The 197,275-nt window shown below is 63.3% G+C and carries 206 protein-coding genes and 2 tRNA genes; 142 read left to right on the forward strand and 66 right to left on the reverse strand.

The window, feature by feature from the left end:
• Together ACK6AU_RS00005 and ACK6AU_RS00010 are read right to left on the reverse strand one after the other, a co-directional pair.
• Positions 1 to 385, reverse strand: a 385-nt coding sequence (locus ACK6AU_RS00005) for a DUF4398 domain-containing protein (RefSeq protein ID WP_409297090.1), incomplete at its 3' end; no start/stop codon positions are given.
• A 274-nt stretch (positions 386 to 659) separates the two neighbouring features.
• A complete protein-coding gene (locus ACK6AU_RS00010) occupies positions 660 to 1,004 on the reverse strand; it encodes a pilin assembly protein (RefSeq protein WP_185700045.1) in 345 nt (114 codons plus the stop codon).
• A 203-nt stretch (positions 1,005 to 1,207) separates the two neighbouring features.
• Here ACK6AU_RS00010 and ppc point away from each other — a divergent pair, with 203 nt between their 5' ends.
• The 7 genes from ppc (at position 1,208) to ACK6AU_RS00045 (ending at position 8,457) form a co-directional block, all read left to right on the forward strand.
• Positions 1,208 to 3,838 (forward strand): phosphoenolpyruvate carboxylase, encoded by a 2,631-nt coding sequence (ppc, locus tag ACK6AU_RS00015; RefSeq protein WP_185700046.1) that lies wholly within the window; start codon positions 1,208 to 1,210, stop codon positions 3,836 to 3,838.
• 289 nt (positions 3,839 to 4,127) lie between these two features.
• A complete protein-coding gene (gene adk / locus ACK6AU_RS00020) occupies positions 4,128 to 4,775 on the forward strand; it encodes an adenylate kinase (RefSeq protein WP_185700047.1) in 648 nt (215 codons plus the stop codon).
• Between the two features lie 88 nt (positions 4,776 to 4,863).
• Complete coding sequence (tsaB, locus tag ACK6AU_RS00025; RefSeq protein ID WP_409297093.1) at positions 4,864 to 5,538, forward strand: tRNA (adenosine(37)-N6)-threonylcarbamoyltransferase complex dimerization subunit type 1 TsaB; 675 nt, start codon at positions 4,864 to 4,866, stop codon at positions 5,536 to 5,538.
• Positions 5,539 to 5,725: 187 nt separating this feature from the next.
• Positions 5,726 to 6,025, forward strand: coding sequence for a hypothetical protein (locus ACK6AU_RS00030; RefSeq protein WP_409297095.1), 300 nt, complete (start codon positions 5,726 to 5,728; stop codon positions 6,023 to 6,025).
• Entirely contained in the window at positions 6,022 to 6,882 is an 861-nt protein-coding gene (locus ACK6AU_RS00035) for a DUF72 domain-containing protein (RefSeq protein WP_185700116.1), read from the forward strand. Before ACK6AU_RS00030 ends, ACK6AU_RS00035 begins: the two co-directional genes overlap by 4 nt.
• 29 nt (positions 6,883 to 6,911) lie before the next feature.
• Positions 6,912 to 7,745, forward strand: coding sequence for an oxaloacetate decarboxylase (locus ACK6AU_RS00040; RefSeq protein WP_185700050.1), 834 nt, complete (start codon positions 6,912 to 6,914; stop codon positions 7,743 to 7,745).
• A 13-nt stretch (positions 7,746 to 7,758) separates the two neighbouring features.
• Positions 7,759 to 8,457, forward strand: coding sequence for an extensin family protein (locus ACK6AU_RS00045; RefSeq protein WP_409297097.1), 699 nt, complete (start codon positions 7,759 to 7,761; stop codon positions 8,455 to 8,457).
• A gap of 9 nt (positions 8,458 to 8,466) precedes the next feature.
• On the opposite strand, the gene ACK6AU_RS00050 is transcribed toward ACK6AU_RS00045, so the two are convergent.
• A complete protein-coding gene (locus tag ACK6AU_RS00050) occupies positions 8,467 to 9,084 on the reverse strand; it encodes an energy transducer TonB (RefSeq protein WP_409297099.1) in 618 nt (205 codons plus the stop codon).
• A 93-nt stretch (positions 9,085 to 9,177) separates the two neighbouring features.
• Between ACK6AU_RS00050 and ACK6AU_RS00055 the strand changes: the two genes are divergently transcribed.
• Positions 9,178 to 9,960 carry a class I SAM-dependent methyltransferase gene (locus ACK6AU_RS00055; RefSeq protein WP_409297101.1) on the forward strand — a complete coding sequence of 261 codons (783 nt, stop codon included), beginning with the start codon at positions 9,178 to 9,180 and terminating at the stop codon, positions 9,958 to 9,960.
• Between the two features lie 15 nt (positions 9,961 to 9,975).
• On the opposite strand, the gene ACK6AU_RS00060 is transcribed toward ACK6AU_RS00055, so the two are convergent.
• Positions 9,976 to 10,620, reverse strand: a complete 645-nt coding sequence (locus tag ACK6AU_RS00060) for a TetR/AcrR family transcriptional regulator (RefSeq protein ID WP_185700054.1) — start codon at positions 10,618 to 10,620, stop codon at positions 9,976 to 9,978.
• Between the two features lie 94 nt (positions 10,621 to 10,714).
• On the opposite strand from ACK6AU_RS00060, the gene ACK6AU_RS00065 reads away from it, so the two are divergent.
• Positions 10,715 to 11,803, forward strand: coding sequence for an efflux RND transporter periplasmic adaptor subunit (locus ACK6AU_RS00065; protein WP_185700055.1), 1,089 nt, complete (start codon positions 10,715 to 10,717; stop codon positions 11,801 to 11,803).
• Between the two features lie 6 nt (positions 11,804 to 11,809).
• Positions 11,810 to 14,866 carry an efflux RND transporter permease subunit gene (locus tag ACK6AU_RS00070; RefSeq protein WP_185700056.1) on the forward strand — a complete coding sequence of 1,019 codons (3,057 nt, stop codon included), beginning with the start codon at positions 11,810 to 11,812 and terminating at the stop codon, positions 14,864 to 14,866.
• A 55-nt stretch (positions 14,867 to 14,921) separates the two neighbouring features.
• Here the strand turns inward: ACK6AU_RS00070 and ACK6AU_RS00075 are convergent, their stop codons facing one another.
• The 3 genes from ACK6AU_RS00075 to plsB are packed head-to-tail and all read right to left on the reverse strand — an operon-like array spanning position 14,922 to position 18,590.
• Positions 14,922 to 15,611 carry a DUF4197 domain-containing protein gene (locus ACK6AU_RS00075; protein WP_085596164.1) on the reverse strand — a complete coding sequence of 230 codons (690 nt, stop codon included), beginning with the start codon at positions 15,609 to 15,611 and terminating at the stop codon, positions 14,922 to 14,924.
• 24 nt (positions 15,612 to 15,635) lie between these two features.
• A complete protein-coding gene (locus ACK6AU_RS00080) occupies positions 15,636 to 16,034 on the reverse strand; it encodes a YbaY family lipoprotein (RefSeq protein ID WP_409297104.1) in 399 nt (132 codons plus the stop codon).
• A 51-nt stretch (positions 16,035 to 16,085) separates the two neighbouring features.
• Positions 16,086 to 18,590: a glycerol-3-phosphate 1-O-acyltransferase PlsB gene (gene plsB, locus ACK6AU_RS00085; protein WP_185700058.1), complete on the reverse strand. Its 2,505-nt coding sequence runs from the start codon at positions 18,588 to 18,590 to the stop codon at positions 16,086 to 16,088.
• A 388-nt stretch (positions 18,591 to 18,978) separates the two neighbouring features.
• Here plsB and ACK6AU_RS00090 point away from each other — a divergent pair, with 388 nt between their 5' ends.
• On the forward strand, positions 18,979 to 19,188 hold the full coding sequence (locus ACK6AU_RS00090; RefSeq protein WP_022642562.1) for a cold-shock protein: 210 nt from the start codon (positions 18,979 to 18,981) through the stop codon (positions 19,186 to 19,188).
• A 94-nt stretch (positions 19,189 to 19,282) separates the two neighbouring features.
• On the opposite strand, the gene ACK6AU_RS00095 is transcribed toward ACK6AU_RS00090, so the two are convergent.
• From ACK6AU_RS00095 to ACK6AU_RS00110, 4 genes are all read right to left on the reverse strand, one after another.
• Positions 19,283 to 19,660 carry a hypothetical protein gene (locus ACK6AU_RS00095; RefSeq protein WP_022642563.1) on the reverse strand — a complete coding sequence of 126 codons (378 nt, stop codon included), beginning with the start codon at positions 19,658 to 19,660 and terminating at the stop codon, positions 19,283 to 19,285.
• 85 nt (positions 19,661 to 19,745) lie between these two features.
• Positions 19,746 to 20,555, reverse strand: coding sequence for a putative RNA methyltransferase (locus ACK6AU_RS00100; RefSeq protein ID WP_409297107.1), 810 nt, complete (start codon positions 20,553 to 20,555; stop codon positions 19,746 to 19,748).
• Entirely contained in the window at positions 20,555 to 21,706 is a 1,152-nt protein-coding gene (gene dapE / locus ACK6AU_RS00105) for a succinyl-diaminopimelate desuccinylase (protein ID WP_185700060.1), read from the reverse strand. Before dapE ends, ACK6AU_RS00100 begins: the two co-directional genes overlap by 1 nt.
• 213 nt (positions 21,707 to 21,919) lie before the next feature.
• The gene (locus tag ACK6AU_RS00110) at positions 21,920 to 24,511 is read right to left on the reverse strand and encodes a glycosyltransferase (protein WP_185700061.1); all 2,592 of its coding nucleotides are present in this window, start codon (positions 24,509 to 24,511) and stop codon (positions 21,920 to 21,922) included.
• Between the two features lie 217 nt (positions 24,512 to 24,728).
• Between ACK6AU_RS00110 and tcdA the strand changes: the two genes are divergently transcribed.
• Positions 24,729 to 25,538: a tRNA cyclic N6-threonylcarbamoyladenosine(37) synthase TcdA gene (gene tcdA, locus ACK6AU_RS00115; RefSeq protein ID WP_185700062.1), complete on the forward strand. Its 810-nt coding sequence runs from the start codon at positions 24,729 to 24,731 to the stop codon at positions 25,536 to 25,538.
• A gap of 128 nt (positions 25,539 to 25,666) precedes the next feature.
• Here the strand turns inward: tcdA and ACK6AU_RS00120 are convergent, their stop codons facing one another.
• The 4 genes from ACK6AU_RS00120 to ACK6AU_RS00135 form a co-directional block, all read right to left on the reverse strand.
• Positions 25,667 to 26,074, reverse strand: coding sequence for a SufE family protein (locus ACK6AU_RS00120; protein ID WP_409297110.1), 408 nt, complete (start codon positions 26,072 to 26,074; stop codon positions 25,667 to 25,669).
• The gene (locus ACK6AU_RS00125) at positions 26,071 to 27,276 is read right to left on the reverse strand and encodes an aminotransferase class V-fold PLP-dependent enzyme (protein WP_409297112.1); all 1,206 of its coding nucleotides are present in this window, start codon (positions 27,274 to 27,276) and stop codon (positions 26,071 to 26,073) included. The genes ACK6AU_RS00120 and ACK6AU_RS00125 overlap by 4 nt, the downstream gene beginning before the upstream one ends.
• Positions 27,277 to 27,357: 81 nt before the next feature.
• On the reverse strand, positions 27,358 to 28,392 hold the full coding sequence (gene dapD, locus ACK6AU_RS00130) for a 2,3,4,5-tetrahydropyridine-2,6-dicarboxylate N-succinyltransferase (RefSeq protein ID WP_185700065.1): 1,035 nt from the start codon (positions 28,390 to 28,392) through the stop codon (positions 27,358 to 27,360).
• 33 nt (positions 28,393 to 28,425) lie between these two features.
• Entirely contained in the window at positions 28,426 to 28,734 is a 309-nt protein-coding gene (locus ACK6AU_RS00135; protein ID WP_235777349.1) for an arsenate reductase, read from the reverse strand.
• A gap of 288 nt (positions 28,735 to 29,022) precedes the next feature.
• On the opposite strand from ACK6AU_RS00135, the gene ACK6AU_RS00140 reads away from it, so the two are divergent.
• A complete protein-coding gene (locus tag ACK6AU_RS00140) occupies positions 29,023 to 30,669 on the forward strand; it encodes a Na+/H+ antiporter (RefSeq protein WP_022642570.1) in 1,647 nt (548 codons plus the stop codon).
• 121 nt (positions 30,670 to 30,790) lie between these two features.
• Here ACK6AU_RS00140 and dapC read toward each other — a convergent pair whose 3' ends face one another.
• Genes dapC through map form a run of 3 tightly spaced genes read right to left on the reverse strand, consistent with a single transcriptional unit; the run spans position 30,791 to position 35,562 of the window.
• Positions 30,791 to 31,990 (reverse strand): succinyldiaminopimelate transaminase, encoded by a 1,200-nt coding sequence (gene dapC / locus ACK6AU_RS00145; RefSeq protein ID WP_409297115.1) that lies wholly within the window; start codon positions 31,988 to 31,990, stop codon positions 30,791 to 30,793.
• A gap of 39 nt (positions 31,991 to 32,029) precedes the next feature.
• Entirely contained in the window at positions 32,030 to 34,732 is a 2,703-nt protein-coding gene (locus tag ACK6AU_RS00150; protein ID WP_185700068.1) for a [protein-PII] uridylyltransferase, read from the reverse strand.
• Between the two features lie 47 nt (positions 34,733 to 34,779).
• Entirely contained in the window at positions 34,780 to 35,562 is a 783-nt protein-coding gene (gene map / locus ACK6AU_RS00155) for a type I methionyl aminopeptidase (RefSeq protein ID WP_185700069.1), read from the reverse strand.
• 407 nt (positions 35,563 to 35,969) lie between these two features.
• Here map and rpsB point away from each other — a divergent pair, with 407 nt between their 5' ends.
• From rpsB to ispD, 23 genes are all read left to right on the forward strand, one after another.
• The gene (gene rpsB / locus ACK6AU_RS00160; protein ID WP_053134469.1) at positions 35,970 to 36,707 is read left to right on the forward strand and encodes a 30S ribosomal protein S2; all 738 of its coding nucleotides are present in this window, start codon (positions 35,970 to 35,972) and stop codon (positions 36,705 to 36,707) included.
• 202 nt (positions 36,708 to 36,909) lie between these two features.
• Entirely contained in the window at positions 36,910 to 37,776 is an 867-nt protein-coding gene (tsf, locus tag ACK6AU_RS00165) for a translation elongation factor Ts (RefSeq protein WP_185700117.1), read from the forward strand.
• A 207-nt stretch (positions 37,777 to 37,983) separates the two neighbouring features.
• The gene (gene pyrH, locus ACK6AU_RS00170) at positions 37,984 to 38,727 is read left to right on the forward strand and encodes a UMP kinase (protein ID WP_007924076.1); all 744 of its coding nucleotides are present in this window, start codon (positions 37,984 to 37,986) and stop codon (positions 38,725 to 38,727) included.
• Entirely contained in the window at positions 38,724 to 39,281 is a 558-nt protein-coding gene (gene frr, locus ACK6AU_RS00175; RefSeq protein WP_022642578.1) for a ribosome recycling factor, read from the forward strand. The genes pyrH and frr overlap by 4 nt, the downstream gene beginning before the upstream one ends.
• A gap of 16 nt (positions 39,282 to 39,297) precedes the next feature.
• Positions 39,298 to 40,053: a polyprenyl diphosphate synthase gene (uppS, locus tag ACK6AU_RS00180; RefSeq protein ID WP_085596153.1), complete on the forward strand. Its 756-nt coding sequence runs from the start codon at positions 39,298 to 39,300 to the stop codon at positions 40,051 to 40,053.
• Positions 40,053 to 40,859, forward strand: coding sequence for a phosphatidate cytidylyltransferase (locus tag ACK6AU_RS00185; RefSeq protein WP_409297121.1), 807 nt, complete (start codon positions 40,053 to 40,055; stop codon positions 40,857 to 40,859). The genes uppS and ACK6AU_RS00185 overlap by 1 nt, the downstream gene beginning before the upstream one ends.
• Positions 40,856 to 42,046, forward strand: coding sequence for a 1-deoxy-D-xylulose-5-phosphate reductoisomerase (gene ispC, locus ACK6AU_RS00190; RefSeq protein WP_185700071.1), 1,191 nt, complete (start codon positions 40,856 to 40,858; stop codon positions 42,044 to 42,046). Before ACK6AU_RS00185 ends, ispC begins: the two co-directional genes overlap by 4 nt.
• A gap of 49 nt (positions 42,047 to 42,095) precedes the next feature.
• Complete coding sequence (rseP, locus tag ACK6AU_RS00195) at positions 42,096 to 43,448, forward strand: sigma E protease regulator RseP (protein WP_409297124.1); 1,353 nt, start codon at positions 42,096 to 42,098, stop codon at positions 43,446 to 43,448.
• Positions 43,449 to 43,522: 74 nt separating this feature from the next.
• Positions 43,523 to 45,913: an outer membrane protein assembly factor BamA gene (gene bamA, locus ACK6AU_RS00200; protein ID WP_185700073.1), complete on the forward strand. Its 2,391-nt coding sequence runs from the start codon at positions 43,523 to 43,525 to the stop codon at positions 45,911 to 45,913.
• Between the two features lie 45 nt (positions 45,914 to 45,958).
• Positions 45,959 to 46,462, forward strand: coding sequence for an OmpH family outer membrane protein (locus ACK6AU_RS00205; protein ID WP_068580411.1), 504 nt, complete (start codon positions 45,959 to 45,961; stop codon positions 46,460 to 46,462).
• Between the two features lie 3 nt (positions 46,463 to 46,465).
• Positions 46,466 to 47,521 (forward strand): UDP-3-O-(3-hydroxymyristoyl)glucosamine N-acyltransferase, encoded by a 1,056-nt coding sequence (lpxD, locus tag ACK6AU_RS00210; protein ID WP_409297126.1) that lies wholly within the window; start codon positions 46,466 to 46,468, stop codon positions 47,519 to 47,521.
• Between the two features lie 113 nt (positions 47,522 to 47,634).
• A complete protein-coding gene (gene fabZ, locus ACK6AU_RS00215; RefSeq protein ID WP_007924058.1) occupies positions 47,635 to 48,075 on the forward strand; it encodes a 3-hydroxyacyl-ACP dehydratase FabZ in 441 nt (146 codons plus the stop codon).
• Positions 48,072 to 48,848: an acyl-ACP--UDP-N-acetylglucosamine O-acyltransferase gene (gene lpxA / locus ACK6AU_RS00220; RefSeq protein ID WP_185700075.1), complete on the forward strand. Its 777-nt coding sequence runs from the start codon at positions 48,072 to 48,074 to the stop codon at positions 48,846 to 48,848. Before fabZ ends, lpxA begins: the two co-directional genes overlap by 4 nt.
• 2 nt (positions 48,849 to 48,850) lie before the next feature.
• Positions 48,851 to 49,981 (forward strand): lipid-A-disaccharide synthase, encoded by a 1,131-nt coding sequence (gene lpxB, locus ACK6AU_RS00225; protein WP_221775300.1) that lies wholly within the window; start codon positions 48,851 to 48,853, stop codon positions 49,979 to 49,981.
• Positions 49,978 to 50,625 carry a ribonuclease HII gene (rnhB, locus tag ACK6AU_RS00230; protein ID WP_185700076.1) on the forward strand — a complete coding sequence of 216 codons (648 nt, stop codon included), beginning with the start codon at positions 49,978 to 49,980 and terminating at the stop codon, positions 50,623 to 50,625. Before lpxB ends, rnhB begins: the two co-directional genes overlap by 4 nt.
• A 207-nt stretch (positions 50,626 to 50,832) precedes the next feature.
• Complete coding sequence (gene dnaE, locus ACK6AU_RS00235; RefSeq protein ID WP_185700077.1) at positions 50,833 to 54,360, forward strand: DNA polymerase III subunit alpha; 3,528 nt, start codon at positions 50,833 to 50,835, stop codon at positions 54,358 to 54,360.
• 138 nt (positions 54,361 to 54,498) lie between these two features.
• Complete coding sequence (locus tag ACK6AU_RS00240; RefSeq protein WP_185700078.1) at positions 54,499 to 55,446, forward strand: acetyl-CoA carboxylase carboxyltransferase subunit alpha; 948 nt, start codon at positions 54,499 to 54,501, stop codon at positions 55,444 to 55,446.
• A gap of 132 nt (positions 55,447 to 55,578) precedes the next feature.
• A complete protein-coding gene (tilS, locus tag ACK6AU_RS00245) occupies positions 55,579 to 56,892 on the forward strand; it encodes a tRNA lysidine(34) synthetase TilS (RefSeq protein WP_409297130.1) in 1,314 nt (437 codons plus the stop codon).
• Between the two features lie 274 nt (positions 56,893 to 57,166).
• Positions 57,167 to 58,798, forward strand: coding sequence for a CTP synthase (locus ACK6AU_RS00250; protein ID WP_185700080.1), 1,632 nt, complete (start codon positions 57,167 to 57,169; stop codon positions 58,796 to 58,798).
• A gap of 5 nt (positions 58,799 to 58,803) precedes the next feature.
• The gene (gene kdsA / locus ACK6AU_RS00255) at positions 58,804 to 59,649 is read left to right on the forward strand and encodes a 3-deoxy-8-phosphooctulonate synthase (protein WP_409297133.1); all 846 of its coding nucleotides are present in this window, start codon (positions 58,804 to 58,806) and stop codon (positions 59,647 to 59,649) included.
• A gap of 155 nt (positions 59,650 to 59,804) precedes the next feature.
• Entirely contained in the window at positions 59,805 to 61,094 is a 1,290-nt protein-coding gene (gene eno / locus ACK6AU_RS00260) for a phosphopyruvate hydratase (RefSeq protein WP_185700082.1), read from the forward strand.
• A 172-nt stretch (positions 61,095 to 61,266) separates the two neighbouring features.
• Positions 61,267 to 61,545, forward strand: a complete 279-nt coding sequence (gene ftsB / locus ACK6AU_RS00265; protein WP_022642593.1) for a cell division protein FtsB — start codon at positions 61,267 to 61,269, stop codon at positions 61,543 to 61,545.
• The gene (gene ispD / locus ACK6AU_RS00270; protein WP_085596145.1) at positions 61,542 to 62,249 is read left to right on the forward strand and encodes a 2-C-methyl-D-erythritol 4-phosphate cytidylyltransferase; all 708 of its coding nucleotides are present in this window, start codon (positions 61,542 to 61,544) and stop codon (positions 62,247 to 62,249) included. The genes ftsB and ispD overlap by 4 nt, the downstream gene beginning before the upstream one ends.
• Before the next feature lie 37 nt (positions 62,250 to 62,286).
• Here ispD and ACK6AU_RS00275 read toward each other — a convergent pair whose 3' ends face one another.
• Positions 62,287 to 63,186, reverse strand: coding sequence for a LysR family transcriptional regulator (locus ACK6AU_RS00275; protein WP_409297136.1), 900 nt, complete (start codon positions 63,184 to 63,186; stop codon positions 62,287 to 62,289).
• A gap of 105 nt (positions 63,187 to 63,291) precedes the next feature.
• Here ACK6AU_RS00275 and ACK6AU_RS00280 point away from each other — a divergent pair, with 105 nt between their 5' ends.
• The 8 genes from ACK6AU_RS00280 to rpoS all read left to right on the forward strand — a co-directional run bounded on the left by ACK6AU_RS00280 (position 63,292) and on the right by rpoS (position 70,587).
• A complete protein-coding gene (locus ACK6AU_RS00280; protein WP_185700085.1) occupies positions 63,292 to 64,404 on the forward strand; it encodes an S-(hydroxymethyl)glutathione dehydrogenase/class III alcohol dehydrogenase in 1,113 nt (370 codons plus the stop codon).
• 90 nt (positions 64,405 to 64,494) lie between these two features.
• Positions 64,495 to 65,340 carry an S-formylglutathione hydrolase gene (fghA, locus tag ACK6AU_RS00285; protein WP_409297138.1) on the forward strand — a complete coding sequence of 282 codons (846 nt, stop codon included), beginning with the start codon at positions 64,495 to 64,497 and terminating at the stop codon, positions 65,338 to 65,340.
• 102 nt (positions 65,341 to 65,442) lie between these two features.
• The gene (gene ispF, locus ACK6AU_RS00290; RefSeq protein ID WP_185700087.1) at positions 65,443 to 65,916 is read left to right on the forward strand and encodes a 2-C-methyl-D-erythritol 2,4-cyclodiphosphate synthase; all 474 of its coding nucleotides are present in this window, start codon (positions 65,443 to 65,445) and stop codon (positions 65,914 to 65,916) included.
• On the forward strand, positions 65,913 to 66,971 hold the full coding sequence (gene truD, locus ACK6AU_RS00295; protein ID WP_409297141.1) for a tRNA pseudouridine(13) synthase TruD: 1,059 nt from the start codon (positions 65,913 to 65,915) through the stop codon (positions 66,969 to 66,971). Before ispF ends, truD begins: the two co-directional genes overlap by 4 nt.
• Positions 66,959 to 67,708 (forward strand): 5'/3'-nucleotidase SurE, encoded by a 750-nt coding sequence (surE, locus tag ACK6AU_RS00300; RefSeq protein WP_185700089.1) that lies wholly within the window; start codon positions 66,959 to 66,961, stop codon positions 67,706 to 67,708. The genes truD and surE overlap by 13 nt, the downstream gene beginning before the upstream one ends.
• Before the next feature lie 41 nt (positions 67,709 to 67,749).
• Positions 67,750 to 68,385, forward strand: coding sequence for a protein-L-isoaspartate(D-aspartate) O-methyltransferase (locus ACK6AU_RS00305; protein ID WP_185700119.1), 636 nt, complete (start codon positions 67,750 to 67,752; stop codon positions 68,383 to 68,385).
• A 208-nt stretch (positions 68,386 to 68,593) separates the two neighbouring features.
• Positions 68,594 to 69,469, forward strand: coding sequence for a peptidoglycan DD-metalloendopeptidase family protein (locus ACK6AU_RS00310; RefSeq protein WP_185700090.1), 876 nt, complete (start codon positions 68,594 to 68,596; stop codon positions 69,467 to 69,469).
• Positions 69,470 to 69,579: 110 nt separating this feature from the next.
• Positions 69,580 to 70,587: an RNA polymerase sigma factor RpoS gene (rpoS, locus tag ACK6AU_RS00315; RefSeq protein ID WP_031320993.1), complete on the forward strand. Its 1,008-nt coding sequence runs from the start codon at positions 69,580 to 69,582 to the stop codon at positions 70,585 to 70,587.
• A 515-nt stretch (positions 70,588 to 71,102) separates the two neighbouring features.
• Here the strand turns inward: rpoS and fdxA are convergent.
• Together fdxA and mutS are read right to left on the reverse strand one after the other, a co-directional pair.
• Positions 71,103 to 71,426 carry a ferredoxin FdxA gene (gene fdxA, locus ACK6AU_RS00320; RefSeq protein ID WP_185700091.1) on the reverse strand — a complete coding sequence of 108 codons (324 nt, stop codon included), beginning with the start codon at positions 71,424 to 71,426 and terminating at the stop codon, positions 71,103 to 71,105.
• A 143-nt stretch (positions 71,427 to 71,569) separates the two neighbouring features.
• Positions 71,570 to 74,149 (reverse strand): DNA mismatch repair protein MutS, encoded by a 2,580-nt coding sequence (gene mutS / locus ACK6AU_RS00325; protein ID WP_409297145.1) that lies wholly within the window; start codon positions 74,147 to 74,149, stop codon positions 71,570 to 71,572.
• A 188-nt stretch (positions 74,150 to 74,337) separates the two neighbouring features.
• Between mutS and ACK6AU_RS00330 the strand changes: the two genes are divergently transcribed.
• The 77 genes from ACK6AU_RS00330 to recX all read left to right on the forward strand — a co-directional run bounded on the left by ACK6AU_RS00330 (position 74,338) and on the right by recX (position 134,259).
• Positions 74,338 to 75,081 (forward strand): XRE family transcriptional regulator, encoded by a 744-nt coding sequence (locus ACK6AU_RS00330; RefSeq protein WP_185700093.1) that lies wholly within the window; start codon positions 74,338 to 74,340, stop codon positions 75,079 to 75,081.
• Positions 75,082 to 75,602: 521 nt separating this feature from the next.
• The gene (locus ACK6AU_RS00335; RefSeq protein WP_022642604.1) at positions 75,603 to 75,953 is read left to right on the forward strand and encodes a phage holin family protein; all 351 of its coding nucleotides are present in this window, start codon (positions 75,603 to 75,605) and stop codon (positions 75,951 to 75,953) included.
• 185 nt (positions 75,954 to 76,138) lie between these two features.
• A complete protein-coding gene (locus ACK6AU_RS00340; RefSeq protein WP_409297148.1) occupies positions 76,139 to 76,660 on the forward strand; it encodes a hypothetical protein in 522 nt (173 codons plus the stop codon).
• Positions 76,657 to 77,247 carry a phage baseplate assembly protein V gene (locus ACK6AU_RS00345; protein WP_409297150.1) on the forward strand — a complete coding sequence of 197 codons (591 nt, stop codon included), beginning with the start codon at positions 76,657 to 76,659 and terminating at the stop codon, positions 77,245 to 77,247. Before ACK6AU_RS00340 ends, ACK6AU_RS00345 begins: the two co-directional genes overlap by 4 nt.
• A gap of 43 nt (positions 77,248 to 77,290) precedes the next feature.
• Positions 77,291 to 77,476, forward strand: a complete 186-nt coding sequence (locus ACK6AU_RS00350; protein WP_409297152.1) for a hypothetical protein — start codon at positions 77,291 to 77,293, stop codon at positions 77,474 to 77,476.
• 4 nt (positions 77,477 to 77,480) lie between these two features.
• Positions 77,481 to 77,807: a GPW/gp25 family protein gene (locus tag ACK6AU_RS00355; protein WP_409297154.1), complete on the forward strand. Its 327-nt coding sequence runs from the start codon at positions 77,481 to 77,483 to the stop codon at positions 77,805 to 77,807.
• A complete protein-coding gene (locus ACK6AU_RS00360; protein ID WP_409297156.1) occupies positions 77,804 to 78,685 on the forward strand; it encodes a baseplate J/gp47 family protein in 882 nt (293 codons plus the stop codon). Before ACK6AU_RS00355 ends, ACK6AU_RS00360 begins: the two co-directional genes overlap by 4 nt.
• 1 nt (position 78,686) lies before the next feature.
• Positions 78,687 to 79,292, forward strand: coding sequence for a phage tail protein I (locus ACK6AU_RS00365; protein ID WP_409297158.1), 606 nt, complete (start codon positions 78,687 to 78,689; stop codon positions 79,290 to 79,292).
• Entirely contained in the window at positions 79,289 to 80,818 is a 1,530-nt protein-coding gene (locus ACK6AU_RS00370) for a phage tail protein (RefSeq protein ID WP_409297160.1), read from the forward strand. Before ACK6AU_RS00365 ends, ACK6AU_RS00370 begins: the two co-directional genes overlap by 4 nt.
• A 9-nt stretch (positions 80,819 to 80,827) precedes the next feature.
• A complete protein-coding gene (locus ACK6AU_RS00375; RefSeq protein WP_409297162.1) occupies positions 80,828 to 81,283 on the forward strand; it encodes a phage tail assembly chaperone in 456 nt (151 codons plus the stop codon).
• A 99-nt stretch (positions 81,284 to 81,382) separates the two neighbouring features.
• A complete protein-coding gene (locus ACK6AU_RS00380; protein WP_409297164.1) occupies positions 81,383 to 82,549 on the forward strand; it encodes a phage tail sheath subtilisin-like domain-containing protein in 1,167 nt (388 codons plus the stop codon).
• A 12-nt stretch (positions 82,550 to 82,561) separates the two neighbouring features.
• Entirely contained in the window at positions 82,562 to 83,071 is a 510-nt protein-coding gene (locus ACK6AU_RS00385; protein WP_022643387.1) for a phage major tail tube protein, read from the forward strand.
• A gap of 12 nt (positions 83,072 to 83,083) precedes the next feature.
• The gene (locus ACK6AU_RS00390; RefSeq protein ID WP_085599338.1) at positions 83,084 to 83,389 is read left to right on the forward strand and encodes a phage tail assembly protein; all 306 of its coding nucleotides are present in this window, start codon (positions 83,084 to 83,086) and stop codon (positions 83,387 to 83,389) included.
• 135 nt (positions 83,390 to 83,524) lie between these two features.
• Positions 83,525 to 86,104 carry a phage tail tape measure protein gene (locus tag ACK6AU_RS00395; RefSeq protein ID WP_409297167.1) on the forward strand — a complete coding sequence of 860 codons (2,580 nt, stop codon included), beginning with the start codon at positions 83,525 to 83,527 and terminating at the stop codon, positions 86,102 to 86,104.
• A 9-nt stretch (positions 86,105 to 86,113) separates the two neighbouring features.
• Entirely contained in the window at positions 86,114 to 86,959 is an 846-nt protein-coding gene (locus ACK6AU_RS00400) for a phage tail protein (RefSeq protein WP_409297169.1), read from the forward strand.
• A complete protein-coding gene (locus ACK6AU_RS00405; protein ID WP_185700106.1) occupies positions 86,934 to 87,140 on the forward strand; it encodes a tail protein X in 207 nt (68 codons plus the stop codon). The genes ACK6AU_RS00400 and ACK6AU_RS00405 overlap by 26 nt, the downstream gene beginning before the upstream one ends.
• 58 nt (positions 87,141 to 87,198) lie before the next feature.
• Positions 87,199 to 88,242, forward strand: coding sequence for a phage late control D family protein (locus ACK6AU_RS00410; protein WP_185700107.1), 1,044 nt, complete (start codon positions 87,199 to 87,201; stop codon positions 88,240 to 88,242).
• Positions 88,243 to 88,329: 87 nt separating this feature from the next.
• Positions 88,330 to 89,481, forward strand: a complete 1,152-nt coding sequence (locus ACK6AU_RS00415; RefSeq protein WP_409297171.1) for a glycosyl hydrolase family 18 protein — start codon at positions 88,330 to 88,332, stop codon at positions 89,479 to 89,481.
• Positions 89,482 to 89,532: 51 nt separating this feature from the next.
• Positions 89,533 to 89,724: a hypothetical protein gene (locus ACK6AU_RS00420; protein ID WP_058433276.1), complete on the forward strand. Its 192-nt coding sequence runs from the start codon at positions 89,533 to 89,535 to the stop codon at positions 89,722 to 89,724.
• Positions 89,725 to 89,813: 89 nt separating this feature from the next.
• Entirely contained in the window at positions 89,814 to 90,305 is a 492-nt protein-coding gene (locus ACK6AU_RS00425; RefSeq protein ID WP_185700109.1) for a phage tail tube protein, read from the forward strand.
• Between the two features lie 8 nt (positions 90,306 to 90,313).
• Positions 90,314 to 90,661, forward strand: coding sequence for a phage tail assembly chaperone family protein, TAC (locus tag ACK6AU_RS00430; protein WP_103324153.1), 348 nt, complete (start codon positions 90,314 to 90,316; stop codon positions 90,659 to 90,661).
• A 29-nt stretch (positions 90,662 to 90,690) separates the two neighbouring features.
• Positions 90,691 to 90,945 (forward strand): hypothetical protein, encoded by a 255-nt coding sequence (locus ACK6AU_RS00435; RefSeq protein ID WP_031321344.1) that lies wholly within the window; start codon positions 90,691 to 90,693, stop codon positions 90,943 to 90,945.
• A 57-nt stretch (positions 90,946 to 91,002) separates the two neighbouring features.
• Positions 91,003 to 92,229 (forward strand): phage tail tape measure protein, encoded by a 1,227-nt coding sequence (locus tag ACK6AU_RS00440; RefSeq protein WP_409297174.1) that lies wholly within the window; start codon positions 91,003 to 91,005, stop codon positions 92,227 to 92,229.
• Between the two features lie 38 nt (positions 92,230 to 92,267).
• On the forward strand, positions 92,268 to 92,606 hold the full coding sequence (locus ACK6AU_RS00445) for a phage tail protein (RefSeq protein ID WP_022643403.1): 339 nt from the start codon (positions 92,268 to 92,270) through the stop codon (positions 92,604 to 92,606).
• Positions 92,603 to 93,982 (forward strand): hypothetical protein, encoded by a 1,380-nt coding sequence (locus ACK6AU_RS00450; RefSeq protein WP_409297176.1) that lies wholly within the window; start codon positions 92,603 to 92,605, stop codon positions 93,980 to 93,982. The genes ACK6AU_RS00445 and ACK6AU_RS00450 overlap by 4 nt, the downstream gene beginning before the upstream one ends.
• Positions 93,982 to 94,368 carry a hypothetical protein gene (locus ACK6AU_RS00455; protein WP_409297178.1) on the forward strand — a complete coding sequence of 129 codons (387 nt, stop codon included), beginning with the start codon at positions 93,982 to 93,984 and terminating at the stop codon, positions 94,366 to 94,368. Before ACK6AU_RS00450 ends, ACK6AU_RS00455 begins: the two co-directional genes overlap by 1 nt.
• The gene (locus tag ACK6AU_RS00460) at positions 94,334 to 94,504 is read left to right on the forward strand and encodes a hypothetical protein (protein ID WP_409297180.1); all 171 of its coding nucleotides are present in this window, start codon (positions 94,334 to 94,336) and stop codon (positions 94,502 to 94,504) included. The genes ACK6AU_RS00455 and ACK6AU_RS00460 overlap by 35 nt, the downstream gene beginning before the upstream one ends.
• A 63-nt stretch (positions 94,505 to 94,567) precedes the next feature.
• Positions 94,568 to 95,251: a phage minor tail protein L gene (locus ACK6AU_RS00465; RefSeq protein ID WP_053134540.1), complete on the forward strand. Its 684-nt coding sequence runs from the start codon at positions 94,568 to 94,570 to the stop codon at positions 95,249 to 95,251.
• 2 nt (positions 95,252 to 95,253) lie between these two features.
• The gene (locus ACK6AU_RS00470) at positions 95,254 to 96,030 is read left to right on the forward strand and encodes a C40 family peptidase (RefSeq protein WP_185697808.1); all 777 of its coding nucleotides are present in this window, start codon (positions 95,254 to 95,256) and stop codon (positions 96,028 to 96,030) included.
• 55 nt (positions 96,031 to 96,085) lie between these two features.
• On the forward strand, positions 96,086 to 96,718 hold the full coding sequence (locus ACK6AU_RS00475) for a tail assembly protein (protein ID WP_185697809.1): 633 nt from the start codon (positions 96,086 to 96,088) through the stop codon (positions 96,716 to 96,718).
• Positions 96,719 to 96,782: 64 nt separating this feature from the next.
• The gene (locus ACK6AU_RS00480; RefSeq protein WP_409297183.1) at positions 96,783 to 97,391 is read left to right on the forward strand and encodes a tail assembly protein; all 609 of its coding nucleotides are present in this window, start codon (positions 96,783 to 96,785) and stop codon (positions 97,389 to 97,391) included.
• A 60-nt stretch (positions 97,392 to 97,451) separates the two neighbouring features.
• Positions 97,452 to 100,547, forward strand: coding sequence for a host specificity protein J (locus ACK6AU_RS00485; protein ID WP_409297185.1), 3,096 nt, complete (start codon positions 97,452 to 97,454; stop codon positions 100,545 to 100,547).
• Positions 100,544 to 100,831: a hypothetical protein gene (locus ACK6AU_RS00490; protein WP_409297187.1), complete on the forward strand. Its 288-nt coding sequence runs from the start codon at positions 100,544 to 100,546 to the stop codon at positions 100,829 to 100,831. Before ACK6AU_RS00485 ends, ACK6AU_RS00490 begins: the two co-directional genes overlap by 4 nt.
• 853 nt (positions 100,832 to 101,684) lie before the next feature.
• Entirely contained in the window at positions 101,685 to 102,269 is a 585-nt protein-coding gene (locus ACK6AU_RS00495) for a hypothetical protein (RefSeq protein WP_409297189.1), read from the forward strand.
• Positions 102,266 to 102,448 carry a DUF2635 domain-containing protein gene (locus tag ACK6AU_RS00500; protein WP_022642608.1) on the forward strand — a complete coding sequence of 61 codons (183 nt, stop codon included), beginning with the start codon at positions 102,266 to 102,268 and terminating at the stop codon, positions 102,446 to 102,448. Before ACK6AU_RS00495 ends, ACK6AU_RS00500 begins: the two co-directional genes overlap by 4 nt.
• Positions 102,448 to 103,944 (forward strand): phage tail sheath subtilisin-like domain-containing protein, encoded by a 1,497-nt coding sequence (locus ACK6AU_RS00505; RefSeq protein WP_409297191.1) that lies wholly within the window; start codon positions 102,448 to 102,450, stop codon positions 103,942 to 103,944. Before ACK6AU_RS00500 ends, ACK6AU_RS00505 begins: the two co-directional genes overlap by 1 nt.
• A 63-nt stretch (positions 103,945 to 104,007) precedes the next feature.
• Positions 104,008 to 104,355, forward strand: coding sequence for a phage tail tube protein (locus tag ACK6AU_RS00510; RefSeq protein WP_022642610.1), 348 nt, complete (start codon positions 104,008 to 104,010; stop codon positions 104,353 to 104,355).
• A complete protein-coding gene (locus tag ACK6AU_RS00515) occupies positions 104,352 to 104,648 on the forward strand; it encodes a phage tail assembly protein (RefSeq protein ID WP_031321005.1) in 297 nt (98 codons plus the stop codon). Before ACK6AU_RS00510 ends, ACK6AU_RS00515 begins: the two co-directional genes overlap by 4 nt.
• Positions 104,649 to 104,778: 130 nt before the next feature.
• Positions 104,779 to 106,740 carry a phage tail protein gene (locus ACK6AU_RS00520; protein WP_260497927.1) on the forward strand — a complete coding sequence of 654 codons (1,962 nt, stop codon included), beginning with the start codon at positions 104,779 to 104,781 and terminating at the stop codon, positions 106,738 to 106,740.
• Positions 106,727 to 107,965: a DNA circularization protein gene (locus tag ACK6AU_RS00525; RefSeq protein WP_185697815.1), complete on the forward strand. Its 1,239-nt coding sequence runs from the start codon at positions 106,727 to 106,729 to the stop codon at positions 107,963 to 107,965. The genes ACK6AU_RS00520 and ACK6AU_RS00525 overlap by 14 nt, the downstream gene beginning before the upstream one ends.
• Positions 107,966 to 107,968: 3 nt before the next feature.
• Positions 107,969 to 109,009: a phage baseplate assembly protein gene (locus ACK6AU_RS00530; RefSeq protein WP_185697816.1), complete on the forward strand. Its 1,041-nt coding sequence runs from the start codon at positions 107,969 to 107,971 to the stop codon at positions 109,007 to 109,009.
• Between the two features lie 83 nt (positions 109,010 to 109,092).
• Positions 109,093 to 109,602 (forward strand): phage baseplate assembly protein V, encoded by a 510-nt coding sequence (locus ACK6AU_RS00535; protein ID WP_185697817.1) that lies wholly within the window; start codon positions 109,093 to 109,095, stop codon positions 109,600 to 109,602.
• On the forward strand, positions 109,602 to 110,000 hold the full coding sequence (locus tag ACK6AU_RS00540) for a phage GP46 family protein (RefSeq protein WP_185698142.1): 399 nt from the start codon (positions 109,602 to 109,604) through the stop codon (positions 109,998 to 110,000). Before ACK6AU_RS00535 ends, ACK6AU_RS00540 begins: the two co-directional genes overlap by 1 nt.
• Positions 109,990 to 111,030, forward strand: coding sequence for a baseplate J/gp47 family protein (locus tag ACK6AU_RS00545; RefSeq protein WP_068580489.1), 1,041 nt, complete (start codon positions 109,990 to 109,992; stop codon positions 111,028 to 111,030). The genes ACK6AU_RS00540 and ACK6AU_RS00545 overlap by 11 nt, the downstream gene beginning before the upstream one ends.
• The gene (locus ACK6AU_RS00550) at positions 111,018 to 111,617 is read left to right on the forward strand and encodes a YmfQ family protein (protein WP_185697818.1); all 600 of its coding nucleotides are present in this window, start codon (positions 111,018 to 111,020) and stop codon (positions 111,615 to 111,617) included. Before ACK6AU_RS00545 ends, ACK6AU_RS00550 begins: the two co-directional genes overlap by 13 nt.
• A 10-nt stretch (positions 111,618 to 111,627) precedes the next feature.
• Complete coding sequence (locus ACK6AU_RS00555; RefSeq protein ID WP_260497928.1) at positions 111,628 to 112,566, forward strand: hypothetical protein; 939 nt, start codon at positions 111,628 to 111,630, stop codon at positions 112,564 to 112,566.
• A 2-nt stretch (positions 112,567 to 112,568) separates the two neighbouring features.
• On the forward strand, positions 112,569 to 112,967 hold the full coding sequence (locus ACK6AU_RS00560) for a phage tail assembly chaperone (protein WP_185697819.1): 399 nt from the start codon (positions 112,569 to 112,571) through the stop codon (positions 112,965 to 112,967).
• Positions 112,968 to 112,980: 13 nt separating this feature from the next.
• Complete coding sequence (locus ACK6AU_RS00565) at positions 112,981 to 113,901, forward strand: hypothetical protein (RefSeq protein ID WP_409297196.1); 921 nt, start codon at positions 112,981 to 112,983, stop codon at positions 113,899 to 113,901.
• Entirely contained in the window at positions 113,901 to 114,419 is a 519-nt protein-coding gene (locus ACK6AU_RS00570; protein WP_409297198.1) for a phage tail assembly chaperone, read from the forward strand. The genes ACK6AU_RS00565 and ACK6AU_RS00570 overlap by 1 nt, the downstream gene beginning before the upstream one ends.
• Positions 114,420 to 114,557: 138 nt before the next feature.
• A complete protein-coding gene (locus tag ACK6AU_RS00575; RefSeq protein ID WP_185697822.1) occupies positions 114,558 to 115,487 on the forward strand; it encodes a phage tail protein in 930 nt (309 codons plus the stop codon).
• Positions 115,488 to 115,979, forward strand: a complete 492-nt coding sequence (locus ACK6AU_RS00580; RefSeq protein WP_409297200.1) for a phage tail protein — start codon at positions 115,488 to 115,490, stop codon at positions 115,977 to 115,979.
• An 82-nt stretch (positions 115,980 to 116,061) separates the two neighbouring features.
• A complete protein-coding gene (locus tag ACK6AU_RS00585) occupies positions 116,062 to 117,102 on the forward strand; it encodes a phage tail protein (protein ID WP_409297202.1) in 1,041 nt (346 codons plus the stop codon).
• Between the two features lie 7 nt (positions 117,103 to 117,109).
• Positions 117,110 to 117,718 (forward strand): tail fiber assembly protein, encoded by a 609-nt coding sequence (locus ACK6AU_RS00590; RefSeq protein WP_085066047.1) that lies wholly within the window; start codon positions 117,110 to 117,112, stop codon positions 117,716 to 117,718.
• 12 nt (positions 117,719 to 117,730) lie between these two features.
• The gene (locus ACK6AU_RS00595; RefSeq protein WP_409297204.1) at positions 117,731 to 118,294 is read left to right on the forward strand and encodes a glycoside hydrolase family 19 protein; all 564 of its coding nucleotides are present in this window, start codon (positions 117,731 to 117,733) and stop codon (positions 118,292 to 118,294) included.
• A 30-nt stretch (positions 118,295 to 118,324) separates the two neighbouring features.
• Complete coding sequence (locus tag ACK6AU_RS00600; RefSeq protein ID WP_124345887.1) at positions 118,325 to 118,840, forward strand: hypothetical protein; 516 nt, start codon at positions 118,325 to 118,327, stop codon at positions 118,838 to 118,840.
• Positions 118,841 to 118,858: 18 nt separating this feature from the next.
• A complete protein-coding gene (locus ACK6AU_RS00605; RefSeq protein ID WP_185697825.1) occupies positions 118,859 to 119,383 on the forward strand; it encodes a hypothetical protein in 525 nt (174 codons plus the stop codon).
• 3 nt (positions 119,384 to 119,386) lie between these two features.
• Positions 119,387 to 119,998 carry a phage baseplate assembly protein V gene (locus ACK6AU_RS00610; RefSeq protein WP_022642629.1) on the forward strand — a complete coding sequence of 204 codons (612 nt, stop codon included), beginning with the start codon at positions 119,387 to 119,389 and terminating at the stop codon, positions 119,996 to 119,998.
• Between the two features lie 10 nt (positions 119,999 to 120,008).
• Positions 120,009 to 120,341 (forward strand): phage baseplate protein, encoded by a 333-nt coding sequence (locus ACK6AU_RS00615; protein ID WP_053135635.1) that lies wholly within the window; start codon positions 120,009 to 120,011, stop codon positions 120,339 to 120,341.
• Entirely contained in the window at positions 120,338 to 121,333 is a 996-nt protein-coding gene (locus ACK6AU_RS00620; protein WP_409297208.1) for a baseplate J/gp47 family protein, read from the forward strand. The genes ACK6AU_RS00615 and ACK6AU_RS00620 overlap by 4 nt, the downstream gene beginning before the upstream one ends.
• Positions 121,330 to 121,965, forward strand: coding sequence for a phage tail protein I (locus ACK6AU_RS00625; protein WP_185697828.1), 636 nt, complete (start codon positions 121,330 to 121,332; stop codon positions 121,963 to 121,965). Before ACK6AU_RS00620 ends, ACK6AU_RS00625 begins: the two co-directional genes overlap by 4 nt.
• Positions 121,966 to 123,522 carry a phage tail protein gene (locus tag ACK6AU_RS00630; RefSeq protein WP_409297210.1) on the forward strand — a complete coding sequence of 519 codons (1,557 nt, stop codon included), beginning with the start codon at positions 121,966 to 121,968 and terminating at the stop codon, positions 123,520 to 123,522.
• A gap of 9 nt (positions 123,523 to 123,531) precedes the next feature.
• Positions 123,532 to 123,963, forward strand: coding sequence for a phage tail assembly chaperone (locus tag ACK6AU_RS00635; protein ID WP_185697830.1), 432 nt, complete (start codon positions 123,532 to 123,534; stop codon positions 123,961 to 123,963).
• A gap of 97 nt (positions 123,964 to 124,060) precedes the next feature.
• A complete protein-coding gene (locus ACK6AU_RS00640; RefSeq protein ID WP_022642635.1) occupies positions 124,061 to 124,264 on the forward strand; it encodes a hypothetical protein in 204 nt (67 codons plus the stop codon).
• A gap of 2 nt (positions 124,265 to 124,266) precedes the next feature.
• Positions 124,267 to 125,433, forward strand: coding sequence for a phage tail protein (locus ACK6AU_RS00645; protein WP_185697832.1), 1,167 nt, complete (start codon positions 124,267 to 124,269; stop codon positions 125,431 to 125,433).
• A complete protein-coding gene (locus ACK6AU_RS00650) occupies positions 125,433 to 125,939 on the forward strand; it encodes a phage major tail tube protein (RefSeq protein ID WP_409297213.1) in 507 nt (168 codons plus the stop codon). Before ACK6AU_RS00645 ends, ACK6AU_RS00650 begins: the two co-directional genes overlap by 1 nt.
• 248 nt (positions 125,940 to 126,187) lie before the next feature.
• Positions 126,188 to 126,757, forward strand: coding sequence for a phage tail assembly protein (locus ACK6AU_RS00655; RefSeq protein ID WP_409297215.1), 570 nt, complete (start codon positions 126,188 to 126,190; stop codon positions 126,755 to 126,757).
• The gene (locus ACK6AU_RS00660) at positions 126,754 to 126,879 is read left to right on the forward strand and encodes a hypothetical protein (RefSeq protein ID WP_022642640.1); all 126 of its coding nucleotides are present in this window, start codon (positions 126,754 to 126,756) and stop codon (positions 126,877 to 126,879) included. Before ACK6AU_RS00655 ends, ACK6AU_RS00660 begins: the two co-directional genes overlap by 4 nt.
• Positions 126,880 to 126,885: 6 nt before the next feature.
• Positions 126,886 to 129,222: a phage tail tape measure protein gene (locus ACK6AU_RS00665; protein WP_409297217.1), complete on the forward strand. Its 2,337-nt coding sequence runs from the start codon at positions 126,886 to 126,888 to the stop codon at positions 129,220 to 129,222.
• Positions 129,222 to 129,605, forward strand: a complete 384-nt coding sequence (locus ACK6AU_RS00670) for a phage tail protein (protein WP_185697835.1) — start codon at positions 129,222 to 129,224, stop codon at positions 129,603 to 129,605. The genes ACK6AU_RS00665 and ACK6AU_RS00670 overlap by 1 nt, the downstream gene beginning before the upstream one ends.
• Positions 129,598 to 129,810 (forward strand): tail protein X, encoded by a 213-nt coding sequence (locus ACK6AU_RS00675; protein WP_185697836.1) that lies wholly within the window; start codon positions 129,598 to 129,600, stop codon positions 129,808 to 129,810. The genes ACK6AU_RS00670 and ACK6AU_RS00675 overlap by 8 nt, the downstream gene beginning before the upstream one ends.
• A 9-nt stretch (positions 129,811 to 129,819) precedes the next feature.
• On the forward strand, positions 129,820 to 130,830 hold the full coding sequence (locus ACK6AU_RS00680; RefSeq protein WP_185697837.1) for a contractile injection system protein, VgrG/Pvc8 family: 1,011 nt from the start codon (positions 129,820 to 129,822) through the stop codon (positions 130,828 to 130,830).
• A gap of 64 nt (positions 130,831 to 130,894) precedes the next feature.
• Positions 130,895 to 131,080 carry a Com family DNA-binding transcriptional regulator gene (locus ACK6AU_RS00685; RefSeq protein ID WP_185697838.1) on the forward strand — a complete coding sequence of 62 codons (186 nt, stop codon included), beginning with the start codon at positions 130,895 to 130,897 and terminating at the stop codon, positions 131,078 to 131,080.
• 209 nt (positions 131,081 to 131,289) lie between these two features.
• A complete protein-coding gene (locus ACK6AU_RS00690; protein ID WP_022642646.1) occupies positions 131,290 to 131,472 on the forward strand; it encodes a hypothetical protein in 183 nt (60 codons plus the stop codon).
• A 197-nt stretch (positions 131,473 to 131,669) separates the two neighbouring features.
• Positions 131,670 to 132,032: a hypothetical protein gene (locus ACK6AU_RS00695; RefSeq protein ID WP_241109014.1), complete on the forward strand. Its 363-nt coding sequence runs from the start codon at positions 131,670 to 131,672 to the stop codon at positions 132,030 to 132,032.
• Between the two features lie 114 nt (positions 132,033 to 132,146).
• A complete protein-coding gene (locus ACK6AU_RS00700; RefSeq protein WP_185697840.1) occupies positions 132,147 to 132,647 on the forward strand; it encodes a CinA family protein in 501 nt (166 codons plus the stop codon).
• Positions 132,648 to 132,730: 83 nt separating this feature from the next.
• Positions 132,731 to 133,783 carry a recombinase RecA gene (gene recA / locus ACK6AU_RS00705; RefSeq protein WP_068580539.1) on the forward strand — a complete coding sequence of 351 codons (1,053 nt, stop codon included), beginning with the start codon at positions 132,731 to 132,733 and terminating at the stop codon, positions 133,781 to 133,783.
• Positions 133,784 to 133,791: 8 nt separating this feature from the next.
• On the forward strand, positions 133,792 to 134,259 hold the full coding sequence (gene recX / locus ACK6AU_RS00710; protein ID WP_409297222.1) for a recombination regulator RecX: 468 nt from the start codon (positions 133,792 to 133,794) through the stop codon (positions 134,257 to 134,259).
• A gap of 40 nt (positions 134,260 to 134,299) precedes the next feature.
• Here the strand turns inward: recX and ACK6AU_RS00715 are convergent, their stop codons facing one another.
• Positions 134,300 to 135,418 (reverse strand): TIGR00730 family Rossman fold protein, encoded by a 1,119-nt coding sequence (locus ACK6AU_RS00715; RefSeq protein ID WP_409297224.1) that lies wholly within the window; start codon positions 135,416 to 135,418, stop codon positions 134,300 to 134,302.
• A gap of 451 nt (positions 135,419 to 135,869) precedes the next feature.
• On the opposite strand from ACK6AU_RS00715, the gene ACK6AU_RS00720 reads away from it, so the two are divergent.
• Positions 135,870 to 136,064, forward strand: a complete 195-nt coding sequence (locus ACK6AU_RS00720; RefSeq protein WP_185697843.1) for a hypothetical protein — start codon at positions 135,870 to 135,872, stop codon at positions 136,062 to 136,064.
• On the opposite strand, the gene ACK6AU_RS00725 is transcribed toward ACK6AU_RS00720, so the two are convergent.
• Entirely contained in the window at positions 136,065 to 136,490 is a 426-nt protein-coding gene (locus tag ACK6AU_RS00725) for a quorum-sensing-regulated virulence factor family protein (RefSeq protein WP_185697844.1), read from the reverse strand.
• Positions 136,491 to 136,679: 189 nt separating this feature from the next.
• Here ACK6AU_RS00725 and ACK6AU_RS00730 point away from each other — a divergent pair, with 189 nt between their 5' ends.
• Positions 136,680 to 137,390: a tRNA-uridine aminocarboxypropyltransferase gene (locus ACK6AU_RS00730; RefSeq protein WP_185697845.1), complete on the forward strand. Its 711-nt coding sequence runs from the start codon at positions 136,680 to 136,682 to the stop codon at positions 137,388 to 137,390.
• Here the strand turns inward: ACK6AU_RS00730 and ACK6AU_RS00735 are convergent.
• Positions 137,374 to 138,282, reverse strand: coding sequence for a DMT family transporter (locus ACK6AU_RS00735; protein ID WP_409297227.1), 909 nt, complete (start codon positions 138,280 to 138,282; stop codon positions 137,374 to 137,376). The two genes, ACK6AU_RS00730 and ACK6AU_RS00735, sit on opposite strands and share 17 nt — an antisense overlap.
• Before the next feature lie 233 nt (positions 138,283 to 138,515).
• On the opposite strand from ACK6AU_RS00735, the gene erdR reads away from it, so the two are divergent.
• Together erdR and ACK6AU_RS00745 are read left to right on the forward strand one after the other, a co-directional pair.
• Entirely contained in the window at positions 138,516 to 139,166 is a 651-nt protein-coding gene (gene erdR / locus ACK6AU_RS00740) for a response regulator transcription factor ErdR (protein WP_185697847.1), read from the forward strand.
• 68 nt (positions 139,167 to 139,234) lie between these two features.
• Complete coding sequence (locus tag ACK6AU_RS00745; RefSeq protein ID WP_409297281.1) at positions 139,235 to 139,603, forward strand: diacylglycerol kinase; 369 nt, start codon at positions 139,235 to 139,237, stop codon at positions 139,601 to 139,603.
• On the opposite strand, the gene ACK6AU_RS00750 is transcribed toward ACK6AU_RS00745, so the two are convergent.
• Positions 139,600 to 140,526 (reverse strand): LysR family transcriptional regulator, encoded by a 927-nt coding sequence (locus tag ACK6AU_RS00750; protein WP_185697848.1) that lies wholly within the window; start codon positions 140,524 to 140,526, stop codon positions 139,600 to 139,602. The two genes, ACK6AU_RS00745 and ACK6AU_RS00750, sit on opposite strands and share 4 nt — an antisense overlap.
• 119 nt (positions 140,527 to 140,645) lie before the next feature.
• Here ACK6AU_RS00750 and fpr point away from each other — a divergent pair, with 119 nt between their 5' ends.
• Positions 140,646 to 141,425 (forward strand): ferredoxin-NADP reductase, encoded by a 780-nt coding sequence (gene fpr / locus ACK6AU_RS00755; RefSeq protein ID WP_016966062.1) that lies wholly within the window; start codon positions 140,646 to 140,648, stop codon positions 141,423 to 141,425.
• 69 nt (positions 141,426 to 141,494) lie between these two features.
• On the opposite strand, the gene tsaA is transcribed toward fpr, so the two are convergent.
• From tsaA to rimO, 5 genes are all read right to left on the reverse strand, one after another.
• Positions 141,495 to 142,190, reverse strand: coding sequence for a tRNA (N6-threonylcarbamoyladenosine(37)-N6)-methyltransferase TrmO (tsaA, locus tag ACK6AU_RS00760; protein WP_409297229.1), 696 nt, complete (start codon positions 142,188 to 142,190; stop codon positions 141,495 to 141,497).
• Between the two features lie 11 nt (positions 142,191 to 142,201).
• Complete coding sequence (locus ACK6AU_RS00765; protein WP_185697850.1) at positions 142,202 to 142,663, reverse strand: DUF1456 family protein; 462 nt, start codon at positions 142,661 to 142,663, stop codon at positions 142,202 to 142,204.
• A gap of 54 nt (positions 142,664 to 142,717) precedes the next feature.
• A complete protein-coding gene (locus ACK6AU_RS00770) occupies positions 142,718 to 143,428 on the reverse strand; it encodes an rRNA pseudouridine synthase (protein WP_185697851.1) in 711 nt (236 codons plus the stop codon).
• A gap of 81 nt (positions 143,429 to 143,509) precedes the next feature.
• The gene (locus tag ACK6AU_RS00775) at positions 143,510 to 143,983 is read right to left on the reverse strand and encodes a GNAT family N-acetyltransferase (protein ID WP_152896802.1); all 474 of its coding nucleotides are present in this window, start codon (positions 143,981 to 143,983) and stop codon (positions 143,510 to 143,512) included.
• A gap of 107 nt (positions 143,984 to 144,090) precedes the next feature.
• The gene (rimO, locus tag ACK6AU_RS00780; protein ID WP_409297232.1) at positions 144,091 to 145,428 is read right to left on the reverse strand and encodes a 30S ribosomal protein S12 methylthiotransferase RimO; all 1,338 of its coding nucleotides are present in this window, start codon (positions 145,426 to 145,428) and stop codon (positions 144,091 to 144,093) included.
• Positions 145,429 to 145,785: 357 nt separating this feature from the next.
• Here rimO and ACK6AU_RS00785 point away from each other — a divergent pair, with 357 nt between their 5' ends.
• On the forward strand, positions 145,786 to 147,627 hold the full coding sequence (locus ACK6AU_RS00785; protein WP_409297283.1) for a potassium transporter Kup: 1,842 nt from the start codon (positions 145,786 to 145,788) through the stop codon (positions 147,625 to 147,627).
• Positions 147,628 to 147,691: 64 nt separating this feature from the next.
• Here the strand turns inward: ACK6AU_RS00785 and ACK6AU_RS00790 are convergent, their stop codons facing one another.
• The 4 genes from ACK6AU_RS00790 to ACK6AU_RS00805 all read right to left on the reverse strand — a co-directional run bounded on the left by ACK6AU_RS00790 (position 147,692) and on the right by ACK6AU_RS00805 (position 152,255).
• The gene (locus tag ACK6AU_RS00790; protein WP_409297234.1) at positions 147,692 to 148,990 is read right to left on the reverse strand and encodes a virulence factor family protein; all 1,299 of its coding nucleotides are present in this window, start codon (positions 148,988 to 148,990) and stop codon (positions 147,692 to 147,694) included.
• Positions 148,990 to 151,632: a bifunctional lysylphosphatidylglycerol flippase/synthetase MprF gene (gene mprF / locus ACK6AU_RS00795; RefSeq protein WP_409297236.1), complete on the reverse strand. Its 2,643-nt coding sequence runs from the start codon at positions 151,630 to 151,632 to the stop codon at positions 148,990 to 148,992. Before mprF ends, ACK6AU_RS00790 begins: the two co-directional genes overlap by 1 nt.
• Before the next feature lie 274 nt (positions 151,633 to 151,906).
• Positions 151,907 to 151,983 (reverse strand) — tRNA-Met (locus tag ACK6AU_RS00800).
• 195 nt (positions 151,984 to 152,178) lie between these two features.
• Positions 152,179 to 152,255 (reverse strand) — tRNA-Met (locus ACK6AU_RS00805).
• Positions 152,256 to 152,546: 291 nt separating this feature from the next.
• On the opposite strand from ACK6AU_RS00805, the gene dinB reads away from it, so the two are divergent.
• Entirely contained in the window at positions 152,547 to 153,611 is a 1,065-nt protein-coding gene (gene dinB / locus ACK6AU_RS00810; RefSeq protein ID WP_409297238.1) for a DNA polymerase IV, read from the forward strand.
• A 59-nt stretch (positions 153,612 to 153,670) separates the two neighbouring features.
• Here dinB and ACK6AU_RS00815 read toward each other — a convergent pair whose 3' ends face one another.
• The 4 genes from ACK6AU_RS00815 to ACK6AU_RS00830 all read right to left on the reverse strand — a co-directional run bounded on the left by ACK6AU_RS00815 (position 153,671) and on the right by ACK6AU_RS00830 (position 158,450).
• Positions 153,671 to 154,624 carry a hypothetical protein gene (locus tag ACK6AU_RS00815; RefSeq protein WP_185697857.1) on the reverse strand — a complete coding sequence of 318 codons (954 nt, stop codon included), beginning with the start codon at positions 154,622 to 154,624 and terminating at the stop codon, positions 153,671 to 153,673.
• Positions 154,625 to 154,641: 17 nt separating this feature from the next.
• Positions 154,642 to 156,357 carry a proline--tRNA ligase gene (locus ACK6AU_RS00820; RefSeq protein ID WP_185697858.1) on the reverse strand — a complete coding sequence of 572 codons (1,716 nt, stop codon included), beginning with the start codon at positions 156,355 to 156,357 and terminating at the stop codon, positions 154,642 to 154,644.
• Between the two features lie 129 nt (positions 156,358 to 156,486).
• Positions 156,487 to 158,052, reverse strand: coding sequence for an AmpG family muropeptide MFS transporter (locus ACK6AU_RS00825; protein ID WP_185697859.1), 1,566 nt, complete (start codon positions 158,050 to 158,052; stop codon positions 156,487 to 156,489).
• A 44-nt stretch (positions 158,053 to 158,096) separates the two neighbouring features.
• Entirely contained in the window at positions 158,097 to 158,450 is a 354-nt protein-coding gene (locus ACK6AU_RS00830) for an MGMT family protein (RefSeq protein WP_409297241.1), read from the reverse strand.
• 155 nt (positions 158,451 to 158,605) lie between these two features.
• Between ACK6AU_RS00830 and ACK6AU_RS00835 the strand changes: the two genes are divergently transcribed.
• On the forward strand, positions 158,606 to 159,613 hold the full coding sequence (locus ACK6AU_RS00835) for a DUF481 domain-containing protein (RefSeq protein WP_185697861.1): 1,008 nt from the start codon (positions 158,606 to 158,608) through the stop codon (positions 159,611 to 159,613).
• A 95-nt stretch (positions 159,614 to 159,708) separates the two neighbouring features.
• Here the strand turns inward: ACK6AU_RS00835 and ACK6AU_RS00840 are convergent, their stop codons facing one another.
• Positions 159,709 to 159,918 carry a cold-shock protein gene (locus ACK6AU_RS00840; RefSeq protein WP_010445013.1) on the reverse strand — a complete coding sequence of 70 codons (210 nt, stop codon included), beginning with the start codon at positions 159,916 to 159,918 and terminating at the stop codon, positions 159,709 to 159,711.
• Between the two features lie 351 nt (positions 159,919 to 160,269).
• Here ACK6AU_RS00840 and dcd point away from each other — a divergent pair, with 351 nt between their 5' ends.
• A complete protein-coding gene (gene dcd / locus ACK6AU_RS00845) occupies positions 160,270 to 160,836 on the forward strand; it encodes a dCTP deaminase (protein WP_062363567.1) in 567 nt (188 codons plus the stop codon).
• A gap of 106 nt (positions 160,837 to 160,942) precedes the next feature.
• Positions 160,943 to 161,155: a hypothetical protein gene (locus tag ACK6AU_RS00850; protein WP_185697862.1), complete on the forward strand. Its 213-nt coding sequence runs from the start codon at positions 160,943 to 160,945 to the stop codon at positions 161,153 to 161,155.
• 51 nt (positions 161,156 to 161,206) lie between these two features.
• Here the strand turns inward: ACK6AU_RS00850 and ACK6AU_RS00855 are convergent, their stop codons facing one another.
• The 11 genes from ACK6AU_RS00855 to ACK6AU_RS00905 form a co-directional block, all read right to left on the reverse strand.
• Positions 161,207 to 161,971 carry an ABC transporter ATP-binding protein gene (locus ACK6AU_RS00855; protein WP_185697863.1) on the reverse strand — a complete coding sequence of 255 codons (765 nt, stop codon included), beginning with the start codon at positions 161,969 to 161,971 and terminating at the stop codon, positions 161,207 to 161,209.
• Positions 161,972 to 161,984: 13 nt separating this feature from the next.
• Positions 161,985 to 163,103, reverse strand: coding sequence for a succinylglutamate desuccinylase/aspartoacylase family protein (locus ACK6AU_RS00860; RefSeq protein WP_409297245.1), 1,119 nt, complete (start codon positions 163,101 to 163,103; stop codon positions 161,985 to 161,987).
• Between the two features lie 24 nt (positions 163,104 to 163,127).
• On the reverse strand, positions 163,128 to 163,838 hold the full coding sequence (locus ACK6AU_RS00865) for an ABC transporter permease (protein ID WP_185697865.1): 711 nt from the start codon (positions 163,836 to 163,838) through the stop codon (positions 163,128 to 163,130).
• Positions 163,835 to 164,563, reverse strand: coding sequence for an ABC transporter permease (locus tag ACK6AU_RS00870; RefSeq protein ID WP_409297247.1), 729 nt, complete (start codon positions 164,561 to 164,563; stop codon positions 163,835 to 163,837). The genes ACK6AU_RS00865 and ACK6AU_RS00870 overlap by 4 nt, the downstream gene beginning before the upstream one ends.
• A 56-nt stretch (positions 164,564 to 164,619) precedes the next feature.
• Positions 164,620 to 165,402, reverse strand: coding sequence for a transporter substrate-binding domain-containing protein (locus tag ACK6AU_RS00875; RefSeq protein WP_409297249.1), 783 nt, complete (start codon positions 165,400 to 165,402; stop codon positions 164,620 to 164,622).
• Positions 165,403 to 165,675: 273 nt separating this feature from the next.
• Positions 165,676 to 168,105: a penicillin acylase family protein gene (locus tag ACK6AU_RS00880; RefSeq protein ID WP_409297251.1), complete on the reverse strand. Its 2,430-nt coding sequence runs from the start codon at positions 168,103 to 168,105 to the stop codon at positions 165,676 to 165,678.
• 146 nt (positions 168,106 to 168,251) lie between these two features.
• A complete protein-coding gene (locus ACK6AU_RS00885; protein WP_185697869.1) occupies positions 168,252 to 168,890 on the reverse strand; it encodes a glutathione binding-like protein in 639 nt (212 codons plus the stop codon).
• Between the two features lie 138 nt (positions 168,891 to 169,028).
• On the reverse strand, positions 169,029 to 169,223 hold the full coding sequence (locus ACK6AU_RS00890) for an SEC-C metal-binding domain-containing protein (RefSeq protein ID WP_031321030.1): 195 nt from the start codon (positions 169,221 to 169,223) through the stop codon (positions 169,029 to 169,031).
• 6 nt (positions 169,224 to 169,229) lie between these two features.
• Complete coding sequence (locus ACK6AU_RS00895; protein WP_409297254.1) at positions 169,230 to 169,715, reverse strand: LEA type 2 family protein; 486 nt, start codon at positions 169,713 to 169,715, stop codon at positions 169,230 to 169,232.
• A 66-nt stretch (positions 169,716 to 169,781) separates the two neighbouring features.
• Positions 169,782 to 170,258: a YchJ family protein gene (locus ACK6AU_RS00900; RefSeq protein WP_185697871.1), complete on the reverse strand. Its 477-nt coding sequence runs from the start codon at positions 170,256 to 170,258 to the stop codon at positions 169,782 to 169,784.
• A gap of 4 nt (positions 170,259 to 170,262) precedes the next feature.
• Positions 170,263 to 170,760 (reverse strand): DUF6231 family protein, encoded by a 498-nt coding sequence (locus ACK6AU_RS00905; RefSeq protein WP_409297256.1) that lies wholly within the window; start codon positions 170,758 to 170,760, stop codon positions 170,263 to 170,265.
• A gap of 189 nt (positions 170,761 to 170,949) precedes the next feature.
• Here ACK6AU_RS00905 and ACK6AU_RS00910 point away from each other — a divergent pair, with 189 nt between their 5' ends.
• The 3 genes from ACK6AU_RS00910 to ACK6AU_RS00920 all read left to right on the forward strand — a co-directional run bounded on the left by ACK6AU_RS00910 (position 170,950) and on the right by ACK6AU_RS00920 (position 172,857).
• A complete protein-coding gene (locus ACK6AU_RS00910; protein ID WP_185697873.1) occupies positions 170,950 to 171,639 on the forward strand; it encodes an OmpA family protein in 690 nt (229 codons plus the stop codon).
• A gap of 188 nt (positions 171,640 to 171,827) precedes the next feature.
• Positions 171,828 to 172,106, forward strand: a complete 279-nt coding sequence (locus ACK6AU_RS00915) for a DUF1145 domain-containing protein (RefSeq protein ID WP_185697874.1) — start codon at positions 171,828 to 171,830, stop codon at positions 172,104 to 172,106.
• Positions 172,099 to 172,857: a collagen-like protein gene (locus ACK6AU_RS00920; protein WP_185697875.1), complete on the forward strand. Its 759-nt coding sequence runs from the start codon at positions 172,099 to 172,101 to the stop codon at positions 172,855 to 172,857. The genes ACK6AU_RS00915 and ACK6AU_RS00920 overlap by 8 nt, the downstream gene beginning before the upstream one ends.
• Positions 172,858 to 172,909: 52 nt before the next feature.
• Here the strand turns inward: ACK6AU_RS00920 and ACK6AU_RS00925 are convergent, their stop codons facing one another.
• Positions 172,910 to 173,374, reverse strand: a complete 465-nt coding sequence (locus ACK6AU_RS00925; protein ID WP_185697876.1) for a CopD family protein — start codon at positions 173,372 to 173,374, stop codon at positions 172,910 to 172,912.
• Between the two features lie 99 nt (positions 173,375 to 173,473).
• On the opposite strand from ACK6AU_RS00925, the gene dinG reads away from it, so the two are divergent.
• The 5 genes from dinG to pdxH all read left to right on the forward strand — a co-directional run bounded on the left by dinG (position 173,474) and on the right by pdxH (position 181,518).
• Positions 173,474 to 175,618 (forward strand): ATP-dependent DNA helicase DinG, encoded by a 2,145-nt coding sequence (gene dinG, locus ACK6AU_RS00930; RefSeq protein ID WP_185697877.1) that lies wholly within the window; start codon positions 173,474 to 173,476, stop codon positions 175,616 to 175,618.
• Positions 175,619 to 175,807: 189 nt separating this feature from the next.
• Positions 175,808 to 178,168, forward strand: coding sequence for a beta-galactosidase (locus tag ACK6AU_RS00935; RefSeq protein WP_409297260.1), 2,361 nt, complete (start codon positions 175,808 to 175,810; stop codon positions 178,166 to 178,168).
• A 104-nt stretch (positions 178,169 to 178,272) separates the two neighbouring features.
• Positions 178,273 to 179,418: a serine hydrolase domain-containing protein gene (locus tag ACK6AU_RS00940; protein ID WP_409297262.1), complete on the forward strand. Its 1,146-nt coding sequence runs from the start codon at positions 178,273 to 178,275 to the stop codon at positions 179,416 to 179,418.
• A 140-nt stretch (positions 179,419 to 179,558) separates the two neighbouring features.
• Positions 179,559 to 180,845 carry an OmpA family protein gene (locus ACK6AU_RS00945; protein WP_409297264.1) on the forward strand — a complete coding sequence of 429 codons (1,287 nt, stop codon included), beginning with the start codon at positions 179,559 to 179,561 and terminating at the stop codon, positions 180,843 to 180,845.
• A gap of 25 nt (positions 180,846 to 180,870) precedes the next feature.
• Positions 180,871 to 181,518 carry a pyridoxamine 5'-phosphate oxidase gene (gene pdxH / locus ACK6AU_RS00950; protein WP_185697881.1) on the forward strand — a complete coding sequence of 216 codons (648 nt, stop codon included), beginning with the start codon at positions 180,871 to 180,873 and terminating at the stop codon, positions 181,516 to 181,518.
• A gap of 10 nt (positions 181,519 to 181,528) precedes the next feature.
• On the opposite strand, the gene ACK6AU_RS00955 is transcribed toward pdxH, so the two are convergent.
• Positions 181,529 to 181,765: a hypothetical protein gene (locus ACK6AU_RS00955; RefSeq protein ID WP_185697882.1), complete on the reverse strand. Its 237-nt coding sequence runs from the start codon at positions 181,763 to 181,765 to the stop codon at positions 181,529 to 181,531.
• A 174-nt stretch (positions 181,766 to 181,939) separates the two neighbouring features.
• Here ACK6AU_RS00955 and ACK6AU_RS00960 point away from each other — a divergent pair, with 174 nt between their 5' ends.
• Complete coding sequence (locus ACK6AU_RS00960; protein WP_025127763.1) at positions 181,940 to 182,404, forward strand: glycine zipper 2TM domain-containing protein; 465 nt, start codon at positions 181,940 to 181,942, stop codon at positions 182,402 to 182,404.
• A 79-nt stretch (positions 182,405 to 182,483) separates the two neighbouring features.
• Here the strand turns inward: ACK6AU_RS00960 and nhaA are convergent, their stop codons facing one another.
• Positions 182,484 to 183,671 carry a Na+/H+ antiporter NhaA gene (gene nhaA / locus ACK6AU_RS00965; RefSeq protein ID WP_185697883.1) on the reverse strand — a complete coding sequence of 396 codons (1,188 nt, stop codon included), beginning with the start codon at positions 183,669 to 183,671 and terminating at the stop codon, positions 182,484 to 182,486.
• A 322-nt stretch (positions 183,672 to 183,993) separates the two neighbouring features.
• Between nhaA and ACK6AU_RS00970 the strand changes: the two genes are divergently transcribed.
• Positions 183,994 to 185,088 (forward strand): PLP-dependent cysteine synthase family protein, encoded by a 1,095-nt coding sequence (locus ACK6AU_RS00970; RefSeq protein ID WP_409297267.1) that lies wholly within the window; start codon positions 183,994 to 183,996, stop codon positions 185,086 to 185,088.
• A 42-nt stretch (positions 185,089 to 185,130) separates the two neighbouring features.
• Here the strand turns inward: ACK6AU_RS00970 and ACK6AU_RS00975 are convergent, their stop codons facing one another.
• From ACK6AU_RS00975 to ACK6AU_RS00985, 3 genes are all read right to left on the reverse strand, one after another.
• Positions 185,131 to 186,744, reverse strand: a complete 1,614-nt coding sequence (locus ACK6AU_RS00975; RefSeq protein ID WP_185697885.1) for an NAD(P)/FAD-dependent oxidoreductase — start codon at positions 186,742 to 186,744, stop codon at positions 185,131 to 185,133.
• Between the two features lie 112 nt (positions 186,745 to 186,856).
• Positions 186,857 to 187,531, reverse strand: a complete 675-nt coding sequence (locus tag ACK6AU_RS00980; protein WP_185697886.1) for a COG3650 family protein — start codon at positions 187,529 to 187,531, stop codon at positions 186,857 to 186,859.
• A 71-nt stretch (positions 187,532 to 187,602) separates the two neighbouring features.
• Complete coding sequence (locus ACK6AU_RS00985; protein WP_085599190.1) at positions 187,603 to 188,202, reverse strand: short chain dehydrogenase; 600 nt, start codon at positions 188,200 to 188,202, stop codon at positions 187,603 to 187,605.
• A 105-nt stretch (positions 188,203 to 188,307) separates the two neighbouring features.
• Here ACK6AU_RS00985 and ACK6AU_RS00990 point away from each other — a divergent pair, with 105 nt between their 5' ends.
• Positions 188,308 to 189,216 carry a LysR family transcriptional regulator gene (locus ACK6AU_RS00990; RefSeq protein ID WP_409297270.1) on the forward strand — a complete coding sequence of 303 codons (909 nt, stop codon included), beginning with the start codon at positions 188,308 to 188,310 and terminating at the stop codon, positions 189,214 to 189,216.
• Positions 189,217 to 189,351: 135 nt separating this feature from the next.
• On the opposite strand, the gene ACK6AU_RS00995 is transcribed toward ACK6AU_RS00990, so the two are convergent.
• The 10 genes from ACK6AU_RS00995 to ACK6AU_RS01040 all read right to left on the reverse strand — a co-directional run.
• Positions 189,352 to 189,858 carry a DoxX family protein gene (locus tag ACK6AU_RS00995; RefSeq protein ID WP_409297272.1) on the reverse strand — a complete coding sequence of 169 codons (507 nt, stop codon included), beginning with the start codon at positions 189,856 to 189,858 and terminating at the stop codon, positions 189,352 to 189,354.
• Positions 189,859 to 189,877: 19 nt separating this feature from the next.
• A complete protein-coding gene (locus tag ACK6AU_RS01000; RefSeq protein WP_409297274.1) occupies positions 189,878 to 190,630 on the reverse strand; it encodes a putative DNA-binding domain-containing protein in 753 nt (250 codons plus the stop codon).
• Positions 190,627 to 191,511, reverse strand: a complete 885-nt coding sequence (locus ACK6AU_RS01005; protein WP_409297285.1) for a DUF692 domain-containing protein — start codon at positions 191,509 to 191,511, stop codon at positions 190,627 to 190,629. Before ACK6AU_RS01005 ends, ACK6AU_RS01000 begins: the two co-directional genes overlap by 4 nt.
• Before the next feature lie 28 nt (positions 191,512 to 191,539).
• Positions 191,540 to 191,842: a DUF2282 domain-containing protein gene (locus ACK6AU_RS01010; protein WP_022642707.1), complete on the reverse strand. Its 303-nt coding sequence runs from the start codon at positions 191,840 to 191,842 to the stop codon at positions 191,540 to 191,542.
• A gap of 154 nt (positions 191,843 to 191,996) precedes the next feature.
• Entirely contained in the window at positions 191,997 to 192,698 is a 702-nt protein-coding gene (locus ACK6AU_RS01015; protein ID WP_022642708.1) for an ABC transporter ATP-binding protein, read from the reverse strand.
• On the reverse strand, positions 192,699 to 193,466 hold the full coding sequence (gene livG, locus ACK6AU_RS01020) for a high-affinity branched-chain amino acid ABC transporter ATP-binding protein LivG (RefSeq protein WP_185697890.1): 768 nt from the start codon (positions 193,464 to 193,466) through the stop codon (positions 192,699 to 192,701).
• Positions 193,463 to 194,719 (reverse strand): high-affinity branched-chain amino acid ABC transporter permease LivM, encoded by a 1,257-nt coding sequence (locus tag ACK6AU_RS01025; RefSeq protein WP_185697891.1) that lies wholly within the window; start codon positions 194,717 to 194,719, stop codon positions 193,463 to 193,465. Before ACK6AU_RS01025 ends, livG begins: the two co-directional genes overlap by 4 nt.
• Positions 194,716 to 195,639: a high-affinity branched-chain amino acid ABC transporter permease LivH gene (gene livH / locus ACK6AU_RS01030; protein WP_022642711.1), complete on the reverse strand. Its 924-nt coding sequence runs from the start codon at positions 195,637 to 195,639 to the stop codon at positions 194,716 to 194,718. Before livH ends, ACK6AU_RS01025 begins: the two co-directional genes overlap by 4 nt.
• 231 nt (positions 195,640 to 195,870) lie before the next feature.
• Positions 195,871 to 196,998, reverse strand: coding sequence for a branched-chain amino acid ABC transporter substrate-binding protein (locus ACK6AU_RS01035; protein WP_022642712.1), 1,128 nt, complete (start codon positions 196,996 to 196,998; stop codon positions 195,871 to 195,873).
• Positions 196,995 to 197,275 (reverse strand): hypothetical protein (locus ACK6AU_RS01040; protein WP_409297278.1); only part of this gene is annotated, 281 nt, incomplete at its 5' end. The genes ACK6AU_RS01035 and ACK6AU_RS01040, both read right to left, overlap by 4 nt.

Genomic DNA, 197,275 nt, shown 5'->3' on the forward strand with positions numbered 1-197,275 from the left:
GCAGTTCCTGAACGCCTTTCTGGGAGTCCTTCAGCGCCTGCTCGGCCTTGGCGGCCTGGGCCTTGCGCTCGGCGACCCGGGCGTCCCACTCGGCCTGTTCAGCCAGGCGCCGAGCCTCGTCGTAGTTCTTGTCGTGCATGGCGATTTCCGCTTGCTTGAACTTGTCCTGTGCCGCCTTCATTTCCACTGCGGCGAATTCGGTGCCGCCCGCGGTCACTGCGCTATTGACCGCGGATTGGGTAACCGCGTACTGCTCGGAAGGCGGATTCCCGGCACAACCGGCCAGTACCATGCTGCTACCGAGGGCCAGCGCGGCCAGTTTCAGTCCGCGCAGAGAGGTGAACGAGGATTTGGCAGTGCTGATCTTCATGGTTTTCAACTCCATTGGGTAACTCCTGGGAAACATCAAAATCCACCCCGGTCCTGGCGCCGTGACGCTGAGTGACTACAAGCGCTGATGGCAAAATTTGAAACGGCCGTTCCAGTGATGGCTAATGGGTGTGACCTGAGGCGTTTTTGAATAGTTCAGCGAAAGCTGGCGATTGGCCAAAAAAAATTCGGCGCCCCGCAACCCCCCGGAAACCGGGAACTTTTGCCGCTTGCAGAGGTACTCCCGGCCGCTTGCGCAGCCGGGAACGGGTGGTCGGAACAAGGGCGATTCAGTGCTTGGGTTTGTCCAACTGGCTCGACATCAGGTGCAGATGCTGGCGCGACAGCGCCAGGAAGCGCGGAGTAGGGCCGACGTCCTCATACAGTGGATCGCCTTCCTCGTCGGTGGCCACCACATGTTGGCCCTGGATATAGGGGAAGCTCGCCTCGAGCTCTTCCAGGGCGGCCCCGATCAGTTCGCCCAAAAGCTCCTCGGTCTGGCGCTTGGGGTACATCTCGGACAGGGCGGCCAGGCGCGCGGCGGCCTCCATGTCCAGGTGGATCCGGTAGCTGGTCCGGGTCAGGCGGCCCTTGGCGTTCTCTTCCCAATATTGCGCGAGTTCACGGATTTTCATGATGACCTCGATGACACCTGCTCGTGGCAGGGCGGTGGGTTGACCGGGCGGTGCCGGTGAGCGGCCGTTGTGCGGCCTATCCTTGAGACTAGCTTCATCGCCGAAGGTCGGTGCCCGGCTCGTCCCATGCTTGCTAAGGAGCGCATGCAGGCGGCACTCTTGAGCCTTCCGTGCTGCCTCATAGTCTGCTGGAGAACACCTCGATGACCGATATTGATGCGCGCCTGCGCGAAGACGTCCACCTCCTGGGGGAGTTGCTGGGCAACACCATCCGCGATCAGTACGGGGAGGGGTTTCTCGACAAGATCGAGCAGATTCGCAAGGCGGCCAAGGCCGATCGCCGCAGCTCCACCGGAGCCGAGCTGAGCGCCAGTCTCGATCCCTTGGCCGAGGATGAACTGTTGCCGGTAGCCCGGGCCTTCAACCAGTTCCTCAACCTGGCCAACATCGCCGAGCAGTACCAGTTGATCCACCGGCGTGACGAGGCGCAACCGGCGCCGTTCGAGGCCCGGGTCTTGCCGCAGTTGCTGGAGCGCCTGCGGGCCGAGGGGCATTCGGCCGATGCCCTGGCCCGTCAGCTGGGACGCCTGGAAATCGAACTGGTACTGACTGCGCACCCCACGGAAGTGGCGCGCCGCACCCTGATCCAGAAATACGACGCCATCGCCGGGCAACTGGCCGCCCAGGACCATCGCGACCTGACCAGCGCCGAGCGCGCGCAGATCCAGGAGCGTTTGCAACGCCTGATCGCCGAGGCCTGGCACACCGAGGAAATCCGCCGTACTCGCCCGACCCCGGTGGACGAGGCCAAGTGGGGGTTCGCGGTGATCGAGCATTCGCTGTGGCAGGCCATTCCCAATTACCTGCGCAAGGCCGACAAGGCCTTGTTCGACGCCACTGGGCTGCGCCTGCCGCTGGAATCGGCGCCGATCCGCTTTGCCTCGTGGATGGGCGGTGACCGCGATGGCAACCCCAATGTCACGGCTGCGGTGACCCGTGAGGTGCTGTTGCTGGCGCGCTGGATGGCCGCCGACCTGTACCTGCGGGACGTCGATCACCTGGCCGCCGAGCTGTCCATGCAGCAGGCCAGCGCCGCTTTGCTGGCCAAGGCAGGGGATAGCGCCGAGCCCTACCGGGCCTTGCTCAAGCAGCTGCGCGAACGCTTGCGGGCGACCCGCAACTGGGCCCATGCGGCACTCGGGGCGGCGGTGCCGGCCGGTCCTGAGGTATTGCAGCACAACCGCGAGCTGCTGGAGCCGCTGCAACTGTGCTACCAGTCGCTGCACGAGTGCGGCATGGGCGTGATCGCCGATGGCCCGCTGCTCGATTGCCTGCGCCGGGCGGTGACCTTCGGCCTGTTCCTGGTACGGCTGGACGTGCGCCAGGATTCTGCCCGGCACACCGCAGCCATGACCGAGATCACCGATTACCTGGGCCTGGGCCGCTATGAGGATTGGAGCGAGGAAGACCGCATCACCTTCCTGATGCGCGAGCTGGGCAGCCGGCGTCCGCTGTTGCCAGGCTACTTCAAGCCCTCGGCGGACACCGCCGAGGTGCTGGCTACGTGTCGCGAGATCGCCGTGGCCCCGGCGGCGTCGCTTGGGTCCTATGTGATCTCCATGGCTGGCGCCGCCTCCGACGTGCTGGCGGTGCAGCTTTTGCTCAAGGAGTCCGGGGTATTGCGGCCGATGCGCGTGGTGCCGCTGTTCGAAACCCTGGCGGACCTGGACAACGCCGGCCCGGTGATGGAGAAGCTGCTGCACCTGCCGGGCTATCGCGCACGCTTGCAGGGCCCGCAGGAAGTGATGATCGGCTACTCCGACTCGGCCAAGGACGCCGGCACCACGGCTGCGGCCTGGGCCCAGTACCGGGCCCAGGAGCGGCTGGTGGATATCTGCCGTGAACAGCAGGTGGAACTGCTGTTGTTTCACGGTCGCGGCGGCACCGTGGGGCGTGGCGGCGGCCCGGCCCACGCGGCGATCCTGTCGCAGCCCCCGGGATCGGTGGCGGGGCGTTTCCGTACCACCGAGCAGGGCGAGATGATTCGCTTCAAGTTCGGCCTGCCGGATATTGCCGAGCAGAACCTCAACCTCTACCTGGCGGCGGTCCTGGAGGCCACTTTGCTGCCGCCGCCACCGCCCGAGCCGGCCTGGCGCCACCTGATGGACGAGTTGGCCAGCGACGGGGTCCAGGCCTATCGGGCGGTGGTGCGGGACAACCCGCAGTTCGTCGAGTATTTCCGCCAGTCCACCCCGGAGCAGGAATTGGGGCGCCTGCCCCTGGGCAGTCGGCCGGCCAAGCGCCGGGCCGGGGGCATCGAAAGCCTGCGGGCGATCCCGTGGATCTTCGGCTGGACCCAGACCCGCCTGATGCTGCCAGCCTGGCTGGGCTGGGAAACGGCGCTGAGCAAGGCGCTGGCCCGGGGCGAAGGGGAACTGCTGGGACAGATGCGTGAGCAATGGCCGTTCTTCCGCACCCGTATCGACATGCTGGAGATGGTCCTGGCCAAGGCCGATGCCGAGATTGCCCGGTCTTATGACGAGCGCCTGGTGGAGCCGGAGCTGCGGCCATTGGGTGCACATTTACGCGACCTATTGTCGCAGGCGTGCGCGGTGGTCCTGGGGCTGACCGGGCAGTCGCAACTGCTGGCCCACAGTCCCGAGACCCTGGAGTTCATTCGCCTGCGCAACACCTATCTCGACCCGTTGCACCTGTTGCAGGCCGAACTGCTGGCCCGCTCACGCAAGCAGGAGGCGCCCCAAGGAAGCCCCGTGGAACAGGCGTTGCTGGTCTCCGTGGCGGGTATCGCCGCCGGCTTGCGCAATACGGGTTGAGGCCGGTGGGGAGCGTCGGGCGGAATTGGCACAGCCCCGATTGGGATAAATACTGAGTGTCGCTCAGATCTATCTGGCGACACTTTGTTACGGGGTTGCGACTTGTCATACCTCGCCAACAGGGCACGAAAAGGCCGGGTTCCTCCGACTTTCGACTGCTTGTGTGCGCTGTGTCGGCTGTGTATCTTGATCAGCCTTTGGCCGTTTGGGCGGCTTTAACCTGATTTTTGAGATTGGCCCGACGAGGCGAATCCGAGCGTTTCTAAATAAAAAATTGAGGAGCACATCGATGCGCGTAATTCTGCTGGGAGCTCCCGGGGCCGGTAAAGGTACTCAGGCAAAGTTCATCACCGAGAAGTTCGGCATTCCACAGATCTCCACCGGCGACATGCTGCGTGCTGCGGTCAAGGCAGGCACCGAGCTGGGCCTGAAGGCCAAGAGCGTGATGGACAGCGGCGGCCTGGTTTCCGATGACCTGATCATCAACCTGGTCAAGGAACGCATCAGCCAGCCTGACTGCGCCAACGGCTTCCTGTTCGATGGCTTCCCGCGCACCATTCCTCAGGCCGAAGCTTTGGTGAAGGCCGGTGTCGAACTGGACCACGTGGTGGAAATCGCCGTCGACGACGAAGAGATCGTCCAGCGCATCGCCGGTCGCCGTGTGCACGAGGCTTCGGGCCGTGTGTATCATACCGTCTACAACCCGCCGAAGATCGCTGGCAAGGACGACATCACCGGTGAAGACCTGGTGCAGCGCAAGGACGACACCGAGGAAACCGTGCGCCATCGCCTGTCGGTCTACCACTCCCAGACCAAGCCGCTGGTTGAGTTCTACCAGCAGTTGGCCGCGTCCCAGGGCAAGCCCCAATACAGCCATATCCCTGGCGTGGGCTCGGTGGAAGTGATCACCGCCAAGGTGCTCGAAGCCCTGAGCTGAACAACCTTATCGTTTGATCGCACAACGGCCCGCTTGCGGGCCGTTGCTGTTTATAATGCGCCACTTTTTTTATGCGATGGAATCCCCGATGAGCACCTTGCTGGCCCTGGACACCGCGACTGAAGCCTGCTCCGTTGCTTTGCTGCATGACGGCAAGGTCACGAGCCATTACGAGGTGATTCCGCGCCTGCATGCGCAGAAGTTGTTGCCGATGATCAAGGAACTGCTGGCCAACGCCGGGACGACCTTGCAGGCGGTGGACGCCATTGCCTTCGGTCGTGGCCCCGGTGCCTTCACTGGAGTGCGGATCGCCATCGGCGTGGTGCAGGGCCTGGCCTTTGCCCTGGACCGCCCGGTATTGCCGGTGTCCAACCTGGCGGTCCTGGCCCAGCGGGCCTTGCGCGAGCACGGCGCGACCCAGGTCGCGGCAGCCATCGATGCGCGCATGGATGAAGTCTATTGGGGCTGCTACCGGGAAGTCGCCGGGGAGATGCGCCTGGTGGGCAATGAGGCGGTCCTGCCTCCCGAGGCTGCCGCCTTGCCCGAGGGCAGTACCGGCGACTGGTTCGGTGCCGGTACCGGGTGGGGTTACGGCGAGCGCATTGCGCTCAGCCTCAGTGGCCAGGACGCGGGCATGCTACCCCATGCCGAAGACCTGCTGGCGCTCGCGCGGTTCGCCTGGGAGCGCGGCGAGTCGATCCGTGCCGACGATGCCCAGCCGGTCTACCTGCGGGACAAGGTCGCCACGCCCAAGGCTCGTTGAATAAGCCCGTGCCGATGGGCGGATGGAATGGGTAACCTCCACGACCAACGCCAATCGTCCGGTTTTTGACGCGAATCCTGCCCGGATTCAAACCTTTTGGCTTTTCTGTGTTCTAGTTATCACTCGGGCATTTGCTAAGTCGAAGCAGTGCCGCTAAATTGCCATCATCGACCCCGGGCTTTCCAGTATGCGTATAGACGGCATCTCCTCGCACTCCTACCCCATCAAGCGCAAGCCTCGCAAAGGTCGGGCGCAGGTAGACGAGTCCCTGGACGATATCGATGCCATCGAGGTCCAACCCGAGCCCGCGGCCCAGGGCCGTTCCCAGTCACCCTCCCGTACCAGCAATCTTCCCGCCCGTCCCCAGGACATGATCTTCCAGCGTGCCATGAAAAGAAGCGTGGCCAATGCCCTGGCCAGTTACCTGACCACCGCCGGTTTCGTCGATTGGGACATGGAAGTGGTGGGGCTCGACCTGCACATCTGATGTTGCCTTATTTTCTCGGCTGTCCTTCCTGGAGCGAAAACGCCTGGCGCGAGTACCTGTACCCGGAGGATGCACGACCCAGCGATTTCCTCGGCCTGTACTGCCAGGTGTTCAACGCCGTCGAGGGTAATACCACCTTCTATGCCCGGCCCGCGCCAGCCACGGTGGAGCGCTGGGCGCAGATCATGCCCGGGCACTTTCGTTTCACCGCCAAGTTCCCGGGCGATATCAGCCATGGCGGCGATCTGCGCGAACAGCTACCGGCCGCCGAGAGTTTCATTCAGTTGCTCAGCCCGCTGGGTGAGCGGGTGTCGCCGTTGTGGCTGCAGTTGCCGGCCACCTTCGCGCCACAGCGCCTGGGCGAACTGGTGGAATTCATCGATGGCCTGCAGCGACCGCTGGCGGTGGAGGTCCGGCACCCGGAGTTCTTCGCCAAGGGCGATGCCGAGCGGATGCTCAACCGCTTGCTGCTCGAACGCGGTGTCGAGCGTATCTGCCTCGATCCACGAGCCCTGTTCAGCTGCACTTCGACGGCACCCGCGGTGCTGCATGCGCAGTCGAAGAAACCCAAGGTGCCGCCGCGACCTGCGGCATTCACCCAGTTTCCCCAGGTGCGTTTCATTGGCCATCCCGAGCTTGCGGCCAACGATTCGTTCCTGGTGCCCTGGCTCGACAAGGTCGCCGGCTGGATCGAAGAAGGGCGTACGCCCTATGTTTTCCTGCACACCTCCGACAACCGCATGGCCGCTGAACTGGCCCGGCGTTTTCATGCGCGCCTGATGCAACGTTTGCCTGGTTTGCCCGCCTTGCCTGAGTTATACAGGGAACCCGCCGCGGAGCAGCTCGGTTTGCTCTGAGGTGCTTTCACAGCCTTTAGGAGCGAGTAATGGACCACGCGCAAACCCTTCGTGCCAATGCTTTCAAGGCCCTGCATGAGCGTGCCGGGGCTTTTGTCATTCCCAACCCCTGGGATGCCGGTTCCGCCAGGCTGCTGGCCGGCCTGGGCTTCGAGGCCCTGGCCACCACCAGTGCCGGCTATGCGTTTTCCCTCGCGCGCCCGGATGCCGAAGGCGCCTTGAGCCTGGCAGATACCCTGGCCAATGTGCGCGGCATCGTCGGCGCCAGCGAGTTGCCGGTAGCCGTGGACCTGGAAAACGGTTTTGCCGACAACCCCCGGGAGTGCGCCCAGGCCCTGTTGCAAGCGGCTGCCTGCGGCGCGGTGGGTGGCTCGATCGAGGACGCCACCGGCCGTGCCGAGGATCCCATCTACGATTTCCAGTTGGCGGTGGAGCGCATCGAGGCTTGTGTCGCGGCAGTGCGTAGCCTGCCGTTTGCCTTCACCCTGACTGCCCGGGCGGAAAACCAGTTGCACGGTTGCAATGACCTGGCGGACACCATCCGCCGCCTGCAGGCCTACGCCGAGGCCGGTGCCGACGTGCTCTACGCCCCGGCGCTGCGCAGTGCGCAGGAGATCAGCCAAGTGGTGCGGGCGGTGGCGCCCAAGCCGGTGAACGTGCTGATGTCCGGCGGCCTGGACCTGAGCGTGGGGCAACTGGCGGAGTTGGGCGTGAAGCGCATCAGTGTCGGTTCGGCCCTGGCCCGGGCGGCCTATGGCGCGTTCTACCAGGCGGCACAGGAGATCCGTGATCAGGGCCGCTTCGATTTTGCCGAGCGGGCGATTCCCTTCGGACAGATCAATCAATTGTTCAAGCAGTCGTAAAAAGGGAATTGGCGTGAGGGCAAGGAAGATTGCGGGCGCCTTGGTGTTGCTGGGTGCCCTGTTGCTGATTGGCGTTCGGCTGGGCTGGCTGCCGCTGGCAGATGCCTGGAATCCCTGGGCTCCGCTGGACGTGCGGGCCGAGCCCAATCTGTTGACCCGTTTCAAGCTGGCCCGGCTACGAGATAATCCACAACTGTGCGACCAGGCCCTCGCGACCTCGGGCTTGCGCACCAGTCGCCAACCCGACAGCCGTGCCGATGTGGACTGTCCCTTGAGCAATACCGTGCGAGTGCAGGGTGGCGATATCGCCCTGAGCAGCAGCTTCCTCGCCAGTTGTCCGCTGGCCGTGGCCTTTGCCCTGTACCAGCGCCATGGCTTGCAGCCGGCGGCGCAGCAGGTGTTTGGCCAGCGGGTGGCGCGCGTCGATCACCTGGGCAGTTTTGCCTGTCGCAATATGTACCACCGCAAGACTGGCTGGCGCAGCGAGCATGCCAGTGCCAATGCCCTGGATATCGCCGGCTTTCGCCTGAGTGACGGACGCAACATCAGCGTGCTCAGGGATTGGCCGAAGGACAGTGCCGAGGGACGGTTTTTGCGCCTGGCCCGGGAGGGTGCCTGCGACGCTTTCAACGTGGTGCTGGGGCCGGATTTCAACAGCGCCCATCGCAACCATTTCCACCTGGACCTGGGGCCGCTCTGGCGTTGTCGCTAAGGGGCAGGATCAGGCGGCGATGCGCAGGTTCTGCAGGATCAGCGGACGGGCCCAGCCCATGTCGAAGTCCATCTGCCGTTGCTGCTCGATAAGTTCTTGCGGCGGGAATGGCTCGGCCGGCTTTTCCAGCAGGTCCATCTCGAATTCGGCGATCGGTAGGTGCAGCGGGCGCGGTTCCGGGGCCGGGCCGGGCTCTGGCAGGGGCTGGCCGGCATTGAGCACGATCGGGCGTACCCAGCCGCTCTCGAAATCTTGCTGGCGTTGCTGGGCGATGATTTCTTCCGGCGGGAAGGGCGGGGCCGGCTTGTCCAGCAGATCCATCTCGAACTCGGCGATGGGCAGGAACAGTGGCTCGGGCGGACGGACTTCGGTCTCCTGGACCTCGCAACCGCGCTGGTTGACGATCTGCGCCAGTATCTCGCTGCCGCCGGCAGGTTCCACCGGGCCATCGATGGCCACCTTGGGCATGGCTTCAACGCCGGCGCCATCACCTCTTTGCTCGGCCAGGGCCTGGGCAAAGAAGTCCTGCCACAGGTGGCTGACGCCACTGAGTGCCTGGGAGTTGCGCAGGCCATAGTCGCCATGGGGCGAGATATAACCTATCGATGTGCGTTGAATGTCTGACATTGCTCTCGGTCGACGCTGAGCTCTGGCAAAATGGCCGATAGTCCTGTTATCGGCAGTTTTTGCCGATCATTAATTTTTTGAGCGTGGTTTCAGATGAGTGAGCAACCTGCGGCCTGCCGCATCAACGTCGAGGCCCTGGATGCCGGGTTCGAGTCCGAGGCCCGGCAGTGGGCCGAGCGCCTGGGCCTGCCGTTGCAGGTCGAGGATGCCGAGTTCGCCCTGCAGGTGGGCGAGCACGGGCTGCAACTGCAGCAATTGGGGTCTGAGGCTCCAGGGCCGGTACGGGTGGATTTCGTCGAAGGCGGCGCGGCCCATCGGCGCTTGTACGGCGGCGGCAGCGGCCAGATGATCGCCAAGGCCGCGGGCGTGGCCCAGGGCGTGCGGCCACGGGTGCTGGATGCCACGGCGGGCCTGGGCAAGGATGCTTTCGTGCTGGCGACCCTGGGCTGCCAGATGAGCCTGATCGAGCGCCAGCCGCTGATTGGCGCTCTGCTGGAGGATGGCCTGGCCCGTGCGGCGCAGGATGCCGAGGTGGCGCCCATCGTTGCGCGGATGCAGCTGCTCAAGGGCAATTCCATCGAGCTGATGCGCAACTGGCAAGGCGAACCGCCCCAGGTGATCTACCTCGACCCGATGTTCCCCCACCGCGAGAAAAGCGCCCTGGTGAAAAAGGAAATGCGCCTGTTCCGGCCTCTGGTGGGCGACGACAACGACGCACCGGCATTGCTGGAGGCTGCCCTGGCCTTGGCCAGCCACCGGGTGGTGGTCAAGCGTCCGCGCAAGGCGCCATGCATCGATGGGCCCAAGCCCAGCCATGGCCTGGAAGGCAAGTCCAGTCGCTACGACATCTACCCCAAGAAGGCTCTCAAGGCCTGAGCCGTGGCGGCGAGATCAGTCCGGTCCCGGGCGATAGGCGCGCATGAACAGCCCCACCACTTCCCGTACGTGTTCCTCTGCGGCGGCCCCTGTCAGGGGCTTGCCGCAGCCATAGAGGAGGCGGAAATTCGCCCCGCCCTTGAGCATGCAGAAGAAATGCTCGGCGGCGTTGCGCGGCTTATCGATGTACAGGGTGCCTTGCTGATGGATCTTGCCCAATAGCCGCTCCATGCCCTGCAGGACACGTTCGGGGCCGGCTTCGAAGAACACCTGCGAGAGCTTGGGGTCCTGGCTGCCCAGGGTCATGATCAGGCGGTGCAGGTTGACCGACTCGTCGCTGTTGACCAATTGGTGAAAGCCCCGGCCAATAGCCAGCAGCAGGCTTTGCACCGAGGTGCCCGGCGTCAGCTCGTAGATCAGGGTGGGTAATTGTTCCTCGCACTTGGCCACCACGGCGGCGGAAAACAGCGTCTCCTTATCGTTGAAGTGGCTGTATACCGTGAGCTTGGAAACCCCGGCTTCAGCGGCGACCGCATCCATGCTGGTGTTGGCGTAGCCATTGCTCAAGAACAGGTTCTTGGCTGCTTCGAGAATGGCTTGACGTTTTGCCAGATCCTTGGGCCTGCCTGGCCCAACGTTTGCGGCGTGATTGTCGGACATTTTTTCGTTGTTAATACTGGACTGGTGAGTTTGCTATTAATAACATACTGGCCAGTATAAATATTCCAAGCCCCATTAGCGAAAGGTCGCCGCCATGTTGCGCTATGCCCTGCCAGTCAGCCTGGCTTTTTTTCTGTCTGCTTGTGGGCACGAAGAGCCCGTCCAGATCGGCGTCCGGCCGGCCATGGTGGTACAGCCAGAGCCTTCGGCACGGGCTTTGGACAGCTATCCCGGCGAAGTCCGGGCCCGTTACGAACCGGACCTGGCGTTCCGTATCGGCGGCAAGGTCAGCCGACGGCTGGTAGAGGAGGGTGAGCGAGTCAAGGCCGACCAGCCGCTGGCCGAGCTCGACCCCCAGGATGTGCGCCTGCAACTGGAGGCCACCCGGGCCCAGGTCACCGCCGCCAGCGCCAACCTCAACCTGGTGCGTGCCGAGCGCGATCGCTACAAGGCCCTGCTGGACCGGCAGATGGTCAGCCATTCGCAGTACGACAACGCCGAGAACCTCTATCGTGCCGGCGAAGCACGGCTGAAGCAGATCAAGGCTGAGTTCGATGTCGCCAGTAACCAGGCCGGCTACGCCGTGCTGCGGGCGCCCCAGAATGGCGTGGTAGCCAAGCGGGCGGTGGAGGTGGGGCAAGTCGTGGCTGCCGGGCAGACGGTCTTCACCCTGGCCACCGATGGCGAGCGGGAGGTGCTGATCAGCGTACCGGAACAGAACTTCGGTCGTTTCAAGGTCGGCCAGCCAGTGTCGGTGGAACTCTGGACCCAGCCGGGACAGCGTTTTGCCGGACATATCCGCGAGTTGTCGCCAGCCGCCGATCCACGCTCGCGGACCTTCGCCGCGCGCATTGCCTTCAATGCTGGCAAGGTCCCGGCGGAACTGGGCCAGAGTGCCCGGGTGTTCGTCCAGAACGGCGAGCAAGTGGCGCTGTCGGTCCCGCTGTCGGCCTTGACCGCCGAAGGCGGGGCCACCTACGTCTGGCGGATCGACGCCAATAACACCCTGCACAAGACCCCGGTGCGGGTTGGCGCCTTCAACGAAAAGACCGTGCCGGTGCTCGAGGGCCTGAGCCCATCCGACTGGGTGGTGGCGGCAGGCGTGCATGTGCTCCACGAGGGCCTGCAAGTGCGCCCTGTGGATCGCTCCAACCGTGTGGTCAACCTGGCGGCCAAGGAGTAATCCCCGATGGGTTTCAACCTTTCCGCCTGGGCGTTGCGCAATCGCCAGATCGTCCTGTTCCTGATGCTGCTGCTGGCCATTGTCGGGGCGTTGTCCTACACCAAGCTGGGCCAGAGCGAAGATCCACCCTTCACCTTCAAGGCCATGGTGATCCGCACCAATTGGCCGGGGGCCACGGCCCAGGAAGTGTCGCGCCAGGTCACTGAGCGCATCGAGAAGAAGCTGATGGAGACCGGCGAGTACGACCGTATCGTGTCCTTCTCGCGTCCCGGTGAGTCCCAGGTGACCTTCATCGCCCGGGACTCGATGCACTCCAACCAGATTCCCGAACTCTGGTACCAGGTTCGCAAGAAGATCAGCGATATCCGCCACACCCTGCCGCCAGGCATCCAGGGGCCGTTCTTCAACGATGAGTTCGGCACCACCTTCGGCAACATCTACGCGCTGACCGGGCAGGGTTTCGACTACGCGGTGCTCAAGGACTACGCCGACCGCATCCAGATCCAGCTGCAACGGGTCAAGGACGTGGGCAAGGTCGAGCTGCTGGGCTTGCAGGACGAAAAGATCTGGATCGAACTGTCCAACGTCAAGCTGGCGACCCTGGGCCTGCCCCTGGCGGCGGTGCAGCAGGCCCTGGAGGAGCAGAACGCGGTATCCACCGCAGGGTTCTTCGAGACTTCCAGCGAGCGCGTGCAATTGCGCGTGTCCGGTAATTTCCAGACCGTGGAGCAGATCCGCAGCTTCCCGATCCGTGTGGCCGGACGCACCTTCCGCATCGGCGATGTCGCCGATGTCCGTCGTGGCTTCAACGATCCGCCCGCGCCGCGCATGCGCTTCATGGGCGAAGACGCCATCGGCCTGGCCGTGGCCATGAAGGAGGGCGGTGACATCCTGGTGCTGGGCAAGGCCCTGGAGGGCGAGTTCGCGCGGTTGCAGAAAACCCTGCCGGCGGGCATGGAGCTGCGCAAGGTCTCCGACCAGCCGGCGGCGGTGAAGACCGGGGTCGGCGAGTTCGTCCGGGTACTGGCCGAGGCGCTGATCATCGTATTGCTGGTGAGCTTCTTCTCCCTGGGCATCCGCACCGGGATGGTGGTGGCCCTGGCCATTCCCCTGGTGCTGGCGATGACCTTCGCCACCATGTATTACCTGGGCATCGGCTTGCACAAGATTTCCCTCGGTGCCCTGGTCCTGGCCCTCGGCCTGCTGGTGGACGACGCGATCATCGCGGTGGAGATGATGGCGATCAAGATGGAGCAGGGGTTCGACCGGATCAAGGCCGCGAGCTATGCCTGGACCAGTACCGCGTTCCCGATGCTGACCGGCACCCTGATCACCGCGGCGGGTTTCTTGCCGATCGCCACGGCCCAGTCGGGCACGGGTGAGTACACCCGTTCGATCTTCCAGGTGGTGACCATCGCCCTGGTGACTTCGTGGATCGCCGCGGTGGTGTTCGTGCCGTACCTGGGCGAGAAGCTGCTGCCGGATCTGGCCAAGCTCCATGCCGCCAAGCACGGCGCCGAATCCAATCCCCACGGCACGCCGTTCTACCAGCGTGTACGCCGGGTGGTGGGCTGGTGCGTGGAGCGGCGCAAGACGGTGATCGTCCTGACCATCCTGGCGTTCGTCGGCTCGGTGCTGTTGTTCCGCTTCGTCCCGCAGCAGTTCTTCCCGGCTTCGGGCCGCCTGGAACTGATGGTCGACCTGAAGCTGGCCGAAGGTGCCTCCCTGAGCAATACCGCCGAAGAGGTCAAGCGCCTGGAAGCGATGCTCAAGGATCACCCGGGCATCGACAATTACGTGGCCTACGTCGGCACCGGTTCACCGCGCTTCTACCTGCCCCTGGACCAGCAGCTGCCGGCCACCAGCTTTGCCCAGTTCGTGGTCCTGGCCAAGAGCATCGAGGATCGCGAGAGCCTGCGCAGTTGGTTGCTTGATACCCTCAATCAACAGTTCCCGGCCTTGCGTTCGCGGGTCACGCGCCTGGAGAACGGCCCGCCGGTAGGTTATCCGGTGCAGTTCCGGGTCACTGGCGAACACATCGAGCAGGTGCGTGCCCTGGCCCGCAAGGTGGCGACCAAGGTGCGCGAGAACCCCCATGTGGCCAACGTCCACCTGGACTGGGAAGAGCCGAGCAAGGTGGTCTACCTGAACATCGACCAGGATCGTGCCAGGGCCCTGGGCGTGAGCACCGCCAACCTGTCGAAGTTCCTCCAGAGCTCGCTGATCGGCTCCACCGTCAGCCAGTACCGCGAGGACAACGAGCTGATCGAGATCCTCCTGCGCGGCACCCGCGAGGAGCGTACCGAACTGTCGCTGTTGCCGAGCCTGGCGGTGCCGACCGATAACGGCCAGAGCGTGTCGCTATCCCAGGTCGCGACCGTGGAGTACGGCTTCGAGGAAGGCGTGATCTGGCATCGCAACCGCCTGCCAACGGTAACCGTGCGGGGCGATATCTATGGCAAGGAGCAGCCGGCGACCCTGGTTCAGCAGATCCTGCCGACCCTGGAGCCGGTACGTGCCGAGTTGCCCGATGGCTACTTGCTGGAGGTCGGCGGCACCGTCGAGGACTCCGCCCGCGGCCAGAACTCGGTGAAAGCTGGCGTGCCACTGTTCATCGTGGTGGTGCTGACCCTGCTGATGGTCCAGCTGCGCAGCTTCTCGCGCACGGTCATGGTGTTCCTCACCGCTCCGCTGGGGCTGATCGGCGTGACCCTGTTCCTCCTGGTGTTCCGCCAACCCTTCGGCTTCGTGGCGATGCTGGGCACCATCGCCCTGTCGGGGATGATCATGCGTAACTCGGTGATCCTGGTGGACCAGATCGAGCAGGACATCAGGGCCGGACAGAAACCCTGGGATGCGATTATCGAGGCCACGGTGCGGCGCTTCCGGCCTATCGTGCTGACCGCCCTGGCGGCGGTGCTGGCGATGATCCCACTGTCGCGCAGCGTGTTCTTCGGGCCAATGGCGGTGGCGATCATGGGCGGGCTGATTGTCGCTACGGCGCTGACCTTGCTGTTCCTGCCGGCACTCTATGCGGCATGGTTCAGGATCAAGAAGGACTGAGGCGATTGCGCGAAGCAGGAGCCGGGCGACCGGCTCCTGTGGGTGAGGGCAGGGCCTACAGGGTGCCGAAGACTTTCTTGGCCAGGCTGGTGGCCGCGGCGCCCGGGTTCTGGCGAATGGTTTCTTCCTGCTTGCCGATCATCTCGAACAGGCCGTTGAGCGCCTGCTCGGTCACGTAACCCTCGATATTGGCGCTCTTGGCATCCAGCACGCCAAGGGTCGCAGCCTGTCCGGCGAAGGAGTTGTACTGCTTGGCCAGGCCGACCTGGTCGGTGGCCTGCTTGACGATCGGCAGGAACTTGGCGCGGATCTGCTCACGACTGCTCTTGTCCAGGTATTGGGTGGCTGAATCCTTGCCACCGGCCAGGATGCCCTTGGCATCGGCCACGGTCATCTTCTTCACGGCATCCACCAGCAGCGCCTGGGCTTGCGGGACTGCCGCCTCGGCGGCCTTGTTCATGCTGGTTTCCAGCTGTTCGACCTGCTCGCCCATACCGAACTGCTTCATCTTCTTGGCGACCTTGCCCAGGTTGCCCGGCAGCTCGATGCGTACGTCCGGGTTGTTGCTGAAGCCGCCGGGGGTGCCCAGCTGCTTGACGGCGATTTGCGCACCCTGGGTCAGGGCATCCTTCAGACCGCCGCTGGCATCGCCCTGGGACAGGTCGCTCAGGGACAGGGCCAGGGCACTGGCGGAGATCATCAGGCCAGCGCACAGGCTGGTGAAACGGAGCGAGGTACGGAGCATGGCGGCTTCCTTGTGCAGTGAGGGTTAACGGACAGCGTCGACACGGAGCTTGAACGGCCGCGGATCGCTGCCGTCGAGTTTGACTCCGTTGTGTTCGGTGGTGATGAAGATCAGCCGGCCATCGACTTCGATGTGCGCACTGAGCGAATAGGTGTGGCCAGGCTTGACCTGCGCCGGGTCGTAGTCGAGATGGAAGGGCAGCGGCACCTGGCCCTTGACGGGCCCGCGTTGCTCGGCCAGGAGCACCGCCGGCGCATCGGCCAGGGACACGTCCTGCAGGCTCACGCTCAGGGTGGCGGTCGCTGGCAGGGCGACGCGTTGCAGATAGAAGACTTCACCTTCGAGGCTGGCCTTGGTCGCAGGCGCGGTGGATTGGCAAGCACCGAGCAGCGCCGCGGCGGCCAGCAGTATGAGCTTCTTCATGGCGGATCTCCGTATCTGGGGCGCCGCGCAAGCCGCGGCGCCCTTGAGAATCTACTCGCTTTGCGCCGCCGTCGCGACTTGCTCGGCGGCGTCTTCGCTGCGGTGCAGGGCGACCTGGCGGATCGACAGGCGAATCTCCGCCGGCAGCACGCGCTTGGCAGCGCCCTCGGCCAGCTCCCCGAGCAGCTCGTGGTAGCTCAGCTTGCCGGCGTCGTCACGGTGCAGCACGCCCTGGTCCAGCAGGGTCTGGATGAAATGGCGGAACAGGCTCTTGTCGAAGAACTCCGGGGCATTGAGGCCATGCAGGATCGACAGGCGCTGGGCCATGACGGTGCAGAGGTCTTCCAGCTCTTCGGCGCTGATGCTGTTCTGGCCGCTGTTGAGCAACAGCGAAATGGCCATGTAGAAGCGCTGCAGGGTCTGGGCGATGCTCTTGGACAGCAGGGTCAGCAGGACGAAGTGGCGCGAGCTGGGCGCCGGGCGCTGGTACATCTCTTTTTCGAAGCGCAGCAGGCCTTGCTCGACGAAGGCTTGCAGCCACTGGTCCACTACCGCGTCCAGTTCTTCCAGGGGCCAGCGGATGAACAGCTCGGCCTGCAGGTACGGATACAGGGCGCGGGTGTAGCGCAGGATCTGCTCGCGGCTCATGCGCGAGGCGCTCTGGAAGAAACTCGCCAGCAGGGCCGGCAAGGCGAAGATGTGCAACACGTTGTTGCGGTAGTAGGTCATCAGGACGGCGTTCTGCTCGTCCAGGTAGAGGATCTTGCCCAGGGCATCGCTCTGCTCGGCCAGCAGGTCCATGTCCTTGACGTGCTGGATCAGCGCCCGGCCATCGCCTTCCGGCAAGGTGGTGTGGGGCGAGTAGGGCACGCTGCGCAGCAGGGCCAGGTACAGGTCCAGCACCCGGGCCATGGCGCGGTCGTCCAGGGCCAGGCGGCTGGTGGAGAGCAGGGCCAGGGCCACCAGGTTCACCGGGTTGATCGCGGCGGCTTCGTTAAGGTGCTGCGCGACCCGTTCGCCCAGGCGGTTGGTGGTTTCGTTGAGCCAGGCCGGACGGAACTGCGGGCCCAGTTCCTGCGTGCGCCAGCCCGGTTGCTCCTGGTCGAGGAACTCTGCCAGCTTGATCGGTTCGCCGAAGTTCACCGCCACTTGGCCGAAGCGCTGCTTGAGCGCGCCGATGACCTTGAAGATGTCGAAGATCGACTCCTTCTTCTTGCTCGCGCCACGCAGCTCGCCCAGGTAGGTGCGGCCTTCCAGCACCCGCTCGTAGCCGATGTACACCGGCACGAAGACGATGGGCATGCGCGAGGAGCGCAGGAAGCTGCGCAAGGTGATGGCCAGCATGCCGGTCTTGGGTTGCAGCATCCGTCCGGTGCGCGAGCGCCCGCCCTCGACGAAGTACTCCACGGGAAAGCCCTTGGTGAACAGGGTGTGCAGGTACTCGTTGAACACCGAGGTGTAGAGCGGGTTGCCCTTGAAAGTGCGGCGCATGAAGAAGGCCCCGCCGCGGCGCAGCAGGCCGCCGATCAGCGGCATGTTGAGGTTGATCCCGGCGGCGATGTGGGGCGGGGTCAGGCCATTGCGGAACAGCAGGTAGGACAGCAACAGGTAGTCGATATGGCTGCGATGGCAGGGCACGTAGATGACTTCGTGGCCCTGGGCGATCTTCTGCACGCCTTCGAGGTGGTTGACCTTGATCCCGTCGTAGATCTTGTTCCAGAACCAGCTCAGCACCACTTCCAGGAAGCGGATCGCGGTGTAGGTGTAGTCCGAGGCGATCTCGTTGCCATAGCGCAGGGCCTGGGCCTTGGCCTTTTCCGGGGAGATCTTCTCGCGCTCGGCTTCATCCAGGATCGCCTGCTTGACCAGGGGCTGGTTGAGCAGGCCCTTGACCAGGTTGCGCCGGTGGGAAATGTCCGGGCCGATGACGGCGGCCTTGAGGTTGCGAAAGTGCACCCGCAGGATGCGCTGGGCCATGCGCACGGTGCGCTCGTGGCCCTTGTTGTGCTCGATCAGCTCGCGCAGGTGGATCGGTGCCGAGAACTGCACCCGGGTCTTGCGTCCCAGGATCATGATGCTCAGCAGGCGACGCAGGCGTCCGGTGACCGCCCAGCTGTCGGCGAACAGCAGCTTCCAGGGGCTGGACTCGCTGTCCGGGGACTGGCCCCAGAACACGCTGACCGGGATGATCTGCGCATCTTCGGTGGCGTTCTGGGCCAGGGCGCTGACCAGGCGGGTCAGGGTCGGTGGGGCGCCGCGCTTGTCCTGGCGGCCGAGCCAGTCCGGTTCCGGGGTCAGGTAGAAGAATGCCGCGGGTTCCAGCAGGTTGCCCACCGACACCGGCAGTACCGGGCGTGGCAGGCCGGCCTTGGTGCACTCGGTGTCCACCACCGCCAGGTCGCTCAGGGACGGGTTTTGCAGGACGTAGAACACCGGTCGGCTGCGGTCCAGGTCAAGAGTGAAGGACGACTGGTTGATGGTTTCCGAGCGTACCCAGAGATACAGCAGGCGGCGCAAGGTGCCAAACACGAGACGGCGGATCGGGGAGCGGGTCATACGGTTTCTACGTGAGTGAATAAAAAACCAAGCGCAAGCCTGGGGGGAGGAGCAGTGGTCGCTGGGACAGGTCGCGACGGCAGCTCGCTTGTTGCGGAAAAAGGTGCGAGAAGTACGGTTTGTTCGCTCCCGCCCGGTGGTCGGCGACGTCGTCCGGCAACGCGGCTCTTTACCTGGCAGTAGTGGGCGCTAGTGTGCCGGATTCGTCGAAAATCGGCAAAAACGCCACCAAACAAGATTGAGTTGAGAGTTTTTCCACCTGTCATATACTCGGCCAACTCTCCCGCAGTCGTATCGCTTCCACTCATAGAGAAGCAGGCCCAGGGAAAGTTCTCCAGGTTTGGCGGCAGAGCGCCGAGCCAATAATAAAAAATTGAGGGATGGATTCATGACTACTCGTGAGACCGGCAGCGTGAAGTGGTTCAACGACGCCAAGGGCTACGGCTTTATCCAGCGTGAAGGTGGGGCGGACGTGTTCGTTCACTACCGGGCGATCCGTGGCGAAGGCCACCGTTCCCTGACTGAAGGCCAGCAGGTGGAGTACGCCGTGGTCGAAGGCCAGAAAGGCCTGCAGGCCGAGGACGTCGTCGGCTTGTAAGGGCTCTGCCCGGCCGGAGCGAAGCGTGCTCGCGATAAACGCTGTCGCGAGCAAGCCTCGCTCCGGCCGTCATTGGCGTCAGGCGCAAGCGCAATCAGGCGGTGCGCCAGGTAATCTCTTCCTCACCGTCGGTGCTGATGCGAATCCAGCGATCGGCGGACTCTTCACCTTCTTCTTCGACCCAGCTACCCGGTGCGCAGCGCACCTCGACGTTGAGCGCGGCGAACGCGGCGCGGGCGCAGGCGATGTCGTCGTCCCAGGGCGTCTGGTCGCTTTCCAGGTAGAGGCTGTTCCATTTGCCCACGGCCTTGGGCAGCCAGGTCACCGGCACCTGGCCGGCAGTGCATTTGTAGGTCTGGCCCTTCTGTACCCATTGGCTGCAAGGTCCCAGCACGGCGCCGAGCCAGGCGGCGATGGCCTTGTGGTCGACGTCGGCGTCTTTCAGGTAAATCTCGATATCGGGCTGGCGCATGGATGTCCTCATTGCCGGTCTGAAAAATCCATTCGCGGATTTATCCGACCCCGGGCCCATGCCCGGGGTCGTGGTTGAAGTGGGGTCACTGCAGTACGAAATAATCGTAGCGCATCGATACGCTGACCTCGAACGGCTGCTCTTGCTCGATCACCGCGGCCCGGCGCTCGGCGCTGGCACGCCAGCCATGGGGCGTCATGGCCAGCAGGTTGGCGCGATCTTGCGGGCGATCCAGGCGCAGCTTGAATTCCAGGACCTCGCTATGGTCCAGGGCCATGCCCTGTGGCACCAGGGCCAGGTGCTTGTCGTCGGTGTATTCCCGGACCTCGTCGTACAGGCATTCGCGCAGCTCCATCAGGTGGCCGCTGGTAGGGCCGACCTTCATCAGGCCGCCGCCAGGGCTCAACAGGCGCTTGGCTTCCTGCCAGTCCAGGGGGCTGAAGACGCTGGCCAGGAACTGGCAACTGCCCTCGGCCAGGGGAATGCGCGCCATGCTGGCGACCATCCAGGTCAACTGCGGGGCCCGGCGGCAGGCGCGCTTGACCGCTTCCCGGGAAATATCCAGGGCGTAGCCATCGGCTGTGGGCAGAGCCTGGGCCAGTTGCGCGGTGTAGTAACCCTCGCCACAGCCAATGTCCACCCAACGCTGTGGTGCCCGCTCGGCGGCCAGCTCGGCCAGGCGCGCGGCCACCGGGGCGTAGTGCCCGGCGTTGAGGAAGTCGCGGCGGGCCTCGACCATGGCCTGGTTATCGCCCGGGTCGCGGCTGTTCTTGTGCTGTACCGGCAGCAGGTTCAGGTAACCCTGGCGGGCGCGGTCGAAGCGATGCCCGGCCGGGCACACCACGCCATTGTCCTGGGTGTTCAGCGGGGCGCTGCAAAGAGGGCAGGCGAGCATCAGGCGAGCAACCGGACCAGGGTCTGGTAGTAGATCTCGGTCAGCACGTCGAGGTCGCTGGCCAGGATCCGCTCATTGACCTGGTGGATGGTGGCGTTGACCGGCCCCAGTTCCACCACCTGGGTGCCCAGGGTGGCGATGAACCGGCCATCGGACGTACCGCCGCTGGTGGAGGCCTTGGTCTGGCGGCCGGTGACCTGCTCGATGCTGGCCGATACCGCGTCGAGCAAGGCGCCTGGCTCGGTGAGGAACGGCAGGCCGGACAGCGCCCACTCCACGTGCCAGTCCAGTTCGTGCTTGTCCAGGATTGCCGCGACCCGCTGTTGCAGGCCTTCGACGGTGGATTCGGTGGAGAAGCGGAAGTTGAACAGGGCCACCAGCTCACCGGGAATCACGTTGGTGGCGCCGGTGCCGGAGTTGAGGTTGGAGATCTGGAAACTGGTGGGCGGGAAGAAGGCGTTGCCGTCGTCCCAGTGCTCGGCCGCCAGTTCCGCCAGGGCCGCGGCGGCCAGGTGGATAGGGTTCTTGGCCAGGTGCGGATAGGCCACATGGCCCTGGACCCCACGGACCGTGAGCTTGGCGCCCAGGGAGCCGCGGCGGCCATTCTTGACCACATCGCCCACCAGGCTGGTGCTCGAAGGCTCGCCGACGATGCACCAGTCCAGGCGTTCCTTGCGCGCTGCCAGGCGTTCGACCACGGCCTTGGTGCCATGGTGCGCCGGGCCTTCTTCATCGCTGGTGATCAGGAACGCCACCGAGCCCTTGTGGTCCGGGTAATCGCCGACGAAGCGCTCGGCGGCCACCAGCATCGCCGCCAGGCTGCCTTTCATGTCCGCCGCGCCACGGCCGCAGAGCATGCCGTGTTCGTCGATCAGGGCCTCGAACGGATCGTTCTGCCAGGCCTGGACCGGGCCGGTCGGCACCACGTCGGTGTGGCCGGCGAAGCACAGCACCGGGCCTGCGTGCTTGCCATGGGTGGCCCAGAAGTTGTCCACATCCTCGATGCGCATCGGTTCCAGCTGGAAACCGGCATCGCCCAGGCGCTGCATCATCAGCTTCTGACAGTCGGCATCGACCGGGGTCACCGAGGGGCGACGGATCAGGTCACAGGCAAGTTGCAGGGTCGGCGAAAGCTCGGCGTGGGCCGTCATGGGAAACTCCGGTGCAAGGCGTTATGTGTAGGAGCGAGCGGGCGGCGATCCGACTTGCCCGCGATGGTCGCGACGCGGTTTGCCCGAGGCACCGCAGAGGTTTCATCGCAGGCAAGCCTAGCTCCTACTGTAATGGGGGCAAGGCGCGCAAAATGGCGGATATCTTAAAGCAAAACGGCGGCCTCAGGCCGCCGTTTAGTACTTTGTGTCGATTCAGGCCGCAGGGGCCGGTTCAGGCTCCGGCGCCGGCTTGGGCAGCGACGACAGGAAGGCCATGACCAGTGCCGCTACATAGGGCAGCGACTGCACCAGGAGCATGGTCACCCAGAAACGCATGTCGTTGCTCGGCAGGCCCTGGACCAGGAAGATCCCCAGCGCCGCGCCCCACAGCAGCAGCATGATGAACAGCTCTTCCCGAGCCTCGGAGATGGCCACCCAGAAACCATGGCTATTGGCGTTCTTCGGCGTGCGGAAGAACGGGATGCTGCTGGTGAAGAAACCGTACAGCACCGCCTTGGCGATGGTATGGGACAGGGCGAGGCCAGCCAGGGCCGCGCAGAAGGCGTCCTTGAGGTTCACGCCCACCGCACGGCGGTAGAGGAAGATGATCTTGCCGACCTTGAACACGAACAGCGCCAGGGGCGGGATGGCGAAGATCAGCAGCGGCGGGTCCACCTGCTTGGGCACGATGATCATCGCCGCCGACCACAACAGCGCGCCGATGGTGAAGAAGATGTTCATGCCGTCGGCCACCCACGGCAGCCAGCCCGCCAGGAAGTGGTAGCGCTGGCCGCGGGTCAGCTCGGTGTCCTTGCCGCGCAGCAGGCTGGCGGTGTGGCGCTTGATGATCTGGATCGCGCCGTAGGCCCAGCGGAAACGCTGCTTCTTGAAGTCGATGAAGGTGTCGGGCATCAGGCCCTTGCCGTAGCTTTCGTGGTGGTAGGCGGCCGACAGGCCCTTCTCGAACACCCGCAGGCCCAGCTCGGCGTCCTCGCAGATGCACCAGTCGGCCCAGCCCAGCTCTTCCAGGACCGAACGGCGGGTCATGGTCATGGTGCCGTGCTGGATGATGGCGTCGCGGTCGTTGCGGGTCACCATGCCGATATGGAAGAAGCCCTTGTATTCGGCGTAGCAGAGCTTCTTGAAGGTGCTTTCGTTCTGGTCGCGGTAATCCTGGGGCGACTGCACGATGGCGATCTTCGGATCGGCGAAGTGCGGCACCATGTGCTTGAGCCAGTTGCGCTCCACGCAGTAGTCGGAGTCGATGACCGCGATCACCTCGGCGTCCTTGGCGGTATGCGGGATCAGGTAGTTCAGCGCGCCGCCCTTGAAGCCGGCGAGCGGCGAGACATGGAAGAAGCGAAAGCGCGGGCCCAGGGTCTGGCAATAGGCCTGGACCGGTTCCCAGACGGCCGGGTCCTTGGTGTTGTTGTCGATGATCAGGACTTCGTAGTCCGGGTAATCGAGGTTGGCCAGGGCATCCAGGGTCTGCTTGACCATCTCCGGCGGCTCGTTGTAGCAGGGCACGTGGATCGAGACTTTCGGCCGGTAGCCGGAATCGCCCTCCACGGGCAGGAACTCGCGCCGACGCTTGCGCACCCACACGGCCTCCGCCAGTTCGTGGGCCTCGGTGAGCAGGACGATGAACACCCCCAGGGCGCCTAGCGCCAGGAGGAAGCCCACGGTCAGGCTGAACCAGGTGCTGTATTGCTGGCTGTAGTCATAGCCGATCCACACCAGCACCGAACCGCAGAGGAAGGCGATGAAGGTCAGGAACGTCCGCCCGCGCTGGCGCAGGGCCGAGCCGTCGATCAGCAACACCGCCAACGACAGCATCGCCAGGACCACCGAGCCAATGGCCAATACCCGCCATTGCGGGATGGCAACGACCGGGCCTTCGAAGTTGAATTTCTGTTGGCGCGAGGCGTTGAACACGCCCCAGTAGGCGCCCACCGAACCTTCGTCGCTGGCCTTCCACGGTTGGTCGAAGGCTTCGATGACGAAGTAGTTGTAGCCCTGGCGGTTGAGCTGGTTGACCAGGGTCCGCAGGTAGATCGCCTGGTCCGCCGGGCTGGCGTCGGCGCCACCGCGCATACGGCCATTGCTCGGCCAGCCCACTTCGGACAGCAGCAGCGGTTTTTTCGGGAACATCTTCTTCAGGTCGCGAGCCCGGTCGAGGACGAACTGTTCGGCCTTGTCCACCGGGATGAACTCCCAGTAGGGCAGGATGTGCGCGGCGATCAGGTCGACGTGCTGGGCCAGTTCCGGATGTTCTTCCCAGACGTGCCACTGTTCTGAGGTGGTGACGGGTACCTTGACCGCGGCGCGCACCCGGTCCAGGACCACGGACAACTGGTCGGCGTTGATCTCCTTGCGGAAGATCGCCTCGTTACCCACCACTACCCGGACCACGCTGCGGGAGGTGTTGGCCAGTTCGATGGCGCGCATGATCTCGCGCTCGTTGCGCTCCAGGTCCGGGCTGATCCAGATCCCCAAGGTCACGCGCAGGCCGAATTCTTCCGCCAGCCGGGGAATGTTCCCCAGGCTGCCGTCCACCGAGTAGGTGCGGATGTTGTCGGTCAGCTTGCTCATGATCTCCAGGTCGCGACGCATTTCATCGTCGGACGGGTACTGGTCCTTTTGCGGGAACTGACCCAGCTGGAAGGGCGAGTAGGAAAAACCGGAGATCTGTTCCGGCCAGTCGGGGGCCGAGACCGGGCGATTGATCAGCGCCCAGAAACCGGTGAACAGTGCGGCAATGGCCAGCACTATCACTAGATTGAGTCCAAATTTACGCGATGACATGGTTATTTCGGGTTCCAAGAAGTGTGGAACGAGGGAAAGGTTGGCTGGCGCCAAACGGCGCGCATCCTACACCGCCCCTCAACTGAGCGTACAGCGCACGGGGGACGGCGAGACCTTGGGCACCGTAATTGGGTTTAAGTTCTTTACTTGTAGCTTGCGGCTTAAAACTTGTCGCGGCGAAGTCCTATAATGCGCGCCGGTTTTTTAGGTGATGGTCATGAGTACAGAAGATCCACGGTTTGCCGGCGTCGCCCGTTTGTATGGCATCGAGGGCCTGGAACGGCTGCGGGCGGCCCATGTGGCGATCGTCGGCGTCGGCGGCGTCGGTTCCTGGGCGGCGGAAGCCATTGCCCGTTGTGGCGTGGGAGAAATCTCGCTGTTCGACCTCGACGATGTCTGCGTCAGCAATAGCAACCGCCAACTGCATGCTCTGGACAGCACCGTGGGCCGGCCCAAGGTCGAGGTCATGGCCGAGCGCCTGCGGGGCATCAATCCGGATTGCACGGTGCATGCGGTTTCGGATTTCGTCACCCGTGACACCATGGCCGAGTACATCACTCCCGATATCGATTGCGTGATCGACTGCATCGACAGCGTGAATGCCAAAGCGGCGCTGATCGCCTGGTGCAAGCGTCGCAAGATCCAGATCATCACCACCGGCGGGGCTGGCGGGCAGATCGATCCGACCCAGATCCAGGTCTGCGACCTGAACCGTACCTTCAACGACCCGCTGGCATCCAAGGTGCGTTCGACCTTGCGTCGCGACTACGGGTTCTCGCGCACCATGAACCGGCACTACAGCGTACCCTGCGTGTTTTCCACCGAGCAGTTGCGCTATCCCAAGCCCGACGGTGGCATCTGCCTGCAGAAGAGCTTCGTCGGCGATGGGGTCAAGCTCGATTGTGCGGGTGGTTTCGGCGCGGTGATGATGGTGACCGCGACGTTCGGCATGGTCGCGGCGACCAAGGCGGTGGACAAGCTGGTGGCGGGCGTGCGTCGCCCGTCCGAGCGCAACAAGGCGGTATAGCCAGCAATAGCGGTCGAGCCTCGTGTAGCCGCTGCCGCAGGCTGCGTACGGGCGCGCAGCGGCCGCTGGGTCTTGAATCTGCTGAAGGTCCTTCGGCCCTTGTCGCAGCCTCGCAGGCTTGGCAGCGGCTACACGCTGGCCAGTTCGCCCATTCGTTGCAGCACGGCATTGAGGCCGTTGGCGCGTGATGGCGAGAGCTGGCGCGACAGCCCCAGCTGGTTGAACCAGTCCGCCAGGTCCACCTCACGTAACTCTTGCGCCGACAAACCGTTGACCCGCGCCAGCAGCAGCGCCACCAGGCCACGGATCAGCCGGGCATCGGTGCCCGCGGCGAACTGCCAGCGGCCTTGATCCAGGCTCGCCACCAGCCACACCTGGCTTTCACAACCGTGCACTCGATTGGCCTCGACCCTGGCGCTGTCGTCCAGGGCCGGCAGGCGTTCGCCCCATTGCATCAACAAGCGCGCCCGCTGTTCCCAGCCAGCGGCTTCCTGGAAGGCCCGCAGCGCTGTGCTGGCGTCTTCCGGCAGGCTCATCGCAGCAGCTCCAGGGCCTGGTCCAGGGCCTCGAAGAAGCGCTCCAGGTCCTCGGAGTCGTTGTACAGCGCCAGGGAGACGCGGATCGCTCCGTGCAGGCCGAAGCTCTTGAGCAAGGGCATGGCGCAGTGATGGCCGGCCCGCACGGCGATGCCCTGTTCGGTCAACAGGTGCGCCAGGTCGGCGCTGTGTACGCCGTCGACCACGAAGCTGACCAGCGCCAGCTGCGGCGTGCCCAGCAGGCGGATGCCATTGCGTGCCTGCAGCCCGTGCAAGAGGTAGGCATGCAGCTGCGCCTCATGCTCGGCCACGGCTTGCTGGTCCAGGCCACCGAGATAGTCCAGGGTGGCGCCAAGGCCGATGACCCCGGCGATCGCTGGCGTTCCCGCCTCGAAACCCAGGGGCGCGGGACGGAACCTGGCATGCTGGTAATCGGCGTCCTGGACCATCTCGCCACCGAACTGCCAGTGGCGCAGGTCCTGGAGCGCCCCATGGCGGCCGAAGAGCACGCCGACGCCTTCCGGGCCGTACAGCTTGTGGCTGGAGAACACATAGAAATCGCAGCCCAGGGCCTGAACGTCATGTCGACCGTGGACCACTCCCTGGGCGCCGTCGACCACGGTCAGTGCGCCCTGGGCCCTGGCCATGGCCAGCAGCGGGGTCAGGGGTTGCCAGGCGCCCAGTACGTTGGACAGCTGGCTGACCGCCAGCAGTCGGGTTCGCGGGCCGATCAGGCGGCTCGCGGCATCGATATCCACCAGGCCGTCGGCGTCCAGCGGCAGGACCACCAGGCCCAGCCCGCGGCGCTGGGCCAGTTGTTGCCAGGGCAGCAGGTTGGCGTGGTGCTCCAGGGCGCTGACGACGATCTCATCGCCAGCCTCGAATCGATGTTCAAGGCCGTAGGCCAGGAGGTTCAGCGCGGAAGTCGCGCCGTGGGTGAAGACGATCTGCCCGCTGTCGCCGACATTGAGCCACTGGCCGACCTTGCTGCGGCTGTCCTCGAAGGCTTGGGTGGCATGGGCGCCGGGCAGGTGCTGGGCGCGATGCACGTTGGCCGCGCCGTTGGTGTAGTAGTGCGCCAGGGCATCCAGCAGGGCCTGGGGCTTCTGGGTGGTGGCGGCGTTGTCCAGGTAGGTCTGGTCCTGGCGTTGCAGGGCGGCGATGGCCGGGAAGTCGGCGCGCCAGGGAGAGGGTACAAGCATGATGGCGAAACTCGTTTGAACAGGCCGGGCGCTGATGATAAGCGCCCGGCGGGTTCCGGTGGAACCGCGTGCTGGGCTCGCTCAGTTGTGAGCGTGCAGCGCTTCGTTCAGCTCGATGGCCGACTTGTGGGTCTTGCACTCCACGGCGCCGGTTTCCGAGTTGCGGCGGAACAGCAGGTCAGGCTGGCCGGCCAGTTCCCGGGCCTTGAGGACCTTGACCAGTTGGTTGTTCTCGTCCAGCAGCGCCACCTTGGTTCCGGCGGTCACGTACAGGCCCGACTCCACGGTGTTGCGATCGCCCAGCGGGATACCGATGCCGGCGTTGGCGCCGATCAGGCAGCCTTCGCCGACCTTGATCACGATGTTACCGCCACCCGACAGGGTGCCCATGGTGGAACAGCCGCCGCCCAGGTCCGACCCCTTGCCGACGAACACGCCAGCCGATACGCGGCCTTCGATCATGCCCGGGCCTTCGGTGCCGGCGTTGAAGTTGACGAAGCCTTCGTGCATCACGGTGGTGCCTTCGCCGATGTAGGCGCCCAGGCGGATCCGCGCGCTGTCAGCGATACGTACGCCGCTTGGCACGACGTAGTCGGTCATTTTCGGGAACTTGTCCACCGAGAACACTTCCAGCAGCTCGCCGCGCAGGCGCGCTTCCAGCTGGTGCTCGGCCAGTTCGGCCAGGTCGATGGCGCCCTGGCTGGTCCAGGCGACGTTCGGCAGCAACGGGAACACGCCGGCCAGGCTCAGGCCATGGGGCTTGACCAGGCGATGGGACAGCAGGTGCAGCTTGAGGTAGGCCTCGGGGGTGCTGCTCAACTGGGCGTCTTCGGCCAGCAGGGTGGCGACCAGGGGCTTGTGGCTTTCGGCCAGGCGGGTCAGCAGGGCGGCCTGGGCGGCGTCGATGCCCTTGAGGGCGTCGGCCATCTGCGCGGCCTGGGTGGTGTTGAAGGCGATGGCCTGGTTGCCTTCGCTGTAGCCGAGGATCGGCGCCACGGCGGCGACGATTTCAGCGGCTGGCTCGAGCAGCGGCGCTGCGTAAAACACTTCCAGCCAAGCGCCTTGGCGGTTCTGGGTGCCGACACCGAATGCCAGGCTGAACAGGGTAGTGGACATGCAGTTACCTCTTGCGAAATTGGTTGAGCAGGCTTACTTGAGCGCCGCTGCGTAAAGGTCTGGCTTGAAGCCAATCAGGGTTCTGTTTCCGAGGTCGAGCACCGGGCGCTTGATCATCGAGGGCTGCGCGAGCATCAGTTCGACGGCCTTGGCCTGGTCGAGGTCGGCCTTGCTGGCCTCATCGAGCTTGCGGAAGGTAGTGCCCGCGCGGTTCAGCACCACTTCCCAGCCGTGCTCGGCGCACCACTGGTTCAGGTGCTCGCGATCGATGCCGGAGGTCTTGTAGTCGTGGAAGTCATAGCTGACAGCGTGTTCATCGAGCCAGGTGCGCGCCTTTTTCATGGTGTCGCAGGCCTTGATGCCGAAAAGGTGCAACGTTTTGCTTGAAGCGGTCAAGGAATTGCCCCCTCTGGAGTGCTGGTAATCGAAGGTCCGGGATTATGCCACGACGGCGGCGCTTAGGCGTCGGCGGCTGCGGGGCTTTGTCGTATTGTGTGGCGCGGACCTGGGCGTTGCGACTTTCGTGCAGCGGCGTGAGCGCAGCTTAAGCGGCTAACATGGCACTTGTGCGGTGAATTGTCGCCGCGTTTGTGTGTCTGCTCTGAACGTTCGAATCAGGAACCCCGCTTTATGCAAACCGCCTATACCGTCCTCATCATGCTGATGCTGGTGAGCCTCTCGCGTCTTGTCGGGCGGGTGATTCCACTGCCACTGCCCCTGGTGCAGATCAGCGCCGGGGCCTTGCTGGCCTGGCCGACCCTGGGCCTGCACGTGGCCCTGGACCCGGAGCTGTTCCTGTTCCTGTTCCTGCCGCCGCTGTTGTTTTCCGATGGCTGGCGCATGCCCAAGCGCGAGTTCTGGCGACTGCGTGGCCCGATCCTGACCCTGGCCGTGGGGCTGGTGCTGTTCACCGTGGTCGGCGCCGGTTATTTCATCCACTGGCTGCTGCCGACCATTCCCTTGCCGGTGGCCTTCGCCCTGGCGGCGGTGCTGTCGCCCACCGACGCCGTGGCGGTCTCGGCGATTTCCCAGAACCGCCTGCCGACGCCGTTGATGCACATGCTCCAGGGCGAGGCGTTGATGAACGACGCCTCGGGCCTGGTGACCTTCAAGTTTGCCCTGGTGGCGGCGGTCACCGGGGTGTTTTCCCTGGCCAATGCCAGCCTGACGTTCGTCCTGGTGGCGGTGGGTGGCCTGGCGGTGGGCGTAGCCCTGAGCTGGTTGGTGGGGCGTTTGCGGGCCTGGATGATCGCCCGTGGCTGGGACGACCCGGCGACCCACGTGGTGTTCATGTTGCTGCTGCCGTTCGCCGCCTATGTGCTGGCCGAGCGCCTGGGCGCCTCGGGCATCCTTTCGGCGGTGGCGGCGGGGATGATGCAGAGCTGGCTCGACCTGCTGCCGCGCCAGACCAGCACCCGCCTGCTCAACCGCAGTGTCTGGTCGTTGCTGGAGTTCGCTTTCAACGGCCTGATTTTCCTGCTGCTGGGCTTGCAGCTACCGGACATCATCAAGGCGGTGGTCAGCCACGAGACGTCGCTCTGGCCGACCCTGGCCTACCGTTGCCTGGATGTGGTGGCGATCTTCCTGGTGTTGCTGGTACTGCGTTTCATCTGGGTGCAGAGCATCTGGCGCCTGTCGGGCCTGTTGCGGCGCTGGCGCGGCAAGGGCGAGCTGACCCTGGTGCCCACCGCGCGTTCCTGCTGGCTGCTGACCGTGGGCGGGGTGCGCGGGGCGGTGACCCTGGCCGGCGTGATGTCGGTGCCTCTATTCCTGGGCGCGGGTGAAGCCTTTCCCGAACGTGACCTGCTGATCTTCATTGCCGCCGGGGTGATCCTGCTGTCCCTGGTGGCGGCGTGCATCGCCTTGCCGCTGTTGCTGCGTGGCATCGTCAAGAGCCCTGACGACAAGCGCCGGGGCGAAGTGCGCGATGCCTGGCGCAAGACCGCCGAGGCGGCGATCCATGCGCTGGAAGCCGAGGAGGTCGCCGAGTCCGGCGAGGCTCCGGATGCCGCCCAGGCCGCCCTGAGCAGCGAGCTCAAGGGCCGGTTGATGGCCGAGTACCGGCATCAGCTGGAGGTCTACAACGATTCTGCCGAGGCCCAGGCCCTGGCCCAGCAGATGGACCTGCTGGAGCGGCGCCTGCGGCTCAAGGCCCTGCGCGCGCAACGGCTGGAGCTGTACCGCCTGAGCCGCCAGCATCAGATCGGCGACGATGTGCTGCGTGAAGTGCTGGCGGAACTGGACTTGAGCGAGGCGAACCTGGGATCGGTGAAATGACGCTGGTGTAGGAGCGAGCGGGCGGCGATCCGACTTGCCCGCGATACAGACGACGCAATGCACCTGATGCACCGCGTTATCGTTCATCGCGAGCAAGCCTCGCTCCTACAGGTTGGCGAGATTACTTGCGGCGCTGGACGAAATCGCGAATCCGCTCGGCGGCCTCGACGCATTCGGCCAGTGGCGCCACCAGCGCCATGCGCACACGGCCGGCGCCGGGGTTGGTGCCGTCCACATCGCGGGAAAGATAGGAACCCGGGACCACGGTCACGTGTTCCTGTTCGAACAGGTCGCGGCAGAACGCTGCGTCATCACCGGCCACGTTCGGCCACAGGTAGAAACTGCCGTCCGGGCGTTGCACATCCATGACCGGTGCGAGAATCGCCAGCACCGCATCGAATTTCTCGCGGTACAGCGCGCGGTTGGCCCGCACGTGGACTTCATCGTTCCAGGCGGCGACGCTGGCCAGTTGGGTCTGCACCGGCATGGCGCAGCCGTGGTAGGTGCGGTACAGCAAGAAGCCCTTGAGAATCTCGGCATCGCCGGCGACGAAGCCCGAGCGCAGGCCCGGCAGGTTGGAGCGCTTGGACAGGCTGTGGAACACCACGCAGCGCTTGAAGTCCTTGCGGCCCAGCTCGGCGCAGGCGCTGAGCAGGCCGGGCGGCGGCGATTGCTCGTCGAAATACAGCTCGCTATAGCATTCGTCGGCGGCGATCACGAAGTCGTGCTCGTCCGCCAGCGCGATCAGCTTCTTCAGGGTTGCCAGCGGAATCAACGCGCCGGTGGGGTTGCCCGGCGAGCACAGGAACAGGATCTGGCAGCGCTGCCAGATCTCGGCCGGTACCGCGTCGAAGTCCGGGTTGAAGCCATTCTCGTCCAGGCACGGCAGGTAGTGCGGCTTGGCCCCGGCCAGGAACGCTGCGCCCTCGTAGATCTGGTAGAACGGGTTGGGACTGACCACCAGGGCGTCCTCGCCGCGGTTGACCACGGTCTGGGTGAAGGCGAACAGCGCCTCGCGAGTACCGTTCACCGGCAGCACGTTACGCGCCGGGTCGATCCAGCCCTCCGGCACGCCGAAGCGCCGCTCGCACCAGGCACCGATGGCCTCGCGCAGGGCCGGGATGCCCAGGGTAGTGGGGTACACGGCCATCTGGTCGAGGTTGTTGGCCAGGGCCTCGGCGACGAAGCTCGGCGAGCGGTGCTTCGGTTCGCCGATGGACAGGGCAATGGGACGCTTGTCAGGGTTGGGAGTGACGCCGCCGAGCAAGGCGCGGAGCTTTTCGAACGGATAGGGCTGCAGCTGGTTCAGAGCGTTGTTCATCGGTGCGGGGTCTCGATCAAAGCGTCGGGTCATGACCTGTCAGATGCTCAGGCGGGTCATTTCGATAGTCGGTTCATGGCTGACGCTCAACTGGCTGACGATCGCATCCTGCAGGCGACTGCACAGCTGGGGGTCGGAAAGGGGCTGGTTGTTCGCGTCGGTAATGAAGAACACGTCTTCCACGCGCTCGCCCAGGGTGGCGATCTTGGCGTTCTGCAGCGACAGGTCGAACTCCAGGAAGATCTTGCCGATGCGCGCCAGCAGCCCCGGGCGGTCGGGGGCGCTGAGTTCCAGCACGGTGACCGGGCGCTGGGCGTCGTTGTGGATGGTCACCTCGGGGGCGAAGGCGAAGTGCTTGAGCTGGCGCGGTACCCGGCGCTGGATGATGGTCGGGTAGTCGTCGGGATTGCGCAGGGCATCGGTCAGGCCCTTGCGGATCTGCTCGACCCGCTGCGGATTGTTGCCGATGGATTCGCCGTCGTTGTCCAGGACGATGTAGGTGTCGAGGGTGAACTGGCTGCTGGAGGTGATGATCCGGGCGTCATGGATGTTCAGGTTGAGCTGGTCCATGGCGGCCACGGTCACGGCGAAGAAGTCGTGCTGGTCGGGGGCATAGATGAAGATCTGCGTGCCGCCCTCGAACTCGCGCTGGGTGATTTCCTTGATCAGCACCAGCGAGCCGCCGTCGGCCGGCTGCTGGAGGATAGCGTCGCTGTGCCAGGCCACGTCGCCGGCGGTGTGGCGCAGGAAGTAGTCGTCCCCCAGCTGTGACCAGAGTTGTTCGACCTCGTCCGGGTCGGTGCCATTGCGCACCAGGATATCCAGGGCCGCGCTCTGGGTCTGGCGGATCTGTTCCTCGCGATCCACCGGGTTCTCCAGGCCGCGCCGCAGGGCCCGCTTGGTCTCGGTGTAGAGCTGGCGCAGCAGGCTGGCGCGCCAGGAGTTCCACAGGCTGGGGTTGGTGGCGTAGATGTCGGCCACGGTCATCACGTAGAGGTAGTCCAGGCGGGTCTGGTCCACCACGACCTGGGCGAAGTCGTGGATCACCTGCGGGTCGGAGAGGTCCTTGCGCTGGGCGGTGGTGGACATCACCAGGTGGTTCTGCACCAGCCAGACGATCAGCCGGGTGTCCCATAGTGGCAGCTGGTGGCGGATGCAGAAGGCCTCGGCGTCCACTGCGCCGATTTCCGAGTGGTCGCCTTGCCGGCCCTTGCCGATGTCGTGGTAGAGGCCGGCCATGTAGATCAGCTCCGGCTTGGGCAGCTTGCCCATGAGCTTGCTGGCCAGCGGGAATTTCTCGGAAATGGGCGTGTACTGCAGTTTGCGCAGGTGCTTGATCAGGTTCAGCGTGTGGGCGTCCACGGTATAGATGTGGAACAGGTCGTGCTGCATCTGCCCGACGATGAAGCCGAACTCGGGCAGGTAGCGTCCGAGAATGCCGTAGCGGTTCATCCGCCGCAGGTTGCGGTGGATACCGATCTCGCACTTGAACAGCTCGATGAACAGGCTGGTGTTGCGGATGTCATGGCGGAAATCGTCGTCGATCAGGTGCCGGTGCTCGCGCAACAGGCGGATGGTGTCGGCGCGCACGCCCTTGATCTCAGGGTGCTGGGCCATCAGCACGAAGATCTCCAGCATCGCGAACGGGGTGCGCTTGAACACCTTGTCGTTGATCGCTTCGATATAGCCGTCGTGCAGCTGGAAGCGGGCGTTGATCGGCTGGGGCGGTGCTTCATCCTCGGGCGCGAGGATCACCTCTTCGAAGTGCTGGATGATCAGGTCGCTCAGCTGGGCGATGCTCATCACCACGCGGTAGTACTGCTGCATGAAGCTTTCGATGCTCTGCTTGGCGTCTTCGCCCTCGAAGCCCAGCAGGGTCGCGATGGAGCGCTGGTGGTCGAGCAGCAGGCGGTCTTCGGCGCGTCCGGCGAGCATGTGCAGGGCGTAGCGCACACGCCAGAGGAACTCCTGGGAGGACGCCAGCAAGGCGTTCTCGCTTTCCAGCAGGAACCCTTCGCCGGCCAGGGCCCGCAGGTTCAGGGTGCCGTACTGGCGGCGGGCGACCCAGAGAATGGTCTGGATATCCCGCAGGCCGCCTGGCGAGCCCTTGACGTTGGGCTCCAGGTTGTACTCGGTATCGTTGTACTTGTGGTGGCGAGCCTTTTGTTCGGCGTGCTTGGCCAGGAAGAAGTCCTTGCTCGGCCACATGTGTTCGGTGCTGGTGACTTCCAGCATGCGTTGGCGCAGGCGCTCGGGGCCGGCAATGGTGCGGCTTTCCATCAGGTTGGTGATCACCGTCAGGTCGGCCCGGGCCTGTTCCGCGCATTCATCCACCGAGCGCACGCTTTGCCCCACCTCCAGGCCGATATCCCAGAGCAGGGTGAGGAAGCGTTCGATGGAGTCGCGAAAGATCTCGTGGTCGGCGCTGTCCAGCAGGATCAGCAGGTCGATGTCGGAGTAGGGGTGGAGCTCGCCGCGCCCGTAGCCGCCGACCGCCACCAGGGCGATGTCGGCTTCGGCGCTCCAGTTGAACTGGTCCCAGGCCTTTTGCAGGATGTTGTCGATGAACCAGGCGCGGTCTTCGATGAGCCGGCGGATTTCCCGTCCGCTGCGAAAGCGGTTGTCGAGCACTTCCCGTGCCTGGCGGATGGCTTTCTTGAAGGCCGCGATGGGGCTGGCCTTCAATGCCAGTTCCGCCTGGAACTGGCCGCGGTCGAAGAGTTCGGGATCCACCTGCGGCATCGATTGCTTTCCTTTCTATCTATAAGGTCGGGGCGCGACGGTGTGGATCAGGCGGAGACCCGGGCGATGGTGTCGTCGCTGCGCAGGGTGAAGATCTCGTAGCCGGTCTCGGTCACCAGCAGGGTGTGTTCCCACTGCGCCGACAGCTTGCGGTCCTTGGTGATGGCGGTCCAGCCATCGCCCAGGACCTTGGTGTCGGCCTTGCCCTGGTTGATCATCGGCTCGATGGTGAAGGTCATGCCGGCCTTGAGTTCCATGCCGGTGCCAGCGCGGCCGTAGTGCAGGATCTGCGGTTCTTCGTGGAACACCTTGCCAATACCGTGGCCGCAGAATTCACGGACCACCGAGAAGCCGTTCTTTTCGGCGTGCTTCTGGATCACTTCGCCGATATCGCCCAGGCGGCACCCCGGCTTCACCAGCTCGATGGCCTTGTACATGCATTCCTGGGTGATCTGCGACAGGCGCTCGGCCCATACCGGCACGGTGCCGACGTGGAACATGCGGCTGGTGTCGCCGTGGTAGCCGTCCTTGATGACGGTCACGTCGATGTTCAGGGTGTCGCCATTCTTCAACGGCTTGTCGTTGGGAATGCCGTGGCACACCACATGGTTGATCGAGGTGCAGATGGACTTGGGGAAGCCCTTGTAGTTCAGCGGGGCCGGGATGGCGCCTTGCACGTTGACGATGTAGTCATGGCAGATGCGATCCAGCTCTTCGGTGGTGACACCGGGTTTGACATGCTCGGCGATCATTTCCAGCACTTCGGCGGCCAGTTTGCCGGCGACACGCATTTTGGCGATGTCCTCGGGGGTTTTGAGGGTGACGGTCATACAGGCTCTCTTGACGCTCAGGGGCGCGATAAACACGGGATGGCCAGAAAACCGCGCTCGCCAGGCCTTGGCCTGAAATAGGGTCGCGAGGTTTTCGGAAGCCGCAAAGATGCGATTCTAACAGAGGCTCGGCGCAAATCCGCGGTTGTGCCGGTGCTTGCCTTTGTCCAAGGGGCATTCTGGACCGATTCCAGGGGCAGGGCAAAAAACCGCGTGGATCGGCGGATGTGAAACCGGGTTCCGTTTTTGCCCTTGCTGTGATATAAAATGCGCCGCTTTCCGGGGATGCCCCTGAAAAGCCCAAACCCACACACGTGTCGACACGATGACCTGGGTGCCCTCAGCTCAAGCTGTTGGTTGGTCATTGGGATACGTGGAGGCCTAACCCGACTTATTAAGGAACTATCATGTCCCAAGTCAACATGCGCGATATGCTGAAGGCCGGTGTGCACTTCGGCCACCAAACCCGTTACTGGAATCCGAAAATGGGCAAGTACATTTTCGGCGCGCGTAACAAGATTCACATCATCAACCTGGAAAAAACCCTGCCAATGTTCAACGAAGCCCTGACCTTCGTAGAGCGTCTGGCCCAGGGCAAGAACAAGATTCTGTTCGTCGGCACCAAGCGTTCCGCTGGCAAGATCGTTGCTGAAGAAGCAGCACGTTGCGGTTCGCCGTACGTCGATCACCGCTGGTTGGGCGGCATGCTGACCAACTACAAGACCATCCGTGCTTCCATCAAGCGTCTGCGTGACCTCGAAGCTCAGGCTGAAGACGGTACTTTCGCCAAGCTGACCAAGAAAGAGGCGCTGATGCGCACTCGCGATCTGGAAAAGCTGGATCGCTCCCTGGGTGGTATCAAGGACATGGGCGGTCTGCCTGATGCACTGTTTGTGATCGACGTTGATCACGAGCGCATCGCGATCACCGAAGCCAACAAGCTGGGCATCCCGGTCATCGGCGTTGTCGATACCAACAGCAGCCCGGAAGGCGTTGACTACATCATCCCAGGCAACGATGACGCCATTCGCGCCATCCAGCTGTACATGGGTTCGATGGCCGATGCCGTGATCCGTGGCCGCAACAACGTTGCTGGCGGCACCGAAGTGTTCGAAGAAGCTGCAGCACCGGCGGCTGAAGCCTGAGTAACTGACGCTTAGCGTTTACTCAGTACGCAAAAAGGGGGCTTGGCCCCCTTTTTGCCAACTCGAAAAACATTTTGTAGCAGGCCCCGACAGTTTCTGTAATGCGTGGCTGCTATGAAGTGGATTCGGGGTAGTGCCCAAGAATTGAGCGCCCGTTCAATCGGGTGGAATGGTTGAGAACCTATCCAAGAGGATTTTGAAAATGGCAGAGATTACTGCAGCGCTGGTTAAAGAACTGCGCGAGCGTACCGGCGAAGGCATGATGGACTGCAAGAAGGCCCTGACCAAGGCCGGCGGCGACATCGAGAAAGCCATTGATGACATGCGTGCCTCCGGCGCGATCAAGGCTGCCAAGAAGGCTGGCAACGTTGCCGCTGAAGGCGCTATCGCCATCAAGGACGACGGTAAAGCCGCTGTTCTGCTGGAAGTGAACTCGCAGACCGACTTCCTGGCTCTGCAGGACGACTTCAAGGCGTTCGTTGCTGCCAGCGTGGAAAAAGCTTTCGCTGACAAGCTGACCGACGCAGCTCCGCTGATCGAAGCTCAAGAAGCTGACCGCCTGATCCTGGTCGGCAAGACTGGCGAAAACGTCAACATCCGTCGTCTGGCCCGCGTCGAAGGTGATGTGGTCGGTACTTACCTGCACGGTAACAAGATCGGTGTTGCGGTTGTTCTGAAAGGCGGTTCCGTAGAGCTGGCCAAGGACATCGCCATGCACGTAGCTGCAAGCAACCCTGAGTTCCTGCTGCCATCGCAAGTTTCCGCCGAAGCCATCGAGCGCGAAAAAGGCGTCTTCATGCAGCTGAACGAAGACAAGATGAAGGGCAAGCCAGCCGACATCGTTGAAAAAATGATCGCTGGCCGTATCAGCAAGTTCCTGGCCGAGGCCAGCCTGGTTGAGCAAGCTTTCGTCAAGGATCCAGAAGTCACCGTTGGTGCCCTGGCCAAGAAAGGCGGCGCTGAAATCGTTTCCTTCACTCGTTTCGCCGTAGGCGAAGGCATCGAGAAGAAAGAAGACAACTTCGCCGAAGAAGTTGCTGCACAACTGGCTGCTGCCAAGCAACAGTAAGACGGTTTTACAACTGTCGCCCGAAAGAGGCTGCCCGCTCACGCGCGCAGCCTCTTTTCAAATGGGTAGGGCGATTTTGTTGTCCGCTTCCGGAACCGGCTTACAAAGCCGTGTTCTGATGGCGCTGTGACAGCGTCAAGCTAGAGTGAACGCAAGCTGCAAACAGCTCGCAAAGAATTTTTAAATACGCCGCAGGAGAGATTCGCAATGGCTCAGCAGGGCAGTGGTTATCAAGCTCGCTATAAACGCATTCTACTCAAGCTTAGCGGCGAGGCCCTGATGGGCTCGGAAGAGTTCGGGATCGATCCCAAGGTGCTGGACCGCATGGCGCTGGAAGTCGGCCAACTGGTCGGTATCGGTGTCCAGGTAGGCTTGGTGATCGGTGGTGGCAACCTGTTCCGCGGTGCCGCCTTGAGCGCTGCCGGCATGGATCGGGTCACTGGCGACCATATGGGCATGCTGGCCACCGTCATGAACGGTCTGGCCATGCGCGACGCGCTGGAACGTGCCAATATCTCGGCCATCGTGATGTCGGCTATTTCCATGGTTGGCGTGACCGATCACTATGACCGCCGCAAGGCCATGCGCCACCTGAACTCCAAAGAAGTGGTGATCTTCGCGGCCGGTACCGGTAACCCGTTCTTCACTACCGACTCTGCAGCATGCCTGCGGGCCATCGAGATCGACGCCGATGTCGTGCTCAAGGCGACCAAGGTCGATGGTGTTTACACTGCAGATCCATTCAAGGACCCGCATGCCGAGAAGTTCGATCATCTGACCTACGATGAAGTGCTGGATCGCAAGCTGGGAGTGATGGATCTGACGGCTATCTGCCTGTGCCGCGACCACAAGATGCCGCTGCGGGTCTTTAACATGAACAAGCCCGGCGCCCTGCTGAATATCGTGCATGGTGGCGCTGAAGGAACCCTGATCGAGGAAGGCGAACAATGATCAACGAAATCAAGAAAGACGCCCAGGAGCGCATGAAGAAGAGCCTGGAGTCCCTGGCTCATGCGTTCGGCCAGATCCGCACTGGCAAGGCGCACCCCAGCATCCTGGGTAGCGTGATGGTGCCTTACTACGGCGCCGACACTCCGTTGAGCGGCGTCGCCAACGTGACTGTGAAGGATTCCCAGACCCTGCAGGTCGTGCCGTTCGAGCGCAATATGCTGGGCGCCATCGACAAGGCCATTGGCAGCGCCGGCCTGAACCTCAACCCAACCAACCTGGGTGAGTTGCTGCTGATCAAGATGGCGCCGCTGACCGAGGAAACCCGCAAGGGCTTCACCAAGCAGGCACGCGCTGCTGCCGAGGACGCACGGGTTGCGGTACGCAACATTCGTCGTGATGCCCTGGGCGAGCTGAAGAAGCTGTCCAAGGACAAGGCCATCAGCGAAGACGAGGAGCGCCGCGCCGGTGCTGAAATCGACAAGCTGATCAAGGAGTTCGAGGGCCAGATCGCCAAGGCGACCGAGGAAAAAGAAAAAGACCTGATGGCCGTATAAGGGTCAGGACGTTTTCATGGAAAAGACCAAACAGCCTGTGCCGTCTTCAGTGCCACGCCATGTCGCGATCATCATGGACGGAAACAACCGCTGGGCAAAAAAACGCTTCATGCCGGGGGTTGCCGGGCATAAGGCGGGCGTTGATGCGGTACGTGCAGTCATCGAAGTGTGCGCCGAGGCCAAGGTCGAGGTTCTGACCCTGTTTGCCTTTTCCAGTGAAAACTGGCAGCGCCCGGCCGATGAAGTCAGTGCCTTGATGGACTTGTTCTTCAAGGCGCTGCGTCGTGAGGCCAAGCGCCTCAACGACAACAACATCAGCCTGCGGATCATCGGTGATCGTTCGCGGTTCCATCCCGAGTTGCAGGCGGCGATGCGCGAGGCTGAAGCCATCACCGCCGGCAGTGATCGTTTCATCCTGCAGATCGCCGCCAACTACGGCGGGCAGTGGGATATCGCCCAGGCTGCCCAGCGTCTGGCGCGTGAGGTGCAGGCCGGTCACTTGCGGCCCGATGACATCACTCCGGATTTGCTGCAGGCTTGCCTGGCCACCGGCGATTTGCCGTTGCCGGATCTGTGCATCCGCACGGGCGGTGAGCATCGCATCAGCAATTTCCTGCTGTGGCAGCTGGCTTATGCCGAGCTGTATTTCTCCGACCTGTTCTGGCCGGACTTCAAACACGATGCCATGCGCCACGCGCTGGCCGATTACGCATCTCGCCAGCGGCGCTTCGGTAAAACGAGCGAGCAGGTCGAGGCTGGAGCCCGGGTTTAATGCTCAAACAACGAATCATTACTGCGCTGATCCTGCTGCCGATCGCCTTGGGTGGATTTTTCCTGCTCGAAGGCTCGCACTTCGCCCTGTTCATCGGCCTGGTGGTCGCCTTGGGTGGTTGGGAGTGGGCGCGCCTGGCAGGTTTCAATGCACAGCCGGCGCGAATCGCCTATGCAGTGGCGGTGGCGGCGCTGTTGTTCTTGATGCACCTGGTTCCAGGTGTCGCTCCGTGGGTTCTGGGTGCGGCTGTGCTCTGGTGGGGCTTGGCGACATACCTGGTGCTCACCTATCCACGTAGCAGCGAACAATGGTCCGGGGCGGCCCCCAAGCTGTTGATCGGCCTGCTGATCTTGCTGCCAGCCTGGCAGGGCTTGGTGTTCATCAAGCAATTGCCGCTGGGCAATTGGCTGATCATGGCGGTGATGGTGTTGGTCTGGGGCGCGGACATCGGTGCCTATTTCTCGGGACGGGCCTTTGGCAAGCGCAAGCTGGCGCCCCAGGTCAGTCCTGGCAAGAGCTGGGAGGGCGTGTATGGCGGCCTCGCGCTGAGCCTGGTTATCACCGCGGTAGTAGGGCTGGTTCGTGGCTGGGGCTTCGGCCAACTGTTCGTAGCGCTGCTGGGGGCGGCCGTCGTGGTCTTCATCTCGGTGGTCGGCGACCTGACCGAAAGCATGTTCAAGCGCCGGGCTGGTATCAAGGACAGCAGTAACCTGCTGCCTGGCCATGGTGGGGTACTGGACCGGATCGATAGCCTGACTGCGGCGATTCCGGTGTTCGCAGTACTGCTGTGGATGAGCGCATCGTGAGCGGCGTTCAGCAAATCACGGTCCTGGGAGCGACAGGTTCCATTGGCCTGAGCACCCTGGACGTCATCGCTCGTCACCCGGATCGCTACCAGGTATTCGCTCTCACCGGCTTCAGTCGCCTGGCCGAATTGTTGGCCTTGTGTGTGCGCCATGTGCCGCGTTTTGCCGTAGTGCCACAAGAGGCGGCCGCCAGGCGTTTGCGCGACGATCTGCAGGCTGCCGGGCTGCCGACCCGGGTGTTGGTGGGGGAGCAGGGGTTGTGCGAGGTCGCCTCGGCTCCTGAGGTCGATGCGGTGATGGCGGCGATCGTCGGTGCTGCCGGCTTGCGTCCGACTCTGGCAGCGGTCCAGGCCGGCAAGAAGCTTCTCCTGGCCAACAAGGAAGCGCTGGTGATGTCCGGTGCGTTGTTCATGGAGGCGGTGGGTCGCAGTGGGTCGGTATTGCTGCCTATCGACAGCGAGCACAATGCGATCTTCCAGTGCATGCCGAGGGATTTCTCCCGAGGTCTCGGCCAGGTAGGGGTGCGACGCATCCTCTTGACTGCTTCTGGCGGTCCGTTTCGGCAGACACCGCTGTCCGAGCTGGAAGACGTCTCGCCAGAGCAGGCTTGCGCTCATCCGAATTGGTCCATGGGGCGCAAGATCTCGGTCGACTCGGCAAGCATGATGAACAAGGGCCTGGAGCTCATCGAAGCTTGTTGGCTGTTCGATGCCAGGCCGGCGCAGGTCGAGGTGGTCGTGCACCCGCAAAGTGTGATCCACTCGCTGGTGGACTACGTCGACGGCTCGGTACTGGCGCAGTTGGGGAACCCGGATATGCGTACGCCGATCGCCAACGCCCTGGCCTGGCCGGAGCGAATCGACTCCGGTGTGGCGCCGCTCGACCTGTTCGCCATTGCCCGCCTGGACTTCCAGGCACCCGATGAGCAACGGTTCCCATGCCTGCGCCTGGCTCGCCAGGCGGCCGAGGCGGGCGGCAGCGCCCCGGCGATGTTGAACGCGGCCAACGAAGTGGCGGTCTCGGCATTTCTCGAGCGGCGCATCCGCTACCTGGAGATCGCGAGTATCATCGACGAGGTTTTGAATCGTGAGCCGGTGGTTGCGGTCAACGAGCTGGATGCCGTATTCGCGGCGGATGCCCAGGCCCGGCTGCTGGCTGACCAATGGTTGCAGCGTAACGGGCGATAGGATTCGCGACCCGCGCGAGTGACGGCGAATAGGATTGCGGAGAAAGTAGATGAGCGCGCTCTATATGATTGTCGGCACCCTGGTAGCCCTGGGCGTGCTGGTCACCTTTCACGAATTCGGTCATTTCTGGGTTGCCCGCCGCTGTGGCGTCAAGGTGCTGCGTTTCTCCGTGGGTTTCGGCATGCCCCTGGTGCGCTGGCATGATCGCCATGGCACCGAGTTCGTGGTCGCTGCCATTCCCCTGGGCGGCTACGTGAAGATGCTCGACGAGCGTGAAGGCGAGGTGGCGCTCGCGGAGCTCGATCAATCCTTCAATCGCAAGTCCGTTCGCCAGCGTATCGCCATCGTCGCAGCGGGCCCGATTGCCAACTTCCTCCTGGCCCTGGTGTTTTTCTGGGCCCTGGCGATGCTGGGCAGCCAGCAGGTACGACCGGTTATCGGTGAAGTGGAGGCCGGTAGCATCGCCGCCAAGGCTGGGCTGAGTCCGGGACAGGAAATCGTCGCCATCGACGGTGAGCCGACGGCCGGCTGGGCGGCAGTGAATCTGCAATTGGTACGCCGCCTGGGCGAAAGCGGTACGTTGCAACTGCTGGTCCGTGAACAAGGTGCTACAGCCGATTCCCCGCGCCAGTTGGTGCTGGATAAGTGGCTCAAAGGCGCCGACGAGCCCGATCCAATCCGTTCCCTGGGTATCCGTCCCTGGCGCCCAGCCTTGCCTCCGGTGCTGGCCGAACTCGATCCGAAAGGTCCGGCCCAGTCTGCAGGCCTGAAAAACGGCGATCGACTGTTGGCTCTCGATGGTCAGGCGCTCGATGACTGGCAGCAGGTGGTCGACTGGGTGCGTGGGCATCCAGCGGCCAGGATCGTGCTGCATGTCGAGCGTGATGGCGCCCGAATCGAGGTTCCCGTAACCCTGGCCAGCCGGGGTGACAGCAAGGCGCCGAGTGGTTATCTGGGGGCGGGTGTGAAGGCCGTCGACTGGCCGCCACAGATGCTGCGTGAAGTCAGTTATGGTCCTCTGGAGGCGATTGGCGAAGGTGCCCGGCGCACTTGGACGATGAGCGTCCTGACCCTGGAATCACTGAAGAAAATGTTGTTCGGCGAGCTCTCGGTAAAAAACTTGAGCGGACCGATAACCATTGCTAAAGTGGCGGGCGCTTCTGCCCAGTCGGGCATTGCCGATTTCTTGAATTTCCTTGCTTATCTGAGTATTAGCCTGGGCGTTCTGAATTTGTTGCCCATCCCGGTACTGGATGGGGGACACTTATTGTTTTATCTGATCGAGTGGGCGCGTGGTCGTCCCTTGTCGGATCGGGTGCAAGGTTGGGGGATACAGATCGGTATCAGCTTGGTGGTCGGAGTCATGCTGCTTGCTCTGGTCAACGATCTGGGTCGTCTGTAACGCTTCGCTGAATTGCGAATCTGCCGCATTTTGCGGCAGTTTGTTTATTGCCAGTTGGAATAAGAAAGGACTTCATGAAACGTCTGCTGCTAACTGCGGTTCTCTCCGTATTGATGATCGCCGAAGTTCACGCCGAGTCCTTCACTATCTCCGATATTCGCGTCAACGGCCTCCAGCGCGTTTCCGCGGGTAGCGTCTTTGGTGCCTTGCCGTTGAACGTCGGCGAGCAGGCGGACGACCGTCGCCTGGTGGAATCCACTCGTGCGCTGTTCAAAACCGGTTTCTTTCAAGACATCCAGTTGGGGCGCGATGGCAACGTCCTGGTCATCACGGTAGTCGAGCGGCCTTCGGTTGCCAGCATCGAGATCGAAGGTAACAAGGCGATCTCCACCGACGACCTGATGAAGGGCCTCAAGCAGTCCGGCCTGGCCGAAGGCGAAATCTTCCAGCGTGCGACCCTTGAAGGTGTGCGTAACGAACTGCAGCGTCAGTATGTTGCTCAAGGTCGTTACTCGGCCACCGTCGAGACCGAAGTAGTCCCGCAGCCGCGTAACCGTGTCGGCCTGAAGGTGAAGATCAACGAAGGTACGGTCGCGGCCATCCAGCACATCAACGTGGTAGGCAATACCGTCTTTCCCGACGACGACCTGATCGGCCTGTTCGAGCTCAAGACCACCAACTGGCTGTCGTTCTTCAAGAACGATGACAAGTACGCCCGTGAAAAACTCTCCGGTGACCTGGAGCGCCTGCGTTCCTACTACCTGGATCGTGGCTATATCAACATGGATATCGCCTCGACCCAGGTGTCCATCACTCCGGACAAGAAACACGTCTACATCACCGTCAATATCAACGAAGGCGAGAAATACAGCGTTCGTGACGTCAAGCTCAGCGGCGACCTGAAAGTGCCTGAAGACCAGGTCAAGGCATTGCTGCTGGTGGAGAAGGGCCAGGTGTTCTCGCGCAAGCTGATGACCACCACCTCCGAGCTGATTACCCGTCGCCTGGGTAACGACGGCTACACCTTCGCCAACGTCAACGGCGTGCCGCAACCCCATGATGACGACCACACCGTCGACATCACCTTCGTGGTGGATCCAGGCAAGCGCGCCTACGTCAACCGAATCAACTTCCGTGGCAACACCAAGTCCGAGGATGAAGTGCTGCGTCGCGAAATGCGTCAGATGGAAGGCGGTTGGGCATCGACCTACCTGATCGACCAATCCAAGACTCGCCTCGAACGCCTGGGCTTCTTCAAGGAAGTCAACGTCGAGACGCCAGCCGTGCCCGGTGTCGATGACCAGGTCGACGTCAACTACGCCGTCGAGGAGCAGGCTTCGGGTTCGATCACCGCCAGTGTCGGTTTCGCCCAGAGTGCGGGCCTGATCCTCGGTGGTTCGATCACTCAGAACAACTTCCTGGGTACTGGTAACAAGGTCAGCATCGGCCTGACCCGCAGCGAATACCAGAGCCGCTACAACTTCGGCTACGTGGACCCCTACTGGACCGCCGATGGCGTGAGCCTGGGCTACAACGCCTTCTATCGCACCACTGACTACAAGGACCTGGATGTCGATGTAGCCAGCTATGCGGTGGATAGCCTGGGTGCCGGTGTCAGCGTGGGCTACCCGATCAGCGAGACTTCGCGCCTGACCTTCGGCCTGACGGCCCAGCAGGACAAGATCAAGACCGGTCGCTACACCGTCGACGAAATCTTCGATTTCGTGAACAAGCAAGGCAAGAGCTACCTGAACTTCAAGGCTTCTGCCGGCTGGTCCGAATCGACCCTGAACAAAGGTGTACTGGCGACTCGCGGTCACTCGCAAAGCGTGGTGCTGGAAACCACCACTCCGGGTAGCGACCTGTCGTTCTTCAAGCTCGACTACCGTGGCCAGTTGTTCACGCCGCTGACCGACAACTACACCATGCGTTTCCATACCGAGCTGGGTTATGGCGATGGCTTTGGCGATACCAAGGGCTTGCCGTTCTACGAGAACTACTATGCCGGTGGTTTCAACTCGGTTCGTGGTTTCAAGGACAGCACCCTTGGCCCACGCAGTACGCCCAGCCGCGGTGCGGCTGTGACCGGTAACGCCGGTACCACCCGCGATTCGGATCAGGACCCGCTACCGTTCGGTGGTAACGTATTGATCCAGGGCGGTGCGGAGTTGCTGTTCCCCCTGCCGTTCGTCAAGGATCAGCGTTCCCTGCGTACCTCGTTGTTCTGGGATGTGGGTAATGTCTTCGATTCTCGTTGCGAGAGCACGTCCAATACCATCCCTTCGTCGAACCTGAAACGTAAGTGCGACGATATCAGCTTCACCAACCTGGCCAGCTCGGTGGGTGTCGGTGTGACGTGGGTAACCGCTCTGGGGCCATTGAGTTTTGCCCTGGCGATGCCGATCAAGAAACCGAACGACGCTGAAACTCAGGTGTTCCAATTCTCTCTCGGCCAGACCTTCTAACTGCCTGGCCCAAGACAACGACAATGGATTTTGTAGGAGTGCATCGTGCGTAAGTTGACTCAATTGGTTCTCCTGGCCTCCGTTCTGGTCGCGAGCCCAGCATTCGCCGAAATGAAAATCGCCGTCCTGAACTATCAGATGGCCCTGCTGGAATCGGACGCAGCCAAGAAGTACGCCGTGGATGCCGAGAAAAAATTCGGCCCGCAGTTGAACAAGCTCAAGACCCTGGAAAGTAGCGCCAAGGGTATTCAGGATCGCCTGGTTGCCGGTGGCGACAAGATGCAGCAAGGCGAGCGTGAGCGCCTGGAGCTCGAATTCAAGCAAAAGGCCCGGGACTTCCAGTTCCAGTCCAAGGAACTGAACGAAGCCAAGGCCGTGGCTGACCGGGAAATGCTCAAGCAGCTCAAGCCCAAGCTGGACAGCGCTGTGGAAGAGGTCATCAAGAAAGGCGGTTTCGACCTGGTCTTCGAGCGTGGCGCAGTGATCGATGTCAAGCCTCAGTACGACATCACTCGCCAGGTTATCGAGCGCATGAATCAGCTGAAGTAAGCCATGACCGCAATTATGAAGCTCGGCCAGTTGGCCGAGTTCCTCGGTGCCACCCTCCGTGGCGATGGGGAGAAGGAAATCACTGGGCTAGCCACCTTGCAGGAGGCTGGCCCAGCTCAGTTGAGCTTTTTGGCAAATCCCCAATATCGCAAGTACCTGGTCGATAGCCGGGCTGGCGCGGTGTTGTTGAAAGCAGCCGATGCCGATGCCTATGTCGGTGACGCCCTGGTGGTGGCCGACCCTTACCTGTCCTATGCCCGTGTTTCCCATTTCTTCGATCCCAAGCCCAAGGTGCAGGCCGGTATCCATCCGTCCGCGGTGATCGCCAATGATGCCCAGGTCGATCCAACGGCCAGTATCGGCGCCTTTGTCGTGATCGAAAGCGGAGCCCGGATCGACGCTGGTGTCACCGTTGGCGCCCATTGTGTCATCGGTGCCCGTAGCGTGGTGGGCGAGGGCGGCTGGTTGGCGCCAAGGGTGACCCTGTACCACGACGTGCGCATCGGCAAGCGCGTGGTGATCCAGTCGGGTGCAGTGCTGGGCGGCGAAGGCTTCGGTTTCGCCAACTCGAAGGGCATCTGGCACAAGATCGCCCAGGTGGGCGGCGTCACCATCGGCGATGATGTGGAGATCGGCGTCAACACGGCGATCGACCGTGGAGCCCTGGCCGACACCATCATCGGCAACGGTGTGAAGCTCGACAACCAGATCCAGATCGCCCACAACGTCCAGGTCGGTGATCACACCGCGATGGCTGCTTGCGTAGGAATCTCCGGCAGCACCAAGATCGGCAAGCACTGCATGCTCGCCGGCGGTGTTGGCCTGGTGGGTCATATCGAGATTTGCGACAACGTTTTCCTCACCGGGATGACCATGGTGACCCACTCGATCACCGAGCCGGGGGCCTACTCTTCCGGCACTGCCATGCAACCGGCTGCCGAGTGGCGCAAAAGTGCGGCCCGCATCCGTCAGCTCGATGATCTCGCGCGGCGTTTGCGCCAGTTGGAAAAGCGCGTCGGGGACGTGACCCCCGACGACAATGCTTCATCAGATGGCTGATACCATTTCCACATCAAGTGTGCGCAGCCGCTAGACTGCCTGCTTCCTTGATTTGCTAGAGGAGCGTGCCTTGACCGCACGCTCCCCATCTTTACTACAGGCTTCCCCCCGAAATGATGGACATCAACGAGATTCGCGAATACTTGCCTCACCGTTACCCTTTCCTGCTGGTGGATCGGGTAGTGGATCTGGATGTCGAGGGCAAGTGCATTCGTGCCTACAAGAATGTCAGCATCAACGAGCCGTTCTTCAATGGCCACTTCCCTGCGCATCCGATCATGCCAGGCGTGCTGATCATCGAGGCCATGGCCCAGGCTGCGGGCATTCTGGGTTTCAAGATGCTCGACGTGAAGCCTGCCGACGGCACCCTCTACTACTTCGTCGGCTCCGACAAGCTGCGCTTCCGTCAGCCGGTGTTGCCGGGTGACCAGCTGATCCTCGAAGCCAAGTTCATCAGCTGCAAGCGCCAGATCTGGAAGTTCGAGTGCCAGGCATCGGTCGACGGCAAGCCAGTGTGCTCCGCCGAGATCATTTGCGCGGAACGCAAACTATGAGTTTGATTGACCCTCGCGCAATCATCGATCCGACGGCCGTCCTGGCCGACGACGTTGAGGTTGGCCCGTGGTCGATCATCGGCGCTGGTGTGGAGATCGGCGAGGGTACAGTGATCGGGCCCCATGTGGTCCTCAAGGGCCCGACCCGGATCGGCAAGCACAACCGCATCTACCAGTTTTCCTCGGTAGGCGAAGACACGCCTGATCTGAAATACAAGGGTGAAGAAACCCGCCTGGTGATCGGCGACCACAACGTGATCCGCGAAGGCGTGACCATCCACCGCGGCACCATCCAGGACCGCTCCGAAACCACCCTGGGCGATCACAACCTGATCATGGCCTATGCCCACATCGGCCACGACAGCGTGATCGGCAATCATTGCATCCTGGTCAACAACACCGCGTTGGCTGGCCACGTGCATGTGGATGACTGGGCGATCCTCTCCGGTTTCACCCTGGTGCATCAGTACTGCCATATTGGTGCCCACAGCTTTTCCGGCATGGGTACCGCCATCGGCAAGGACGTTCCGGCTTTCGTCACCGTGTTCGGCAACCCTGCCGAAGCCCGCAGCATGAACTTCGAAGGCATGCGCCGGCGTGGTTTCAGCGATGACTCGATCCACGCGCTGCGTCGCGCCTACAAGGTGGTCTATCGCCAGGGGCTGACGGTGGACCAGGCCCTGGCCGAATTGGCCGAGGCCGCCGAGCAGTATCCCGAAGTCGCACTGTTTCGCGACTCGATCCAGTCTTCGACTCGCGGCATCACCCGCTAATCATGAGCACTCTGCGTATTGCGCTGGTGGCTGGGGAAGCCTCTGGCGACATTCTTGGCGCCGGTCTGATGCGCGCCTTAAAGGCCCGGCATCCGGCGGTGGAGTTCATCGGTGTCGGCGGGCCATTGATGGAGGCCGAGGGCCTGGTCTCCTACTTTCCCATGGAGCGCCTGGCGGTCATGGGGCTGGTCGAGGTTCTTGGTCGCCTGCGCGAACTGCTGGCCCGACGCAAGAAGCTGGTCCAGACCCTGATCGCCGAAAAGCCCGATGCATTCATCGGTATCGATGCCCCGGACTTCACCCTGAATATCGAGCTCAAATTGCGCCAGGCCGGGATCAAGACCGTGCACTACGTCAGTCCATCGGTATGGGCCTGGCGGCAGAAGCGTGTGCTGAAGATCCGCGAAGGCTGCGACCTGATGCTGACCCTGTTTCCTTTCGAGGCCAGGTTCTACGAGGAAAAAGGCGTGCCGGTGAAGTTCGTCGGCCATTCCCTGGCCGATGCCATCCCCTTGCAAGCGGATCGGGCAGCGGCTCGCGCCGAGCTCGGTTTGCCCGACGGCCCGCTGGTAGCGCTGATGCCAGGCAGTCGCGGCGGCGAAGTAGGGCGCCTGGGCAGCCTGTTCCTGGAGGCCGCCGAGCGCTTGCGGGCCATGCGCCCGGGTGTGCGTTTCATCCTGCCTTGCGCCAATGCCCAGCGGCGGACCCAGGTGGAAGAGCTGCTGGTCGGTCGCGACCTGCCGCTGACGCTGCTCGATGGCCAGTCGCACAAGGCCCTGGCGGCCTGCGACGCGGTATTGATCGCCTCGGGGACGGCGACCCTGGAGGCCCTGCTGTACAAGCGGCCGATGGTGGTGGCCTATCGCCTGGCGCCGCTGACGTTCTGGATTCTCAAACGCATGGTCAAGAGCCCGTACGTTTCCCTGCCCAACCTGTTGGCCCAGCGCCTGCTGGTGCCGGAGTTGCTGCAGGACGATGCGACCGCCGAGGCCTTGGCCAAGACCTTGTCGCCGTTGATCGAGGGTGGCGAAGAGCAGACCAGCGGTTTCGACCAGATCCATCGCACCTTGCGTCGCGATGCATCCAACCAGGCCGCGCAGGCGGTGCTGGAACTGATAGGTAAAGCCCAATGAGCAACTCCAAGAAGCAGATGGGCCTGGATTTCACCCTGGTGGCCGATGCGGGCGACCTGGTGGCGGGTGTCGATGAGGTCGGTCGTGGCCCCCTGTGCGGCGCGGTGGTCACTGCCGCAGTGATTCTCGATCCGAGCCGGCCGATCCTTGGCCTGAACGATTCCAAGAAACTCACCGAGGCCCGCCGCGAACAGCTGTTCGACGAGATCTGCGAGAAGGCCCTGAGCTGGTGCATCGCCCGGGCGGAAGTCGAGGAGATCGACGAACTGAACATCTTGCACGCCACCATGCTGGCCATGCAGCGCGCGGTGGAAGGCCTGAGCGTGACCCCGAAGCTGGCGATGATCGATGGCAACCGCTGCCCCAGGCTGGCGGTGCCGGCCGAAGCGGTGGTCAAGGGCGATAGCAAGGTCCCGGCGATCGCCGCGGCGTCGATACTGGCCAAGGTCAGCCGCGATCGCGAGATGGCCGCCTTCGAGCTCATCTATCCTGGTTACGGTATCGGCGGGCACAAGGGGTATCCGACGCCGGTCCACTTGGAAGCCTTGGCGCGCCTGGGCCCGACCCCGATCCACCGGCGCTCTTTCGCGCCGGTACGCCAGGCCTATGAAGCGCGTGAAGCGCTGGGCCTGGTTCAGTCTTGAGGCTGATGTTTTAACCAAGGCCCGGTACAATCCGGCTGCTTTAAAGCTCCACGAACGACGGCAATGGCCTGTCGGCAGTGGCGATGAACCACTATCGCTGGTCGCCGCGCGCAGGCCTTGGCTGCTTTGCGCTGTAACGCCGAGTTCGAGTCTTTAAAACGCCCGATGTCCGGGCCTCGTTGTTTTCGCGCTATTTACAGGATCACTATGCCGGCTTCATTCGTTCACCTGCGCCTGCACACTGAATTTTCCCTGGTCGACGGTCTGGTGCGGATCAAGCCGCTGGTCAAGGCCCTGGCGGGTATGGGCATGCCGGCGGTGGCGGTTACCGACCAGAGCAACATGTGCTCCCTGGTCAAGTTCTACAAGACCAGCATGAGCGCCGGGATCAAGCCTATCTGCGGCGCCGACCTGTGGCTGGCGAACAAGGACGATGCGGACGGTCCCCTGAGCCGCATCAGCCTGCTGGCGATGAATGCCGTGGGTTATCGCAACCTCACCGAGTTGATTTCCCGTGGCTTTACCGAAGGCCAGCGCAACGGGCTGACCATCATCGAGCGCGATTGGGTGGTCCAGGCCGCCGAAGGCCTGATCATGCTCTCGGCGGCCAAGGAGGGCGAGATCGGCATGGCCCTGGTGGCGGGCGACCTCGCGGTAGCCGAGGCCCTGGCCCTGGAGTGGATGGCGGTGTTCCCGGACCGCTTCTACCTGGAAGTCCAGCGTACCAATCGGCCCAATGACGAAGAGCAACTGCATGGTGCGGTGGCCCTGGCCGACAAGATCGGCGCGCCGTTGGTGGCGACCAACGATGTGCGCTTCATCAAGCAGGACGACTTCGAGGCCCACGAGACCCGGGTATGCATTGGCGAAGGCCGGGCCCTGGATGATCCGCGCCGCTCGAAGAACTACAGCGACCAGCAGTACCTCAAGAGTGCCGAGGAGATGGCCGAGCTGTTCAGCGACTTGCCCGAGGCGCTGGAAAACACCGTGGAGATTGCCAAGCGCTGCAATATCACGGTCCAGCTGGGCAAGTACTTTCTCCCCGACTTCCCGACGCCCAACGGCATGGGCATCGACGATTACCTGCGACATGTTTCCCATGAAGGCCTGGAAGAGCGCCTGGCGGTCCTCTGGCCCAAGGACACCACGCCCAATTACGAAGAGAAGCGCCAGACTTACCTGGATCGCCTGAAGTTCGAGCTGGACATCATCATCCAGATGGGTTTCCCCGGTTACTTCCTGATCGTTATGGACTTCATCAAGTGGGCCAAGAATAACGGCGTTCCGGTGGGCCCGGGCCGGGGGTCGGGTGCTGGTTCCCTGGTGGCCTATGTGCTGAAGATCACCGACCTCGACCCGCTGGCTTATGACTTGCTGTTCGAACGTTTCCTGAACCCCGAACGTATTTCCATGCCCGACTTCGACGTCGACTTCTGCATGGATGGCCGCGACCGGGTGATCGACTACGTGGCCGAGGCCTACGGCCGCAATGCGGTGAGCCAGATCATCACCTTCGGCACCATGGCCGCCAAGGCGGTGGTGCGCGACGTGGCGCGGGTGCAGGGCAAGTCCTACGGCCTGGCCGACCGTCTGTCGAAAATGATCCCCTTCGAGGTCGGCATGACCCTGGAGAAGGCCTACGAGCAGGAAGAAATGCTGCGCGACTTCCTCAAGACCGATGAGGATGGCCGCGAGATCTGGGATATGGCCCTCAAGCTCGAAGGCGTCACCCGTGGTACCGGCAAGCATGCCGGTGGCGTGGTGATCGCTCCGACCAAGCTCACCGACTTCTCGCCGATCGCTTGTGACGAAGAGGGCGGCGGCCTGGTGACCCAGTTCGACAAGGACGACGTCGAGGCGGCTGGCCTGGTGAAGTTCGACTTCCTTGGCCTGCGGACCCTGACGATCATCAAGTGGGCGATGGAGACCATCAATCGCGAGCAGGCCAAGCAGGGCCTGCCGGATGTGAACATCGATTTCATCCCGTTGGATGACAAGAAGACCTACGAGTTGTTGCAGAAGGCCGAGACCACGGCCGTATTCCAGCTCGAATCCCGCGGCATGAAAGAGCTGATCAAGAAGCTCAAGCCCGACTGCCTGGAAGACCTCATCGCTCTGGTGGCGCTGTTCCGCCCAGGCCCGCTGCAGTCGGGCATGGTGGATGACTTCATCAACCGCAAGCACGGTCGCGCCGAGCTGGCCTACCCGCATCCGGACTACCAGTACGAAGGTCTGCAGCCAGTGCTGGCGCCCACCTACGGCATCATCCTGTACCAGGAACAGGTGATGCAGATCGCCCAGGTGATGGCCGGCTACACCCTCGGCGGTGCCGACATGCTGCGCCGGGCCATGGGCAAGAAAAAACCCGAGGAGATGGCCAAGCAGCGCGGTGGCTTCATCGAGGGCTGCGCCAACAACGGTATCGATGCCGACCTGGCCGGTAACATCTTCGACCTGGTGGAAAAGTTCGCTGGCTACGGCTTCAACAAATCCCACTCCGCGGCCTATGGCCTGGTGTCCTACCAGACCGCCTGGCTCAAGACCCACTATCCGGCGCCATTCATGGCTGCGGTACTGTCGGCGGATATGCATAACACCGACAAGGTGGTGGTGCTGATCGAGGAAGTGCGCAGCATGAAGCTGCGCCTCGATGCGCCGGATGTGAACAGTTCCGACTTCAAGTTCACGGTCAACGACGATGGCCGTATCGTCTATGGCCTGGGGGCGATCAAGGGCGTGGGCGAAGGTCCGGTGGAAGCGATCGTCGAGGCCCGGGCCGAAGGCGGCCCGTTCAAGGACCTGTTCGACTTCTGCAGCCGGGTCGATCTCAAGCGCATCAACAAGCGCACCCTGGATGCGTTGATCCGCAGTGGCGCCCTGGACCGCCTGGGGCCTTACTTCCATGACGAGCTCAAGGCCTACCAGGCCAACATCGATCGTAACCGTGCCGTGTTGCTAGCGGCCCTGGAAGAGGCGATCAAGGCGGCCGAACAAACCGCCCGGACCGCCGATAGCGGCCACGCCGACCTGTTCGGCGGGTTGTTCGTCGAGGCGGATGCCGACGTCTATGGCAACCACCGCAGGGCTCGCGAACTGACGCTCAAGGAGCGCCTGCGTGGCGAGAAGGACACCCTGGGCCTGTACCTCACCGGCCACCCGATCGACGAGTACGAGGGCGAGATCCGCCGTTTCGCCCGCCAGCGCATCATCGACCTGAAGCCGGCGCGCGATACCCAGACCGTGGCCGGGATGATCATTGCCCTGCGGGTAATGAAGAACAAGAAAGGCGACAAGATGGGTTTCATCACCCTCGACGACCGTTCCGGGCGAATCGAGGCCTCGTTGTTCGCCGACGCCTTCATGGCTGCCCAGGCCCTGTTGCAGACCGACGCCATGGTGGTCGTGGAGGGCGAGGTCAGCAACGATGACTTCTCCGGCGGCCTGCGCCTGCGGGTCAAGCGGGTGATGAGCATGGAGGATGCACGGACCAACCTGGCCGAAAGCCTGCGCTTGAAAGTCCACAGCGATGCGCTGAAGGGCGATCAGCTACGCTGGCTGGGCGATCTGCTCAAGCGCCACCGCGGCGCGTGCCCGATTTCCATGGAGTACAGCCGCGACGATGCCAAGACCCTGCTGCAGTTCGGCGAGGCCTGGCGCATCGATCCGGCGGACAGCTTGATTCAGGCCCTGCGTGACCAGTTCGGCAAAGACAACGTCTTCCTGCAATACCGTTGACGGTCAGGTGCCAGCATTACGCCTTGTCGTTACTTGATCTTTACTATCGACCTCATCGCGCCCGTCCCTTAAGGTAGGGCGCGAACAGACAACCGGCCGGCCCCAGTTTCCCTGGATGTCGAGCCCAGACGGACGCCTATGAACCCGAATTTTCTTGATTTCGAACAGCCGATCGCCGACCTGCAAGCCAAGATCGAAGAGTTGCGCTTGGTCGGTAATGACAATTCGCTGAATATCGGCGATGAGATCTCCCGCCTGCAGGACAAGAGCAAGACCTTGACCGAGGATATCTTCGGCAAGCTCACCAGCTGGCAGATCGCTCGTCTGGCGCGTCACCCGCGTCGTCCCTACACCCTGGACTACATCCAGCACATCTTCACCGAGTTCGACGAACTGCATGGCGATCGCCACTTCTCCGACGACGCGGCGATCGTGGGCGGCGTGGCTCGCCTGGATGAGCAGCCGGTGATGGTCATCGGCCACCAGAAGGGGCGTGAAGTGCGCGAGAAGGTTCGCCGCAACTTCGGCATGCCGCGTCCGGAGGGCTACCGCAAGGCCTGCCGCCTGATGGAAATGGCCGAGCGTTTCAAGATGCCGATCCTGACCTTCATCGACACGCCGGGCGCCTACCCGGGCATCGATGCCGAAGAGCGCAACCAGAGCGAAGCGATCGCCTGGAACCTGCGGGTCATGGCTCGCCTGAAAACCCCAATCATCGCCACCGTGATCGGTGAGGGCGGTTCGGGCGGCGCCCTGGCCATTGGCGTATGCGACCAGCTGAACATGCTGCAGTACTCCACCTATGCGGTGATCTCGCCGGAAGGTTGCGCTTCGATCCTGTGGAAAACCGCGGAAAAGGCTGCCGACGCTGCCGAAGCCATGGGCATCACCGCCGAGCGCCTCAAGGGCCTGGGTATCGTCGACAAGGTGATCGCCGAGCCGCTGGGCGGCGCCCACCGCGACCCTGTTGCCGCTTCCGCGCTGATCCGGGCCGAACTCAGCTCGCAACTGGCGATGCTCAAGGAAATGGACAACGACACCCTGCTGGCCCGTCGTTATGACCGCCTGATGAGCTACGGTCTCTGACCGACTGCCGCTCCGGCTTGCCGGAGCAGACCTGCTCGCGAACCTGGCGCCGTCGATCGCTTCGATCACGGCGTCTTGTTCGTTCTGGTGCAACCGCAAGGCCAGCTGATCGCTGCCGCAGGTCCTGAACCCATGACACTTGCCGACTCTTTGCTGCAGACCCTGGCCCCCTGGCGCCAAGCCAGCGCCTGGCGCGTGGCCTTCTCCGGAGGGCTGGACTCCACCGTCCTGCTGCACCTGCTTGCCAACCTCGCGCGCCAGCATTGCCTCCCGGCGCTTGCGGCGATTCATGTCCATCATGGCCTGCAACAGGTGGCGGATGCCTGGCCACAGCACTGCCAGGAAGTCTGCGATGCCCTGGGCGTACCGCTGCAGGTGGTTCGGGTCCAGGTGCCAGCTGGCGCCAGCCTCGAGCGTGCCGCCCGGGATGCACGCTACAGTGCTTTCGAGCAGTCGCTGGCAAGCGATGAGCTGTTGTTGTTGGCCCAGCATCGCGACGACCAGGCGGAAACCCTGCTGTTTCGCCTATTGCGCGGTGCCGGAGTGCGGGGTTTGGCGGCGATGCCCCGGTGCCGTTCCCTGGGGCGTGGGCACTTGCTGCGCCCCTTGCTCGACGTACCTCGCGCCGAACTGGAGCGCTATGCGGCCGAGCATCGACTGGTCTGGGTCGAGGACCCCACCAACAGCGAACATCGCTATTCGCGCAATTACTTGCGACACCAGGTCATGCCGACGCTGCAGTCGCGCTGGCCCCGGGCCGGGGCCAGTATCGCTCGCAGTGCCGCGCATCTTGGCGAGGCCCGGGGCTTGCTCGACGAGCTAGCGTCGATGGACCTGCTCGCCGCCGAACAAGAGCGGAATCCGGCCTGGCTGCCTTTGCCAACCTTGGCCTTGGCACCCCTGCGAGAGCTGTCCGCCGCGCGCCAGCGCAATGCCCTCGGTCATTGGTTGGCCAGGTTCACCCGCTTGCCGGACACCGATCACTGGGTCGGCTGGGAAACCCTGCGTGATGCCAGGAGCGCAGCCTCGCCGATCTGGCGCCTGGCGGATGGCGAGTTGCATCGTGCGGGGATGCACCTGTGGTGGTTGTCCGGAGCCTGGCTGCGGCCGATCGGGGAGGGGGCAGAGTGGCATGACCCCCAGCAACCGCTGTGCTTGCCGGATAACGGCCAGGTGACGTTCAGCGGCTCGGTGCCGGATGGTCCCCTGAGCATCCGTTATCGTCGTGGTGGCGAGGTGATGCAGGTGGCTGATCGCGGCCATCGCGATCTCAAGCGCCTGCTGAACGAGGCAGGGGTGCCAGCCTTTGTCCGTGGCAGATTGCCGCTGTTGTATCGCCGGGAACAACTGCTGGCGGTGGCGAACCTGCCAATGGCCGGCACAAATGCCCGGGGTGGCTGGCAATTGCACTGGCAGCCGCCGACTGGCGATCAAGGTTTGAGCTGAAAGGGGCTTTCCGGTAGACTACGCTCCCTTCTTGATACAACTTCTGTGGATTCGCCTGAATTGCAGGAGTTGCCGATTACCAAGCAGTCTTTGCTGGGCGATTCCAAAAAATGTGTAGCGAGCAACGTACCGGTGTTTTTGCATCCGGTCTGTCACAACGCGGCGGTTTTTTTGAAAGGTGCACTGTGATTAATGCAGGTGATCGGGGGCTTCGGCCTTCCTTCGCTTTCCCCGGCGGCACTGACCGCTTTAACGCAGACTTCTAGGGTTTTTCATGACGCGCTACATATTCGTCACGGGCGGTGTTGTTTCTTCATTGGGGAAAGGCATTGCCTCGGCTTCATTGGCGGCCATCCTGGAGGCGCGGGGGCTCAAGGTCACCATGCTCAAGCTGGACCCGTACATCAACGTCGACCCGGGCACCATGAGCCCGTTCCAGCACGGTGAAGTGTTCGTCACCCACGACGGCGCCGAGACCGACCTGGACCTGGGCCACTACGAGCGGTTCATCCGCACGACCATGACCCAGAACAACAACTTCACCACTGGTCGCGTCTACGAACATGTGCTGCGCAAGGAGCGCCGTGGCGACTACCTGGGCGCCACCATCCAGGTGATCCCGCACATCACCGACGAGATCAAGCGCCGCATCATCAAGGGCGCCGGCGATGCCGACGTGGCCCTGGTCGAAATCGGCGGCACCGTGGGTGACATCGAGTCGCAACCGTTCCTCGAGGCCATCCGCCAACTGCGGGTCGAAGTCGGTTCCAAGCGCGCAATGCTGATGCACCTGACCCTGGTCCCGTACATCGCCACCGCCGGCGAGACCAAGACCAAGCCGACCCAGCACTCGGTGAAGGAGCTGCGCTCCATCGGCCTGCAGCCTGATGTGCTGATCTGCCGTTCCGACCACCCAGTGGATGCCTCGTCGCGTCGCAAGATCGCCCTGTTCACCAACGTTGAAGAGCGTGCGGTGATCTCCCTGGAAGACGTCGACACCATCTACAAGATCCCGGGTGTGCTGCATGCCCAGGGCCTGGACGATTTCGTCGTCGAGCGCTTCGGCCTGCAGTGCAACAGCGCCGACCTGTCCGAGTGGGACAAGGTCGTGGACGCCAAGCTGAACCCCGAGAAAGAAGTCACCATCGCCATGGTCGGCAAGTACATGGAGCTGCTGGACGCGTACAAGTCGCTGATCGAAGCGATGAGCCACGCGGGCATCCAGAACCGTACCAAGGTCAACCTGCGCTATATCGACTCCGAAGACATCGAGAACCAGGGCACCGGCCTGCTGGAAGGCGCCGATGCCATCCTGGTTCCGGGCGGTTTCGGCCTGCGCGGCGTGGAAGGCAAGATCACCGCGGTGCAATACGCCCGTGAGAACAAGGTCCCGTACCTGGGTATCTGCCTCGGCATGCAAGTGGCAGTCATCGAGTTCGCTCGTAACGTCATGGGCTGGAAAGACGCCAACTCCACCGAGTTCGATCGCACCAGCGGCCATCCTGTGGTCGGCTTGATCACCGAGTGGGCCGACGCTACCGGCGCGGTCGAGACCCGCACCGAAGCCTCTGACCTGGGCGGTACCATGCGCCTGGGCGCCCAGGATTGCCAGATCGTCGCGGGCTCCAAGGTCCACGACTGCTACGGCAGCGACGTGATCACCGAGCGTCACCGTCACCGCTACGAAGTGAACAACAACCTGCTGCCGCAGCTGATCGAGGCCGGCCTGCTGGTTTCCGGTCGTTCCGAAGACGGCGCGCTGGTGGAAGTGGTCGAGAGCCAGGATCATCCATGGTTCGTGGCGTGCCAGTTCCACCCTGAGTTCACCTCCACTCCGCGTGACGGTCACCCGCTGTTCAGCGGCTTCGTCAAGGCGGCACTGGCTCAACACCAGAAGAAGGCGTGAACCTGATGGCGCAGAAGATCATCCGCGTAGGCAACATCGAGATCGCCAACGACAAGCCGATGGTGCTGTTCGGCGGCATGAACGTGCTGGAAAGCCGTGACATGGCGCTGAAGGTCTGCGAAGAGTACGTGCGGGTTACCGAGAAGCTCGGTATCCCCTACGTGTTCAAGGCCAGCTTCGACAAGGCCAACCGTTCGTCGGTTACCTCGTTCCGTGGTCCGGGCATGGAGGAAGGACTGAGGATCTTCGAGGAGATCAAGCGGACGTTCAACGTGCCGGTGATCACCGACGTGCACGAGCCCTACCAGTGCGAACCGGTGGCCAGGGTGTGCGACATCATCCAGTTGCCGGCCTTCCTGTCGCGCCAGACCGACCTGGTCGTGGCGATGGCCAAGACCGGCGCGGTGATCAACATCAAGAAAGCCCAGTTCCTCGCGCCCCAGGAAATGAAGCACATCCTGGCCAAATGCGTGGAAGCCGGTAACGACCAGTTGATCCTCTGCGAGCGTGGTTCCAGCTTCGGCTACAACAACCTGGTAGTGGACATGCTCGGCTTCGGCATCATGAAGCAGTTCGAGTACCCGGTGTTCTTCGATGTGACCCACGCCCTGCAGATGCCGGGCGGCCGCGCCGACTCGGCCGGTGGTCGCCGCGCCCAGGTCACCGACCTGGCCAAGGCGGGCATGAGCCAGTCCCTGGCCGGCCTGTTCCTCGAAGCCCATCCTGATCCGGACAATGCCAAGTGCGATGGTCCTTGCGCCTTGCGCCTGGACAAGCTCGAACCGTTCCTGGCCCAGCTCAAGGCCCTGGACGAACTGGTCAAGAGTTTTCCGACGGTAGAAACCGCGTAAGACCAGTTTCTCCGGTAAAGTACCGCACGATTATTGCTCGGGCCTTCGGGCCTGAGCCTTATCGTCTGCAAGACTGCCTGTTTTCCCCGCCTTGCCGACGGTAGAAGATTTCCTACAGCTGCGTCGTTTTCGTCAACTTTGGAGTGTTTACAACAATGGCAAAAATCGTCGACATCAAAGGTCGTGAAGTCCTCGACTCCCGTGGCAACCCCACTGTCGAAGCGGACGTGCTTCTCGACAACGGCATCATCGGCAGCGCCTGCGCTCCGTCCGGTGCTTCCACCGGTTCCCGTGAAGCACTGGAGCTGCGTGATGGCGACAAGAGCCGCTACCTGGGCAAGGGTGTGCTCAAGGCGGTAGCCAACATCAACGGTCCGATCCGTGACCTGTTGCTGGGTAAAGACCCCATCGACCAGAAGGCGCTGGATCAGGCGATGATCAAGCTGGACGGTACCGAGAACAAGGCCAACCTGGGCGCCAACGCGATCCTGGCCGTGTCCCTGGCCGCTGCCAAGGCCGCAGCCCAGGACCAGGACCTGCCGCTGTACGCGCACATCGCCAACCTCAATGGCACCCCTGGCGTCTACTCGATGCCGGTGCCGATGATGAACATCATCAACGGTGGCGAGCACGCCGATAACAACGTCGACATCCAGGAGTTCATGGTGCAGCCGGTCGGCGCCAAGTCCTTCTCGGAAGGCCTGCGCATGGGTACCGAGATTTTCCATCACCTCAAGGCAGTGCTGAAGGCCCGTGGCCTGAACACCGCAGTGGGTGACGAAGGTGGTTTCGCGCCGAACCTGGCTTCCAACGAAGACGCCCTGAAGGTGATCTCCGAAGCCGTGGCCAACGCCGGCTACACCCTGGGCACCGACGTGACCCTGGCCCTGGACTGCGCGGCCAGCGAGTTCTACGAAGACGGCAAGTACAACCTGGCTGGTGAAGGCCAAGTGTTCACCAACGAAGGTTTCGCCGAATACCTCAAGGGCCTGACCCAGCGCTATCCGATCATCTCCATCGAAGATGGCCTGGACGAGTCCGACTGGGCGGGCTGGAAGATCCTGACCGACAAGATCGGCGACAAGGTGCAGTTGGTGGGCGATGACCTGTTCGTGACCAACACTAAGATCCTGAAGGAAGGCATCGACAAGAAGATCGCCAACTCCATCCTGATCAAGTTCAACCAGATCGGCAGCCTGACCGAGACCCTGGAAGCCATCCAGATGGCCAAGGCCGCTGGCTACACCGCGGTGATCTCCCACCGTTCCGGTGAAACCGAAGACTCCACCATCGCCGACCTGGCCGTGGGTACCGCGGCTGGCCAGATCAAGACTGGCTCGCTGTGCCGCTCCGACCGCGTATCCAAGTACAACCAGTTGCTGCGTATCGAAGAGCAACTGAACGGCAAGGCCAAGTACAACGGCCGTAGCGAGTTTCGCGGTTAAGCGGTAGATGGTAAAAAGACACCGGATTGTGTCGCAAAAGTCGCTACAGCGAGTTTTTTGCCACTAATCTGATGCCTTAAGAGCACAAGCCTGGTTTTTCCAGGCTTCGTGCTATCAGTAGGTCCGAAGTTGCTGGCATGGCTGTCTTTTTTCACTGGATACCCGATATTCGATGCGCAGTCCCAATTGGTTGTTCCTGGTCTTGCTCTTGCTGCTGGCTGGCTTGCAGTACCGCCTTTGGGTGGGAAACGGCAGCTTGGCCCAGGTCGCCGACCTGACCCAGCAAATTGCCGACCAGCAGGCTGAAAACGAGCGCCTGCTGGAGCGCAATCGCGTACTCGATGCGGAAGTCATGGAATTGAAGAAGGGCATGGAGACCGTCGAAGAACGAGCTCGCCATGAACTGGGCATGGTCAAGGAGGGCGAGACCCTCTACCAGTTGGCCCAATGAGCGATCTGCTGCCGGCCTTCTGGGCCGTGATTCCTGCCGCGGGCGTTGGCGCCCGCATGGCCGCGGACCGTCCCAAGCAGTACCTGCAACTGGGCGGCCGCACTATTCTCGAACACAGCCTTGGCTGTTTCCTCGACCACCCCGGCCTCAAGGGCCTGGTGGTCAGCGTTGCTCCCGACGATCCCTACTGGCCGACCCTGGCCTGCGCCCAGGATGGACGAATCCAGCGGGTCGACGGCGGTGCGGAGCGTTCCGACTCAGTGCTCAATGCCTTGCTTCATCTGCATGCCCAAGGCGCTGCGGATGATGATTGGGTGTTGGTGCACGACGCCGCGCGACCTAACCTCGCCCGGGATGACCTGGACAAGCTGCTGGCCGAGTTGGCGGACGACCCTGTGGGTGGCCTGCTGGCTGTGCCGGCCCGGGACACCCTCAAGCGTATCGACTCGCGGGGGCGGGTCCTGGAGACCGTGGACCGCAGCCTGATCTGGCAAGCCTATACCCCACAGATGTTCCGCCTTGGCGCGCTGCACCGGGCCCTGGCCGACAGCCTGGTGGCTGATGTCGCGATCACCGACGAGGCCTCGGCCATGGAGTGGGCTGGCCAGGCTCCGCGCCTGATCGAAGGGCGTTCCGACAACCTCAAGGTCACCCGGCCGGAAGACCTGGAGTGGTTGCGCCAGCGCTGGGCCAACCGCCGCTGACCCACCGCTGTAGCCGCAGGTTGCGATGGGCCTGCTGCTACCGTTCCTGGTACTCCGGGCGCCGGGCCAGGCCTTCCTTGAGATACTCCACCAGCTTGCGCACCTTGGGCGACAGGTGTCGTTGTTGCGGGTAGAGCGCCCATACCGCCGTGTTCGGCGGCTGATGGGCCTCGAGCAGGGAGGTCAAAGCGCCGCTCTGCAGATGCTCCAGCACGTAGTAGTCCGGCAGCTGGCACAGGCCCACTCCTTGCAACGCCGCATCCAGCACCGCCTGCCCGCTGTTGCAGCGCCAGTTGCCTTGAACCCGCTGGGCGAACTCGCGGCCATCCTGTTCCAGTTGCCAGATATCCGAACTGCCGATCAGGCAGTTGTGCCGGCCCAGCTCCGAAAGGCTATGGGGACGACCGTAGCGTTCCAGGTACGACGGCGAGGCGCACAGGTACATGCGCCGGGGAGCCAGGCGGGTCGCCACCAGTCGCGAGTCTTGCAGGCGTCCCAGGCGCACGGCCAGGTCCAGCCCCTCGTGCACCAGGTCCAGGGGCCGATTGCTCAATTCGATATCCACCCGCAACTGCGGATACAGGCCCATGAAGCTGGTCACCAGTGGCACGATGAAGCGCTCGCCGTAAGCCACCGCGCAGGTCATGCGCAGCATGCCCTTGGGCTCGCTGGCCAGGTCGCCCACGGCGCGCAGCGCCTCTTCCCGCCCATCCTGCAAGCGCTGGCAATGCTGGAGGAAGGTCTGCCCGGCTTCGGTCAGGGTTACCCGCCGGGTGCTGCGGTACAGCAAGCGAGTCTGCAGGCGTTCTTCCAGGCGGGCGATCTGCCGGCTGATATGCGAGGAGGAGACACCGAGGCGTTCTGCTGCAGCGGTGAACTGGCTGCATTCGGCCACGGCGACGAACTCGTCGATGCCTTCCCAGCGGTTTTCATTCATGAGGATTATCCCTGGATGGCAATAATGTTTTGCTTTTGGCCGGATTATTCATCGCAAGGCGCTGTTTTACACTCCCTGTTTCGTTTTTATTCGCTGGAGACCAGGATGATCAAGTCGCGCGCTGCCGTTGCCTTCGAGGCCAAGAAACCCCTCGAGATCGTTGAAGTCGATGTCGCCATGCCCAAGGCTGGCGAGGTGTTGTTGCGGGTGGTGGCGTCCGGTGTCTGCCACACCGACGCCTACACCCTGTCGGGTGCCGACCCGGAAGGCATCTTCCCGTCGATTCTCGGCCATGAAGGTGGCGCAGTAGTGGAAGCAGTGGGCGAGGGCGTGACCTCGGTGGCCGTGGGTGACCACGTGATCCCGCTCTACACCCCGGAATGCGGCAAGTGCAAATTCTGCCTGTCGGGCAAGACCAACCTGTGCCAGGCCATCCGCGCCACCCAGGGCAAGGGCCTGATGCCGGACGGCACCACTCGTTTCTCCTACAAGGGCCAGCAGCTGTTCCACTACATGGGCACCTCGACCTTCTCCGAGTACACCGTGTTGCCGGAAATCTCCGTGGCCAAGATCCAGAAAGAAGCGCCGTTGGAGAAGGTCTGCCTGCTGGGCTGCGGCGTGACCACCGGTATTGGCGCGGTGCTCAACACCGCCAAGGTCAAGCCGGGTGACACCGTGGCGATCTTCGGCCTGGGCGGCATTGGCCTGTCGGCGGTGATCGGTGCGGTCAAGGCCAAGGCTTCGCGCATCATCGCCATCGATATCAATCCAGCCAAGTTCGAGATCGCCCGCCAACTGGGGGCCACCGACTGCATCAACCCCAAAGACTACGATCGTCCGATCCAGGAAGTGATCGTCGATCTCACCGATGGCGGTGTGGACTTCTCCTTCGAGTGCATCGGCAACGTGCAACTGATGCGCGCCGCGCTGGAGTGCTGCCACAAGGGCTGGGGCGAGTCGGTGATCATCGGCGTGGCCGGCGCCGGCCAGGAGATCGCCACTCGTCCGTTCCAGCTGGTGACCGGCCGTGTCTGGCGCGGTTCGGCCTTCGGCGGCGTGCGTGGCCGTAGCGAACTGCCGAGCTATGTGGAGATGTCCGAGAAGGGCGAGATCCCGCTGGACACTTTCATTACCCACACCATGGGCCTGGAGGACATCAACAAGGCCTTCGACCTGATGCACGAAGGCAAGAGCATCCGTTCGGTCATCCACTTCTAAGAGCGGCGTCAAGCTGCAAGCCATGAGCTGCAAGAGGGGGCGCTACCTGCTTGCAGCTTGACGCTTGTAGCTTGTGGCTGGAGGTCTGCCATGAGTCTGGAAAACCTTTCCTGCCAGAAAAGCTTCGGCGGCTGGCATAAACGCTACAAGCATCATTCCCAGGTACTGGGTTGCGACATGGTGTTCGCCGTCTACCTGCCGCCCCAGGCCGAGCAGGGCGGCAAGCTGCCAGTGCTGTACTGGCTGTCCGGCCTGACTTGCACCGACGAGAACTTCATGCACAAGGCCGGTGCCCAGCGCATGGCAGCCGAGCTGGGGCTGATCATCATCGCGCCGGACACCAGCCCTCGCGGTGCCGGGGTGCCTGGCGATCCGGACGGGGCCTGGGACTTTGGCCTTGGCGCCGGGTTCTATCTCAACGCGACCCAGGCGCCATGGGCCCAGCACTATCGGATGCACGATTATGTGGTCCATGAGTTGCCGGCGCTGGTGGAGGCGCATTTCCCGGCTTCCGACAAGCGTGGTGTCAGCGGCCATTCCATGGGCGGGCATGGGGCCCTGGTTTGTGCCTTGCGCAATCCCGGGCGCTACCGTTCGGTGTCGGCGTTCGCGCCCATCAGCAACCCCATGGATTGCCCCTGGGGGCAGAAGGCGTTTTCCCGTTACCTGGGGGAAGAGCGCGCTCGTTGGCGTGAATGGGATGCCAGTGTCCTGATCGCCGAGGCCAGCGAAAAACTGCCATTGCTGGTGGATCAGGGCGACCGTGATGACTTCCTCGCCACCCAGCTCAAGCCTGAGGCCCTGCAACTGGCGGCCAAGCAGGCCGGCCATGAGCTGACGCTGCGCCTGCAGCCGGGCTACGACCATAGCTACTTCTTCATCGCCAGCTTCATCGATGACCACCTGCGCCATCATGCGCAGGCGCTGAATGGCTAGATCGCACAAACCTTGGCGCTTGTCCGTGGGGGCGCTCGCACCGGCCCTAATGGCCAGCAAAGCAGGTAGAATCACGCCCTGACTTTTTCGGGGCGTTTTTTTATGCGTATTGGCCACGGCTACGATGTGCACCGTTTCGCTGAGGGCGACTTCATCACCTTGGGTGGTGTGCGTATCGCCCACCACTCCGGGCTGCTAGCCCATTCCGATGGCGACGTGCTGCTGCATGCGCTCAGTGACGCCTTGCTGGGCGCTGCCGCGCTGGGCGATATCGGCAAGCACTTTCCTGACACCGACCCTCAGTTCAAGGGGGCCGACAGCCGTGTCTTGCTGCGGCATGTTGTCGCGCTGATCCAGGCCAAGGGCTGGAAGGTCGGTAACGTCGACAACACCATCGTCGCCCAGGCGCCGAAGATGGCGCCCCATATAGAAAGCATGCGGGCCTTGATTGCCGCCGACCTGCAGGTCGAGCTCGATCAGGTGAACGTCAAGGCCACCACCACCGAGAAGCTTGGTTTCACCGGGCGCGAGGAAGGTATTGCGGTGCATTCCGTAGCCTTGTTGCTGCGCGCATGAACGAACTGCAACTGTTGGGCCCACGGGCCTATGGCGAGGCCCTGGGAAGCGCGGTGCTCAAGGCCACGGCCGAGGATTTCCAGGTCGATGAGGTCCTGGATATTCCCCTCAGCGGCGATGGCGAGCATTTATGGCTGTGGGTGGAAAAGCGTGGCCTGAATACCGAAGAAGCTGCCCGGCGGATCGCCAAGGCCGCCGGGGTCCCGCTGCGTACGGTGAGCTATGCCGGACTCAAGGACCGCCAGGCCCTGACTCGCCAATGGTTCAGCGTGCAACTGCCGGGCAAGGCCGATCCAGACCTGGCGGCAGCCGAAAACCACACCCTGAAGATCCTCAAGGCCAGCCGCCACAGGCGCAAGCTGCAACGCGGCGCCCATGCAGCCAATGGCTTCACCTTGCGCTTGACCGAGCTGCGGGCGGATCACGCGGCGATCGATGCCCGCCTGCAGCTGATCGCCCGGCAAGGCATTCCCAATTACTTCGGTGCCCAGCGTTTTGGCCATGACGGCGGCAACCTGGCGGATGCCCGGGACTGGGCGGCACGCCAGGCGTTGCCGGAACAGCGCAACGTGCGTTCGCGCTTGCTGTCCGCCGCTCGTAGCTACTTGTTCAACCAGGCCCTGGGCGCACGGGTGGCCGACGGCAGCTGGCAGCAGGCCCAGGTGGGCGATCTGCTGGCCTTCACCGACAGCCGCAGCTTCTTCATGGCTGGAGCGGACGAGTGCGACGATCCGCGCCTGGCCATTCTCGACTTGCATCCCACCGGGCCCTTATGGGGTAAAGGCGACTCGCCCGCCTCAGGCGCCACCCAGATCCTGGAGCAGGGCGTCGCCGTCCGCGAACCGGTGCTGTGCGATTGGCTGGTAAAAGCCGGCATGGAGCACGAACGACGCATCCTGCGGCTGCCCATTGGCGGTTTGACGTGGCATTATCCCGTGCCTGACATTCTGCAATTGGAATTCGTCCTGCCGGCCGGATGTTTCGCCACCGCATTGGTGCGCGAACTCGTCGATCTGGTGCCGGTGGGGCAGACGGACAGCCCATGCGTATTCTGATTTCTAACGATGATGGGGTAACCGCACCCGGTATCGCCGCGCTGCATGCTGCGCTGGCCGATCATGCCGAGTGCGTGGTTATCGCACCGGATCAAGACAAAAGCGGCGCCAGCAGCTCGCTGACGCTCGACCGTCCGTTGCATCCGCATACTCTCGGCAATGGCTATATAAGTATCAACGGCACGCCGACCGATTGTGTGCATCTGGGGCTCAATGGCCTTTTGGAGGATGAACCGGACATGGTGGTCTCGGGCATCAACCTGGGGGCCAACCTTGGGGATGACGTGCTGTATTCCGGGACTGTCGCGGCCGCCCTGGAAGGGCGTTTCCTGCAGCGCCCTGCGATTGCCTTTTCGCTGGTCTCGCGGCAAGTGGAGAACCTCGCCACCGCAGCCCATTTCGCGCGTAGGCTGGTCGAGGCGCAAGGCTTGCTGAATCTACCACCACGGACGGTGTTGAACGTGAATATTCCCAACCTGCCGCTCGATCGTGTCCGCGGTATCCAACTGACCCGCCTGGGCCATCGCGCCCGTGCCGCGGCTCCCATGAAGGTGGTGGACCCACGGGGCAAGGCCGGCTACTGGATCGCTGCTGCCGGGGACGCCGAGGATGGCGGTCCTGGCACCGATTTCCATGCAGTCATGCAGGGCTACGTATCCGTGACCCCGCTGCAGTTGGATCGCACCTTCAATGATGCGTTCAGGAGCCTGGACGGGTGGCTGGAGGGGCTGCGCTGATGGCCCGTGAGCAAGACGATCTGTTGCGCCGGGGAATCGGCATGACCTCCCAGCGCACCCGCGAACGCCTGATCCAGCGGCTCTACGATGAAGGCTTGTCCAACCCCCAGGTGTTGGAAGTCATCCGGCGTACGCCACGGCATCTGTTTGTCGATGAAGCACTGGCCCATCGGGCCTATGAGGACACGGCACTGCCCATTGGCCATAACCAGACCATTTCCCAGCCTTATATGGTGGCCCGCATGAGCGAGCTGCTGCTGGAGGCTGGCCCCCTGGACAAGGTGCTGGAGATCGGCACCGGCTCCGGCTACCAGACCGCGGTGCTGTCGCAGTTGGTGGAGCGGGTGTTCTCGGTGGAGCGGATCAAGGTCCTGCAAGATCGGGCCAAGGAGCGCCTGCAGGAGTTGAACCTGCGTAATGTGGTGTTTCGTTGGGGCGATGGCTGGGAGGGCTGGCCGGCGTTGGCACCTTACAACGGCATCATCGTGACCGCCGTGGCCACCGATATTCCCCAGGCGCTGCTCGACCAGCTGGCACCGGGTGGGCGCATGGTGATTCCGGTTGGCGCCGGTGAAGTACAACAGCTGATGTTGATCATCCGCGAAGAACATGGCTTTGCCCGGCATGTCCTGGGAGCGGTGCGGTTTGTACCCCTGCTCAATGGCCCCCTGGCCTGAGCATTTCTGCGAACTGGATGAATTCTGCTCGTCGGGCTGTGTCTTAGTGGCGTGTCGATCGTCAACGTATCGGGCGACGCCCCGTGATAAACCCCGGCCGTCCCCTGCGCCGCGCCGGCGGTAAGGCACCGGCGTGCGGTTATACTTGCGTCATTTCATGCCTGAGCCAGGCAATCTATATCGTCAACCATCAGAAAGGGAGCGGCGGGTGAGTCTCACGGTCATTGCGCAGCGTATGGGTACAACAAGCTTTCAGCGACTGATGATTGGCCTTGTCTTGAGTTCCTTGTTGGTTGGTTGCTCCAGCACCAGGTCCAGCAGCGTCGGAGTGGTTGATCGCAATAGCAATGCGGCACCGCAGCGCCCGACCGTGACCACCGGCCAATACGAAGTGCGTCGCGGGGATACGCTGTTCTCCATCGCCTTCCGTTATGGCTGGGATTACAAGGCGTTGGCCGCCCGCAACAATATCAGCGAGCCCTATACCATCCACCCGGGGCAAACCATTCGTTTCGATGGCCGCACCGGTACCGCGCCGGCCAGTGTGGTAACCAGTACCCAGTCCTCCGGTGCTTCTTCCTCGAGCAAAACCACGGTCATTCGTCGCCCAGCGACGACCACCACATCTGCGGCAACAGGTGCCGCGACCAGCCCGGCGAACAAGCCGAGCCCAGCTCCGACGCCGGTTCCAGCCACTCCGGCAGGTCCTGCGCCGACCGGTTGGGGCTGGCCTTCCAACGGTGTTCTCATTGGAAAATTTTCTTCAAACGGTAGTTTGAATAAAGGCATTGATATCGCCGGGGATTTGGGACAGCCTGTTTTAGCTGCGTCTGATGGGACGGTGGTTTACGCCGGGAGTGGCTTAAGGGGCTACGGCGAATTAGTCATCATCAAACACAGCGAAACCTACGTCAGCGCTTATGGTCACAACCGTAAGCTTCTGGTTCGGGAGGGGCAGCAGGTCAAAGTCGGACAGACAATTGCCGAGATGGGATCAACTGGTACAGACCGGGTGAAACTGCACTTTGAGATTCGCCGACAAGGTAAACCTGTAGATCCGCTGCAATTCCTGCCACGTCGTTGATCCGTTACCAACCTGTTCCACTCGCTCACGTAGAGGGAACAGGTTCCAGTGTTGCCAGGGATATAGGCGACGCTCGAGCCTGAGGTCGAACTCACCAAAGGACTATAACAATGGCTCTCAGTAAAGAAGTGCCGGAGTTTGACATCGACGATGAAGTTCTCCTGATGGAGAGCGGAATCGATATGGATTCGATGTCGAATAATGAGGGGGCAACTCCACCTTCCGTTCGCACCAAATCCAAAAGCTCCGCTGCGATCAAGCAACACAAATATATTGACTACACCCGCGCGCTCGATGCGACGCAGTTGTACCTCAATGAAATCGGTTTTTCTCCATTGCTCTCTCCCGAAGAGGAAGTGCACTTTGCGCGTCTATCGCAAAGTGGCGACCCGGCTGGGCGTAAACGCATGATTGAAAGCAACTTGCGGCTGGTGGTGAAAATCGCCCGGCGCTATGTCAATCGTGGGTTATCGCTGCTGGACCTGATCGAAGAGGGCAACCTCGGCCTGATCCGAGCGGTGGAAAAATTCGATCCCGAACGTGGTTTCCGTTTCTCGACCTACGCTACCTGGTGGATTCGCCAGACCATCGAGCGTGCGATCATGAATCAGACCCGGACCATCCGGTTGCCGATCCATGTGGTCAAGGAACTCAACGTCTACTTGCGCGCCGCCCGCGAGCTGACGCAGAAACTCGATCATGAACCCTCTCCCGAGGAAATCGCCAACCTGCTCGAGAAGCCGGTGGCGGAAGTCAAACGCATGCTCGGCCTGAACGAGCGCGTTTCTTCGGTGGACGTCTCGCTGGGCCCGGATTCGGACAAGACCCTGCTGGACACCCTGACCGACGAGCGTCCGACGGATCCTTGTGAACTGTTGCAGGACGACGACCTTTCGCAAAGCATCGATCAATGGCTTTCCGAGCTGACCGAAAAACAGCGTGAAGTGGTTGTACGCCGGTTTGGCCTGCGAGGGCACGAGAGCAGCACCCTGGAAGACGTTGGCCTGGAAATTGGCCTGACCCGTGAGCGGGTGCGGCAGATCCAGGTTGAGGGCCTCAAGCGCCTGCGGGAGATCCTCGAGAAGAACGGTTTGTCCAGTGAGTCGCTGTTTCAGTAGCCTCTGAACCGGCTGACAAGAAGCCCCGACTGGTTCGGGGCTTTTTCATGGGCGGTATGAAAGCGTGTTGCCAGACGCTAGGGGGAAGAAACGGAAGTGTTCTTAATCGCCATGTAAGCCAAAGATTACTTTTTCGTAATCTATTGGTTTTTTGTCACTTCTGAGTTGTCTAGATAAGCTTGAGGTGTTTTTTATCTTATTGATTTAAAAAGATTTTTTATTTCGTGTTGAACTACTTTGACAGGATTTCCCGCTGATAGTGCGATTGCCGTTATCTGGGAAGTCTCTAATATCAACCCTGTGTCGACGGATAGACACAGCCATCAAGGATGATGGTCAGGACATCGCAAGAAGCGATTCATCAGGATGATGACAAGGAACACAGGGACTAGGGAAAAAATGTGGGCGGGTCATACCGCCCCTTTTTTTTGCCTGTCAAAAAGCACAGTCGCCAATCCCTGGCCCCAGAAACGCAAAAGGCCCGCAAGGGGCCTTTTCAAGGAACGCAGAAAATATCAGCGTTCGAGATCCTTGATCTTGCCTTTGACGCCATCCCACTTTTCGGCATCGGGCAACGAATCTTTCTTTTCAGTGATGTTCGGCCAGATCTCTGCCAGCTCGACGTTCAGCTGAATGAATTCTTGCATCTCGTCCGGGACTTCATCCTCGGAGAAAATGGCTACAGCGGGGCATTCAGGCTCGCACAGCGCGCAATCGATGCACTCATCCGGGTGAATTACCAGGAAGTTCGGCCCTTCGTAAAAGCAGTCCACCGGGCAGACTTCTACGCAGTCGGTGTACTTGCACTTGATGCAGTTGTCGGTGACGACGAAGGTCATTTCTAATTTTCTCCTCAGGCGGCGGCAGCGGAGCCCCTACAGGATTGGGGTCGCCAGGTTTGGGAGCGATAGTCTGTGAACCAGGCTAATAGTCCACAGCATCCCAAACCGCGCGAGATTCTAACAGCTTGAAGTCGTTCGCGTTAGATGCGTGTCTTCAATGTGTAAAGCATTTCCAGTGCCCGACGAGGAGTCATGTCGTCCAGTTCCAGCTTGGCTAGTTCATCCAATACAGGATGCGGAAGGCTGGCGAACAGGTCGCTCTGCTGTGGAACCGAGATTTTTCCCGGTGCCGGTTTTGCTGGTTCATGGGGCAGGCTGGTGGTTTCCAGGCGGCTCAAATGTTCCCGTGCGCGGACGATCACATCGCTCGGAACCCCGGCCAGCTGGGCTACGGCCAGGCCATAGCTCTGGCTGGCAGGTCCGGGCAGGACGTGGTGCAGGAAGACGATCCGTTCATTGTGCTCAGTGGCATTGAGGTGCACGTTGGCCACCAGCGGTTCGCTTTCCGGCAGCACCGTCAGTTCGAAGTAGTGGGTGGCGAACAGGGTATAGGCCCGCAGGTGGGCGAGACGTTCTGCCGCAGCCCAGGCCAGGGAAAGACCGTCGAAAGTGCTGGTACCACGCCCCACTTCGTCCATCAGGACCAGGCTGCGCTCGGTGGCGTTGTGCAGGATATTCGCGGTTTCGCTCATTTCCACCATGAAGGTCGAGCGCCCGCCGGCCAGGTCGTCGCTGGAGCCGATCCGGGTGAAGATCCGGTCCACCAGGGACAATTCGCAGCTGGCCGCCGGCACGAAGCTGCCGATATGGGCCAGCAGCACGATCAGCGCGGTTTGCCGCATGTAGGTGGACTTACCGCCCATGTTCGGACCGGTGATCACCAGCATCCGCGTGCTGTCGTCCAGGCTCAGGTCATTGGCCACGAACGGTGTGGTCAGCACCTGCTCCACCACTGGGTGACGGCCCTGGGTGATGCGCATGCACGGTTCGCTGACGAAGCGTGGGCAATTGAGGTCCAGGTTCAGGGCGCGTTCGGCCAGGTTGCTCAGCACGTCCAGTTCGGCCAGGGCTCCGGCGGTGTCCTGCAGGGGAGGCAAGTGGCTGATCAGGGTTTCCAGCAGGGCGTCGTAGAGCATCTTCTCGCGCGCCAGGGCGCGGCTCTTGGCCGACAGCGCCTTGTCTTCGAAAGCCTTGAGCTCGGGCGTGATGAAGCGCTCGGCCCCCTTGAGGGTCTGGCGCCGGATGTAATCCGCCGGTGCTTGTTCGGCCTGCTTGCTCGGCAGTTCGATGAAGTAGCCATGGATGCGGTTGTAGCCGACCTTAAGGTTGGACAGGCCGGTCCGGGCTTTTTCCCGCGCTTCCAGGTCGATCAGGAACTGACCGGCGTTCTCGCTCAGCGATTGCAACTCGTCCAGTTCGGCGTCGTAGCCGGTCTTGAGCACACCGCCATCGCGGATGACCGCTGGCGGGTTGTCGATGATGGCTTTCTCCAGCAGCGCCGCCAGTTCCGGATAGGTAGCGGTGGTGATCGCCAGCTGCTTGAGGTGGGGCGCTTCCAGCTCGGTCATCGCCACTTGCAGTTCAGGCAGTGCCGCCAGGGCGTCCCGCAGGCGCGCCAGGTCCCGTGGCCGGGCGTTGCGCAAGCCGATTCGCGCCAGGATCCGCTCGATATCGCCGATTTCCTTCAACTGCGGTTGCAGGCGTTCGAAGCGGTAGCCGTCGAGCAGGCAGGTAATGGAAGACTGGCGTGCTTCCAGGACCTTCAGGTCACGCAACGGCCGGTTCAGCCAGCGGGTCAGCAGGCGGCTGCCCATGGCGGTCTGGCAGCGATCGACCACCGATTGCAGGGTATTGTCGCGCCCGCCCGCCAGGTTGGTGTCCAGCTCCAGGTTGCGGCGACTGGCACCGTCCAGCACCACGGTATCGTCCAGGCGTTCGTGGCGCAGGCTGCGCAAATGGGGCAGGGCGGTGCGCTGGGTTTCCTTGGCATAGCTGAGCAGGCAGCCCGCGGCGCCGATGGCCAGGGTCAGGGTTTCGCAGCCGAAACCCTTGAGGTCCTGGGTGGAGAACTGTTGGCACAGGCTCTTGTGCGCCGAGTCGCGCTCGAAGTCCCAGGGCGCCCGGCGTCTTACGCCACGGCGTTTTTCCGCTGGCAGCCCCTGCGGCCAATTATCCGGGATCAGCAACTCAACCGGATTGATACGCTCCAGCTCGGCCAGCAGGTTCTCCCAGCCCTTGATCTCCAGGACGCTGAAATTGCCGCTGGTGATATCCAGCACCGCCAGGCCGAACAGACGCTCGTCGCCCAGTACCGCACCGATCAGGTTGTCCCGGCGCTCGTCCAGCAACGCTTCGTCACTGACCGTACCGGGCGTGATGATCCGCACTACCTGGCGTTCCACCGGGCCCTTGCTGGTGGCCGGGTCGCCCACTTGCTCGCAGATCACCACCGACTCGCCCAGCTTGACCAGCTTGGCCAGGTAGCCCTCGGCGGCATGGTAGGGAATGCCGCACATGGGAATCGCCTGGCCTGCCGACTGGCCACGTGCAGTGAGGGTGATGTCCAGCAGCTTGGCGGCCTTCTTCGCGTCCTCATAGAAGATCTCGTAGAAGTCGCCCATGCGATAGAACATCAGCTGGTCGGGGTGTTGGTTCTTGAGCCGCCAGTACTGCTGCATCATCGGCGTGTGAGAAGACAGATCGGAGGTATTTTTACTCATTGATATATATAGACGGATTCGTTGAATGGCTGATGCAAAGGGGCGCACGGGCCCGGCTTCTGGCTGATGGGCGCAAGGTTACCACGGGTGCCGGCGGCCTCGCAGGCGCCAGGGACAAGCCCGGGCGGCGGAATAAATGCATTGAATATGCGAAACAGCATTTGTCATCCCGATAAAGTTCGAGCAATATGCGCTTTATGCAAATACGCAACGTTTCTACCGTCTTAAGAGAGCTGCTGGATCGCGATGGAATCTCCCCCACGGAGCTTCACCGTCGCACCGGCGTGCCTCAATCCACTCTCTCGCGGATTCTCAGCGGGAAGATCGTCGATCCTTCGGACAAGCATATTTCCAAGATCGCCGAGTACTTCCAGGTGAGCACCGACCAACTGCGCGGGCGCGTGGGTATCGCCCCGGCCCGCAGTGCTGTGCGCGACGAGATTCATTCGGAACTCAAGGACATAAGCCTGTGGGACGACGACACCCCCGTCGATGACGACGAGGTGTCGGTTCCCTTTCTGCGTGAGGTTGAATTGGCTGCTGGATCAGGAAGATTCGTCATCGAGGAGAGCGAGCGCGCCAGCCTGCGCTTCGGCAAGCGCAGCCTGCGGCACAACGGCGTGCAGTTCGACCAGGCCAAGTGCGTCACGGTGCGCGGCAACAGCATGTTGCCGGTACTGCGCGACGGCGCCACGGTCGGGGTCAATGCCGGCAAGTGCGCCATTGGCGATATCGTCGATGGCGACCTGTACGCCATCAATCACAATGGCCAGCTGCGGGTGAAGCAGTTGTACCGCCTGCCCACCGGTATCCGCCTGCGCAGCTTCAACCGCGATGAGCATCCTGACGAGGACTACAGCTTCCAGGACATCCAGGAAGAGCAGATCAGCATCCTCGGTCACGTTTTCTGGTGGGGCATGTACGCCCGCTAGCCCGTCACCCTTGAACCAAGCCCGCCCCTGAGCGGGCTTTTTTTTGTCCCGCAAAACCCCTTCATCCCCAATGCCTATGCGGCCTCCATGCATGGCAGCAAAAAATGCGCATAAATAAATGCATTTGCGCATTGACTGCATATGCATGAGTGCATAATATTCGCCTCAAGCCGTTCGAAAACGGCTGCAACAACGCTCTTTAGTGGCACAAGCAAAAGGCAGCGATGAACCGGCCTCGACGGTTCAGAGGGTTGGCAACTGACCCGGGTGTGCAGCGTAAAGCACCAGAAGCAGTTATCCGGCGGACAGGGGTCGCGGTCGGAGGAACAATTTGAATGGGTCCGTACCGCGCCAGTAGCGCCGAAAGACCAAGGATTGCATTACTGAAAAGCCCGGGCGACCGGGCTTTTTGGAATGCCTGCCTAACGTGGGCCGCCAATGGACAGGGACCCCTTGAATCATCGTTTCGAGTTTTCATCAACCGGCCGCTTCTTTGGCCCCAATCCACACGGGAGACCTGAATGACAAACGAGCAACAAGCGTTGCTGGATATGCCGATCTGGATGGTCATCGTCCTGGCGCTGCTGGGTGGCGTGTCCGGTGAAATGTGGCGTGCCGACAAGGAGGGCGCCCGTGGCTGGGCACTGCTGCGACGCCTGGTGCTGCGTTCTGGAGCCTGTGTGATCTGTGGTGTCTCGGCGATCATGCTGTTGTATGCCGCCGGCGTTTCGATCTGGACCGCCTGCGCCTTCGGTTGCCTGACCGCCATGGCCGGCGCCGACGTCGCCATCGGCCTCTACGAGCGCTGGGCGGCCAAGCGCATCGGTGTGTGCGAGGTGCCCGAGCGTGACTCGCACTCCGATCGATCCTGAACGGCCTTTCATCAACCCCATTTGCACCTGCCGGCAAGCTCGGGCGGGGGCACCTTGCCTGTGCCCGGCCGGTGGAGCGCTGGCCGGCGCTTTTCATGCGTCTTGATCGACAGTGGTACCAGCGCGCCGGCCAACGGGCCAGGGCCTCGCCGGTATCGCCGTCGGCCCGATTCCAGGACTGGATAATGAGCGAACTGACGATATTGCACGACGCTATCGCCGCCACGATCAAGGCGTCGATGCCCGCTGTCCAGGCGGTGCAGGCGTTCCCCGAGGCACCCGATGGCCTGGCCAGGCCGGCCATCGTCTTTGCCATCACCGCCATGGACCCAGACGCTGATCCGGGCGATGGCCGTAGCGGCGTGAAGGCCACGTTCGAGGCCAGCATGCTGGTGGACGCCAACCTGCCAGGGGCAGCGTTGCAGGCGGTCGAACTGGCGGCGCAAATGGCCGACCTGCTGCATTGCCAGCACTGGAACCTCGATTTTGTCGAGGGCACCACCAGCGTGCGGGCCAAGCCCGCCGACGCCACCAACGAGTCGTGGCGCAAGAAGGCCTGGACCGTGCAATGGCAGCAGTTGGTGTACCTCGGCCAGGAACAGTGGCCCTGGGACAACCAGGGGCCGGGATCGCTACTGCTTGGCTTCAGCCCTGACACCGGGCCCGGCCAGGAAGATGGCTACTTCTCCCCGGAGCAACTGGCATGAGCTTTGTCGCCGCGACCCATGACCGCATGCTCGCTGGCCTGATCATTCCCTGCAGCGTGGTCGGGGTCGACCTGGCCGCCGCCATGGTGCGGGTGTCCGATGGCGCCGGCTGGACCAGCGCCTGGGTGCGCTGGCACAGCCAGGCCGCCGGCAAGGCCCGGCACTGGCGAGCGCCGAGCCTGGGCGAGCAGGGGGCCTTGATCAGCCCCAGCGGCGAGCCGGCCCAGGGCACCTTCGTCCCGGGGCTGTATGGCAACGCCGGGACCCAGCCGGACAACCGCGACCACGTCGAGGTCTGGCGCTTCGACGACGGCGGCTCGCTGGTCTACGACTGGCAGGCCAAGAGCTACAGCATCAGCCTGCCCAGCGGCACCGTGACCATCCAGGTGGCCGGCAGCTCGGCGGTGATCACCGATAGCGCGATCACGGCTAAGGCCGACACCATCAGCCTGACCGGGCAGATCACCTTGAACGGTGATGTGCAGATCAACGGCGCCAGCTTGCAGCACAACGGAGTGAACGTCGGTTCCACCCATACCCATCCGGGCGTGATGCCCGGCGGTGGCTCGACTGCCGCGCCGCAATGACCACCCGCCCGCCACCGCGGGCTTTTTTATGCCTGGAGCAACCATGAGCAGCAAGAAAAAGAACACCGGCCCGGTCGTGTTCCGCGACACAGCCTACACCTCCCGCGTCCTGGTCCTGCGCGATGGGCGGATGCTGAACGTCGCCAACGGCCAGGTCGCGGTCGAGGCCAGTGACAACCTCGCCCGGGATTACCTGGGCCAGCACCCGGATCTGCACGCGCAGGAGTGACGCGATGATCGGAATGGATCGCCGCACCGGCCAGTCGTTGTCGGGCATCGCCCATGTGCGCCAGTCCATCGAGGACATCCTGGGCACGCCCCTGGGCAGCCGGCGCATGCGCCCGGAATACGGCAGCAACCTGCGGCGCTTCGTCGACTTGCCGGTGACCGGTGGCTGGAAAAGCGCCGTGCAGGCCGAAGTGGCCCGGGCGCTGTTGCGCTGGGAGCCGCGGCTGAAGCTGGAGCAGGTGCAGGTGGTTTCGCTGGTGGCGGGCCAGATCACCTTTCAACTGACGGGCCAATACCTGGGCAATAGTGCGATTTTGGAGGTGACGGCATGAGCACCCTGGATTTATCGGCGCTACCGGCGCCACAGGTGCTGGAAGCCCTGGATTTCGAAGCGCTGTACCAAGACAAGCTGGCGACCTTCCGCCAGCACATGGGCGGCAACTGGAGCGCCGCCCTGGAGAGCGACCCGGTGGTCAAGCTGCTGGAACTGGCGGCCTACCGCGACCTGCAATTGCGGGCCCGGGTGAACGATGCGGCCAAGGCCCTGCTGCTGGCCCACGCCCAGGGCAGCGACCTCGACCAGCTGGCGGCCAACGTCAAGCTCAAGCGCCTGGTCATCCGTCCGGCCGACCCGCAAGCGCTGCCGCCCACGCCGGAGGTCAAGGAGAGTGACGACGCCCTGCGCGAACGCATCCAGCTGGCCTACGAAGGCCTGACCACCGCCGGGCCGCGCAACAGCTACATCCTGCATGCCCGCAACGCTTCGGCCCTGGTGGCCGATGCCGCGGCCCAGAGCCCGTCGCCGGCCTGCGTCACCGTCACCGTGCTGGGGCTGGAGGGCGACGGCAGTGTCGCTCCCGAACTACTGGCGACGGTGGCCGCCGCCCTCAATGACGAGGACGTGCGGCCCCTGGGCGATCGGGTCACGGTACAGAGCGCCCAGGTGCTGCCCTATCGCATCGAGGCGGTGCTGCACATGAAAGGCCCCGGGCCGGAAAGTGATGCTGCGCTGGCCGAGGCCCGACGCAGGCTGGCGGCCTGGATCAATCCGCGCCGGCGCCTCGGGCTGGAAGTGCCGCGCTCGGCCATCGATGCCCAGTTGCACGTCGCCGGGGTCTCCCGAGTCGACCTGGCCAACTGGCAGGACATCGCCCCGACCCCGGCCCAGGCAGCCTACTGCACCGGCTACAGCATCACGCTGGGAGGCTGACATGAGCAGCCTGCTGCCGATCAACGCCACCCCGCTGGAGCGCGCCCTGGCCGCCGCCAGTACCGGCGATACCGCCGTCGTCCTGCGCACCTTGTACAACCCCGACACCTGCCCGGCGCACCTGCTCTCGCAACTGGCCTGGGCCTGGTCCGTGGATCGCTGGGACCCGACCTGGTCCGAGACGGTCAAGCGCAACGCCATCAAGGCCTCGTTCTTCATCCATGCCCGCAAGGGCACCATCGGTGCGCTGCGCCGGGTGGTGGAACCTCTGGGTTACCTGATCGAGATCATCGAGTGGTTCGACACCGTGCCCAAGGGAGTGCCCGGAACCTTTGCCTTGAAGGTTGGCGTTCTCGATACCGGGATCACCGAGGCGATGTACCGCGAGCTGGAGCGCCTGATCGATGACGCCAAGCCTGTGACTCGGCATTTGACCGGTTTGGCGATCAGCCTCGAAACCCAGGGCTCTTTAAATATCGGCGTCGCGCAGTGTGACGGCGATGAGATCGACGTTTATCCCCCAGTGCAGCGTGACATCGAGGTCAGCGGCTTTATCGGCCTGGGTGGCCGTGAACACAATATCGACACCATGGACATCTACCCATGACAGACCAGAACAGCCAGTTTTACGCGATCCTTACCGCCGTAGGCAAAGCCAAGCAAGCCAACGCTGATGCCCTGGGCGTGCCTTGGACCTTCGCCCAGATGGGCGTGGGTGATGCCAACAACACCGAACCGATGCCGAACGAGCAGCAGACCCAACTGATCAACGAGCGCCGGCGGGCACCGCTGAATCAGCTGAAGGTTGACCCGAACAACCCCAACATCATCATCGCCGAGCAGGTCATTCCTGAAAGCGTCGGCGGCTGGTGGATTCGTGAGATTGGCCTGTACGACACCGCCGGCGACCTGGTGGCCGTTGCCAACTGCGCACCCAGCTTCAAGCCCCTGCTGTCTCAGGGCTCCGGCCGCACCCAGGTCGTGCGTATGAACCTGATCGTCAGCAACACGGCCAACGTCGAGCTCAAGATCGACCCGAGCATTGTCTTGGCGACCCGATCCTACGTTGACGCGAAGGTATTGGAGGAGATCCACAAGCTCGACAGCAAGCAGTCGGTACGGGCTGCCACTACCGCCAACATCGTCCTGACCGGGCTGCAAAGCGTGGATGGGGTGTCATTGGTAGCGGGCGACCGGGTTCTAGTGAAGAACCAGGCCGCAGCCAAAGACAATGGCCTATACAGCGCAGCAGCGGGGGCCTGGACGCGCACCGCAGACGCGGATACCAGCGCGAAGGTAACCTCGGCTTTGATCGTATCCGTGGAGCAAGGCGCCATCCTGGCCGACACCCGCTGGCAGTTGATCACCGACGGCACAATCATCCTGGGCACGACGGCGCTGGACTTTCAGAGCGTGACAGAGGGTTTTGCACCGCTTAACTCCCCGAACTTTCAAGGCGAGCCGAAGGCACCCACACCGGTGCAGTTCGCCAACGGTAAAGGAGTAGCAACGACTGAGTTTGTGCAGCGCGCCATTGGTGGATTCGGTCGGGCTTTCGGCTATGGCACGGCGGGGCAGGTGATCCAACCGTCGCAAGTCAATGCTCATATCAATGTGTTCGGAGCCTGTAACACCTTGGCCCTACCGCTGCTGAGCAGTGTGCCGGTTGGATCGGTAGTCAACATTGGTGCATCGTCTTTGTCGTGTTCGATTCTGCGCCAGGGCGCTGACACTATCTTTCTGAACAGCTCGCTCGCTCCGGCTTCAAGCATCTCAGTGAACGATGGTGAATCGGTAATGCTTGTTAGCAATGGATCGCAATGGATCGCTTCAGGTGTAGCGATGCTGAAATACGCAGCCACCTTTGCCTCGGTTTTAGGGTTGGAATGGGCGAGCCAGAAACTCCCTGGCTTATCAATAAAAACAGGTTTCATAAATTCAACATCTACGGCGGCAAATATCCCGCTCACATTTCCGATTTCATTCCCAACACACTGCGTTGCCTTAATCATGAATGGCTGGGTATCTTGTCCGGCGGCATTTACTCACACGGCGCGGGATCGATCGGGCGCAATAGTTTCAAAAGGTAGTAATACAAACTATCAGTTCGACTACATCGCTATCGGGTACTAAGGGGCCGCTATGTATTACTGTCGTATCAATGATACTCGTGGGGGCTTTTTTGATTCTAAGGACCACGGCGAATTCGGAAGCCCTGGCTGCACCATTCCGAAGGGTGCAAAGAAAATCACGAATGCTCAGCACGCCGAGTTACTGGCTGCCCAAGATAATGGAAAGTTGATCGTTCCTGATGCAGATGGGTATCCGATAGCCATAGAACCGACGAAGCTAAGTGATGAAGAGTTGGCTGTTATCGAGCGAGCCTGGCGGGATGCACAACTTGCCGCAACTGACGCCATTATCATGCGACACCGCGACGAACTGGAAGACGGCGCTGCTACCACCCTGACCGCCGACCAGTACAGCCAGCTCCAAGCCTACCGCCGTGCTCTACGCGCCTGGCCCGAGTCCGGCGAATTTCCGCTGAGTCAACATCGACCACCGGCTCCCGAGTGGCTATCCGGCCTGCTCGCCTAAACGCCCCGCCATCCGGGGCGTTTTCATATCCGCGCCTTAGCGCACCGTCTTCTCTTCCAGCCCCGCCACCCGGGGCTTTTTCATGTCTGGAGCTTATCCATGAGTGGTTTTTTCCACGGCGTCACCGTCACCAACGTGGACACCGGCGCACGCACCATCGCGCTGCCCACGTCCTCGATCATCGGCCTGGTGGATACCTTCACCGAGGGCCCGGGTGTCAGCGCCAAGGCCAACGACCTGCTGCTGATCACCAGCGAGCGCGAAGCCATTGCGGCCTGGGGCCCGAATGCCGCGATCACCAAGGCCTGCCAGGCCATCTACCAACGGGCCAAGGCGGTGATCGTCGCCTGTGGCGTGACCAAGGTCGAGGATGCCGAGCAGCAGGCTTCGGCGATCATCGGCGGGGTCCTGGCCAGCGGCAAGCGCACGGGCTTGCAGGCGCTGCTGGACGGCAAGAGCCGTTTCAACGCCCAGCCGCGTCTGCTGGTGGCGCCCAAACACAGTGCTACCCAGGCAGTCGGCACGGCCCTGGTGGCCCTGGGCGACAAGCTGCGCGGCCTGGCCATCATCGACGGGCCCAGTACCACCGACGAGGCGGCCATGGAGTACGCCAAGAACTTTGGCGCCAAGCGCGCCTACCTGGTCGATCCTGGGGTTCAGTATTGGGATGGCCAGGCCAGCGCCACCGTCGATGCGCCGGCCTCGGCCTGGGTCGCTGGTCTGTTCGCCTGGACCGATAGCGAGTACGGCTTCTGGGCCTCGCCTTCTAACAAGGAGTTCGTCGGGGTCACCGGTACCTCCCGGGCCATCGAATTCCTGGACGGCGACGAGAGCTGCCGCGCCAACCTGCTGAACAACGCCAACATCACCACCATCATTCGTGATGCCGGCTTCCGCCTGTGGGGCAACCGCACGCTGTCCAGCGATCCGAAATGGGCGTTCGTCACCCGCGTGCGGACCATGGACATCGTCATGGACGCCATCCTCTACGGCCACAAGTGGGCAGTGGACCGCTCCATCACCGCCACCTACGTCAAGGACGTCACCGAGGGCCTACAGGCCTTCATGCGCGACCTGAAGAACCAGGGCGCGATCATCAACTTCGAGGTCTATGCCGACCCCGAGTTGAACACCGCCAGCCAGCTGGAGCAGGGCAAGGTGTACTGGAACATCCGCTTTACCGACGTACCCCCCGCCGAGAACCCGAATTTCCGGGTCGAGGTTACCAACCAATGGCTGACCGAAGTCCTCGATAAAACCGCTTAAGGAGCCGCAGCAATGGCAATGATTCCCGAAACCCTGGCGAACATGAACCTGTTCGTCGATGGCATCAGCTTTCAAGGCGACGTGCCGAGCCTGACCCTGCCCAAGCTCACCCTCAAGACCGAGGAACACCGGGTCGGCGGCATGGACCTGCCCATCGAGCTGGACATGGGCATGGAGAAGCAAGAGGCCGGCTTCACCACCACCGGTGTGCGCCGCGAATCCCTCAAGCTGTTCGGCCTGACCGACAGCAGCGCCTTCAACGGCGTGTTCCGTGGCGCCTTCAAGGGCCTCAAGGGCAAGACCACCCCGGTGATCGTGACCCTGCGCGGCCTGCTCAAGGAAGTCGACATGGGCGACTGGAAGTCCGGCGACAAGGCCGAGATCAAGCACAACGTCGCCGTGAGCTACTACAAGCTGGAAGTCGACGGGCGCCTGATCTACGAGATCGATGCCCTGGGCATGAAACGCGTGATCAACGGTGTCGACCAGCTCGCCGCCCAACGTTCGGCCCTGGGCCTGTAAGGAACTTCCTCGATGTCTGACGCAATCAATGGCACGCCGTCCTGGATGGTGTTGAGCCCCGAGAACGTGGTGATCAGCCTCAGCAAGGCGGTGTCGATGAACGGCGTGCAGTGCGACAAGCTCACTCTGCGCGCGCCTACCGTGCGTGATATCCGCGCTGCCAACAGCGCGGCGGCTGGCGATGACGAACAGCGCGAGCTGATGCTGTTCGCCAGCCTGGCCGAGGTCGGCAGCAAGGACCTGGAGGGCCTGACCCTCAAGGACTACCAACGCCTGCAGGCCGGTTATTTTCGCCTGGTGCAAGACGACGAGCTTTGACCCGGCAGTGATGAAGGTGGCGGCGAAGCGGCTCGCTCGCGAGCTGCATTTTTGCGCTGAGGAAATCATGACCATGCGCTATTGCGACATGGTCTGGTGGCTCACGGATTGAGCCTGTCACCACGGGGGCGGCAAATGGCGAACAACACGCTGGTATCGACAGTGATAAAGATCGGCGGCGCCCTGGACGCGACCTGGGATGCTGCCACCAAGGCGGTGGAAGGTCGGATCAAGGCGCTCGACGAGCAGGCCAGCAAGGCCCGGGGGCTGGCGACGGCCATCGGTGAAACCCAGCGCCTGCGCCGGGAACTGAACCAGGCCCGCAAACAAGGCGCGGCTTCGGCCAGCGACTTGCAGGCCAAGCTGGACAGCAGCCTGGACGGATTGCGCAAGCAGGGCATCCAGGTCCGCAAGCTGAACCAGGAGTACCAGGCCCTGGGCCGCGCGGCCCGGGGCCTTGAGCTCAGGGCCAGGGGCCAGCGGCAGATCGAGCAGGGCAAGACGGACCTCAAGTCCAGCTACGAGCTGGCGAAGAAAGCCGTTGGGGTGCTGGCGGTGCCGGTCAAGATCAACGCCGACTACCAGGCGACGATCCGCGACATCGCCATCAAGGGCAATATCGCCAATACCCCGCAAGAGGCGCAGCTGGCGCGCAATGTCCTCCAGGTTTCCCGGGACTCCGGGCTGGGTCGCGGCGAGGTCGCCAGCCTCATCGCCGGGATGACCGCCAATGGCACGTCGTTGGACAAGGCCCAGCAATATGCCGGGCTGGCGGCCAAGTTCGTGATTGGCCAGGGGGCCGGCGTCGGCGACACCGCGACCTTGATCCGGGCCCTGGAGACGCAGGCCGGGATCAGCGATCCCACGACCCTGGCGCGGGCCCTGGAAGCCATGGCCCTGCAAGGCCAGGCGGGCAACTTCGAAGCGGCCGACATGGCCCGCTTGCTGCCCGACCTGCTCAAAGGCGCCAAGGACATGAAGCTCACCGGCATGGATGCGGTGAGCCAGGTGGGGTCGATGCTGCAATTGCAGATGTCGACGGCCAACGGCGCCGATCAGGCGGCCGGCAACCTGAAGAGCTGGATGGGCCAGATTCGCTCACCGGCCACTGCCGCGGCGTATGCCAAGGCCGGCATCGACTATGAGGGATCGCTGCAGACCGGCCTGGAAAAAGGCATGTCGACCCTGGAGGCGAGCTTCGCCCTGGCCATGAAGTACATCCAGGTCACCGACCCGGCCAAGGCCGCACAGATGACCGCGGCCCAGGCGCAGATCAGCCAGCAAACCGACCCGCAGAAGGCCCAGGCGATGCTGGCCGCCCTGGCGCAGTCGCTGCGCGGCGCCGACCTGTTCGTCAACATGCAGGTCGATGCCGCTTTGCAGGCCTACGCCCAGGGTCAGGATGGGTACCAGAAGCTCAAGCAGGACTCGCTGACGGCCTCCGGCGTGCTGGACAAGAACCAGGCCGAGCGCCGAGGGACGTCGGCGCAGATCTGGAAGGAAGCCGATGGCGCGGTCGACAACCTGCAGCAGGCGTTCGGCCAGGCCCTGACCCCGGCCACCGACCGCTTGGGCCAGAGCCTCACCGGGCTGGCGCACGGCCTGACCGAGCTGACCCACCAGGCCGCTCCGGCGGTACTGGGGGTGACCGTCCTGGCCGGCAGCCTGCTGGCGCTGAAGAAGTTGCAAGCGGCCTACACCCTCGGCAAGGGCCTGTTCAACGTGGCCCGGGGCTCGATGATGGGCAACCCGGACTTCATCCAGAAGGTGCTGGTCACCAACCCGGAGGCACTGGGTGGCGGTGACTACGACATCGACACCGGCCGTGACCAGAAAGGAGGCAAGGGACGCAGGGGGAGGCGGGGTGGAAAAGCCAAGGGTGGCTTGGCCAATAAGACCGCCCAGAAGCTGAAGGACTTCTTTGGTTCAGGCAATGCGGGCAAGGCAGGCAAGGGCGCGTTGGTCTTGGAGGCAGGAATCTCGGCGGTTAAAAACAGCGGTAATGTGATCAAGCCGCTGATCAAGGGCGGCAGCGTTCTGTCCGTGGCCGGGGCTGTTTTTCAGACTGCAGACACCTACCAGAATGCCAAGACCCGGGACGAGAAAGCCGAAGGTTATGGCAAGGCTGCCGGAGGCCTGGCCGGTGGCGTGCTGGGTACAGCGGCAGGTGCTGTGGCCGGTGTTGCCGCCTCCGCCATGACCGGTGCCATGGTGGGCTCAGCGGTGCCGGTACTCGGGACCGTCGTTGGCGGCATCGTTGGCGCTGGGGTGGGAATCCTGGCGGCCTGGGCTGGAACCGAGGCCGGCGGCTTTCTGGGCAAGAAACTGTTCGGCGGCGATGACTCGCTCAAGTCGATGCCCGCCGCCGGCCCGTTGATGATGCGTGACGCCGGCAAGAACATCCCGCCGGTCATGGACGATCTCGCCAACTCCTTCAAGAGCGGGCAGACCCCGCCGCTGATGGGCCAGGTGGTGCGTTCCATGCCGCCGGCGCCCGGCACGTCGAGCACCCTGGCCGAACCCTTCAAGGCGCCCTTGGCGCCGGCGATCGAGCAGCAGTTCAGCTTTGCGCCGGCGATATCGGTCACGGTCCAGGGCGATCTCAAGGACCCGGCGCAACTGGCCCGGGAACTGGAGCCCTACCTGCGTTGGCAGTTCGACGAGTACAGCCGCCAGGCCTCGGCTCGCCAGCTGTCCGATGCACCTCACGTTTAAGGAGACGCCATGGCCTACATGGAACAGCTGCAATCGGGGTTGCAATCCCTGGTGGCGGCAGCGGAGGCGGGGCGGCGCAGCGCGGACGAGATGCTGGGGCCCATGAACGGGGCCATCGGCGATATCACCGGCGCCGCCCTGGAGCTGGAGAACCTGCCCGTGGTCGGGCCGCAAGTCGGCACCCGGCTGCGCCGCATCCTGCGCGGCATCGATGCCGCGCAAAGCCGGGTCGGCGAGGTGGCGGCCCAGTACAACCAGGCCGTCACGGTAGCCGGGCAGGTGCAACAGCGCCTCGGCGCCTTGCAAGAGCAGACGGCCAAGGTCGGGGCGGCGATCAACCGTATTGGCGGGCAGATCAGCCCGGCCCTGGGCACGATCTTTCCCAGCAGCCTGTTCGCCGCCCAGGAAACGCCCACCGCCGAAGCGGTCAAGCCGTTCCCGCACCTGCTGATCCTCCAGCTCCTGGGGGCTGCTTCCCAACCCTATTACTTCAACCTGGACACGGCGGCCTTCGATGAACTGCGGCGCCAGACCAGCTTTCGCTGGACTGGCCAGGAGCGCCTGGGCCGCAGCCCTGCCCAACAGGCAGTGGGCCTGGGCGACGAACGCATCAGCCTCAAGGGGGCGATCTTCCCCGGGTTCAAGGGCGGGCTGGGGCAGTTGCAGGCCTTGCGCAGCATCGGCCGGCAGTTGCGCCCCTTGAGCCTGACCACCGGCTACGGCGAGGTCCTGGGCACCTGGTGCCTGACCAGCATCGACGAAGACCAGGGCCATTTGCTGGCCGGCGGCATTCCACGCAAACAGGCCTTCTCACTGGAGTTCGTAAGCTATGGCGACGACTTGCAGAACCTCTGACGGCGATCTGCTCGACACCTTGTGCCAGCACTACTACGGCCATTTGAACGGCACCGTCGAGGCGGTGCTGGATGCCAACCAGGGCTTGGCCGACGAGCCCCAGCCATTGCGGGCCGGGGTGCTGATCCTGCTGCCGGACCTGCCGGCACCGGAGCAGGTACTGGTCCAGCTATGGGACTGAGCCATGGTCTCGCTCCTGCAAATTCCTTTACTGATCGGCACCCAGTGCGAGGCGTTTTATGACCCCAGAGTTTCGTATCGTTGCCGATGGCCGGGACATTACCAGCCAGATCAACGACCGGTTGCTGTCCCTGCGCACCTCGGACAAACCCGGCATGGAGTCGGACGAATTCGAGCTGCGCATCGACGACCGCGATCGTGCAGTGGCGCTGCCCAGCCGTGGCGCCAGCATCGAGGTGTTCATGGGTTATGCCGGCCAGGGGCTGACCCGCCTCGGGCGCTACACCGTGGATGAGGTGGTGGTCTCCGGCCCACCGGACACCCTGGAGATCCGCGGCAAGGCCAGCGACATGCGCGGCAGTGGCAAGACCACCCGCAGCGGCAGCTGGGAAGACGTGCCGCTGCAACAGGTGGTCCGCGACCTGGCGGCCCGTAACGGCTGGACCCCGGTGTGCCCGGTGGCGACCAGGGTCCTGCGGGTCGACCAGCTCAACGAGTCCGACTTCAACTTCATCACCCGCCTGGCCCGGCAATACGACTGCACCGCCAAGGTCGCCGAAGGCAAGTTGCTGGTGCTGCCGCGCCAGGCCGGGCAGAGCGCCAGCGGCAAGGCCCTGGGCAAGGTCACCATCCACCGCCACGAGGTGAGCCGCTATCAGTTTCGCCTGGGCGACACCAGCAGCCACAAGGCGGTGCAGACCCGTCACCAGGACAAGAAGAGCGGCAAGCTGCAGGTGATCGAGCTGGGTAACGACAGTGCCCCGCCCGGGGTGCCCGCGGTGCACACCGACCGGCACATCTACCCGAACAAATCCGCGGCGCAGCAGGCCGCCAAGGCGCGCCTGGCGGCGTTCAACCGCAGCACCGCGGCCCTGCGCCTGGATCTGCCCGGGCGCATCGACCTGTTCGCCGAACGCCTGATCGACGCCCAGGGCTTCAAGGCCGGGCTGGATGGCGAGTACCTGGTGGAGTCGGTGGAGCAGGTCTTCAGCCCGTCGGGCTGGAGCACCACGGTGCAGTGCAACGCTGGCAAGCAGGGCAAGGCCCGGGCCAAGGGCAAGCCGAAACCCCAGGCCAAGCCGCTGAAGGTGCTGCCACTCTAGGTCGGCGGCGTCCGCTGCGAGCCTTTGGACGGACCCTTTGCGGACGTCCGGTTTTTTTCCCGATGCGGTTCACCCGCAGGAGATTTCATGAATTCCAACCTCATCCAGCCGGCCTCTAAGCGAGGCATCCGGCGGTTCTTGCGTGGCCTGCTTGGCGGCTGCGCCCTGGCACTGGCCAGTGCGGCCCAGGCCGCGCCCTTTGTCCTGGCCTACAGCGACGGCCAGGTCGAGACCTCCTACAGCAACCTCAAGGCTTTTTATCGCAACCTCTCGGCCGTGGGCCTGGGCAGCACCTACGGCCTGACCGTCACCGGCCAGTTGCACCAGGAGGGCATGAACGACACCACCCGGCAGATCATCGCGTTCGCCAAGTCCAAGTCCTTGCCGCTGTACCCGACGGTCTCGGACTACAACCAGGACATCGCCGCCTTCGACCCGGCCATTTCCCACTCCATCGTCAACAACAAGGCCTTGAGCGCCGGCAGCATCGAGCAGTTGGTGACGCTGGCCCGGGAGAACGGGTTCGCCGGTATCAACCTGGACTTCGAACAGGTGGAGCCGCGCAACGCCCAGGCGTTTTCCGCCTATGTCAAAGCCCTGGGCCAGGCCCTGCATGCCCAGGGGCGCAAGCTGATCATCAGCGTGCCGCCCAAGCTCGACGACCAGCAGCCCGAATACCTGCAAGGCTACGACTACCGGGCCTTGGCAGCAGCGGTGGATTACTTCCAGCTGATGACCTACGACCAGGTCGGCCCGGGCTGGAGCAGCGGCGGCTTCCACGGCGAAGTCTGGCCGGGCCCGGGCTCGGGCCTTGACTGGCAGCAAGCGCTGCTGGCCTACGCGGTGACGCGGGTACCGGCCGGCAAGCTGCTGTCCGGGCTGGCGGCCTACGGCCAGGACTACAGCATCGGCAATCGGGTGCACTGGTCGGCCTACGAGGAAATCATCGCCGAGCACAACGCCGCCACCCACCTGGACGTCCCCTCGGCCACTCCTTACGCCACCTGGGGCCCGGTCAACAGCTTCGCCGATGGCATCGAGTGGACTGCGGAGCGAGCGCAGCCGGTGCTCTGGTATGACGACGCCCAGAGCATTCGCCGCAAGGCCGCCCTGGTCGGGCGCCTGGGCCTGGGCGGCACCAGCGTCTGGGCCATGGGCTACGAAGACGCAAGTTTCTGGAGCGCCCTGCAGGCCGGCCTGGCCAAGGCCCCGGCGTTGTTACCCGAGGGACGCGAATGACGCCGTCCCGCGCTCGCCCAATCACCTTCGATGGATACGGAGCACCCAGCCATGAATGACGAAGAACTGGCGGCCATCAATCGCCTGATCGCCGCCCTCCAGGCCCAGGCCGATGGCCAGTCCGCCTTGAACGGCGCGATCCGCCTGCTGGCGCAGAGCAACCAGGCCCTGGTGGACCTGATCAAGAGCCGTGAACCGGACCCCAACGCGCCCCCCTACCTGGATGGCTCGCCCGCTCCCTGAGCCCTGGCCCCGCGCCTTGGTCCGCCCCCGAGCAACACACCCTCGACCCGCCAACCGCGGGTTTTTCATTGTTTTCTGGAGAACACCCGATGTCGATTCTTACCCAAGGTACGCAAATTTTCGCCCTGGTCCCGCCCGTGACCGGCAGCGGCCCCTACACCGTGCTGGAGGTCGAGCACGTCACTTCCTTCGAGCCCGGCGGCGCGCCTGCCGAGCAGATCGAGGACACCACCCTCGACGCCCAGGAACGCAGCTACAAGAAAGGCCTGCGCACCCCTGGCACCGCCAGCCTGGGGCTCAACGCCGACCCGGCCAACGCCAGCCATGTGCGCCTGCACCAGCTGTCCGAAGCCAATGGCGAGACCAGCATCAAGTGGGTCGTGGGCTGGTCCGACGGCAAGGGCGTCGCGCCGACCGTCAACGCCAAGGGTGACAACTTCGAACTGCCGACCACCCGCACCTGGTTCGCCTTCGACGGCTACGTCTCGGACTTCCCGTTCAACTTCGCCCTCAACGCCGTGGTCACCACCACCGTGACCATCCAGCGCACCGGTGGCTCCACCTGGATCAAGAAGGCCTGAGCATCGCCATGAACCTCAAGCAACTCAAAGCCAAGGGCGGCATCGTCGATGCCCAGCCCGTGAAGAAGCAGGTGAGCTGGACTCACCTGGACAGCAAGACCGGCAAGGAGGTGACCGACACCTTCACCTTGCACATCCGCCGGCAGTCCTTCGGGGTCATCGAGCGGCTGTTCGCCGACAGCGACAACGAGCAGAGCCGCAACGCCCGCTACATCGCCGCTTCGGTGGCACTGGGCACCGATGGCGGCGAGGCCCTGAGCTACGAGGATGCCTACGGCCTGGAGCCGACCCTGGGGTTTTTGATCCTCAACGCGGTCAATGAGGTCAACGGCACTGGCGGTGCGGCAAAAAACTGACGGCCGCCGATGAGTTCTGGCACGAGTTGGTGCTGAACGGAGTCGGCGGCCGGACGATTGCCGAAGCCAAGGAACGCATGACCTACCACGAAGCCCTGGCATGGGGACGCTATATCGACCGATATGGCTCCTTGCATACCGGTAGGCGGCTGGAGGCGGGCAGCGCCCTGGTGGCGCTGCAGACCCACCGGCTGGGCGGGGGCGTGGCGGAGTTGTTGGACTTCATGCCCCATGAACAACGTTTGGGCTTGTCGCTCGAACGCGCGATGAACGAGTGGCGCTGATTCCAGGCCACTTTTCCCGAACCCGTTTCGACGGGTTTTCATGACCCGGAGAACCCCATGGCAACAGCTTCCCAAGGGCTGGACCTGAGCGGCCTGGAGCGGGCCCTGGACAAGGCCCAGCGCATCACCGACCAGGCCATGCGCACCATGCAGCGGCGCATCGACGAGGCCGGCAAGAGAATCGCCGAGTCCATGACCCTGTCGTCCGCCTCGGCGCTGGACGCCAGCGCCAGTGCCTTCGACGACCTGCGCAAGGCCTATGACCCGGCCACCACCGCGGTCGACCAGTACCTCAAGAAACAGGGCAGCCTGGCGGCGTTGCTCAAGCAGAACAAAAGCGCTGAAACCGACTACGCGCAGACCCTGGAGCAGCAATACCAGCAAAGCGTGCCGCAAGTGCCCAGCACCTACACCGAACGGGCAGGGATCAGCTTTCCCCAAGGCGATGCCTATGGCCGGATCACCCAGGACAGCGACGACTATGCGACTCGGCTCGAAGACCTGAAAAGCAAGAGCGACGATGCCAAGCAGCAGGTGCAGGGTGACTTTGCCCAGATGACCGAGTTGCTCGATGGCTGGAAGACTGGTGCGGTGTCCGCTTTCGAGGAGTACGTGAAAAAGGGCAATGACGTGGCGGGTCAGACCAAGACGGTCTTCACCAGTGCCTTCCAGAAAATGGATGAGGCAATCATGACGTTTGCTACCACGGGCAAGTTTTCCTTTTCCGACTTCGCCAGTTCGGTGCTCAAGGACATGGCGACCCTGGCGGCTAAGACGGCGGCCTCTGCTGGCCTGAGCTGGATGTTCGGTCTAGCCAAGACGGCGGTTTCGAGCTTCTTTCCCAGCGCCGCCCCTGCGGCACAGTCGTTCTCGCTTGGCGGTGCCACCACCGTTTTTAACCCGCAGCTCGATGTATCCAACGTGCACTATGCCAAGGGCGGGGTCTTCAGCAACACCGTGGCCAGCGCTCCGACCCTGGCGCCCATGGCCTTGTTCGGCGAAGCCGGGCCCGAGGCGATCATGCCCCTGAGCCGGGGCGCCGATGGTTCCCTGGGCGTGGTGGCGCTGGGGGGCGCACCGGCCGGCAGCACCAGCAACCAGCAGGTGGTGATCCAGCAGACCATCAACGTCGGCGAAGGCCAGGGTGCCGGCCAGGGCGCCGGCGCCAACCCGCAGAACCTCGCCAATGCCTATGCCAGCGCCGCCCGACAAGGCGCTGCCGAACAGATCGCCCGTGACCTGAAGCCGGGCGGCCAGATCTGGTCCGTCATCAACGGCCGCTGATACCCAGCGGCCGCGACGGCTCACGCCCGGAGAAAAGCATGACCATCGAAACCTTCGCCTGGGTGCCCAAGGTGGAACCCGTGGGCACCGTCGAATTCCGCCTCAAGTCGGCCCGCTTCGGCGACGGCTACCAGCAGGTGGTCCAGGACGGCATCAACAACAAGACCCAGTCCTGGCCGCTGACCTTCGTCGGCGACGAAAGCCGGATCAAGCCGATCATCGCCTTCATCGACGCCCATCGCGGCGCCACGCCGTTCTACTGGACCCCACCCCTGGGAGAACAGGGGCTGTACCGCTGCAAAACCTATCAACCCTCGCCGTTGGGCGCAGGGATGTACACCCTCAGCGCCACCTTCGAACAGGCCTTCCATCCATGACCCTCAAAACCATCAAGGCGGGCGCCCAGCCCAACGATGGCACCGGCGACAACCTGCGCAACGGTGCCCAGATCATCAATGAGAACTTTGCCGAACTGGATAACCGGACCAGTGATGCGGCGTCTCAGATCAATACCATCAACAACAAGCTCAGCACGGTCGAGGCAGGGGCCACGAAGAACCGGCCGGATGCTGAATTGCTTGCCCGTGCCAGCCACACCGGGACCCAGCTTGCGGCCACCATCAGCAACTTTTCTCCAGCAGTTAAAGCGATCCTGCAAGGCAATGGACTTGCGGATTACGTCAAAGAGATACCAGAGGTTCAGCTCAATGGCCTGCTGGCAAACTCTTTTGTCTACGTCACTCCAGACGGTACCGGCGCTATCCCGTTCCAGACGTCAACGTTTTACGTGATCCATATGACGCATCCGAACACCGCATATGCAGTTCAGATTGCAGTTAGCGCCGGTCAGGGCAAGCAGTATTCGCGATTCAAGGCCGGTGGTACGTGGTCGCAATGGAATAGCAATTTAACCGCTGGAGACTACGGAGTAGGGGCTTGGGCGCTTCAAGCGCCGGCTGGAAACACCATTGACGCGCGAGTTCCCACCGGGCTCTACGGTTTTGCTCCGGCCTACGGCGGCGCTCCAAGTCCCATCGCTTCAGGCGAATACATAAACCTTCAGGGTTCAGTTGACGCAAAGCGCGCCACGCAACTGGCTTTTTCGCATGACACTGATGAAATGTGGTTCCGCCGCGATACTGGCGGTTGGCAGCCGTGGAAAAAGCTCCTGATGCAAGGTGACTTCGGTGTGGGTGCAAAAAAGCTGTTCACCTGCACCGATGCAAACAACGTGGCTGAAAATGGCGAATTGCTGGTGTATCCAGGAACGCTAAACGGCCCCACCCCTGGCGTGTACGGAACGCTCAGGACGTCGTTCTATGACAAGGACACCGGCAACTGGACGCAGCTGATTCTTAGCACAGCTAACAACAAGATGTTTTATAGGGGCTGTGTCAATGGCGCAATCCAGTCGTGGATGCAGGTTAACGAAGAGTTCATCACGAACGCGAACGGTAGCGCGGTTAAGCTCTCTGACGGCACGATGATTTGCTGGAATACTTCCACTCAGAGATTCACCACTAATATTCCTATCGGTCAAATGTTTACTACTGAATGGCAATCTTTTAATTTTCCGGCTGCATTCGTAGGAAATAGTCCAGTGGTTACGGTTTCATCGAAAGATCCTGGAAACGCGCTAAGCTGGGGTGCAGTACAAGGCACGTCACTTAATACTCTAAGCATAGCTCTTTTTTCGCCTATTTCTAGCGCAATAGCAAATCTCACTTACATAGCTGTAGGGAGATGGAAATAATGGTAAAAATTAAGTTTTCCCCAATTCATGCGCCGACATTTGAGTTATTAAAAACTTTGAAAGTCGAAGGGTACAAACTTACGGTAAACGGAGAAGAATTCGATTTCTCACCGCTTGAGAAGGGCTACGAACTTTCGCTCGATGCCATCGACTCGCCCCTGTTCGCCGATAAGGCGGTGATGTCCGCCGACGGCGTCCTGTCGATCACGCTGCTCATGCCCTACGACGAAGCCACGGCCACCGACGCCATCCGCTTCCCTGAGCCTGTGACCGTCACCGCCGCCGGCCCGGTGGAGATCCCCACCAACCACCCCGCACAGCCCCCCGTAACTCCAACCGTCGAGGCCGACCATGGACTTCTCGCAGAGCAAGAAAACCTTCACTGAGCAGGACCAGAAAGCCAACGAGGCCCGGGAGTACCTGCGCCAGACCGACTGGCTGGTGGTGCGCAAGCTGGAAACCGGCCAGGACATCCCGGCCGATATCGCAGAGAAACGTGCCGAGGCCCGTAGCCTGATCTAGCCGCAGCCAGCTGCCTACCCCACCCGCCAGCGTGCGGGTTTCTTTTTGCCTTGAGGAAACACCATGCCGATCACGGCCGATATCCAGACCCTGGAGCCTGGCGCGTGGGTGGAGCTTTTCGAGCTCGACGCCACCAGCCTCGGCGCCGAACTCTACCGCTTTCACGGTTACCCCCAGCAGTCGTCGATCTTCTGGCAGGGGCTCGAGTATTCCCCCTGGCCGATCCAGGCCGAGGGCTTCGAAATGACCGGCAAGGGCTCGCAGCCGACCCCGACCCTGTCGGTGGGCAACGTCGATGGTTTCATCACCGCCCTGGTGCTGTATTTCGAAGACCTGGTAGGGGCCCGGCTGATTCGCCACCGGACCCTGGGCAAGTACCTGGACGGCCAGCCCGAAGCCGACCCCGAGGAAGAACTGCCGCCGGACATCTGGTACGTCGAGCGCAAGGTCGCCGAAGACAACGAGGTGGTGCAGTTCGAGCTGTCCAGCGCCCTGGACTTCAACGGCGTGCAGCTGCCACGGCGGCAGATCGTCGCCAACGTCTGCTGGTGGCTCAGCTGCGGCGGTTATCGCGGCCCTTACTGTGGCTACAACGGCGGCCCGGTGGCGGACGTCAACGACGTGATCGTCACCGATGCCGCCAAGGATAAATGCGGCGGGCGCCTGAGCAGCTGCAAGCTGCGTTTCGGCGAGAACAACCCGCTGCCCTACGGTTCGTTTCCTGCGGCGGGCCTGCTACGGAGCTGAACATGAACAAGGCGAACCTGGCGGCCATCGAGCGCCACGCCCTGGCCGAATACCCCCGCGAGTGCTGCGGGTTGCTGATTCGCGAAGGTCGGCGGCGGGTCTATGTGCCGTGTCGCAATACCGCCGCCACCCCCAGCGAGCACTTTCGCCTGGCTCCCGCGGACTACGCGGCAGCCGAGGAGCGCGGCGAGGTGCTGGCGGTGATCCACAGCCACCCGGATTACTCGGCCACGCCCAGCGAGGCGGACCGGGTGGCCTGCGAGGCCTCCGGGTTGCCCTGGCACATCGTCCAGGTGCTGGCGGACGACGCCGGCCAACCGCGTATTGGCCAGTGGGCCCAACTGGCGCCCAACGGCTACCAGGCACCCTTGGTTGGCCGGGCCTTCGCCCATGGCGTGCACGACTGCCTGAGCATCATCCTCGACTACTACCGGCGCGAGCTGGGTATAGAACTGGGCGACTACCAGCGCGAGGACGGCTGGTGGGACAAGGGCGGCAACCTCTACCTGGAGCACTTGCCCGAGGCCGGTTTCGAGCGGGTAGGGGACCTGCGCCAGGGCGACGTGGTGTTGATGCAGATCCGCTCGCCGGTGCCCAACCACGCGGCCATCTACCTGGCCGATGGCGTGCTCAAGAGCGAGCCTGCGCACTACCCGGCACCGGGCTCCATCCTGCACCACCTCTATGGCCGCGACAGCAAGCGCGACACCTATGGCGGCTACTGGGACGAAGTCACGGTCAGCATCTGGCGCCATCGCCAGCTCATGGCGTCGGCTTGAGGCCGTTGCCTTTCCCGGCTGCCAACCGGGGATCTTTCTTCCTGGGAGTCATGTGATGAATCAGCAAAAAGTCCGGGTCGTGCGGTTGTACGGCTCGCTGGGAGCCCGCTTCGGCCGGGTGCATCGGTTGGCGGTGGGCAGCGCTGCGGAGGCGATCCGCGCCTTGTGCGTGCTGGTGCCGGGATTCGAGGCCTTCCTGATGGCATCCAAGGATCGCGGGGTGACCTACTCGCTGTTCCTCGGGCGCGACAACCTGGGCCAGGATCGCCTGCACGCTCCTTGCGGCAACAGCGATATCCGCATTGCCCCGCTGCTCATCGGCAGCAAGCGCTCGGGTGGATTGCAGACCATCATCGGCGTCGCCCTGGTGGTAGCCGCGTCCTATTTTTCCGGTGGCATTGCCGCCGCGGGTGGCAGTTCAACCTTGATCGGGACTACCGGCACCACTGGCTGGACCTTCGCCGCCAGCATGGGCATTTCCCTGGCCATGGGCGGGGTGATGCAGATGATGTCGCCGCAGCTCAAGGGCCTGGGGGCCATGGACCGTCCCGATAACCGTGCCAACTACAGCTTCAACGGCCCGGTCAACACCACGGCCCAGGGCAACCCGGTGGGCCTGCTCTATGGCCAGTTGATCGTCGGCAGCTCGGTGATCAGCGCCGGCATCTACGCCCAGGACCAGCTCTGAAACAGCGGTCTGCGTTGTCCATCCCAACCCGCCGCGGCGGGTTTTTTATCGCCAGGAGAACCCCATGGGCTTGGCCGTAGAACCACAAAAGATGCAAACCGTGCTGCTGTCCGGCTCCCTGGCACGGCTGTTCGGGCGTGAACACCGGGTGGCCATCAGCGCAGGCTTCAAGGACGTGATGGGTTACTTCCGGCAGTTCCCGGGTTTTGAGCGCTATATGGTGCAAAGCGCCGACAAGGGCCTGCGCTTCGCCGTGTTCAACGGTCGGCGCAACCTGTCCGAGACCGATATCCACCAGCCCCTGGGCAAGCAGGTGATCCGCATCGCCCCGGTGCTCGGTGGTTCCAAGCGTGCGGGAGGCCTGCAGACCATCCTCGGCGCGGTACTGATGGCCGTGGCCTACTACAACCCCTTCGGCTTTCTCACCGGCCCGGCAGTCACGGCCATGATGATGACCGGAGCGACCATGGTGATCGGCGGCGTGACGCAGATGCTCGCGCCCATGCCCAAGGGCCTGGGCGCCCAGGAACGCCCGGAAAACCGCCCCAGCTACAGCTTCAACGGGCCAATCAATACCACGGCCCAGGGCAACCCGGTGGGCCTGCTCTATGGCCAGTTGACCATCGGCAGCACCGTGATCAGCTCCGGCATCTACGCCCAGGACCAACTCTAAGCATTTCCGTCTTCCACCTGCCTGCGATGCCGCGGGCCTCATTTCGCCTGAAGGAAAGCCATGACCGACCCTATTCTCGCCGGTAGCAAGGGCGGCGGCGCCAAGCCGCCCCGTCCCTCCGTGGAAGCCCCGGACAGCCTGCACAGCACGGCCTATGCCCGGATCCTCGATCTCGTCAGCGAAGGCGAGATCGTGGGCCTGAAGAACGGCAAGCGCTCGGTGTTCCTCAACGAGACGCCCCTGGCCAACGCCGACGGCAGCCTGAACTTCTCCGGGGTCAGCCTCGAGACCCGCAACGGCAGCCAGGACCAGACCTACATCCCGGGCTTTCCGGCGGTGGAGAACGAGTCCCAGGTGGCGGTGGAACTGCGCAGCGACCAACCCTGGACCCGCGCCATCACCAACCTGCAACTGTCGGCGGTGCGCATCCGCCTGGCGGTCTCGCGCCTGGCCCAGACCAACACCAGCAACGGCGACACCAACGGCTACACGGTGCGTTACGCCATCGAGCTGTCCACCGATGGCGGGGCGTTCGTCGAAGTGCTGCAGTCGGCCTTCAGCGGCAAGAGCTCCAGCAAGTACGAGCGCTCCCACCGGGTCGACCTGCCAGCGGCCAAGGCCGGCTGGACCGTGCGGGTGCGGCGGCTGACGGCGAACTCCAGCAGCGGGGCAATCGCCGATACCACCAGCGTGGAGTCCATCACCGACGTGATCGACGCCAAGTTGCGCTACCCGGGTTCGGCGATCATCGGCCTGCAGTTCGATGCCTCGCAGTTCCAGTCGATTCCCAACCGCTCCTTCGAATTGCAAGGGCGGATCATCCGCGTGCCGAGCAACTACGATCCGGCCACCCGGACCTACAGCGGCGTGTGGGACGGCACCTTCAAGTCGGCCTGGACCGACAACCCGGCCTGGATCTACTACGACCTGCTGCTGCACCAGCGTTATGGCCTCGGGCACCTGCTCAACGCCGCCCAGGTGGACAAGTGGGAGCTGTACCGCATCGGCCAGTACTGCGACCAGCCGGTGTCCGATGGCAAGGGCGGCACCGAGCCGCGCTTTACCTGCAACCTCTATCTCTCGGTGCGCGCCGATGCGCTGAAAGTGCTGCAGGACCTGGCCACCACCTTCCGCGGCATGGCCTATTGGGGCGCGGGGTCGGTGATGGCGGTGGCCGACATGCCGGAAGACCCGGTGTACACCTATAGCAACGCCAACGTGATCGACGGCAAGTTCGTCTACGGCGGCTCGGCGAAAAAGACCCGCTACAGCGTGGCCCTGGTGAGCTGGAACGACCCGGCGGACTTCTACCGGCAGAAGGTGCAGTACGTCGACGATCCGGAAGGCATCGCCCGTTATGGCGTGCAGCAGACCGAGATCACCGCCACCGGCTGCACCTCCCAGGCCCAGGCCCAGCGCATCGGCAAATGGGCGCTGCTGACCAACCGCCTGGAAACCGAAAGCGTGAGTTTTTCCGTGGGCCTGGACGGCACCCTGGTGCGTCCGGGGCAGGTGATCCGCGTGGCGGACAACGACCGGGCCGGCCGGCGGATCGGCGGGCGCCTGCGCTCGGCGACCCTGGACGCCCTGGTGCTGGATGCCGACGTCAAGGCCTACCCCGGCGATACCCTGACCCTGATCATGCCCACTGGCAAGGCGATCTCCCGGGTGATCAAGTCCGTGGGTTATCCACTGACCTGGGACAGCACCCGCATCACCTGGGACAGCGGCGCGATTACCCTCGACACCACCGGTTTTCCCGCTGAAGTGCAGCGGGTGGTGCTGGAGAAAAAACTCGAGGAGCTGCCACCGGTGCATTCGATGTGGGCCATCGATTCGCCGACCCTGGCGGTCCAGCAGTTTCGCGTGTTGTCGGTGGCCGAGGACTTCTCCGACTCGGCGATCAAGTACAGCATCAGCGCGGTCAAGCATGTCGCCGCCAAGTTCGCGGCGATCGACAACGGCGCGCGCATCGACCAGCCACCGGTTACGGTGATCCCGCCGAGCGTGCAGAACCCACCGAAGAACGTGCGGGTGCGCAACGAGCATTTCGTCGACCAGGGCAGCGCGGTCGGGGTCATGACCATCGACTGGGAGCGCCCGGACAACGCCATCGCCTACGAGGTGCACTGGCGCAAGAACGACGGGGATTGGGTGTTCGCCGGACGTACCGGGGGCAACGCCTTCGAAGTCAGCGGTATCTATGCCGGGCGCTACGTGGCCAAGGTCCGGGCGATCAACGCCCTGGACATCGGCTCGGTGTTCGCCACCTCGGCCGAGACCGTGCTCAACGGCAAGACCACACCGCCGCCGATGGTGGCTTCCTTCAACGCCGAGTCGATCGTGTTCGGCATCAAGCTCAAGTGGAGCATCCCGGCCGGGCTGAGCACCGCCGATCTGCAACGGACCGAGATCTGGTACAGCCAGGGCAGCGACGTGGCGACCGCCACCAAGTTCGGCGACTACGCCTACCCGCAGACCGACCTGACCATCATGGGCCTGGCCGCTGGCGTACGGTTCTTCTTCTGGGCGCGCCTGGTGGACAAGATCGGCAACCTGGGCGCCTTCCATGGGCCGGTCACCGGACAGTCATCCTCGGATGCCGGGCCGATCCTCGAATACCTCAGCGACAAGATCAGCGAGACGCAACTGAGTCAGCACCTGCTGCAGAAGATCGAGTCCGGCGGCGGTGCCCAGGTCGAAGTCGAGACCATGAAGCGCGAGCTGGCGGCAATGTATTCGATCAAGACGCAACTGACGGTGGATGGGAAACCCTATCTGGCGGGGATTGGTGTCGGGGTCGAGAACGATAAGGGCGTTATTACCAGTCAGGTATTGGTTGCGGCTAATCGGTTTGCGGTTGTCGACCCTAATACTGCCAAGGCGGTATCTCCGTTTGTTATTGAGAATGGCGCTACTTATATAGACTCTGCGTTTATTCAGAACGGCAGTATCAATATGCTGAAGATTGGCGATAACTTACAGTCTGATAATTATGTGCCGCAAACGACTGGTTGGAAACTTGGTCGAGACGGGAGTTTCGAGATCAATGGTACTGTGCCTGGGCAAGGTCGGATGACGATCAATAATCGAGCAATAAAGGTTATCGACTCGCTTGGGGTCGTGAGGGTCCAAATGGGAGATCTGACAGCATGAGCTTCGGAGTGAGAACAAAAAATAAAAATAATGATGTTATTAGTGAGTTTTCCGGGCGCTACCTCAGGTTTGTGAAAAGTATCAGGGTTGAAGCTCTGCAAAAAGGAAGTTTCACTTTTTCCGGAAATCCAAAATTTACCAGATACTTTTTTATTGCAGATCAACCAGTTTCTACAGTCCCCCCTTACATTGAGATTTCAGGTGATACGGTTTCATGGCGCCCATATGCTACCTCTCCAACTTTTCATGTAGGTGGGTACATACTGCTGGGGGCCTACTCGTGAATTATGGCGCTGTTTTCAGGAATCCGGGTGGAGACTTGGTCATCGATTCGGATTTCCTTAATTATGGGTTGGTTGCCAGCGGGACTTATACCGCTACTGCCGGTACGTCTATTGGCGGTCCAGTGATTTCATTCGGCTCTGCCTCTACCAGCATCGCTCCGCCACTCATCGCTGCGAAATGGCCGGCTAATGATGGGCTCTATTGCTGGGGGGTGAAAGCGATAGGTAGCCCTGGCGCCTGGACTGGATTCCAGTTGCTTCTCCAAGCGATACCCGCAGCCAATGTAGTCGTTTCTTATGCGGTGTTCTCGGCGAATCCAATATCTGCAAGCGGTTTGGGTCTGATTGTAAGGAACTCTGAAAGAGTTCCAACATTCGATTCGGAGTTCACTCCGCTAGCCATTGCTGGATTTCTTGAGCCTCAAGGCTGGGCCATACTGTCGAGCTCGCTTCCTTATGATGGATATAGAGTGGCAACCTATACAAGGGTAAATCCAACTCAGGGTGCCAGTATGGTTTTGTCAACTCATAGGTTCGGTGACCTTGTCTATCCTGGTGGGGTAGAGGGAAGGACCCCTGTTGCCATTGCATCCTATGGCTATGGATACGGTTCTAATGGAACCTTGAGGCTGATTATTACTTTGAATACGGCCAGCTCATCGGCAAACCCCTCAGCACTTTCAACGCCCAATGCGTACGTGTCTGCACTCACTTTTGTTGGATTTTGATTGTGGCTTAAATTTTTCGGCGATCTTTATATTTAACTGATCTGAGTGTTGATTGGGTTATGTAATTTTGGACTTTTATAACGGTCCTGGTTTACAGGACTACTACGTGAGTTCTCAGGAGGCTTATGGGGTTGATAAAGGTTTTAGAACAGATCAAAACCAACTGTCCCAGTATGACTGGTCGTATTGTTGGAAGCGTTAATCCTGAAGTTTTGCCAGTCGGCATCGAACAGTCACTTCCTGTGGCACTCATCGCACTGCTAAGTGACCTCGCCACCCCCTCCACCGCACAAAACACCTTCCGCCAGATCATCCGCGACCGCTTCGAAGTCGCCTTGCTCCTCGATGCCACTCACCCGCAACAGGCCCTGGACCAGCTCCATGACCTGCGAGCCGAGGTCTGGCGTGCGCTGGTGGGTTTCAAGCCCGGGGCCGAGTACAGCCCGATCCAGTACGAGGGTGGTGAGCTGGTGCCGGTGGGCAATGAGCGGTTGCTCTATCGCCTGCGTTTTTTCGCCGAGTTCCAGTTGGGGCGCAATCGTTCCGGGCAGCCGGCGGAAACCTGGCATGAACGTGAACTCGACGGCTTGCCGTCCTTTACCGGGGTCACGGTCCGGGTCGATGCCATCGATCCGGCGGATCCCAATTTGAAAAGCCCGGGCCCTGATGGGCGCCTGGAGCTGACTTTCTCAGGAGAGCTGAAGCAATGAGCAAACGCATCACCGTGCTGCCGGCCGCTGGCCGTGCCGTACCCGATCCGGAAGCGGGCGACCTGCTGCCGGTCACTGGCCGTGAAGTCACGGACAACGCCTGGTGGCGTCGCCGTCTGGCCGATGGCGATATCACCATCAACGCCGTGCAAGCGGCACAACCGAAGGGAGCCCAATAATGGCGATCGGATTCAGCAATATCCCCGCGGACATTCGTGTTCCGCTGTTCTATGCCGAGATGGACAACTCGGCGGCCAATAGCGCCTCGTCGGCCATGCGCCGGCTGATCGTCGCCCAGGTCAACGACAACGTGCCCGCCAGCGACGTGGGCAAGCTGGTGCTGGTGTCCAGCGTGGCCCTGGCCAAGAGCATCGGCGGCCAGGGTTCGATGCTGGCCTCCATGTACGAGACCTTCCGCAAGACCGACCCGGTCGGCGAGATCTGGTGCCTGCCGCTGCACAACAGCGAAGGCAGCGTGGCCAAGGGCACTTTGACCCTGACCGGCAGCGCCACCGAGAGCGGCGTGCTCAACCTCTATGTGGGCGGCGTGCGGGTCCAGGCCGCCATCGCCAAGGGCGCCACCGCGGCCCAGGCGGCCACCGCCCTGGTGCAGAAGATCAACACCTCGGCCGACCTGCCGCTGAGCGCCAGCGCCGCCGAAGGCGTGGTGACCCTGAACGCCAAGTGGACCGGCGACAGCGGCAACGACATCAGCCTGCAGCTCAATCGCCTGGGCAAGAGCAACGGCGAGAGCACCCCGGAAGGCCTGGCCATCGTCATCGGCAAGATGGCCGGTGGTGCCGGCGTGCCCGACCAGGTGGCCGCGGTCGCCGCCCTGGGCGATGAGCCGTTCGAGTTCATCTGCATGCCCTGGACCGACGTCGCCAGCCTCAACACCTGGCAAGCGGTCATGGATGACAGCGTGGGTCGCTGGTCCTGGGCCAAGCAGCTGTTCGGCCATGTCTACACCGCCAAGCGCGGCACCGTGGGCACCCTGGTCGCCGCCGGGCAGGCGCGCAACGACCAGCACATGACCATCCAGGCCCTGGAACCGGGCGTTCCGCAACCGGCCTGGGTCCAGGCTGCGGCACTGGCCGCGCGCACCGCGGTGTTCATCTCCGCCGATGCCAGCCGTCCGACCCAGAGCGGCAGCCTGCCAGACCTGGACCCGGCCGCGGCCAGCGAGCGCTTCACCCTGACCGAGCGCCAGTCACTGCTCAACTACGGCATCGCCACCGCCTACTACGAAGGCGGCTACGTGCGCATCCAGCGTTCGATCACCACCTACCAGAAGAACGCGTTCGGCCAGGCGGACAACTCCTACCTGGACAGCGAGACCCTGCACCAGTCGGCCTACATCGTGCGCCGCCTGCAAAGCGTGATCACCAGCAAGTACGGGCGCCACAAGCTGGCCGCCGACGGCACCCGCTTCGGCGCCGGCCAGCCGATCGTCACCCCGAGCACCATTCGCGGCGAGCTGATCGCCCAGTACGCCAAGCTGGAGCTGGAAGGCCATGTGGAAAACGCCGAGCTGTTCGCCGAGCACCTGGTGGTGGAACGCGATGCCCGGGACCCGAACCGCATCAACGTGCTGTTCCCGCCGGACTACATCAACGGCCTGCGAGTGTTCGCGCTGCTCAACCAGTTCCGCCTGCAGTACGACAACGCCGCCTGAACGCGCGTTCGACTGTGAATCCAGCCCACCTTGCGTGGGCTTTTTATTGAAGGGAGAAACACCATGGGTCAAGTGATTGCGGGCACCTGCTACGTCAAGGTCGACGGTGCTCAACTGACGATCAACGGCGGCTGCGAGGCGCCGCTGATGTCCACCAAGCGTGAAACCGTCGTGCCGGGTTTCTACAAGGAAGTCGAGGTCACCCCGACATTCAAGGTCACGGCGCTGCACACCCCGGACTTCCCGCTCAAGCAGCTGGTGGCCGGTACCGACATGACCGTCACCTGCGAATTCAACAACGGCAAGGTCTTCGTCCTGGCCGGCGCCTACCTGGTGGACGAGCCGGTATCCAAGGGCGACGACGCCAGCATCGCGCTGGTGTTCAACGGCGTGAAGGGGACCTGGCAATGACTCAAGTCGTGAAGCTGCAAGTGGCCATCGAAGCCCACGGCGAAACGCTCGATGAACTGACCCTGCGCCGCCCGACGGTGCAGGAGGTGCGCAACATCAAGGCGCTGCCGTACCGGATCGACAAGAGCGAGGAAGTGAGCCTGGACATGGATGTCGCGGCCAAGTACATCGCGGTCTGCGCCGGTATCCCACCGTCCTCGGTGAACCAGCTGGACCTGGCCGACCTCAACGGCCTGAGCTGGGCCGTCGCGAGTTTTTTCATGAGTGCGGCGTCGCAGCCATCGGCGACCTGATCGCGGCCGCCTATGACCTGGCCTGGTTCTGGAAGGTTGACCCCGAACAGATGATGGCCAGGCCATTGGATGTGCTCCGCGAGTCACTGGAGCACGCGCAACGGATCAATGCGATGCAGCAGGTGCAGTGATGGCGAATATTCAACAAAGCATGAGCCTGACGAACATCCAGACCACGGTGCACATGTCCGTGGTGGTGCTCGGCGCACAGAAACTCGAAGCCCAGATGTCGGGGATCCGCGCCAGGATCGGCGCCTTCAAGAAGAGCATCGAGGGCAGCGGCCTCGGCTCCCTCGACCTGGGCGGCTTCATCAAGGGTGGCGGTCTGCTGGAGCCGTTCATCCATGGCATCAAGCAGGCGATCAAGGCCGAGGACGACCTGCAAGCCAGCAGCCAGCAACTCACCCAGCTCAAGGCGCCGCAAGTGCCCCTGGGGGAAACCTCGGCCCACCTCAAGCAGTTCGACGACGCCTTGCAAGGGGTGTCGCTGAAGATGGGCCAGGCGCTGTTGCCGGCGGTCAACCAGCTGATCACCGGACTGACGCCGCTGATCAGCAGTGTCGGTGCCTTCGTTGCCGACAACCCGGCCCTGGTGGAAGGCTTGGCCGCAGCGGCCGTGGCCTTCACCGTGGTCACCACCGGGGCCATGGGCCTGGCGGCGGTGGTCGGCCTCTTGGCCTCGCCGGTGGGCATCGTGGCGGCGGCGATCGCCGTGGCCGCTGGTTTGATCGTGGCCTACTGGGAGCCGATATCAGGCTTCTTCAGCGGGATCTGGAACAGCCTGCAGCAGGCGGCGCAGGTGGCCTTCGCCACCTTCAAGAGTCTGTTCGGCTGGAGCCCGTTGCAGGCCCTGGCCGGTGCCTGGGGCGCGCTCACGGGGTTCTTCTCCGGGCTCTGGAGCTCGGTGGTCGGCGAGGCGACCCAGGCCTGGGCGCCGCTCAGCGAGTTCTTCAGTGGCTTGTGGCAGGGCATCCAGGCCCTGGCGTTGCCGCTGCTGGATTTCTTCAAGACCTTGTTTTCCTGGAGCCCGCTGGGGCTGGTGATCGATAACTGGCAGCCATTGACCGGGTTGTTCTCGGCGCTGTGGGAGCTGTTGCGGGCACTGTCGGTGCCGGTGATGAGCTTCTTCAAGACCTTGTTCGACTGGTCGCCCCTGGGCCTGGTGATCAATAACTGGCAGCCGCTGCTGGGCTTTTTCGGGCGCTGCTGGGATGGCCTGCGGGCGCTGTCGGAACCGGTGCTGGGGTTCTTCAAGACCTTGTTCGACTGGTCGCCCCTGGGCCTGGTGATCAATAACTGGCAGCCGCTGCTGGGCTTTTTCGGACGCTGCTGGGATGGCCTGCGGGCCCAGGCGGAACCGGTGCTGGGGTTCTTCAAGACCCTGTTCGACTGGTCGCCCCTTGGGCTGGTGATCAATAACTGGCAACCGCTGATGGGCTTCTTTTCGGCCACCTGGAACCAGTTGCTGGCGCTGAGCGCGCCGGTGGGCGAGTTCTTTCGGGCGCTGTTCAATTGGTCGCCGATGCCGCTGATCAATGCGGCCTGGGAGCCCGTAGCCGGATTCTTCAGTGGCTTGTGGGACTCGCTGCTGGCGATCACGGCGCCGGTCCAGGGGTTCTTGCAGGAGCTGTTCAACTGGTCGCCCATGGATATGGTCACGGCCAACTGGCAGCCGATCGCCGACTGGTTCTCGGCGTTCTGGGACAAGCTCAAGGGCACCCTGGGCGGCATCCGGGAAATGCTCGGCGGCAGCTTTGGCGGCTTCATCGCCAAGATCACCGGCAAGGTCGAAGGCCTGACCGAGGCCCAGCAGCGCACCAACGCCGAAGGCAAGGGCCAGTTGGCCCCGGCATTCTTCGGTGCCGAGGCTTCGCCGGCGGCGCGTAACCTGAACCAGGGCTCTGGTGCGTTGGTGCAGCAGAGTGCGGCCAACAATCGCACGCAACTCGAAGGCGGCCTGACGGTGCGCTTCGAAAACGCCCCGGCGGGCCTGCGCACCAGCCAGCCGCAGACCAACCAGCCGGGCCTGGCGGTGACTCCGCGCATCGGCTATCGCTCACTTTCCCTAGGAGGTTCCAATGAGCTGGCGTGATCGGTTGTTGCCGGCGTCGTTTCGCGGCGTCGGTTTCTGGGTCGACCAGGCCAAGACCCCGGTGGGCCAGAAGGGCCAGTTGCATGAGTATCCCCAGCGCGACCAGCCCTTCTACGAAGGGCTCGGCCAGCAGGCCAAGGTCCACGACCTGACGGCCTTCATCGTGGGCGAGAACTGCCTGGAGCAGCGCGACCAGCTGCTCCAGGCCCTGGAGCAGGGGGCCGGGGAACTGGTCCACCCTTGGCTGGGACGGATGCAGGTCAAGGTCGGCGAGTGCGAAATGACCCATACCCGCCAGGACGGCGGCCTGGTGACGTTCGCCCTCAAGTTCCACCCCGACCAGCCGCTGCTGTTCCCCACGGCGGTGGTCAACTCCCGCGAGCAATTGCTGGTGGCCGCCGACAGCCTGCTGGGTTCGGCGGTACGACGCTTCGAGGAGGTCATCAGCCTGATCAAGGCCGCACGGATCGCGGTCAAGGAACTGCGCGATTGCCTCAAGGACGTCTACGCGGTGATCGAGCATGAGTTCAAGGCGCTGATCGACACCTACAAGGACCTGCGCCAGCTGGTGCTGGCGCTCAAGGAGCTGCCCCGGGAGGTCAGCGCCGAGTTCAAGGGCTTGCTCAAGGACATCCGCGAGCTCAAGGACTTCGCCCGCGAGGGTTATCGCGGAGTGCTGGCCAATGCTTCGCAACAGGTCGAGGCGGCGAAGAAGATCGATACGCCCAAGCTCACCACCGGCAAGGACACGGTGGCCGCGGCCCAGGCCATGGCCAACCTGGTTCAGGACATGCTGCTGGTGAAGCTCGGCTACCAGGTCGCGCAGATGCCGGCGGCGGCGCCGGTGGTCAAGCTCAACTCCACGCCTTCGGTGGCCCAGCAGGCGGTCCAGCCGGTACGCCGCCTGGATGTGCCGGTGGCCGAGGATGTGCTGAGCCTGCGTGATGCCCTCAATGAGGTGATCTGGCAGGCCGCGCTCAAGGCCGATGCCCTGCATTACCAGGCGCTCAACAGCCTGCGCCAGCAGCTGTTCGGCCATCTCACGGCGGTGTCGTCCACCGGAGTGCGGCTGCTGACCCTGTCGCCCAAGCAGAGCCTGCCGGCCCTGGTGGTGGCCTACCAGCGCTTTGGCGATGCCACTCGGGTGGGGGAGGTGAGCCAGCGCAACAAGGCGGTGCATCCAGGCTTCCTGCCGCCGGCCGACCTGAAAATCGCCGAGGTGTAGGCCATGAACCCAGCACAAGATGCCGTCACCCTGACCGTTGACGGCCTGGACTACGGCGGCTGGAAAAGCGTCGAGATCAGCGCGGACCTGGAGCGCCAGTTCCGCAGCTTCAGCCTCAACATCACCTGGCAGTGGCCGGGGCAACTGGAGGTCAAGCCGATCAAGCCCGGCTCGCGTTGCCAGGTGCGTATCGGCAGCGACCTGGTGCTCACCGGCTACGTGTACAAGGCGCCGGTCAGCTATGACGCGCACCAGGTCAGCCTGAGCATCGAAGGCAGTTCGTTGACCCAGGACCTGGCCGACTGCGCGGCCATCAACCGCCCGAGCCAGTGGCAGGAACAGAGCCTGTTGAGCATCGTCCAGGCCCTGGCGGGCGCCTATGGCGTGGGCGTGGTCAGCGAGATCCCGCAGACCGCCAAGCTCGGCAAGCACAGCATCGTGCCCGGGGAGACGGTGTTCCAGTCCATCGACCGCTTGCTGACCCTGTACCGGGTGTTCTCCACCGATGACGCCGAGGGCCGCGTGCTCCTGGCCAAGCCCGGCAGTAGCGGGCGGGCCAGCGATGCCCTGGAGCTGGGCAAGAACATCCTGTCGGCCAATGCGCCGATGGATTTCAGCCAGGTGTTCTCCGAGTACCGGGTCATCGGCCAGCACAAGGGCAGCGACCAGAAAAGCGGCGCTGCGGTCGCCGAGGTCTCGGGCCAGGCCCGGGACCCGAGCATGGCGCGCAAGCGGGTCACGGTGATCAGCGAAAGCGCGCAGCTGACCCCCGAACTGGCCCAGCAGCGGGCCGACTGGGAGAGCGCCACCCGCATGGGCAAGGCGCTGACCACCACCTACCGGGTCCAGGGCTGGCGCCAGGGCAACGGCGATTTGTGGCGGCACAACACCCTGGTGCGGGTGATCGACAAGGTCCTGGGCTTCGACCAGGACATGCTGATCTCCAAGGTCACCTATTCGCTCTCCGAACAGGGCTCGATCACCACCTTGCAAGTGGCGCCGCCACACACCTTCGACGCCAACCCCGTCCCCGCGAAAACCTGAGCCGCCCCCGGCGGCCTACAGGCCACCGGGGCCCGCCATTGCCTGCCCGATGCGTCGGGCCCGGGCCAGCCAAGGAATCCACCATGAGCCTACTGACACGCCTGTTGGCGCGCGGCACCGTCGTGCTCGCCAACTCGGCCAACAAACTGCAATCGCTCCAGATGCGCCTGACCGCCGGCGAGGTGAATGACGACATGGAGCATTTCGAGCCCTACGGCTTCACCAGCAATCCGCTGGCCGGGGCCGAAGGCATCGCCACCTTCCTCGGTGGCGACCGCTCCCACGCCGTGGTGCTGGTGGTCGCTGATCGCCGCTACCGCCTCCAGGCCCTGGCGCCCGGCGAGGTGGCGATCTACACCGACGAAGGCGACAAGGTGCACTTCAAGCGTGGCCGGGTGATCGATATCCAGACCGGCACCCTGAACATCCGGGCGGACACGGCGGTGAACATCGATACGCCGACCCTGACCCAGACCGGCAAGATCGTCTCCCAGGGCGACCAGGTGGCCGGCGGCATCAGCCAGATGCGCCACCCGCATGCCGGCGTGCAGCCGGGCCCCGGCCAGACCGGCGCACCGGTGGGAGGTCCATGATGTTCCTCACCCACGACCTCAAGACCGCGCTGACCCGCGCGGTGCTGATCAGCCTCTACACCTGGCGCCGCGCCGCCGACGATGACGTGCTCGACGATGACGAGCGCTTCGGCTGGTGGGGCGACAGTTTTCCCACGGTGGCCGACGACCGCATCGGCTCGCGGCTGTGGTTGCTGCGCCGGGTCAAGCTGACCCGCCAGACCCAGCTCGACGCCGAGTTCTACGCCCGCGAAGCCCTGCAATGGCTGATCGACGATGGCCATTGCAGCGCCGTGGACATCAGCAGCGAACGCCTCGACGCCCAACGCCTGAACCTGCGCATCGTGCTGGTACTGGCCGGTGGCGAGCGCCTGGACATCAACCCCGAACACAGTTGGCAGGTGACCTATGCCGTTTGAAACGCCTTCGCTGCCGGTGCTGATCAAGCGCACCCAAAGCGACCTGGCCAGCGATTCGCTGCGCCAGTCCGATGCCCAAGTCCTGGCCCGAACCCTCAGCGGCGCCGCCTTTGGCCTGTATGGCTACCTGGATTGGATCGCCGAGCAGATCCTGCCGGACAAGGCCGATGAGTCGACCCTGGAACGGATCGCCGCCCTGCGCCTGAACCAGCCACGCAAGGCCGCCCAGGCGGCCAGCGGCAACGTCAGCTTCATGGCGTCGGCCGGGGCGGTGCTGGATGTCGATACGCTGCTGCAGTCCAGCGATGGCCGCAGCTACAAGGTGACCGCCGCGCGGACCACCAGCAGCGGCCTGAACAGCACCAGCATCGCCGCCCTGGATGCCGGTTCCCTGGGCAATGCCGAGGCCGGCCTGAGCCTGATCCCGGTGCAGCCGATCCAGGGCATCAGCGGCAGCTTCACGGTGCTGGCGCCAGGGCTGGTGGGCGGCGTCGCGCGCGAGAGCCTGGAGTCGCTGCGCTCGCGGGTGATCCGTTCGTACCGGGTCATTCCCCATGGCGGCTCGGCCCAGGACTACGAGACCTGGGCCCTGGAGTGCCCCGGCGTGACCCGCGCCTGGTGCCGTGGCAGCTACCTCGGGCCGGGCACCGTGGGCCTGTTCGTGATGCGTGACGATGATCCGCACCCGGTGCCGGATGCCGCGCAACTGGCCGAGGTGCAAGCGCATATCGAGCCGCTGCGGCCGGTGACCGCCGAGGTCCACGTGCTGGCCCCGGTGCAGCAGCCGGTGACCTATCGCCTGCGCCTGAGCCCGGACACCAGCGCCGTGCGCGCCGCGGTGGAAGCCCAGTTGCGCGATCTGCACCACCGTGAAGCCGGTCTCGGCGAAACCTTGCTGCTGACCCATATCGCCGAAGCCATCAGCAGCGCCACCGGCGAGAACGACCACAAGCTGATGGCGCCCAGCGCCGACGTACCGGCCGCCAACAACCAGCTGCTGACCTTCGGAGGTTGTGTATGGCTGGAATGAGAAGCGCGGCCCAGTACCAGGAACAACTGCGCAGCTTGCTGCCCAGCGGCCCGGCCTGGGACCCGGAGCAAGTGCCGGAACTGGAGCAGGTGCTCGAAGGCATCGCCCAGGAACTGGCGCGCCTGGATGCCCGGGCCGCCGACCTGCTCAACGAGATGGACCCCGCCGGGGTCAGCGAATTGGTGCCGGACTGGGAGCGGGTGATGGAGCTGCCCGACCCCTGCCTGGGGGCCATGCCGCTGTTCGACGACCGCCGCCTGGCGGTGCGTCGGCGCTTGCTGGCGGTGGGCAGCCAGGCCCTGAGCTACTACGTGGAAATCGCCCGCAGCCAGGGTTACCCCAACGCCACCATCACCGAGCTGGAGGCTCCGCGCATGGGTCGCGCCCGCTTCGGCTCGGCGCACTTCGGCACCTGGCAGGCGCAGTTCATGTGGACGCTCAACACCGGCGGCCGGCTGCTGCTCGGGCGGCGCTACGGCGCCAGCTACTGGGGCGAACGCTTCGGCATGAACCCCGGATCGGCCCTGGAGTGCCTGATTCACCGCAGCGCCCCGGCCCATACCCGGGTGCATATCAATTACGACTAGAGGGCAGGTGATGGACTTTCCCAGAAGTGTGCCCAGCGCGGGGCTGGTCAACGGCCGGTTCGCCGACGAAAACCCGCTGACCGGGACGCCCGGCTCGTTGATCACCGCCGCCTGGGGCAATGGTGTGACCGAGGAGTTGCTCAATGTGATTCGTGCGGCGGGCATCACGCCAGCCGAAAGCGAATCGGACCAGTTGCTCAGGGCCTTGAAGAGCGTACTGGCCCAGGATGCCCAGCCCCTGGCGGCGTTGGCCTTTCCCACCGTGGCCACGGCCGACGGGCGTATCGCGGTGACACCGGGTACGGCTGCGGCGGGTGGCACGGTCATGGTGCCCGGCGGGGTGCTGGTCAGCCTGGGCGAAGAAGCCCTGGTGGGCATCACCGCCCGTCCGCGGGCGCTGTACAGCGTGCCCTGGATTTCTCCCGACCTGGATATCAACAGCACCTACTTCTTGCGCATGCAGGTCATGGGCGGGGCGTTGGGCTGCTACCTGCAAAAGGGCACCGACAACGACGCCGTTCCCCCGGCGCTCAAGGGCGCCGCCGGCGCCTCCGGAGGCGGTTTCGATTCCACCTGCATCGACATGCTCCTGGCCAAGGTGGTCACCGCCGGTGCCGGGACCCTGCCCAAGCTGACCTTGCTGGCCAACAAGGCGCGGCTGGAAGCCGTGGGGGTCTGGTCCGGAGCAAGCGGCAGTTACGCGCTGCCCCTGAACTGGGCCAGGAAACCCCGGGCCTACGTTGCGGGAATGATGGACTACGACGATCTCGTCAAGACCGACTACAGCATCGTGGCCGAGGACACTGGCCATAACTTCAGGGCGGCGACATCGGTCATGCCCGAAGGTGGCTTCAGCGATCGCTACATGGGGCGTGTACTGATCCTGTCCTGGGCGCAGAACACCAGTACGTCGGGGGTGATCAACGCCCGTGTCAGATGGGAGGCCTAGGAATGAAAGCCTTTATCGAACAGGGCGTGGTGACGGCCCTGGTGAGCGGCGATATCGACGGTGGCGTCGAGCTGCCGCCAGGCCTTGCGGTGACCGTCGGCTGGCGCTACCAGGATGAGCTGTTCAGCCCGGCTCCGGACAGCCTTGGCGCCGAACCACAGCAGCCGCTTTTGCAAGCCGAGCGCGACTGGCGCCGCATGGCCCTGGCCGGGACCGACTGGCTGGTGGCCCGCCATCGCGATGAACTCGACGCTGGCGTCCCGGCGACCCTGGGGCGCAAGCAGTTCGCCAAGCTGCTGGCTTACCGCCAGGCCCTGCGGGACTGGCCGGCCTCGGCCGGCGAGTCGCAAACCCAAGCGCGACCCGAGCCGCCCAAGTGGCTGGCGAAGTTGCCCCACTGACAGGACATGAACCATGGATTATCCGAAAAGCGTGCCCAGTGCGGGCCTGGTCAATGGCCGCTTCGTCGATGAAAACCCGCTGACCGGCTCGCCGGGATCGCTGATTCCCGCCGACTGGGGCAATGGCGTCACCCAGGAGATCCTCAACGTCATCAAGGCCGCCGGCCTGGTGCCGGATGAACGCAAGACTGACCAGCTGACCCAGGCCATTGGCGAGTTGCTCGACTTCAAGCGCTTGAAGAACACCCCCACCACCCTGGGCGGCTACGGCATCAGCGATGCTGGCGGGCGGCTGTTGGCGGTGAAGCAGTTCGAAACCGTGGGCATCACCCTGTACCGACCCGACCCCCGGGCCAAGCGCATTCGCGTACGCCTGGTGGGCGCCGGTGGTTCCGGCGGCGGCTGCCAGCCGGTGCCCGCAGGTAGTTTCACCATGGGCGGTGGCGGTGGTTCCGGCGCCTTTGCCGAGGGCTTGTTCGACGTGACCCCACAGATGCTCTCGGGTGTGCCCATTACCCTGGGTGCCGGGGGCGAGGCACGTGCAGTCGCGGGTACCACGGGAGGCAGTAGTTCCTTTGGTAGTCACATGAGTGCGACCGGAGGCCAGGGGGGGCAGGTGCTTACCCTGGCCTCGACCATTATTAACTTTGTACATGGGGGCATGGGGGGCAGTTCTGTAACTGGCGGCAATCTTGTCAGCGCTCGAGGTACGCAGGGTGGATATGCCATGAGCAACCCGAATTGGGGAACAGCGGCAGGTTTTGGTGGCGCTAGTCCGTTCGACGGTGGCGCTCCCCTTACAGGTCTTAATACTCCGGGGTTTGCAGGAAGTCGCGGTTCGGGTGGCGGTGGTAGTTGTTCGTCCAACACCACTGCCGCCTGCTTGAGCGGCGCCGGTGGTAATGGCTTTTGTGAAATCTGGGAGTACGCGTGATGGCCCGTTATGTCCGTGTGGAAGAGGGCGTGGTGGTCGAGTTGATCGAGACCGGCGACTACGCCATCGCTGATTTGTTCGCCCCGCAGTTCCTCGCGGCCATCCACCCTGCGCCCCCGGGGCGCGAAGTGCGGGTGGGCATGGAATGGCAGGCCATCCCAGTGCCGGCTGCGGCGGCTGAGGCAACCGAGCCGGTGGCTGCGCCGCTGGCGACACCGCCAGGCGACAAGCTGGAAACCATGGTCCGGGCCCATGTGGCCGAAGTGGTGGCCCAGGGGGCGGAAGCCCGGGAGCGCCAATGGCGCAGCGACAGCCTGGAAGCCAGCCAGTGGCTGGCGGCCCGGCACCGCGATGAACAGGACCTGGGTCGCGGTACTAGCCTTAGCGCGCAGCAGTACCTGGAGTTGCTGGAGTACCGCCAGGCCCTGCGCGAATGGCCCGGTTGCCAGGGGTTTCCGGCCGTGGCGGCGCGCCCGCAGGCCCCCCAATGGCTGCCAGGCAATCTGCCTGGCCAATGACCGGCGCGAATCCTTCGAGCCGTTTTCAATCATCTCAAGACGCCTGCCCGCCACCCGGGTGCCGACGTTGCCTGGCCGCAGGCCGAGCCGCGTCGCACCCGGGGCGCAGCGGTGGGCGTCCTTTTCAGGACATCACCTGTGGACTATCCAAAAAGCGTGCCCAGCTCCGGGCTGGTCAATGGCCGGTTCATCGATGAAAACCCGGTTGCCGGCACACCGGGGTCGCTGATCCCGGCCAGCTGGGGCAACGCGATCACCGATGAAATCCTCAATGTGCTGTCGGCGGCGGGCATCGCTCCGCTGGAGGGCAGCAACAACCAGCTGATCACCGCGCTGCGCAGCGGCGCGCTGTTCCAGACCAAACCGCAGTTCGACAACGGCAAGTCGGCGGCCACCACCGAGTTCGTGCAACGCGCCCTGGGTTCGCTGCGCGATGTGGCGGTCTACAACGCGGCCACCACCCTGACCGCCGCCGATATCGGTCGTTGCGTGCGCTTCGGTTATGGCGGCTACAGCATCACCTTGCCCGCGGCCGGACCGGCCATCGCCAATGGCAGCGCCCTGTACCTGATGAACACCGGCACCGGGGCCATGACCGTGGTGGTCAATGGGGGCGACAAGATCGCCGTCGGCAACGGCTACCTCGGCAGCTTCGAGTTCGGCGTGGGCGATTCGGTGGTGCTGGTCAAGCATCTCAATGGCGAATGGACGGCGCTGCTGGGCAGCGTACCGATGCGCTACATGCCGGGTTTTGCCTGTGCGTTGAACACCACGGGTTATCAGAAATTGCCCAGTGGCTTGATCGTGCAGTGGATCGCCGGTGGCTCCGACAGCAACGGCAACATGATCGTCTCGTTGCCTATCCAGTTTCCCAACGCGGTGCTGGGCGGGATTGCCAACGAACTCAATCCCCTGGGCTGGGGAGCCACGGGCCGAACCACGGTCTGGGCCTTCGACCTGCTCAGTAGTAACAAGGCGGTGGTGGTGGCCAAGTCCCGGGATATCTTTGGGACCAACGCCCCCATTCCGACTGCCATCGGCGGCCGCATCCTGGTTTGGGGGTATTGAATGAGCAAGTATTTTCTAGCGCAGACCCTGGGTTTCCTGTGCTCCGACGAGCATGAACCGGCGCTGCTGGAGCAGGCGGTGAAGATCACCGACCTGGAGTACCTGAAGCTGTTCGAGGGCCAGGCCCAGGGCCTGGCCATCGCCGCCGACGAGTTGGGCCGGCCGATCCTGGTGGAGCGCCCCGGGCCTTCGGCCGAGACCTTGGCGCTGATCGAGCGGGCCTGGCGCGACGGTCAATTGCAGGCGACCGACGGCGTGGTGGCACGCCATCGCGATGAGCTGGACGCCGGTGGCGCCACCAGCTTGTCGGCGGCTCAATTCCAGAGCCTGCAGGAGTATCGGCGGCTGTTGCGCCAATGGCCGGCCCAGGACGGTTTCCCCGCCAGCGACAAGCGCCCCGTGCTAGCGATGCCGGCGCCGGCAGCGGCTGCCGCGGTGAAGCGCACCCGGGCCAGAAAGCCCGCGCAACCGGCCCCGGATGCAGCGTCCTGATGTGGGCCAGCAGGCGTCGTGAGGCCGATTGGGCGGCATGCCCAGGCCTTGTTCATTGGAAAAAACATGCAGGAGTAGAACAGTGGATTATCCCAAAAGCGTTCCTGGCATAGGCCTGCTCAACGGCAAGTTCGTCGATGAGAATCCTGTGGCCGGAACTCCCGGGTCGCTGATCCCCGCCGCCTGGGGCAACAGCATTACCCAGGAGCTGTTGACGGTGATTGGCCGCGCCGGGCTTGTACCGGATGAAGCGGATACCGCTCAGCTGCTCAAGGCGTTGCAGGTCATGTTGGCCAACGCCAGTCCCATGCTTTCGCGCGTGCTCCAGATCAACCATTCCAGAGGCCTGGCCGCGCAGGACCTGGGTCTGGTGATGGTCAACGGCGCACAGGAGCCGATCACGCTGACGCTACCGGCGGCGGACTCGGTACTGGGTGTGCGCGACGTGATCGTGCGGCGGCTCGACAACGGTGGCAACCGGATACTGGTGCAATGCACGGGGGCTGACACTATCAAGTTCCACACCCATCTGCGTGCCGCAGGGTACGGTTTCCTGGTGTTGATGGGCGCTGGTGATTTTTGGCATCTGCGCAGTGATGGGGCGGGAGGCTGGTGGCCGGTCGGGCGCTATGACAATGCTGCCCTTGGGCGAATGTTCTTCGAGACCACGACCCAGTTCAGCCCGGGTGGATATGGCGCCTTGAACGGCAAGTTGCTGAACCGCGCCGACTGGCCCTGGCTGTGGGATCACGCGAAGCAATCGGGCATGTTGCGCCCCGACAACGATCGTGCGGGGGGCTGGAGCTACGGTGATGGTGTATCGACTTTTCGCCTGCCCGAGGCCCAGGGCGAATTCCTGCGGGTACTCGACGAGGATCGTGGGGTCGATGTCGGGCGTGGGGCGGGCAGCTGGCAAACCGGAACCAATATCACCGGCGACAACGGCCAGGCCCCGGCGGTGCACGGTATTGGCGAGATGGCCAAGGTAGGGGTCGATCCGACCTCGTTCAATGGAATGATCTACTACAACTTTGCGGCCAATACAGAAGTGATCTCAAGTGTTTTCTGGGGCATGGTGCGTCCGCGAAACATCGCCTATCCCGGCCGTATCAAACTTATCTGAGGTTCTCATGCCTGAATATCTTGTGAGCCCTGCCGGAGCGTTGATCGGGCCGGTGGTATTTCCTGTGGTTCCCGGGCTGGGTGTGCAGTTGCCGGCCAATGCCGTGGAATTGCCCAGCGAGTTGAGTCCGCCCGAAAAGGGATTCGCCTGGGCCTGGGTCGATGGTGCTCCCCAACTGTTGCCTGATCACCGCGGCCAGGTATTCCAGATCCATGGTGGTGCGGCAAGTACCTGGGAGCGCCTGGGTGATCTGCCCGAGGGACTGACTACCCAGCCCCGTCCCGATCCCTATCACGTTTGGCTCGATGACCGCTGGCAACTTGACCGGGAGGCCCGGGAGTCCGCGACTCTGGAACAGCTGCTGTTGGAGCGAGACAACCGTTTGCGTGAGGCGGCTATCCGCCTGGCCCCCCTGCAGTACGCCGTCGACCTTGGAGAGGCCTCTACCGAGGAGAAAAACGCCTTGCTCGATTGGAAGCGCTATTGCATCGCCTTGAATCGTATCGAACAGCAGCCCGGATATCCGTCCGAGATCGAGTGGCCGGTACTGGCGCCTTCCGTATTGAAGGCTCCATCCAACCCACTGTTCGCGCTGTTTCGTGGGAAGAACAAATGAAAGGAATCCTCTATGTCGATCACTGAAGAGCAGTTGCTCAAGATCATGCCGAACGCCCGCCGCCAAGCGGGCGTTTTCGTATCCCCGCTCAACGCTGCCATGGCTCGCCGGCAGATCGATACGCCCAAGCGCCAGGCGGCGTTCCTGGCGCAGATCGGCCATGAATCGGGGCAGTTGCAGTACGTGCGCGAGCTGGGCAACGCCCAGTACCTGAGCAAGTACGACACCGGCACCCTGGCCGCGCGGCTGGGCAATACCCCCGAGGCCGATGGCGACGGCCAGCGCTATCGCGGGCGTGGGCTGATCCAGGTCACCGGGCGCAGCAACTATCGCCAGTGCAGCCTCGGCCTGTTCGGCGACGAGCGCCTGCTGGAGTTGCCCGAGCTGCTGGAGCAGGCGCAATGGGCCGCCGAATCGGCAGCCTGGTTCTGGGAACGGGCGGGGCTCAATGCCTTGGCCGATCGTGATGAGTTCAACGCCATCACCCGCCGTATCAATGGCGGCCTGAACGGCTTGGAAGATCGCCGCCAGCTCTGGGGCCGGGCGCGCTCGGTACTGGGCCTGCCGGCCGCCTGAGGCCGCCGGCCTGCGCCAAGGAGAATCAGCATGAACATTCGCAGTTGGCTGGCCGTGGCGGTCATGGCCGGGCTGCTCTATGCCCTGGGCTACATCACCGGGGTCGGCAGCGAGCGTAGCCGCAACCACGTCCTGGACGAGGCGCGCCTGCGCCAGTCCTTCGAACAGGGCCAGGCCCTGGGTACGGTCAAGGAGAAGGTGGTGGTCGAGTACGTCGACCGCATCGTCAAGGTCTACCAGGCGGGCGCCACGATTACCAAGGAGGTTCCTATCTATGTTTCCCAAGCCGCTGATAGTGCTTGCGTGGTGCCTGCCGGTTTTGTCCGGGTGCACGACGCCGGCGCCCGCAACCTGCCCGTGGCCGGAGGCCCCCGCGGCACTGATGGCGCCGCCTCGGGCCTTGCACTCTCTACCGTCGCCGCCAGCGTCGTCGACAACTACAACCAGTGCCACGCCAACGCCGAGCAACTGAAGGCGTTGCAGCAGTGGGTGCGCGAGTCCCAGGCCCTGCTGCAGGGCGCCCCGGCGGTGGCCCGGCATCCCTGAGAGGAACAGGAGACTTTCATGTCCGTACCGGATATTCGTAAACCTTCCGAACTGCTGCAGGCCATCGAGCGTGGCTTGCGCCAGGCCGAGCCGGGCTTGCAGGTGGGCACGCGCCAGGACTTCGACAACACCTCCGGGCAGCCCTGGCTTTTGCTGGATATCGAGCGTAACCAGCAGGCCCCGCGTTCCTCCCAGGGGCGCCAGGCGCAGTTGCTGCGCATCGTCCTGCAGCTGTATGTGCCGCGCCAGGCGGGTTCGACCCAGGCCGCCTGGGACCTGGCCAGCCGGCTGCTGACGGTGCTGGCGGATAACCGCTGGGGCTGGTCGGCCGAGCAGTGTGGCGCGGCGGGCAACATCGTCGCGCAGCCTTTGCCGGCGGCCGATCCGCAGCCGACCCATGACGCCTGGAGCCTGAGTTTCGAGCAGGCCATCTACCTGGGCCCGGCGCTGCTGGACGACCCTGTGGGCAAGCCGCTGTTCGCCCGCACCTGGGAAGTCTCCAGCATCGACGATCCGAGCCAATACCGAGCCCTGGAGGACTGAACCATGTTCGATGCCTTCCTTAGGGTGCAACTGGCCCCGATCATCGAGCGCCTGGCCGAGATGGAAACCGAGCTGGACGACCTGCATCGGCGTGCCGAGAGTTTCTGCCGGATCGGCGTTTGCCATTCGGTGGACGCCGCCAGCAATACCTGCCGGGTCAGCCATGGCGACCTGCTGACCCCGGCCATCCGTTTCTTCAACCCCAGCGCCGGGGAGCAGAGCGAGTCGCGCATTCCTTCGGTGGGCGAGCAATGCCTGTTGCTCAACCACGGCGCGGGGGAGGGCGGGGGCCAGTCGGTGGCTTTGTTCGGGCTCAACAGCCAGCGCTTCCCCCCGGCCTCCACGGTCGCCGGCCTGACCCGGCGGCAATACCGCGATGGCAGCCAGAGCAGCTACGACGACACCAGCCATACCCTGAACTGGAGCAACGGCCCGGCGGCGTTCAGCGGCAGCCGTGAAGCGCTGGAGTTGAGCCTGGGCAATGCCCGCCTGGTGATGACCGCCGATGCCGTGGACCTGAGCCTGGGCGCCAGCGGCCTGCGGCTGGACGCCGGGGGCGTGCACTTGCGCGGCCCGCTGGTGGAGCACCAGGGCCGAGTCATCAGTACCGCATAAGGAGTTCGCCATGATCGGCGTTGATAGACACACCGGGGCAGCGGTCGATGACTGGCTGCAATTCGTCCAGCGTGCCACCCGAGCGCTGACCACCCCTTTGGGCACCCGGCAGAAGCGACCGCTGTACGGTTCGCTGATTCCCCAGTTGCTGGGGCGCAATCTTGGCGACGACCTGCTGGTCCTGGCCCAGAGCCACGCCGCCGAGGCGTTCTACAACAAGGCCAACGGCATCGCCGACTTCGAGCCCGAGGTCATCGTCGCCAGTCGCCAGGGCGCGGGCTTGCTGCTGCGCTTCGCCGGGACCTGGAACAACCGCCGGCAATCCTTCGAGGTGGTGACATGAGCATGCTGATTCCCGGGCAGAACCAGCTCGAAGAACCGGAGATCGTCAAGGTCGATGAGTTCGAGCCGTTGCTGGCCGAGTTCAAGGCCTTCGTCCTTGACTATGTGACCGCCCGTTCCCCGGAGCAGGCGGCCAAGTTGCGCACCAGCCTGGGTAACGAAAGCGAACTGCTGACGATGGCCCTGGAGGCCTTCTGCGTGCGCTTGCAGACCCACGAGCGCAAGTACAACGCACGGATTCGGCAGATGCTGGCGTGGTGGGCCACTGGCAGCAACCTGGACGCGCGCCTGGCCGACATGGGCCTGGAGCGCCAGTTGCTGGTGCCGGGCGACGACCAGGCCTTTCCGCCGGTGCCGCCGGTGTACGAAAGCGACGACGATGCGCGGCTGCGCTATTACCTGGCGCCCCATGCGCCAGCGGCCGGTTCGCGCATGCAGTATCGACGGGAGATCTTCACCCTGGGGGAGCGGCCGGTGGTCAAGGTCGACTCCGGCGACGCCGGGGTGGTGACGGTCACCTACACCTTCGACCCGGATGGCTTCGCCGCCCAGGTCAAGGATGGCAACGCCCGGCGCACGGCGCCGGGGGAGGTGATGGTGACGGTGCTGTCACGCTCCGGGGATGGCGTGCCGTCTGCTGAGCTTCTGGAGGCTGTTCGCAAGCATTTTGCTCGTGATGACGTGCGCCCGGAAACCGACAAGGTCAGGGTGCAGGGCGCCCAGGTCAAAGACTACAAGATCCGTGTGATAGCCAAGATACATGCAGGCCCTGATTCCGGATTGACCAAGGTGGCCGTTGAGCAGCAGCTACGTCGATATGCCGAGTCGTGCCACCGGCTTGAGGGACGGGTCGATCCCAGTTGGATCGATTACACCCTGCATGCCGCGGGCGCGGTGCAATTGGAAATTCTCGAGCCGCAGCAGCCGGTGGTCACCACGGCGTTTCAGGCGCCTTATTGCACAGAGGTGCAGGTGGAGGTCCGTACGTTATGACTGGCTCGTCGATCTTGCCCGGGCTGCTTCCTGCCAACAGCTCATCCCTGGAAAAGGCCTTGGACCTTGGCTTCGGCAGTCTGCTGGAGCGAGTGGCACCACCGTTTCCCGAACTGATGACTCCCAAGGCCACGCCTGTCGAGTTCTTGCCGTACCTGGCGGCGGATCGTGGCGTCGGGGAGTGGAGCTCCGAGGCCCGGGAATCCGAAAAACGCCTGACGGTCGAATTGGCCTGGCCCACGAAGCGCCAGGCGGGTACCCGACGCGCCTTGGAAAACGCCGTACGTGGCCTGGAGCTGATGCCTGAGGTGGTTGCCTGGCATGAGCGAGAACCGGCTGGTGCGCCCTACAGCTTTTCTGTACGGGCCTATTCCCAGCGGCCCTACAGCGAAGCAATCAATGACCGCCTGGATCGGCGCCTGGCCGAGGCCAAGAGTGAGAGGGACATCCTCTCTGTCTCGGTAGGCCTGGGTACCAGCGGCCAGCACTACGTTGCCGCAACCACGATATGCGGCGAGATGTCGACCATCTATCCACTGGCCCTCGATGGCCTGCAAAGCTCCGGGATGGCCTTCATGGCAGCCGGGGCCTACATCGTCGAGAGCTCTACCATTTATCCTCAGGGGGCATGAATGTCCGACTATTACACCCTGCTGACGCAGGCAGGGATTGCCTATGAAACCGCCTGCAAGGCAGCGGGTACGCCGATTCGCTTGTCCAAGTTTTCCGTGGGGGATGGCAATGGCGCCGTCTACAACCCCGACGCCTCTGCTACGGCGCTGCGTCGGGAGGTCTGGCGGGGCGACTTGAACGCGCTGTACCAGGATCCGAAGAACCCCAGTTGGCTGATGGCCGAGGCCACCATTCCCGATGATGTTGGCGGGTGGTATGTCCGAGAAGCGGGAATCTGGACCGACACGGGTATTTTGTATGCGGTTATCAAGTATGCGGAGTCCTACAAGCCGGTCCTGGCTACATCCGGGCAAGGCAAGGAGTTCTACCTGCGGGCGATCTTCCAGAGCAGCAACGCGGCCCAGGTCACGTTGCTGGTGGACGACACCCTCGTCAAGGCTACTCGTTCCTGGGTAGCCGGGTACGTTGCCGACGAACTGGCCAAGCTCGACCAGAAACAGTCCGTGCGCGCAGCCAGCACTGCCAACATCACACTCTCCGGTGCGCAAAAGATCGATGGTGTCGCTGTCGTCGAGGGAGATCGGGTTTTGGTCAAGTCCCAGGTGGCGGCCAAAGACAACGGGATCTATGTCGTGGCCAACGGCCCTTGGCTACGGGCCACGGATGCGAACTCCAATGCCAAGGTCACGCCCGCCTTGAGTGTGTCGGTAGAGGAGGGTGCGACGCTTGCCGACACCATCTGGCAGTTGGTCACGGACGGTGTGATCGTGCTGGGGACTACAGCCCTGACGTTCCAGAACATCAGTCAGGGATTCGCGCCCTTAAATGCTCCGGCGCTGCTTAACCCAACAGCCAATACCCCTGTGCAATTCAATAACGGCAAGGCATTGGCTACGACTGAGTTCGTGCAGCGAGCCTTGGGCAGTCGCAGTGGATATACGGACTACCAGGCGGCAAGTGGCGTCATTCCTGTCACGGATGCCGGTAAGTACATTGGCTTCAATCGGGGGAGTGCCCAAGCCTATGCACTGCCTGATGCCAATACGCTGCCGCTGGGAACCAGCTTTTATCTTGAAGCGGTCGGGGGCGATGTTTCCCTGACGGCAGCCAATTCAAGATTCGCCGGCCCCGCCGCCCAGGTTGTTTCGCCTACCTATGTGTTGAGGAATGGCACGGCCTGCGAGTTCATCGTCATGTCGAGCGCTTCGGTCGGCGAGCCTGGTTTGTCCTATCGAGTGGTGGGCGGGGTCGGTAAAGCGCTGCTCGCCCGCAACGGTTTCGAACGCATGCCAAACGGGCTTATCCGGATGTGGGGCGATGGTGTGGCTGGGGGCGATCCCAGCCATTTGTCCTTCGGTACTACGATTGCGAAGACGGCCTACAACCCTTTCCCGATGGCCTTTCCGAACGAGTTGTTCGGAGTGCTCGTCACGCACCGAGGGGCGGGCGGAGTGGCGATTCCGGTGGTGACAACGGGTGAAACGGTCAATGGGTTCAAATCTGCGGCATCTTGGGCAAATGACATTGCAATTCACTGGCAGGCCATTGGCCGTTGAGGAGACTTGATGAAATTCAGTCCCAGTAACAATCAGTTTTTCCCCGAGGACTTCGGCTATCAGGATCACGCTATTCCCGATGATGCAGTCGAGGTTCCTGAAGAGGATTTCATCGCTGCCATGCAGCGAGCGCCGGGAGCCACGCTGGCGCTGGAGCATGGTCGGGTGGTGATACTGCCAGCTTCCACTGAAGAACCGGCCGAACACTCCGCCGCGCTGGAGCGTTTCTGGCGGTCGCAGCAGCTTATGCGCACCGACAACCTGGTTGCTCGTCATCGTGACGAGCTTGAGAGAGCGGATAAGACCACGCTGTCCGCCGAGCGCTATTCAGCATTGCAGAGCTATCGGCAAGCCCTTCGCCAATGGCCCCAGTCGGGAAGGTTTCCGTTGAGCGAGCATCGTCCCTCCGCTCCGTCCTGGTTGGCTGACGCCATTCAATGAACGCCCCGCTTGCCCCGGGGCGTTTTCTTTTCCTCTTTGCTGCACCCACTCACTGCCCCGCTTATCCCGGGGCTTTTTCATGTATGGAGACATTCACATGGCTATCCGCCAGAAATACACCGTGCTCGTGCCATTTCCCACCGGTGGTGGGCACTGGTCGAGCGTCGGCGAAGAACTCGACCTGCTCGATGTCCAGGCCAGCGCGCTGCGCAGTGCCGGGCGCCTGGAGCTGACCAGCGTCCTTGCGGCGCAGACCCCATCCACCAAGGCCGCCAAGGCCGCGACCAAGAAGGCTGACTGACCATGGCTGAGGTTTTGAACTTCGAGCACAACGGCATCACCGTCAATGCCAGCGAATCCCCCGAGGCCATGGGTGGCCTGGGCGACAACGTCATCGGCCTGGTGGGCACCGCGCCCAACGCCCATGCCTCGCTGGCCAAGAACACGCCGATCCGCATCAGCAACTTCAGCACCCAGGCGTTGCTGGACCCTACCGGCGCCGAGGCCGGCACGCTGTTCCAGGCGGTGCTGCAGATCCTCAAGGTGGTCAAGGTGCCGGTCTACGTGGTGATCGTCGACGAGGGCGCGACCCCGGCCGACACCTTGAACAACGTGATCGGCGGCGACGAGGCGGTGACCGGGCGCAAGCTGGGCCTGGCGGCCCTGAGCAGCGTGCCCGAGGACCTGACCATCATCGGCGCCCCGGGCTTCACCGGCAGCAAGGCGGTGGCCGGTGAGTTCGCCGCGTTCGGCAAGCGCATCAAGGCGCGGGTGGTGCTCGATGGCAAGGATGCCTCGGTGGCCGACCAGGTGGCGTACAGCAAGGAACTGGGCGGCGCCGACCTGGGCTTCGACCGCTGCCTGGTGGTGCACAACCTGCCGGCGGTGTACTCCAAGGCGGCCAAGGCCAATGTGTTCCTGGCCCCATCGAGCCTGGCCATCGCGGCCCTGGCCAAGGTCAAGCAGTGGGAGAGTCCGGGCAACCAGGTGACCTTCGCCGAAGATGTTTCGCGCAGCGTCGAATACAACATCCTCGACACCTCCACCGAGGGCGACCTGCTCAACCGCCATGGCATCAGCTACTACGCACGCACCGTGCTGGGCGGCTTCTCGCTGCTGGGCAACCGCTCCATCACCGGCAAGTTCATCAGCTACGTCGGCCTGGAAGACGCCATCAGCCGCAAGCTGGTCAAGGCCGGGCAGAAGGCCATGGCCAAGAACCTGACCAAGTCGTTCATGGACCAGGAGGTCAAGCGCATCAACGACTGGCTGCAGACCCTGGTGGCCGACGAGACCATCCCGGGCGGCAAGGTCTACCTGCACCCCGAGCTCAACAGCGTCGAGAAGTACAAGAACGGTACCTGGTACGTGGTCATCGACTACGGCCGCTACGCGCCGAACGAGCACATGATTTATCAACTCAATGCCCGCGATGAAATCATCGAGCAGTTCCTGGAGGACGTTCTCTAATGTTTACCAACCGATTCAGACAGGCCATCGCGGCCACCCTGCAAGGCCTGCCGCTGTCGGCGACGGTGGAGGAGTTCACGCCACCGAAGATCGAGTTCGAGATGCAGGAAATGCGTGGCGGGCGTTTCATCGGCGAGGAAATGGCCAAGGGCGGCAAGGTCCTGGGGGCCAAGCTGGTGCTGCAAGGCGCAGGTCCGGAAATCATGCTGGCCCTGGGCGTCAGCGTGGGTGACGACATTCTGCTCAACGTCCGGGAAGCCGGGCAGGACCAGGACGGCAACACCTACTTCATCTACCACACCGTGGGCGGCAAGCTGAAGTCGCTGGAAGAGGCCCCGCTGAAGATGGGCGAGCAGCCCAAGACCACCCTGGAATTGAGCTGCCGTACCTACAACCGTCTGGAAAACGGCGTGCCGGTGATCGACGTCGATGTGCGCACCCAGAAGTTCATGCTCAACGGGGTCGACATCCTCGGCGCGGCGCGGCGTGCGGTGTTGCTGCCCTAAACGGCGCGACCCTTCCTTGCCAATGCCGGTCAGTCAAGCGCGGTGATCCCCTGTAGGAGCAGTCGGTCGACGCTCGATTGCTCGGGAGGGGCGTTAAGCCAGTGGATGAACTCAGCACCCTGAAGTCCATCGCGGGCAAGCCTCGCTCCTACAAGTTCCCCAACTGATCGGCATTGCCCTTCCGTGCCTCCGGTGCCTGAGCTGTTCTGCCGCCGGCGGCGTTTTTGTTTTTCCAAGGAATTGATCTCATGTCCTGGACACCTCCGGTCCATGTGCTGCTGGCGCCGATTACCGGCGACGATGGCAGCACCCTTGAGCGGATCACGCTCAAGCCTTTGTTCTACGCTGCGCAAAAAGATGCCCTGGCCCATGCCGGGGATGATGAAGACGATCAGTTCTTCGCCCTGGCCAAGCTCGCCACGGGGCTGTCCGACAAGGAGCTGGACCAGCTCAAGCGTCCGGACTACGTGAGCATTGCCCAGTACGTACACGATATGTCGACCCGTCCGACTTCCTACTTCCTGGAGCAGGACGAGCAGGCCGACCCGGACCAGGTACCGCTGCTGTTGCCGCTGGACCTGGCCGGCCAGGGCCGGACGTCGCTGACCCTGGAGATGCCAGCGCTGCGCGCGACCAAGGTGATGAAGAAACTCGCGACGCCCAAGGAACGGGCCGAGTTCATCACCGCCCATTGCACCGGTCTGATGATCCCGGACCTGGCCATGCTGACCGTGCCGGACTGGACCCAGTTGCAGGTGCGCATCGACGATTTTTTAAACCAACCGGCGGACTTCTTTCGCAGCGCGACATCGAAGTGATCCTCGATGTGGTGCCGCTGATCTACTCGGTGACCGAGGCCGAGATCCTGGAGTGGGACGCCGGCAAGGCCATGCGTCGCTACGACATAGCGATGACCCGCCTGGGCCTGAACAAGGAGTAGCGTGCGATGGCACAAGGTAATTTTTCCCTGAGGTTCGCCACGGTGCAGCAGGCTGGCGGATTGTCCGCCGATGTCACTGCGACGTTGCAGTGGTCGGCCCCGCTGCCGGAGCGCGATGGCGCCCTTGGCGGCGGGCTCAGGCAGCTGGTTCGCGGGCAGGAACGACTGCTGGCGGTGGTCGAATCCCTCAGGGGCGTGCTGGTCTCCCAGCGTTCGTTGCTGATGACCCTCAATGACCGCCAGGTCCTGGCCGCACCTGCTGCGACGCAGCCAGCCAAGGCCTCGGTGCTGGACAACACGCCCCTGAGCCATCTCAAGCCGGCCATCGGCCTGGATACCGCGATGGTGGAGCTCAAGCGGGTGCTGCCGCTGACCGCCGAGCAGCAGCGGCAGATGGTGGAGCAGCACATCAAGCTGGCCAACGAACCCCTGGTGGCGCCCTCCGGTGCCACGGCCACCGACCTGGTGCGGGTCGGGCTGGCGGCGGCCAGGGCCGGGGTCGGCGTCGAGGGTTCGGGCGCTTCGGCTCAGTACCAGCCGCAGCAGGTGCTGGACTTTGCCCGGGATGCGGCGCTGGTCGGCTCCGGCCTGGAGTTGAAAGTCAAGCAGGCGGGAGACTTGCTGTTGGGCTGGCGCAGTGCGATGCAGCTCGACCGCGGCCAACGCCTGGACCTGGCCGATGCCACCCAGCACTTGGGCAGCGGGCTCAAGGTCTCGGCGGCGGACATCGGTTCGATCCTCGGCCGTTATGGCGGTAACGCCATGGCCGCGGGCATGAGCCCGGAACAAGCGGCCGCGCTGCTGGCCGCCTTGCTCAAGTCGGGGGCCGACCAGGCCAGTGCCGGAGTGGCATTGGCCCAGTTCAGCCAGGCCCTGGTCCAGGGTGACAAGGCCTCGCCGGAGCAGCTTGCGGCCTGGCGTGAGCTCAAGCTCGATCCACGAGCCGTGGCTCGCGATATGCAAACCCAGGCGCCGCAGACGATCCAGTCGGTGCTCGCGGCGTTGCAGGCGCAACCGGCCGAACGCCAGGGCGCCATCGCCGCGCAGCTGTTCGCCGACAATGGTGCGTTGCAGGCGCTATTGCCACGCCTGGACGGGCTGGCCCAGGCCTTTGCCCTGGTGGCGGACAAGCCGCAGTACGCCAGCTCGCTGCGCGATGGCCAGGGGGCGGTGGCCAAGGCTGCCCAGGAGGCCGCGCAAACGCCCCAGGCCCAGTGGAACCGCCTCGATGCCCAGGTCGATGGCTTCAAGAGCTCCGTGGGTTCGGCGGTGCTGGCCGACTACGGCAGTTCGTTGACCGGCGCTGGTGCGGTGCTGCAGAAGTTCGGCGAACTGGCGCAGATGTTCCCTCATGTGGCCGCTGCCCTGGCGATCTCGGTGGCTGCGGTTTCGGCGCTGGTGAAGCTCAAGGGCCTCTACACCGATGTCAGTGACCTGTTCTCGTTGGGCAAGAAGCCTCGCGGGCCCCAACCTCCGGCGGGAGCGGCGGGTGGCGGTGCTATTCGCGCACGGCTGGGGCCGGTGTTCTCGCGCTTGACCAGCACGCTGTCGAACCTGGCTGGCAGGAGCGCGGTAGCCGTGCAAGCGGCGGGCAGGGGACTGGGCGCGGCGGTGTCTGGCCTCGGGACCCGGTTGGCCACGGTGACCCGGCAGGCTTCTGCCCGGGTGGCTGCCAGCGCCGGGCAGCTGTCATCGCGGTTGGGAACAGCGATGTCCGGGTTGGCCACCCGAGCGGCGGCCATGGGCCGCCTGGCCGCTGAGCGGGTGGGTTCCACGGTGGGCCGGCGTTTTTCCGGCAAGGCCCCGCGACTTTCCGCAGGGGCCGGAGGCAAGCTGATGGGCAAGCTGTTCCGTCCCTTGAGCCTGATCGAGGCTGGAGTCGACCTGGTCCAGGGCTGGCGCGCGGGTGACTCCGGCAAGGTCGGGGCCGCCGTGGGTTCGCTCGGCGGTGGCCTGGCGGGCACATATGCCGGGGCCAGCGCCGGAGCGGCGATCGGCACGCTGATCTTCCCCGGTGTCGGTACTGCCATCGGTGGTCTGTTGGGGGGCGCCCTGGGCGGCCTGGCCGGCGGCGAGGCTGGTGCCTGGCTCGGTGACAAGCTTGGCCGCCAGGCGGACCGCCTGGCCGCGCCGGCAGCGGTCAGCCAGAACCTGGCGGCAGCCCAGGCCGACAACCGGCAGATCAACTTTGCCCCGGTGGTGCATATCCACGGCCAGGACCAGGCCAGCGCCCAGCAACTGGCCGACCGGGTGGTGCAGCAACTGCAAGCGCAGTGGCTGCCGCTGATGGGCGATTCACTGGCCGTGCGGCGTGGCGCGGCGTTGACCGATGGAGTGGCGTGATGAAACAGCAGATGGCATTGGGAGAATTCATCTTCGGCCTGTCCCGCAGCTTTGCCTATGACGCCCTGGTGCGTACCACCGATGGGGGCTGGAAGCCCTTGAACATCCTGGTGAGCAAACCGCGCACCAACCAGGGCGGGCAGGGCCTGGAAACCTTGAAGATCACCGGCAAGGCCATGTACGGCGTGGCCATGGCGCGCCTCGACGAGTTGCGCGCCTTGCAGGCCCGCCGTGTGCCACTGCCGTTGATCGACGGCGTGGGGCGCAACTGGGGGCGCTGGGTGATCAAGAGCGTCACCGAAACCCAGAGTTCGGTCATCGACGACGGTACGGCGATGCTGATCGATTGGGTGGTGGATCTGGAGGAGTTCGCCAATGCGTAGGGCTCGAAGCATCGCCGGCGATTCGGCGAACCTGTTGCTGTACCGCGAATTGGCCCGCAGCGACGACGAGGTCGAGGAGGCGTTCTGGCGTCTCAATCCCGGGCTCGCGGAGTTGGGGCCTGTGTTGCCGGCCGGAGTCTGGGTGCTGCTGCCGGAAGTGGCAGCGCGGCCGCGGGCGCTGGCGCCGGTTTCGGCCTGGGATTGAGGAGGCCACATGACACTTGGATTTACACCGGTGGTGGAGATCTACGGCGCCAACTCGGAGCTGATCATGCAGCGCTTGCTGGATTGGCAGCATGTGGATGCCGCGGGCATCGAGTCCGACCAGCTCCAACTGACCCTGGACATCGAGGGCCTGGAGGGCCTGCCGAGCCTGGGCGGGAAGATCGGCTTGCGGGTCGGCTATCGGGAAACCGGGTTGGTGGACAAGGGCTTGTTCGTGGTGAACCAGCGCACCCCGTTGCTGTTTCCCATGCGCTTGAAGCTGGTGGCCACCGCCGCGCCCTTCGGCGCGGCCGATGAGAGTGGTTTCCGCCAGCGTCGCAGTGCCAGCCATGGACCCACGACCCTCGGCGCGCTGTTTCGCCAACTGGTCAGCCGCCATGGTTTTTCACCCAGGGTGGCTGCGGAGCTCGAAGGCAAGGTCATCGAGCACATCGACCAGTCCAACGAAACCGACATGGGCTTCCTGACGCGCCTGGCCCGGCGCTACGACGCGGTCACCAAGCCGATCAACGGCCTTTATGTGCTGGCCCGCAGCGGCCAGGTCAAGTCCCTCTCGGGCAAGCCGCTGGAAGATGTGACGCTGAGCGTGACCCGTGACAATCGCCCGGGGGACCGGGCCTTCATCACTGCCTCGCTCGACGAGACGGCACGGATGAAGTACGGCGGTTGCATCACCGCCTGGTGGGATGGTGCGGCGGGCCAGGAGCGGCGGGTGAGCCTGGGACTCAAGCCGTTCAAGACCTTGCGCCAGCGGTATCAGAGCGAGGTCGAGGCACGGGCAGCGGCGGAAGGCGAGATACGCAAGCTGGAGCGGGCGGCGCGCAAGGTCAACATCGATTGCCCGGGCAATCCCGCCCTGGCGGCCGAAGGCTTGCTGTTGCTGGATTCAAGCTGGCCGGGGTTCATGCAGGGGCGCTGGTCGATCGACAAGGTGACGGCCAGCGGCAGCCGTGAACAGAGCTATCGCTGCCTGGTCAGCGCCAGTTGCCTGGGCGCCTAGGTGGCGGGGTGGCTCGCAGCCCGGCTCTTGTGGGCTGGGCGGTTGAAATCGAAGGAATTGCAAGATGCTCAAAGAATGCAGGTGCGGTAGTTGTAAACGACTGCTCGCCCGGGTGGGCGAGTTCACGGAGCTCCAGATCAAGTGCTCGCGTTGCGGCACCTTGAATCATGTGAAGGGCTTGAACCTCGGGCGAGCGCCTGGCATGGGGACGGCGGCCACCACGGAACAGGGGGCGTTCGAGCCCGGTTGAGCCTTCTCTCATCATCATGCGCCTTGGTGCGGCCGCGCCAGGGTGGTGACGAATGCTGTTTCCCAAGGCCCGTCGGCAGGGGAGTAGCTAGCTCTTTTGCACCGTAAACGGTCGGCAGGGCAGAGATCTGCCGGGTGGTTGGCCGGGTGCAAAAAACTTCCCGGACAAGGGTGTCCGGGGAGACATTCAAATAGTAAGGAGAAACAAAAATGGCTGAGAAATACATTTCGGTGACCGCGGTGAACGGTCAGGCGGCGCTGGTTTCCGTAGGCAGCGTTTCCAAGGTGATCGACCAGGGCAACTACCGGGTGATCTACCAGGGCTCGGACACCAACAACTACCAGGTCACCAATACCCTGGCGTCGTTGAAAGTGGCGCTGAACGCGGTGTAGGTGCTGTGGCAGGCAGCATTGCGTGAAGCTTGGGAACTTCGTGCGATTGCCTTCGAGCGGCATGGATACGGAGTCTTCATGGGACACGCAATGCCCTGCATCGCGCACGAGCCAGAGAGCCTGGAGCTCCCCTCATCGCCCTCGAGCGACGCTTCTTGCGCAATCCTGCGCAGGACAATCGACTTCAAGGTGAAAAAATGGAAGCAGTTCCAGTGGGTAACCACTTCGTATCGATCTATCCGATTCCGGCCGGCATCACCACCATCGTGGATCCGGCCAAGAATACCCATGGCGTCACCCTTCGCACGGGGTACATCGCGCCATCCAACGGCGCTGTCGACCTCTACTGTGGCCAGGTGGCGCCGACAATGCCCGGCGACAGGACCGTGCCCATCATTTTCTCGGGCAATGGCAACAGCGCCGCCGGGTCGCATTCGGAAGTCGTGTTGCCCTATCCATTGTTCGTTCCTGCGGGTAAAGGGCTGTGGCTGGGTACTTCGGTGCCTGCCAGCACCCCACGACCCGCTGGCATTGCCCTAACCTGGGACTTCCTGGGTTGATCTGCCCCAGGGCCCTGGCCTCACGAGGGTTGAGGGCCCTGGGACGGCGTGTCACTTGCAAGCCATGGGGCCTGGTGTAGGTTAGGCACATGCCCGCCTCATCAGGAGATCAATGTGAAAGAAATCACCCAGCTTGCCGCGGAACTTGGCCGTCGCCTGCAGGTTCTCAATGCCCACGTCAGTACGGCGGAGTCTTGCACGGGCGGCGGGATCGCCGAGGCCATCACCCGGGTACCGGGCAGCTCGGCCTGGTTCGAGGCTGGCTACGTGACCTATTCCAATCGCCAGAAGACCGAGCAATTGGGGGTGCCCACGGGGCTTTTCGAGTCGGTGGGAGCCGTCAGCCGCGAAGTGGTGGAGGCCATGGTCCGTGGCGCCCAGGCTCGCAGTCATGCGCGTTTCGCCGTGGCGGTCAGTGGCATCGCCGGACCGGATGGCGGCTCGCCGCAAAAGCCGGTGGGCACCGTATGGCTGGCCTGGGGCGTGGGCGAGCGACAGGTGAGCGAGTGCCGGCACTTCCCCGGCAACCGCGATGAAGTCCGCCGACAAACGGTGAAGGCCGCCCTAGAGGGGCTGCTGCAACATGCGGCGGCAGAAATCGCAAATCAGGGGTAGGCGATCTGCGAACGCTGTGGAATAATACTGGCTACTTATACAGGTGTTGGCCGTCAGGCCTTATTGATTACGTGAGGACTTTAATGGACGACAACAAGAAGAAAGCCTTGGCTGCGGCCCTGGGTCAGATCGAACGTCAATTCGGCAAGGGTGCCGTAATGCGTATGGGCGATCATGACCGCCAGGCGATCCCGGCCATTTCCACTGGCTCTCTGGGTCTGGACATCGCTCTGGGCATTGGCGGCCTGCCGAAAGGCCGTATCGTTGAAATCTACGGTCCTGAGTCGTCCGGTAAAACTACCCTGACCCTGTCGGTCATCGCCCAGGCACAGAAAGCCGGCGCTACCTGCGCGTTCGTCGACGCCGAGCACGCCCTGGACCCGGAATACGCTGGCAAGCTGGGCGTCAATGTCGACGACCTGCTGGTTTCCCAGCCGGATACCGGCGAGCAGGCCCTGGAAATCACCGACATGCTGGTGCGTTCCAATGCGGTTGACGTGATCATCGTCGACTCCGTGGCGGCCCTGGTACCCAAGGCCGAGATCGAAGGCGAGATGGGCGACATGCACGTGGGCTTGCAAGCCCGCCTGATGTCCCAGGCGCTGCGCAAGATCACCGGTAACATCAAGAACGCCAACTGCCTGGTTATCTTCATCAACCAGATCCGTATGAAGATCGGCGTGATGTTCGGTAGCCCGGAAACCACCACCGGTGGTAACGCCCTGAAGTTCTACGCTTCCGTTCGTCTCGACATCCGCCGTACCGGCGCGGTGAAGGAAGGCGACGAGGTGGTGGGCAGCGAGACTCGGGTCAAGATCGTCAAGAACAAGGTGGCTCCCCCTTTCCGCCAGGCCGAGTTCCAGATCCTCTACGGCAAGGGCATCTACCTCAACGGCGAGATCATCGACCTGGGCGTGCTGCATGGCTTCCTGGAGAAATCCGGTGCCTGGTACAGCTACCAGGGCAACAAGATCGGCCAGGGCAAGGCCAACTCGGCCAAGTTCCTGCAGGACAACCCGGAAATCGGCAACGCGTTGGAGAAGCAGATCCGCGACAAGCTGTTGAGCGGTTCGCCGGACCTCAAGTCCAACCCGGTCAAAGAGACCGAAGACGACATGGCCGACGCTGACTTCTGATTGGCCCCATGATCGCCGTACTCGATACCCTCGTCGCGGTGCGGCGAGCTGCAATGGACCTGCTCGCGCGACGCGAGCATGGTCGAGTCGAGCTGACGCGCAAGTTGCGTCAGCGCGGCGCCTCTCCTGAAATGATCGACACTGCTCTCGACCGCTTGACGGAAGAGGGTTTGTTGTCCGAATCCCGCTATCTCGAAAGCTTCATTTCCTACCGTGCCCGCTCGGGCTACGGGCCTATGCGCATCCGTGAAGAGCTTGGCCAGCGTGGTTTGCAACGCAGTGATATCGAACTTGCCTTGCGTGAGTGCGGAATCGACTGGCAGGAGCAACTACGGGATGTCTGGCAGCGCAAGTTCGCCGGGCAGCTACCAGCCGATGCCCGGGAGCGTGCCCGCCAAGGACGTTTCCTGGCATACCGTGGATACCCCATGGAAATGATCAATCGCGTGTTGAGCCGTCGCGGCCTGGATGATTGAGAGCTTGCCCGCCGCATGAAGCAGCGGGCGAGGGTGTCGATCAGTTGGCCTTGCTGGTTTCCCTTTCTCGCGGTGCGGCCTTGGCTTGTTGCCTGGACCAGTTTTCCGGCCGGTTGATGAAGTCGATAAGCTCGCGCAGGCGGCCATTGTCACGGGCATTGAAAGCGAACGACAGCCGCGCCAGATGGCTGAATTGCACGTCGTCCTGCTCTTCGGCGCTGTAGGCATGCTGGTGGAACTGGCCGCTCAGGCACAGGTCGGCGAACTCCTTGTGGATCCTCTGCAGTGCCTGCTCATTGAGGTTGTGGTTCATGCGGATGACGAACTGCTGCTTGAGCCAGCGACTGGAGTGGAAGTTGGCATAGAACTGCTGGATTTCCTGTACCGCTTCTTCGGTGCTGTGCACCAGGCGCATCAGCTTCATGTCACTGGGCAGGATGTAGCGATTGGCTTCCAGCTGGTTCTGGATGAAATCCAGGGCGCCTTGCCAGAACTGCCCTCCGGGAGTGTCCAGCAACACCACGGGTACCAGCGGGCTCTTGCCGGTCTGGATCAGGGTCAGCACTTCGAGGGCTTCATCGAGAGTGCCGAAGCCGCCGGGGCACAGCACCAGGGCGTCGGCTTCCTTGACGAAGAACAGCTTGCGGGTGAAGAAGAAGTGGAATGACAGCAGGTTTTCGGTACCGCCAACGGTTGGGTTGGCGTGCTGTTCGAAGGGTAGGGTGATGTTGAAGCCCAGGCTGTGTTCCAATCCGGCACCATCGTGGGCCGCGGCCATGATGCCGCCGCCGGCTCCGGTGATGACCATCAGGTCAGAGCGAGCCAGGGCCGCCCCCAGTTCCCTGGCCATGGCATACAGCGGATGTTCGCTGGGCGTACGGGCCGAGCCGAACACCGTTACCTTGCGCCGGCCCTTGAATTGCTCGAGCACCCTGAAGGCGTGCTCCAGTTCCCGTAGGGCCTGCAAGGTGATCTTGGCGTTCCAGCGGTTGAGGTCCTCTTCGGCCATGCGCAGGACGGTAAGGACCATATCGCGATAAAGAGGGATGTTCGGGCTGTTGGGGGCAATCAGGGTAAGTTGCTTTTCGACCTGGCTCGTGAAGTCGATGCCATTGCTTTGAAAGTGGCGGGCCAGCAGCTCATTCGTTTGGTAGGGCATTCAGCTTCTCCTTCTGCACAGAACCTGATGCACGCCCGGCATGTACCAGCGCGCCACGACACTGCCTGTGTCGCCGTCTGCCAGGCTGGCGGCCTGGGCAGTTCTTCGATCCGGTCACGACTGGCGATTGTGGGGCGTAGCCGGCTCGCCCTCAGAGGTCCTGCTTTCCTTTATATGAGAAAAACGTGCACTGCAAGACGCGGTTGACGGCCTCCTGAACCGCCGTGGGCAATCATCGGGAATCTCTTAACATGGTTCGATCATGTGCCCATGAAGTCTTGGCTGGCAACTGCTTCTTGCTGATTTTTCAGCTGTGCGCGCCGCTTATCAGAAGAAGCGGCAGCGCTTGCAGGCTCTGATTTACTAAGTGGTAGCGCATGATCTGGAAGTGAGTCCGGGGCGAGGTTTGCATGGTTTTTGTCGGCATCGGCCAGGCGCATGGAGGCAATGGATGACCACGGTCACGCTGGATATCGATCCGCAGCTCTACCAAGTATTACAGGAAGCCGCGGCAGCCCATCGATTGAGCCTGGAGGAGGAGTGTCGCCGTCGTTTGGCGGGAGAGGAACGGCCTTCGCCTTATTTGCAGGCTCTGGTGGCGGAGTTGCGCGCCGACGATCAGCAGCGGCGCGCAGCCCACGATTGATCATTTCTTCTTTGGGGCGCCTTGTGATGGGCAGTCCGATTCCTGGAAGCGCGCGGAGGCCACCGGGCGATTGGTCCGGTTCTCGGTGAACTCGTAACGCATGACCGCGCCCTTGGCCATCAGTTTGCGATAATTAGGGTTGCGGCAGACGCTGGCTCCCAGTTGCAGGTAGACGGCCTTGGGGTTGGCGCGCATTTGCGCGGCGTGGGCAGCCTGGACGCTCAAGTGGTTGATCAACTCCTTGCCGTCGACGGTGTACCCCTGGTCAAGGATGTTTTCGTTGATTTCCCGGGGAGTGCCGATGTTGCTTTCCGCTGCGACCTTCTCCAGCATCTTGCTCAGTTCGAATTCTTGCAGCGACGCCGCCTGGGCACCCAGGGGCAGGGCCAGCAGAAGGGCGACGGTAGGAATGGTAAAGCGCAACATGAAACTCTCCTGGTGCAGTGACTGATGTTTCGACCCGTCACTCGACTGTGCGTTCAGTGGCGTCGGATTATAGGTGCAGAGTCGGGAAGGCGGTACAGGTTTGGATAGATAGCTCTGATAAACTTGCGCGACTTTTCCTCTTCGAGTCATTTTTGTGTCGATTCCCACCTCTTGCCGGTGTGGCCAGCGATGAGCCATGCGGTTTCCCGTCTACGCGACCAGCGTATGGCTCGCGTGCTCAAGCCCTTTGTCGCCCGTGGTTCCCGGGCTGAACGCTGCCCGCGTTGCCGGGTGATCCCCAGCCATTGCCTGTGTGCCTGGCGACCCAAGGTCACGGCCGACTCAGCCATGTGCCTGGTGATGCACGATGTCGAGCCGCTCAAACCGAGCAATACCGGCTGGCTGATCGCCGACGTGGTTGCCGACACTTCGGCGTTTCACTGGTCGCGCACCGAGGTGGATCCACAGTTGCTGGCGCTTCTGGCCGATCCGCAATGGCAGCCGTATATCGTGTTTCCGGGGGAGTTCGTGGCGCCGCAGCGGGTGGTTACCGAGGTCCGGCGCCAGGAGGGCAAGCGTCCCCTGTTCATCCTGCTGGACGCCACCTGGAGCGAAGCTCGCAAGATGTTCCGCAAGAGCCCGTACCTGGAGCATCTGCCGGTGCTGAGCCTTTCGTCCGAGCGGCTTTCACGTTACAAGCTGCGCCGCTCCAAGCGCGACGATCACTTTTGTACGGCGGAGGTGGCGGCGTTATGCCTGGAGCTGGCCGGCGACGAGCAGGTCAGCCAGGTACTGGATGCCTATCTCGATGTGTTCAGCACCCACTACCTGTCGGCGAAATTCCAGAAGGCGATCGATCCGGACGACGAGGTCCATGCCCGGCTCAAGCCTTTTGTGTAGTCCCGGCGTTTATTTTTGGGACCAGAGGCCAGAGTTGCGCCACCAGCATTCCCGTGAGCATCAGGGCGCAGCCGATGTAGCCGCGCATTTGCAGTGATTCATCCAGCAGCCAGGCTCCGGCAATGGCTGCGAATACCGCTTCCAGGGACAAGATGATGGCTGCATGGGAGGCAATGGCGTCTTTCTGTGCGATCACCTGTAAGGTATAGCCGATGCCGACGGCAACCACTCCACCATAAAGAATGGCTGGCCCGGCGCTGATTATGGCAGGCCAATGGATTGGCTCCAGGCACAACGCAAGGACCAGGCTCGCCACCGAGCAGGTGGCGAACTGCAGGAAGGCCAGGCGAATCGGATCGTGACGACTGGCAAAGAGACCCACCAGGATCACATGTCCGCCCCAGACGAAAGCGCCGATCAGTTGCAGCCAGTCGCCCGGCGCGACATGGAAATTGTCGCCGACACTCAACAGGAACATGCCCAGCACGGCCAGTACCGCGCCAAGCCAGGTACCCAGCCCGGTCCGCTGGCCGATCAGCAAGCCCAGCAGCGGCACTACAATGACATACAGGCCAGTGATGAATCCGGCATTGGTGACGCTGGTGAACATCAGCCCGACTTGTTGCAGGTTGATCCCCAGGGCGAGCGCCAGGCCCATGAGCACGCCCCCCAGCAGCAGGCCTCGGGTGAGCATGGGTTCGGGCGGTCGGTCGTGGGGCGGGCGGCGCAGCACCAGGGGTAGCAGGCATAGCGATCCAAGGGCAAAACGCAGGCCGGAATAAAGGAAGGGGCCGATGTGATTCATGCCGGAGGTTTGTGCGACAAAGGCCGAGCCCCAGATCACTGCGGTGACCAGCATCAGGGCGTCGGCACGCAAGGCTTGGCTGCGCATGATGGCTCTCTTATTAGTTAGCTGGCCAAGATGCCGCAAAGCTTCGAACTTGACCACCCCGGCTTCGCTGGGCATGCTTGGCGCCGGTTAGGGCGCCAGCGCTGTTTGAACCGCCGTTTTACTCAGGCTTTTCGCGGCGTTCGTGCTCTTTGGGTGCCGCATTCTGGCGAGCCCCGTGCTTTGGTGAGGATTGAATGCATCAGTCCTGCCATGAAAACAGGATCATCTGAAAAATGGCCACATACGACATCCTGATTGCCGATGACCACCCGCTTTTTCGCAGTGCGCTGCACCAGGCCGTTACCTTGGGCCTGGGTTCCGACGTGCGCCTGGTTGAAGTGGCGAGCATCGCCGAACTGGAAACCCGCCTTACCGAAAAAGCCGATTGGGACCTGGTCCTCCTGGACCTGAACATGCCCGGCGCCTATGGCTTTTCCGGACTGGTGCTACTGCGAGGCCAGTACCCGCAGATTCCGGTTGTGATGGTCTCGGCCCAGGAAGAAGCATCCGTCATGGTCCGCTCCCGCGAGTTCGGTGCCAGTGGCTTCATTCCCAAGTCCAGCTCCCTGGAGGTTATCCAGCAAGCCGTGCGCAGCGTGCTGGATGGTGATGTCTGGTGGCCGCCGCAAGCCTTCGAAGAAGTCAGTGTCTCGGAAGAGGCCAAGGCGGCCAGCGAAGGCCTGGCGAGCCTGACACCCCAGCAGTTCCGGGTTCTGACCATGGTGTGCGAAGGCTTGCTGAACAAGCAGATCGCTTATGAGCTGAATGTGTCGGAGGCGACGATCAAGGCCCATGTGACCGCGATCTTCCGCAAACTGGGCGTTCGTACCCGGACTCAGGCGGCGCTGCTCTTGCAACAACTTGAGTCAATTTCCGGTCATTGATCGGCGGTTCGTTCACGCTTTTTTGACTTTTGTTGAACTAGTTTCCTCACTCCTTCTTTTCAGTTGCTCTGCTTATGTCGCCTTTCAAAGGTCAAACCGGTCTTAAACGTATCCTCAATGCCGCAGGCTATTCCTTCGACGGCTTGCGCGCGGCTTTCACAGGCGAGGCGGCCTTTCGGCAGCTGGTACTGCTCAATGTGATCCTCGTCCCCCTGAGCTTCTTGCTCAACGTCAGCCGGGTCGAGCGGGCGTTGTTGATCGCCGTGTGCCTGCTGGCGCTGATCGTCGAGCTGCTCAACTCGGCGGTGGAGGCGGCCATCGACCGGATTTCCCTGGATCGCCATCCGTTGTCGAAGAACGCCAAGGATATGGGCAGCGCCGCGCAGTTCGTCGCCCTGAGCATGATCACCATCGTCTGGACGGTGATCCTGATCTAGGGAATGCTTGGCAGCACTATCTCGTCGCTGCGTCGCACGCCTGCCGTGAACGAACGGCACAGTTCCAGGAACTCACGCATGGCCGAAGTCTGGTATTTCTGCTTGTGCCAGATGAAATAGAACTGCCTGGCCAGGTCCAGGCCCGGTGTCTCCACCGGTACCAGGCTGCCGCGACGAAACGCATCGCGCAGCGCCAGCCGGGAAATACAGCCAATCCCCAATCCCGACTCCACGGCGCGCTTGATGGCCTCGGTGTGTTCGAGCTCCAGGCGAATATTCAACGCACTACGGTGGTGACGCATGGCCTGGTCGAAGGTCAACCGTGTTCCCGAACCCTGTTCGCGAAGGATCCAGGCTTCGCGAGTCAATTCCTCCATGGTGGCATGGCCACGTTTGGCCAGCGGATGTTGCGGTGCGCAGAACACCACCAGCTCGTCCTCGACCCAGCTTTGCACTTCGATGTCCGGGTGATTGCAGTCGCCCTCGATTAGACCCAGATCAATTTCGTAGTGGGCGACCTGTTGCACGATGTGCGCAGTGTTTTGCACATGGAGCTTGACCTGGCTTTCGGGGTGCACCTGCATGAAGCTGCCGATCAGCAAGGTCGCCAGGTAATTGCCGATGGTCAGGGTCGCGCCCACCGACAGCGAGCCGAAACCTGACTTGCCATTGAGCAGGTCTTCGATTTCCTTGGCCTGGTCCAGCAGTGCCACGGCTTGAGGCAGCAATTGCTTGCCCAGGGCGTTGAGACTCAGGCGTTTGCCGGCCCGATCGAATAACTGGCAGCTGGACTGGCGCTCGAGTTCGGTGATCGAGGTACTCGCTGCCGATTGCGACAGGGCAAGGAGTCCGGCGGCCCGGGAGACGCTCTCTTGCTGGGCGACGGCGACGAAAACCTGGAGTTGACGGAGAGTGAATCGCATATCTATATAACCGATAACCCTTATCTTAATAATCCAGTTAACAGATATTGTCGCTGCCATTAGAATGCTGTGCAATTGCGCTCATGGTCGGCGCAGGCAATTTCTAGGAGTCCCTGTACATGAGCAACATGAACCACGAGCGTGTCCTCAGTGTTCATCACTGGAACGACACTCTGTTCAGCTTCAAGTGCACCCGCGATCCGGGCCTGCGCTTCGAGAACGGTCAGTTCGTGATGATCGGCCTGCAACAGCCCAACGGCCGTCCGCTTATGCGTGCTTACTCCATTGCCAGCCCGAACTGGGAAGAGCATCTCGAATTCTTCAGCATCAAGGTTCCCGACGGTCCGCTGACCTCCCAGCTGCAGCACCTGAAGGAAGGCGACGAGATCATCATCAGCAAGAAACCAACCGGAACCCTGGTACTGGACGACCTGAAGCCTGGCAAGCACCTCTATCTGCTCAGCACCGGTACCGGCCTGGCACCGTTCATGAGCGTGATCCAGGATCCGGAAACCTACGAGCGTTTCGAAAAAGTGATCCTGTGCCACGGCGTACGCTACGTCAATGAAGTCGCTTACCGCGAGTTCATCACCGAGCACCTGCCGCAGAACGAGTTCTTCGGCGAGGCCCTGCGCGAGAAGCTGATCTACTACCCCACCGTGACTCGCGAACCGTTCGAGAACGAAGGCCGCCTGACCGACCTGATGCGCAGCGGCAAGCTGTTCCGCGACATCGGCCTGCCGCCGATCAACCCTCAGGACGACCGCGCCATGCTGTGCGGTAGCCCGAGCATGCTGGAAGAAACCAGTGAAGTGCTCAACAGCTTCGGCCTGACCGTGTCGCCGCGCATGCGCGAGCCGGGTGACTACCTGATCGAGCGCGCCTTCGTCGAGAAATAAGCGTCTCGCATCCTGCAAAAAGCCCGCGTTGCCTGAGAAGGCAGCGCGGGCTTTTTTGTTTGCGCAGGATCAGTTGGCCGGCACCACTGCCAATACCCGGATCAGTCCGGGCTCGGGGTAATGCCAGCGCACGTCCAGGTCCCAGAACTGGGCACCGTACTCGCGTTCCGGGCTGGGCGCCTGATAGGCCGGACGAGGGTCCTGGGCCAGGCACTGCTCGATCAGTTCCAGCAATGGCTCCTGCAGGCGCAAGGCGTGCAGCCGTGCTTGTTCCAGGGCCTGGGGTTGCCATTGCACCGGAATGAGCAGTGGCGCGGTGCTGGCGATTTCATTGCTGGCCCCGTTGACGATGTCGGCATAGGGCACGTAGGGCTTGATGTCGAGGATGGGCGTGCCATCGAGCAGGTCGATGCCGGAAATCCACAGGCGATCCGCCTCGACCCGGTCCAGCTTGACCACCGACTGGCCGATGCCGTTGGGCCTGTGGGTGGCCCGGGTGGCGAAGACGCCCATGGACTTGTTGCCTCCCAGGCGTGGCGGACGCACCTTGAGTCGTGGCTTGTCCTCCAGGGCCTGGTGGAAGAGGAACAGCAGCCAGACATGGCTGACCTGCTCCAGCCCCTGGATTGCGTCGCCCTGGTCGAAAGGCGGCACCAGCTCCAGCACACCGCGGGCGGCGGGTGCCAGTTGCGGCTGGCGCGGGATGGCGAACTTCTCCTTGAAACAGGAACGCACGAAGCCGATGGGGGAGACGCTGTAGGTCATGGTCGCCTGACTTAGCCGCGCACGCGCAGGGTCAGGCCCTTGAGGAAGTTGCGCAGCAACTGGTCACCGCAAGGCCGGTAGTTGTTGTGTCCGAACTTGCGGAACAGGGCGCTCAACTCCGGCTTGGACACCGGGAAGTTGGCCGCCTTGAGCACGGCATGCATGTCGTCCTCCTTGAGCTCGAAGGCCACGCGCAATTTCTTCAGGATGATGTTGTTGGTCACCGGCAGTTCGATCGGCAGCGGCGGGCGGCTGTCATCCTTGCCGCGCTTGAAGATCACCAGGCCATCGAGGAAGTACGCCATGGTCTGGTCCGGGCAGCGCATGAAGCCCTCTTCCTCGTCCTTCTTCAGGTAGCTGACGACTTCTTCCAGGCTGACGCTGAAACCGGTGAGCTTGATGATATCGACCATCTTCTGGTCGCTGATGTCGAGCATGTAGCGCACGCTGCGCAGTACGTCGTTGTGGATCATGTTGAGGGTCCTGGTCTGTGCACCTGTACCGAACGAGGGCAGGGGCTGGGGAATTCAGAATTTCTCTTTGGCCGACAGGTAGCGCCACTGGCCCAGCGGCACCTTGCCGATCGATACGCCGCCGATGCGGATCCGGCGGATGGCGATGACCTGCAGGCCTACGGCCTGGCAGAACAGCGCGATCACCCCGGGTTGCGGATTCTTCAGGGCGAAGCGCAGGCGGTTCTCGCTCTGCCAGCTGGCCTTCACCGGCGGCAGCTCGCGGCCCTTGTAGGTCACGCCGTGGTTCAGGCGATTGAAGCCGTGCTCGATCATCTGCCCGGAAACCTCGACCAGGTATTCCTGTTCGATTCTGGAGGCATCGGCACTGAGCTTGCGCTGAACCCGCCAGTCCTGGGTGAACACCAACAGGCCGCTGGCGCCGGGTTGCAGGTCGTCGCAGGCATTGAGGCGGGCAAAATGCCCGCGCAGGGGGCGTTTGCCGAAGCGATGCTCATCCGACAGGCTGGCGGCGCTGATCGACAGCCGGGCGCTTTCCAGGTCCTGGCCGGCGGGCACATTGAGCAGGATGGTCACAGGCTCCGGAGCGGTGGCCTTGGCCTCGGGGTCGAGGACCACCTTCTGGGCGCCGACCTTGAACTGTGGCTCGTCGATGACTTCGCCATCCACGGTGACCCAGCCGCCTTCGATGAACAGCTCGGCCTCCCGGCGGGAGCAGCCAACCAGCTCGATGAGGCGTTTGGAAAGACGAATCGGGTCGGTCATGACAGGGGCCGTTGCAAAAGAGGGCAGCTATTGTACCTGCCCAGCGCCGGTTAATGCGGGTCCATTCACCGGCTGTGGCCATTAGCCGCTTCGCGCCTGCGCCTGCGGCTGTTTCAGGCGCATGTGCAGCAAAGGGTAGGGCTGGCCCATGCCATCCTGTTCCGAGCGACCGACGATCTCGAAACCCTGTTTGAAGTAGAACCCCAGGGCCTGGGGGTTCTGTTCGTTGACGTCCAGCTGGATGGCGTTCAGGTGTTCCACGGCGTAGTGCAGCAACTGCCGGCCCAGCCCCTGGCCGCGGTGGTCCGGATGAATGAACAGCATTTCCACCTTGCCCGCCGCGACCCCGGCGAAACCACTGATGCGCTGGCGCTGGTCGCGGGTACAGATCAGCATCACCGCATCCAGGTAGCGGGTCAGCACCAGGTTCCTCAACAGCTCGATATAGCTATCCGGGAGAAAGTCGTGGGTGGCGCGCACCGAGGCTTCCCAGACCTGGGTCAGTTCCGGGTAGTCGCTGAATTTCGGGGTATGGATGACTGGATGTTGGCGCATGCCGCCTGCTCCTTGGGCCGAGGTTGAAGCGCATTCCAGAGCAAACGATAGACCTAAAAAAGCCCCGCATCTCGTCGCGAGAGCGGGGCTTGGCGGTTTTTTATGCCTTATAGGATCTCGGCCCAGAGATCGTACTCGTCGGCGTCGGTCACCCGGCAGCGGACCTTGTCGCCCGGCTTCAGGTAGCTGGCATTGTCGATGAAGACGTTGCCGTCGATTTCCGGAGCATCGAAGAAGCAGCGGCCCACGGCGCCTTGCTCGTCGACTTCGTCGATCAGTACTTCGATTTCCTTGCCGACGCGCTGTTGCAGGCGTGCCGAGCTGATTTCCTGCTGGTGCGCCATGAAGCGCTCCCAGCGATCCTGCTTGACGTCATCGGGCACCACTTCCAGGTCCAGGTCGTTGGCCGGGGCGCCTTCCACCGGCGAGTACTGGAAGCAGCCGACGCGGTCCAGCTGGGCTTCGGTCAGCCAGTCCAGCAGGTACTGGAAGTCTTCCTCGGTTTCGCCGGGGAAACCGACGATGAAGGTGGAGCGGATGATCAGCTCGGGGCAGACCTGGCGCCAGGCCTTGATCCGGGCCAGGGTCTTGTCCTCGAAGGCCGGGCGCTTCATGGCCTTGAGCACTTTCGGGCTGGCGTGCTGGAACGGGATGTCCAGGTACGGCAGGATCTTGCCGGCGGCCATCAGCGGGATCAGCTCGTCGACGTGCGGGTATGGATAGACATAGTGCAGCCGGACCCAGACGCCCAGGGTGCTCAGGGCTTCGCAAAGCTCGGTCATGCGCGTCTTGACCGGCGCGCCGTTCCAGAAGCCGGTGCGGTACTTGACGTCGACGCCGTAGGCGCTGGTGTCCTGGGAGATCACCAGCAACTCCTTGACCCCGGACTTGACCAGGCGCTGGGCTTCGTCGAGCACGTCGCCCACCGGGCGGCTGACCAGCTTGCCGCGCATCGACGGGATGATGCAGAAGCTGCAGCTGTGGTTGCAGCCTTCGGAAATCTTCAGGTAGGCGTAGTGCCGTGGGGTCAGCTTGATGCCTTGCGGCGGCACCAGGTCGATCAGCGGGTTGTGGTCCTGCTTGGGCGGTACCACTTCATGCACGGCGCTGACCACTTGCTCGTACTGCTGCGGTCCGGTTACGGCCAGCACGCTGGGGTGCACCTCGCGGATGTTGCCTTCTTCCACGCCCATGCAGCCGGTCACGATGACCTTGCCGTTCTCCTTGATGGCTTCGCCGATCACTTCCAGGGATTCGGCCTTGGCCGAGTCGATGAAGCCGCAAGTATTGACCACCACGACATCGGCATCCTGGTAGGTGGATACCACGTCATAGCCTTCCATGCGCAGTTGAGTGAGGATGCGCTCGGAATCGACCAGAGCCTTGGGGCAACCCAGGGAAACGAAGCCGACCTTGGGGTTGGCTGGCGCGGTAGGGGTGGACATGTCTAACCTCGGTATAGGTGTCTGGCCGCTCGGCGATCTGCATGGATGCGCTGGCGGTGAACGGGCGTTTGGGGCGCCTCTGATCAAAAAGTGCGCAATTCTAGCGATGAGCAGCGCACTTGACCAGCTTTATGCAGGGAAATACGACGAGTGCTGCGCTATGCTTCGCGCCGTTGCACATAGGCGAATTCTTTCAGTCAATCAAACGTCTGTAACAACAAGTAAAGCCGCACATGCTGCAATACCAAAGCATAGCGTTTCATTCTAAGAAGCCGGGTCTGGAATCAGGAGTATTGGATGGGTCAGGCAAGTAGTCAGGCGGCGGACGCCGAGCATTCGGCCGCGCGGCCGTTGAGCATGCTGGTCGCCGCGGTAGGGGTGGTTTATGGCGACATCGGTACCAGCCCGCTCTATACCCTCAAAGAAGTCTTTTCCGGCAGTTATGGCGTCCAGGTCAACCACGATGGTGTGTTCGGCATCCTGGCGCTGATCTTCTGGTCGCTGGTCTGGGTCGTCTCGATCAAGTACGTGTTGTTCATCCTGCGTGCCGACAACCAGGGCGAGGGCGGGATCATGGCCCTGACGGCGCTGGCCCGTCGGGCATCGGCGCCCTATCCGCGCTTGCGCTCGGTGCTGGTGATCCTTGGCCTGATCGGCGCCTCGTTGTTCTATGGCGACAGCATGATTACCCCGGCGATTTCGGTGCTCTCGGCGGTCGAGGGGCTGGAGCTGGCGTTCAGTGGCCTGGAGCATTGGGTCGTGCCATTGGCCCTGGTGGTCTTGGTGGCCCTGTTCCTGATCCAGAAGCACGGCACCGATCGCATCGGCAAGCTGTTCGGTCCGGTGATGGTGGCCTGGTTCCTGGTCCTTGGGGGCTTGGGTATCCATGGCATCGCCCAGCATCCGGAAGTGTTGCAGGCGTTGAACCCGGTATGGGCCGTGCGCTTCTTCATCTCCCATCCGGGCATGGGCGTGGCGATCCTGGGGGCCGTGGTACTGGCCCTGACCGGTGCCGAGGCGCTGTATGCCGACATGGGTCACTTCGGGCGCAAGCCCATCGCCCGGGCCTGGTTCGCCCTGGTGTTGCCGGCGCTGGTGCTGAACTACTTCGGCCAGGGCGCATTGCTGCTGGAAAACCCCGAGGCGGCGCGCAACCCGTTCTACCTGCTGGCACCGGGCTGGGCGCTGATCCCGCTGGTGGGGCTGGCGACCCTGGCCACGGTGATCGCTTCCCAGGCGGTGATATCCGGCGCCTTCTCCCTGACCCGCCAGGCCATCCAGCTGGGGTACATCCCGCGGATGTACATCCAGCACACTTCCAGCGCCGAGCAAGGGCAGATCTACATCGGTGCGGTGAACTGGTCGCTGATGGTGGGGGTGATCCTGCTGGTGCTGGGCTTCGAATCCTCCGGTGCCCTGGCGTCGGCCTATGGCGTGGCGGTGACCGGCACCATGCTGATCACCAGCATCCTGGTGTCGGCGGTAATGCTGCTGCTGTGGAAATGGTCGCCGGTGCTAGCCTTGCCAGTGCTGTTGGGTTTCCTCTTGGTGGATGGGCTGTTCTTCGCCGCCAACGTGCCGAAGATCGTCCAGGGCGGTGCCTTCCCGGTACTGGCGGGGATCGTGCTGTTCGTCCTGATGACCACCTGGAAGCGCGGCAAGGAGCTGCTGGTGGACCGCCTGGACGAAGGCGGCCTGCCATTGCCGATCTTCATCGGCAGCATCCGCGTGCAGCCACCGCATCGGGTCCAGGGTACCGCGGTGTTCCTTACCGCCCGCCCGGACGCCGTGCCCCATGCCTTGTTGCATAACCTGCTGCACAACCAGGTGCTGCATGAGCAAGTGGTGTTGTTGACGGTGGTCTACGAGGACATTCCACGGGTGCCGGCCCAGCGCCGGTTCGAGGTGGATTCCTATGGCGAAGGCTTCTTCCGGGTGATCCTGCACTTTGGTTTCACCGACGAGCCGGACGTGCCCGAGGCCCTGAAGCTGTGTCACCTGGACGAGCTGGACTTCAGTCCGATGCGCACCACCTACTTCCTCAGCCGCGAGACGGTGATCGCCTCCAAGCTGGTGGGCATGGCCCGCTGGCGCGAAGTGCTGTTCGCCTTCATGTTGAAGAACGCCAACGGCAACCTGCGCTTTTTCAAGCTGCCGGTGAACCGGGTGATCGAGCTGGGCACCCAGGTCGAGATCTGAGGCCGCCCAAACAAAAAGCCCCCGCTGCCTGAGGCAACGGGGGCTTTTTGTGGCCAGTGTCAGCTCATTCCTGAGCGCTTGCCTGATCCTTGGCCTGGCGCTTCTCGATGATCTCCACCAGGCGCTTGGCCAGAGCCGGGTAGTTCTCGTCGAAGTGATGGCCGCCTGGCAGTTTCATCGCTTCGCCAACGGCGGTCTTGTCGGTGCAGCCACTCTCGTTGACCTCTTCAACGCCGTAGATGCACACCACCTTGGGCGCCGGCAGCTTGGCCATTTCCGGCCCGGTGGCGGCTTCCTTGCCAGCGTTGCCCAGCCAGCCCTCGACTTCGATCTCGAAGCTGCCGGTGCGGGCGAAGGCCAGCAGGATAATGGCGTCGACCCGCTGCTGCTCGGCTTCCGGCAGGCGGTTGTAGATGGCCGGCAGAACGTCGGCGCCGAAGGAGTAGCCGGTCAGGACGAAACGCTTGGTGCCCCACTTCTGCCGGTAGTGCTGCATCAGTTCGGTGAGGTCGGTGGCGCTTTGCTCCGGGGTCTTGTGCTGCCAGTAGTAGCGCAGGGTGTCGATACCCACCACCGGATAACCGAGCTTGGCCATTTCCCCGGCCACGTCGCGGTCCAGGTCGCGCCAGCCGCCATCGCCCGAGAGGAACAGGGTCACGGTGTCCTTGGCCTGGCCGGCCGGGACTTCCACCACGGGAATGTTCAGGCCGCCGTTGTCCGAGCCCACCAGCAGCTTGCGCAGTTCGTTGTTCAGCACCTGGGGCAGGTGGACGTCGTAGTCGCTGATGCTGGTGGTGGCATTGGGGGTGTCGCGTACGAAGCCGGCGCTTTCGTCATCCGGGTTGTCGTTCCAGGCCACCAGCCAATGGCCATGGCTCATGGTCTTGGGCAGCGGGTCGGTGCAGCCGGGCGCCGGGTCGATGGTGAAGCCCACCGATACCGCCTGGGCCTTGTCGTCGTTTTGCGCGGCGATCCAGCGCCAGGCCAGGGCGGCACCCGGGCCGATGCCGCTGACCAGGGTCGCGGGCCCGGCCAACTGTGGCAGGGCGTTCTGCAGGGCCTGTTCCTGCAGCTTGCAGTCGTCCTTGGGCAGGATCACCTGGACAATCTGCGCTGCGCCGCCGCGGCTCAGGGCCAGCAGTTGCTTGTCGCTCAGGGTCGAATCCGGCAGTACGGCGACCACCACGCGGGCCTTGGCCTTGGTGCCGGGGGTTACACGGGTCAGGGTCGAGCCATCGGCCTGGGGCAATTGCTCCAGGGTCGGCTCGGGCGCGGGGCGATTCCACCACCAATAGCCACCACCTGCGATCAGTGCCAGCACCACCAGGGTGGCCAGCAGGTACCGCCAAGTACGTCGAATCATCAGCGTTTCACCAATCCAGTCAGGCCGCCCGCGATCAGGGCGGCGGTGTCGGCCAGTGCGACCAGCGGGTCCAGCCCGGCCGGCACGGCCATGTAACGGGGTTCCCAGTCGGGCTGGAACTTGTCTTTGAAGCGGCGCAGGCCCTGGAAGTTGTAGAGCTGCTCGCCGCGACGGAACACCATCGAGCCCAGGCGTTGGGTCAGCGGTGCTCCACGGCGCGGTTGCAGGCCGGAAAGGGGCACCATCCCCAGGCTGAAGCGGGCATATCCATGATTTTTATAATGCTGGATCAGGCCGACCATCATGAACTCCATGGTCAGCTTCGGAGCATCCGGATGCGCGCGCATCAGGTCGAGGCTGGCCAGGTCGTGGCTATAGGTCTCGAGCAGGTTGGCGAAGGCCACCGGGCGTCCTTCAAAACGAATGATCGCGATACGGAAGTACTTGAGGTAGTCGTCGCTGAAACGGCCCAGGGAAAAACCCTTCTCCCGGACGTTCTTGCCGGTCAGCCAGGCATCGGAGATCACCTTCAGTTCGTCCATCGGCGCTTGCCCGGGCTCGTGGATCTCCAGCGACAGGCCGTCGCGGGTACCTCGGTTCCAGGTATAGCGCAGGTCCTTCATTTCCTTGCCCTTGGCTTCCAGGTCGAAGCGCTTGAGATCGACCCGGGCCTCTTCGCCGAGCTTGATCGCGGTCAGGCCGATGTCCATGTAGTAGGGCAGGTTCTCCGCCCGTACCTGGTAGAACACCGGGCGCGCATGGTGCACATCGCACAGGTCGCGGAACTGCCAGATCATCTCGGCGCGTTGCTGGGTCGGGCCGATGGGGTCATACAGCGCCACCAGGCTGCGACCGCGGCGGGCATACATCAGGAATGCATCGTCGTTGGGGTGGAACAGCAAAGCCTTGTCACCGGTCAGCGCCAGGCCACCGTCGGGCTGTGAGGAGGCCATGAGGATCTTCGCTGCCTTGTCCAGTTCGTCGCCGGTGGGCAGGTGGATCACCGGGCGCGCGGTGCGCAGCAGCCAGGTCAGGGATACCACCAGCAGCAGGACCGCGGCGCCCAGCAGCGAGCGCAGGCCCCGTGGAGCATCGGCGTCGAGGGTGAACTGCCACCACAGTTGGTGACTGTAGGGCACGTCCTGGTAGGCGAACAGCAACAGCCAGATCGACGCTCCGAGCACACAGACGCTGGCCACCAGGTACAGCGGCGAGAACGGCAGCTCGGTGAGGCGGCTAGGGCGATAGAACGAGCGACGGAAGACGGCCAGCAGGCTGGCGGTCAGGGTCATCAGGCAGGCTTCTTCCCAGTCGAAACCCTTGAGCAGGGACAGCACGGCGCCCACCAGCAGCAGGATGGTGGTGAGCATCCAGGCGGCCGACAGGCGCCGACGCAGGCCCTGGGCCAGCAGCAGGCAGAGCACGCCGATCAGGCTGGCGCCGAAGTGCGAAGCGTCCACCAGGCGATGGGGAATCAGGAAGCCGATGTGTTGCAGGCGGGTATCGATTTCCGGGGTGGCGCCGGAGAACAGCAGCACCACGCCGGAGAGGAACACCAGCACCGCGAGGACCGGAGCCGCCAGGCCCGATGCCGCGCGCAGCGTTTGGCGAGTCTGGAACAGGCGCTGGGCTTCGTTGATCAGCAGCAGCACACAGGCCGCCAGCATCGGCAGCACGACGTAGATCAGTCGATACAGCAACAGGGCCGCCGCCAGTGGCGCAGCTCCCAGCTTGTCGGCGAAGGCCGCCAGCAGGATCGCCTCGAACACCCCGACGCCACCCGGTACATGGCTGAGCACCCCGGCGGCCAGGGCCAGCAGGTAGACCAGCAGGAATGCGCCGAAGGGCGGGGCCTCGGGCAGTAGCAGGTACAGCACGGTGGCGGCCGCAGCCACGTCCAGGGCGGTGATGACCAGTTGCAGCAAGGTCAGGCGGGGGCCGGGCAGGCGCAGGGTGCGACGGCCGATCCGCACCAGCAGGTTATCGCGCAGGGGCTGTTCCGGCAGGCGGCGGCGATAAAGCCCCATGGCCAGCACCGCGCCGAGCAGCAGTACGGCAATGGCGATGGCGGCCAGCAGGCCCTCGGGCAGGCGCAGTGCCGTCGAGGCGGCGGGCAGGTTGCTCAAGGTCGCCAGGGCGGCCAGGGGCGGCAGGGCACAGCCCAGGGACAGGCTGGCGAACAGGGTCATGTGGGCGACGTCGGCGGCCCCCAAGCCATGCCGAGCATAAAGCCGGTAGCGCACCGAGCCCCCGGAGAGCAGCGACAGGCCGATGGCGTTGCCGATGGCGAAAGCGGTGAATCCGCCCAGGGCCAGGGTGCGCCCGGAAAGATCGACCCCGGCATAACGACTGGCGGACCACTCATAGCCGAGCAGGATGATGAAGCCGACGATGGTCGCGCCCAGTGCGCCGAGCAGCGCCGGCTTGGGTACTTCCAGGATCGAGTCGTGCAGGGCGTAGAAATCCAGCTCGCTAAGCAGGTGGCGGCAGGCGACCAGGGCAATGGCGAACAGCAGCAAGGTCACCACCAGGCCGAGCGGTTGGCGGTATTTGCTCAGCAGTTCCAGCCAGCGCAAACGAGTGACTGTGATGGGTTGTGTAGCGGTATCGGTGTCTTGTGAATCAGACGTGTTGGCGCGCATCAATCACCTCTTGGATTGTGCGCGACAGGATGGGGGTATCCGGCCAAGTTACCAATCCCTGTGGAAAAATAATTTCAAATATTAACGCGTCTCGGCGTGGCCCGACGACCCGGGGTGGGTGGCACAAGGACAGGCTTGAGACAGAGCATAGCTTGCATCTTGAAGAATCGAAGCATCGCCAAAGGTTCGCAATACTTTGCCAGGTCTTTGTTGCGAAAGGATTTTTCTACAGGTACAAAAAAGGCCACTCTTTCGAGCAGCCTTTTTTGATATTTGGTTGCGGGAGCCGGATTTGAACCGACGACCTTCGGGTTATGAGCCCGACGAGCTACCAGACTGCTCCATCCCGCGTCTGTGGGGCGGCATTCTACAGGTGAACGACCGAGTGTCAACCGTTAATGACCATCAGGGTCAAATAAGCGTCGATTTTTCTACTTCGATGCTTAACCCATGGCCACGCAAGGAGTTTTCCCGAAATGCCCGGGGGAGGGCATAAGCGACGTGCACAAAAAAGGCCACTTCAAGGAAGTGGCCTTTTTCTATATCTGGTTGCGGGAGCCGGATTTGAACCGACGACCTTCGGGTTATGAGCCCGACGAGCTACCAGGCTGCTCCATCCCGCGTCTGATGTGGCGGGATTCTACAGGGAGTTGAGAGACTGTCAATCATTAATTTAAAAAAATTGCTTCCGGTTCAACCGGTTAGCCGCTTGCGACGGGCTTTGAAAACCGCCTGGAGGTAGATGGCACGGGGCTTTCAGCTCTATTGCGGGTGGACCATCCATTGAGCGGATAAATCCTTGGGTGGCTCTCGTGAACCAGCAGGATGATGCAAGGTACTGGTGCTATATACAGGTGTCGTTAGATACTGGGCGCCTGTCCATTCCGGCGGTCTTCCATGATCCCTGCCTTCCCATGATGCAGCGCAAAATCATCCATATCGATTGCGACTGTTTCTACGCTGCCATCGAAATGCGCGACGATCCGCAATTGGCCCGCAAGCCCCTGGCCGTTGGTGGCTCCGCCGAGCGGCGAGGGGTGATCGCTACTTGCAACTACGAGGCCCGTGCCTACGGGGTGCGTTCTGCCATGTCGTCCCGGCATGCGCTGGCGTTGTGCCCGGACCTGGTCATCGTCAAGCCGCGCATGGATGCCTATCGCGAAGCATCCAGGGAGATCCACACGATCTTTCGCGACTACACCGACCTGATCGAGCCGCTGTCGCTGGACGAGGCCTACCTGGATGTCTCCGACAGCCCGAACTTCTCCGGCAGTGCCACGCGTATCGCCCAGGACATCCGCCGGCGCGTTTCCAACCAGTTGCACATCACGGTGTCGGCCGGCGTCGCGCCGAACAAGTTCCTGGCAAAGATCGCCAGTGATTGGAAGAAGCCCAACGGGCTGTTCGTGATCACGCCGGGCCAGGTCGAGGATTTCGTTTCCGAGTTGCCGGTGAGCAAGTTGCATGGAGTGGGCAAGGTTACCGCGGACAAGCTCGGCCGGCTGGGCATAACCAGCTGCCTGCAATTGCGCGACTGGAGCAAGTTGGCGCTGGTACGTGAGTTCGGCAGTTTCGGCGAGCGCCTCTGGAGCCTGGCGCGGGGAGTCGATGAGCGGCCGGTGCAGAATGACAGCCGACGTCAATCCATCAGCGTGGAGAACACCTACGATGCCGATCTGCCGGACCTGGATAGCTGCCTGCAGAAGTTGCCGGAGCTGATGGAAGCCCTGGCCGGACGCATGGCGCGCATCGACAGCAGCTACCGACCGGGCAAGCCGTTCGTCAAGGTGAAATTCCATGACTTCACCCAGACCACCCTGGAACAGGCAGGGGCCGGGCGCGACCTTGAGAGTTATCGGCAGTTGCTGAGCCAGGCCTTCAAGCGTGGTGGCAAGCCGGTGCGACTGCTGGGCATAGGCGTACGCCTGCACGACCTGCGCGGCGGTCACGAGCAGTTGGAGTTGTTCAGGGAGTCGTAGGAGGAGGGGAGGCGAGCCGGGCACCAGGAGCGTGAGCCCATGGTGCCGGTCGGGACAAATCAGTTGCTGCCAGGATCCGCCACCAGGCGTCCGGCGTCCTTGGTCAGGGCCTTGAGAAACTCTTTCTGCAGTTCCGGATCGTTGCGTGTCAGCTCGATCAGGCTCTGCTCCAGCTCACTGGCTTCTTCTTCCAGGCCCAGTTGCGACAGGCGCTTGACCCGGTGCACCCACTCACTGACTTCGTCGTCCTCGAGGTCGTCGTAGATCAGCGCATGGGCCTCCACCAGCTTGCTGCGCAGGCCGGGGCTGATGCTCAGGGATGAATCGGAATGCACCTCGTCCTGGGCATCCTCGACACTGATCTGCAGCTTGCCGATGTGCTTGAGATCCTGCCCGGAGAACGGGTCGTCCAGGAGGTTCAAGCGCACCACGCCGTTGCGATCGGTGCTCAGCTCGTAGGTCTGCTTGCCAGCCTTGACCTGCACCGGGCGTTCGCTCCAGGGCAGGCTCGAATATTCCACGCGCTTGTCGCGCTGGACCTCGTCGATCGCCGCCAGGTTCTGCTGGGCACGGCCATGGGATGGCATGTTCATGAACGGGTTGACCCCCGAGACACCGTAGCTGAGCCAATCCTTGGTGACGCTGTCCGGCAGGTTGCCCAGGGCGAACACATTGACCACATTGGCGCCGACACCGGCCACCAGGGCCACCGCGCCCAGCGGGATCTCGTAGATTTCCCGCCAGGCTTGGTAGGGGGTATAGCGGTCGTAGTGGCGTGTAACCTCGAACTCGGTGACTTCGAAGGTCTTCTGCTCGTGGATGCGTACCCGTCGTTGCGGCAGCTCAAGCACCTTGGGCTCGCCGACATCGATCTGCAGGCTGTGGTCGAGCAGCTTGCGCTCGACCCGCTCCTCGTGTTCGCTGCGTTGCGACATCTGGTTGGCGCAGCCGCTGACCAGCAGGGCACCGCACAGGGCGGCGCCACCGAGGCTTAGGGTGTTTCGCTTGAACATGACTTCTCTATCTGGTTTCAGCGACGGATACGGGCTTGGAGGAAGGACAGGACGTCGGCCACCGGCAGCGCTTGCGCCTCGGCTTCGGTACGGCTCTTGTATTCCAGGTTGCCATCGGCCAGGCCGCGGTCACTGACGACGATCCGGTGCGGAATGCCGATCAGCTCCATGTCGGCGAACTTGATACCCGGGCTGGTCTTCTTGTCGCGATCGTCCAGCAGGACCTCGAAACCGGCAGCGGTGAGTTGCTCGTAGAGCGCGTCGGTGGCTTCGCGAACCTGTTCGGTTTCATAGCGCAGCGGTACCAGGGCGATCTGGAAGGGAGCCAGCGTGTCGCTCCAGATGATGCCTTTATCGTCGTTGTTCTGTTCGATGGCGGCAGCCACCACGCGGGATACGCCGATACCGTAGCAGCCCATCTCCAAGGTGACCGGCTTGCCGTTCTCGCCCAGTACTTCGCACTTCATCGCCTGGCTGTACTTGCTGCCCAGCTGGAAGATGTGCCCGACTTCGATGCCGCGCTTGATCTCCAACACGCCCTTGCCGTCCGGGCTTGGGTCGCCAGCGACCACGTTGCGCAGGTCGGCCACGGCTGGAACCGGCAGGTCGCGCTCCCAGTTCACGCCGAAGTAATGCTTGTCGTCGATGTTGGCACCGACGCCGAAGTCGCTCATCAGGGCTACGGAGCGGTCGATGATGATCGGCAGCGGCAGGTTCACCGGGCCCAGGGAGCCGGCGCCAGCGCCGATGGCGGCGCGCAGTTCGGCCTCGGAAGCCATGACCAGCGGGTCGGCGACGCCTGGCTGCTTGGCCGCCTTGATTTCGTTGAGCTCGTGGTCGCCACGGATGATCAGGGCGATCAGCTTGCCCGGCTCTTCGGCGTGCACCACCAGGGTCTTGACGGTCTTTTCGATCGGCAGGTTGTAGCGTTCCACCAGCTGGGCGATGGTCTTGGCGTCAGGAGTGTCCACCAGGCGCATGGTTTCGGTCGGCGCCGGGCGCGAGGTTTCGCGAGGCACGGCCTCGGCTTTCTCGATGTTCGCCGCGTAGTCGGAACCGTTGCTGAAGATGATGTCGTCTTCGCCGGACTCGGCCAGGACGTGGAACTCATGGGAGCCGGCGCCGCCGATGGAGCCGTTGTCCGCTTCCACCGGGCGGAACTTCAGGCCCAGGCGGGTGAAGATGTTGCAGTAGGCCTGGTGCATGCGGTCATAGGTGACCTGCAACGACGCCTGGTCGGCGTGGAAGGAATAGGCGTCCTTCATGATGAACTCGCGACCGCGCATCAGTCCGAAGCGTGGACGGATCTCATCGCGGAATTTGGTCTGGATCTGGTACAGGTTCAGCGGCAACTGCTTGTAGCTGCTCAGCTCGTTGCGGACCAGGTCGGTGATCACTTCTTCGTGGGTCGGGCCTGCGCAGAAGTCGCGATTGTGGCGGTCCTTCAGGCGCAGCAGTTCGGGGCCATATTGCTCCCAGCGTCCGGACTCCTGCCACAGCTCGGCCGGCTGGATGCCCGGCATCAACACTTCAAGCGCGCCAGCGGCGTTCATTTCTTCGCGAACGATGGCCTCGACCTTGCGCATCACCCGCAGGCCCATCGGCAGCCAGGTGTACAGGCCGGAAGCCAGTTTGCGGATCATGCCGGCGCGCAGCATCAGCTGGTGGCTGATCACGACCGCGTCGGAAGGCGTTTCTTTTTGTGTGGCGAGCAGATATTGACTGGTACGCATGGTAGGCCGTTGTCGGTTGCTTAAGACTGGAAGTGACGGAGCATTGTACGGGCGCGTGCCGCTGGCGTACAGGATTGCGCTCGGCAGGGGTTGGAGCGGTCTGGAAAAGCCCGCAACCCCTGGGAAACGCTAGGATTCTTCGCCGACGGCGGTGTTGCTGGCCGAGGTTTGTTCATCGGCGTTCGGGCCGGCGCGATGGCTTTCCTGGAACCAGTGCAGGGCGATCAGGATCAGGGTCGGGACACCGAGGATCGCAGTGATGAGGAAGAAGTCGTGATAACCGAATTTTTCCACCATGACCCCTGAATAGCCGCCGATCAGGCGCGGCAGCAACAGCATGATGGAGCTGAGCAGCGCGTACTGGGTGGCCGAGAACTTCAGGTTGGTCAGGCTCGACAGGTAGGCGACGAACGCCGAGGTGGCCATCCCCGAGCTGAAGTTGTCCAGGGAAATGGTGACGATCAGCATCTTCAGGTTCGGCCCCATGTCGGACAGCATGAGGAACAACAGGTTGGTGCCGGCGGATGCGGCGCCACCGATGAACAGGATCGGCAGGATGCCGAAGCGCACGATCAGCAGGCCGCCCATGCCGGCGCCGATCAGCGTCATGATCAGGCCGAAAATCTTGCTGACCCCGGCGATCTGGTCCTTGGTGAAGCCCTGGTCGATGTAGAACACGTTGGCCATGACCCCCATGACCGTGTCCGACATGCGGTAGGTGGCGATCAGCCCCAGCAGCAGAAAGGCCTGCCAGCGATAGCGCAGGATGAAGTCGTTGACCGGCGTCAGTACCGGCGCCAGGCCGCGGCGGCCCATGGCGGACAGGCACAGTGCGGTGAGGGTGATATAGAGGATGGCGCGCAGGAAGGCCCGGTCCTCCAGCAACAGGTCCAGCAGGCTGACGCCCTCGAAGATCACGCTGGCGAAGTCGGTGTTGTAGAGCTGGGTGAAGGTGGCGGGCACCGAGACCAGCAACACGATCAGCACGAATACCGAGATCAGCTGGTGGGCGAAGCTGTAGCGTCCCGCCGACAGCTGGGTGCGCAGGGGCACCGCGGGTTCGCGCATGAACAAGGTGGTGATCAGGGCCGGGATCATCAGGACCCCGAACAGCACGTAGGTGCCGGTCCAGGCCGAATGCTTGTAGCTGAAGCCGGTGGAGCCGAAACCTTCGGCGAAGAACAGCGCGCCGGCGGTGGCCAGCAGGACCGCCACCCGGTAGCCGGACATATAGCTGGCAGCCAGGGCGGCCTGGCGGCTGTCGTCGGCGATTTCCAGGCGGTAGGCGTCGATGGCGATGTCCTGGGTGGCCGAGGCAAAGGCCACGATCACCGCAATGGCGATCAGCCAGGACAGGTGTTTCTGTGGATCACAAAAGCCCATGCCGATCAGGCCCAGGATCACCAGCGCCTGGGCCAGGACCAGCCAGGATCGTCGTCGACCCAGCTTGCCCAGCAGCGGCAGGCGCCATTGGTCGAGCAGCGGCGACCACACCCACTTGAAGGCATAGGCCAGGCCGATCAGGCTGGCATAACCGATGGTTTCGCGGGCCACTCCGGCCTCGCGCAACCATACCGAAAGCGTCGAGAACACCAGCATGTAAGGCATGCCGGCAGCGAAACCAAGCAGCAACAGCACGAGCGTCGAGGGGCTGGCATAGGCGGCAAGTGCGGCGCGCCAGGTTTTACGGGGCATGGGCTGGAGTCTGCCTCAAGGATTACGGAAACAAAGCGCGCACTCTAACCGCTGTGCTCTACCGGACGCCAGCCATGGCGCCGAATATCCACCCTGTTGTTCAGTACGCTGATGCCTTCCGCGCGCAGCCTCGCGCGTTGTTCGTCCCCTGATGGGCTGCCTGCAGGCAGGCTGATGCGACCGCCGGCCCCCAAGACCCGGTGCCAGGGCAGGCTGGTGCCGGCAGGTAGCTGGCTGAGGGTGCGTCCGACCCAGCGCGCCGCCCGTCCCAGGCCGGCCATTTCCGCCAACTGGCCGTAGCTGACCACCTTGCCTTCGGGAACCTGGGCCAGGGTCAGGTATAGCGCCGTGCGTCGGATTTGCGCGGGCGTCTTTGAGTCTTGGCTGAGTTCGGTCACATTCGCGGTTCCAGATAGAGGGGGGGGGCGGTTCGTGGTGATTAAAGGCAGATGAGGATTGAACTCATTCTTAATAGCTGGGTCATTCGTGATCAGGGCCTATTTCAACTGGAATAATGCCGTTTTTTTCGCAAGTCCGAGTTTTGTATTGAGCTATGTTGCCTAGAATTTTCGTTTGTTTCGCCTTGCTTGGCGCTTCCTTGCCCGTGCTGGCCGATGTCGTGTGGCTGAAGAATGGTGACCGTGTCAGCGGCAAGATCAAGGTGTTCGACGGTGGCAAGCTGCTGATCCAGACCGATTATGGCGGGGCTATTTCCATCGACTGGAAGCAGGTCAAGACCCTGGAGAGCGACCAGGAGCTGCTGGTCAAGGAGGATGCCTATTCGGGAGAAAGGGCCAAGTCGCTGCGACCGGCCGCGGAGGGCAAGGTCACCCTGGCCAATGGCGAGGCACCCAGGACAGTGGAGCTGGCCAGCATCCAGCAGATCATGAAGCCCAAGCCGCTGGTGGAAGACATCGTATGGAAAGGCAATGTCGATGTGGCCATGGACTATAAGCGGGCCGAGAAGGATACCGATCGCTATGACATCGACCTCAAGACCTCCGCGCGCCATGGTGCCTGGCGACACAATGCCGAGGCCGAATACAACCGAGAGTTCCAGAACAAGGCGGTGACCACCGATAACTGGCAGGCCGAATACGCCCTGGACCGCTTCCTTACCCAGCAGTGGTTCTGGCAGGGGCGCTTGACCTACAAGCGCGACAAGGTCGAGGACCTCGAGCAGCAACGGGTAATGGGTACAGGTCCGGGTTATCAGTTCTGGGACGACGAACTGGGAGCCTTCTCGCTGGGCTCGCTGCTCAACCGCACGGACTATCGGTATGCCGATGGCGGCAAGGACAACTTCTATTCCCTGGCCATGAAGTGGGACTACAACCGTTACCTGGTCGGCAAGCGGATCGAGTTCTTCACCGCTGGCGAAGTGAGCAGGCCTCTGTCCGGGGTAGCCGATTACGCCCTGGATGCCGAGGTGGGCTTGCGCTACAAGGTCACCGACTGGGCGTCGCTGAACCTCAAGGCGGAGAAGGACATGATCCGAGGTACTGAAAACAGCGACCTGGACAAGACTCGCTATACCGTGGGTTTCGGCGTGACCTGGTAACCCCGGGCGCGCTCCAGCGGCAGTTGCAGGAAAAACCTTCGGGCACAAAAAAGCCCCGCTGTTGAGGGCGGGGCTTTTTACTGGATCAGTGCAAGTTAGATAACTTGTACTTCTTCAGCTTGCATGCCTTTCTGGCCGCGAGTAGCGACGAAAGAAACCTGCTGGCCTTCTTTCAGGGTTTTGAAGCCGTCAGCCTGGATGGCTTTGAAGTGTACGAACAGGTCGTCACCGGATTGTGGGGTGATGAAGCCGAAGCCTTTCTCATCGTTGAACCACTTAACGGTACCGGTTTGGCGATTAGACATGGTGTATCTCCTTGGACAAAGTTAACTGCGACTCGGGAAAAGCCCGGGCCGAGACTGAGTGCAAAGAGCAGGAAAAATTCTTGAAGATGGTTGGATCGAAATTCAACATCGTGTAGAGATTCTCAGTGACACAAGCAGCACAGTGGCGCCACCTTAAACCTTTTTCCCGAACGTGCCAATGGCCATTGCGAAGGTTTCTCGGTTTTCGTGATCGGTAACCGGCCATCTGTCTTGTAGCCCTTGAAAAACGTGGGATGGAGCGAGAAAAACCGCCTGGACTTTGAACCCGGCCCCGCGCCCCGGTAAGATGCCGCACAGAATTTTTCACCTCGTTATTTCAGGACTTCCGCCATGAGCATCAAATCGGACAAGTGGATTCGCCGCATGGCGCAAGAGCACGGCATGATCGAACCGTTCGTCGAGCGCCAGGTGCGCGGCGAGCAGGACAGCCGGGTGATTTCCTTCGGCGTCTCCAGCTACGGCTACGACGTCCGCTGCGCCGACGAATTCAAGGTGTTCACCAACATCAATTCGGCCACTGTCGACCCGAAGGACTTCGATGCCGGCAGCTTCGTCGACATCAAGAGCGACGTGTGCATCATCCCGCCAAACTCGTTCGCCCTGGCCCGTACCGTCGAATACTTCCGCATTCCGCGTGACGTGCTGACCATTTGCCTGGGCAAGAGCACCTACGCCCGTTGCGGCATCATCGTCAACGTCACCCCGCTGGAACCCGAGTGGGAGGGCCACGTGACCCTGGAGTTCTCCAACACCACCACCTTGCCGGCGAAGATCTACGCCAACGAAGGCGTGGCGCAGATGCTCTTCCTGCAATCCGACGAAGAATGCGAGGTGTCCTACAAGGACCGTGGTGGTAAATACCAAGGCCAGCGCGGCGTCACCCTGCCGCGTACCTGATCCCGTTCGTCTGACGAACAGCGGGAATTCCTGGGAGGGCGGACACTCTATTGCAGTGTCCGCCGGCACGCGCAAGGCGTGCCGGGTACAGCCCAGGAGTACCCTCATGAAGATCGATCCCCGAATCAGCGCCACCTTGGCAAGGCTCGAACCCAATCAGGTTGGGGTACTGGCCTGGAGCCTGCTGGCGCATCCTCCTGTCGACATGGCGGGGGGCATCCCCGGCCAGCCAGATCCCGATACCCCACTGCCTGCCGAGCCCAGCGAGCCCGGCGAGCCGACCCTGCCGGACGAGCCGCCACCCGCGCCTGTGGCCTGAGCCGCGGGGTGCCTGGCACCCGTGACCGACGGAAATGGCGCGGGTGGCGGGCTACTTCAGGTTGCCGCTGAGGAACTGCTTCAGGCGCTCGCTCCTGGGGTTGCCCAGGACCTCTTCGGGCGCACCTTCTTCTTCCACCAGGCCCTTGTGCAGGAACAGCACCTGGCTTGAGACCTTGCGTGCAAAGCTCATCTCGTGGGTCACCATGATCATGGTCCGGCCTTCCTCCGCCAGCCCCTGGATCACCTTGAGCACCTCGCCCACCAGTTCCGGGTCCAGGGCCGAGGTGGGCTCGTCGAACAGCATCACCTCCGGTTCCATGGCCAGTGCCCGGGCGATGGCCACCCGCTGCTGCTGGCCGCCGGAGAGGAAGGCCGGGTACTGGCTGGCGACCCGGGCCGGCAGGCCGACCTGGTCCAGGTAGCGCCGGGCCCGCTCCTCGGCGTCCCGGGTGCCGACCCCGAGTACCCGGCGCGGAGCCATGGTGATGTTCTCCAGCACGCTCATATGGCTCCACAGGTTGAAATGCTGGAACACCATGGCCAGTCGGGTGCGAATGCGCTGCAGCTCCGCCGGATCGGCCACATGCATGCCATGGCGGTCCTTGACCATGCGGATCGGCTGGCCATCCAGGCTCATGGCCCCGTCGTCCGGGGTCTCGAGGAAGTTGATGCAACGCAGGAAGGTGCTCTTGCCCGAGCCGCTGGCGCCGATCAGGCTGATCACATCGCCCGTTCTGGCCTTGAGGGAAACTCCCTTGAGCACTTCATTGTCGCCATAGCATTTATGCAGGCCTTCAACAGTCAATTTGTACATGGGGCATGCATCCTCAAGGCGAAAGTAGATAGCCGCTGCGATAGGCTTCGCGACCGGCGACATGGGCGATCACCATGCCGGCGGTGGCCATGCGGCGCAGCGAGCGGGCATACATCAGCCCGGCATTACGGCAATGGATGGGGATGACCCGGTCGGTGATCGGGTCGATGATCTCGGCCACTTGCTGCCCGGCCTCCAGGTACTGTCCCGGCAGGGCGCTGAACACCAGCAGCCCGCCCAGCGGCGTCGCCAGCGGCTCCACCCCGGCCAGTGGCGTGGCTGGAAACGCCAGTTCCGGCAACTGCGGTGCCTCGCCAGCGATGGCGCCATAGTGGGTCAGGTAGTCCAGCAGGGCCTGGCAATCGCGGCTGGCCAGCGGGTGATTGACGTCGCCCTGGCCGCGCAGTTCGACGGTGACTGCCAAGGTGCCGGTGGGGATCGTGAAGCGCTCGCCAAAACGTTGTTGCAGCTGCCACCAGGGCAGGGTGAAGCACTCATCGAACGACTGGCCGCCGGAGTCGGTGGCCAGCAGGCTCGCCTGGGAGCCGATGTAACGGGCGAGCGGTTCGATTCGCGGCCAGGCCTCGGGGGTGGTGTACAAATGCGTCACCGCTTCGAAATCGCAGTGCAAGTCCAGCACCAACTCGGCATCGCAGGCCAGCCGTTGCAAGGTCAGGCGCAGGGACTGCAACTGGGTCTCGGGCCGCTGGCGCGCCAGGGCATCGGCCAGGTGTCGGCGGACCAAGTCGAGGTTGTGCTGGGGATCCTCATCGAGCAGGTCCTGGATGGCGTCGCCCACCTGCAGGCCGAGGTCGGCGAAGCCGCGATTGAAGTTCTGCCCGCTCTCCAGTTCATAGCGGCCCAGGGGGACGTCCATCAGCACTTGTTCCAGGCCGATGGGGTTGGCCACCGGTACCAGGACGATTTCGTGGCGCAGGCGGCCGGCGGCCTCCAGTTGCCCCAGGCGTTGCTTGAGGTGCCAGGCCACCAGCATGCCGGGCATTTCATCGGCGTGCAGCGAAGCCTGGATGTAGATCTTGCGAGCGGCCTGGGCGGGGCCGAAGTGAAAGCTGTGGACCTGCCGCGCGGTGCCCGGCAACGGTGCGAGCAGGTCGTGGATCTCATGGCGCATTGGGTGTTTTTCCTGCTGCAAGTCCTAATGAGCCGGGCCAAGGAAGGCCAGCCAGCGGCGTTCGGCCAGGCGGAACAGGCCTACCAGGGTGAACGTCACGCACAAATAGATGAGGGCGGCGATGCCGAACGACTGGAACGTCAGGAAGGTCGCCGAGTTGGCATCACGGGCGATTTTCAGGATGTCGGGAACGGTCGCGGTGAAGGCCACGGTGGTCGAGTGCAGCATCAGGATCACTTCATTGCTGTAGTAGGGCAGCGAACGGCGCAGGGCCGAGGGCATGATCACGTAGGCATAGAGCTTCCAGCCGCCCAGGCCGTAGGCCTTGGCCGCTTCCACCTCGCCATGGGCCATGCTGCGGATCGCCCCGGCGAAGATCTCCGTGGTGTAGGCGCAGGTGTTCAGGGCGAAGGCCAGGATGGTGCAGTTCATCGCATCGCGAAAGAACGCATCCAGCACCGGCTGGGCACGGACGGCGGCGATGCTGTAGATCCCGGTGTAGCAGATCAGCAACTGGATATAGAGCGGCGTGCCGCGGAACAGGTAGGTGTAGAACTGCACCGGCCAGCGCACCAGGCGCCGGGGTGAGACCCGGGCGATGGACAATGGGATCGACACCAGAAAACCGATGGCGATCGATGCGCTGAGCAGCCACAGGGTCATGGCCAGGCCGGTGATGTGGTAGCCGTCGCTGTAGAGGAACGGGCGCCAGTATTCCTGCAGGAGTTCGATCATCGCACGGCCTCCCGGGCACCCGCGGCATAGCGCCGTTCAAGCCGACGCAGGACAAAATTGGAAGCGCTGGTGATCACCAGGTAGATCAGCGCCGCCAGAACCAGGAAATAGAACAGCTGGTAGGTGCTCTTGCCGGCATCCTGGGCGGCCTTGACCAGATCGGCCAGGCCGATGATCGACACCAGGGCCGTGGCCTTGAGCATCACCATCCAGTTGTTGCCGATGCCCGGCAGGGCGAAGCGCATCATCTGCGGGAAGACCACGAAGCGAAAGCGCTGGCCGCGCTTGAGGCCATAGGCGGTAGCCGCTTCCACCTGGCCCCGGGGCACGGCGAGGATCGCGCCACGGAAGGTCTCGGTGAAATAGGCGCCGTAGATGAAGCCCAGGGTGATCACCCCAGCGCTGAAGGGATTAATCTCGATGTATTCCCACTCCATGAAATCGGTGAAGGACGTCAGCCAGGTCTGCAGGCTGTAGAAGATCAGCAGCATCAGCACCAGGTCCGGCACGCCGCGAATCAAGGTGGTGTAGAGCTGGGCAGGTAGGCGTAGCAAGGCAAGGCTGGAGAGTTTGGCGCTGGCGCCGATCAGGCCCAGCAGCACGCTGACCAGCAGCGATAGCACCGACAATTTGACGGTCATCCAGGTACCTTCCAGCAGCAAGGGGCCGAAACCCTTCAAGCTGAACGCGCAAAGCCCCAGGTTCGTTAGGAGTTGTTCGAACATCGATCAGTGACCCGTGACGATAAAAAAGGCGCCCATCGAGGATGGGCGCCGGCAGGTTATTTACCGCTGTAGAGGTTCAGGTCACCGAAGTGTTTTTTCTGGATGGTGGCGTAGGTGCCATCATCGTGTAACGCTTTGATACCTTTATCCAGGAGCGCTTTCAGCTCTTTGTTACCTTTCGAGATACCCACCGCGGTCTTGGCCGGCAGCAGGGGGTCGTCCACCGGTTTGCTGATCTCATAGTCGGCGCCCTGTGGCGACTTGAGGAAGCCCAGCTCGGCTTGCAGCATGTCCTGGATCGATGCGTCCAGGCGCCCGGAAGTCAGGTCGGCATAGACCTGGTCCTGGTTCTGGTAGGCCTGGGTCTTGATCCCGGCCTTGTCCAGCACGGCCTTGGCGTAGGCTTCCTGGATGGTGCCCTGCTCGTAACCGATGGTCTTGCCCTTGAGCGAGGCGGTGTCTTCGCTCAGCCCCGAGCCTTTCTTGAACACGAAGGCGGTGGGGCCGGAGAACAGCTCGTCGGAGAAGTCGATCACCTTTTCCCGGGCCGGGGTCACGGTCATGGAGGAGATCACGCCATCGAACTTGTTGGCCTTGAGGCCCGGGATCATGCCGTCGAAATCGCTTTCGACCCATTTGCACTTGACCTTCAGCTCGGCACAGATGGCGTTGCCCAGGTCGATGTCGAAGCCCACCAGGCTGCCATCGGCGGCCTTGGATTCGAAAGGCGCGTACGAAGGATCGACGCCGAAGCGCAGCTCCTTGTATTCCTTGGCCAGTGTCGAGCCGGCGGCCAGGCACAGAGCCAGTGCAGAAAGGGTCAGCAATGCTTTTTTCATTATTCAATCCCTAAGAGCCGATATGAGCGCTTGTGGCGCATGGATGCTGTTACTGCAACGCATGAGACTTAATGAAAGTAGCAATTTCCGAACCAGAGTCCCGAACAGCTGTTTTAAAAGCCTGGGGAGCCTTCGTGAGGCAGCGCTCGCGCTGAAAGGGGGCGGGGGGGAGGCAGCCGCGGAGCCAGCCGGGAGATGGCCGTCACAGGATGCACGTTATGGGGGCAGGCCCCGTTCGTACTGGTGCACGAGCGGGGCGCAAGGGCGGGAGAGTTACTTGCCCGGGACCAGGGTCAGGCGGGTCTTGCCGTAGCTGCGCTCGAAGTTCTGCGGCTGCATCGGGAAGCTCAGGTACTGGGCCTTGGACCAGCCCTCGATGCCATTGGCGTAGTGGGGACTGGCCGGGTTGCCGGACTGGCCGCTGCTGTTGAGCCCCATCAAGGGCTCGCTGAGGCCGAAGTCGACGATCATGCGCAAGGCCGGGGCGGCGCTGACGGCAAAATCCTGGCCCCAGTGGTACGGAGCGGCGTTGATGGTGTTGTGGTCGCCGCCGGCCTGCGATGGCCCGCGGATGGCCTTGCCGTCGCTGCCGATCCAGCTGTAGCTGTGCAGCTTGCCCCATTGCCAGGCCTTGCGATCGTTGCCCAGCAGTTGCTCGCCGGACTTGACCGCGGCGGCCAGGCTGCGGGCCAGGATCGCCGGCTTGTCTTCCTTCTGTGGCGTGCGCGGGTCGTCCCAGAACGGGCTGTCTTCCTGGCCCAGCAGGTGATCGGCCTGGGCCGAGTAGGACAGGCTGCCGTTGGCGACGAAGGCCTGCCAGGGCGCTGCGGATTCCGGGCCCAGCTTGTCGAGGAAGACCTGCCGGGCGCTCTCCTGCAGGAACAGTTCATACAGGGCCGCATCCGCCGAGCCGGCGCCGAGCTTGCCATCGAACGCCATCAGGCGGCTGTAGGCCTCGCGGGCCCTGGCCCGGTCGGCATCGGGCAGGGTATCGATGGCCTGCTTCAGCGGTTGGGCCATGCCGGGGGCCTCGAACATCTTCTTCAGCTTGGCGGCGAACAAGGTGGTCTGGTCGTATTGCAGGGCGATCAGGCTGCGGTTGTCCTGCTTGCCACTGGAGGCGAGCTGGGCCAGGCGCTCGGCGCGTTCCGGGGCGTCCCACGAGTTGGACAGCTGCATGCCGTAGCCACGGGAAATCACCCGCTGGTTGGCGATGGCAAGCCAGCCCTGGGGCGGATCCTGGTCGTAGGGGTGGAGCATCGGATCGGCATAGCCGTCCCAGTCATACCGCCCCTCCCAGCCAGGGGAGGGCAGCAGGCCTTCGCCTTCGCGACGGTTGGGGAAGCGCCCGGTGACCTGCCAGCCGATGTGGCTGGCATCGGCGAACAGCAGGTTCAGGGCAATGGCGCGGATGTCCCGGCTGGCGTCCGAGGCCTTCTCGGCGCTCTGCGCCCGCGACAGGTCGAAGAACGCATCCAGGCTCCGGTCGTCCTTGAGCTCTGGCGTCTGCAGGGCCAAGCCCAGGCCGTTGGCCTGGCTGGCACCCAGGGCGCTGTTGAGCAAGGGGCCGTGGCGGGTTTCGTACACCGCTTCGCGAAGCGGGCGCTGGCCCTTGACGAAGTAGGTCTCGTTGCGCACGACCACCGGCTGCCATTTGCCGTTGTTCAAGTAGTACAGGCCATTGCCCTGGCGCTTGAGCTTTTCCAGGAACAGGTCCTGGTTGTCGCCTTGCACCGAGCTCAGGCTCCAGGCCACCTTGCCGTTGAAGCCCTGGAGGATCGCCGGCAAGCCGGGGATCGCAGCACCGGCGGCCTGGTACTTGGGCGCGCGCAACTGGACGTAGTGCCAGGCCGTGGCCTGGCTGTCGCTGGCCAGCAGGCTCCGGCCACTGCGGCTGCGCTGGGGGGCGATGGCCAGGTCGCTGCCGCCGCTCAGGCCCAGGGTGTTGAGCCGGGCCAGCTGGCTGGCGGTGCGGCTGAGTTCGTCCAGGCCGGGGATATCGAGGTTCAGGCCCTTGAGCTTCTCGGCCTCGGCCAGGGGCAAGGGTTCGTCGGGGTAGCCGGGGGTCAGCCAGGGCAGCTTGTCGCTGCCGACTTTGCGTGCCAGCACCAGGGCGTTGAGCTCTTCGAACAGGTTGGCGGATTGGCCGAAGTTCAGCAGGCAGAAGATCAGCGCCGAGTCTTCGGGCTTCCAGTACTCGGGGGTATAGCCGCGGCTCGCCAGCTCCGGCGGCAGCTTGTCGCGATAGCGGAACAGGTAGGCGTTGACGCCCCGTGCATAGACCTCGAAGAAGCGCTTGATCCGCGGCGAAGAGGCCTTGTACAGCTCGTCGGCGCTTTTCTTCAGGTTCACCGCGCGCATCAGGCGGTCGACGTCCAGGGCCTCGGCGCCGGACATTTCCGCCAGGCGGCCCTGGGCCAGCAGGCGCAAGGTCACCATCTGGCCGATGCGATCGCTGGCATGGACGTAGCCCAGGCTGAACAAGGCATCGTGGAAGCTGTTGCTTTCGATCAAGGGCACGCCCACGGCGTTGCGGCGTACCGACACGTTTTGGGCCAAGCCCTTGAGCGGTTGCACACCGGAGGTGGGTGGCAGGCTGTTCTGGGCGTTCCAGGACTGGCAACCGGCCAGGCTCAGGACGCCGGCTACCGCCGCGGCAACGCCGAATCGGGGAAGAACATGTGAGAAGGCTGGCGAGGCCATGGCAAAGCTCCTGCGGGGGGTAGCGTCGATAAAGGCGCTACGTTAGTGAGCAGGCGTGTGCCGCGCAAGCGGGGCGACAGGTATTTATCGCAGGCCCGGACGAAGGCCTGCGCCGCAGGGTTGGAGGAGCGCTTGCAGGGACCGGTTCAGGCCGGGTTGACCCTTTCCACCAGGGCGTAGGCACGCGCGGTGGCCGGTCGTGCCTGGATGCCGTTGAACCAGCCATGCAGGTGCGGGAAGTCCTCGAGCCTCTGGCTCTGCTTCTTGTAGGAAGCGACCCAGGGGTAGATCGCCATGTCGGCGATGCTGTAGTCGTGGCCGGCGACGAAGGGCCGGTCCGCCAGGCGTCGATCCAGCACACCGTAGAGGCGCGCGGTTTCGTCTACGTAGCGCTTGACGGCGTAGGGGATCCGTTCCGGGGCGGCGTGGGCGAAATGATGGTTCTGCCCGGCCATCGGTCCCAGGCCGCCCATCTGCCAGAACAGCCATTGCAGGGTTTCCTGGCGCCCGCGCAGGTCCTGGGGCAGGAAGCGGCCGGTCTTCTCCGCCAGGTACAACAGGATCGCCCCGGACTCGAACAGCGACAGTGGCGCGCCGCCGTCGGCCGGCTGGTGGTCGACGATGGCCGGGATGCGGTTGTTGGGCGCGATCTTGAGGAACTCGGCCTTGAATTGCTCGCCCAGGCCGATGTTGACCGGGTACAGGTTGTAGGGCAGCCCGGCTTCTTCGAGGAATAGCGAGATCTTGTGGCCGTTGGGGGTGGTCCAGTAGTACAGGTCGATCATGCAGCGCTCCGGGTGAATGTGCCTTGTATAGGGACGAACTGCGGCATTGGATCGTTCCACCGGTGTTCCATCACCTGCCAGGGATCGAGGCAGCACTTGCCGGCAAGGCTGCCGGCAGGCGTTGTTTTCACGGCTGGATCAGGCGCCGTGGCACTTCTTGAACTTCTTGTTGCTGCCACAGGGGCAGGGATCGTTGCGGCCGACGTCTTTCAACGCGTTGCGTACCGGCTCCTGGTGGCCGTGGTTGCAATGCGGGCCGTGGACATGGCCATGGTCGTGATGGTCGTGATCGTGGTTGCAGTCAGGGCCATGGACATGGGGTTGCTGGGTCATTGAAGGTCACTCCGGGATGAAATCGCCGGGAATTATCACGCCATTGCGCTTCAGGTGCACGTCTTTGCCGATGAATAATCCCACCTCCAGCTCGCCCTCCAGGCGATAGGGAATCGGCCGGTCGGGCTTGTGCAGGAGTTTCACCAGGTCACGGATCTGCGGCCACAGGTTGGTGCGCACCGGTACCTTGAAATAGCGACTGCTATGGGGCGTGACGGTGAACCAGTGCTCATGCTCGCCATCGCCGAGCAAAAAGCGCTCCAGGTAGATCCGGTAGGTCAGGCGGCGTACGGTCAGGTCTTCGTCGTTGGGGTTGTCCACCCTCAGGTGCAGGGTGAAGCGCTGCTCCAGCAAGTTGGCCTTGACCACCTCGACCTTGACCAGGTGCACCTCGGGATCGATGTCTTCGTCGGCGAACCACGACACGCAACCGGACAGGCCCAGCATCCCGAGCAGGCAGAGAATGGGTAGCAGGCGCAGTTCACCGATCATTGCAAGGCTCCCTTTGGTCTCCCCTGTACCCATCCTGGGCCGGGGCTGATCGTGGCGGACGAGGGCTCAGCGGCTGAAGTAGCTCGCGCAGCACTTCTTGTATTTCTGCCCGCTGCCGCAGGGGCAGGCATCGTTGCGCGATGCCTTGAGCTGCACCGTGGGGTCGATGAAGTACCAGCGCCCCTGGTTCTGCACGAACGACGAGCGTTCGCGATGGCTGTGCTCGCCCTGGCTGTCGTGCCAGCGGGCGGTGAAGGTGACGAAGGCATGTTCGGGCTGGCCGCCGAACACCTCCGAGCTTTCCACTTGCAAGCCCAGCCAGGTGCTCTGGGCGCTCCAGTCGCTGATGGATTGGCGGTCCAGTCCTGCCTGTTGGGCCGGCAGGGTGGTGGCTACCAGATAGTCCACCTGCCCCAGCACATAGGCGCTGTAGCGCGAGCGCATCAGGGCCTCGGCACAGGGCGCGGGATGGCCGGCATGGTAATGGCCGCAGCAGGCCTCCAGCAGGTTGCCGCTGCCGCAGGGACAAATCGAAGCGCTCATCGTGTTACCACCAGTACTTTCCAAAATTTTCCGGGTTCGCCCAGAAGCGTGAATTGAGCCAATCGGGCACTTGCTTGTATTCAAGCAGATCGTAGGTAAACAGGGTCAGCACCTGTTGCTCCCGCTGGAAGCGCTCGCTGGCCTGCAGGGCCAGGGAGAAGAAGTCGGTTTCCTGCCAGCCGCAAGCGACCAGGTCGGCCAGCACGGCGATGCGGCTGGCGTTGAGGTTGCGGATGCCTCCAAGCAGGTTCTGGCCCTCGCGCTTGGGCAGGTGCTCCAGGCAATCCACCGCCAGGGCCAGGTCGAAACGCTGCGCGGCCAGGTCGGCCGGCAAAGGCCCGGGTGCGGCCTGGGCCACTTCGGTGGCCGGATGGGCGGCCTTGAATGCGGCCAGGGCGGGAAAGTCGCTGGCGCCGATCAGCAGCAGCCTTTGCGGTGCATAACGGTCCAGCAGGGCAGCCAGTGCCTGCTGCGGGGTACGGGCAGAAATACCGACGCTCATCATCGCTCCTCGATCAGAGCGTCCAAGACTAGCTTGCCGGCATCCGCGGGCCTAGAGCGGTTCTTCATTTATTCGTGAACCCCCTGTGTTTACGGGGCGAAACAGGGGCTGGCGGTTTGCTGGCGCGGACCTTCGGCCGGGTCTTTACTCCGTGAATCGGCCCCGAGCCGATCCCTCAGGAGAAATCAGATGAGCATCATTCGTACGGCAGTACCCCTGGTTCTGTTGACCGGTGTGTTGACTGGTTGTGCAGGTTTGCAAAAAACCGACTGGCCGATCTGCGCCGCGGTAGGCGGCGTCACCGGCGCGGCGCTGGGCGCCACCGAAAGCTCGGCGTGGGCGGGCGGTGGCGCACTGTTTGTCGGCGGCCTGGCAGGCGCCTACTGCTGGGTGCATGGCGATGGCGACGAGGACGGCGATGGCGTGCCGGACAGCCGTGACAAGTGCCCGCATACGCCCAAGGGCGTGCAGGTCGATGCCAACGGCTGCCCATTGCCTCCACCCGTGGTGGAAGAGGTCGTGGTGGTCAAGGAAGAAACCATCGTCGTGCGCGATGTGCACTTCCATTTCGACTCGGCCAAGCTGACCGAGGCCGACAAGACCAAGCTCAACACCATAGTGACTCGCCTGAAGCAGGAGTCTGCCTCGGCACAACTGCGGGTGACGGGCCATACCGACAGCGTCGGCAAGGCGGCCTACAACCAGAAACTCTCGGAAAAACGCGCCCATTCGGTGGTGGAATACTTGATCCAGGGCGGTATTCCCCGTGCCAGTTTCATCTCGGTGACCGGCGCCGGAGCCAGCAAACCCGTGGCGGACAACAAGACCGCGGAAGGACGGGCCATGAACCGCCGCACGGAAATCCAGATCAACCGTTGAGCAGGCGCGTCCGGCGCGGCCCGAGGTGCCGCGCCGGCGCATCCACGTGCGGTATGGGGAAGTGGCTGCGGCGATCCTCGTCGATCCGGGAGCTAAACTGCCGCTGGGGAGAATTTGCATGGCCCTCTGGCGTATCCCGGTAATAAGTCGTTACTGTGCGCGCAAAGAAGAACTTACAAGGGGGGCATATGAAGGTCTTATGGGGGCTGGGGAAGTTTCTGACCCTGCTATTTTGGCTGGTGATATTGATCAACCTGGCCAGGCCGTTGATCAATCCATTGCACTTGCTGGTCAACCTGGCGGGCAGCCTGTTGCTGTTGACCCATCTGCTGGAACTGGTGCTGTTCAATGGCAGCCTCAAGGGCCGTGCCCATCCTTGGCGTGATCGCCTGCAAATCCTGCTGGTAGGTATTTTCCATCTGCAGGCCCTTCCAGCCCCCGTTACCGTCGAGGCCGATCATGCGTAGGCTCTGCCCGCTGCTCCTGTTCTTTACCCCCCTGGTCCTGGCCCAGGAGGTCAGGGTCGAAACCAATTCCTTCATGCGCCTGCCCAATACCGCCAGCAACCTGGTCCTGGAACGCTTGGACGTGGCCGACTTCGCCACCTTGCTGGTACCGGCCAATGTCACTGAACTCCAGGTCCAGGACCTGCACCTGGGGCGCGAGGCGCGGATCGCCATCGTGCCCACCGAGCAGAGCCTGCATCTGGTGGTCCAGCGGGCACAGCTGGACGCGGGTAGCCAGTTCACCTCCCGGGGGGCGCCGGGGACCTATGAGAAGGCCGCCAAGCCCGGTCGCAACCTGAACCTGCGGATCGAGTCGCTGCAGGCCCAGGAGCTGTCGGTGGATGCACGGGGCGGTGCCGGTGCGCCAGGTTATGTCGGCCTGGATGGGGCCAATGGCGATGAGCCCGGCTGTACCTGGGGCCAGGCCGGACGTGGTGCCGATGGGGACAATGGCGGTAATGGCCATCCGGGTGCGGCGGGTGGCCAGGTACGCCTGGAGTTGCCGCGGGATTTCCCCGACGAGCAGATCAAGGTCTGGGTCGATGGCGGTGCCGGCGGTTTGGCCGGTGCCGGTGGCAAGCCGGGCGCGGGCGGCAAATCCAAGGGCTGCCTGGTCTACCGGGCCGACGGTGGCAAGGGCGGACGTCCCGGTGCCCAGGGCCAACCAGGGCCGGAGGGCGTGGCGGGCTCGCTGACCGTGCAGCGCCTTTAACCCGCTTTGTCAGTTGTCATGCCGATCGCCCGCTTTTGCGGGCGATCGTATTTCAGAAGCTCGGCCGGGCAGCCGCCAGGGCCACCAGCAGCAGGCCGATGATCAGGTTGATACCCACCAGGCGGCGGATCCGCCCGAGCACGGCGGCACCGGCCGGCCAGTCCTGGGCCGCCACTGCCTGGCGCAACTCCGGCAGCTGCAGCGCCTGGATACGGATGAACAGCGCGGTCATCGCCAGGTACACGCCCATCATGATCTGCACATAGCGCGGCGCGGTTTCAAAACCGTTGAACCGCAGGTGCAGCAGGCCGATGCCGCTGATCGGCAAGATCACCACGGCCGCCCAGACCCAGGCGAAAAAACGCGGGAATACCTGGGCCCACAATTGAAGCCGCTGTGGACCTTCCAGGGCCGCCACGGCGGCGGGCCGCAGGACCATCCAGGCGAAGAACATGCCGCCGACCCAGACCAGGGCGGCCAGGACATGCAAGCTGTAGGCGAGGGCGAAAGCGGTCATTCGGGTACTCCGTTCTGCGCAGGATGAATTAGCGGGGTATGATAGCGGCCGATTCGAACCACTGAAAATTTATCCAGCGTTTTCTGCGCCTGAAGAACCATGATCAGCAACGAACTCAAAACCACGATCCAGGGCGCCTACTCGCGTTTTCTCGAAGCCAAGAGCCTCAAGCCGCGTTATGGCCAGCGCCTGATGATCGCCGAGGTGGCCAAGGTCCTGGGTGACGTCGATACCGACGACGAGGGCCGGCGCAGCGGCGATCCGGCGGTGGTCGCGGTAGAGGCCGGCACCGGTACCGGCAAGACCGTGGCCTACAGCCTGGCGGCGATCCCCACGGCCAAGGCCGCCGGCAAGCGCCTGGTGATCGCCACCGCCACCGTCGCCCTGCAGGAGCAGATCGTCTACAAGGACCTGCCCGACCTGATGCGCAACAGCGGCTTGAACTTCAGCTTCGCCCTGGCCAAGGGACGCGGGCGCTACATGTGCCTGTCCAAGCTCGACATGCTGCTGCAGGAAGGCCACGCGCAGACCGCCACCGCCCAGCTGTTCGAAGAAGAAGGCTTCAAGATCGAGGTGGACGAGGCCAGCCAGAAGCTGTTCACCAGCATGATCGAGAAACTGGCCGGCAATAAATGGGACGGCGACCGCGACAGCTGGCCCACGACCCTGGAAGACGCCGACTGGGCGCGTCTGACCACCGACCACAGCCAGTGCACCAATCGCCATTGCCCCAACTTCGGCCAGTGCGCCTTCTACAAGGCCCGGGAAGGCATGGGCAAGGTCGACGTGATCGTCACCAACCACGACATGGTCCTGGCCGACCTGGCCCTGGGCGGCGGCGCGGTGCTGCCCGACCCGCGCGACACCCTCTATGTGTTCGACGAAGGCCATCACCTGCCGGACAAGGCCATCGGCCACTTCGCCCACTACACCCGGTTGCGCTCCACCGCCGACTGGCTGGAGCAGACCGCCAAGAACCTCACCAAGCTCCTGGCCCAGCACCCGCTGCCGGGGGATCTGGGACGGCTGATCGAGCAGGTGCCGGAGCTGGCGCGGGAGATCAAGACCCAGCAACAGTTCATGTTCACCGCCTGCGAGCAGATCGCCGACTTCAAGACCGGTGAAGACATGGAAGGCCGCGAGCGGCCGCGCCATCGTTTTGTCGGCGGCTTGATTCCCGACCACATGCGCGAGATGGGCATCGAGCTGAAGAAAGGCTTCTCGCGCCTGACCGACCTGTTCACTCGCCTGACCGACCTGCTCAAGGAAGGCATGGACGGCGAGGTCAACATCGGCATCGCCAGCAACCAGGCCGAGGAGTGGTATCCGCTGTTCGGCAGCCTGCTGGCCCGGGCCTCGGGCAACTGGGAACTGTGGACGGCCTTCACCGTCGAGGACCCGGAGGACAACCCGCCCATGGCCCGCTGGCTGACCCTGGCCGAGAGTGGCTCGTTGTTCGATATCGAGGTCAACGCCAGCCCGATCCTGGCCGCGGAAATGCTGCGCCGCAATTTGTGGAACGTAGCCTACGGTGCCCTGGTAACCTCGGCGACCCTGACCGCCCTGGGCACCTTCGACCGTTTCCGCATGCGTGCCGGCTTGCCGAAGAAGGCCGTTACCGCCGTGGTCCCCAGCCCATTCCACCATGCCGACGCCGGCGTGCTGCGGGTTCCCGACCTGCGGGCCGACCCACGGGATGCCGCGGCCCATACCGCAGCGATCATCCGCGACCTGCCGGAACTGGTGGAAGGCTCCCGGGGCAGCCTGGTGCTGTTCTCCTCGCGCAAGCAGATGCAGGACGTATTCGACGGCCTGGATCGCGACTGGCGCAAGCAGGTGTTCATCCAGGGCAACCTGTCCAAGCAGGAGACCCTCAACAAGCACAAGGCCCGGGTCGATGGCGGCGATTCCAGCGTGCTGTTCGGCCTGGCCAGCTTCGCCGAAGGGGTGGACTTGCCGGGGGCCTATTGCGAGCACGTGGTGATCGCCAAGATCCCGTTCTCGGTACCGGACGATCCGGTGGAGGCGGCGCTGGCGGAGTGGATCGAGGCCCGGGGCGGCAACCCGTTCATGGAAATCTCGGTGCCGGATGCCTCCCTCAAGTTGGTCCAGGCCTGTGGCCGGCTGCTGCGTACCGAGCAGGACCGCGGCACCATCACCCTGCTGGATCGGCGCCTGGTCACCCAGCGCTATGGCAAGGCGATCCTCAACGCCCTGCCGCCTTTTCGCCGAGAAATATCCTAGGCTGGCCCAGACCGCATTGCGCCGGGTAGGCGAGCACGCCGCCCGGCGATGGCCTGGGTAGCCACGTCGCCCAAGGTCTTTTCACTGGCTTACCGGGCAGGGCCGCACCTTTGCGCGCCCCGCTGTCTATTTCACGTCAATGCTTGAGCATCGGCCGCCCAGCGGCCCTACAAGGAGAAACCGGCCCACATGATTCGCCGCTCGTTGCCCGTCGTACTTGCCCTGTCGTTTGCCGCTCCTGTGCTGGCGGCCCCTGCCGGACAACGAACGTTGTTCAACTTTGTCCGCCCGGCCGCCGTGGTGCAGGTGGCGACCCAGGATGCCAACCTGCCGCAGTACAACGCCGAACAGACGGCCGAGGGTGAAGTGCTGCGGCGGGTGACGTTCAATCCGACGCTGCGTCCCAGCCTGCGCCTGAGCCCCCAGGCGGGTGCCTGGGACTGGTCGCAGTCGGGTCTGATGAGCCTGCGTATCCAGAGTGCGATGGACTGGGCCCTGACCCTCTACGTGACCATCCAGAGCCACGATGGCCAGACCCTGGCCAGCCGGGTCGACTTGCCCGCCGGCCCGGCGCAGACGCTGCTGGTGCCCTTGGTGGCCAGCAGTGCCCTGGAGCAGGGCATGAAGGCCGCGCCGCCGATGCCCATGACCGTGGACGGCCAGCGCATCCTGCTGGCCAGCAGCGAAGGGCAACTGGACCGCAGCCAGGTGGTATCGGTGACCCTGTCCCTGGACAACCCCAAGGCTTCGCAAAGCATCCTTCTCGAGCGTTTCGGCGTGCAGGATGGCGAGGGCGTGGTTCGCGCCGTGTATGGCTCCCTGGTGGATGGCTATGGCCAGTCGACCCGGGACCGCTGGCCGGAGAAGGTCGCCAGCGACGAGCAGCTCAAATCCGCCGCGAGCAAGGAGCAGCAACAGCTCAAGGGCTGGCTCGCCGAGCGTGAAAAGGCCCCCCTGGATCGCTTCGGCGGCCTGAGCCAGGGGCCGGCCTTCAAGGCCAGCGGCTTCTTTCGCACCCAGAAGCGTGATGGCCGCTGGTTCCTGGTGACTCCCGATGGGCATCCGTTCTATTCCCTGGGGGTCAACACCCTGGCGGCGGACAACAACCGCACCTATGTCGCCGGGCGCGAATGGATGTTCAGCGACCTGCCCAAGGACGGCGAGCCACTGGCGGTCTACTACGGTGACGGCGACAACCGTGGCGGTAACGGCGCCGACCGCGGGCGGGGCTACAACAGCGGGCGCTGGTACGACTTCTACCGGGCCAACCTGCAGCGTACTTATGGCGCACCTTGCGCCGCTGCTGGCGCGGCCGTGGCAGCGCCCGACCAGGCGGCTCCCTGCGCGGCACCGGGGTTCGACCAGAAGCGCTGGCTCGGCCACACCCTGGACCGCCTGCAAGCCTGGGGCTTCAACACCATCGGCAACTGGAGCGCGCCGGCCCTGGGCCTGGCCGCCCGAATGCCCTACACCCTGCCGCTGTCGATCGTCGGCGACTACGCCAGCATCAGCACCGGCAGCGATTGGTGGGGCGGCATGCCCGATCCCTTCGATCCGCGCTTTGCCATGGCCACCGAGCGCGCCGTGGCCATCGCTGCCCGGGATCATCGTGACGATCCGTGGTTGATCGGTTACTTCGCCGACAACGAGCTGGCCTGGGCAGGTCCGGGAAGTGACGCGAAATCTCGCTTCGCCCTGGCCTACGGCACTTTGCGCCTGACCACCGATGTCCCGGCCAAGCGCGCCTTCCTCAAGCAACTGCGCGACAAGTATCGCAACCAGCAGGGGCTGTCCAAGGCCTGGGGGATCGATCTGCCGGCCTGGGAGTTGCTGGAAGACCCGGGCTTCGAGGCGCCGCTGCCAAGCCCCGAGCATCCCGAGATCGAGGCCGACTACCGGCATTTCCAGCGAGTCTTCGCCGATACCTACTTCAAGACCATCGCCGATTCGTTGAAATGGCACGCCCCCAATCACCTGCTGCTGGGAGGGCGGTTTGCCGTCAGCACACCTGAGGCGGTGGCGTCCTGTGCCCAGTATTGCGACGTGCTGAGCTTCAACATGTACACCCTCAAGCCCCAGGACGGGCAGGACTTCGCCTACCTGCGCAGTCTCGACAAGCCGCTGTTGGTCACCGAGTTCAACTTTGGCTCCCGGGATCGTGGCCCGTTCTGGGGCGCAGTTACCGAACTGGCCCGGGAGGAGGAGCGGGGACCGGCCTATGCCAACTTCCTCAAGCAGGCGCTGAGCGAGCCGTCCATCGTCGGGGTGCATTGGTTCCAGTACCTGGACCAGCCGGTGACCGGACGCCTGCTGGACGGTGAGAACGGCCATTTTGGCCTGGTGGGCATTACCGATGTGCCGTTCCAGGATTTCGTCGAGACCGTGCGCAAGAGCAACCTGCTGGCGTTGGAACAACTGGGCAAGGCCACGCAGTTCGCTCGGGCCCAGGCCGAGCAGGTAGCCGCCAGCGGGTCTACGACGGAAAGCCGGGACGCACCGAGCGCCACGGCTGAAGCGCATGCCGGTGGGCATTCCGGCAACGGCCACTGAAGACTGTCGGGCCCTGCTCGGGTGGGGTCCGGTTGTTCCCAAATTCCCTTGGGGCTGAAACAATGCGCGCCACGTTGCCGAGCATTGTCGCAGGGGGATTCAGGGTGCAGATTCAAGGTCATTACGAACTCAAGTTCGAGGCGGTACGCGAGGCTTTCGCGGCGCTGTTCGACGATCCCCAGGAGCGTGGCGCCGCGCTGTGCATCCAGGTCGGCGGGGAAACCGTGGTCGACCTCTGGGCCGGCACGGCCGACAAGGACGGCGCCGAGGCCTGGCACAGCGATACCATCGCCAATCTGTTTTCCTGCACCAAGACCTTTACCGCCGTGACCGCGTTGCAATTGGTGGCCGAGGGCAAGCTCAAGTTGGACGCGCCGGTGGCCGACTACTGGCCGGAATTCGCCGCGTCGGGCAAGGCGGCCATCACCTTGCGCCAGTTGCTGTGCCACCAGGCCGGGTTGCCGGCCCTGCGTGAGCTGATGCCGCCCCAGGCCCTGTATGAATGGCAGACCATGGTCGACGCCCTGGCGGCCGAGCAGCCCTGGTGGACACCGGGCGAAGGGCACGGTTATGCCGCCATCACCTATGGCTGGCTGGTGGGCGAGTTGATTCGCCGGGCCGACGGCCGTGGCCCTGGCGAATCGATCGTGGCCCGGGTGGCCAAGCCCCTGGGGCTGGACTTCCATATCGGCCTGGCCGACGAGGAATTCCACCGGGTGGCGCATATCGCGCGGGGCAAGGGCAATGTCGGCGATGCCGCGGCCCAGCGCCTTTTGCAGGTGACCCTGCGCGAGCCTGAAGCCATGAGCACCCGCGCATTTACCAATCCACCGTCTATCATGACCAGCACCAATAAACCCGAGTGGCGGCGCATGCAGCAGCCAGCGGCCAATGGCCATGGCAACGCCCGCAGCCTCGCCGGTTTCTACAGCGGCCTGCTCGATGGCCGCTTGCTGGAGGCCGAAATGCTCGAGGAGCTGACCCGGGAGCACAGCCTGGGCATGGACAAGACCCTGTTGACCCAGACCCGTTTCGGCCTGGGCTGCATGCTCGACCAGCCCCAGGTGGCCAACGCGACCTTTGGCCTGGGGGCACGGGCATTCGGGCATCCCGGGGCGGGGGGCTCCATCGGTTTCGCCGATCCGGAGCACGACGTGGCCTTCGGTTTCGTCACCAATACCCTGGGCCCCTATGTGTTGATGGACCCACGGGCACAGAGGTTGGTGCGAGTTTTGTCGGATTGTCTGTAAAAAGGTTGCTGTTAAGAACTTTTTTGCTTAAACATGCTTGAAAAGCTGCAGGACGGAACCCTGTGGCTTTTATAATTTCCAAGCGTCTGTTTGTAGCGGTTATTTAGACCGAACTTTTTATCTCATTTTGTGGATATCCCATGTCGTCGAACAAGTCTCTAGCCTTGGCCATCTGCCTGACCGTAACCGGTTGCGCACAAACCCCACAAAATGAAGCGGACGGCGGCCATTGGTGGTCGTTCGGAGGCGATAAGGCCGCCAGCAAGGAAGCCGCTCCTGCTCCTGCCCCGGAACAACCAGCCACGGCCGAAGCCGCCCCGGCGGCTCCTGCGGGCAAGCCGGCTGTCGCGGCCAAGGGGGCTCCGGCTCCTGCTGGCAAGACCACGGCTTCCGCGAAGCAGGCAGCGCCAGCGGCCAAGGCAGCCGTGCCAGCCAAGACTCCTGCAGGCAAGCCGGCAGCTCCTGCCGCCGAGCCGGCTCCGGCACCGGTAGCGACAGCCCCGGCTCCGGCCCCAGAGGCTGAGAACGCTTCGGCCAAGTCTGAAGGTGGCAACTGGTGGTGGCCTTTCTCCTCTTCCAAGGATGCCGACAAGCCGGTAGCCGAGGCCAAGAAGGCCGAACCGGCTCCAGCCCCTGCCGTGGCCAAGGCCGCGGATGCCGAGAACCCATGGTGGTGGCCTTTCGGCAAGAGCCAGCCCAAGCCCCTGAGCAAGGTCAACGTGGCGGACATCCCGATGCCTGACCCGAAAATCACCCAGGCCTGGCTCGACGACTACGAGCCGCGCCTGCGTGAAGCCGTCAAGGACAGCAAGCTGCAGGTGGAGCGTCGTGAGAACGTGCTGGTAGTCACCGCACTGGTGGATGCTTCCTTCAACCCGGATCGCCCGGCGATGCTGCTGCCGGTAACCCTGGGCCCGTTCACCCGCGTGGCCAAGGCTGTGGAAGGCGATCCGAAGACCGCCGTGCTGATTCTCGGCCATGCCGATGCGACTGGCCCGACCCTGGCCAACCAGAAGCTGAGCCGTGATCGTGCCCAGTCCGTGGCCGCGATCTTCAGCCTCAGCGGCCTGAAGCAGGACCGCCTGATGCTGCGTGGCATGGGCGCGGTGATGCCGCGTGCCGCCAACGACAGCCCACAAGGCCGTTCGTTGAACCGCCGGGTGGAAATCATGTTGACCCAGCGCAGCACCCTGTTGGGCCTGCTGAGCAAGTACAACCAGCCGACCCCGTCCGAAACCGAAATGGTCGCTATCCAGGACGCCAAGCCACCGGTTCCGGCCCCGGCCAGCAAGAAAGCGGCAACCGCGGCGAAGAAATCCTCCGCGGCCAAGAAACCCGCAGCCAAGCCGGCGGCGAAGAAGGCTCCAGCCAAGAAAACCGTGGCGGCGGCCAAGAACCCGACGGCTACCGCCCAGGCCAAGAACTGATCTACCAGGATAAGGAACAGCAGGCATGACCCAGTCTCTGGCTGATATGCGCCGCGACTACGCTCGCGACGGCTTGTCCGAGGCCCAGGCTCCGGCCGAACCCTTCGCACTGTTCCACCAGTGGTTCGCTGAAGCGGTGCAGACCGAACAGCCGCCGGTGGAGGCCAATGCCATGACCCTGGCGACTGTTGATGCCGACGGTCGTCCCCATTGCCGCATCCTGTTGCTCAAGGGCCTGGATGAGCAGGGGTTCACCTTCTTCACCAACTATGAAAGCGCCAAGGGCCAGCAGTTGGCCGCGCGGCCTTTTGCAGCCATGACGTTCTTCTGGCCGACCCTGGAGCGCCAGGTGCGGATCGAAGGACGAGTGGTCAAGGTCTCTGCCGAGGAATCCGATGCCTACTATCAGGTACGTCCCTTGGGCAGCCGCCTGGGTGCCTGGGCGTCACCGCAGAGCCGGGTGATTGCCGATCGTGGAGAACTGCAGGAACTGCTCAAGGCCACCGAGGCGCGCTTCAGCGATAGCCAGCCCGACTGCCCGGAACACTGGGGTGGTTACCGGCTGTTGCCGGAGCGTATCGAGTTCTGGCAAGGGCGCCCCAGCCGCCTGCATGACCGCTTGAACTATCGACGGCAGGACTTGCATTGGGTGCGTGAGCGCCTGGCTCCCTGAAACTCTTGGATCACTCGCCGGGATAACCTGCCGCAGCGGCTTCCAGCCATTGCGGCAGGTCCCGGCGTTTTACTTTCTGGCGTTGGGCTTCGGCCAATTGTTGCAACATGTATTGCTTCTTCTGTTCATCGGTCCCGGCCATCGACAACGCCAGGTCCCGGTCCGTCCAGCGCTTGATGCGTACGTACAGCCACCAGTGGAAATACAGGCCGGCGACCGTGACCACGAAGATGATGAAGTAATCCATGGAAAATCCCTTGTTCGATAGCGTTATGCTGGAGGCTGGGGCTACCGTAGCGAGAGGGCGCGGAATTCATGCAGCCTGTACTTGGGCTGAATGAAAGCAATTTTATCCGGGCGGCACCGTGACAGGTGTCAAGCTGCGGAGTCTAATGATTTATTTTCCCTTGGAGTTGATCCTATGCGTAAGTCTGTTTTGCTGGTTGCGTCCTTCACCACGATGGCCATGTTGCTCGGCGGTTGCGCCTCCAACCTGACCGGTGATTCCTACTCTCGTGATGAAGCGCGTCGTGTGCAAACCGTACGTATGGGCACCATCGAATCCCTGCGCCCGGTGAAGATCGAAGGCACCAAGACCCCTATCGGCGGCGCCGCTGGCGCGGTGATCGGCGGTGTCGGTGGCAGCGCCATCGGCGGCGGTCGCGGCAGCATCGTCACTGCGGTCATCGGTGCCGTGGCGGGTGGCCTGCTCGGCTCGGCCACCGAGGAAGGGCTGACCCGTACCCAGGGCGTGGAGATCACCGTGCGTGAAGACGACGGCAGCATGCGTGCCTATGTACAGCAAGTTCAGGAAAACGAAGTGTTCCGTGTTGGCGACCGTGTACGCATCATGAGCGTCAACGGTACCAGCCGTGTAACTCGCTGATTTCTCATCAGCCAAACAAAACCCCGGCCAGGCAACTGACCGGGGTTTTGTGTTTTCAGGCGGGGGAGAACTTCGCCGATCAGGACGCCAGGGAGGTGCTCTTGCGGCTGGCGGCGGCAGTGACGGCATAGCCGATCAGGGCAGCGAACAGCGAGCCGGTGAGGATGCCCATGCGGTCCATGCCGGCGTACTCGCTGCTGCCCGGGACGAACGCCAGGGAGCCGACGAACAGGCTCATGGTGAAGCCGATCCCGCAGAGAATCGCCACGCCGAACACCTGGCCCCAGTTGGCCCCGGCCGGCAGGGCCGCCAGACCGGTCTTTACCGCCAGCCAGGTCAGGCCGAATACCCCGATCGTCTTGCCCAGCAGCAGGCCGACGGCGATGCCCATCGGCACGAAGTGGGTGAAGCTCTCGACGGTCACGCCACTCAACGACAAGCCGGCGTTGGCGAAGGCGAACAGCGGCAGGATGCCGAACGACACCCAGGGATGCAGCGCATGTTCCAGGGCCAGCAGCGGCGAAGGCTCGGCATTGCGGGTGCGCAAGGGAATGCAGAAGGCCAGGGTCACGCCCGCCAGGGTCGCATGGACGCCGCTCTTGAGCACGCAGACCCAGAGGATCAGGCCGATGATCATGTAGGGCCCGAGCTTGACCACGCCCAGGCGGTTCATCGCCACCAGCGCCGCGATGCAGGCCGCCGCCAGCATCAGCGACAAAGTCGACAGGGCGCCGGAATAGAAGATCGCGATGATCACGATGGCGCCCAGGTCATCGATGATCGCCAGGGTCATCAGGAACAGCTTCAGCGAGGTCGGTACCCGCTTGCCCAGCAGCGCCAGGACCCCGAGGGCGAAGGCGATGTCGGTGGCGGTAGGGATCGCCCAGCCGTTGAGGGCCGGCGGGTTGTCGCGGTTGAGGAACCAGTAGATCAGCGCCGGCACCAGCATGCCGCCGATGGCCGCCGCCCCTGGCAGCACCACCTGCGAAGGCTTGGACAGCTGGCCGTCCAGGACTTCACGCTTGACCTCCAGGCCGATCAGCAGGAAGAACAGGGCCATCAGGCCGTCGTTGATCCACAGCAGCAGCGGCTTGGCGATTTTCAAGGCGCCGACCTGGGCCACCACCGGGGTTTCCAGCAAGCCGTTGTACAACCAGGACAGGGGCGAGTTGTTGATGATCAGCGCAAGGATGGCCGCAGCGATCAGCAACAGGCCGCTGGCTGCCTCCATGGCAAAGAAACGAGTGAAAGTACTACGCAGAGGCAAAGGGCGCTCTCCATCTAAAAGCAAACAAGGTGGCACACCCTAACCCGTACAGTTGGTTGTTAAAACAAAAGTTATATTCTTTTTTGTTATATGTAGAGGGCAAGCGGCCTGCTGGAAAACGCACGTGGAAGTTGTGTTTCCAATTGCTTCATAGCTGTACCTGTCAGGGCGACGAGTTATTTCCTAACATGTCCGGCGGCAGTGGGCCGCAGGGCTTTTCCACTCATTGAAAAATGCCAGCGGTCCCGGACCTGGATCTCCTGCGCCGGGTGCATTTCATCTTCTTGCGCCGGTATGGCGTTCGATCCGACGAGAATAGAACATGAGCGATAATCGCCAGTGGGCCCGCGAGGCCATCCGCATCATCGAAGCCGACTTCCAGCGCAGTGCCGACACCCACCTGATCCCCTTGCCCCTGGCCGGTCATCCGGGCATCGAACTGTATTTCAAGGACGAATCGAGCCATCCCACCGGCAGCCTCAAGCACCGTCTGGCCCGCTCGTTGTTCCTCTATGCCTTGTGCAATGGCTGGCTCAAGCCCGGGGCGCCGGTGATCGAAGCTTCCAGCGGTTCCACGGCGATTTCCGAGGCCTACTTCGCGCGGTTGCTGGGCTTGCCCTTCATCGCGGTGATGCCGGCCACCACCTCCCAGGAGAAGATCGCCCAGATCGCCTTCTATGGCGGCAAGAGCCACCTGGTGCAGGACCCGACGCAGATCTATGCCGAGTCCGAGCGCCTGGCCCGCGAGAGCGGCGGGCACTTCATGGACCAGTTCACCTATGCCGAGCGCGCCACCGACTGGCGGGCCAACAACAACATCGCCGAATCGATCTTCCAGCAACTGCGCTTCGAGCGTTACCCGGAGCCGGCCTGGCTGATCTCCAGTCCCGGCACTGGCGGTACCACCGCGACCCTGGGGCGCTACGTGCGCTATCGCCAGCACCAGACCCGGGTGCTGTGCGCCGATGCCGAGCGCTCGGTGTTCTTCGACTACTACAACAGCGGCGATGCCAGCTTGCGCCTGGACTGCGGCTCGCGGATCGAGGGCATTGGCCGGCCACGGGTCGAGGCTTCGTTCCTGCCCCAGGTGATCGACGCCATGGTCAAGGTCCCGGACGCCCTGTCCCTGGCGGCCATGCACTACCTGGCCCGGCGCCTGGGACGGCGAGTCGGTGGCTCCAGCGGGACCAACCTGGTGGGGGCGCTGATGGCCGCCCAGCAGATGGCCGTCGCTGGCGAGGCGGGGTCGATCGTGGCGATTCTCTGTGACGGCGGCGAGCGTTATGCGACCACCTACTACGATGAGCGCTGGCTGGCGGAGCAGGGCTACCCATTGGCCGAGTTGATCGAAGCGGTAGCGGCCAGTGTCGAGCAGGGAGCTGCCTTGCCTGCCAGCGTGTTGCGCGCCGGCATCTGAAGCCAAGAGGGAGCCGTTGCGGCGGCTCCCCCCATCTTTGCTTCAGGCCTGGATGCCGAGGATGTCGCGGGCCACGGCTTCGGCGATGCGGATGCCGTCGACGCCGGCGGACAGGATGCCCCCGGCATAACCGGCGCCTTCGCCGGCCGGGAACAGGCCCTTGAGGTTCAGGCTTTGCATCGAGGCGTCACGGGTGATGCGCAGTGGCGACGAAGTGCGGGTCTCGATCCCGGTCAGCACCGCGTCATGCAGGGAATAACCCTTGATCTGCCGCTCGAAGGCCGGCAGGGCCTCGCGAATGGCCTCGATGGCGAAGTCCGGCAGGGCCAGCGCCAGGTCGCCCAGGCTCACCCCGGGTTTATAGGATGGCTCGACGCTGCCGATGGCGGTGCTGGGCTTGCCGGCGATGAAGTCGCCCACCAGTTGCGCCGGGGCCTGGTAGTTGCTGCCGCCGAGGACGAAGGCGTGGGACTCCAGGCGTTCCTGGAACTCGATGCCCGCCAGCGGGCCGCCCGGGTAATCCACTTCCGGGGTGATACCCACGACGATGCCGGAGTTGGCGTTGCGCTCGTTACGCGAGTACTGGCTCATGCCGTTGGTGACGACCCGGTTCGGCTCGCTGGTGGCCGCTACCACGGTGCCGCCGGGGCACATGCAGAAGCTGTATACCGAGCGGCCGTTCTTGGCGTGGTGCACCAGCTTGTAGTCGGCGGCGCCGAGCTTCGGGTGGCCGGCATACTTGCCCAGGCGTGCCTTGTCGATCAGCGATTGCGGGTGTTCGATGCGGAACCCCACCGAGAAGGGCTTGGCCTCCATGAACACGCCCTTGGCGTGGAGCATGCGGAAGGTGTCGCGGGCGCTGTGGCCCAGGGCCAGGACCACATGGCGCGATTCCAGTTGCTCGCCGCTTTCCAGGACTACGCCGGTCAGTTGCTCGCCCTCGGTGAGCAGGTCGGTGACCTTCTGCTCGAAGCGCACCTCGCCGCCCAGGTTGATGATCTGCTCGCGCATCTTCTCGACCATGCTGGTCAGGCGGAAGGTGCCGATGTGCGGCTTGTTGATGTAGAGGATTTCTTCCGGCGCACCGGCCTTGACGAACTCTTCCAGGACCTTGCGGCCATGGTGCTGCGGGTCCTTGATCTGGCTGTACAGCTTGCCGTCGGAGAAGGTCCCGGCGCCGCCTTCGCCGAACTGCACGTTGGATTCGGGGTTGAGCACGCTCTTGCGCCACAGGCCCCAGGTGTCCTTGGTGCGCTGGCGCACTTCCTTGCCGCGTTCGAGCACGATCGGCTTGAAGCCCATCTGCGCCAGCAGCAGGCCGGCGAAGATGCCGCACGGGCCGAAGCCCACCACGATCGGTCGTTCCTGCTGACCGGCCGGGGCCTGGCCGACGAACTTGTAGCTGACGTCCGGCGCCGGGTTGACGTTGCGGTCGTCGGCGAACTTTTGCAGCAGGGCCGCCTCGTCGCGCACGTTGAGGTCGATGGTGTAGATGAACAACAGTTCCGAGGACTTCTTGCGCGCGTCGTAGCTGCGCTTGAACAGGGTGAAGTCGAGCAGGTCGTCGCTGGCGATCCCCAGGCGCTGCACGATGGCGGTGCGCAGGTCTTCATCGGGATGGTCGAGCGGCAACTTGAGTTCGGTGATTCGTAACATGACGGGGTCCGGATAGGCGGTGCGCGACAGTGCGCCGGCTTGCTTTGCACAAACCGGCGATTATAAGCCGCAATCCGCCCTGGCCGTGAGGTTAAAACGGCTGCTCGTCGAATCAGTCGTTGCGCGAGCCGCCGAAATAACCGCAGCCGCGCTGGACCTGGCCGTCTACTCGCAGCTCGGCGCTCAGGTGCTGGACGCTGCCGGTCTGGCTGTCGACGCAACGTTGCGGAGCGACCCAGAGTTCGACGCGCTGGTTGTTGGCTTCGCTGGTGAGGTTGAAGCGGCCATCCCCCAGTTGCTCCTCCAGGTAGGGCAGGGCCAGGGGCGGCTGGCCGTCACGTTCGATGCGCATGCCACGGGCGTTGACGTCGACCTTCCAGTTCGGGTTCTTGCCGCTGGCACGCAGGATCAGGCGCGGGAAGTTGGGATCGCCACAGGCGTTGGAGCGCTCCACCCGATACAGCTGGCGCAGGTCCAGCTGGCCATCGCCGCTGCCACTGGCGGAGAGTTTGCCCCGCAGGTCGGCGAACAACGTGCCCTGTTTTTCCGCTAGGGTGGCGGCTTCCTGCAGCACGCTGGTGCCGCCGCCATCGCTGACCACGTAGCGCCGGTCTTCGCTGCACGGCTTGAACAGCAGCTTGCCGTCCGCCGCGCTCAGCTCGCCCTGGACCCGGGTCAACCCGGCCATGGACGGAGCCTGGGGCTGGTCATCGAACAAGGGCAGCATCTGGCAACCGGCGAACAGCGGTAGCAGGGCGAAACAGAGCAGGGAACGGGCGGTGCGCATCAATCGGGCCTCCAGGCGGAAGCCGACACGTTACGCAGCCCGACCGTTCATCACAACCCCGGATTTTTCCATCAGCCGACGTGGTAGGTCTGGCCGGTCTGCAAGCCTTCCACGCTCTTGGCGTAGGCCAGCGCTACGTCCGCCGCTGGCACCGGCTTGAAGCCGCGGAAGTACGGGGCGTAGCTGCCCATGGCTTCCACCAGCACGTTGGGGCTTACCGAGTTGACTCGCAGGCCCCGGGGCAGCTCGATGGCCGCCGCCCGGACGAAGCTGTCCACGGCGCCATTGACCAAGGCCGCCGAGGCGCCGCTGCGAATCGGGTCGTGGCCCAGGATCCCGCTGGTGAAGGTGAAGGAGCCCCCGTCGTTGGCGTACTCACGGCCGATCAGCAGCAGGTTGACCTGGCCCATCAGCTTGTCTTGCAGGCCCAGCTGGAAGTGTTCGGCGGTCATCTCCCCCAGGGGCGCGAAGGTGACGTTGCCGGCGGCGCAGACCAGGGCATCGAAGCGCCCGGTCTTTTCGAACAGGGCGCGGATCGACTGGCTGTCGCTGATATCCACCTGGAAGTCGCCGCTGCTGCGGCCGATACGGACGATGTCATGGCGTTGCGCCAGTTCCCGGTCCACCGCCGAGCCAACAGTGCCGCTGGCACCGATCAGGAGAATCTTCATGGGCTGTTCCTCGTGAGAAGGGAGATGAGGTTGCAGTCTAGAGTGGTTTTTTTCATGGATTAACGCGCTAATAGGCAACCTTTGGTTTTCTGGTGGAAACAATCCATGAGCGAGATGGATGACCTCGCGGCTTTTGCCGTATTGGTGGAGGCCGGCAGTTTCACCCTGGCGGCCCAACGCCTGGGGTGCAGCAAGGGCCAGCTGTCCAAGCGCATCAGCGCCCTGGAGGCGCGGTTCGAAGTAGTGCTGCTGCAACGCACCACCCGCCGCCTGGACCTGACCGCCGCCGGCGCCGCGCTGCTGCCCCAGGCCCAGGCGCTGGTGGCCCAGGTGGATCGCGCCCACCAGGCCCTGGCCCGACTCAAGGACGATGTCGCCGGCCCGGTGCGCCTGACGGTGCCGGTGTCCCTGGGGGAAACCTTTTTCGACGGCCTGCTGCTGGAGTTCTCCCGGCAGCATCCCCAGGTGCAGATCGAACTGGACCTGAGCAATGCCTACCGTGACCTGGCCCGTGAGGGCTTCGACCTGGCGGTGCGCTCCGCGGTGGACAACGACCAGCGCCTGGTGGCCCGGCCATTGCTGGCCTGGCATGAAATGACCTGCGCCAGCCCGGCATACCTGGAGCAATACGGCGAGCCCCGCACGCCCATGGAACTGGCCAACCACCGCTGCCTGCTCAACAGCCACTACAGCGGGCGTGAAGAATGGCTCTACCACCAGCGTCACGAGCTGCTGCGGGTGCGGGTCAACGGGCCGTTCGCCAGCAATCACTACAACCTGCTGAAAAAGGCCGCCCTGGTGGGGGCCGGTATCGCCCGGCTGCCATCCTACGTGCTGCATGGCGAGCTGGCCGATGGTCGCCTGCGCTGGCTGCTGCGGGACTACCAGACCCGCAGCATGCCCATGTACCTGGTGCATCCCTACCAGGGCGGATTACCCAGGCGCACCCAGGTCCTGGCCGACTACCTGATGGACTGGTTCCGCCGCAGCGGCGAGGCCCTGGACCGCTTGTAACGGCGGCCACGGCCAGACGAAACGCGTGGGCGTACGGCCTGTAGCCGCTGTCTAGCGTAGCGAGGCTGCGCAAAAGTCCGCAGGACCTTCCTGTACTCGACCGACCAGGCTGATTCTCCAGATGATCTGTGGCCGCTACGCGCCCGTGTGCAGCCTGCGGCAAAGCAGATGGTCGATGGAGAATGTGCCCGGCCCACGGGCCAGCAACAGCAGGAAGATGGCGATCCAGGTGCCGTGGGTCGGGTAGGCGTCCGGATAGACGAACAGCTGGATCACCAGGGTCATGCCCAGCAGCGCCAGGGCGCTGAAGCGCGTGGCCAGGCCCACCAGGATCAACAGCGGGAAAAAATGCTCGGCGAAGGCCGCCAGGTGCGCCGCCAGCTCCGGGGTCAGCAGCGGCAGCCGGTATTCGCTCTGGAACAGGGGAATGGTCGAATCCGCCAGGCGTGGCCAGCCCAGCTCGAAGGTTCCGGAAACCAGGTCGATGGCCAGTCCTTCGATCTTGGTCTGCCCGGATTTCCAGAACACCGCGGCAATACTGAAGCGCGCGATGAAGGCCACCAGGCTGTAGGGGATGAGTTCCAGTTTCTGGCAGGCCCGCATCAGCAGGTTGGCGATAGGGGAGTGGGTCCGGGTATTCATGATCGGTCTTCTTCTGCGGTTACAAGTCAATGAGTGCGCCGTGGCCAAGCAGCAGGCCCAGGCAGCGGCCCAGGTCGAAGTCGGCTTGGGCGTCCAGGGCCTGGGCGGCGGCGACCGCCAGCGGTTGCCGGGCGCGCAAGCTGTCGGTGAAGGCCAGGCAGCCGGCATCCACCACCAGTACCTCGACCTCCAGGGCGTTGCGTAGCACCAGGATGTGTTGTTCCCGATGCAGATAGAACGATGGCCATTGCCGGCCATCCTGGTGCGCGGCCCACAGGCTGGCCACGGCGTAGCTCGATTGCAGGCTGCGCAGCGATGGATGCGGGTGCAGGTGCAACCGGCCAAGCTGCTCCGGTCGGCTCATGGCTTCTTGCAGTTGCGCCGCTGCCAATGGCCGGGCATCGGCGGCGTGATAACTCTCGACCCGCAAGCGTTCCAGGCGGGCGATATCGCCCAGGTAGGGCAAGGAGGCGGCCGGAGCGAAGTCGTCGATGAATTCGGCAAACCCCTCGCCGTAATCGTTGAGCCGTGGGGTGCTGGGAGGCTGGCGCTCGATATAGGTTCGGGCCATGGCCTTGAAAAACGCTTGGCCCACCAGTTGCTCCACCACCGGGTAGCTGTCTGCCAGGGCGTTGATCAGCGAGCCCTGCACATTGTTGCGATAGACCGCGAAGCGGCTGGCCGGATCGGCGCCGTTGCTGCTGTACAGGCCCGGCGGGCAGGCCCGCCCGGTGTCCAGCAGGGCCCTGGTGAACTCAGCGTGGCTGCTCATGTGCGCTCCTTGATCTGGCGCAGCAACGCCTCGGCCTTGCCGGCTTCGGCCTGGAGGGTGGCGAAGGGCGGAATGCGATTGTCCCTTTCGATCAGCGTGGCCATGGGGCCGATACGTTCCAGGACTTGCTGGTACAGGGCCCAGACGGCATCGTCCACCGGGGCGCCGTGGTCGTCGATCAACAGGCGATCGCCGAGATCGTCCCGGTCCTCGGCAAAACCCGCCAGGTGGATTTCCCCCACTGCCTGCAGCGGTAGCGCCTGCAAGTAGGCCAGGGCATCGCGCTGGTGGTTGACGCAAGAGACATGCAGGTTGTTGATGTCCAGCAAGAGGCCGCAACCGCTGCGGTGGATCACCTCGCTGATGAAGTCCGGCTCATCCAGGGTCGAGCGCTGGAACTGTAGGTAGGTGGCCGGGTTCTCCAGCAACAGCTGGCGACCCAGGCGTTGCTGTACCTGGTCGACGTGTTCGCAGACCCGTTGCAGGGTCGGTTGGTCATAGGCCAGGGGCAACAAGTCGTTGAGAAACACCGGGCCATGGCTGGACCAGGCCAGGTGCTCCGAAAAGGACTGGGGCTGGTAGCGCTCGATCAAGGCTGCCAGGCGCGCCAGGTGCTGGCTGTCCAGTGGGCCTTCGCCACCGATGGACAGGCCGACACCATGCAGCGACAGCGGGTAGTGCTCGCGAATCAGGCCCAGGTAGTGATGGAAGGGGCCGCCGTCCACCATGTAGTTCTCGGCATGGACCTCGAAGAAACCGATGTCGGGCCGTTGGTCGAGCACTTGCTTGAAGTGCTCGGTCTTGAGCCCCAGGCCAGCGCGAGGCGGCAGGCTTGGCGCCAAGGCCCGAGTGTCGTCGTGGCGGTGCGGGTTTAGGGGCATGTTCATGATCGACACTCAGGCCGCAGCATCAGGACTTGGCCTTGAAGGCCGCGAGTTGGCCGAAGCCGGTGGGGGAGGTGCTGCTGGCGGTTTTCTCGCAGGTGCCCTTGGGCACCAGTTTCCAGGCGTTGGCCTGATGGTCGGTCTTCGAGGTGCCCGCGCAGGTGGTTCCAGCACCTGCCGCGCAATCGTTCTTGCCCTTCATGGCGACGCCGAAGCACTTCTCCATGTCGCCCTCGGCATGGGCCGTGACCGGCAGGGCGGCGATGCTCAGGGCAGAGCCCAGCGCCAGGACCAGGGCAGTGGCGGACAGGGTACGAGGATGGCTCATGTTGTTTCTCCAGGGTTGGGTTTGGACAAGGAAGCATTTGTGCTCGCTTGTCCTACTAGAGACGGCACCTGGCGATTCGTTACAGTCCCTGGCGATTTTTTATTGGCCCCGAAAAAAAACGGCCCCGAAGGGCCGTTTCTGGTTCCGCTGGCGCTTAGCCGCCGAGATAGGCGTCACGGACCTTGGGATCGGTCAGCAGCGCTTCGCCGGTGCCTTGCATCACCACCCGGCCGTTCTCCAGCACATAGGCGCGGTCGGCGATCTTCAACGCCTGGTTGGCGTTCTGCTCCACCAGGAACACCGTCACGCCGTCGCGGCGCAGCTGTTCGATGATGTCGAAGATCTGCTGGATGATGATCGGCGCCAGGCCCAGGGACGGTTCGTCCAGGAGCAACAGCTTGGGCTTGCTCATCAGCGCCCGGCCGATGGCGAGCATTTGCTGCTCGCCGCCGGACATGGTGCCGCCACGCTGGGTGAAGCGTTCCTTGAGCCGTGGGAACAGGTGCAGGACCTTGTCCATCTGTTCCTGGTAGTCACCCTTGTCGGTGAAGAAACCGCCCATGGCCAGGTTCTCCTCCACCGTCAGGCGGGCGAAGACCCGGCGTCCTTCGGGCACCACGGCGATGCTCTTGCGCATGATCTGCGCCGAGCTTTGCCCTACCAGCTCCTCGCCCAGGTAGCGAATGCTGCCGCTGTGGGCCTGGGGCGAACCGCAGAGGGTCATCAGCAGCGTGGACTTGCCGGCGCCGTTGGCGCCGATCAGGGTGACGATTTCGCCTTGGCGGATCTCGACGTTGACGCTGTGCAGGGCCTGGATCTTGCCGTAGTAGGTGGAAACGTTCTCGAACTGCAGCATTTACGCTTCCCCCAGGTAGGCTTTGATCACTTCGGGATTGTCACGGATCTGTTCCGGCGTACCGTCGGCCAGCGGCGTGCCCTGGTTGATCACGACGATATGGTCGGAAATGCTCATGACCAGCTTCATGTCGTGCTCGATCAGCAGCACGGTGACGTTGTGCTCTTCACGCAGCACGCTGATCAGCGCCTTGAGATCCTCGGTCTCCTTGGGGTTGAGGCCGGCGGCGGGCTCGTCGAGCATGAGGATCCGTGGTCGGGTCATCATGCAGCGGGCGATTTCCAGGCGTCGTTGCTGGCCGTAGGCCAGGGTCCCGGCGGGGCGGTTGGCGAACTCGCGCAGGTTGACCTTGTCCAGCCAGTAGCCGGCGTACTCCATGGCCTCGCGCTCGCTCTTGCGGAACGCCGGGGTCTTGAACAAGCCGGCCAGGAAGTTGGTGTTCAAGTGGCGATGCTGGGCGATCAAGAGGTTCTCGACCGCCGTCATGTCCTTGAACAACCGCACGTTCTGGAAGGTCCGCACCACGCCCTTGCGGGCGATCTTGTGGCCGGTCAGGCCCTGGATCGGCTCGCCGTCCAGCAGGATGCTGCCGGAGCTGGGCTGGTAGAAGCCGGTGAGGCAGTTGAACACCGTGGTCTTGCCGGCGCCGTTCGGGCCGATCAGCGCCACCACTTGTTTTTCCTTGACGGTCAGGCCCACGCCATTGACCGCCAGCAGGCCGCCGAAGCGCATGGACAGCCCGGTAACTTTCAGGATCTCGCGGCTCATTTGCGCAGCTCCATGTGAGGACGTTGCATGGGCAGCAGACCTTGGGGACGCCAGATCATCATCAGCACCATCAGGGCGCCGAACATCAACATCCGGTATTCGCTGAATTCACGCATCATTTCAGGTAACAGGATCATCACGATCGCCGCGAGGATCACCCCCAGTTGCGAGCCCATGCCGCCGAGCACCACGATGGCGAGGATGATCGCCGACTCGATGAAGGTGAAGGACTCCGGGGTCACCAGGCCTTGGCGGGCGGCGAAGAAGCTGCCGGCGAAACCGGCGAAGCAGGCGCCCAGGGTGAAGGCCGAGAGCTTGATCACGGTGGGGTTCAGGCCCAGGGCGCGGCAGGCGATCTCATCTTCGCGCAGGGCTTCCCAGGCGCGACCGATCGGCATGCGCAGCAGGCGGTTGATCACGAACAGCGCGAACAAGGCCAGCAGCAACGCCACCAGGTAGAGGAAGATCACCTTGTTGATCGAGTTGTATTGCAGGCCGAAGAACTCGTGGAAGGTCTGCATGCCTTCCGCTGCCTTGCGCTCGAAGGTCAGGCCGAAGAAGGTCGGTTTCTCGATGTTGCTGATGCCGTTGGGGCCGCCGGTCAGGTCGGTCATGTTGCGCAGCAGCAAGCGGATGATCTCACCGAAGCCCAATGTCACGATCGCCAGGTAGTCACCGCGCAGGCGCAGCACCGGGAAGCCCAGCAGGAAGCCGAAGGTGGCCGCCATCAGGCCGGCGATGGGCAGGCAGATCCAGAAGCTCAGGCCGAAGTAGTGCGACAGCAGCGCGTAGCTGTAGGCGCCGACGGCGTAGAACCCCACGTAGCCCAGGTCCAGCAGGCCGGCCAGACCGACGACGATGTTCAGGCCCAGGCCGAGCATCACGTAGATCAGGATCAGCGTGGCGATGTCCACCGCTCCGCGGGAACCGAAGAACGGCCAGACCAGGGCGCCGACGATCAGGGCCAGGATCAGCCAGCGCTGGGTGCTGGGCAGGGTCAGGAAGTTGCTGGCCTTGGCCGGGATCAGCGGCACTTTCGGCGAGGACTTCCACAGGGCGCTGATCTGGGTATGGAACAGCACCCGCAGGAACATCAGCACCGAGCACAACGCGATGGTGGCGAGGATGGTCGGGCTGGTGTTGTGCACTTCCAGGTTGATGCCGACGATGCTCAGTTTCAGGCCCAGTACCGGATACGCTACTGCCCAGACCAACAGGGCGCTGAACAGCGCCGATTTAAGATTCCTAGTCATACTTTCTCAACCTCCGGACGGCCCAGAATGCCGGTCGGCCGGAACAACAGCACCAGAACCAACAGGCCGAACGCCACGACATCCTTGTACTGGTCGCCGAACACGTCGGCACCAAAGGCTTCGGCCACCCCCAGCACCAGCCCGCCGAGCATCGCGCCCGGGATACTGCCGATGCCGCCCAGGACCGCCGCGGTGAAGGCCTTCAGGCCCACCAGGAAGCCGGCGTTGGGGTTGATCACCCCGTATTGCATGCTCAGCAGCACGGCGGCGATGGCCGCCAGCGCGGCGCCGATCACGAAGGTCAGGGCGATGATGTTGTTGGTGTTGATACCCAGCAGGTTGGCCATCCGGATGTCCTCGGCGCAGGCACGGCAAGCGCGACCCAGGCGAGAGCGGGAGATGAACAGGGTCAGGCCGAGCATGGCGATGAGGGTCACCACGAACACCACGATCTGCATGTAGGAGACCAGCACTTCCTGTGCGCCACCCGGGCCGATGGAAAAGCTGCCCGGGATCAGGTTGGGAATGGACTTGTCCTTGGAGTCCTGTGCCAGCAGAACGGTGTTCTGCAGGAAGATCGACATACCGATGGCGGAGATCAGCGGGATCAGGCGGTTACTGCCACGCAAGGGGCGGTAGGCGATCCGTTCGATGCTGTAGCCGTAGGCACTGGTGACGACGATGCTCGCGATGAAGGCCGCGGTCATCAGGAGTGGGACGCTGTCGAGTCCCATCATGGCCAGTCCGGCGATGGCGATGAACGCCACGTAGGAACCGATCATGTAGACCTCGCCATGGGCGAAGTTGATCATTCCAATGATGCCGTAGACCATCGTGTAGCCGATGGCGATCAAGGCATACGTGCTGCCAACGGTGAGACCGTTAACCAGCTGTTGGAAGAAGTGATAGATGTCAGGCATTACAACGCTCCTAAAAACCTGATACGCATTTCACTGGTGGAGTCATTTTCCCGCCCAGGCCCCATGGGTTTGCACCCACTTCGGGCTGGACTTTGCCAGCGAACCGCTGATGACGGTTTTGAGATTTTCAGGTGGGCAGGCTCCCGGATCACGGGAACGCAGCCCATACATTCGGAAAACAAAGCCCACGGCAAAGCCGTGGGCTTTATCGGCAGTCAGCCAGGGCCAGCCTTACTGAGGCGAGACTTCGGTCTTGGGCTTGCCGAAGTGCCACTCGTAGACCACGAACTTGAAGTCCTTCAGGTCGCCCTTGGCGTCGAAGCTCAGGTCGCCGGTCGGGGTCTTGAAGGTGCCGGCGTGGATGGCCTCGGCGACTTTGGCCGCGTCTTCGCTCTTGGCGTTGGCAATGGCTCCGGCGATCACTTCAACCGCGGAGTAGGAAGGGAATACGAAAGGACCGCTCGGGTCTTCTTTCTTGGCCTTGAACGCATCGGCCAGGGCGACGTTGGCCGGGTCCTGGTCGAAGGACTTGGGCAGGGTCACCAGCAGGCCTTCGGAAGCGTCCTTGGCGATCTGCGAGATGGAGTCGTTGCCGACGCCTTCCGGACCCATGAACTTGGCCTTCAGGCCTTTTTCCTGGGCTTGGCGCAGGATCAGGCCCAGTTCCGGGTGGTAGCCGCCGTAGTAGACGAAATCGACGTTGGCTTGCTTGAGCTTGGCCACCAGGGAAGAGAAGTCCTTGTCGCCGGCGTTGATGCCTTCGAACACGGCGACCTTGGTGCCTTTCTTCTCCAGGGTCTGCTTCACGGCGGTGGCGATGCCTTCACCGTATTGCTGCTTGTCGTGGAGCACCGCGACGATCTTGGGTTTCACGTGGTCGGCGATATAGTTGCCGGCGGCCGGGCCCTGGGCGCTGTCCAGGCCGATGGTGCGGAACACCATCTTGTAGCCACGGGCGGTGATATCGGGGCTGGTGGCGGCGGGGGTGATCATCACCACGCCTTCATCTTCATAGATGTCGGAGGCGGGTTGAGTGGAGCTGGAACAGAGGTGGCCGACGACATACTTGACGCCATCGTTGACCACTTTGTTGGCGACTGCCACGGCCTGCTTGGGATCGCAGGCGTCGTCGTATTCGACGGCTTCGAGTTTCTTGCCGTTCACGCCGCCCTTGGCGTTGATCTGTTCAATGGCCATCTTGGCGCCGCTGAACTGCATGTCTCCGTACTGTGCTACAGGGCCGGTCTTGGGCCCGGCGATACCGATCTTGATGGTGTCAGCTGCGAACGAATGGCCGGCAACACCTGCCAGGACCATAGCGGCAAACAGTTTGGAAATCTGCTTAGTAGCCTTATTCATAGTGCTCCACTCTTACTGTTGTAATTTTTATAGTTCCGGCGGCCTTGAGTCGCAGAACCGAACCAGATATTTCGCGAATATCCGTCGGAAATGCCCCTGGCAACTGTACCGGTACAGTGTAGTGCGCCGGTCGTTCGCTTGAAAAGCTGGCTGCTGGGGGCAAAAACGCGGAGTGTCGCTTGTTTGAAAGAAAAAGACAGATTTGCGGCGTGGCATTTCGCACGTTTCGGCGTCAATCCCTGGCGCTTCTGAGCTTCTCGATCGATGACGCTTTTGC

It is taken from the genome of Pseudomonas sp. KCJK8993 (genome assembly GCF_046230915.1).
GTDB classification, from domain to species: domain Bacteria; phylum Pseudomonadota; class Gammaproteobacteria; order Pseudomonadales; family Pseudomonadaceae; genus Aquipseudomonas; species Aquipseudomonas piscis.

Coding starts and splice junctions, on each gene's coding strand:
- ACK6AU_RS00010 (WP_185700045.1), bottom strand. CDS start 1,004: ATGAAAATCCGTGAACTCGCGCAATATTGGGAAGAGAACGCCAAGGGC.
- ppc (WP_185700046.1), top strand. CDS start 1,208: ATGACCGATATTGATGCGCGCCTGCGCGAAGACGTCCACCTCCTGGGG.
- adk (WP_185700047.1), top strand. CDS start 4,128: ATGCGCGTAATTCTGCTGGGAGCTCCCGGGGCCGGTAAAGGTACTCAG.
- tsaB (WP_409297093.1), top strand. CDS start 4,864: ATGAGCACCTTGCTGGCCCTGGACACCGCGACTGAAGCCTGCTCCGTT.
- ACK6AU_RS00030 (WP_409297095.1), top strand. CDS start 5,726: ATGCGTATAGACGGCATCTCCTCGCACTCCTACCCCATCAAGCGCAAG.
- ACK6AU_RS00040 (WP_185700050.1), top strand. CDS start 6,912: ATGGACCACGCGCAAACCCTTCGTGCCAATGCTTTCAAGGCCCTGCAT.
- ACK6AU_RS00050 (WP_409297099.1), bottom strand. CDS start 9,084: ATGTCAGACATTCAACGCACATCGATAGGTTATATCTCGCCCCATGGC.
- ACK6AU_RS00055 (WP_409297101.1), top strand. CDS start 9,178: ATGAGTGAGCAACCTGCGGCCTGCCGCATCAACGTCGAGGCCCTGGAT.
- ACK6AU_RS00060 (WP_185700054.1), bottom strand. CDS start 10,620: ATGTCCGACAATCACGCCGCAAACGTTGGGCCAGGCAGGCCCAAGGAT.
- ACK6AU_RS00065 (WP_185700055.1), top strand. CDS start 10,715: ATGTTGCGCTATGCCCTGCCAGTCAGCCTGGCTTTTTTTCTGTCTGCT.
- ACK6AU_RS00070 (WP_185700056.1), top strand. CDS start 11,810: ATGGGTTTCAACCTTTCCGCCTGGGCGTTGCGCAATCGCCAGATCGTC.
- ACK6AU_RS00075 (WP_085596164.1), bottom strand. CDS start 15,611: ATGCTCCGTACCTCGCTCCGTTTCACCAGCCTGTGCGCTGGCCTGATG.
- ACK6AU_RS00080 (WP_409297104.1), bottom strand. CDS start 16,034: ATGAAGAAGCTCATACTGCTGGCCGCCGCGGCGCTGCTCGGTGCTTGC.
- plsB (WP_185700058.1), bottom strand. CDS start 18,590: ATGACCCGCTCCCCGATCCGCCGTCTCGTGTTTGGCACCTTGCGCCGC.
- ACK6AU_RS00090 (WP_022642562.1), top strand. CDS start 18,979: ATGACTACTCGTGAGACCGGCAGCGTGAAGTGGTTCAACGACGCCAAG.
- ACK6AU_RS00095 (WP_022642563.1), bottom strand. CDS start 19,660: ATGCGCCAGCCCGATATCGAGATTTACCTGAAAGACGCCGACGTCGAC.
- ACK6AU_RS00100 (WP_409297107.1), bottom strand. CDS start 20,555: ATGCTCGCCTGCCCTCTTTGCAGCGCCCCGCTGAACACCCAGGACAAT.
- dapE (WP_185700060.1), bottom strand. CDS start 21,706: ATGACGGCCCACGCCGAGCTTTCGCCGACCCTGCAACTTGCCTGTGAC.
- ACK6AU_RS00110 (WP_185700061.1), bottom strand. CDS start 24,511: ATGTCATCGCGTAAATTTGGACTCAATCTAGTGATAGTGCTGGCCATT.
- tcdA (WP_185700062.1), top strand. CDS start 24,729: ATGAGTACAGAAGATCCACGGTTTGCCGGCGTCGCCCGTTTGTATGGC.
- ACK6AU_RS00120 (WP_409297110.1), bottom strand. CDS start 26,074: ATGAGCCTGCCGGAAGACGCCAGCACAGCGCTGCGGGCCTTCCAGGAA.
- ACK6AU_RS00125 (WP_409297112.1), bottom strand. CDS start 27,276: ATGCTTGTACCCTCTCCCTGGCGCGCCGACTTCCCGGCCATCGCCGCC.
- dapD (WP_185700065.1), bottom strand. CDS start 28,392: ATGTCCACTACCCTGTTCAGCCTGGCATTCGGTGTCGGCACCCAGAAC.
- ACK6AU_RS00135 (WP_235777349.1), bottom strand. CDS start 28,734: ATGAAAAAGGCGCGCACCTGGCTCGATGAACACGCTGTCAGCTATGAC.
- ACK6AU_RS00140 (WP_022642570.1), top strand. CDS start 29,023: ATGCAAACCGCCTATACCGTCCTCATCATGCTGATGCTGGTGAGCCTC.
- dapC (WP_409297115.1), bottom strand. CDS start 31,990: ATGAACAACGCTCTGAACCAGCTGCAGCCCTATCCGTTCGAAAAGCTC.
- ACK6AU_RS00150 (WP_185700068.1), bottom strand. CDS start 34,732: ATGCCGCAGGTGGATCCCGAACTCTTCGACCGCGGCCAGTTCCAGGCG.
- map (WP_185700069.1), bottom strand. CDS start 35,562: ATGACCGTCACCCTCAAAACCCCCGAGGACATCGCCAAAATGCGTGTC.
- rpsB (WP_053134469.1), top strand. CDS start 35,970: ATGTCCCAAGTCAACATGCGCGATATGCTGAAGGCCGGTGTGCACTTC.
- tsf (WP_185700117.1), top strand. CDS start 36,910: ATGGCAGAGATTACTGCAGCGCTGGTTAAAGAACTGCGCGAGCGTACC.
- pyrH (WP_007924076.1), top strand. CDS start 37,984: ATGGCTCAGCAGGGCAGTGGTTATCAAGCTCGCTATAAACGCATTCTA.
- frr (WP_022642578.1), top strand. CDS start 38,724: ATGATCAACGAAATCAAGAAAGACGCCCAGGAGCGCATGAAGAAGAGC.
- uppS (WP_085596153.1), top strand. CDS start 39,298: ATGGAAAAGACCAAACAGCCTGTGCCGTCTTCAGTGCCACGCCATGTC.
- ACK6AU_RS00185 (WP_409297121.1), top strand. CDS start 40,053: ATGCTCAAACAACGAATCATTACTGCGCTGATCCTGCTGCCGATCGCC.
- rseP (WP_409297124.1), top strand. CDS start 42,096: ATGAGCGCGCTCTATATGATTGTCGGCACCCTGGTAGCCCTGGGCGTG.
- bamA (WP_185700073.1), top strand. CDS start 43,523: ATGAAACGTCTGCTGCTAACTGCGGTTCTCTCCGTATTGATGATCGCC.
- lpxD (WP_409297126.1), top strand. CDS start 46,466: ATGACCGCAATTATGAAGCTCGGCCAGTTGGCCGAGTTCCTCGGTGCC.
- fabZ (WP_007924058.1), top strand. CDS start 47,635: ATGATGGACATCAACGAGATTCGCGAATACTTGCCTCACCGTTACCCT.
- lpxA (WP_185700075.1), top strand. CDS start 48,072: ATGAGTTTGATTGACCCTCGCGCAATCATCGATCCGACGGCCGTCCTG.
- lpxB (WP_221775300.1), top strand. CDS start 48,851: ATGAGCACTCTGCGTATTGCGCTGGTGGCTGGGGAAGCCTCTGGCGAC.
- rnhB (WP_185700076.1), top strand. CDS start 49,978: ATGAGCAACTCCAAGAAGCAGATGGGCCTGGATTTCACCCTGGTGGCC.
- dnaE (WP_185700077.1), top strand. CDS start 50,833: ATGCCGGCTTCATTCGTTCACCTGCGCCTGCACACTGAATTTTCCCTG.
- ACK6AU_RS00240 (WP_185700078.1), top strand. CDS start 54,499: ATGAACCCGAATTTTCTTGATTTCGAACAGCCGATCGCCGACCTGCAA.
- tilS (WP_409297130.1), top strand. CDS start 55,579: ATGACACTTGCCGACTCTTTGCTGCAGACCCTGGCCCCCTGGCGCCAA.
- ACK6AU_RS00250 (WP_185700080.1), top strand. CDS start 57,167: ATGACGCGCTACATATTCGTCACGGGCGGTGTTGTTTCTTCATTGGGG.
- kdsA (WP_409297133.1), top strand. CDS start 58,804: ATGGCGCAGAAGATCATCCGCGTAGGCAACATCGAGATCGCCAACGAC.
- eno (WP_185700082.1), top strand. CDS start 59,805: ATGGCAAAAATCGTCGACATCAAAGGTCGTGAAGTCCTCGACTCCCGT.
- ftsB (WP_022642593.1), top strand. CDS start 61,267: ATGCGCAGTCCCAATTGGTTGTTCCTGGTCTTGCTCTTGCTGCTGGCT.
- ispD (WP_085596145.1), top strand. CDS start 61,542: ATGAGCGATCTGCTGCCGGCCTTCTGGGCCGTGATTCCTGCCGCGGGC.
- ACK6AU_RS00275 (WP_409297136.1), bottom strand. CDS start 63,186: ATGAATGAAAACCGCTGGGAAGGCATCGACGAGTTCGTCGCCGTGGCC.
- ACK6AU_RS00280 (WP_185700085.1), top strand. CDS start 63,292: ATGATCAAGTCGCGCGCTGCCGTTGCCTTCGAGGCCAAGAAACCCCTC.
- fghA (WP_409297138.1), top strand. CDS start 64,495: ATGAGTCTGGAAAACCTTTCCTGCCAGAAAAGCTTCGGCGGCTGGCAT.
- ispF (WP_185700087.1), top strand. CDS start 65,443: ATGCGTATTGGCCACGGCTACGATGTGCACCGTTTCGCTGAGGGCGAC.
- truD (WP_409297141.1), top strand. CDS start 65,913: ATGAACGAACTGCAACTGTTGGGCCCACGGGCCTATGGCGAGGCCCTG.
- surE (WP_185700089.1), top strand. CDS start 66,959: ATGCGTATTCTGATTTCTAACGATGATGGGGTAACCGCACCCGGTATC.
- ACK6AU_RS00305 (WP_185700119.1), top strand. CDS start 67,750: ATGACCTCCCAGCGCACCCGCGAACGCCTGATCCAGCGGCTCTACGAT.
- rpoS (WP_031320993.1), top strand. CDS start 69,580: ATGGCTCTCAGTAAAGAAGTGCCGGAGTTTGACATCGACGATGAAGTT.
- fdxA (WP_185700091.1), bottom strand. CDS start 71,426: ATGACCTTCGTCGTCACCGACAACTGCATCAAGTGCAAGTACACCGAC.
- mutS (WP_409297145.1), bottom strand. CDS start 74,149: ATGAGTAAAAATACCTCCGATCTGTCTTCTCACACGCCGATGATGCAG.
- ACK6AU_RS00330 (WP_185700093.1), top strand. CDS start 74,338: ATGCGCTTTATGCAAATACGCAACGTTTCTACCGTCTTAAGAGAGCTG.
- ACK6AU_RS00335 (WP_022642604.1), top strand. CDS start 75,603: ATGACAAACGAGCAACAAGCGTTGCTGGATATGCCGATCTGGATGGTC.
- ACK6AU_RS00340 (WP_409297148.1), top strand. CDS start 76,139: ATGAGCGAACTGACGATATTGCACGACGCTATCGCCGCCACGATCAAG.
- ACK6AU_RS00345 (WP_409297150.1), top strand. CDS start 76,657: ATGAGCTTTGTCGCCGCGACCCATGACCGCATGCTCGCTGGCCTGATC.
- ACK6AU_RS00350 (WP_409297152.1), top strand. CDS start 77,291: ATGAGCAGCAAGAAAAAGAACACCGGCCCGGTCGTGTTCCGCGACACA.
- ACK6AU_RS00355 (WP_409297154.1), top strand. CDS start 77,481: ATGATCGGAATGGATCGCCGCACCGGCCAGTCGTTGTCGGGCATCGCC.
- ACK6AU_RS00360 (WP_409297156.1), top strand. CDS start 77,804: ATGAGCACCCTGGATTTATCGGCGCTACCGGCGCCACAGGTGCTGGAA.
- ACK6AU_RS00365 (WP_409297158.1), top strand. CDS start 78,687: ATGAGCAGCCTGCTGCCGATCAACGCCACCCCGCTGGAGCGCGCCCTG.
- ACK6AU_RS00370 (WP_409297160.1), top strand. CDS start 79,289: ATGACAGACCAGAACAGCCAGTTTTACGCGATCCTTACCGCCGTAGGC.
- ACK6AU_RS00375 (WP_409297162.1), top strand. CDS start 80,828: ATGTATTACTGTCGTATCAATGATACTCGTGGGGGCTTTTTTGATTCT.
- ACK6AU_RS00380 (WP_409297164.1), top strand. CDS start 81,383: ATGAGTGGTTTTTTCCACGGCGTCACCGTCACCAACGTGGACACCGGC.
- ACK6AU_RS00385 (WP_022643387.1), top strand. CDS start 82,562: ATGGCAATGATTCCCGAAACCCTGGCGAACATGAACCTGTTCGTCGAT.
- ACK6AU_RS00390 (WP_085599338.1), top strand. CDS start 83,084: ATGTCTGACGCAATCAATGGCACGCCGTCCTGGATGGTGTTGAGCCCC.
- ACK6AU_RS00395 (WP_409297167.1), top strand. CDS start 83,525: ATGGCGAACAACACGCTGGTATCGACAGTGATAAAGATCGGCGGCGCC.
- ACK6AU_RS00400 (WP_409297169.1), top strand. CDS start 86,114: ATGGCCTACATGGAACAGCTGCAATCGGGGTTGCAATCCCTGGTGGCG.
- ACK6AU_RS00405 (WP_185700106.1), top strand. CDS start 86,934: ATGGCGACGACTTGCAGAACCTCTGACGGCGATCTGCTCGACACCTTG.
- ACK6AU_RS00410 (WP_185700107.1), top strand. CDS start 87,199: ATGACCCCAGAGTTTCGTATCGTTGCCGATGGCCGGGACATTACCAGC.
- ACK6AU_RS00415 (WP_409297171.1), top strand. CDS start 88,330: ATGAATTCCAACCTCATCCAGCCGGCCTCTAAGCGAGGCATCCGGCGG.
- ACK6AU_RS00420 (WP_058433276.1), top strand. CDS start 89,533: ATGAATGACGAAGAACTGGCGGCCATCAATCGCCTGATCGCCGCCCTC.
- ACK6AU_RS00425 (WP_185700109.1), top strand. CDS start 89,814: ATGTCGATTCTTACCCAAGGTACGCAAATTTTCGCCCTGGTCCCGCCC.
- ACK6AU_RS00430 (WP_103324153.1), top strand. CDS start 90,314: ATGAACCTCAAGCAACTCAAAGCCAAGGGCGGCATCGTCGATGCCCAG.
- ACK6AU_RS00440 (WP_409297174.1), top strand. CDS start 91,003: ATGGCAACAGCTTCCCAAGGGCTGGACCTGAGCGGCCTGGAGCGGGCC.
- ACK6AU_RS00445 (WP_022643403.1), top strand. CDS start 92,268: ATGACCATCGAAACCTTCGCCTGGGTGCCCAAGGTGGAACCCGTGGGC.
- ACK6AU_RS00450 (WP_409297176.1), top strand. CDS start 92,603: ATGACCCTCAAAACCATCAAGGCGGGCGCCCAGCCCAACGATGGCACC.
- ACK6AU_RS00455 (WP_409297178.1), top strand. CDS start 93,982: ATGGTAAAAATTAAGTTTTCCCCAATTCATGCGCCGACATTTGAGTTA.
- ACK6AU_RS00460 (WP_409297180.1), top strand. CDS start 94,334: ATGGACTTCTCGCAGAGCAAGAAAACCTTCACTGAGCAGGACCAGAAA.
- ACK6AU_RS00465 (WP_053134540.1), top strand. CDS start 94,568: ATGCCGATCACGGCCGATATCCAGACCCTGGAGCCTGGCGCGTGGGTG.
- ACK6AU_RS00470 (WP_185697808.1), top strand. CDS start 95,254: ATGAACAAGGCGAACCTGGCGGCCATCGAGCGCCACGCCCTGGCCGAA.
- ACK6AU_RS00475 (WP_185697809.1), top strand. CDS start 96,086: ATGAATCAGCAAAAAGTCCGGGTCGTGCGGTTGTACGGCTCGCTGGGA.
- ACK6AU_RS00480 (WP_409297183.1), top strand. CDS start 96,783: ATGGGCTTGGCCGTAGAACCACAAAAGATGCAAACCGTGCTGCTGTCC.
- ACK6AU_RS00485 (WP_409297185.1), top strand. CDS start 97,452: ATGACCGACCCTATTCTCGCCGGTAGCAAGGGCGGCGGCGCCAAGCCG.
- ACK6AU_RS00490 (WP_409297187.1), top strand. CDS start 100,544: ATGAGCTTCGGAGTGAGAACAAAAAATAAAAATAATGATGTTATTAGT.
- ACK6AU_RS00495 (WP_409297189.1), top strand. CDS start 101,685: ATGGGGTTGATAAAGGTTTTAGAACAGATCAAAACCAACTGTCCCAGT.
- ACK6AU_RS00500 (WP_022642608.1), top strand. CDS start 102,266: ATGAGCAAACGCATCACCGTGCTGCCGGCCGCTGGCCGTGCCGTACCC.
- ACK6AU_RS00505 (WP_409297191.1), top strand. CDS start 102,448: ATGGCGATCGGATTCAGCAATATCCCCGCGGACATTCGTGTTCCGCTG.
- ACK6AU_RS00510 (WP_022642610.1), top strand. CDS start 104,008: ATGGGTCAAGTGATTGCGGGCACCTGCTACGTCAAGGTCGACGGTGCT.
- ACK6AU_RS00515 (WP_031321005.1), top strand. CDS start 104,352: ATGACTCAAGTCGTGAAGCTGCAAGTGGCCATCGAAGCCCACGGCGAA.
- ACK6AU_RS00520 (WP_260497927.1), top strand. CDS start 104,779: ATGGCGAATATTCAACAAAGCATGAGCCTGACGAACATCCAGACCACG.
- ACK6AU_RS00525 (WP_185697815.1), top strand. CDS start 106,727: ATGAGCTGGCGTGATCGGTTGTTGCCGGCGTCGTTTCGCGGCGTCGGT.
- ACK6AU_RS00530 (WP_185697816.1), top strand. CDS start 107,969: ATGAACCCAGCACAAGATGCCGTCACCCTGACCGTTGACGGCCTGGAC.
- ACK6AU_RS00535 (WP_185697817.1), top strand. CDS start 109,093: ATGAGCCTACTGACACGCCTGTTGGCGCGCGGCACCGTCGTGCTCGCC.
- ACK6AU_RS00540 (WP_185698142.1), top strand. CDS start 109,602: ATGTTCCTCACCCACGACCTCAAGACCGCGCTGACCCGCGCGGTGCTG.
- ACK6AU_RS00545 (WP_068580489.1), top strand. CDS start 109,990: ATGCCGTTTGAAACGCCTTCGCTGCCGGTGCTGATCAAGCGCACCCAA.
- ACK6AU_RS00550 (WP_185697818.1), top strand. CDS start 111,018: ATGGCTGGAATGAGAAGCGCGGCCCAGTACCAGGAACAACTGCGCAGC.
- ACK6AU_RS00555 (WP_260497928.1), top strand. CDS start 111,628: ATGGACTTTCCCAGAAGTGTGCCCAGCGCGGGGCTGGTCAACGGCCGG.
- ACK6AU_RS00560 (WP_185697819.1), top strand. CDS start 112,569: ATGAAAGCCTTTATCGAACAGGGCGTGGTGACGGCCCTGGTGAGCGGC.
- ACK6AU_RS00565 (WP_409297196.1), top strand. CDS start 112,981: ATGGATTATCCGAAAAGCGTGCCCAGTGCGGGCCTGGTCAATGGCCGC.
- ACK6AU_RS00570 (WP_409297198.1), top strand. CDS start 113,901: ATGGCCCGTTATGTCCGTGTGGAAGAGGGCGTGGTGGTCGAGTTGATC.
- ACK6AU_RS00580 (WP_409297200.1), top strand. CDS start 115,488: ATGAGCAAGTATTTTCTAGCGCAGACCCTGGGTTTCCTGTGCTCCGAC.
- ACK6AU_RS00590 (WP_085066047.1), top strand. CDS start 117,110: ATGCCTGAATATCTTGTGAGCCCTGCCGGAGCGTTGATCGGGCCGGTG.
- ACK6AU_RS00595 (WP_409297204.1), top strand. CDS start 117,731: ATGTCGATCACTGAAGAGCAGTTGCTCAAGATCATGCCGAACGCCCGC.
- ACK6AU_RS00600 (WP_124345887.1), top strand. CDS start 118,325: ATGAACATTCGCAGTTGGCTGGCCGTGGCGGTCATGGCCGGGCTGCTC.
- ACK6AU_RS00605 (WP_185697825.1), top strand. CDS start 118,859: ATGTCCGTACCGGATATTCGTAAACCTTCCGAACTGCTGCAGGCCATC.
- ACK6AU_RS00610 (WP_022642629.1), top strand. CDS start 119,387: ATGTTCGATGCCTTCCTTAGGGTGCAACTGGCCCCGATCATCGAGCGC.
- ACK6AU_RS00615 (WP_053135635.1), top strand. CDS start 120,009: ATGATCGGCGTTGATAGACACACCGGGGCAGCGGTCGATGACTGGCTG.
- ACK6AU_RS00620 (WP_409297208.1), top strand. CDS start 120,338: ATGAGCATGCTGATTCCCGGGCAGAACCAGCTCGAAGAACCGGAGATC.
- ACK6AU_RS00625 (WP_185697828.1), top strand. CDS start 121,330: ATGACTGGCTCGTCGATCTTGCCCGGGCTGCTTCCTGCCAACAGCTCA.
- ACK6AU_RS00630 (WP_409297210.1), top strand. CDS start 121,966: ATGTCCGACTATTACACCCTGCTGACGCAGGCAGGGATTGCCTATGAA.
- ACK6AU_RS00635 (WP_185697830.1), top strand. CDS start 123,532: ATGAAATTCAGTCCCAGTAACAATCAGTTTTTCCCCGAGGACTTCGGC.
- ACK6AU_RS00640 (WP_022642635.1), top strand. CDS start 124,061: ATGGCTATCCGCCAGAAATACACCGTGCTCGTGCCATTTCCCACCGGT.
- ACK6AU_RS00645 (WP_185697832.1), top strand. CDS start 124,267: ATGGCTGAGGTTTTGAACTTCGAGCACAACGGCATCACCGTCAATGCC.
- ACK6AU_RS00650 (WP_409297213.1), top strand. CDS start 125,433: ATGTTTACCAACCGATTCAGACAGGCCATCGCGGCCACCCTGCAAGGC.
- ACK6AU_RS00655 (WP_409297215.1), top strand. CDS start 126,188: ATGTCCTGGACACCTCCGGTCCATGTGCTGCTGGCGCCGATTACCGGC.
- ACK6AU_RS00665 (WP_409297217.1), top strand. CDS start 126,886: ATGGCACAAGGTAATTTTTCCCTGAGGTTCGCCACGGTGCAGCAGGCT.
- ACK6AU_RS00670 (WP_185697835.1), top strand. CDS start 129,222: ATGAAACAGCAGATGGCATTGGGAGAATTCATCTTCGGCCTGTCCCGC.
- ACK6AU_RS00675 (WP_185697836.1), top strand. CDS start 129,598: ATGCGTAGGGCTCGAAGCATCGCCGGCGATTCGGCGAACCTGTTGCTG.
- ACK6AU_RS00680 (WP_185697837.1), top strand. CDS start 129,820: ATGACACTTGGATTTACACCGGTGGTGGAGATCTACGGCGCCAACTCG.
- ACK6AU_RS00685 (WP_185697838.1), top strand. CDS start 130,895: ATGCTCAAAGAATGCAGGTGCGGTAGTTGTAAACGACTGCTCGCCCGG.
- ACK6AU_RS00690 (WP_022642646.1), top strand. CDS start 131,290: ATGGCTGAGAAATACATTTCGGTGACCGCGGTGAACGGTCAGGCGGCG.
- ACK6AU_RS00695 (WP_241109014.1), top strand. CDS start 131,670: ATGGAAGCAGTTCCAGTGGGTAACCACTTCGTATCGATCTATCCGATT.
- recA (WP_068580539.1), top strand. CDS start 132,731: ATGGACGACAACAAGAAGAAAGCCTTGGCTGCGGCCCTGGGTCAGATC.
- recX (WP_409297222.1), top strand. CDS start 133,792: ATGATCGCCGTACTCGATACCCTCGTCGCGGTGCGGCGAGCTGCAATG.
- ACK6AU_RS00715 (WP_409297224.1), bottom strand. CDS start 135,418: ATGCCCTACCAAACGAATGAGCTGCTGGCCCGCCACTTTCAAAGCAAT.
- ACK6AU_RS00720 (WP_185697843.1), top strand. CDS start 135,870: ATGACCACGGTCACGCTGGATATCGATCCGCAGCTCTACCAAGTATTA.
- ACK6AU_RS00725 (WP_185697844.1), bottom strand. CDS start 136,490: ATGTTGCGCTTTACCATTCCTACCGTCGCCCTTCTGCTGGCCCTGCCC.
- ACK6AU_RS00730 (WP_185697845.1), top strand. CDS start 136,680: ATGAGCCATGCGGTTTCCCGTCTACGCGACCAGCGTATGGCTCGCGTG.
- ACK6AU_RS00735 (WP_409297227.1), bottom strand. CDS start 138,282: ATGCGCAGCCAAGCCTTGCGTGCCGACGCCCTGATGCTGGTCACCGCA.
- erdR (WP_185697847.1), top strand. CDS start 138,516: ATGGCCACATACGACATCCTGATTGCCGATGACCACCCGCTTTTTCGC.
- ACK6AU_RS00750 (WP_185697848.1), bottom strand. CDS start 140,526: ATGCGATTCACTCTCCGTCAACTCCAGGTTTTCGTCGCCGTCGCCCAG.
- fpr (WP_016966062.1), top strand. CDS start 140,646: ATGAGCAACATGAACCACGAGCGTGTCCTCAGTGTTCATCACTGGAAC.
- tsaA (WP_409297229.1), bottom strand. CDS start 142,190: ATGACCTACAGCGTCTCCCCCATCGGCTTCGTGCGTTCCTGTTTCAAG.
- ACK6AU_RS00765 (WP_185697850.1), bottom strand. CDS start 142,663: ATGATCCACAACGACGTACTGCGCAGCGTGCGCTACATGCTCGACATC.
- ACK6AU_RS00770 (WP_185697851.1), bottom strand. CDS start 143,428: ATGACCGACCCGATTCGTCTTTCCAAACGCCTCATCGAGCTGGTTGGC.
- ACK6AU_RS00775 (WP_152896802.1), bottom strand. CDS start 143,983: ATGCGCCAACATCCAGTCATCCATACCCCGAAATTCAGCGACTACCCG.
- rimO (WP_409297232.1), bottom strand. CDS start 145,428: ATGTCCACCCCTACCGCGCCAGCCAACCCCAAGGTCGGCTTCGTTTCC.
- ACK6AU_RS00785 (WP_409297283.1), top strand. CDS start 145,786: ATGCTGGTCGCCGCGGTAGGGGTGGTTTATGGCGACATCGGTACCAGC.
- ACK6AU_RS00790 (WP_409297234.1), bottom strand. CDS start 148,990: ATGATTCGACGTACTTGGCGGTACCTGCTGGCCACCCTGGTGGTGCTG.
- mprF (WP_409297236.1), bottom strand. CDS start 151,632: ATGCGCGCCAACACGTCTGATTCACAAGACACCGATACCGCTACACAA.
- dinB (WP_409297238.1), top strand. CDS start 152,547: ATGATGCAGCGCAAAATCATCCATATCGATTGCGACTGTTTCTACGCT.
- ACK6AU_RS00815 (WP_185697857.1), bottom strand. CDS start 154,624: ATGTTCAAGCGAAACACCCTAAGCCTCGGTGGCGCCGCCCTGTGCGGT.
- ACK6AU_RS00820 (WP_185697858.1), bottom strand. CDS start 156,357: ATGCGTACCAGTCAATATCTGCTCGCCACACAAAAAGAAACGCCTTCC.
- ACK6AU_RS00825 (WP_185697859.1), bottom strand. CDS start 158,052: ATGCCCCGTAAAACCTGGCGCGCCGCACTTGCCGCCTATGCCAGCCCC.
- ACK6AU_RS00835 (WP_185697861.1), top strand. CDS start 158,606: ATGTTGCCTAGAATTTTCGTTTGTTTCGCCTTGCTTGGCGCTTCCTTG.
- ACK6AU_RS00840 (WP_010445013.1), bottom strand. CDS start 159,918: ATGTCTAATCGCCAAACCGGTACCGTTAAGTGGTTCAACGATGAGAAA.
- dcd (WP_062363567.1), top strand. CDS start 160,270: ATGAGCATCAAATCGGACAAGTGGATTCGCCGCATGGCGCAAGAGCAC.
- ACK6AU_RS00850 (WP_185697862.1), top strand. CDS start 160,943: ATGAAGATCGATCCCCGAATCAGCGCCACCTTGGCAAGGCTCGAACCC.
- ACK6AU_RS00855 (WP_185697863.1), bottom strand. CDS start 161,971: ATGTACAAATTGACTGTTGAAGGCCTGCATAAATGCTATGGCGACAAT.
- ACK6AU_RS00860 (WP_409297245.1), bottom strand. CDS start 163,103: ATGCGCCATGAGATCCACGACCTGCTCGCACCGTTGCCGGGCACCGCG.
- ACK6AU_RS00865 (WP_185697865.1), bottom strand. CDS start 163,838: ATGATCGAACTCCTGCAGGAATACTGGCGCCCGTTCCTCTACAGCGAC.
- ACK6AU_RS00870 (WP_409297247.1), bottom strand. CDS start 164,563: ATGTTCGAACAACTCCTAACGAACCTGGGGCTTTGCGCGTTCAGCTTG.
- ACK6AU_RS00875 (WP_409297249.1), bottom strand. CDS start 165,402: ATGAAAAAAGCATTGCTGACCCTTTCTGCACTGGCTCTGTGCCTGGCC.
- ACK6AU_RS00880 (WP_409297251.1), bottom strand. CDS start 168,105: ATGGCCTCGCCAGCCTTCTCACATGTTCTTCCCCGATTCGGCGTTGCC.
- ACK6AU_RS00885 (WP_185697869.1), bottom strand. CDS start 168,890: ATGATCGACCTGTACTACTGGACCACCCCCAACGGCCACAAGATCTCG.
- ACK6AU_RS00890 (WP_031321030.1), bottom strand. CDS start 169,223: ATGACCCAGCAACCCCATGTCCATGGCCCTGACTGCAACCACGATCAC.
- ACK6AU_RS00895 (WP_409297254.1), bottom strand. CDS start 169,715: ATGATCGGTGAACTGCGCCTGCTACCCATTCTCTGCCTGCTCGGGATG.
- ACK6AU_RS00900 (WP_185697871.1), bottom strand. CDS start 170,258: ATGAGCGCTTCGATTTGTCCCTGCGGCAGCGGCAACCTGCTGGAGGCC.
- ACK6AU_RS00905 (WP_409297256.1), bottom strand. CDS start 170,760: ATGAGCGTCGGTATTTCTGCCCGTACCCCGCAGCAGGCACTGGCTGCC.
- ACK6AU_RS00910 (WP_185697873.1), top strand. CDS start 170,950: ATGAGCATCATTCGTACGGCAGTACCCCTGGTTCTGTTGACCGGTGTG.
- ACK6AU_RS00915 (WP_185697874.1), top strand. CDS start 171,828: ATGAAGGTCTTATGGGGGCTGGGGAAGTTTCTGACCCTGCTATTTTGG.
- ACK6AU_RS00920 (WP_185697875.1), top strand. CDS start 172,099: ATGCGTAGGCTCTGCCCGCTGCTCCTGTTCTTTACCCCCCTGGTCCTG.
- ACK6AU_RS00925 (WP_185697876.1), bottom strand. CDS start 173,374: ATGACCGCTTTCGCCCTCGCCTACAGCTTGCATGTCCTGGCCGCCCTG.
- dinG (WP_185697877.1), top strand. CDS start 173,474: ATGATCAGCAACGAACTCAAAACCACGATCCAGGGCGCCTACTCGCGT.
- ACK6AU_RS00935 (WP_409297260.1), top strand. CDS start 175,808: ATGATTCGCCGCTCGTTGCCCGTCGTACTTGCCCTGTCGTTTGCCGCT.
- ACK6AU_RS00945 (WP_409297264.1), top strand. CDS start 179,559: ATGTCGTCGAACAAGTCTCTAGCCTTGGCCATCTGCCTGACCGTAACC.
- pdxH (WP_185697881.1), top strand. CDS start 180,871: ATGACCCAGTCTCTGGCTGATATGCGCCGCGACTACGCTCGCGACGGC.
- ACK6AU_RS00955 (WP_185697882.1), bottom strand. CDS start 181,765: ATGGATTACTTCATCATCTTCGTGGTCACGGTCGCCGGCCTGTATTTC.
- ACK6AU_RS00960 (WP_025127763.1), top strand. CDS start 181,940: ATGCGTAAGTCTGTTTTGCTGGTTGCGTCCTTCACCACGATGGCCATG.
- ACK6AU_RS00970 (WP_409297267.1), top strand. CDS start 183,994: ATGAGCGATAATCGCCAGTGGGCCCGCGAGGCCATCCGCATCATCGAA.
- ACK6AU_RS00975 (WP_185697885.1), bottom strand. CDS start 186,744: ATGTTACGAATCACCGAACTCAAGTTGCCGCTCGACCATCCCGATGAA.
- ACK6AU_RS00980 (WP_185697886.1), bottom strand. CDS start 187,531: ATGCGCACCGCCCGTTCCCTGCTCTGTTTCGCCCTGCTACCGCTGTTC.
- ACK6AU_RS00985 (WP_085599190.1), bottom strand. CDS start 188,202: ATGAAGATTCTCCTGATCGGTGCCAGCGGCACTGTTGGCTCGGCGGTG.
- ACK6AU_RS00990 (WP_409297270.1), top strand. CDS start 188,308: ATGAGCGAGATGGATGACCTCGCGGCTTTTGCCGTATTGGTGGAGGCC.
- ACK6AU_RS00995 (WP_409297272.1), bottom strand. CDS start 189,858: ATGAATACCCGGACCCACTCCCCTATCGCCAACCTGCTGATGCGGGCC.
- ACK6AU_RS01000 (WP_409297274.1), bottom strand. CDS start 190,630: ATGAGCAGCCACGCTGAGTTCACCAGGGCCCTGCTGGACACCGGGCGG.
- ACK6AU_RS01005 (WP_409297285.1), bottom strand. CDS start 191,511: ATGCCCCTAAACCCGCACCGCCACGACGACACTCGGGCCTTGGCGCCA.
- ACK6AU_RS01010 (WP_022642707.1), bottom strand. CDS start 191,842: ATGAGCCATCCTCGTACCCTGTCCGCCACTGCCCTGGTCCTGGCGCTG.
- ACK6AU_RS01015 (WP_022642708.1), bottom strand. CDS start 192,698: ATGCTGCAGTTCGAGAACGTTTCCACCTACTACGGCAAGATCCAGGCC.
- livG (WP_185697890.1), bottom strand. CDS start 193,466: ATGAGCCGCGAGATCCTGAAAGTTACCGGGCTGTCCATGCGCTTCGGC.
- ACK6AU_RS01025 (WP_185697891.1), bottom strand. CDS start 194,719: ATGACTAGGAATCTTAAATCGGCGCTGTTCAGCGCCCTGTTGGTCTGG.
- livH (WP_022642711.1), bottom strand. CDS start 195,639: ATGCCTGACATCTATCACTTCTTCCAACAGCTGGTTAACGGTCTCACC.
- ACK6AU_RS01035 (WP_022642712.1), bottom strand. CDS start 196,998: ATGAATAAGGCTACTAAGCAGATTTCCAAACTGTTTGCCGCTATGGTC.